The organism is Putridiphycobacter roseus (assembly GCF_003234935.1).
Lineage (GTDB): Bacteria > Bacteroidota > Bacteroidia > Flavobacteriales_D > Crocinitomicaceae > Putridiphycobacter > Putridiphycobacter roseus.
The window spans coordinates 57,672-260,344 of record NZ_QKSB01000006.1 but is presented as its reverse complement, the minus strand read 5'-3'; the positions used below and the strand labels follow the sequence as shown (position 1 = coordinate 260,344).

Sequence of the window (202,673 nt, the reverse complement as noted above, 5' to 3'; positions counted from 1 at the left end):
AGTAATAGTGTCGGGGATAAGGATTTCAAATAGCTCTAAATCATCAATAAACAAGTTGTAACCATTGTCTTGCGTTGATGATACTGCATGCGTTAAGCCAGTGATTGATATTGATGTCATATCCACAGTCGGAGTAAAAACTAAGTCAAACTGTTCCCAATTATTAGGTGCAACGCTAAAAGTGTCTGAAGATAAATGTTGCCAATTGGGATCAATATTGGTTAGTAGGTGTTACGTTTGGAGAGCATGTCGGTCTGCCAAATAGTTCAATGGTAATTGGTGTTGGCATGGACTGGTAACCCTGACTATGATAATGGTTCCCTTTTATTTTTAAAATGTAAGTACGATTTGCGAATAAACTATCAGTAAGACAAACGCTCGCGGCCATTGCTCCATATTGAATTTGATTAGACAAAGTGTTACCATTTGAAATGTGAAAATGTATAAAATTCATACCATCTGGAACGGTTGGAATTAAGGTAGGTGCACCTATAGTGTTAGGATGACATAAGCTGTAAACATAAAAATTTCCTGAACTTACTTCCCAATTCAAAACATTATTATGGCCATAAATATTACTTGAAACGCAAGACATCCAAATTTCAAAGGAAGGGTTTGGAATAATATCTCTTTTTACAATACAAGAGCATTCTTCATCTAACAAATCAACCAAGCCATCTCCATCATCATCAATGCCATTGTTACATATTTCTTGGGCGGAAAGATTCCCAAGCGTAAATAGTAGCAATATGAGTCCTGCAATTTTTAACATTCAATTGCTAATTTACTAATTTTTAGTTAATAGTCAATAGTCAATAGTCAATAGTCAATAGTCAATAGTGGTTGAAATATAGTTGAAAAATCATTCAAAATTGAAAAAGTAGATAGTAATTAGTGAATAGTTTTTGTTATTTGATAGCTCCGGAGTTGGGTGTCAGCTTTCGTAATTAAAAAGGTTTAACTATACGAGCGCATAACATTTTTATCTTATTTATGTCTTGATATTTTTATCTAGCTTCTAGTATCTAGCGTCTAGTTTCTAGCTTCTAGCAATTAATTTTTCACCTCCCATCCCCGATAGCTATCGGGGCCCTCACTTCGGCAATAGCTCAGTACATGCCTCAAGGAGGGAAATACTGTGTGCTTTGTCTATTGTCTAGGCTCTAGCTTCTAGCGTCTAGTATCAAGCGTCTAACAATTAATTTATCACCTCCCATAGTCCCTCACTTCGGCGTAGCTCAGTACGGCGCCTCAAGGAGGGAAATACTGTGTACTTTGTCTAGTGTCTAGCATCTAACATCACAGCCTTCTAATATCGGCACCTAAATTGTTTAAACGAATATCAATGTCTTGGTACCCTCTATCAATTTGTTCAATGTTGTGAATGGTTGATGTGCCTTCTGCTGACAAGGCAGCAATTAATAAAGAAACACCCGCTCTAATATCCGGAGAAGTCATACTGATTCCTCTTAAGGGTTGTTGTTGGTTTAAGCCAATTACAGCTGCTCTGTGTGGATCACATAAAATTACTTGTGCGCCCATATCAATTAATTTATCGACAAAGAACAATCTAGATTCAAACATTTTTTGGTGAATCAAAACAGATCCTTTTGCTTGAATGGCGGTCACTAACACAATGCTTAATAAATCGGGTGTAAACCCTGGCCAAGGCGCATCAGAAATGGTTAAAATTGAACCATCAATAAAGGTGTCTACTTCGTAACTTTCTTGTTTAGGAATGTATAAATCGTCTCCGCGCAATTCCATTTGTATGCCTAATTTCTTAAAGACGTTAGGTATGATTCCTAGCTCTGGATAAGCCACATCTTTGATGGTGATTTCAGATTTGGTCATGGCGGCAAGTCCAATAAAACTACCAATTTCAATCATATCAGGCAATACCCTATGGTAGCAACCTTTTAACTCTTTAACACCTGTAATATATAATTTGTTAGAGCCAATTCCAGTGATTTTAGCCCCCATGTTGTTCAACATTTTACACAGCTGTTGTAAATAAGGCTCACAGGCAGCATTGTAAATAATAGTTTCTCCCTTAGCCAATACTGCAGCCATTAAAATATTAGCTGTTCCAGTTACAGAAGCCTCGTCGAGGTGAATATAGGTGCCGACTAATTTTTTTGCCTCTACGGTATAAAAAAATGTTTTTGGGTTATAATTGAATTTCCCGCCTAATTTGGCAAATCCTTCAAAGTGGGTGTCCAGCCTTCTTCTGCCAATTTTATCTCCTCCCGGTTTAGGTATCAATCCCTTTCCGAAACGAGCGAGTAATGGTCCAACAATCATGATGGATCCCCTTAAGCTTGCAGCTCTTTTTGCAAAATCTTCCGTATCCAAATAGGCTAAGTCAATATCCGAGGCTTTAAAAACGTAGGTACCACGTTCTACTTTTTCAATTTTAACACCCATCACTTGTAATAGGTTAATTAATTTATTGACGTCAATAATATCAGGCAAGTTTGAAATCGTAACTTTCTCTCCTGTTAATAAAACTGCGCAAAGCACTTGTAATGCTTCGTTTTTTGCACCCTGTGGTGTCAACTCCCCTTTTAATGATGTCCCTCCTCGAATTTCGAATGTACCCATATGGCTTAATATCTTTTTCTGTTGTTACGGTTGTTGTTATTTTTATTCTTTCTATTCTTATGCTGCGTATTGTTCTTTTTTGGGCTATCGTAATCCTTTAAAATTTCTTTTGTAGGGGTTAAAAAGCTGACGTCAGTAAGAATAATTTTACCTTTTGAGATTCTTTTTAAATGCTGAGATATAATTTCATCATCAATTGAATCTGTATTGTATGCCAGGTGGAAACGTTTCATGGTTTCAGCAATCACTTTGATCAATGCTTCCCTTTCTTCACTTGGTTCCTTGTCGGCTGCAATGGCTATCATGTCTTCCACGGTTTTACCGTAATGACCAAATTGAATGTCTTTTACTGGATATGCAACCTTTGCAGGTTTTTCAGCTAATTTCTCTCTGGTGGGTAATGGGTATGGTGAGTCTACATCTAATTGGAAATCAGAGATGATAAATAAATGTGTCCAGAGTTTATGTTTGTAATCTTCTTTATCTCTTAGGTGCTTGTTTAACTCGCCCATTACGTTAATAATAGCCAAAGCTACTTTATTTCTTACAGTTCTATCTTCAATGGTAATTGCAAAATCGACCATTTTTTGAACATTTCTGCCATATTCTGGTATTTGCATTTTTGGTCTACTTGTATTGTATTCCAAATCAAGGGTGTTTTCCATATTTCAAAAATACATATTTTTAAGCTATAATTACGCGCTTTCTGGCGGAAGATTTCTAACATTTGAACTTTAATAATTCAGTATTATTAGTAATATTTACTTAAATTAATACAATTCCTTATCTAAAATGAGTATTTCGATTAAATTTGTAACTGAACATGGGTAAAATTGAAATAAAAAATAAAAGAGCCAGATTTGAGTTTGAGTTTTTGGATGATTATACAGCCGGTATTGTTTTAACCGGGACTGAAATAAAATCCATTAGAACTGGAAAAGGAAGTATCATGGAAGCGTATTGCGTACTACAAGATGGAGAGTGCTTTATTAGAAATATGTTTATTCCTGAATATGACAATGGTTCTTATTTTAACCATAATCCAAGAAGAGACCGCAAGTTGTTATTAAAGAAAATTGAACTTAAAAAACTGGAAAAGAAACTCAAGGATAAAGGTTTAACCATTGTGGCTTCCAAGTTGTTTATCAGTTCTAAGAATCTTGCTAAAATTAATATTCATTTAGCGAAAGGTAAAAAATTACACGATAAGCGAGAAGATTTAAAAACGAAAGATGTTAAACGCGATTTAGATCGTGTAATGAAAAAGTATAAATAATATGGCGCTTTTTAAAAAGAATATTTTTGGGCAAAGTATTTTTGTGAAAAAAAATATCATTCGGGTATTGGGATCAATTGCATACGCTAGGTTTAGATGGTTATACAAAGTTGACATAAAAGGAGCGGAAGTTTTACAAAATCTACCAGATAAAAATGTGTTATTTATTTCAAATCATCAAACTTATTTTGCAGATGTAGCTTTTTTTCTACATGTTTTTCATGCGGCATTAAATGATAAACCTAATGCACTTATTTTTCCTGGTTTTATAAACCCTAAGCACAATATATATTATGTCGCTGCTGAAGAGACTATGAAGTCGGGTTTATTACCAAAATTATTAGCCCTTTCTGGTGCCGTAACTATTAACCGTACCTGGAGAGCCAATGGTGAAAATGTGAGAAGAAAAGTAGATAGAAAAGAAATTGATAACATTGATTTGGCCTTGAAAGATGGCTGGTTAATTACTTTTCCGCAGGGAACCACTAAGCCTTTTGTAAAAGGAAGAAAGGGGACTGCTTTTATCATTAAAAAGCATAACCCCGTAGTTGTTCCTATTGTTATTGATGGGTTTAGAAGGGCATTCGATAAAAAAGGATTGAAGACAAAAAAAAGAAAATCAACCCTTAAAATGGTGGTTAAAGAACCTATCTTGTTTAAAGAAGATATGAATATTGACCAAATTATGGAAAAGTTGATGGATGAAATTGAACAAAGTGAAAAATTCTCCTTCTTCGACCAAGCGAAAAAGGAGAATGTTTAATTAGTATTGCGCTAAATTCAATTGCTTCGTTTTGGAATGACTCACAGTGTAAGTTAATTTAATGGTTTTTGTTTCCTTGGCTTTTAACTTTAAATTCCAATCTATAATCCCAGTCACTTCATTTAATTTACCTTTAGATAATTCTATCGCTTCAATGGTTATTTCTGAAGTTTGTGCAACTGGTATTTGGTCTTGTAATTTTATATTTAGTGTACTCGATTTTTGGTTTTTTATTTCAATTAAATAAGCATAAGTACGCAAGGTTTTGTCTCCAATTATTCTTGTTTTGGAATCGTCCTTTAATAAAGTTCTTTTCACTTGAATATTTTGATCTTTTCCTAAGCTTAAAGCCAAACTATCGGCCATGGTATTTGGGTTAATGTACGTTTCACCCAAGTATGTTCCATCATGGAAAATGGTGGCATTTCCAGGTATTAAATTTAAATCCCCTAAATCGCTTAATTCTGCAATTAGGTAAGCAGATGGGTCTAATTTTGGGACGGTATAAAAACGATAATCGGTTTTTAAATTTTCTTTTCTGACCAATACCATGTGCACTTCGTTATTAGATTCTATGGTGTATGGTAAACCAATATCGTAATTAACGGCTATCAATTGTTTTTGTATTACCGTGTGATTATAAGCATAGTCTGCGGATATAGCTACTTCATCCTCTTCCATGGATTCTGATCTGGAAAGGTTTATCTTTTTTCCAGTTCTAGTGGGACTCACTTGTACTTCATTTAAATTGTACTGTGGTGGAACAGGACGGTTGAAATTTACATAATAAGGCGATAATGTAGGTTTGGTTTTATTAGTATACGGATTGGTAGTAGATAAGGTAAGTGGTATGTTTTCCCAATTTACTCCTGTGTTTTGACGTACTTGTGCTTTATATGTTAAATCTACATTGCTTTTAGTAGAATTGCTCCTGATATCATATAAAGGTGTCCAGCCAGCATCTTTCACCAAGTAGGATATGTTTAACCTGCCATTTGTGCCGTTTTGTGAAATCAAGGTTACCACAAGCTTATGAATAGCAGCATTGCTTTTGGGTTGTATAAACTGTGTTTTTCTTTTAAACTCATTGAGTTCATTAATTCTTTGGTTGATTCTGTTTTTTGTTTTTTGAATTAATGCTTGACTTTTTGTTACGGATAGTAGTTCAAGATTTAAAGTGTTCATTTTTAAATAATGAAAGTCCATGGCATCTCTCAATAATGGAATAGAGTCGTTTACTTTGCCAATACCTTTAATAGCGCCATTGTTGGTTAATATACTAATTTGGCTATTAATTAAGTTTAGTTTATGTTGATTTGCCATAATGAGATAATCAATTTCAAATATGGAGTCATTTAATAGGTATAATTCACGGTCCATTTTAGGAGTAGGAATAAGTGTCCCTTGTGGAATAGGTTTGGGATATGTAACCGTGTATTTAGAATCTAAAATGGTCATTTCTCCCGTACCTTGAACTTGTATGCTTTTTTGATCAATTTGCGGACTGATACCTTCTAGGATAATTTTTGTTGTCCCACTTTTGATGGAGAAATACGCTTTCCGGTGTATTTGCGCACCTTGTTGGTAGACGGTTACTTTTTGAATAGTTGATTTAATAGTTTTTTCAGTGGCTGCCATGCTATAAAGCGGAAAGCAGCAGAGTAGGAATAGGGATATATTTTTCATGGTATTTAGTATTTAACTTGCCTACCATTGAAGAGGGAAAAGGTTCAGATTAATGCAAAAAAAAAGCCCCGACAAGTATCGTCGGGGCTTTTAAAAAATATTTTAAAGACTTATCTGTATTTTCCTAATCCTTTAGGACTACCGATTCTATCCATGGCACATCTGAATCCAATCATAGAAGAAGAACGGTCTTCGTCTAAGAATCTTCTGTTACCACCAGCAATCCAATAAGCTCTATCGTTCCAAGAACCACCTTTGTAAACTCTTGATTTATCAGAAATCAAAGTCGTAGGCCAACTGGTTCTGTTATTAGGTTTAATTAAATCCCCTTTTAAGTTGAACTGTTCGTTTTTATTTTGGTACATCACTAAGTCTCCATCTCTTACGCCGTTGTTGATGTCTACTTTCATACCATCTTTTTTGTCGTAATATAAAGAAGATTGGAAGTCACCATCTTCGAAGTTTTTGTAATCAGAATTTTGATAGTTTCTTCTGTTGATGTTTTCTTCTGCAGTCACGTCTCTCCATTTTAATCTACCTGGTGTATTTAAAATATAATCCGACATTCCTTTTCTAAGCATTGGGATGATATCAATAGGGTATTCGTTACCAATTTCATCTTCTCTAATTAATACTAAACTTGCATTGTCAGATACACCTTCAAAAATACCATCAAATATTTCAGTCTGAATAATTTCAGAAGCCTCCATAGAGAATTGGTTGTTTTCTTTATTGATTGCTCTATCTACAATTCTATTAATCTCTTGCAAGATTAAAATTTCTTGGTCGTACATTCCGGCTTTAAAGTTACCGTTTGTATCTAAACCTCCAGAGGAAATAAACACTTGACTTGGTTTACCAGAATTGTAAGTAATATCATTTTTAGATTTATAATACATTCTAGATCCTTTATTCAATACTGTATCTGCAGGATTATAATCTTTAGCAGAAACTCTTTGGAATCTAATTCTTTCAAATTCGTGTAAGTATTCTTTCAAGCCATGTACATCATATAAAATTTGTCTGTTTTTCTCCACAATACTACCATTGTTTCCTAAAACTTTAGTTTTAAATACATTTCCTCTAAATGGTCTAAAAGAATTAAAATCTTCCGAAGACATAGGACGGTATACATCCATTACCCATTCAGAAACGTTACCAGCCATATTGTATAAGCCATAATCATTTGGCCAATAAGAATCCACCGGTACAGTGATATCACCAGCATCATTTAAAGCACCTGCAGCTCCCATATAGTCACCACGTCCTCTAATAAAGTTGGCTCTAATATCTCCTTGAAACTCTTCTTCATCTTGTCTAACCCAGTGGCCAGTCCAAGGATAAGTTCTTTTATTTTCAATAACACCTGGATCTTCAGGGTTAGTCATTGATCCAATTAATCCATAATAAGCAAATTCCCATTCCGCTTCAGTTGGTAGACGGTAACGTGGTAATAAAATACCATCTTCCATTCTTACGATACGCGTTCCTAAATCTTTTTTCTTTCCAGACCATCCTTGCGTAGGATTTAAATCATCAATCTTACGTTCTTTCCCATCTCCTGGGTGATACTGATTGGTTAAATAAGCCTCCGTTGTAAATGGATCACCTGCTTGATCAGGATTCATTACAAGTACACCCTCACGGATTAAAATATATTCGTTTACTCTATCTGTACGCCATTTACAAAAATCATTTGCTTGGTTCCAAGAAACGCCAACTACTGGATAGTTTTGGTAAGACGGGTGTCTTAAGTAATATTCAACATAAGGTTCGTTATAACCTAATGGAGAACGCCAACAGTTTGTATCTGGTAAAGCATTTCTATAAATCATAGGAAACTCTGCATAGGTTCTTCTAATCCAATATAAATATTCTAACCAGTTGAAGTTAGTTACCTCAAATTGGTCAATATAAAAGGAAGAAACAGATACCCTTCTAGGTGTATTATTCCATTCATAGGTAACATCCTGTTCTGAACGACCCATGGTAAAAGTACCACCTTCTACTAAAATTAAACCCGGACCAGTCTCTTGGTCAACGTCAGGCACCTTTTGGAAACCACCCATCTTAGGGTTGTTAAATTCCCAACCAGTAGTTGTTGATCTATCTTTAGCACAAGAAGCAATTCCTATGGCTAAAACGACAATCAATAAAAATTTATAATTTTTCATACTTTACTATTTAATTATAAAATCAATTTTACTTTATAATCTAAAACTTTTATTTAGTTACAAACTTAATTAAAAAGATGGACATGATATTGTCCTATATCTTTTTGTTTTCTTTTTACAGTTTAATACATAACCCAATGATAGTTCGTGAGAACCGCCACTGTTGTTCGTTAATGGGGAGGTTGTGATATCATAACTATACCCAAAATTAAACCTATCCATCTCAAGACCAAGTGTTAAGATGAAAGAGTCTCCTTCTCTCCACCAAATACCGCCGGTTAAGATAGAATATTTATAGTACAATCCAAGGTTTAATTGCATAAAACCATCTTGGTAAGTGTAAATGATATTTGGTGAAATGGACGTTTTACCACCGAATGGTGAATCTCCAGGGAAATTAATGGTTGATCCAGCGTGGAAAGTATAATGAATTGGCATTCTAGCATCTCCTAAAATCATGGACTCTTGTGGTCGGTTAAGGTGTTTTGCTGCCGCACCAAAATAAAAGTTTTTAGAGTAAGCTACAAAGCCAGTTGATACATCAAAAAATCCTCTAGTCCCCCAGTTGTTATCTAATACATTTCCTCTTGGCTGATCTCCTGTTCTATATACAAACCCTCTTCTAGGATCAATTTGATCGCCAAAACTTAATTCGCTCCAATTAATAAATTTTTGATTCCAAGTCCCTTGTGCTCCTAATAAAACTTGAAATTTTCTACTCACTTTCCAATGATAAGAATATACTAAATTTAAAGTCGACCAATTAATCGTGTTTCCTCCGGCCATATCGTTGGTTACCATTACAGCAATACCACCATTAACGGATTCAACATATTGATCGTAAGAAAAACTATTAGTGACATAAGCTCCAGAAATAGAAGGCCATTGATTTCTGTGACTCATTACAAATCTAGGACAGTTTTTTGCACCCGCAAAAGCAGGATTTAAATAGATAGGATTTGCGTAAAATTGCGTAAATACAGGGTCTTGCGCCAATCCTTTAAAGTGAAAGGTGACAATAGTGAGGAGAAATAAGATGAAGTATTTAAAATTAAATTTCATTAGAATAACTCTAGTTTGTTGTTTATTACGCTTTTCTTTAAATAGGGTTACATTAAAAAAGGGGTAAATAACATTTAAGCTGCAATAATAACTATTTTTGTCCGTTTAAGAAAGTAATTCTAAAATTTTTAAATCTAATGTTGATTCGTTTTTCCTTATTATTTTTATTTACATGGTTAATTAACTGTTTTTCTGTCGGTTTGTCTCAAGGTTCGGATTTGGAACTAATGGTGGATTGGGATGCAAGAACAGGCGCTTGTGCCAGTTGTGATTTTAATAAGGAAACGCATCAAATGCAAGCTTATCAGACGGTACCTTTGAATTATAGAGGGAACCAATCTTTTACTTATGAATTGGTAGGCATAACTTACGAGTCTACGATTTATAATACCATATTCACCGGCTTGGTTTTAAGTGATTCTCCCGCACTAGATATTCAATTTAGCAAATCGAGAGGGCAATATTTTCTGGCTAGTAATTTTACGCCTTTGGTAAATTTAAATGGTGTCGTGAAAAGAGTTAAAACCATTAAAATTAAAGTAATAAATACAGATCTTCCAACCAATATGGACAGGGCACATGTGTATGCGGCAAATTCTGTTCTAAAAAATGGTAGTTGGTATAAAATGGGGGTTAATAAATCTGGTGTTTTTAAAATAACAAAAAGTTTTCTAGAATCTTTGGGGATAAATACAGCCAGTCTAAATCCTAACCACATTAATATATATGGTAATCATCAATCGGAATTACCCCTTAATAATGATTTGTACCATCCAGATGACTTGGTGAAAAATGCCATTTACATAGAAGGGGAAGGGGACAACGTGTTTAATGAGAATGATTATATTCTTTTTTATGCTACTGGTCCTATGAAAGAAACGGATATAAATGGTGTTGGTTTTAATTATACTTTAAATGATTATGACAGTTTAAGTTATTATTATATTGGTATTGATGGAAGTGTGCCCTCGAAAAGAGTCCAAAACTTGAACACTGCAAGCGGTGTGGCAAATAAAACAAGTACGAGTTTTAATGAAGTTGCCTTTTATGAAAGTGATGCAATTAATTTATTGCAATCTAGTCGTTTGTGGCTAGGGGAGTCGTTCGAAATTTATCAATCACAAGATTTTACACTACCTACACCAGGTTATATTGCTTCAAGTCCGGCCTTGTTAAAATGTAAAGCTGCAATTTATTCGCCAACAGGAGCCAGTAATATCAGTGTGTTATTAAACGGTCAAACTATTGGTTTAGTAGATGGTTTGCAGACTTCAGGTGCCTATACCAAAGCCATTCTAAATATTTTGGATGCAAGTATTAGCTTGAGTAGTAGTACTACTGTATTTAATTTAAATTTTAACCAAAATGGTGATCCTTCGGCAAATGCATGGTTGGATGCGATTCAATTAAATTATAGAAGAAGCTTGTCGAATGCAGCAGGTCAAATACGTGTTAGAGATTGGGCTAGTGTAGGTACGGGTGATATCACCACGTTTAATATTTCAAGCCCTGCAAGTGGAACATGGGTTTGGGAGGTAACAGATCCTTTTAACATCAAAAAAGCTACTACCACTACAGTAGGGAGTCAATTACAATATAAAGTCAATACAGATAGCTTAAGAACATTTGCTGTATTTAGTGCCGCACAAGCTTACCTTCCTATCGGTATTGGGGCTATTGAAAATCAAAATTTGCATGCGAGTGAACAAGTAGACTACTTGATTGTGAGTCATGCTTCTTTACTTTCTGAAGCAAATAGATTAGCTGATTTGCACCGTGCGAATGGTTTAAAAGTACAGGTAGTGGATGTTCAAAAAGTGTATAATGAATTTTCTAGCGGCATTGCTGATCCAGTAGCGATACGGTGGATGGCAAAAATGTTTTACGACCGTGCTAATGGTAATCCAAATGAAATGATTTCTTCCTTACTTTTATTCGGAGATGGCTCTTATGATCCCTTGAGAAGAATGAAAGATAATGATGCAGCTAATTTATTACCTACGTACCAAGATCCTGGTGCAACGACAAATGACGCATACATTACCTTAACTAGCTCTTATACTTCGGATGACTTTTTTGGAATATTAGATGATTTGGAATCTATGAGTAAATATGATTTAATGGATGTAGGAGTTGGCCGGTTTCCAGTTTCTACCTTGGCTGAGGCTACAGATGTTGTGAATAAGATACAACATTATATGCAATATGGCTCAAGTTTATATAGTAATACAGCGGGTGTAAGTTGTGATGAAAATGGTTATGCAAGTTCGCTTGGTGATTGGCGGACACGTTCGGTTTTAATATCAGATGATGAAGATAAAGGTAAGTTTGTTTACGATTGTGAAAGTTTGGCAGATACCATGGCGAATATTTACCCAGAAATGAATGTCGTTAAAATTTATTTGGATGCGTTTCAACAAGAGTCTACCTCTTCAGGACAACGTTACCCTGAAGCAGAAAATGCCATCAATCAAATTATTAATACAGGCGCATTGGTCGCTAATTATGTTGGACATGGTGGTGAAAGTGGACTTACTGCAGAAAGAGTGTTATCTATTCCTACTATTCAAGAATGGACTAACATTAATAAACTAACCTTATTTGTATCTGCTACTTGTGAGTTTAGTAGATTTGATGATCCTGAATTTGTGTCTGCAGGTGAAATAATGTTAATTCAGCCTTATGGCGGGGCTATTGCATTGTTGACCACTACAAGATTAGTGTATGTTACTACCAATAGTAATTTAGTAAGGAATCTTTATTCTAATCTCTTTAAATTAGAAAATAATAAGCCACTGACGTTAGGAGAAATTATTCGTCGCTCTAAAAACTTAACCGCTGGAGATGAAAATATTCGGAATTTTACCTTGTTAGGGGATCCAGCATTAGAATTAGGTAGGGCGTTACCGAATATTAGGACGACAAAAATTAATGGTGTTTCAGCAGGAAGTTTTACGGATACCTTAAAAGCCTTAAGTAGGATTGAAATTGAAGGGGAAGTGACGGATGATGCAGGTAATTTGGTTTCTAATTTTAACGGTATAGCATACCCAACTGTCTATGATAAAGCGATTGTTAGAAAAACCTTAAGTCAAGATACAGAATCACCTGAGATTGAATTTGAAGATAGAGTGAGTCAATTATATAAAGGAAAATCAACCGTTGTAAATGGTAAATTCAAATACTCGTTTATTGTCCCTAAAGATATTAATTATGCCTATGGTAAAGGGAAGTTAAGCTACTATGCAGAAGCAGATAAAGTGCAAAAGATTGGTTTTGATAGCAGTGTCGTAATTGGGGGGGTAGATCCTAATGGAATTGTCGATAATCTTGGGCCTGAAGTTGGTTTATTTATGAATGACGAAAACTTCGTAAATATGGGGATTACAGATGAAAGTCCAGTGTTTATAGCAAAAGTCTCTGACGAAAATGGTATAAACACTACCGGGAATGGGATTGGACATGATATTTCTATAGTGATTGACGAGGAAACAGCTAGTCCTATTATACTCAATAATTACTATGAAGCCGACCTAGATACATATCAAAGTGGAGAGGTGAGGTATCAATTTTTAAATTTAGAACCCGGTGAGCATTCCGCTAAGTTTACCGTGTGGGATGTAAATAATAATTCCTCCGTAGAAACTATTAGGTTTGAGGTTAAATTAAAAGAAGAGGTGGCAATTAGTCATTTATTAAATTATCCAAATCCTTTTGTAAATAGAACAGAATTCTATTTTGAACACAATCAGGTTTGTAACCAGTTAGATGCAAAAATCGAAATTTTTACTGTGTCGGGTAAATTGGTAAAAAGTATTATCCAAACCGTAAATACAAATGCTTTTCGATCGGATGGGATTGTGTGGGATGGCACGGATGATTTTGGAGATAGAATTGGGAGAGGTGTTTATATTTATCGATTATCTATTGAAACAGATACGGGTGAAAAGGCAGATAAATTAGAAAAACTAGTTATTTTATAAGCTGCCAACAATAAAAAAAATATTTTGACGTATATTTGTAAACTTGTTAATCACAAAAAATGAAAAAAAACATAATAGGCTTATTGGCCTTAATATTTATAAGTGAATCTGTTGCCCATTCTCAAATAATAGACGATAGCAAAGTGTTTCAATTAAATACGATTACAACTGCTGTGCCTTTTTTAATTATTGCACCTGATTCAAGATCAGGAGGAATGGGAGATGCTGGTGCTGCAACCACACCTGACGCGAATTCATTCCATTGGAATACAGCAAAATTAGTTTTTTCAAAAGAAGAAGCAGAAATTTCTTTATCTTATTCTCCATGGTTAAGAGGACTTGTAGATGATATTAAGTTATCTTATTTAGCAGGTTATAAAAAAATTGGGTCAAGGCAAGTAATTGGTGGTTCATTGCGTTACTTTTCATTGGGAAATATTTCTTTCACTAGTGCAAACGGAACACCGCTTTCTGAATTTAATCCTAATGAATATGAGATATTAGGCGGGTATGCTTTAAAATTGTCAGATTATTCAGCGGTTGGAATTAATGCAAAATTTATTTATTCTAATTTAACCGGAGGTGTATCTAACAGTACTAATATAGCAAGCGCAGGTATAGCAGGAGCAACAGATTTATCTTATTCTTATATGAATCCAGATATTACCGTGGGTGCTTTTAATTCTACTTTGTCTTTTGGTGCTGCTATTTCTAATATTGGTAATAGAATGTCTTATACTGATAATGAAGATCGTGATTTCATTCCAACTAATTTAAGATTAGGAACGGCTTTAAAAATAAATTTAGATGCCTATAATTCTATATCTGCTACTGTTGATTTTAACAAATTATTGGTACCAACTACACCATTTAGAAATCCTGATGACCTTACTGAAATTATTTCAGGTAAAGACAATAATGTTGGGGTGGTAAGTGGTATGTTACAATCTTTTTATGATGCGCCAGGTTTGTATTATAAAGATGAAAATGGGGAGTACCAAGTGGAGAAAAATAGTCGTTTTATTGAAGAATTAAGAGAGATTAATATTGGTGGTGGTATTGAATACTGGTACAGTGATATCTTAGCGTTTAGAACAGGTTTCTTTCATGAAAGCGCTGTAAAAGGAAATAGAAAATACATTACATTTGGGGCAGGATTAAAAGCTTACTCTTTTGGTTTAGACCTTTCTTACCTAGTTTCTGTTACACAAAATAATCCATTGGCAAATACCATTCGTTTTTCTTTGAGCTTTAAATTTGGTGATAATAATTCTGGACCATCTAAAGTAGGGGAAAACTAAAATGTTAAACATTCGTACTGGCTTTGGAATCGATATTCATCAATTAGCGAGTGGCTATCCACTATACATTGGTGGTGTACTTTTAACTTCTGAATTTGGTGCCGTAGGCCATTCTGATGCGGATGTTTTATTGCATGCCATCTGTGATGCTTTATTAGGGGCAGCGAACTTGAGAGATATAGGGTATCACTTTTCAGATACAGATCCGAAATACAAGGGGATTGATAGTAAAATATTATTGAAAGATACTTTTAAATTAGTCAAAGAAAAAAAGTATAAACTTTCTAATTTAGATGCGACGGTATTACTAGAGAATCCAAAAGTAAATCCACATATTCCAGCAATGCAAAAGATAATTGCAGAGATTTTAGAGGTGGAAGAAGATGCCATTTCGATTAAAGCAACACGTGGAGAAAAAATGGGATATATTGGTCATGGAGAAGGTATTCAAGCCTATTGCTCTGTTTTGATTTACCGAGATTAATAGAAAGGGATATCAAAGCATGTATAAACTTCTTGGCATCTTATTTATTTTTTTCAAACTCAGTTTTTCTTTTGCGCAAAACTATAATTTTCAATATTTAAATAACAAAAATGGGCTGCCACAGTCTCAAGCCTATGCGGTGTGCTTTGACACCAACTCAATAGCTTGGATTGGTACACAAGGAGGAGGAGTTGCAATATATGATGGTGAATCATTCAATTACTTAACCCAAGAAGAAGGTTTAATCTCCAATAGGGTTTATCATATTTCATTAATTAATAACCATATGTATATTGGTTGTAAAGGAGGAGTTTCTGTCTTTGATATGAATTTTCAACACTTGTACAACTATGAATTTGAAGAGGTCGGTATACTTGCTCAAGCCATCTGTTCTTTCCATAATTCAATTTGGATAGGAAGTAATAAAGGTGTGTATATGCTTAAAAATGAGCAGTTAAAAAAACAGGTGATATTCCAGGATTTATTGATTTATTCCTTTTTTATCGAAAATAATAGTAAACTTTGGGTCTGTTCTGATGCTGGGGTGATTAACGTACAAAACCCAACCAATAGAATTAATAAAGCCAGAGGCTTAGGGAGTGAAAATGTGCTAAAAACCTTGCCTTATAAAAATGGCTGGTTAATAGCGACGTACGATCAGGGATTGTGGGTGTATGACACAGGAAATGGAATACATAAACTCAAAGGTTTTAAGGAGAAAATAATTTTACTGGATGTATTAAAAACGGGTAATGAATTGTGGATTGCGACCCTCAATAAAGGGGTATTTGTCTTTGATTTAACCACACAGATGAGTACACAATTTACAAATGAAAATGGCTTGTCTAATAATCACGTTCATTGTTTGGCTGAAGATGATTGGGGGAATAAATGGATTGGTACCAGCGGAGGAGGTGTTTCAATTTATAATAATTCACCTTTCGTAATGTACAATAAGTCAAATGGCTTAAATAATAATTATGTCTATTCTGTATGGCACGATAGCCGGCGTAATTTATGGGTAGGAACGCAAGGTCTGGGGGTAATGCGAATGAACGATACAGCTACTGTTCTTTTTGACGAAGAGTTAGGCTTTACTTCCGTTAAAACTAAAGTAATATTCGAAGATACTAAGGCTAATATTTGGTTTGGTACTGAAGGAAAAGGAATCGCTGTTATACCAGCAAATGTGGGGAAGGATACGGTAATTACATTAAGAGGAAATGGACTTTTAGAAAATTTATGGGTAAAATCGTTTACGGAAAATAAAAGAAAAAGTACCCTGTATGTTGGTAGCAGTCAAGGTATCTTTTATTTAAAGAATAACCGTCAAAACCATACCCTAAGAAAATTAAATGTTGATAGTATCCCCAATAGGATTAATGGGGTGCAATGGAATGATTTTGACGGGCAGCTTGCCTATGCATCAGCAACTGGAGCGGGAATTGTTTTAAAGGATAAAAAAATATTAGGCTTTTATCCAAACAAAACATTTCGTAATGTACTCGTAAAAGATTCCGTGTATTGGTTTGGTTCTGCTGAAAATGGCATATTAGAGGTGGTAATTAAAAATAAAAAAGTGGTATCCGAAAGATGGATTAATAAAAGTATCGGTTTGGCTTCTAATAATATTTACCAATTAACCTTGGATTATCCTTTTTTATGGATTGGAACAGAAAAAGGCTTAAACCAAATGAATATTGAAACAAAATTAATCCGGCAATTTGGTTACGAGGAAGGTTTTGAAGGGATAGAGACAAATGTAAATGCCAGTTGTAAGGATGCAGAAGGTAACCTTTGGTTTGGTACAACAGATGGTTTGTTTTTATATAGGTCGGGGCAATTAATTAACCAAGGACAAAATAGACCGCCAAAATTTAATTTTGACGATATTTCTGTTTTTTTTAAACCTATTGAACAGACTGTTTATCAAGAAAAGTATGAACAAAAACAACCAATAAGTTTTGCCTATGACGACAACCATTTGACCTTTAAAATAAAAGCACTCCACTATGCATTCCAAAATAAAATTCAATATAAATGGATGCTTAAAGGAGAAGATAAAAATTGGTCTCCAGCCTCAAAAAATAATAGTATTACCTATTCCAATTTAGTTCCTGGAGAATATACTATGCTTGCTAAAGCTGCTATAGATGAACATTGGGAAAATATACCACCAGTGGCATTTAAATTTACTATTTTAGCGCCATTTTGGCAAAAAACAGGATTCAAAGTGGCCTATATATCGGGCATAGTTTTTTTGTTGGGTGGCCTTATTTTTTTAATTGTAAATAGACAGAAAAAAAAGAATAAAGTACAGCTTGAAAAAGTAGAGTTAGAAAAATCTGTATTAGAGCTAGAGCAGAAAGCCTTGCGTTTACAAATGAATCCACACTTTATTTTTAATGTACTCAATTCTATCCATAATTTGATCATTTTAAATGATTCTACCAAAGCAAGGTATGCTTTGTCAAAATTTTCTAAATTGATGCGACAGGTTTTAGAAAACTCTAGGGAGAAATTTATTTCAATCGACGAGGAATTAACGACCATTCAACAATACGTTCAATTGGAAAAATTGACCAATGCTAATGATTTCGAATTGGTAGTAAATGTAGCTGATGAAATAGATTTGAATGAGCCCATTTTACCGCCCATGATGCTACAACCTTTTGTGGAAAATGCCATCATTCATGGTTTAAAAAATTCACCAAGACCAGGCAGTATACAAATTGATTTTAAACTGGAAAGTAACCATATATTAATGTGTTCTATCAGAGATAATGGTATGGGAAGAGCGGCGTCTAAGCAAAGTAATGCACAAAAATCGAACTACCATAAATCTACAGCACTTGAGGTAACCCAAGAAAGATTAGATAATTTAAATGGTGATTTTGAAAAGAAGAATTTTGAAATTATTGATTTAAAAAACCAGACAGGAGAGCCAATAGGAACACAAGTAATATTGCGGATTAAATTAGATTAACCTAATTCGATAAAAGGATCCCAAAATACCAATTTAAAATTCTCAATTTGGTCTCCGTTTACCACCACTCCTTCAGCCCTTAATAGTGCAGCCATAGTTTCTGGTGTTTCAAAATGCATTTTCCCGGTTAACAATCCATTTCTATTGACTACACGGTGTGCTGGTATGTCTTCTTTTTGACTGTGGGATAAGTTCATGGCCCAACCAACCATTCTACTCGACCTGGCAGCACCAAGGTATTTGGCTATTTGACCGTAGGAGGTAACTCTTCCACTGGGAATAACTTTTACCAAGTCGAAAATATTTTGATAAAAGTCTTTATCCATTTAGTCTAATTGTATTTTACAGTATTTGATCGCGTATCCCTTATTTGAAAAAATTGTTTCGTAATTGGTTTTGATATTTAGAACATTTTGTTCTTCAATGGGTAGTTTATCCATTAATTCATCATATAAGTGCCAAGAGGACATGAGACAATTGTATTGATATTTTTCAATTTCTTCTAGCGTGAATTCAAATAAAATATCACTGTCTGTTTTTAAGTGAATCGTTCCTCCAGGTTTTAATATTTTTTTATACCGATCCATAAATATTTTTGCGGTCAGTCTTTTGTTCGGCTTTTCTTTTTGAGGATCAGAAAAGGTTAGCCAAATTTCATCCACTTCACCTTCCCCAAATATTTCAGTAATAAAATCTATTTTGGTCCGAACAAAACTTACATTCTGCATTTTATTTTCTCTTACAAAGTCTGCACCGTACCAAATTCTTGCACCTTTAATATCTATGCCAATAAAATTTTTTTCGGGATTCATTTCAGCTAATGCAACGGTATATTCTCCCTTGCCACAGCCTAACTCTAAAACAATTGGGTGATCATTTTTAAAAAAGTCTTTGTGCCATTTCCCTTGCATTGCAAATCCTTCTTTTTTGAGCAAGTCAATACTTGGTTCAAAAACAAAAGGCATTGTTTTCATGTCAGCAAAATGCTTTAATTTGTTTTTAGCCATGAATTACAAAGTTTGATTTACATGATTTAAAAACAAAGCGACCTCTTTTAATAAATCGTGTTTTGCGGTAGTTTCTAATCCTGGCTCGTTTAAATATTTGTTCAATGCAATAAGTGGTGGCATTATTTTTTCTTCATCCAACTCTGCTTCTAAATTTTCAAAAATCGTAATACATTCCATAGCCTCCATTAGATCTCCGGCAATTGCAGTGTTTACAATGTCTTCTAAATAGGGCGTATAATCTAAATTTGAATTCCAAATACTACTTAATAGTATTTGATGTGCCGATTGATATTCCTTATTTTGTAAACATGCTATGACATAAGGAGGTACTTTTGTAGACTTTATAGTGTTTAATAAAGTTTCTATTTCAGATTTAATAGCATTATTACTGGTGCTGACATGTAATTTAACCAAGGGTTCAATTATCATTTCGTTACCATGTAATTTTAAAGCTTCAATGGCTTTAATCACTTCCTTTGGCTCGGAATCATTTAGTTTTCCTAATAATTCGCTTACTTTTTTATTTGGCTTTTTTGTTGTTGACATGGTAGGTTGCTTATAATAATGCAAAGATAATAAAAGAAAAAGCAAACCGATAAGCCGAGTTCTGTAATTTTATTGCTAAAATCCTTTGTCATTTATCTAGGCCTTAGGTCACCCTAAGGCTCAATCCATCCACCCTCCAAGATTAACCGGGTAGTTTCAAGCCTTGGTTTACATGATGTTTCAGCTCATAAGGTTTACCATGCCTTTCAAATCACTTTGAAAGCGGTGAGCTCTTACCTCACCTTTTCACCTTTTCCTTGGCTAGGCCAAGGTAGTTTAATTTTCTGCGGCACTTGCTGTATCCAGTAAACTGGACCCTTCCCGTTAAGAAGTATGATTCCCTTTGCTGCTCAGACTTTCCTCTTTACCCAAAGGTAAAGCGACAAAGTGGTTTGCTTTTTCAAATGCAAAGTTAATATATTTACTCTATTATTACTTTTTGGGAAAATGTATTTTCATTTTGAATAACCACTAAATGATAGAGGCCTGCATCAAATTGTGCCACAGGGATGGTAACGAGAGATTCCTTACTTATGAAATCCAGTACTTTTTGACCGTTTACCTTGTATAGCTGTATGGTTTTGTTGCCTTTTTCAGTCTGTATTGTTAAAAAAGTTTGGGCTGGGTTTGGATATACTTTTAATGTTTTGCTCGTTAACTTTTCTACTGCAGTAAAATCAATATTGTCTCTAAATTCTGCTTTAGTTACTTCTTCTCCTGTAAAACCAATACTTGTTTTTAAATAAAGCACCGGTATTTTATTATCTTTTGCTAACCAGGTATATTCAATCTCTTGAGCAGAAGGAACACCAATCCAACTTCCACCTGTCCCAGTTAAATCAAAGAAAACGGAGTCTTGATAAATTAATTGAGACTTTACACGAAGGACTTCAAAATTACCATATAGTGTAGATAAAGTGCCAAAACCATCCACTGTCGAAATTCGGGTTTGGTGTCGTTTAAACATGGCATTCATTGCTGGGTTTAGGTCAAAAAACAAATAGGAATAACCAGTCCATTGGTCGTTATAGTCTACTGGGAACTCGTACACCACATCAATTGTGTCAGCGGTAATAGGGACGTCGATTCCATTTAATTCCACCCCCAATCCAACTCTAGTGTATTGGCTAGTATTGATTTTGTTAAATGAAATCGGATTTTCAACGGCTATGGGTAGTCCTGCAGTCGGAACTGCACTAGCATCTTCTTTTTTATAATAAGAGGCGTCGTAATTTGAGCTGAAAGGGTTGTTGTATATGAATTGATAAATTATTCCCGCATCTTGTACATTAAAAAAAGTGTCTATTCTCTGGCTATCGACTTGCACATTGGTGTAATCCCACACATGGTTAGGTCCAGTGCTGTTAAAGTCTAAACTTGATAAGTCACCAATAACACTTATAAAGACAGTATCTGGCCCTTGGATAAAATCACTAGAATTAATGGTTATTTGAGCTGAAGACGAAAAGCCAATCAGGATAAAAAATAGATTTAATAATTTGCGCATTTTATAAAATTTCATATTTAAATGTTCCTTCAAAATCGGTTAATTCAATTTTATTTGTCATTGTTTTATCATACAAGGTAGCGTTGAATTTTGCGGTAAACTTCACTGAAATTGGTGAAGTAGCAGAGGCTTTAAAATATTCAATGTCAGATAAGTTAAATAACTGGTTATTGTTAGCTAAGGTGTTTTTTGAACTGTATTTTACGCCATCTAAGGTATATTCTAAGTAAACCGTTTGGAAATTATTGACTGTTGCTACTGGTTCACATTTTTCAGTGATTAATTCCCAAGCTAAATTTTGCATATGGACATTAATAATGGTAGCATAGGAAGTCGTATTATTCCTTTCATCTGTCAAGATATGGGTTAATTGGTATAATCCGTCATTTAATTCAATTTCACCATTTTTGTCCTCACTAATTAATGCGCCATCTACAAACCATTGGTGATTACCATTCATATTCGCATCAAATAAAATCGAATTCACACCTTTAGTTACTTTAAATTTAGCATTAAACTGGGTGGATTCAAAACCATAATTTATCATATAATCAAAAGTAGCGTTGCTCACCCCTTTAAATCTAACTGGTATATAATGAATTCCCTTTTCTTTTAAAGTTATTTCATCACTATTGACAAAAGCATTTTCTTCTTGGTAGTTGAAATATTGCGGTAAATCAATTGCTGTAGAAAATATAAATCTAAAGCATTGTTCTTGATTATAAAAAAAGGATAATGCATGTGCCTCTGCATTATAGTCATTTATCAATTGATACATTTTTTCAGGCTGTATCACAGAAATTTTTAAACTTTGCTTACTTTTTTTATGTTCTATTTTAGTATACATAGACTGTATGGCGTAAAATTTCTCAAGCCCTTCTGTCAAAAAAGTAATGGTATCATCTACTTCAAATGAAACTAATTTATTGTCAATCTTACCACTCATTTTATAAATGGGATCAATACTACCTTCAGCTATGTAATTTGGCTCAATTTTTTTGCATGCAGCAAAAAGTAGTACAAAGGATATAAGGAATAATAAATTTTTCATTAATTAAATAAGTGGTAAGTAAGGCCTATGTTTAAAGATAGGTTTTTATTATTTTTATGCGCTTCTTTAGAAGTTAAACCATATTCGCTAATAAAATTAGCACTAAGTGTTTTTGAAAATTGATAAGCAATACCATTGATGAATTGAAAATCGCGTAAATTGAAGAGATCGCTATTTCTTCCCCATTGATAGGCACTTGTATTTTCCTCGTTGTTTATGGTTTGTTTTATTTTAATTTGAGAGGTAACATATTGATCAATAGAAAATCCACTCATGATTTTAATTTTTTTGTTAATTTGGAATCCAGCAAGAATAGAGTTTTGCCATTTAATGATATTTTTGAATTCTAGATAATTTCCAACCCTTATGGTTTGTCCAGTAATAAAGTGTTCATTTTGAGAAAAACCAACGGTATAACCTTCTAAAGCTTCATAATCAAACCCTGTTTGTACTATAATGTTAAACATTTTTCTTTTACCTATTGGTTTGGTAACGATTAAATTTATGGCGTACCTTTTATTGAGTTCCCAGTTTTGTTGCGGCGTATTCCCTAATCCAACTAAAGCTTGCAGGGCTATGCTGGTTTTATTTTTTAAGGTAGAACTTGTGATAGGTATTAAGGTATTTTCAAATGGTCTTCGAATAATATTTTCTTGAATTTTAATCGTGTTTTTTATAGTTAAATAAGGAATTTCTGAATCGGAAATGCGCGTGGGTATATTTTTTTTGTTTAAGCTATAGTTTGCAGCTTGGGCGGCAAAATTTTCTTTTAAACTATTGGTGACAAAAGGTGTTTTTTCAAAACCTTTTACTACATCTATTCCGTCGGTGCGGGGAGCCTTATGGGTAGAAATACTGTGACTTGGTTTTAATTTTGAACTGGTCACTAAAGGCAATTTCTGTTTTAATTCCATTTTATAATTAGCATCTTTTTCCGCTACTTTAATCCTGTTTTCTGGCGCTTGAACACTAAATATTTTTCCTTTTCTAATCGTTATTTTATTGGCATCAATAGCTTGTGCGGAATATGGTGTAGGTAAATCATTATGGTGTTTTAAAAAATTACCTGAAAAGCCAATCAATAGTAATACAGCAGCAATTCCCATCCATTTTTTAAAAAATACAATTCGTTCTGTGGCATGTAGCATTTTTTGAGCTTCATTCCAATAAGTCGATTTATATTCAAAATGTAATCCTTCATTAATTAAAGCTTTCTCGGCTTCGTTCCAATAATAGGGTTGGTAGCTGAGTTTAGTAGCGTTTGCCGCATCTTGAAAATTAGCATCTTGTGTTATGGTTTTTTCATTTGCCAGAAATTCTTGCCAAATGGAAGGGTTGTATGCTTTTGTAGATTGCTTACTTGCTTCCACAAACGCTTGGTCAAGATATAGTTCATCTAGTTGGTTGAAAACATTTTCAATACCTCCTGAATTAATGTTATAATTCAATTCTGATTCTATGTTTTTGAACCGCTTATCCATTTGCCCACATTCTATTATTTTCGGCATCTCTTAAAGCGCCGACCATGATTTGAAGTTTTTTTCTAGCATTAGATAAATGCCACTTAGAAGTGCCATCAGAAATGGATAATAAATTTCCAATCTCTTTGTGTGTATAGCCATCAATTACATAAAGGTTAAATACTTTTCGCGAAACATCCGGTAATTTTTTTAACATGCCCATCAAGACATCTGTTTCTAACTTACTCCAAACTGTATTTTCAACTAAAGGTGATTTTACTTCTAATTCACGCTCAAACTCTTTGGTTTCTATGAGTTTTACATAATTTTTTGTTTTTCTAAACTCATCTATGATGGTATTTCTTACAATCCTTCTCGCCCAAGCTTCAAATGGGGAATTGTCGGCAAGTTTGTCCAAATTTTTACAAATCTTTACAAAGCTAATATTCAAAACATGTCTAGCATCCTCTTCGTTTCTATGGTAACGTGCACACATAGGCATCAGCTTCACATAACACCACTCATAAAGCTTTTCTTGTGCTTTACGGTCGTTTTTTTTACATAAATTGATGAGTGCTTGGTCTACCATTAACTTAAATTTACAAAAAAACAACCGACTTTCTATAAGGAAAGTCGGATTGTTTGAGTAAGAAGTGTTATTCACCTCAATACGGATAACCCAAAACCGATATCAAGGAAATATCATTAGTATAAACGGATTTGACTATATTTGGGTTGGTATAATATGGATTATTTATGAAATTATTTTTATTAAGACATGGGAAAGCGGCTCAAGGGGTTGAAAATCAAAAAGATTTTGACCGGCCTTTAAATGAAAAAGGGGAGAAGCAGATTAAGAAAATAGGAAAGTTTCTTCAAAATCAAGGGATAGAAAAAATCGTTTCCTCTTCTGCTCTTAGGACCAAACAAACGACTAAAATTGTGAATAAAGCACTGGAAGTGGAGGATGTTACCTTCGATAAATCTCTTTATTTAGCAAGTTCAATGGATATTCATGAGTTGATTAATGGTTTAGTGACTGCCAAAACAATGTTAGTGGTTGGTCATAACTATGGGATTTCAGAATTAATAGATTACTATACCGGTAACGCTGTTGTTCTTAGCACGGGATGCATGGCAATTATTGAGTTTGATGTTACTTCTTCTGCCCATTTTAGTCGTTTTGCAGGTACTTTAAAAGAAATAGTTTCCCCAAAAAATATTTAAATTGGCGCTACAAAAAAATCAAGTCATTTTGGGGATTGACCCTGGAACTTCGGTAATGGGATATGGTGTGGTATTGGTCAGTGGTAAAACTTTAAAACTATTGAGTTTTGGAGTCATACACTTGAGTAAGATCAAGGACCATCCCGATAAGTTAAAACGGATATTTGAAAGGGTAGATCAATTGATTTTGGAATACAAACCAGATGTGATGGCTATTGAAGCACCTTTTTTTGGCAAAAATGTACAATCCATGTTAAAGCTAGGTCGTGCCCAAGGTGTGTCTATTGCAGCTGCATTAAATCGAAATATTCCCTTTGAAGAATATGCCCCAAAAAAAATCAAACAATCGATTACAGGAAGTGGTAATGCTTCCAAGGAGCAAGTCGCTGCCATGTTAATGCGCTTGTTAAACATGAAGGAAATGCCTAAGTATTTAGATGCTACTGATGGATTAGCTGCGGCCGTTTGTCACCACTTTCAAGGAGGAATAGGTTTACATAATAAAACGAAATCAGGGACTTGGAAAGCTTTTATGGGGGATAATCCCGATAGGGTAAAATGAAAAAGGAGACCATTTATTGATCTCCCTTTTTAAAATGTAACTTATGAATGTGCTATATGACGTCCAGCACCACTAATAAAGCATAAATAATACCAGGTAACCAAAAGAAAATGGTCAATAGAATGGAGATTAATAATTTGGTGATATCCCAGTCCGTTTTGATGCCTACAGCAATTGGTGGAAGAAGAAAACAAAGAATAACCAGTAAAATTAATAAGTCATCCGCTGAGTTTTCAGAAGAATCACTTGTGTTTTTCTTGTTTTTGATGATTTTTTTCAAAGCCTTTTTTGAAGTTGTTTGATTGTTGTTCACCAATGCAATTTCGTTTGAACTCGTCTCTTGTGAAACTGCTTTACTGCGTTTTGTAGACTTCGCTTCAATGGCATGAATTTGATTGTCCATTACTTTTGTGTCGTTAATGGCAATATTTTCATCTAATTCAACCGCTTGATAATTATCATGCCTTAATGCAGGATCATACTTTAATGTTCCTTCGCTTTTAATGTCATTTATCACTAAAAACTCTTCAGTTTCTTGTGTTTTGTTTGACTTTTTAAATGGAGATTGTTTAGTCGAAATGTGGTAGCCCTTTAAATGTTTCCTTTTTTGAATTAATTTGTTTGAGGCTACATCATTTGAAGTAGCACAGGAGCCAGCAATGAATACTAGGAGTAGTAAACTTGCCCCAATTGATAATGTTTTTTTCATAATGTATAGATTTATTAACAGTCAAATATAATAATTTCAATGAGAAAATAAAGCATAAAGAAAACCAATCTTTTAAGATTGGTTTTCTATATTATTTAAAGAATGTATTTATTACAGTCCCAATAAAACTTGAATTGGGTCTTTAGAACCAAACAACATTTTTTCAGGGTTTTCAAGCATTTCTTTTACTTTAACCAAGAAAGAAACTGATTCCTTACCATCAATAATTCTGTGGTCATAGGACAACGCCAAATACATGATTGGACGCACTACAATTTCTCCGTTCACTACAACAGGTCGCTCAACTATGTTGTGCATTCCTAAAATAGCAGACTGTGGAGGGTTGATAATTGGTGTTGATAACATAGAGCCGAATACACCACCATTGGTAATGGTAAATGTTCCACCTGTCATTTCATCCGGTGTAATTTTTCCATCTCTAGCTTTAATCGCTAACCTTTTGATTTCCTTTTCAATTTCAGCTAAGCTCATTTGCTCTGCATTTCTTACTACGGGAACCATCAAACCTTTTGGAGAAGAAACTGCAATACCGATATCTGCATAATCGTGTAAAATCATTTCTTTTCCTTCAATTTGTCCGTTTACAGACGGGAATAAATTCAAGGCCTCAGTCACCGCTTTAGTAAAGAAAGACATAAATCCTAAATTTACCTCATGGTGTTCAGCAAAGAACTTTTTGTATTTTGTTCTGATGTCCATAATTGGCTTCATGTCCACTTCGTTAAAAGTAGTCAACATGGCAGTTTCATTTTTAACAGCAACCAATCTTTCCGCAATCTTACGACGCATCATTGACATTTTTTCATTCTTAGTTTCTCTTGTACCACCCCATCCTTGAGCGTCATTTGAAGAGAATCCAGCAGCCATTGCAGCGACTACATCTTGTTTGGTAATTCTACCATCTTTGCCACTTCCGCTTACTTGGTTGGCAGAAACATTGTTCTCAGCCATTATTTTCTTTGCAGCAACTGAAGGATATCCTGCAGCATAAGAATCGCTTTTTGCTGGGGCAGGATTTGGGTTTGGTGTTGGAGCAGGTTTTGCTTCTTCTTTTTTAGTTTCAGCAACTGGTGCTGCTGCCGCTGGAGCTTTATCCATTCCAGCTGGTTTTGGTGCGTCCATGTCTATTAAACATACTACTGCACCTACAGCTACTGCGTCACCTTCTTCAGCTTTCAATGTAATTATACCACTTTCTTCTGCGGGTAATTCTAATGTTGCTTTGTCAGAATCAACTTCTGCAATTGCTTGATCTTTTTCAACATAATCTCCATCTTCCACTAACCATTGTGCGATTTCAACTTCTGAAATTGATTCGCCTGGTGATGGTACTTTCATTTCTAATACTGCCATTCTATTGTTTATTAGTATTCTTAAATATTTTATTTACTGATTGCATCAAACAAAGTGTTGTACAATGCGGCTAATCTCTTTTTATGGGTTTGACTTGATCCTGTTGCAGGTGCAGCAGATGCTTTACGAGCAATTATTTTGAATTCATCTCTCTTCATGCGCATGTATATGTGCATAGCTGCTCCCATGTTATAAGGCTCCTCTTGTGCCCAAATATATTTTTTCGCTTTTGGATATCTACTCATAGTCGCGTCCAACTGCTTTTTAGGCAATGGGTACAATTGTTCTAAACGAATAAATGTTGCATTTTTCACGCCTCTTTCTGCTGCTTCTGCTTTTATCTCATAATAGAATTTACCAGAACATAATACAATAGTGTCTACTGTATTTGGATCTGCAGTTACATCATCAATTACCGGCATAAACTCCCCAGTTGCCAAATCTTCCAATTTAGAGGTTGCATCAGGGTGACGCAATAAGTTTTTCGGAGAGAATACAACCAATGGTTTTCTAAATTCTCTTTTCATTTGTCTTCTCAACAAGTGAAAATGATTGGCTGGAGTAGTGGTGTTACAAATTTGAATATTCAACTCAGCAGTCGCTTGTAAAAAACGTTCAAGTCTTCCACTAGAGTGTTCACCACCTTGTCCTTCATAACCATGCGGTAATAGTAACGTCAAGCCACTTTGTACTTTCCATTTATCTTCACCAGCTGTGATGAATTGATCCACCATAATTTGGGCGCCATTGTAGAAGTCACCAAATTGTGCTTCCCAAATGGTTAATGCATTTGGGGTAACCAAAGAGTAACCATATTCGAAACCTAAAACAGCGTATTCCGATAATAATGAATTGTAAATGGTGAATTTAGCTTGATCTTTTGAAATTAAATTCAAGGGGATAATTTCTTCTTCAGTATCTTCTGTTTTTACTACTGCATGACGGTGTGAAAAAGTTCCTCTCTCCACATCTTGTCCACTTACACGTACTGGATGTTTTTCAACTAAAAGAGAAGCATAGGCTATATTTTCAGCTAATCCCCAATCTAAACGATCGTCTTTCAGCATTGTTTTCCTATCGTTGAAAAGCTTTTTAATTTTTCTAAAATAATTTTTACCCTCTGGTAAAGAAGCTACTTTGTCTGCTATTTTCTTCAACTCTGCTAAAGGGACACTAGTATCCACTTCACTTTCGAAGTCAGCAACAGTACCATGACGATAGCCCTTCCAAATTTCAGATAAGAAATTTCTAACCGTCGCTTTTTTCATTTCCTTAGCTGCTGAATAATCAACATCTAATTTATTATAGATTTCTTGGTCAATTGCATCAGCTTCTGCTTGGTTTAAAATTCCTTCCGCTAAAAGTGTTTTTAAATAAATATCCTTTGGGTTAGGATGACTAGCAATAGCTTTGTAAAGTTTTGGTTGGGTAAATTTAGGTTCATCTCCTTCATTATGCCCATATTTTCTATAACACAGTAAATCAATTACTACATCTCTGTTAAACTTTTGACGGTACGCTAAAGCAATTTCCATCACTTGAATAACCGCTTCAATGTCATCTCCATTAACATGGAAAACAGGACATAAAGTTGTTTTAAAAACATCTGTACAATAAGTACTTGAACGTGCATCCACATAATTAGTGGTAAAGCCAACTTGGTTGTTTACTACAATATGGATGGTCCCTCCAGTTCTATAGCCATCTAATTGAGCCATTTGTGTTACCTCATAAACCACACCTTGACCAGCAACTGCTGCATCACCGTGAATCAATATGGGAACAATTTTATTTTCGTCGTGTAAAACTTGGTCAATTCTTGCTCTTGCCATCCCTTGTACTACAGGATCAACAGCTTCTAAGTGAGAAGGGTTTGGGGATAAGGTTAAATGTACTTTTTTTCCTGTATCCGTAACAATATCTTTTGAAAAACCTAAGTGGTATTTCACATCTCCATCAAAGTCTTCGTCTTCTTCATCAAATTCTTTTCCATCAAATTCACAAAAAACATCTTTTGCTTCTTTTTGGAAAATATTTATCAGGGTATTCAAACGTCCCCTGTGGGCCATTCCAACAATTACTTCTTCAATACCAACTTCAGCACCTTTAGAAATAATTTTGTCTAACGCAGGTATCAAGGCCTCTGCTCCTTCGATTGAAAAACGCTTTTGACCGACATATTTTTTTTGTAAAAACTGCTCAAAACCTGCTGCTTGATTCAGTTTTTTAAGAATTCCAATCTTTTCATCTGCACTATAAATTGGACGATTAGCCAATTCAATGCTGTTTCTAAACCATTCTAATCTTTCTGGATCACGCATGTAAACAAACTCAATGCCAATAGATTGACAGTAAGTTAGCTTTAAGTGCTCTATGATTTTATCTAGTGTAGTTGTTCCAATCCCAATTTGTTCTCCTGCCTGAAAATTAGTACTTAAATCCACAGTGGTTAAACCAAAATTTTCAATATCTAAGTTTGGCGTATAGGTTCTTCTTTCTCTTACTGGATTTGTTTTGGTAAACAAATGTCCGCGATTTCTGTAAGCATTGATCAAATTAATGACCTTAAATTCTTTTTGAAAATTTTCAGGAATTTCTCCCGAATCAAAATCAGTTTTCGCAAAATCGAACCCTTCAAAAAATTTTACCCAATCTTGATCAATTGAGCTAGGGTCCTTTTGGTAACGTTTGTATAAATCGTCAATGGCATTTACATCTGCATTTCCAATAAAAGTGAATTTATCCATGGTATTTTATTCAGTAAAATTGAAGTACAAATTTAAAAAATCTATTCAACTATAGGTATAAAATACTTAATTTAATAGGTAACTTTTAATAATTAGGTTTAGAAACTTTTAAAATAAGTTCTCAAATAGACTTTTTGGGCGGCACGTATAACAATATGGGCTAAAAAGTCGTTTTGGGATAGGGTAGCATTTAAATAACTTTTAAATGTAGACTCTTTTAAATCAATGCTATAAATAAATTGTGCTAATTTATTTTTTTCTGTTAATTCTATAACGATTGGTGCAAGTTGGTGGATTAATTCTGTCAAAGGTTCGTGGGAGGGGGACGCATTAACCATTAATTTGGTTTCCAATAATCCATTTAAATCTTTGTTAAGCTGCTGGTACGTTTTCGCTAAAAAATCATGTTTTTTTAACGCATTCAATGTTTTTGGTGGTATTTGAAGCTTACTTTGCAAAATAAAGGTTTTGTATCCTCAAAAATAGCATTAATTTTGCGACTTAACAATTAAACAATGCATGTATTTAAATTTGGTGGTGCGTCTGTAAAAGATGCAAATTCAGTGAAGAATGTTTCAAATATAATTGGTCTTTTTCCAAATCAAAAAACCATTATTGTCATTTCTGCTATGGGTAAAGTGACAAATTTATTGGAGGAAATTATACATGCATATTGGAACCAAGAAACTTCTCTAAAAACTTTGTTTGCCGATTTTAAAAAATTTCATGATCAAATTACAAATGAACTTGGTTTAAAGTCGAAAGATTTTGAATTAAAAAAGCAGACTATTTATCAAACTTTTTCTGACCGTTTGAATCAAAAGCCATCTAAGAATTATAATTACGAATACGATCAATTGGTTCCTTTTGGTGAAATAATGTCGACTACTATTGTGGCAAGCTATTTACAAACTTTAAGAAAAGATGTACAATGGTTAGATGCTAGAGAAGTAGTTAGAACCACTAATTTATACCGAGAGGCGCGTGTGAAGTGGGATTTAACTTCGCAGGCATATATTGAAAAAGTGCATCCTTTTTTTAAAACGGATAGTGTAATTGTAACCCAGGGTTTTATAGGGCAAACGGATGAGGGGATGACCACCACTTTAGGCAGAGAAGGTTCTGATTTTACTGCAGCTATTTTTGCTTTTATTGGAAATGCAAAAAGTGTAACTATTTGGAAAGATGTACCAGGTATGCTAAACGCAGATCCCAGATATTTTAACGGAACTGTTTTACTGAAAAAAATATCCTTTAAGGAGGCGGTGGAATTGGCTTATTATGGCGCTTCTGTAATACACCCGAAAACTATTCAGCCGCTTCAAAATAAGGATATTCCACTTTATATTAAGTCTTTCTTAAAACCAACTGATGCTGGAACTGTTATTCAGGCATCCACCGAGTACGACCAAGAAGTGCCGAGTTATATTTTTAAAGAAAATCAAATACTTGTTTCTTTAACCCCTAAAGATTTCTCCTTTGTTGCCGAAGACCATTTGACAGAAATTTTTGCAACATTAGCCAAACAGCATATTCGGGTAAATTTAATGCAAAATTCTGCGATAAGTTTTTCCTTTTTAATGGATGAAAAACACGATATAAATACCTTAGTGGAAAATTTTAATGAAACTTATAAAGTGAGGTATAATAGTGGACTGCAATTGTTAACCATTCGCCATTTTAATGATGAGACTATTAATAGACTAACGGTTAACAAAACAACCATTTTGACACAGAAATCACGTGAAATGGCAAGGATAATTTTAAAATAATTATTCTAAAACGTCTTCCCCTAGTTTAACTAAAGCTTTATCGTCTAACATTCCTATGGATTGGTGTAAAATGTTTTCATCACCATCTACAAAATATAAAGTGGGGTAAGCTGTTAGTTTATACTTTCTCGACAATCTTGGTCCTTCTGGATTTTTTTCCATATCCATTTTAAAATTGATAAAGTGTTCATTGTAAAAAGTGCCTACGTTTGCTTTGGTAAAATATTTTTTAGTCATAATTTTACAAGGACCGCACCAAGCAGCATAAGCATCTAAAAATATAATTTTATGTTCGGTTTTGGCTTTTTGTAATACCTCTTCCCAGGTCCCTTCAAAAAACTGAATCCCTTCGTTTGTTGCTGTATTTACAGATGAGTTTTCTTGCTTATCATTGGTGAATGCAAAGCCGATTAATGCTAAAATTGTGATTGCAAAAATAAATGTGATGTTCTTTTTCATGTTTTTATAGTTATAACTTAATAAATTTGTATCGTTACTGTCGTAGCAAATTACATACCATTACAATGTTTGACAAAATTATTTTTCTCCCTAAAGTTGGAATCTCAGCGCAAAATGAACTCACTGAATTTATCCAGAAATGGTTCGATTCCCAAGAAACGATCGCCTTAAAAACTTCAGGTTCAACTGGTCCTCCTAAGGTTATTTATTTGGAAAAGAAGTACATGAAGGCTTCTGCGCTCGCTACGGGTGATTATTTTTCATTTCAAAAAGAACATGCTATTTTGCTTAACTTGTCGGTTAACTATATTGCTGGAATGATGCAGGTTGTTAGGGCAATTGTGTATGATATGACTTTAATTGTCGGGACAATTAATAGTAATCCTTTACTTGAAAATATACCTTATGACCTTCATTTTGCTGCTTTTGTCCCCTTTCAAGTATCTACTATTTTAGGGAGTAAAAAGAGCAGAGAAGTTTATGAAAAAATAAATCATGTAATTATTGGAGGAGCGCCTATTCAAAAAGAGTTGCAGGATAAGCTTGAAAAATTAAAAAATACGAATTTTGCCACTTTTGGCATGTCTGAAACTATTAGTCACATTGCCCTAAAGCAAATACAAAAAGAAAAGACTAGTTTTAAGGCATTGCCAGGGGTTACTTTTGCTGTAACGCCTGAAAATTGTTTGGTGATTTCAGCAGCACACCTTGCAATAAATAAATTAGTGACTAATGATGTGGTGTCGCTTATAGACCAGTTTTCATTTGATTGGAAAGGGAGAAAAGATTTTGTAATCAATACTGGAGGTGTAAAAGTTCATCCTGAGTTGGTGGAAGGAAAAATAGATGATTTTTTAAATGGACGTAGGTATTATATTACAAAGGCCTTTCATTCGGAATTTGGGGAACAAATTGTATTGAAAATTGAAGGCGAACCTACTTTGGATCAGCAGGTCTTAAGTGGAAAATTACAAGAAGTATTACACCCATACGAAATGCCTAAAATAATTGAATTTATCCTTCAGTTTGAAGAGACAGCTACGGGGAAAATTATTCGAAAATAAATTATTCAATAATTTTATATTTCGATTTGGCAACTGTTCTAGAGTAGCGATTAAAGTGCCACCATTCCGTTGAAATACCAGTGAAATTCGCATGCTTCATTACTTTTCTCAATAACTTTCTGTTTTCTACCTGAGTGGTGGTTAGTTTTCCTGAAGCTAAAAACTGTTTTTCAAGTCTTGGATAAGCTATTTGTTCGATTTCGTCATATTTTGCCCCCATGTCTAAAGCTTCTCCATTAATACTTGCAATGGTAAGGTCTACGGCTGAGCCATAATTGTGTATTGACCCATTTTTTGGATTTGAAACAAATTTTACTTTTTTTGCAATGGGCATTTCTAAATAGTCCCACATGTATTGTTGAACGGATCGGGGTCTAACAGCATCATAAATGAATAACGTCAGGGAGCTGTCTATGGACTTTAGGTAATTCTGAGCAATTACTAAACTTTCTGCAACTTCTTTTTGTAAATATGCTTTTTTTAGACTGCCATATACATTCTTTTGCATAAAATTATCGGTTGTTGCATATTTTAATGAGACCAATATGGTTGTGTCCAAGCTTTGAATATCTACCAGCCCTGCATTGATTATAGCCATTTCTAATGTGTCAGGCTTCGTTTTTGCTTTGATGGGTTGTGGTGTAATATTTTGGTGATCCACGAATTGAGAATCTATCTTCTCATTTGAATATTTGTTCTTGTCTATTTTTTTAGGTAATTTCCCTTCCGAAGAATTACAACTAAATAGGAATAAGATGGATAGTAGGGGTATAAATTTAATGGTTAAGTAATGTTTAAAGGAGTTCATACGGTTTTAATGCTACGTCCAAATAATTTTGGATTTAATATATTCACTAAAAATACAAATCCATTTCAAAATGAGGTGAATGCTACAACAGAATTTATCCAACAAAAAGCTTTGCTTGAATTTGATGATATGGTAGATGTTTTAGAAAGTCACCATATTGATGTGGTTATTTTTGAGGATTCAATAGATGAAAAATTACCGGATGCCGTATTCTTTAATAATTGGATGGCGATTATGCCGAATAAAAAAGCGTTTTTGTTCCCCATGATGGCTGCTAGTAGAAGAGGAGAAAGGAGAAAAGAAATTATTGATACCATTGTCGATAAGTTTGATATTCAGGAGTTAGTGGATTGGAGTCATTTTGAAAATGAAGATAAATTTCTGGAAAGTACAGGGTCTATGGTTTTTGATTTTGATAAGGATATTGCCTATGCTATTGAATCGAGTAGAACAGATGAGAAATTGTTCCATGATTTTTGTCAATTGAACGGTTTACAAGGATTTTATTTTGGTGCTTTTGATATGAATGGTGTGCCTATTTATCATACAAATGTAATTATGTCAGTGGCAAAAGACTATGCCATAATTTGTTTAGCTTGTATTGAGGATTTGATGGAAAGAAATATGATAAAAAATAAACTAATGGCATCTGGAAAAGAAGTTATCGATTTATCTTTTAACCAGCTAAATAACTTTGCTGGAAATTGCATGGAAGTCATTAATCAATTAGGGGAATCTAAACTTTTAATAAGTAGAACAGCTTATCATGCCTTGAATGATACCCAAATAAGTATCATCCGTAAATATTCTGACATTGTACAAACCAACATTTCTATTATAGAAAGAGTTGGTGGTGGTAGTACGCGCTGTATGTTGATGGGGGTGCCTAGTTAAATGGGTATAAAATAAAACAAAACTTATAATACAAATTAAATTTATTGATACTAAATATTATAGGTTCAGGATTGTTTTCGTGTCCAAGTATATCGTAAGAAATCAAAAAGTTTGCAAATGCTTTTTCTCCCAATGGTCTAGCATATCCTATTCCTGCTAGCCAACTATTAGCGTTTAGTTTAAACGTATTAGTGGTGTTGTTTGCGCCATACTTAATGCGGTAAAGGTTAACGCTTGTTTCTAAAATTAATTTTTCAATTGGTCGGTAACGTGCATATATACCACCTCCAAAAACATTTGCATATTCTACATATCCAGAATAGTTTATTCTGGTGTATTGATACATGCCTTGCAGTCCTATGTTTATTTTTGGTTTAATATCGTAACCAATTTGAGGAGCGAGATAAACAAAAGTATAATTCCCTAACAATAAGTTAAGAGAACTACCAACACTGATGTTTTTTTGCAGTTCGAAAGTACTTGTTTTTTGTGCTTTCGGAATGGTATCTTTTTCGTTTTCTTCCATGTCGTATTGACCAAAACTAGTGATGGTCATCAGCATAAATATGGTCGCAATAAATATTTTCATGTGCAAATTTTTAGAAGTGTATCCTTGTCAATATTGTGGGGGCCTTTAAAAGTAAAAGTACTGAAATTCGGCATTTTTGTTTTAAAAAAAGTAATATGTTCTTTAATTTTTTCAGGGGTGAAATAGGGGTCTTCTTCTCCAACGACAAAAATATTAGAGGAATGTTGGAATGTTTCATCCCAGTTTTCTTGCATGTCAGGAGGGAATACACCTGCCCATAAAATAAATTTATCTGCTTTCAAATTACCCATACTTAACCAACGTGCAGCGGTTGCCCCACCTTGGGAAAATCCTAATAAAACCCTTTTTTTAAAGGAATAGGTTTGGTCTAGTTCACTCCATAGCTTATTTAAAAATAATACATAATCTTTAATATCGTCGATTCTTTTTTCTTTGGTCATCCAAGATGCACCAACCCTTCCATCAGTACCGTTTAAATAAAAACGGTGAAAACCTTCGGGAGCTACTATAAAGTAATTTTTGGGCATAGCTTGAAATTTGCGAATAAAAAATTTACTCAATTGTCCATAACCATGTAAAGCGAATAGAATCGTATCTGCTTTTTCGGGGTCGCCAAAGGTTTGGTAAATAGCCGATTTATTAATTTGTATTTGGTGTTCCATTATAATATTGTATCGTTTAAAAAAGCAATAACCTTATCTGTAACAGCTGTCGTTTCTTCCTTAAACGGAGTATGACCGCATTTTGGTATGTATAAATCTGTTTTACCTTTTGTTAAATTTTCAATTAACTGCACTTGTTTTAATGTTCCATATTGGTCTTCAGTTCCTTGTATGATTAGTTTTGGGCATTTAATTAATGTTAATTCTTTTAACAGGGACCATTCTTTAAATGCGGGGTTCAACCAGGTTTTAGACCAGGCTTCAAAAATTACTGTATAGTCACTTTCATGCCATTTTTGCAAACCTTTTAATTTGTTTTCCTCGTAAGCCTTTACTGCTTTTCGAATGCCAACTAAGGTAATGTCTTCTACAATAACGTGCGCCGCTTCTGTGATAAGTGCTAGGGCCATGGTGGGGTATTTTGCAGCAAAATCAAGAGCTATTGAGCCTCCGTCAGAATGACCATACAGAATTACTTGGTCTATTTTTTCTTTTTGGAGTAGATTAAAAAGGTCGGCTGCGGCTAAATTTAAGTAATTCAACGGCCGATTTAGCAGGTTACCTGTTGACTTACCGTATCCAGGACGATCGTATGCCATAGTGCTCATACCAGATGCTTTTCTCAAAGTTTCTGGATAATTACGCCAAGTTTTTATACTACCAAGTCCTTCGTGGAGAAAAACAAGGCAAATATTGGGATGAGCAGTCCCCTTATGATATTGGTAATAAATATTTTCCATAAAAAAAGCATTCACTTAAAAAGGAATGCTTTAGTATTTGTATTAGTAATAAATTAGCCTTTAATTCTTTCTGAGTAAACGCTATTTCTTGTGTCTACCTTAATTTTATCTCCAATGTCAATAAACAATGGCACTCTAATTTCTGCACCGGTATCAATGGTAGCAGGTTTCATAGTGTTGGTGGCGGTATCTCCTTTTATTCCTGGTTCGGTATAGGTCACTTCTGATTCAATAAAATCTGGTAATTCTACTACTAAAGGTAACTCTTCTTCTGCATGGAAAACGATTGTCACTAAAATTCCTTCTTTTAGAAATTCCTTTTTTTCAACCATTGTTTTATCAATAAATACTTGCTCGTAATTATCGGTGTTCATAAAATGAAAACCATCTCCTTCCGCATATAAAAATTGGTAAGTTCTTGTTTCAATTCTTACTACGTCTATTTTATGTCCTGCAGAAAAAGTATTATCAATAATTTTTCCCGTTTCAATATTTCTCATTTTCGTTCTCACGAATGCAGGACCTTTACCCGGTTTTACATGTTGAAATTCGGTAACGGTATAAAGTTTATCTTTAAACTTCATGCATAATCCATTCTTAATGTCTGATGTGCTATCTGCCATGTTCTTTTTTTATATTAATCCTTTAATAATTCCTTTGTCCGATTTTTGGATAAATTCAATTACTTCTTTTTTATGTTTTGAATCTCTAATTTCTTCTTCAATTTGTTCAATTCCCTTTGAAATGGAATTGTTCATTACAAATAAGATACGATAGATTGATTCTATTTCTTTTATTGCTTCATCATCTAATCCCCTTCTCCTAAGGCCAATTGAATTTACACCAGCATAAGAAAGGGGTTCTCGTGCCACTCTAATATAGGGTGGGACATCTTTTCTAACTCTAGACATTCCAGCGATAAATGCATGAGCACCAATATTTACAAACTGTTGTACACCAACCATGCCTTCAATGATTGCATGGTCGTCAATAGTACAATGTCCAGCAATATTTGAGGTATTAGCGATTACTACGTTATCCCCCAAAAGGCAATCATGTCCAATGTGTACATAACACATCAGTAGGCAGTTTTTACCAATTACCGTTTTATTTCTGTCGACAGTGCCACGGTGAATAGTAACGCCTTCACGTATAACCGTTCCATCTCCAATTTCAGTAGTCGAATATTCGCCATTAAATTTTAAATCTTGGGGAATCGCAGAGATTACGGCACCAGGGAAAATCTTACAATTTTTTCCAATTCTTGCGCCAGGGTATATGGTAACATTCGGTCCAATATCTGTTCCGTCCCCAATTTCTACATCATTATAAATAGTAGAAAAACTAGCAATTTTTACTTGTTCACCGATAATGGCACTTGCGTCAATATTTGCTAATTTACTTATCATTCTGCTTTATCTTTTACAATTTGAGCAAGCATTTCTGCTTCCATTACAGGAATACCATTTACATAAGCGATACCGCCCATGTTGACTAATCCTCTTCTAATAGGGCTTAATAAGCTTAATTCAAAAACTAAAGCGTCACCAGGACGAACCATTTGCTTGAATTTAACTTTATCTATTTTCATGAAATAAGTAGAGTAAAGGTGTGGGTTTTCTACTTGGTTTAAAGCGAAAATACCACCAACTTGTGCCATGGCTTCAATTTGAAGTACACCTGGAAATACTGGGTTACCAGGAAAATGACCGGTAAACTGTGGCTCATTCATGGTAATGTTTTTCACACCAATAATTGAATTATCTGTTATTTCCATTACTTTGTCTACCAATAAAAATGGGTAGCGGTGGGGTAACATTTTTTCAATTGCAACCGTGTCAAATACGGGTTGTTTAGTTAAGTCAAACTTTTTACCTTGTTTTGCCTGTTTTTTAATTTGTTCTTTTAATATTTTAGCAAAACGAACATTTCCTGAGTGACCTGGTCGTGCAGCTAATATATGTGCTTTAATTGGTTTTCCAACCAAAGCTAAATCGCCTACAATGTCCAATAATTTATGACGTGCTGGTTCGTTTTCAAATTTTAATTTAGTACTATTCAAAACGCCAATACCTTCCACTGAGATGTCTAAACTTTCTTTACCCAATAGTTTCGCTAATTTATTCAATTCGCTTTTATTGATATTCTCTCTTTCTACTAAAACTATGGCATTGTCTAAGTCACCACCTTTAATTAAACCATTTTTGGCTAAAAATTCTAATTCTCTTAAAAAGACAAAGGTTCTACAAGCTGCAATTTCAGTTTTGAAGTCTGTTATATTAAACATACTTGCATGTTGTGTCCCCAAAACAGGTGAGCGGTAATCAACCATTACAGTAACACGATACTCTTTATCAGGTATGGCTAAAAATTCAATTTCTTTATCCACATCTTCCCATTTCAAATTTTCATCCAATTCAAAATAATCACGTACTGCATCTTGTTCTATTTTTCCAACTTTTTCAATAGCATCCACAAATAATTTGGCACTACCATCCATGATTGGTATTTCAGGAGCGTCTACTTGTATCAGCGCATTGTCTATTTGCATGGCATATAAAGCAGCTAAAACATGTTCTGTAGTGTATACTTTTGCACCGTTTTGTTCTAAAGTCGTTCCTCTGTCTGTAGATATTACATTGTCTACATCTGCTTTGATTATTGGTTGTTTTTCAATATCAATTCTTTGAAATTTATAACCGTGATTATCTGCTGCAGGTTGAATGATCATGGTTACAGGTTCTCCTGTATGTAATCCAACACCATTAAATTGGATGGCAGCTTTTAGCGTACATTGCTTTTCGCTCATTTACTTTCTTTTATTTGTTTTAATTCCTCTTCTAATTGCCTCAATCTGACTAAAATTTGTGGTAGTCTTCTAAAGCCCATATAAGATTTTTTATAATCTTCTGCATCATAAGCTGGAGAGCCTAATAATGTAGTTCCTTCTTTTTTAATTGTTTTTGGAACACCAGCTTGTGCGCCAATTAATGTGCCATTTGCTAAATGTATATGTCCCACAATGCCAACTTGACCGCCAACCATCATGTTTTTTCCTAGTTTAGCCGAACCAGCAATACCCGTTTGGGCCGCAATTACTGTGTTTTCTCCAATTTCAACATTGTGTCCAATTTGAACCATGTTGTCTAATTTCACTCCTTTTTTCACTATGGTAGCGCCTAAAGTAGCTCTATCTACACATGTGTTTGCGCCTATATCCACATGTTCTTCTAAAATTACATTTCCGATTTGTGGTACTTTTTGGTAATTATTTTCACTATTTGGCGCAAAACCAAAACCATCTGCTCCAATTACTGCTCCCGCATGAATGGTACAATGATCTTGAATAATACAATCCCTATACACCGTCACATTTGGAAATATTTTTACATGTTTTCCAATCTTTACATTTTCCCCAATCACTACATTAGGGTATATTTTACTGTGGTCACCAATTACTACATTTTCATCAATGTAAGCAAAATTACCAATATAGACCTCATTTCCCACCTTGGCTGATTCAGCAATGTATGCTTGTTTTTCAATTTTAGCAGGTTTTTCAATCGCCTGATTATATAAATCTAGTAATTTGGCAAAACAAGCGTAGGCATCTGCTACCTTTATTAAAGTACAAGTCGACTTTAAAGCACGTTGTGGCTTAAATGTGTCATTGACAATTACAATAGATGCATTGGTTTCGTAGATGTATTCTTCGTATTTAGGGTTGGATAAAAAGGATAAAGTTCCAAGTTTACCTTCTTCAATTTTAGAGAGTCCAGTAATCATTTGGGCGTCATTACCCACGATTTCGCCTTCTAAAATACCCGCAATTTGTGCTGCTGAAAATTCCATTGTGTCAAAAATAATAATTCGTTCTTAAAGATGAGCAGATACTATGTGTTTTTGCTATTGAGTTATTAACACTAATCCACATTAGTTAACTTCATAACAGATAAAATATTTTTCAACTGGTGAAGAAAGTGCAGCAATATTAAAATTATCAGATGCTTTACTCAATTCGGTAACATTACCTGAGCGGTCTAAAATCTTTATTTGTTTATAGTCTTCTGTATAGGCACTATTACTTAGTTTATCTGTAATTAAAAAATAAGGAACATCCTCTTTTTTTATTTGGTATTTGGCAATTATTTTATCCGATTCTTTTTTTATCCTTTCTGCAGAAAAAGGTTTTTTTCCTATTTCTGTTTTAAATAGTTTACGTGTTACTATGTTTTTGCTTAATGTACTCAGTATTTTATCTGGGTGAGATTGCCAAACTTTTATGGATACGGTGATATCAGCGTCGTCAATCATGGCAAAATCATTCAGTAAATCATTGTTTTCTTTAAAGTCTTGCAAAGAATAATTTTTTTCTAAAAATATTTTTAAACTCGGGGAAGCAAATAATTCTTCTCCATTCATGAACAACTCTTTTGCTCTTTTCAAGGTGTTTCTCAATAGGTATTCTGAAGCCACCACTGTTTTGTGCATGTATACTTGCCAATACATGATTCGTCTAGAACTGATAAAACTTTCAATAGAGTAAATTCCTTTTTCAGTAATCACGAGTTCTCCATTTTTTACATCTAACATTTTAATGATACGCTCACTACCAATTATCCCTTCGGAAACCCCTGTAAAGTAACTGTCTCTTTGCAGGTAGTCTAGTCTATCCATGTCAAGCTGACTAGATACCAATTGGTGTAAAAATGGTTTTGGGTACTCATCCTTAAAAATGGCAATGGCCAAGTCCAATTTCCCATTAAACTCTATGTTTAACCTATCCATAAATAATATGGAAACGTCTTCGTGGTGAATCTGCTTTAAAATGGTATGTTCTAATGTATGCGAAAACGGACCATGACCAATGTCGTGTAACAAAATTGCGATTAATGCACCGTTTTTTTCCGCTTCTGTTATTTCAACTCCTTTTCTTTCCAGTGTGTTTAAGGCTTTAAACATTAAATGCATAGCGCCTAAAGCATGGTGAAACCTGGTGTGGTTTGCGCCTGGGTAGACTAAATGAGATAAACCCAGCTGTTTTATTCGTCGGAGACGCTGAAAATAGGGGTGTTCTATTAAATCGTAAATTAATTCGTTTTGTATTGTAATAAAACCATGTACGGGATCGTTTATGATTTTAAGTTTATTTACTGTCGAGTTTGGCAAATCAATTATTATTAAATTAGCAATTCAAAATTAACAAAAAGAACAATATGGAAGCAAGAATATTATGGGCAGATGACGAAATAGACCTTTTAAAACCACATATTTTATTTTTAGAGCAAAAAGGATATATCGTGGAAACTTCCAATAATGGGCGTGATGCTGTGGATATGGCAAAGGAAACGCACTTCGATATTATTTTTTTAGATGAAAATATGCCAGGGTATAGTGGTCTGGAAACTTTAGCTTTAATTAAAGATTCAAATCCATTGGTGCCGGTAATTATGATTACCAAAAGTGAAGAAGAACATATTATGGAGGAGGCGATTGGTGGTCAGATTTCAGATTATTTGATCAAACCAGTTAATCCAAATCAAATATTACTTTCTCTCAAGAAAAATTTAAATACCAAAGAATTAGTCAGCCAAAAAAACACTTCTGATTATCAGACGGAATTTCGACAAATAGGCATGCGTTTGAACGATCGTCTCGATTTTGAAGAATGGAAAGAAGTATATAAGACGTTGGTGAATTGGGAAGTAAAGCTGGAGTCTTCTGGAGACAATGGTATGGAAGAGGTATTTGATATGCAAAAAAAAGATGCCAATACACAGTTTTGTAAATATATTGAAAGTAATTACGAGGATTGGGTGACAGGAGAAGAAGAGGGTCCCATCATGTCGAATAACCTCTTAGAGAAAAAAGTTTTTAATGTGGTTGGAAAAGAACCGGTTTTTTTAATTGTAATTGATAATTTACGATTTGATCAATGGAAGATATTACAACCTTTAATCAGTGAATATTTTAATGTAGAGTCGGAAGAATTATATTATTCTATTTTACCAACGGCTACTCAATATGCTAGAAATGCCATGTTTGCAGGTTTAATGCCGATTGAAATTGAGAAAAAACATCCAGACTTATGGTTAAACGAAAATGATGAAGGTGGTAAAAATATGCATGAAGAGGCCTTACTTGCTGCGAACTTAAAAAGACATGGCAAACAGGTTAAAATGTCTTACCATAAAGTTATCAAACTTGACTTTGCGCGTAGAATGGTAGATAAGTTTAATGACTTATTGAATAATGATTTTAACGTATTGGTCTATAATTTTGTAGATATGTTGTCGCATGCCCGTACCGAGATGGAAGTGATTAAAGAATTAGCGGATGATGAAGCTGCTTATCGCGCATTGACAAAAACGTGGTTTGAACACTCGCCTTTAAAGGAAATGCTACAGAAAATTGCAGCAAAAAAGATTAAAACCTTTTTAACTACCGATCATGGTACCATTAAAGTGGATAATCCTGTTCAAATTATTGGAGATAGACAAACAAATACGAATTTAAGGTATAAAGTGGGGAAAAATTTAAATTATAAGGAGAAAGAAGTGAGTGTTTTTAAGTCACCGAAAAATATAAAATTACCACAAGAAAATATGAGCTCTTCGTATGTGTTTGCAAAAGAAAATGACTTTTTTGCTTATCCAAATAATTATAATCATTACGCCAACTATTATAAAAATACTTTCCAACATGGTGGAATCTCATTAGAGGAGGTAATTATTCCGTTTATAGAATTAACCGCAAAATAGCTTAAAATATACCGACATTATTTATATTTGTATAAACCCATTTTTTATGCAGATAAAAGTAAATTCATTGCGTGAAATCGACCAAGCTGCCATTGATTTTTTAAAGGCTGTTGATGGTCGTAAAAAGTTTGCTTTTGAAGGAGAGATGGGGGCGGGTAAAACAACATTTATCAATGCTTTATTAAAACAAATGGGGATTGAAGATCATAGTTCTTCCCCTACTTTTTCTATTGTAAATGAATACTTGTCCAAGGATTATGGCGCTATTTTTCATTTCGATTTCTATAGATTGAACTCAGAAGAAGAAGCGTATGACATTGGAGTAGAGGATATTTTATACGAAGATCATTATTGTTTTATGGAATGGCCGGATAAAATTGGGAACCTTTTACCACCAGACTGCGTAAATGTGAGTATTGCAGTTGATGTTAATAGTAGAATAATAGACGTTGGTATATGATTACGGATCCAGAGACTTTAAAGTCCTTAATGAAGGAGGGGAGTTTGCTACCTCAAGAAGAGATGTTAGCAGTGAAGCAAAGAAGAGGGAAACTGTCTATAGGGATACCTAAAGAAACTTCTTTTCAAGAAAATAGGGTAGCATTTATTCCTGAAACAGTACAATTATTAGTCAGTAATGGACACCATGTGATTGTAGAAAGTAACGCCGGACAAAAGTCGCAATATTCTGACCGTGATTATGCTGAGGCTGGCGCGGAGATTGCTTTGGATAGAAAAGCAGTTTTTGAAAGCAATATGATATTTAAGGTGGCACCACCTACCCAAGAAGAAATTGACTTAATGCCGGGCGACCAAACCCTAATTTCGGCATTACAGTTAACCCTACAACCTAAGGAGACTTTAATTTCTTTGATGAAGAAACAAATTACTGCTATTGCTTGGGATTATATACGGGATGATTTAGGAATTTTTCCAATTGTAAGAGCAATGGGTGAAATAGCGGGTACTACTGCTGTGTTGATTGCGGCTGAGTTGTTGTCAAATTATAATAACGGTAAAGGGATTATGATGGGCGGAGTAGCTGGGGTTCGGCCAACTGAAGTGGTGATTTTAGGGGCTGGAACTGTAGGCGAAAACGCTTGTCGCGCAGCCCTTGGTTTAGGTGCCTCGATTAAAGTGTTTGATAATTCAATTTCAAAACTACGCCGATTGCAAAATGACATTGGTCAAAAAGTATATACTTCGGTTATTCAGCCAAAATTATTAGAAAAAGCAATTCGAAGAGCGGATGCCGTTATTGGGGCTATTCGGGCGCCTTTTGGTAGAACTCCTTGCGTAATTACGGAAGCCATGATTATGCAAATGAAACCACACTCTGTATTGGTGGATATTAGTATTGATCAAGGTGGTTGTTTTGAAACATCAAGAGTGACAAATCATAATAATCCTACTTTTATTAAACACGATATTATCCATTACTGTGTACCTAATATTGCTTCAAGGGTGTCTAGAACGGCATCTATTGCATTGAGTAATATTTTTACTCCAATTGTACTAGAAATAGGAGAATCTGGTGGTTGTAAGAATATGATTCGAAAAGATGCCGGATTTAGAAGTGGGGTATACGTATATAAAGGAAAGTTAACCTCTCAAATATTAGGGAAGGTGTTTGATTTGCCTTACAAGGATATAGAATTGTTGTTAGCAGCCTTTTAATCTTTTTTTATAGCTATTCGAAGAGGTGTTTTCGAAATGAAATGCACGGGTCTAGTTAGATTACGCAGTTAATTATTTTTAATAATTTATGGGCGGGGTGACTTTTTTAAGGATATGCTTTGGTACTGATTTTATTTATCAAGATATATCCTACCTTTCTTTTTTACAAGAAAATTGAATTCTAATTATCCTATTATAAAGTATTAATAGACGCGCTGTAATGGCGAAGAAGAATAAAATAGATTACTCTTTTTCGGCTTTTAGTTCTGCTTTTTTCTTTTCTAAGGCTTCTCCCTTTAATGCTTTCCCTTCCCAGTAAAGCTTATTTCCAGCCTGGGTTCCATCTTCGTTAAAAAATATCCAATAACCATGCTTTACAGCATATTTGTAACGTTCTAAGCGTTCCATTTTACCATTTGGGTAATAGTATTTAACCTCGCCATTAAAATTACCGTCTAGATAATTGCCTTCTGCTTTTAATTTGGTGTTTTGATGGTATTCTTTAAAAGTGCCATTTAGCACATTATTAGTGTAATATTCGTATCGTGCCACAATATACTGTCCTTCTATAGGTTCGTAATAAATAACACGCTGTCCTTCTAATTTATCATTTTTATAAGTTTCTTTACTTTTAACATTTCCTTTATTGTCAAAATAAGTCCATGTACTATCTCTTTGTTGATTGATGTACTTTCCCATGGCTTTTACTCTTCCAGAAGATTCATGGTATACTTGACTATAGGTTACAAGACCTTCATTTTTAAATTTCACTTTTGCTTGAACGCGACCACTTGGGTAAAAGTAAGTAAATACACCATAAGGAATATTGTCTTTAAATTGTCCTTTATATTTATACGAAGCGGTGTTTTCGTAAAAAGTTTCCCAAGGACCTTGTTTTCTTTTTTGCGCATCTATTTGGTTTAACTGTCCATATACTATGCTAGAAAAGGTAATAAAAAGTAAGATTAAATTATATTTCATTTTATTGTTTGCTTAAATGTTTTGCTACTGCCCACAAATTTTCAAAAATATAATGTGCATTTGTGGTGAGGTTACGGTTATTTTTTAACATAATTGTTTTCATACCTAATTTTGTGCCAAATTCAATGTCACCCTCGGAGTCGCCAATCATGACTGATTTTTCAAAATCGATTTCCGGAAAGTCCTTTTTTGCATGTAATCCCATGCCAATTCCAGGTTTTCTATATTCACTTCCAGAGGTTGCTAGTTGGGGAGCAAAGTATATTTTATCAATTTTCCCATCATAGGTTTCTATAAGGTTTACCATAAAACCATTTAAGTGGTGTAGATCATCTTCTGTCATTAATCCTTTACCAATTCCCTGTTGGTTGGTTACAATTACAATACGACCAAATAGTTGTGTGAATTGTTGCACAGCTTGCGGTACGCCATCAATTATTTTTATTTCATGTACTTCTTTAACGTAGTCATTTATGATTTGGTGATTGATCACGCCATCTCTATCCAAAAATAAGGTCCACGATTTATCAATATTTAATTCGTTTAATTTTGCCATTTTATAAATAAGTAATTTCTTTAATATCGTAAATCTTTGTCCTGTTGTTTTCTTTTTTAACCTTTAATCGTCCAAAAGCATCAATCCCTTGAATAATACCAATAAACGTACCGCTACTGTCTGCATATTTGCAAGGCACATTGATGCGATAAAGGTGTTGGTAGTAGAGTAAAGTTAACTGCTTTATATTAGAGTCTTTTAGCAAGCTATAATAGGCATCTAAATTTAAATGAATAGATTTTGCAATGCTTTCAATATTGCTTTGCTTGTCTATTTGGTTTGCCAAGGAAGTTGCGTTTATTTGATCAGCAAAAATGGTTTGGTTCACATTTAACCCAATTCCAACAACTGCTTTTTGTATAAATTTCCCTTGAATTTGATTTTCCACTAAAATTCCACAGATTTTCTTTTCATTTACCAGAATATCATTGGGCCATTTTATTTGTGCGTCAATATTTAAATCTAGCAATGTTTTATGAATAGCAAGCGCAGCAACAACGTTCATGTAAGCAGCATTTTTTGCAGGTATATTAGGTGTTAAACCGACCGACATGGTTAAGTTTTTCCCAGGCTCTACAAGCCATACATTGCCTTTTTGGCCTTTACCGTTGGTTTGATTTTTCGCTAAAATAAAGGTTCCTTCTTCCACCGTTATTTCTTTGAAATACTTCCACATTAAATCATTTGTGGAGGTGGTTTCATCAACTTTAATGCATAAATAGTTAAAGTGCCTTAAATTCATTCAACAAAAATGAACATTTTATCCAAATATATAAAACAAAAGGATTAATTTTGTATTTCAAATAATTGAACATGGTAAAAACACTTTCTGAAAAAGAAGCAAAGACAAAAATATTAGTCGACACAATAGTAGAAGGAATACAAGATATAAAAGGAAAAGATATAGTTGTTTTAGATTTAAGAGAGGTTGAAAACTCGGTATGTGATTATTTTATCATATGCTCTGGTGACTCCACCATGCAAGTCAGTGGTATATCTAGTTCAGTTGTCAGACACACAAGAAAACAAATACAAGAAAAACCTTGGCATAACGAAGGGGCTAAAAATGCAGAATGGCTGCTTTTAGACTACGTTTCTGTCGTGGTACACATTTTTTACAAATCAACAAGAGAATATTACAACATTGAAGGCCTTTGGGCAGATGCAAAAAGAACAGATATTCCTAACATAGACTAAGCAAAATGGCAAAGAAAAAAAATACCCCACAAAAAGGTGGGTTTAACTTTTATTGGATTTATGGTATTGTAGCAGTAGTTATTTTTATGCTCATGCTAACCTCTTCTGGAGGTACCGGAAAGAAAATATCAGAGAATGATTTTAAACAATTAGCAGAAAATGGTTTGGTTAAAAAACTAATCATTATTTCCAATACGGAATCTGCAGAAGTTTATTTAAAGCACGATAAAATTGAAGATGTACGAAATTTAAAAACGGAATGGAAGAATCTTAAGAAACAAAAAGATACTCCTTTTGCCCAATCGGGACCTGATTTTTATTTTCAAACACCACCAAGAGAATCTTTTGATAATACCATTAAGGATTTGAAAGTAAGCTTGGCAGAAAAAGGTGCAGATTATGAATTAAATACGGAATATGAAGTACGTCATGATTATTTTTCAGAGGTATTAAGTTGGTTATTTTTACCAGCTATTTTAATATTCTTTTGGATTTTTATGATGCGAAGAATGGGCGGTGGTGCTGGCGGTGGTGCTGGTGGTGCTGGCGGTATTTTTAGTATCGGAAAATCAAAAGCAACCGTATTTGAAAAAGGTAAAGGGACTAACATTACTTTTAAAGATGTTGCTGGATTAGAAGGCGCTAAAGAGGAAGTAGAAGAAATCGTAGATTTTCTAAAACATCCTAAAAAGTATACAGATTTAGGGGCTAAGATTCCTAAAGGCGCTTTATTAGTAGGCCCTCCGGGAACAGGAAAGACCTTGTTAGCGAAGGCAGTTGCTGGTGAAGCACAAGTACCTTTCTTTTCTCTATCCGGATCCGATTTTGTAGAGATGTTTGTTGGGGTAGGAGCTTCTAGAGTACGTGATTTATTTAAGCAAGCAAAAGAAAAAGCACCATCCATTATATTTATTGATGAAATAGATGCTATTGGACGTGCAAGAGGTAAAAATGCGAACATGGGATCTAACGACGAACGTGAAAACACGTTGAATCAGTTGTTGACAGAAATGGATGGTTTTGGTACTAATTCAGGTGTGATTATTTTAGCAGCTACTAACCGTGCGGATGTATTGGATTCCGCTTTGATGAGAGCAGGTCGTTTTGACCGTCAGATTTATGTGGATATGCCAGATTTAAATGAAAGAAAAGAAATCTTTCAAGTGCATTTAAAACCAATTAAATTAGAAAAAGAATTAGATGTGGACTTCTTGTCTAGACAAACTCCTGGATTTTCAGGGGCAGATATTGCAAATCTTTGTAATGAAGCAGCCTTGATTGCAGCGCGTAAAAAGAAAAAAGCAGTATCTAAACAAGATTTTCTAGATGCTGTCGATAGAATTGTAGGTGGTTTAGAAAAAAAGAATAAAATAATTACCAAAGAAGAAAAACAAACTATTGCTTACCATGAAGCTGGTCACGCTACTACTTCTTGGTTACTTGAACATGCTTCTCCTTTAGTTAAAGTTACTATAGTTCCACGTGGAAAATCTTTGGGAGCTGCATGGTATTTACCGGAAGAAAGACAGATTACTACGACAGAACAATTACTAGATGAAATGTGTTCTGCTTTAGGTGGTAGAGCGGCAGAACAAATTATGTTCGGCAAAATTTCTACCGGTGCCTTGAGCGATTTAGAAAAAGTAACCAAACAAGCATACGCTATGGTTTCAATTTACGGTTTGAGTGAAAAATTAGGTAATATTAGTTATTACGATTCTCAAGGGAACCAAAGTTTTACAAAACCATATTCTGAAGAACGTGCACGATTGATTGATGAAGAAGTTAGTTTGATGATTGAAAATCAATACAGACGTGCAGTGAAAATTTTGACTGAAAATAAAGATAAATTGATTAAATTAGCGGAAGAGCTTTTAGTTAATGAAGTTATTTTTAAAGATAATTTAATCCAAATTTTTGGAAAAAGATTTTGGGATAAAGAGGAGGAGACTTTAATTCATGCAGACCCTGTAGAGGTAAAAGATGAAATTTCCGAGCTTGAAAAAGACATAAATCTAGATGATACAGAAACTGATTCAAAAGATCAAGATACTGCTGGCTCAACTGAATCAGCATCAGGTAAAAAGGATTAAGAATAGAACTATGGTGTTTTCGGCTAATCAAGAGTACTTAGTACACTTGATTGCCGGAAAGCTAAAGTCTAACGGCATAGAGTCTATCACGTTGAATCAAAAAGATTCTACATATAATAATTTTGGTGAAATAGAATTGTATGTGCATACCAAAGATGTGGTAAAAGCAAAATATATCATTGACCAAACCAACGAAGAAGAATAACAGTATGTTACAAAGAGCAATTTGGGGTGGCGTATTCGTAGCGATACTATTGACCGGGATTTTATTGGGGGATTTATATTTCCATATTTTATTCGGAGTAATTACCATCATTAGTTTAAATGAATTTTATTCTCTCTTTAAAAAACAAGCAGTAAAACCTAATTATGGTCCAGGTATTATTTTCGGAACCTTATTTTACTTTTTAGGATCTTGGGCTTTAGCTTTTGAGTTTTGGTCTATTTATTTGGTGGCACTACTAATTTTGAGCTTTCCTTTATTGGCATTATTTGAACTATACCGGAAGAAAAAAAGGCCTTTTGAAAATATTGGTGTAACCGTTTTAGGATGGTTTTATATTAGTTTACCAATGATTTTACTGAATGATTTAATGTGGGATGGCGATTTACAAAGTTGGTCGAATTTTTTACCCGTGTTGAGTTTGTTTATTTTAGTTTGGACCAGTGATACTTTCGCTTATTTGATTGGAAAATCAATTGGGAAGCATAAATTATTTGAACGAATTTCACCCAATAAATCTTGGGAAGGTTTTTTTGGAGGTCTATTGTTTGCAGTAATCGCTGGAATAATTATCGCTTACGCTTTTGAAGTTTCCATACTGAAATATGCGATATTAGGAGTGGTTATAGCGACTTTTGGAACCTTAGGAGACCTCATTGAATCCATGTTGAAAAGAAGTGTAAATGTGAAAGATTCTGGAAATGTAATTCCTGGTCACGGTGGTATTTTAGACAGAATAGATGCTGTTTTGTTTGTTATTCCACTCGTCTATTTATTATTTCAGCTTGTTTAAAACATATTTGGAACAGTTTTTGAAGGCTTTAAGTTAGATTTATATAATTACTAAATTTTATTAAAAAGGATAAAAGTTTATATTTAAATCTGTATTTTTACAATAATCTAAATTAAAAATTATGAAAAAGGTATTATTAACTTTAGCGCTTGCAGCTTTTATTGGAGGAACAACTACAGCATTAGCACAAGACGACAAGAAAAAAGAAACTTCAAAAAAATCTACGACTAAAAAAGCCTGTAGTAAAAAAGGTTCTTCTTGTTGTCAAAAAAAATCGGAAGCTAAAGTAGCTCCAGCGAAAACAACTAACGAAAACAACGCAGAAAAATAATTTTGCAATTGTATATACATTAAAAAAAGCCCTGACTTTATTGTCAGGGCTTTTTTGTGTTTACTTGTTCATGTTTGTGTGTTTTTGCAGACGCAATGGATTGGTTTTATAGAACAAGATTAATAAGACATTTTAACGATTTCTTTTACATTTTCGGGCGTCAAGGTTTTGTTTTCACCAATACCTGTCATCCCCATTTTTGTAAATTTTTCTTCAATTAACTCAGCAGTACCTTCGTATTCATCCACATATTCAGATAATTTTGTTGCAATGCCAATGCTATGGTAAAAAGCATCAATTTTTTCAATTGCTGCTATTGCTTTACTTTCCGTATCTCCTACTTTTATGGCAAACACTCTTTCTGCTAATTGTGCTAATTTCTCTTTCTTCGATTCAAAATTAAAAGTGTAATGCGATTTGGTGATAATTGCTAAAGTTCTTGCATGATCAATATTATACAAAGCAGTTAATTCGTGGCCTATTGCATGGATTGCCCAATCGGTAGGCACCCCTTTTTGTAGTAAACCATTTAAGGCCATGGTACAACTCCACATAAAATTAGATGCTGCTTGGTAATCGTTTGGATCTGCCATAATTTTTGGAGCCACTTCAATAATGGTTTGCATTACAGACTCTGAAAACCTGTCTTGAAGCAAGGCACCTATTGGAAAGGTTACATATTGTTCTAAAACATGCGTAAACGAATCTGCTAAGCCATTTGCGATTTGTTTACTAGGAATCGACCTTACTACTGTTGGGTCCAAAATTGAAAATTGTGGAAATAGCGCTGGTCCACCTATTGGTATTTTCATTTTAAGTGCTCTTCTTGTTATTACTGCGCCAGAATTCATTTCTGATCCAGTAGCAGGAAGTGTAAGCACAGCTCCAAAAGGAATGGCAACGGTATTGGGTTTTCTATTCATTACCATATCCCAAGGGTCACCTTCGTATAAAGCGGCAGCAGATATGAATTTTGTACCGTCAATTACGGAACCACCACCAACAGCTAATAAATAAGTGATGTTTTCTGATTTAATAATATCAATGGCTTTGATCAATACGTCATATTCTGGATTTGGCGGAATCCCTCCCATTTCAGTAACTTGAAAATCTTTTAAAGCAGCAGTTACTTGTTCGTAAACACCATTCTTTTTGATGGACCCACCACCAAAAAGCATAAGAATTTTTGCATCTTTAGGTATCTCTGTTGCTAAATTTTTTATGGTATCTTTTCCAAAAATTATTTTGGTTGGATTTTTATAGTCAAAATTGTTCATGATAATTATTTTTAATTAGTCAATTACGGTGATTAAATCTGATTTACTTTTTCTTACTTTTTTTAAGTTTACTAACCAATCATTATCTTGGTCTCTATAGCCAATAGGTAATAAAATACAAGAACGCAAGCCTTTTTCTTTAAGGTTTAATATTTTGTCAACTGCTTCCGGGTCAAAGCCTTCCATTGGTGTAGTATCTACGCCTTCAAAAGCGGCGGCAACTATTGCCATTCCAAATGCAATATATGCTTGTTTAGCAGCATGATTGAAATTGGTTTCTGCATCTCTTTGTGGGTAACTTCCTAAAAGCATTTTTCTATAATCTTCCCAACCTTCGTTTTTAAAACCACGTATTTCATTGGTTAAATCGAACATTTTATTGATTCTATCCTCTGTATAAGTGTCCCAAGCTGCAAATACAAGCAAGTGTGAACAATCTGAAACTACGGATTGTCCCCAAGCTACTGGTCTAATTTGGTCTTTAATTGCCTGGTTGGTTACCACAATTACTTCAAAAGGTTGTAATCCGCTCGAGGTTGGAGCCAGTGAAATTGCTTCAATAATAGCATCCATTTTCTCTTCAGAGACCTTCTTTCCATTCATTGCTTTGGCTGCGTAACGCCAATTTAATTTATCTAATAATTCCATTGTGTTTTTATTTATTTAGTGTTTATTTTTATACTGTCCCAAGCCATTTCAAAAGCAGCTTCTAAATTCTTTTTATCCAACATACATTTTTTTTGGTTGTCTTTATTCATTATAAACGCCATGGCGTAAAACGTAAAAGCATACATGAGATAAGGAGATACATTTTTTAAAATATTTTCAGATTGTCCTTTCTCCCACAAGGTTAATAGTGTATCTAATTGCTTTAACCCATTTTGTCTTGCGTTATCACTCAGCATAGGCGTATTGTCGCATTGTGCTAAAAATGAAGCCTCCTCCGGATGGTTTAATTTATAAGCTACCGTATTGTGCCAAATCTTATAAAAACTATCTTTAATGCTTGCAGCTTCATTAAAATCTTCAAATGCATGAATGCTAAAATTTTCTTTTACTTTTAGATATAATTCATCTACCAAATCTTGTTTGTTTTCAAAGTATAAATAAATAGTTGCTGGTGATACTTTTGCAATTTTAGCGACTTTTGCCATAGATGCACCTTGTATACCTTCTGTATTCACCAAGCTTAAAGTAGCCTTTAACAAGGCCGCTTTTTTATCTTTACTTTTTTGTAATTTGGGCATCTTTTTTATTTATGACTGCAAATGTATATTAAAAAATGAATGTTCATTCTTTTTTTAATATTTGTTAACATAGGTGAAGATTTCTACAGGAAAAACTAAAAGGAAAGGTAGAAAATATTTAGGAGGAAGGAGCGCAAAAAAATGGGAAGTGAAGGAAACTGTCTGCAGTTTTTAAATCTACATTGCGCTAAACGTAAGGTTGTTTGGTTTGAAAAAGGGCTAAAAATAATCGGTATAGATGATTGCTTACAAGCATTGATGCAGGGAGAGACGAATCGCCGCATACTTTACTAGAAAACACTAGGCAAAAGTCATGCGAACCCAATTTTTAAAAATTAATCTTTAAGTGTTGATGTGCTTAACGAAAACAATCTCTGAAAAAATATTTAAAAATTGGGTACTTGCTATTTATTTTGCTTGCATATAAGCATCTAATCTTTGGTTGGCGGTAGATTGCACTTTGTTTTTTATAATCGGACTCCAACCTAAAATTGTACCTGCTAAACCTAAAGCTTGTCGCGACCATTTCCACATACTGAATTCATCTTTATGTTCAATAATTAAATTGTCTTTGAATTTAAAGTTTGCTTTTACATGGTTTACTACCTTTCTTTTATTTGGACCAAAAACGTATTCCGCGATCCAATTTGCAGTGCCTGTATCTCCATTTACTTGAATATTGTCAAATGAAAATTTTTGAACAGCGTCTTTATTACTCATCAACATTTCCCACATACCACGGGCACGGGCACTAGATAATTTACCAAATGCTGGGTCTTCAAATTTGACATCTGGGTGATAACAGGCAATCATTTTTGCCGCATTTTTTTCTGCAAATCCTTCGTAAAACTGTTTGATTAAGTCGGCTTGTTTTGTCATTTTTATTAATATTTAAATATTGGTTGATTTAAAGGTCGTATATTCTAGTTCAGAAATACTTTCCCAACGATCTTCATAGCATTGGATCATGTCATTTATAAATTGCATTTCAGGATATATATTGGCAATCACTTCTGATTCAATCAATTTATTTCCCATTTTTTTTATTTCCGTAAATTGTTTTAAATTTTTAATTTTAAACATTACATCAATCCCTTTATATTTTCTGTAAATCGGAAAATCCATTTTATATTTGCATTTATGACGTATGAAATATTGCTTAAGAAAGCAAAGGACAAAGTTAGTGAAAAAGATTTGGATGCTGCACTTGAAATGTTAAATCACGCCTTGTCAATAGATGAGAAAGGGAAAGAAGCACTTTATGAGAGAGGGGTATTGTATACCAATTTAAAAAAACTAGATTTAGCCTTATTCGATTTTAATATCCTAATTAGTCTTGAGGAGGATAATCCCTTTTATTTTGCCTGTCGTGCATTTATTAAGACAGGTTTAAAAGATATTTCTGGCGCTATTCAAGATTATGAAATCACGTTAAAACTAGATCCCGAAGATGCGATTACACTAAATAATTTGGGCTTATTGCAAGAACAAGGTGGTTATAAGTCTGCGGCAGAAAAAAGTTTTGAAAAATCAAATGAATATCTTGGTTACAATCCAAATAGGTATGACAAAGATGATGAAGAAAAATTACAGAAAAATCCTCCAACAGGAGAGGTAGATGCTTCCGAAAATAGGAGCGGTAAAAAGATTATCAAATCTGTTTTTTCGGATAAAAATGGATTTAAAGAGTTTGTTCAGTTTATAAAAAATGGATTTAAATTAAAGTCAGATGACGAAGACTGAAAAAGTAAATTATATCATTACGGAATTAGAAAATTTGTATCCTGTGGTGGAGGTGCCTTTAGACCATAAAGATCCGTATACACTTTTAATCGCAGTATTACTTTCTGCACAATGTACAGATGTGAGGGTGAATCAAATCACGCCAAAATTATTCAAATTGGCTGATAATCCCTATGATATGGTTAAGCTAAGTATCGAGGAAATAAAAGAGATAATAAGACCTTGCGGTCTTTCTCCCATGAAATCCAAAGGTATATTCGGACTGTCACAAATGATTATTGAGTTACATGGTGGGGAAGTGCCTGCTGATTTCGAATCTTTAGAAGCAATGCCTGCAGTAGGTCATAAAACAGCTTCTGTGGTTATGGCTCAAGCTTTCAATATTCCTGCTTTCCCTGTAGATACACATATTCACCGATTGTTAACCCGCTGGGGAATCACCAATGGAAAATCGGTGGTTCAAACTGAAAAAGATGCAAAACGTTTGTTCCCGAAAGCGCTATGGAATAAATTGCATGTTCAAATAATTTATTACGGCAGGGAATATTCACCCGCTAGAAGTCCAAAACTAAGTGTAGATTATATTACGCGAAACATTGGCAGTGAAAAAGTACGTAAAGACTTTAAGCCTTGACTTTATAAAGGGGTACATCAACTGATAAGTGTTGATAATTCTTAATACTTTTTATTGAAAGCCCCACAGTTTCAACTATCTTTGAACCAATGAAAAAATATCTTAAATTCTTAAAGAATAAATATATATTGTCAGGGATTATATTGTTGATATATATATTGTTACTTCATGATACGGATGTGTTTTCTTTGCAAAAAAGGAAAGAAAAGGTGGAGAATTTACAGCAAGAAATTACCCATAGAAAAATTCAAATACAAGATTTAAAAGCAGATTTATTAGAGTTGGAGAATATTAATTCCTTGGAAAAGTTTGCGCGTGAAAAATATTTTTTCAAAAAAGAATCAGAAGATTTATTTGTCTTATCAGATCAGTAGTTCAACTTTAATAATTCACTAAAAAATCCTAATTCCTTTCTAGAGCTTAATTATATTATTTATTTTCGCAGAAATAAGTTTATGAAATACCTTTTTAGTACTTTTTTTATTGGATGTTTATTTTTTGCTGCCACCGCACAAACTGAGTTACTGAATGAGAACTTCAGTAATGGTATTCCTGCTTCTTGGTCAATGAATAATGAAGATGCATTAATTCCACAAGCGTCTGTTTCATTTGTCAATGATGCTTGGGTTGGTTTTACAGATGCTTATGATACCTGTGCTGTTAGTACTTCTTATTACTTGGTAGATTCTAATCAAGTTTCGCAATCAAGTGATTATTTAATAACTCCAAAAGTAAGTCTATTGTCATTTGGTAGTCTTTTTTCATGGTCTTCAAAGTCTTTTGATGCGAATTATACAGAAAGTTATTATGTGTTATTATCTACCAGTGGAAATAATATTAGTGATTTTACAGATACGCTAAAGAAAGTAGTGAATGATTCTCCAAATTGGAAAAACTTTACTTTAAATTTATATACGAAAGGCTACGCCGATCAAGATGTTTATGTGGCATTTAAAAATGTTTCAAATGATAAATACTTATTGGGTATCGATAATGTAAGCTTAACTTCAAATGATCCTGCAGGTATAAACACGGCTGCAGAGGCGATTATAAACGTGTATCCAAATCCTGTTGTAAATGAATTGACGATTCAAAGCACGGATGTTTTTACTTTTCAATTATTTAATTTAGATGGACAAGTGTTATTAAGTGGCTATCAAAATAAAATAGATGTGCGCTCTCTAAGTAAAGGAGTTTATTTTTTATCCGTTAAAATAGGGGATATGCAGACAGTGAAAAAGATTGTCAAAATTTAAATATTGATTATTTTTGCTTATGAAGCAAGTGTTTTTCTTCTTTCTCCTTTTATTTTCTTTGATGAGTTGTAGAAAAGACCAGGTTAAAATTGAAAAAGAATTCAGTTTCGTGCACCTTTCGCACAGCAGAACAGATAACTTAAATGAATTAAATAGCGAGGTTTTACTGGCAGATTTTTCGAATATAGATGTGTTGTGTTTGGGGGGGGATTTAATGTTTAATAGTTCTGCCGATTCTTCTAATTTGAATATTTTAGATGAAATTTTTGATTTATCAAGCCCTTCGACTTTATGGTCAATTGGAAATCATGATGTTTCAGATTTAAACTTACTGCAAGCCTACACGCAAAAAAATCTCTATTCCGCTTATTATTTCAATGGCATTACTTTTATTGTCCTAAATACACAGTTAGAGGGGAACTCCATTACCGGTGATCAATTGGCATTTTTTAATGGCGTAATGGATACCATGACAGTTAGCGCACAATGTATAATATTACATCATAAGTTAATATGGTTAGATAATAATCCAGATTTGGAGCCAATTGCAAACTCAATTTCAAATGGTCCACTTGGAAATTGTGATTATTGTATTGCCCCTAATAATTTTTACACCGCCATATATCCCAGGTTAGTAGAGCGACAAAAGGCGGGAGTGAATATTACTTTAATAGGGGGCGATATAGGTGCTAAAGTAAATGAGTTTCACCATGAAACAAATGAGCATATTTCTTTTTATGCTTCGGGCATGAAAGCTGGTAGTGACCAACAACAAGTACTTTATATTTTATATAACGTTGCCGCTCAAACACTACAGTTTTCCTATAGGATGCTAAATACATTCCATTAAATTTTATTTTTGGTATGGTCTTTGTCTTCGTTGCTAACATGTGGCTGTTTAAAAAATAAATCATTGATTTTTAAAAGGCTATTATTTGAGACAGAAAATAGGAAAGTGTAAATGATATTTATTAGTTTTTACTCATTAGATTTGGTCAAGATCCCCGCAATTTAACATTGCTGACATATTATTAGTTTACTGATTAATAATATGTTAATAAATAAAATACGACCATGTTTAAAGGGATTATTCTAATTTTTTACGTTACATTTATGATGCATACTGCTTTTAGTCAGTGTTATGTGAATGTAAATCCAGTACCACAAAATAATGGCTGTTTTCAAGCTAATTCGGAAGCAGTTTGGATAAACAATGCCAATGCGAATGTTAACGGAAATGATGTTTCAAAATCAAACAACATAAATACTTGGAATGCATTTGCTAACACCAGTGATTTAATTCAAGATAACATGTCTATGTCGACTATCGTTGCAGAAGACAATACTTATAAGTTGGTGAGTATAACTACCAATACCGGTACTACCAGTCCTGCAGACAACGATTTTTGTTTTTATTTACAAGGGAATGGTGTATTATCTGTGGCTGAAAATAATTCAATACTGGCTAATATTGGAAATTATTATACAGGCGATACTTTAAAAATACTAGCAGACAATGGTGTGGTGAAGTATTTTCAAAATGGCAGTCTTGTTTATACAAGTGCACAAGTACCAAGTTTTCCAATGGCGGTGGAAGTAAATTTATACTCTCCAAATGCTACTGTAAAAGAGGTAATAATCAGTGCTAATGTCAATGATACTTTTCTGTGCAGTGTAGGTGGTTTCTCTTCTGTTTATAACTATCAATGGTCCTTAAATGGCTTACATGTTGGTACCAATAGTAGTACTTATGTTAATTCTAATTTGAATGATAATGATATCATTACTTGCGTAGTCTTAGGTTTAGGATTTTGTAATGTGAATGCTTCGAATGGTATTACTATTAAAGCAGCGCCTAGTGATAATATGACAGCAACTGTAGTGCCTACCTATGTTGCAAATTCTTGTGTAAAAACCGAATTTGAAGTAAGCTGGACAGATGAATTAAATGTTTTATTCCAAAATAACCAAGTTTCTAGAGCCAATGGACAAGGGTGGGGTGGCAGTGGTGTTGCTTCTAGTAGTGAATTGAGCGATAATATGTATGCTTCTACTGTGCTTGCGGAAACCAATACAGATAGATTGTTTGGTCTAAGTCATCAAAATACAAATGCAAACTGGAATACCATAGATTTTGGTGTATACCTATCCGCTCAAGGCGGGTTATCGGTTTATGAGTCTGGTACATATAAAGGGAGTTATGGTAATTATAATACTGGAGATACTTTACAGATTCACGTGGAAGCTGGAATCGTAAATTATTACCTCAATAGTAGTTTGTTTTATACCAGTAATTCTGCCCCTACCTTGCCTTTAATTATTGATATCAGTATCAACTCAAATGGCGGATCTTTCAGTGCAGTTAAAATTGGCGGATTATTGGGGGGTACTTTTACTTGTCAAACCAATAATATGGGAAGTAATCCTACTTATTTATGGTACTTAAATGGTGTTTCAACTAACGTTTCAACCGTTAGCTATACCAATAATAATTTAACTTCAAATGATTTGTTGTATTGTGCGGTTAATCCAAGTGTAGGTAATTGCAGCAGTATAATTATTGCTAGCAATTCTATCAGCGTTGAAAGTAATACAATAAATGATATGTCCATAAATATTCATGCCAATGTCATTAATAATTCTTGTTTAAGAGGAGTTACTCCTGTTAATTGGGAAGACAATGTTGGTTTAACGATTGATGGTAATAACCTATTGAATAATGTATCTACTGGGGTGTGGGTAAATGGTGCTTTTTCAACCGTTCCTGTTCTAGATAATATGGGCGTGTTTACAGTGATAGCAGAAACGAACAAAAGACGTTTTTTTGGTTTATCTTCTACCAATATTGATGAGAATTATACTTCTATAGCGTATGCCGTTTATTTAAATGGAGCTGGAAATTTGAGTATTTATGAATCTGGTAATTATAGAGGCAGTTTTGGGGCTTATACCGCTAACGATAGTATAAGTATTCAAGTTAATAATGGGGTAGTTGCTTATTTTATTAATGACAATTTATTGTATTCTAGTAATATTAGTCCTAGTTTACCTTTGTATTCCGACGTGAGCTTTAACGAGCAAAATGCAACACTTAAAAATGTGAGCGTTTTTTATAATGTTGGCGATACATTTACTTGTGAAACAAATAATGCAGGGGTGAATCCGACTTTTGAATGGGTATTGAATAATCAAGTGGTAGGTAGTAATAGTGCGACTTACACCAATGTGAACTTGACAGAATTAGATACTTTATATTGTAATGTAATTCCTGATGTTAATAGCTGTTCAAATGTGGTGTTAAACTCGAATGTTTTTTATTTTGATCCAATTGGAATACAAAAAACTTATTGGGAAGGTTTGGTCAGTAACAATTGGAATGATGCAGGAAATTGGTCTAATGGTTTACCTTCTTCTACGACAAAAGCATTTATTAATGGCTTATCAACGAATCAACCGGTGGTTAATGGTGTGGCATCTTGTGCAGGTCTTACTATTGGACAAAACAATAGCTTAAATATTATAGGGACAGATACGTTTAAAGTATTTGGTGCATGGGTAAATGAAGGAGTTTTTACCGGTAATGTCAGTAATGTTGCATTTAATAGTAATTGTGCGAATGCGATAGGTTTTTATAATCTATTGCCACAAAATTTTAATAATATTATTGTCAATGACGGCATAAAGGTAAATCAACTGGGTGGGACTATTTTTTTAAAAGGGGCATTGTCTTTAGAGAACGGGGATTACGATACGAATGATTCCTTGGTGTTACTATCAGATGTGGATGCAACAGCTAGAATAACCGAAATAAAAAACGGTACACTTACGGGTAAAATTGAAATGCAGCGTTTTATAGATGCTGGTGCAACAAATTGGAGGTTTTTAACACAAGCAGTAGCTGGACAAAATTTGGAATCCTTTGATGATGATTTTATTACTTCCGGAATTCCAGGAAGTGATTTTCCTAATTTTCCTTCTGTTGCAAATCCATTTAGTTCTTTTTATTTCTATGATGAAACAGCAGGTGTAAACTATAATGATGGATTTATTGTGCCAAGCAGTACTTTAGATGCCGTTGGAATGGGAGAAGGGGTTTGGATTTGGTGTGGTGACTCTTTACAAGGAACGAATCCATTTACTATTGATGCTTATGGTCCTATTTATCAAGGCGATTTAAATTTACCAGTAACTTATACGCCTACCGCTGGAAATTCTAATGAGGATGGATGGAATATGGTTGCTAATCCATATCCATGTACGGTGGATTGGGATGCGACGGATTGGGTGAAAACAAATATAGATGCGGCCATCTTTATTTGGAACCCGGACAATGCACAATATGCAAGTTATGTTGCAGGTGTGGGGACAAATTTAGGAGATAATAAAATTGCCTCATCTCAAGCATTTTGGGTGCATAGTAATGGCGCTTCTCCGCAATTAACGATCAAGGAATCTTGTAAGGTAAATTTAGACCATGGTTTTATCAAAAAAGCAAGTTACCAACCTCAGTTGTTAAGGTTAAAGTTAAATGCAAATTCTACTGATGTGTGGGACGAAAGTGTGATAAGAATGGCCTTCAATACGACAAATGATTTTGATTCCGATTTTGATGCTTTGAAATTTTATTCGGGAGATGCCAATAGTATTCAAATAGCTTCTACATTAAATAATAAGGATTATACAATTAATTCAGTAAATCCCGATAGTATAACCGCTATTGATTTAAAAATTATTTTACCTAATGCTGATGTTTGCACCATCAGCACAACAGATATTTCAGGTATTGCTAACATGGCTTGTGTTTTATTGGAAGACTTAAATACAGGTGCTATTATCAATTTAAAAGAGGATTCTACTTTTCAGTTTCAACAAACAGCTTATAATTATCAACCGAGATTAAGAATACATTTTACAAAAAAACCAAAGGTCAGCATTTCAAACCCTTCTTGTTACGGAAGTATGGACGGTAGTTTATTATTAGATGTACCAAGTGGTGTTAACGATACCTATTGGACCAATTCGGTTGGAGATTCTATAGGTACAGGATACATGTCAAATTTAAGTCAAGGAACTTATTATCTTCAATATGATCACCTAATTGCGGCGTGTGGAAGTGGTTTGGATTCTTTTGTACTTGCTTCACCTTCTCCATTGCATGTTCAAAGTGTAAGTACTAATATTAATTGTAATACTTGTTGTGATGGTACTGCAGCTTTGAATGTAACGGGTGGAACCGCACCGTATTCTTTTGTCTGGCCAGCAAATGCAAATAGTAATGGGAATGATGGTTTCGATTTATGTGATGGGACATATGCAGTGATAGTTATGGATAATCACCATTGTGACACTACTGTTCAGGTTGTTATTGAAAATACATTAACGGTAGAAGACGGGCCCTCTAATAATTCAATTTTTAATGTATATCCAAATCCAACCATGGCAAAAATAACCATAGAAGGAAGTGACCTTTCTTTGAATAATTTGCGTTGTTTTAATAGCGTGGGACAAGAGGTGACTGGATTGGTGCAAATACAAAATTTACAAAAAAATCGATTTAGTGCAAATTTAGAATCCTTGCCTGCAGGAATTTATTTCCTAGAACATAAAAATAGCACTTATAAAATTACTAAGAATTAAAGTGCTTTTAAGGTGTATGGTAAAGACGATAAAATACAGGCCATTTTATTTATAAAATAACACAAGCATTTATTGTTGAAGAACGAAAATAATGAAGTAGTACAAGTCCTTTTAAAAAATACGCCGGTGCATACTGGAAACCTTACATACCCCATATACTTGTCAGTACTTGGGTGGGCTAAAGGAACCTATACTTTTTACTTGTATGAAAATGATAATATTTTACTTCAAAAAAAATCATTTAAGCTTTAATTGTATGGACTATTGATTAATTTTGCATTTCAAATTAAACCATGAATTCACCAATAAGCTTTATCATCATCTTACTCGTTTTTTTAGGAATCGAGTTGTACATTTATTTTTGGTTACGCTCCTATTGGCAGGAAACGAAGATAAAATACAGGAAAATAGTAAAGTACTTATACCTGGGAGTGACCTCCTTGGCACTCGTTTCATTACTGTTAATTTTAACCGTTAGAGATTATAGTTCAGTAGCGATAGCAAACATTTTTATCGGTGTTTTTATCATTAATCTTATTACAAAATTGGTCTTATTGCCATTTGCCTTGCTAGATGATGTCAGAAGGTTAGGCTTATTTACAAAAAAGAAAATAGAACATTCAGATAAAGGTATTAATCGTTCTGCTTTTTTACAAAAGGCAGGCTTGTTAACTGCAGCTATTCCGTTAACAGCGTTAACCACCGGAGTTGTTATTGGTGGGGCGTATCGTTATAAAATCCATAAAGAAAAATTAAGTTTTAAAAATTTCCCTAAAGCTTTTAATGGGTTAAAAGTAGTGCAGATTTCTGATATTCACTCGGGAAGTTTTTACGACAAAGAGGCGGTAAAAAGAGGCGTAAAAATGATCATGGATCAAAAGCCAGATTTGGTTTTTTTTACAGGTGATATTGTGAATGAACAAGCAGTGGAAATGGATAATTATTATGAAGTGTTTGATAAAATTAAAGCTCCCTTAGGGGTGTATTCCATTCTTGGGAATCATGATTATGGCGATTATCACAATTGGGAAAATAATGAAGCTAGGGAAGAAAATTTTGAAGCGATAAAAAAAATCCATCAAAAACTAGGTTGGAATTTATTGCTGGATGAACACATTTATTTAGAAAGAGGAGGGGAGCGAATCGCTGTGATTGGAGTTGAAAATTGGGGTGCAGGATTTCATCAAATTGGAGACTTAAAGAAAGCGTATAAAGGTTGTGATGCACCCTTTAAAATATTATTGTCTCATGATCCTACGCATTGGGACAAGCAAGTTACAGTTGATTTTAAAGATATTGACTTGACTTTAAGTGGGCATACACACGGTGCTCAAATGGGTATTGAGACACATGGATTTAAATGGAGTCCAATTCAATACAGGTATAAAAAATGGGCAGGCTTATATGCATTAGAAAATCAAAAACTTTATATTAATCGTGGTTTTGGATTTTTAGGCTACCCTGGTAGGATTGGTATATGGCCAGAAATTACAGTTTTAGAATTTGAACATAACGCTTAATGGAAACAACAAACATAGAATCAGTGGCCTATTTGGTTGCCATTTTAACCAAGAACGATATTTCAGAGGTGATTGTATCTCCAGGCTCAAGAAACGCACCGATTACTATCGCCTTAGCGCGACAGTCGGATATTAATATACACCTTATTCACGACGAACGGGTAGCTGCTTTTGTGGCTATTGGAATGGCGGATGAATTAAAAAAGCCAGTAGCCATAGTCTGTACTTCAGGATCGGCTGCACTTAATTATGCTCCAGCTGTTGCAGAGGCTTATTACCGCCTAGTACCTTTATTAGTTATCACAGCCGATCGCCCAGCCTTTTTAATCGATCAAGGTGATGGACAGTGTATTCGTCAAAATGGAATCTATCATAATTTTATTAAGGCAGAATTTAAATTGCCAGAACAGGCTAGTACAGTAAAAGAAATGGAAGAGGTAATTGCTACTGTTGAAGAAGCTATTCAAAGTGTATCTAGTATTCCAAGGGGACCTGTACATTTGAATGTTCCTTTATATGAACCCCTATACAATGTGGCGGAGTTTAATCCAGGACAGGCAATAAAAAAAGTAAATGTTCCCAAGCCTTTACCTAATGTAAAGGAAAGTAAAATAAATGAATTAGGAGAAATTTGGCGGCAAACAAAGCGAAAATTAATCATCATTGGTCAGTTAAACGAAGGACAGGATTTGAAGCCTATAATCGATCAAATTGCAGAACAACGTTCAGTCGCTATTTTGGTAGAAAACACCTCTAATCTTCAAAACTTTCAACGATATTGTCACAATATCGATAGAACACTAGCCATGATTAGTGAAGCAGAAATTGAAAATTTTGAGCCAGAACTAATTTTGCAAATTGGTGGGGCAATTGTTTCAAAAAAAATAAAAGTCTTTTTAAGAAAAGCAAAAGTAAAGCATAATTGGCGTTTGGGATATCGTCTAATTCAAGAAGATACTTTTTTATCGAAGACAGCTACCTTACAAATATCGCCCATCACTTTTTTGAAGGTATTGTCAAACCAAGAAGATACAACGAATTCTAATTTTGCTAATCTCTGGAAAACTAAAGATTTACTAAGTATAGAAAAACATCAGGATTTTATCCTCAATGCGCCTTATTCCGATTTGGCCGTGTTTGATCTTCTTTTAGATACCCTTCCAGATGATAGCGCTTTGCAAATGGGCAATAGTTCCGTTATTCGATATTGTCAATTATTTAATCCTGTGCAAGGCTTAAAGTATTATGGAAATCGTGGGGTTAGCGGAATTGACGGGTCAACGAGTACTGCGGTCGGTATGGCTATTGCAAACCCGAATCAGTTGGTGGTGTTAATTACAGGGGATATCTCATTTTTTTATGACTCAAATGGTTTGTGGGTGAGTGATTTGCCAGGTAATTTAAGGATTTTCCTTATCAATAATAATGGTGGGGGGATATTCAATATTTTACCTGGTTCTAGAGGAGCAAACGAAAATAAATTATTTGTTGCACCACATCAAGCAAATGCAAAAGGGATTTGTGAAGCTTATCAAGTTGATTATAAAAAAGTATATACTTTAAAGGAAGTGGAAGAAAACATGTTTGATTTTTATCAAATTGAAAAGAATGCTCGGCCTAAATTAATGGAAGTTTACACCGGAGAGGCGAATAACCATGTTGTCCTTTCAGACTATTTTAAAATGCTTAGTAGTAAAAATTAATACGTTAATTCCGTTAACTTAAAGTCCGTGCCTATTTATGGGGGATTTTAAGAGAAAAAAATGCTTTGGCACCATTACACTTAGCTAACCGCTATTGCAAGAACTAGATTTAGTCTCCTTAGTAAAAAAGGTGGATATTTTATGCAAAGCAACAAGTGCAAGTGTTTTTTCACCCTAATTCTGTTTGGTATCAGGTATTAATTGATTACCTTAATTTTTGATAAAAGCGTGTGGTATGTATGTCGTTGCTTAATAATTAAACTTTTAGTTCTGTTTGTTTTTTTATAAATGCGAGTGTATTTATCCATTTTACGTCTATTTTCAAGGTGTTCTTTTGTTCCTGTTTATGAATTGCATCCTAAAAGCTGACTTTTTGGATTAAATAGACATTGGTAAGTCGTTAAAAACTTTTAATAAAATGATAGATATAAGATAATTTTATCACTAATTTTGTGGAAAATATTTTAAAGTATCTCATGGAAAAGAATACCCAAGAATTAGCAACCCTAGAACAAGCGACAACTTTAGGTCTATTGCCAGAAGAATTTGAACAAATCAAATCAATTTTAGGTAGAACACCAAATTTCACAGAAATGTCTGTGTATTCAGTAATGTGGTCGGAACATTGTTCTTATAAGAATTCAATTGCTTGGTTAAAAAAATTACCGAAAGATGGTCCACATATGTTGGTAAAAGCAGGTGAAGAAAATGCTGGTTTAGTAGATATAGGAGATGGTGTTGGTTGTGTATTTAAAATAGAATCTCATAATCACCCTAGTGCATTAGAACCTTATCAAGGTGCTGCAACAGGTGTTGGTGGAATTAATAGAGATATATTTACCATGGGAGCGCGACCTATTGCACAATTAAATTCCTTGCGATTTGGTGAAATTGAAAAAGATAGAACCAAATGGTTAGTAAAAGGAGTGGTAAAAGGAATTGGTGATTATGGTAATTCTTTCGGTGTTCCAATTATCGGAGGAGAACTAATGTTTGACAAGTGCTACAACACAAATCCATTGGTAAATGCATTTTCAGCAGGTATTTTGGAAGGGAAAATGATTTCAGCAACGGCTTCAGGACCAGGAAATCCTGTTTATATTGTTGGGTCTGCTACCGGAAAAGATGGTATTGCAGGAGCAGCTTTTGCTTCAAAAGATATCACTGCAGAGTCTGCAGATGATTTACCTTCAGTACAGGTTGGAGATCCATTTCAAGAAAAATTATTGTTAGAAGCTTCTTTAGAATTAGCTAAAACAGATGCAGTAGTAGGAATGCAAGATATGGGAGCTGCAGGTATCACCTGCTCTTCTTGTGAAATGAGTGCGGCAGGAAATGTAGGGATGGACATTGATTTGAGTAAAGTGCCTACCCGTCAATCAGACATGAAAGATTGGGAGATTTTATTATCTGAATCTCAAGAAAGAATGTTAGTGGTGATTGAAAAAGGAAAAGAAAAAATAGTAGAAGATATATTTGAAAAATGGGATTTACATGCTGTTGAAATTGGTGTAGTAACCGAAGGTGGTACTATTAACTATTTTATGAATGGTGAAAAGGTAGCAACAGTTCCTGCAGAATCTTTAGTGTTGGGCGGTGGAGCACCAGTTTACCATAGAGAATACACAGAACCAGCATATTTTCAAGAATTCAAAAAGTTTAACATTGATGATGTTGAAGAACCTAGTGATTTAAAAGAAGTTGCCGTTAAGTTGATTCAAAACCCAAATATTGCTTCAAAAAGATGGGTTTACGAACAGTATGATTCCATGGTTGGTACAAGAACCATGACGACTAATAATCCTTCAGATGCAGGCATTACTAACATTAAAGATTCTAATCGAGCGTTAGCAATGACAGTTGATTGTAATTCAAGATATGTAAATGCTGATCCGGAAATTGGGACTCAAATTGCAGTTTCAGAGGCGGCTAGAAATATTGTAGTTTCTGGTGGTATTCCAAGTGCAGTGACGAACTGCTTAAACTTTGGAAATCCTTATAACCCAGAATGCTATTGGCAGTTTGTTGGTGCTATTAAGGGAATGAGTGCCGCTTGTTTAAAGTTTGGTACACCAGTAACTGGTGGAAATGTATCTTTTTATAACCAAACTGTAATTGATGGTAAAGAAGAACCTGTTTTTCCAACGCCTACAATCGGAATGATTGGTGTAGTAGAAGATAAGGATAAAATTATGACCATGAATTTTAAATCTAAAGGAGATTTAATTTTCTTAGTAGGTGAAAGTAAAAATGATATTTCTTCCTCGGAGTATTTAGTTTCTTATCACGGAATTGAAGCTTCACCAGCGCCTTATTTTAACTTAGATAAGGAATTTGCCCTTCAGGAAACAATAAAGTCTTTGATTAAAGGTGAATTGATTAACGCTGCGCACGATTGTGCTGATGGTGGTTTGTTTGTTTCCCTTTTAGAAATGGCCATGAATAAAGATTTAGGATTTGATATTGTTTCGGATTCTGAAGTGCGAGAAGATGCATTTTTATTCGGAGAAGCGCAAAGTAGAGTCGTTGTTACCGTGAATGAAGACATGGAAGATGAATTTCTTGAAACTATGATGAAACAAAAGGTTCCTTATACTTTATTAGGACATGTAACAAAAGGTAAAATTTGCGTGGATGATGAGCATTTCGGATTTGTTTCGGAAATGAAAGATATTTACGATCATGCTTTGGAAAATGCCTTAGAGAATTAAATTAATTTTTAATAAAAGTTTATAAAAAGGATTATCGTTTCGATAATCCTTTTTATTTTTATATACTTTACAAAAGACAACTTAAAAATGACTGCAACGCAAATACTCCCTAATTTATCAGAAAGTGCCAGTGTGTGGGTTTTTCAAGCCAACCAAAAATTGAACGAAAAACAAATACTTTTTATCCAAGAATCTTTACAGGATTTTATTCCAAATTGGTCGGCACATGGCACCAACTTAAATGCCAGTTTTGAGGTGTTAAATTACTTGTTTATTGTCGTTGGTGTAGACGAAGAGTTAGCAACTGCCAGTGGTTGTTCTAAAGATAGTTTAACGCAAAAAATTCAAGCCATTGGTAAAGCTATTGAATGTGATTTTTTTGATAGAATGACCATTGCTTATGAAGCTACTTCGAATGAAATAGAATTAATTGATTTTGCTAATTTTAAAGCAAAAATTCAAAGTGATACCATTAGACAGGATACCATTGTATATAATAATTTGATCAGTACTAAAGCTGCCTTACTTAAGGATTGGCGAGGACCATTAAAAAATAGTTGGCATGCTAGTTTAATGCCTATTCAATGAAAATATTAAGTGTTTTATATATTTTTATGTCGCTTTGTGTTCATGCACAAGTAAACGGAGAAAACACCATTCTTGATTTAGAGAAAATTGACAAAAAATTGCTCAATTTATTACTCATTGATTATACAAATGAATTAAGAGGAAAAAGAAAAAAAGATACACTCTCCAATTATCCCAGTCTTTCCAAAGCTGCGCGTTACCATGCCAAATACATGGGGTATTATCAATATATTGGGCATCACCAACAAAGAAAAGGATATCGAACTGTAAAGGAAAGGTTGATTAGTATGGGGGGAGATGCTAATTTTGTTGGTGAAAACGTACAAATGGTTCCTTTAACGAGTTGGGTAAAAAATAGTAAAACGGATTTTACTTATGGAGAGTTAGCGGAAAAGCTAGGAGAAAACTGGCGAAAGTCAAAAGGACATTACAATAATATGATCAATGAACATTATACTGGTGTTTATCATGGTTTTTACTTCATTGATGGTAATTTATACGCTTGTCAGGTTTTTAGTTCTAAACCATTTGAACCAAAATTCGACTACATACCCGGACCAGATTTAATAGTGAAAGACAAAGAACCTTGTCTAAATTGTAAGCAAACAGATAAAAAAATATTGGACGAGAAAATATTTGTAGGATGGTATACGCTTTCGAATGATTCTATTTATTATGAAAATTTAAAACGCGTATCCAATGCCAAATCATTTGGTTTTTTTGGTAAAACATTCCAAGTGCCATTGTATAATTATAGCCGTAAAAATATTGGCAATAAAAACGGTGTAATTGCGGTAGATGTAATACACCAAACACAATTCAGTTGTATTGGGGACGAAAATTTTTCCTCCAAATTATACGCAGAGGGGTACCATATTGGAAATGTGGATAAAAAAAAGATGAAGCTTGAAAATATAAGTAAAAATCCAGCTTTTTATAAAGTGTATGTTGGTCAATTACCCGCGTTTAAAGATCCCTATTTTCAAATTGATTATCATTTAATTAAAAAGAAAAAACCTTGTGCAGTTTATAGTATCATTTATGTAAAACCTGATTATTTAACTCCATGGGAATACTTTAATATTAAAGAACCGGTTAAAAGTCAAGACAATCGTTACACTTTGACGGATTCTATTTTATTGAAAATACCATTTGAAAGTGGTAAGGTGGATGAAGACCCACAAGTTTTTACCGAATTAATCCAAGAGTTACAAAATGTTACCCAGGCGGGATTTGCTATCCAACAAATACACTTTACAGGAATAGCTTCAATAGAAGGTAATAAAAATGGTAATAAAGCTTTAATTTTAAGGCGTGCTGCGGCTATCAATAAAATTATTGCAGCCAACTATTCCGGCTTAAATATTTCTACGGAATACAATGAAAATTTTGATGATTTTAGAACTGGTTTGGCATTGTCGGGACAAAGATCATGGGCAGATAGTTCTGATTTGGTGTTGAGAAATTTCGCAAATAAAAATAGTAAAAATAAAGAGGTTAAAGAATTATTGGACCAGTCAAGGCAGTCGGAAGTTTTAATCGTTTTTCAAAAACAATTTACAGACACGGTATTAATGAATCCTACCATTCAAAAATTGTATGCTATACTGGCGGAAGAAAATACCCTAAATGCCACATTGACCTTCCAGGTTTTAGCCAATATAGCATTGAAAACAAATGACAGTCTTCTGCTTGCAGATTTGCTTGCTGTGCCTATTCCTGAGAATGATAAATGGGGAGAGATGATGTGGGACCAACTGGTACTAAAACAAAAAGTAAAGCATGATCCAATAACACCTATTGAGTTAAAAAAGATTTATGATTTTGGAGGCATAAAAGATGAGGTAACTTATTTAGAATATCGATTAATGTATAACTTGTTTCAAGATAATAATGCTTTTGATGTGTCTGATTTTGATAAAGTGTATGCGGGCTTGAAAGTGAAGAAAACACAAAATTGGCTTCAGGCATTAAAGATTATTAGCGAAGATTTAGATTACGACCAAACGGAAACATTTAACTTAAAGCTTGTGCAGTTGGCAATAAAAGGGCGATTCGACCAATTTCAAACTTACTTTGTGAGCCAATATCTTATACGTTATCAATATTTAAATGAAGCTAAGTTATTACTGAAAAGATACGCAAAACGAAAACAACAGTTTCCTAAATTGTACAGGCAATACTTAAAGCTATCTTATTATTTTAAAGAATTTGAAAAAGAGAATGAGTTTAAAAGAAATCTAAATATTTTTAAGAACCTACTGCAGGTAAGTGATTCCGAGTTTTGTAAACTTTTTGAATGGCGTGAAATGGGCGTAAGAATATTAAAGTATAAACAATTGGCGGAACTTTTTTGTGAAAATTGTCGTACAAGTTCATGAATGACAATCAATGTTTTGTAAATTTAATTACATTTGTCCAAGAAGTATGTTGATAAATAAATGGAATATAATAATGGTTAAGCTCCTCAAGTCGCTCACGCTACTAGTGTTTTTAATCCTGTTATCCCCTAGTTTATTTGGTCAAGGTAATGATTGGTTTAAGCTTAAAAAAGCAGAGAAGCTTTATACTTATGGGAAAATAAATGGTTCCATATTAAAATATAGAAATGTTTTAGAGAATGATCCCAATAATGTAATTGCTAATTATGAGTTGGGTCGAATTTATCTTATTAATAAAGAGATTTACGATCAAGCAGAAAAATATTTCGAAAAAAGTATCCATAGTTTTGGAGAAAAGGATAGCTTATATTTAGCCTATTTTTATTTAGCGGAAACAGAAAAGTTATTAGGTCAATATCCAGAAGCGATAGAAAATTACACCTTTTTTAAAAAATATGGCTTAACCAAGAAAAATCCAAAAAAGATTTTGGCCTCCGACATTGATTTAAAAATTAATGAATGCAAACTGGCGAAATTAGCCATAGCGGAAAAAGAGTTAATGAATATCGAGGTCGTCAACTTGGGGTCAGATATTAATTCAGAATTGAGCGAATATTGTTCCATCTTTTTTAATGATACGAAGCAGTTGATGTATACCGCAAGATATCAGGATAATAAAAAGGAGCGAAAATATTTAGATTTAAAGTATTATGAAGCTGGTTATAGTCAAACAGACACTAGTGCGCCTAAGCCTTTGCGTGTAGATGATGCAAAATTAAACAGGGTACATTTTTCTGTCGTGAGTAAATCTCCAAGTGGAGATACCATTGTTTTTTATAAGGACAATAAATTATGGCTATCTATTAAAAATCAGGAAGGAATTGGGAAACCTGAGTTAATGCCTGAGCAGATTAACCGCAGTTATTATCAACCACATGGTGTTTTTACACCAGACCAAAAATATTTTATTTTTAGCTCTTCGGATAAAAAAATTCAATTGGATCTCTACATAGTCGAATTAAAAGAAGATGGTTCTTGGTCAGAAGCAATGCCATTGAGTGATAAAATTAATACAGCAGCCAATGAAGACAGTCCTTTTTTAAGTGCAGATGGTAACATCCTTTACTTTTCTTCTGATAAAAGTGGCGGTTTTGGTCAATACGATATTTACCGATCTATTATGACTAATGGAGAGTGGGGAATTCCTGAGAATATGGGAATACCTATTAATTCACCAGGAAATGATATTTTCTTTACGATTAATGAAGATGGTGAGACAGGTTTTTTATCCTCAAACAGAGGTGGTGGTTTTGGCGCCATGGATATTTATATGTTTACCAAAAAACCATATCCAACTTTTGATTGTGATTTGGCTTTGACCAATCCAGAGAATAACGTTTCTATGGACTTGTTGAGTGAACCTGTCAAAGATCAACTAGTTATTTTGGATGTTTCTAGGACTAAATTTAAAGACGCAAAAATTAGAAATACTTTTTGGCGAGTAGATGGTGAGGTGCTTAAGTTTGATCATGTTGTTTTAAATTATGTCTTTACATCTGCAGGAAAACATGAAGTGACAGCACAGATCTATGGATATGATAGGAAATTAGACACCTATGAAATGGAATGTGTCAATAAAACTATTGAGGTAGCTGAAGAAGGTCTCTTATTTTTGAATATAGACCTTGAAAGAAAGCAGAGAAAGGGAGAGTCCATAGCAATGCAGACACATGTTGCTAATTTGAATTACCCAAAAACTGCAACTTATAAATGGTATATTGATGGCGTGTACCACCAAGAGGGGGATACCATGATTAATTACACCTTTAAAGATACAGGGGTGCATGTTGTAAGAGTGGAAGCAAGTATAGAAGATCAATTAACCAAGGAAGAATTTAAAACTATATCGGAAAGAGCTATTTATGTTTATGATGAAAATAGTATATATGCTAGCAATTATATCGAAGTTCCAGAAATAGAATTGGTCGACAATATAAATCCAACCACTGGAAAAGTAAATGTGTTACAAGCAGAATTGTATAATTTACCTAATGATCGTAGAGTTTTTTATGAATGGTATATTAACAATGAAGTAGTAAAAGGAAGGACGACTAGTTTATTGAAATACGATTTTAAACCTTTAGAGGTTGTAAAAGTAGTGAGTTACATCATGCATGAAAAAGAAGAGCCTGAGTTCACATTAGAAACGACTAAGATAATACCGGAATTTTATGTTGAGGATACAGTACGCGCAGACGAATTTGCACATAATAATACTGCTTTAACGGATTCGATTCAAAAGAACAGCAATAATGCTAAGCATACAAATAATTCAGACGATAGCAAACAGCTTGAAGCTATTGCAGGACAAAATACGATAGACAATAATCCTGTTGAAACAGGTGCTTTGGGTACTATTAAACCAGTTTACTTTTCTTTTGACAAATACTATTTGTCGGCAGCAGCGAAGGTCATTATCAATAATAATATTGCAATATTAAAAGCAAATAAAGGATTTGTGATTGTATTAGAAGGGAATACAGATTCTTTTGGCGCTGCAGCTTACAATTTAAGGTTATCGGAAAAACGAGCGAAAGCAGTGTATGATTATTTAAAGTTAAAGGGAATTTCAGACGATCAAATCCAGGGAGTAAATAGCAATGGTGAAAAATTACCAAAAGCGGCAAATACCCTATCGAATGGAAAAGATAATCCAAAAGGACGTCAAGAAAATAGACGCGTAGATTTTACAATTGTTAAGCGATAGTTTTTACTTTAAATCAATTTTCCAACAGTACAGTAAATCGATTTAGATTTTAAGTATTTTTAGTATGAATTTTAAGCGAATTCTTCTACCTTTGGTTTCTTAATATTTGAAGAAATGAAAGCTTTGTATTTAAAAGAAATTCGTGGTTTTTTAGGTTCCTTAATCGGCTATGCTGTTATTGGTACATTTCTTATTTTAAATAGTTTGTTTTTATGGGTGTTTTCCTTTGGAACAAACATTTTAGAAGGAGGAACAGCAGATTTGGTGTCCTATTTTACTATTGCCCCTATCATCTTTTTAATATTAATACCTGCGATTACTATGCGTTCCTTTTCTGAAGAAAAGAGAACTGGTACTATAGAGCTATTATACACAAGGCCCCTAACGGATATGCAGATTATCCTAGCGAAATATTTTGCGGGTTTAACCTTGGTGATAATTGCAGTTTTACCTACTATTATATATTATATTTCTATTCATTTTTTAGGTAATCCCGTTGGGAATATTGATGATGGGGTAACTATATCTTCCTACATTGGCTTAATTTTAGTCGGAGGGGTATTTGTGTCTATTGGTATATTTGTTTCTAGTTTAACTGAAAATCAAATTGTTGCTTTAATTTTGGCCGTTTTTTTAACCTGGTTTATTTATCTTGGGTTTGATATCTTGGCTACTTATAGCCAATTTGGCGGAGCGGACTATTTTATTAGAAATTTAGGCGTGTTGACTCATTTTACTGCCATTCAAAAAGGCGTTTTGGTCTTGTCAGACTTGGTCTATTTTATATCCTGTATCGTGGTATTTATTTTAGCTACTAAACTTGTATTACAATCTAGAAAATGGTAAAAATGAGTAAAAACAAAAAGTCTTTGAAACGCTTAAGTATTATTCAATTTGCGAGTGTTATTGGAATAATATTTTTGTTAAATATTATTATTTCTACTTTTAATTTTAGGGTAGATTTAACAGAGGATCATAGGTATTCCCTTTCTGAGAATACCATCCAATTGTTAAAGGATGAATCCAAATTAAAGGAGAGAATATTTTTTAAAGTATATCTAGATGGAGATTTGCCTGCAGATATGCAACAAATAAGGAATAGTATTAGAAACGTATTGGATGAATTTATTGCCTATTCAGGAGATAAAATCCAGTACGAGTTTATTAATCCTTCCGCCGAATCGGACGATAGTTATAATCGTGCGGTGCAAGAAAAGATTTTTAATAAGGGGGAAGGAATTTTACCGACCTATATTAATTCCATGGATGCCGATAGTAAAGAACAATTAATTGTTTGGCCAGGAGCTATCGTGGAATATGGCGGACAGACGGTTGATGTTGTGCAGTTTTTTGATCGTGAGATGATTGTGTTGGGTGAAAATGTAAGTAACCTTGTCGATAAAACCATTAATGATATTGAATATAAACTTATTAGTTCAATTAGAAGGGTGACAAATGTAAATCCAAAATCCATTGGTTTTTTACAAGGGCATGGTGAGTTAAACGAAAATCAAACAAGAGAAGTTAGAACGGCACTTAAAAAAGATTATAGAGTTGGAGATATTGAAATTAATGGGCAAATTCAAGCCTTAGATGAAATTGATGCGCTTATTGTCGCAAAACCAACTACGCGTTTTACAGAAAAAGATAAGTTTGTGATTGATCAATTTATCATGAAAGGTGGTAAAGTAATGTGGTTTATTGATCCAATAAATGTCAATTTAGATTCCCTTGCCTTTACCGGGGAAACCATGGGACTGTCCATGGATTTGAACTTACAAAAAGATATGCTGTTTAAATATGGTGCCCGTGTAAATAACGATATTGTAATTGATGAAGTGTCTACCCATGAATTTGTGCCACCAAAACACATTAAAGCACCCGGACTTGCTTGGATATTTTATCCATTAATTCAGACAGGTAAGCATCCAATTGTAAATAACTTAGATCCTATTAAAACGGAGTATACTAGCTCCGTTGTACCAGTAAATTCGAATGATTTAGCGGTAAAGAAAACTATTTTGTTACAGAGTTCCCCAAAATCAAAAAGTTTAATGGCGCCTGTAAGGGTTAATTATGGTTTTGCATTTGAAGAGTATAAACCTGATTTTTCGAATCCTAAATTTGGTAATAATCCAATAGCTTTATTACTAGAAGGGGAGTTTACATCTCCTTTTGAAAATAGATTGAGTCCAGTATTTTTAAATGACTCGGCATATAAAACGACCTTTAAATCCGTGCCTAACAAAATGATTGTCGTTTCAGATGGTGATATTATTGATGGTTCTTTTATCTACTACCAACAAGGTAAAAAGAAAATGTCTCCTATTCCTTTAAATATTGATCGATTTAATGTCATGACAAAAAATGGTTCTCCTAAATTTCATTATGGAAATAAAGAATTTATCCTTAATTCAATAGATTATTTAATGGGAGAGGATGCGCTTATTTCTATTCGATCAAAAAGTATTTCTTTAAGATTATTAGATGATAAAAAAGTGAAAAAAGAAAAATCATTTTGGACAACGTTAAATATCTTGGTGCCAATTTTAACCATTTTTATTTTCGGGTTTATATTATTATTCATCAGAAAAAGAAAGTACGCTAAATAACATTTATGAAAAAAATCATTCCATTTTTATTACTCTTTGTATTGATTGGGTTAGGTGTTTACACCTACTTTTTATTGAATACTGAAAAATCCTCGTTGTCTAAAAACGCTTTATCTGATTTTGCAATTAAAGATACGGCTTCCATCACCCGTATTGTGATATCTAGTAGTATGGGAGATAAAGTGGATTTTGCAAAGAAAGATGGTAAATGGCAATACATAGATGGGGCTTGTATTCAACAGCACATGATTCATAATTTTTTAGAAACTATCAAATACATTGCAGTAAAGGCTCCTGTTCCAAAAGGAGCAGTTGAAAATGTTACCAAACAAACGCTTGGGCAACATAAAAAATTAGAAATATATGTCGACGGTAAATTAGCTAAAACCTGGTATATTGGATCAGCTACTGCAGATCATTACGGTACGTATATGATACTTGAAAATGAAGGAGAAGGTATTTCTCCTGAACCATTTATTACATTTATGCCAAATGTTTATGGCAATTTAGCAGATCAATTTTCTATCCGTAAAAAAGATTATGAATGCTCTGGTATTTTTAATTATGACCTTAAAAATATTAAACGCATTGAAGTTGTTGTACACCAAGATAGCAGTGTAAATTTTGAAGTAGGTATAAATGGTGAAAATATTTTTGAATTGACAAATAATACGAAGCCGGTATCTGATTTTGATACTACTAAAATACGCAGTTTTGTCGCTAATTTCAAAAAAATGCATTACGATACTAAAGAACCAATTATGCCTTTGGTGTTAAGAGATTCTATTTTAAATTCAGCACCTTATTATACGGTTACGGTTACCGACAAAAATGGTGTAGAAAATACCATGATTACTTATTTAAAACCTATTGAATTTGAAAAATATGACTACAATGGTGATCTTATTATATATGATCAAACTAATTTATTTGCAGTGATTCGCAAAGATCAATTTGTAGAAATTCAATACTTTGTATTTGACAAGATATTTAAAGATGTCAACTACTTTAAAATAAAATAATAGGAATGAATGTTTATTTAGACAATGCCGCTACAACACCAATGACAAGTGAGGTTGTAGATGCAATGACAACAGTTTTAAGAAGTAATTTTGGAAACCCTTCCTCTATCCATTCTTTTGGTAGAGAGGCAAAAGCCATCATTGAGAATGCAAGGAGAAGCATAGCAAAATTAGTAAATTGTGTGGCAAAAGAAATCATATTTACGTCTGGTGGAACGGAAGCAGATAATATGGCTATTTTATGTTCAATTAAAGATTTAGGGGTAAACCATGTGATTACTACTTCAATCGAACACCATGCGGTAGGACATGCAGTAGATGCGGCTATTGAAAAATATGGCGTCAAACTTTCGAAAGTAAAATTGACGGAAAATGGACATGTTGATTTAGATGATTTAGTGGCTATTTTGGAAGCAAATAGAGCAGATAAAATATTGGTTAGTTTGATGCATGCTAATAATGAAGTAGGCAATTTATTACCTATTAAAAAAGTGAGTGAAATTTGTAGAAAATATGAAGCTTATTTCCATTCAGATACCGTGCAAACAATGGGACATTATGCGATAGATATCGCGGCATTAGATATTGACTTTTTAACATGTTCCGCACATAAATTTCATGGTCCAAAAGGCGTAGGTTTTTTATATGTGAACAAAAACCTTAAAATTAACCCCTTAATAGAAGGTGGTGCACAAGAACGTGGCTTAAGAGGTGGGACTGAAAATATCAGTGGTATTGTAGGGTTAAAAACGGCATTGGAATTAGCAAATGAAGAAACTGCAAGTCACCAAGCACATGTTCAGGGATTAAAAACTTACATGATAGAAAGGTTAAGGTCAGAAATTGAAGATGTAAGATTTCATGGAGATATTGATCCAGCACATAGTTTATATACTGTACTTAATGTTTGCTTTCCTAATTTTAAAAAGCAGGAAATGTTATTGTTTATGCTAGATTTAGAAGGTGTAGCTTGTTCGGGTGGAAGTGCTTGTACAGCTGGTGCAAATATGGGCTCTCATGTCTTAAGAGGGTTAAATGCCGACACCTCTCGAAGTAATGTTAGATTTTCATTCAGTCGATTTACTACAAAAGAGGAAATTGATTTTGCCATGGAAAAAATTCATAAAATAATGAAAGAAGACTGATGAAATATTTTGGCATTTTTTGTGTTATTCTAATGCTGACAAGTCACGCTTGTCAGTCTGATAATTGGTCGAAATCAGAAAAAAAGAATTTTATAAAAATATGCCAAGATGAAGGTGGGTCAAATGACTATTGTGATTGCTTTCTGGAAAAACTGATGGAGCATACACCAATTGCCGAAGAATTAGAGCGATTGGATTATGAAACAAAAGTAGAATTGGCTAAATCTTGTGAATAATGAAAAGTAAAAAATATTATTTATTTTTAATTCCTTGCCTCGTTTTATTCCTTTCCTGTGGTAAAAAATCGCAAAATCGAGAAGTAATCTCTATGGAAGAACTCTTGGGCGAACAAAAAGAGATTGGAAAAGCTTCTTCCAATAAAGATACTTCGCAAATAGTACCTGAAACCTTGCCAGGAAAATTGGCCGCTGAATTAAGCCCGCATTATTTGATACAAGCGATAGATAAACCAACTTTTTTTGATCGGTTTTCCTTTCAACAAACTGTTAAGTCAAGCTTATTGTCTCCCAAAGACTCAAGTTGGTCAGCTAACTTGTTTATGTATCAATTTAAGGACAGCGCAGCTTTGTATAATGCTTTTAATAATTGGCTAGATTGTTTTGGAACCTCTTGCGTTGAAATTAATTTGTTAGAAAATAAAAGTAATGTAACAGAAGCAGCACTTTGGTGTGGTATTTACGACTCTTCTGTCGTTATTTTAAGGTTTACTCCGGAGACCTTTCCATTGAAAAATGAACTAAAGTCAAATGTTTTTAATGCCATGGAAAAAATGCCGACTTATAGTTTTGAAGTCGACGATCGAAAAGAATTAAAATGGCGGTGAACTGACTTGTAGTCAATAGAAAATATATTTTTAGATTAGTGAAGGTCTAATCTTATTTTTGACTATTTTCACGGGGAGTTATATGGCGCAGTTAAAAAATTATTTAAAATTCTTTCCACTTCAATTGTTTTTTCTTCATTTTAAGAAAAATCAAGCGCTTATGCTCGTTTGGTTGGTGCTTTTTGGAATAATTACCCAAAATGTGGCACTGTCTTTTGGTATCCCGTACCTGTTTCTTTCTCCCGAGTATCTGAATGAAGTTAGCAATTTATCTTATTTTATTCTTGGATTTGGTATTGGCGGTTTCTTTATGGCATTTCACCTCTATAGTTATCTTATACTTGGGCCTTCCTTCCCTTTTATTGCAACTTTAGCTCGACCTTTTTATAAGTTTTGTATCAATAACTCCTTTATTCCTTTACTGTTTTTAATTTTCCTCATTAAAAATATCTACCAATTGGAATACTATGAAGATCTTAAATCGTTGAATAATATTCATTTTTATGTCCTGTCGTTAGTGGCTGGTGTTGTAGCTTTTCTGGTAATTGCCATGCTTTATTTTAGGTTGACCAATAAAAATTCAGACAAATTTACGAGTCAAAAGGAAAACTTAGCAAAATCCATTTTTATCCGTCCCTTTACCTATATGAAACTAGGGGCATCTATTAAATACAGACCAGTGTATTACATGAAAAGTTTATTCGTGATTAAACAAACACGAACGGTGGAACATTATGACAAAGAAATGTTTGAAAAGGTTTTAAAACAGAACCAATTTAATGCCACTTTGTTTGAATTAATAGTTGTTTTTTCCTTCATTGGTCTTGGGTTGTTTCAAGGCAATGATGTCCTTTTAATTCCAGCGGCAACTAGCATCATGTTGCTGTTTACGCTGTTTATTATGATCTTTAGTATCATTTATTCTTGGTTGCGTAAATGGACACTTGCCATAATTGTGGTCTTGGCAGTTTTGTTAAATTATCTTTCTTATCATACCGAATACTGGTCCTTAAAAAGCTATGCTTATGGGCTCGATTATCAATCCAATGTACCGTATAACTTGAATAGTTTAATAGATATACAATACAATGATTCCTTGTTGGCAGCAGATTTAGCCACACACATAGAAATTTTAAAAAATTGGAAAAGAAAAGCTGCAAAAAGTCAAGGTTTAAGAAAACCAAAACTTATTATTATTAATGTCTCTGGTGGTGGTTTAAGGGCTGCATTATGGACTTTTAATGTAATGCAGAAACTAAATGAAGCTTTTGAAGGAAAGTTTATGAAAAGTACCCATCTAATTACTGGAGCTTCTGGTGGGATGTTGGGCGCTTCTTATTTTAGGGAACTTTATTACCAAGCAGATTCTTTAGGGATCAATTTAAATGATTCCACTTATTTTGATCAAATGGGAGATGATTTATTAAATAGTTTATCTTTTACTTTAGTGACCAATGATTTGTTTTTAAGAAGGGGAGACCATGATTTTCAAGGTAAAAGCTATGAAGCGGATAGGGGATTAATTTTCGAAAAAGATTTCAATGATAATACGGAATCCATACTTAATCAACCACTGGGGTATTATGTAACGCCAGAACAAAAGTCGGATATTCCATTGGTGATTTTATCTCCCACTATCGTAAATGATGGTAGAAGATTAATTATTGGTGCGCAACCTTACGGTTTTCTAAATGGGACTAATTTTGAATCTAAGGATGTAGGGCCTGAAAATATTGAATTAATAAAATTATTTAAAGATAATTCTCCCTACGATTTAAGTTTTTTAACTGCCTTAAGAATGAATGCCACATTTCCATATGTATTGCCTATGGTTAATTTACCAACCTCCCCAGAAATTGCGGCAATGGATGCAGGGATTAGAGATAATTATGGGATTAAAACAAGTTTAAGATATATTAAAGCATTACAAGATTGGATCAGTAAAAATACCAGTGGTATTATATTATTAGAAATTCGAGATATTAATAAAGACTATAGTTTGATGTCGCATAATAATATTTCAATTAAAGACCGTTTACTAAAACCAGTGGGCAATTTTTATGGCAACTATCTGCACGCACAAGAATATAATGCTTCAGAATTATTCGAATTCGCAGAACAATCTAATTTAGCAATAGATAAAATTTCTTTTCTTTTAAGAAAGAATCCAGAAGACAAAATATCTTTGAGTTGGCATTTAACTGAAATTGAAAAAGTTAAAATAAATAAGGCATTTGAGAATCAAACCAATCAAAAAGAATTGGTGAAATTAATACATTTGTTACGTTAAATTTTTAGAAGATAAAGATGGAAAATAGCTATCCGGAAGATGATATAGTTGATAAAAAATACCAAGGAGGAATTAAAGAAGATCCGACGAAGTTTCATTTTGAAAAAAAACCAATTAACTTATTAAGTAATATTCTAGAGTTTTTCAAATCAATATTTTCTATTAAGGAAGATTTAGTTTCTTATGCCGAAGTGGTAAAAGAGACAAGAGATGGGGTTGCTATTGCAGGATACAATGTATGGATTTTAATGTGTTCTATAGCCATTGCATCTGTTGGGTTAAATGTAAATTCTACTGCAGTTATTGTAGGTGCCATGCTTATTTCTCCATTGATGGGACCGATTCGAGGTATTGGGTTTAGTGTAGGCATAAATGATTTTACACTTTTGGTGCGTTCCTTAAAAAATTTAGGGATTACGGTCGGGGTTAGTTTAGGGGTATCTTTTCTTTATTTTCTGATTTCACCTATTGATACTATTACTGAGCAATTATTTATTCGTACAGAACCTACCTTTTTAGATGTTGTAGTTGCTTTTGTTGGTGGACTAGCTGGTGTTATAGCTGTAGTAAAAGGCAAAAAAGATACTGTTATTCCTGGTGTGGCTATTGCAACGGCATTGATGCCGCCACTTTGTACGGCTGGATATGGTTTGGCCGTTGGTAACTTTAATTATTTTTTAGGGGCTTCTTATTTGTTTTTGATCAATTCCGTATTGATTGCACTTTCTACTTTGTTAATTGTAAGATATTTTAACTTTCCTAAACGAGAGTATCTTGACCCATCCATAGAGCGAAAAGTAAAAACCTATATCATCATTTTTATGGTGGTAGTCATTGCGCCATCTGGTTATTTGTTTTATAAAATGACCAAGCGAATTATTTTTGAGAATAATGCCTTGGAATTTGTAAATAATGTGATTGTTCCAAGTACAAAAGGTAAAGTGTCTAGTACAATCGTCTACCATTCCGACTCTGCTTATATTGATATTATGATTCAAGGAGATATAATTGATGCAAAAACCAGGTCGACTTGGTTGGCACAGAAAGGAAACTACAACATTCAAGACGCAAGTTTAAACCTATTTCAAGGTGGGGACTATAAAACATTTGTAGATGAGAAATTAAAAGATATCCTAGCCAGTACAGGAGGAAATAAGGAGTTGGTTGCATTGATCATGGAAAAAGATCAAAAATTGAGCACATTGCAATTACAATTAGATGCGGTGGAAAAAAATAAAGCAAAAAATCAATTAAACTTAAAGGAGGTAATTCAAGATTTTAAAATAGATTACCCAGAATGTGCGCAAATTAATATCAACCAAGCTTTTTCTGTTAACAATGCAGGTGATTTAGATACTAACTATACTATTGCCATTCAATTTAATTCTGCTATTTCTAAGAAAGAAAAACTAAGTTTACAAAGTAAATTATCGCAGAAATTAAAATTAAAATTAGCGCAAAGAAATTATAATAAACAAGACAGTATACCTGTATACATTTTTCAATGATTAAAATAATTGCCCTTATATTTAGTTTGTTTTTATATGCACATACCAACTATGCACAACACTATACTGCTAGTTTGAGTACTGGATATAATCGAGTTGGTGTGTTTTTACAGCCTGAGTTTAAGGTGGGATTTAATGCCCACCATTTAAATTTTGGACTGAAAGTGTATGGTTACAATTTATTTTTCGCTAAAAACGTGGTCGGTCCTCAACTAGGTTACGAAATACATATTAAAAGCAAAAATGAAAAATTTGAATTTTATCCAGGCTTTTCAGTAGCCATTTTCAATGAAAAAAGAATTGCGAATAGTTTGATTTTAACGGAATTAAATCTCAGCAATAGTTTGTTGTACTTTTTGAAACCAAATGTAGGCCTCCATTCTAGTATTGGTATTGGCTATATATTAACACATGCGAACACATTTAACACAAATGAAACAACTAATAGCGCTTATCCAAGCTACCAAATTTCTTTGGGTATTTTGTATCGTTTTGGTGCTGCTGAATAACAGCTGTTCTAAAAATGCAGAATTACCCCTAGTTACTGTGTATGCCCATGCAGGGATGTCTTTGTATGAAGAACGGACCATTTATCCTGCTAATTCTTTTGAAGGCATTAAGCATAGTGTTGAAGTTTTAAATGCAGAAGGTATTGAAATTGATATTCAATTGACAAAAGATTCTATTTTGGTTTTGTTTCATGACCCTAAAATCACAAATTCACCTGGCTTTGATGGCTGTATAGGCTTGTATGATTGGGCTGTTTTACAAGACCTAACGCTCAATTATTCTACTTATAAGATTGTTCCGTTAGCAGAAGTTCTGGATTATGCCGTTGCAAAAGAAGTCAAAGTTTATTTAGACATAAAGACATTTAATTATTGTACAGGAAAAAGCTTTCCGTTAGAGGTGATGGCAGCTAAGCTAGATAGCCTGACAAAGGATTATTCTATACAACAGAAGAAGTTAATTGTAGCTGGTAGTTTTAATATTTCTCTATTGTCCCAAATTAAGCTTCCGAATTTATGTTTAGAAACCGTTAACCCCGATTCTGCAGTAAAATATGCGGAATTAAATGGCTTTAATTATATCGTATTTCCGACCAATGAAGTCGACTCTATTCAATCTCAGTCCTTAATTGATACCCCATTAAACTGGGGGGTATTCGGTGGTAAATCAAACGGTGAGATAAAAAATACGGTTGGTTTTCGGCCAAGTTTTATAATATCTGATAACTTTGTATTTACGCAGAAAATTACGCGATAATGGCTAAGCAAAAAAAAAATAAAATAAATGTTGTCTATTCAACGAATCCTAATTTTGGGTTCGAATTTGATGAGGATGAAGCACAGGAAACATTACCTAATGATGCTCAATTGTTAAGGGTCTTAATTGATAGAAAGCAAAGAAAAGGGAAAGAAGTTACCTTAATTGAAGGGTTTGTTGGAGAAGCGGAAGACTTAAAAGAGTTAGGAAAGACTTTAAAATCGAAATGTGGGGTAGGCGGAACGATTAAAGAAGGGGTTATTATTATTCAAGGGAACCACCGAGACAAGATCATGGACATTTTGAAAACGGATGGATATAAAGTGAAAAGAGTTGGTGGTTAAAAAAATCCCGGCTTTGATAATCTCTGACGACTACGCCAATTTTTGTTAACCCTATGAAAAAAAGAAAATAATCAAGAGGCCGGGATCGTAATTTTTTAATTAACGCAAATTTAAGGAGATTATTGCTTAATCGCAAGTGTTTATTTTTAAATGAATGATTTAATGATTTAAATGGCAATTGAAATAAGAACTAAGCACTATTTTTTAAAAAAAATCCTCTCTTTATTTTTTTATTCACCTTTTATATTAATTTTGCCTAATCGCTGAGCCATGGAAAAAAGAATAGTTTTAGACAGCAAACATTTCCAAATAACCCTTCAAAGGCTAGCTAGTCAGTTAAAGGAAAATCATCTAAGTTTCGAAAACACCGTTCTCATTGGCTTACAGCCTAGAGGTGTAAACGTATTAACACGTTTAAAGTCGATTTTAGAAAAAGATATTGGAAAAGAATTAGTTTGCGGACAATTAGATATTACCTTTTATAGAGATGATTTTAGGCGGCACGAAAAGCCTATCATTCCTTCGGTAACAAATATTGATTTTTCAATTGAAAATAAAGATGTCATTTTAATGGATGACGTACTATTTTCAGGAAGGACCATACGAGCAGGTTTAGATGCCCTTTTGGCGTATGGTAGACCAAATAAGGTAGAATTATTAACTTTTATTGATAGGCGATTTAAAAGGCATTTGCCCATTCAACCAGACTATACAGGAAAAGTGGTAGATACCTTGATTGATCAAAGGGTTTCAGTGGAATGGAAAGAAGTAGAAGGAGAAGATAAAGTGGTTTTATATACACAAAACGAGGTAAATGGATAATTTAAGTGTAAAACATATCATTGGGATAGAGGATTTGACCAAAGCAGATATTGAATTAATTTTCAAAACAGCTGATAATTTTAAGCAAGTAATCAATCGTCCAATCAAAAAAGTACCTTCTTTACGTGATATTACAATTGCCAATTTATTTTTTGAAAATTCTACAAGAACAAGACTTTCTTTTGAGTTGGCTGAAAAAAGACTATCTGCCGATATCGTTAATTTTTCAGCTGCTAGCTCTTCAGTGAAAAAAGGAGAAACCTTGGTAGATACTGTCAATAATATTTTATCTATGAAAGTAGATATGGTGGTAATGAGACATCCAAACCCAGGAGCAGCGAAATTTTTATCCGAACGTATCGGTGCCAAAGTAATTAATGCTGGAGATGGTACCCATGAGCATCCTACCCAAGCTTTATTAGATGCTTACTCTATTAGAGAAAAACACGGAGAAGATTTTAAGGGTAAAAAAGTGGTGATTGTTGGAGATATTTTACACTCCCGTGTCGCACTTTCAAATATTTTTTGTCTTCAAAAATTAGGTGCCGAAGTCATGGTATGTGGTCCAACTACATTAGTACCTAAATTTATTGGTGAGCTTGGGGTAAAAGTAGAGCATAACCTTAGAAAAGCACTGGAATGGTGTGATGTGGCTAATATGTTGCGCATTCAATTAGAGCGGCAAGATATGAAGTATTTCCCTTCCTTAAGAGAGTATACCATGCTTTTTGGATTAGATAAAAAATTACTAAATAGTTTGGATAAAAAGATTACCATCATGCATCCTGGTCCAATTAATAGAGGGGTTGAAATAACGAGTGATGTGGCAGATTCTGATCAGTCTATTATTTTACAACAAGTAGAAAATGGCGTGGCTATTCGAATGGCTGTAATTTACTTATTAGCTGGTCAAATAGGGCGATAAATATTTATATCCACCTTTTTATACTGTGGTAACTGTGGGTGTATTTTTGCTGTTCGGCATTAAATATTCCTTTTTCATCACAGGTGTCAATACGCACTCTACCATGTGCATGTAAAATGCTATTTTTATCGAGTAAAACACCTACATGTGTTACTTTATCCGAACTGGTTGTAAAAAAAACAAGGTCAAACGCCTCCCGTTTTTCCCAAGCGATAGGTGTTCCAAATTTTACTTGCTGAGAAGCATCTCTAGGTGCATTGATTTGTAGTGTTTTAAAAATGTTTTGTACTAAACCCGAACAATCAATACCAAAAAAGGATTTCCCTCCCCAAAGGTAAGGTGTGTTTAAATAGGATTGCGCTATTTTAAATAAGTCGGTTTTTTTTGCTTGAATTAATGGTTGTTTTAAAACGTATTCCGCTTCAGCAATTTTACATGACAAGCCATCAAAGAATGGTAGAGTAGCGGCCGACATAATGGTCATTTCACCGTATGGTCCTTCTACAATTAATTGGGTATTGGCTACTACCGGGTCTTTCCTCTTTATACCCGCTTGAAAAGTGGCTTCATCAATAAATTTTAATTGTTTAAAATCCATCCAACCTTCATATCCGTCACTTTCATTGCGGACTTTTACCCAAGGTCGTCCTGCGGTCAATATAGTAACATAATCCCCAAAAATTAACTGGCTTACCATTTCTGCCGCATCATTTTCGCTCGCCCTTAAGGGACAGACAGACAATAAGCAGATAGCATGACTTTTATTTGTGTTCATATAATTGAAAATAAGTTAAGTTTAAAGCGATTGGTGTATAGTTAGGTAGGGATTCATCCAGGGACTTTAATGTCAGGTAATATTGTTTCGAAGGTGTACTAACCGAGATTATATTTATTTTATAATAGCGGTATAGATAAGCTAAAACAGTCCAATCTTTAAGGATTTCGTTATTGCCTTCAATATATGATTTTTGACCAATGATGGTTTCTATAATGGCAATGTCATTTAATTTTTCTTTGTCTCTACTGTTTGTATTCGAATTTATTACTGTTAGTGCAATACCTATGGCAATGGCTAAATAAGAAATGCTTTTAAACAGTTTATATCCCCAATGGTTAACCTTTAATTTAAGGTATAAAAAGTTTACTTCATCCTTTAAAAATAAAGCAAAAGCAAGGGATATAAAAACATAAGCAGGTATGGAATAGAAACCACTTTGTTTTAAACTGATGATGATTGGAAGAACGCCACTTATACCTAACGCTAAAAATAATAAGGCCTCTTTATTGAATGCATTTTTTGGTTTTACATTTTTTAATAAATAATTAATTAAGAGTACTATTGCCGTTATTATCCCTGGTGTAATGAGTTCCTTTAATAGTTTACCTACTATCCAAAACCTGGAATCTACGGTGGCTACATTTTTTAAACTATTGGCAACCTGCACTTCAAAGTAATCCTTTAAGTAAACCAGGCTCTCGGGAAAAAGTAAACTAATAATAACAAAAGGGAGGAAGGTAAATATTAAAAGCAGACTTAAATTTTTAAGAAAAGACGATATTGTAGTCCGGTAAAAGATAAAAACCCAAAAAGGAAATGACCAAATAAACAAAGCAACAAATCCCTTTGACATAAATCCCATATAAATACATATTCCGGCTAGGAAAAGATCCAATGTCTTGGGTTGCTTTATATTTTTAATTAAGAAATAAACTGCAGCTGTAGTGAAAATCATCAAGGTATTTTCGAGTAAATTATTTCTAGCAGCCTGCGTTATAATGGGTATGCTTACCCAAAATAATAGTGGTAGCCACCCTAAAGTTTTATCCTTGGTTAATTGTATCCAAATTTTACGGATGAGTAATCCGGTAAGGATGTAAGTAGTTGCCGAATATAATTTTTCAATGAGATAACTATCTCCAAAAAGGCGGTAAAATAAACTTTCTATCCAAAATGCCATTGGCGGGTGTTCTCTAAAATGCACCAAAGAAACGTCTGTAAATTTTAAATCAAATACACTTCCTATGCCATTTGCTAAATTATTGGAAATGGTTGCATACATTATACCATCCATAAACATGCCATGGCTCAGTAAATAAGGTGCTAACATGAGCAGGAAAAAAGCAATGACAAATGCGTAGAATGGTAGATTTTTACTATGCCATTTCATTAAAATGCAACTTTTAAATTAAAGCCATAGGTATCATTTTGTATTTGAGGAATAAAACTTGCTTGAATATTTGGATTCTTATGCCAAGGATTCCAATCTTTTAAAGGTTCAAAATGGTAAATTATATTGGTCATTAAAATGGCTATGCCAGCCCCCATTAAAACATCTGGCACCCAATGGCGGTTATTGATTACCCGAAGGGCACCAGTAGCACCCGAAAACAAATAACCACTAATTCCAAGTAAAGGACGTGTTTGGTAATATTCATTAAACAAAACTTGGCTTGTTACAAACGCTTGGCCTGTATGGCCTGAAGGAAATGAGGTGTGCGCACTGCCATCTGGTCGTTTTATTTTAAAGGTGTTTTTCATTAAATGCACAATCCCTGCAGTGGTTAATTCTGCCATCACTAAGTATTTTGTTTGATTCCATACGGAATTTCTGGCCGGTACTTTTAAAGCGTCAAATGCATACATTTCTATTATTGGCGCATATTGAATGTAGTCATCTAAAGTGGTATGGTAACCATTAAATGGTTCTAAAACCCAGTTTTGTATATCGGTTTTAATGGCTGGACTATATACTAATGCACTCGTTAGCCCTAAGGCGATAGGTGCAATACTCTTAACCCACAAAGGATTTTTTTTAACAGCTGCACCTTCTCCAGTCCAGTTGATGGCTGCAAGACTAGGGTAATCTTTTTTTTGAGCGATTGAAAAAAATGGCAAAAAAAGTAAGAGGAGTAAGTGTGTTTTCATTTAAGTAAAGTTTTTCTTAATGCTTAAAAAAGGTTTTTCAAAATATAGATAGCTTAAGGCAGCTAAGAAATAGGTTGCCAAACCATTAATGGAAAGTAATAAAGCTAAATTAAATACTGGACTATTGTCTAAAATATGGGGTGAAATAAATCGTTGAATTAAATACATTATTATTAAATGATACAAGTAAAGTCCATATGATATTTTACCCAAGTGATTAAAAAATTTAATTTTACCTACTTTAAATATAGCATTTTTCAAATATACTTGTTCCAATATCACAAAGGCAAAAAACAAGGAGATGATGCTTTGTTCCAACACTTCCATAGGACCTATAAATATTTTATTTTTCAATAAAATTATTGTAAAACCTGCTAAGTAGACCAAAAGGATAAGGTATTTAGGCATATTTTTTAATCCCATTAAAAAAGTATTTTTATTAAAAGTTAATTGGGCTAAAAATCCACCAATCACTATATTAGACATCACCGAAAATGTATGGTAATAAAGTATCCGTTCCTCCCCAATATGCAGTAAAGTAAAGCCAATAGATAGTAGCCAGATAAGGAGTAATAAATGATTTAATTTGAATTTTTTTGTCTTGAAAAGTAGCGACAATGCTACGCCCCAAAATAAGTAAAATTGTTCCTCTACGGCAACTGACCAAGGTGCTGTTAAAAAATTAATAGCATCCTGTAGACCATGGTTAATTTCATCAAAATTAGCGAGAAAAAATACATAATACCACGGATTATGTACGGTGGAATAGCCTGGTATAATTACTGGGAATATCACGAAGCCAATCAGCATTATTAAAAAGTACAAGGGCCAGATTCTTAAAGTTCTTCTAATCAAAAAGTTTTTTAATTGAAAATTGCCTTTTTGTTGTATTTCAAACAAGATTAAATAGGTAATTAAAAAGCCCGATAAAACAAAAAAGAAGTTGACCCCCAACGCGCCTTTACTCAACACCACGTTCATTAATTTAAAAGTAGTTTGCGCTGTTGCAGGAATAAAATAGACGTTAAATTCTTGAAAAAAATGAAAAATGAAAACAGCAAAAGCAGCAAAGAATCTTAAGGCATCTAAATTTTGAAAATATGGCTTCTCTATTTTTATATTATTTTGCTGTGTCAAAAGGATTCTTTGATTAATTTTGTGTCAAATTTACTGTATTTTGGAAAATAAAGACGTTTTTGATATCGCAATTATAGGAGGAGGAATTGTAGGAGCTGCAACCTTTTATAAATTACAAGAAAGAAATAAAGACCTTAAAATTTTGTTAATAGAAAAAGAGTCGGCTTTAGCAGCCCACCAAACAGGTCATAACTCCGGTGTAATTCATTCTGGATTATACTATACACCAGGTTCTTTAAAGGCTAAAAATTGTGTGCAAGGTAGGCATGAATTAGTCGATTTTGCAAAAAAATACAATGTTGCTCATGATGTTTGTGGTAAAGTAGTAGTTGCAACTAAAGAAAGCGAGTTGCCATTTATGGAAAAAATATACAATAATGGAATCGCTAACCAAACAGAAGGGATTGAAAAAATTACCGGTGCGCAAATTAAGGACATTGAACCACATGTGGAAGGCATAGGAGGTATTTGGGTACCTTGTACTGGTATTATTGATTTTGTTGGGGCAACCAATAAAATGGCAGAAGTTGCTATTGGTATGAATTTCCATTCTCATGTACAACTTGGTGAAAAAGTTATCGCTGTCAATAAAAAGAATGGTATTAGTGAAGTAGTGACTGAAAATAAACGTTTTTTGGCCAAGCACTTAATTTTTTGTGGAGGTTTACAAGCCGATAGATTGGCCCGTAAAGATGGGGTTGATTTAAAAGAACAAGTAGTAGGATTTAGAGGCGATTATTATGAATTGACTGAAGCTGCAAGATTTAAAGTAAAGAATTTAATCTACCCTGTACCTAATCCTGAGTTTCCTTTCCTAGGTGTTCATTTTACTAGAATGACCAATGGAGAAATAGAATGTGGTCCTAATGCAGTGTTTACTTTTAAAAGAGAAGGATACGGAAAGACAGATTTTAGTTTTAAGGATAGTTTTGATGCCTTAACCTATAAAGGAACTTGGAAATTATTTTTTAGTAATATGAAATTTGGACTTGATGAATACCGTCGCGCTTTTTCCAAACGATTATTTTTAAAAACATTGCAAACCATGATTCCTAGCTTAACCATGGAGGATATTGAACCAGGTAGAGCAGGTGTACGTGCATTGTTATTAGGGCAAGACGGGGATACTAGAGATGATTTTAGAATTGAACAAACAGAAGACAGTATTCACGTGCTAAACGCACCTTCACCAGCAGCGACAGCATCTTTAGCGATTGGAGAATATATTTCGGTAATGGCTGAGGAAAAATTTAGGTTGAAGGCTTAGTCTTTAACTCAAAAAGTACTTTGTTTTCATTTTTTTTTAAATCATGGGGTTGATTGGTGATCTTATACTTGAAACTGGATGGAAGTATATCGTGCAACCTTTTTTTTGTCTGCAGGTTATTTATTTCAATTAATCTTCCATAGCTATAGATTAGAAAAATTCGATTTAAGTAAGCATAAAAACATTTTTTATGGGGTATATTAATATGGATAATTATATTAATTCTTTACCTTTTTACCCATTATAGGTAATAAAAAAAGTCCCTACTTATAAAGTGAGGGACTTTTTTATGCGTTATTTTAATTTTTAATTCATTACAGAACCAAACACTTTTTTCAAAAGATCAGTCACTTGTGCTGTTGGATCTTTTCTAATTTTCTTTTCTTCTTGTGATACCATATAAAACAAACCATCTATTCCTTTGTTGGTTACATATTGGTTTAAGTCAGGATTAATTTCTGTTTTTCCAGCAAATTTTGCATACAAATTATATTTTGAAGCCACAGGGTTCCAATATTCTGTAAGTTTAACCGTTTCAATCGCATTTTTAACTACTGGCTCAAAAGCAGTAACTAATTTAGCGGTTGTTTTTTCTTTTAAATAAGTAGTCGCAGCATTATCGCCCCCTTTTAATATGGCAAATCCATCTCCAATAGACATTCCTTTAATGGCGTCAATAAAAATAGGTGCTGCTTTTTTACTTGCTTCTTCTGCTGCTCTGTTTAGGGTCAATTCAATCTTGTTTACTTGCGTGTCCAACCCTAACTCCAATGCCTTATCTCTAATGGCTATTGCATCTTCAGGAAACGGTAATTTAATGATGTCATTTTTAAAGAAACCATCTGTCATGGAAGCCAAATTTGCTCCGTTTTGAATACCAATAGTTAATGCTTCTTTTAATCCAGAAATCACTTCATCATTGGTCAATTTTGGAATAGAAGTAGTTGTGCCACCTTCCGTATTTACTACCCCACTGGCTATTTCATTTAATACATCACATTGGCTAAATAACATTACTGTAGCAAGGCCAAAAACAATTGGAAACTTTTTAATAATCATAGTCTTAATTTTATCAAACTTAGTATTTTTGGTAAAGTAATACAAATAGGATACCAAAAACAAGATGCAAGCAAAAATAATTACAATTGGAGATGAGATATTGGTTGGACAAACAGTCGATACTAACGCAACGTATATTGCGAAAGAATTGAATGCCATTGGAATTAAGGTAAGTGAGATTTTAAGCATTACCGATACAGAGGCGCATATAATTAAATCGGTTGATGCGGCAATGGAGGACAATGATTTTATTATCTTAACCGGAGGTTTAGGCCCAACCAACGACGATATTACGAAAAAGGTACTTACCGATTATTTTGATGATGAATTGGTGCTATATCCTGACATATTGGCAAGAATTCAAGAATTTTTTATCGGATTCAATAAACCATTTTTACCAGTAAATAAGTTGCAGGCCATGTTGCCTAAAAAAGCTGAAATTATTGAAAATGATTTAGGTACCGCTTCGGGTATGTTGTTTAAAAAAGGAAAAACCCTCACCTTTTCTATGCCTGGGGTGCCCTTCGAAATGAAAGGTTTATTTGCCAAGTTTATTGAAATAGTGAAATCAAAATATGCTTTAGGTGATTTTTACCATCAAACGTTATTGTTGGCCGGAATAGGGGAATCATACTTGGCAGAAATGATAAAAGATTGGGAAGCAATATCAAGGGATAATGGGGTAGGAGTGGCCTATTTACCTTCCATTGGGGAATTAAAATTGAGGTTAACAGGTACCATTAATCAAAAAGAGTTTATCGATCAACAAATCGCTTATATTCAAAATACTTATCCTAATTATGTGGTCGGAAATGCAGAGGATAAATTAGAAAATGTTATTGGTGAATTGTTATTAAAAACGAATAAAAAATTAGGGACGATTGAAAGTTGTACCGGAGGAGCATTGGCGCAAAAAATTGTTTCTGTGGGTGGATCTTCTGCCTATTATGAAGGATCAATTGTTTCTTATTCTTACCTTCTAAAAGAAAACTTGGTCGGTGTAAACAAAGATGTTATTTTAAAAGAAGGTGCTGTTTCAGAGGCTGTAGTTAGAGAAATGGCTGAAAAAGGACGATTGAAATTAGGCGTGGATTATTGTATCAGTATCTCGGGGGTGGCAGGACCAGATGGTGGGACGGAAGATAAACCTGTGGGTACCGTTTGGATTGCTATTGCGACTGAAAATATTACAGTGGCAAAGCGGTTTAATTTTGGATATAATCGTTCCCGTAATATTCAAGCTTCTGTAGTGGCTGCATTAAATTATTTGAGATTATTGATGACCAATCAAATCTAATTTTATGGAATACAGAAATATTTTGCATCTATAAAATAAACCAAGTAAGATGCGTATTTTTATTCTTTTCCTTCTTTTTTATACTCAAGGTTTGTGTAACGCGCAAACCGTAACTGTTTTTGGGGTAATTAACAATACCGAAGGTGGGATAGTAAAATATGCACGTATTGCTTATGGAAAAGGCAAAGCTGACTTTACTAAATCAAATGTAAGTGGCTATTATCAATTTGAAATCGAACTTGCTCGCTTGTATGAAATGCAAGTGACCGAAATCAATCACGATCCGCTCCTTGTTTCTGTCGACCGAAAATTATTAAAAAGCATTCAAAATAACCGCTTGGAAATCAACTTGGTTTTAAATGATATTGTATTAAAAGAAATTATTGTAAAAGCGAAAGAACCATTACATTTTTTTGGGACGGATGCTTATTCTGTCGCTGATTTTGAATTAGATGCACAATCTAACTTTATACTATTGACCTATGCAAAAACAATGGCTAAAGGAAGTGCTTTACAATTATTAGATACTAATCAAAGGGTGATTGATACTTATGAATTGTCTGAAAAGGCGATAGAGTTAAAATCGGACTTTAGGAAAAATGTCCATTTAATTTCTGAAACAAAGGTATTTCTTGTGCGTGTAATCCATCAAAAACTACACTTGTTTGAAGAAGACAAAGATTATTATTTTACCTATGTATCTTCTATATTAGATACTTTAAATGAGAACATTTATTACACCAATTTTTCAGAAAAATATCCTGCATTTAATTACATTCAATTTAATAAAAAGGATTCTACTTATTTGCCATTATTAGGGATTGTAGATGAAATAATGATGGAGCAGTACTTATCAGAATTTAAATTTTCTGATGTTAGAACAAGGTTGTGGGCCCTTCAAAAGCAAGTTGAAACGGGAATTGATAAAGAGGTCTGGGTAGGTGCTACCATTTTTACGAACTCTATCTATTACCAGCCACTTTACGCGCCGCTATTTGTCCATAAAGATACGGTATTGGTTTTTGATCATTATAAGAGTAAAATGTTTATTTATGATGCCATGGGAGTCGCTTTAGATAGTACAGGAATAGATTATCATCTTCATGAAAGAAAGTCGGGGTGGGAACAACCTTTAATTCAAGATAAAAATAACCAAGCTATTTATGTTATTTTTGAAAGAGATGGTTTTACTTATTTGAGTTTACTAGATACCCAGACCGGACAAATTATTTTTTCGAGGAGACTATTTTACAAGTATGTTGAAAAAATTATGGTGGTAGACAATAAGGTGTATTATATATACCGACCATTTGAGTCGATACAAAAGAAGTATGTTTACGTTGAAAAAATTAACCGATAACTTCAGTTTCGATATAATGGATTAAAGAATGTATAATTTTAATATGAATTTCTTGCACTCTATCCGCAAAATCACTCATAGGAGCTCTTAGTTCAATGTCGGCAATATTGGCTAATTCACCACCAGATTTCCCGGTTAAAGCCACAACAAACATTCCTTTATCCTTAGCTGCTTTAGCTGCATTGATAACATTTTTTGAATTCCCGCTTGTTGAAATCCCTAGGAGTACATCTCCTTTTTGACCCATTCCTTCCACAAATCTTGAAAAAACAGCATCATAACCATAATCGTTTCCTACACAAGTTAAGTGGGTTGGGTCTGAAATTGCAATGGCTGGCATTGCAGCTCTATTGTCTCTAAATCGACCTGTCATTTCTTCTGCAAAATGCATGGCGTCACTCATAGAACCACCATTGCCACAAGAAATTATTTTACCTCCGTTTTTAATAGACTTAACCATTTGATCACCAGCTAATTTTATATTTAAAATATGCTGTGGATTAGCTATGAATTTTTCTAAAACGGATTGGGCTTCTAAAAAGTGGTTCAGAATTTGTTGAGTGTCCATAAAACTTGCTTGATTTTTTCAAATGTACAAAATAGAATTGTTCTAATATAAAGAAATTATGAAACTTATAGTATATTTGAAAATCAGACAACAAAACCAAAACCATTAAAAATGAAAAAAATATTTTTACTTATTTTATTATCAGTATTTTTCGTAAATTCTTATGCTCAAACTGGCTGTTATTCGGATTGGAAAACAGTATTTGAAAAACGTGGCGCCTATACCGTAACGGATGACATGTATAGAAATGTTATTATTAGTTTTATTGAGGGAGAAGAGTCCTTTTGTATTTATGGAAAGGTACGCGTTGAAAATGGGAAAATAGTTTCCATTTTTGTACAATATGAAGATGGCGAGTTTGCTTTAATGGATCAAAAATTTACAAATAAGTTAAAAAGAGCACCAGGTATAGTGAATGGAATTTCTGAAGAAATCTCGAATGAAGCTGGAGAAAAATTTTATGTTTTATTTGTAGATAAGATAAAACCGAAGAAAAGAGAATATAAAAAAGCCGCTGGACCAGGAGCGAATTTTAAATAAAATAAAATTCTAAAAAAAAAAGCCTGTACAGTAATGTACAGGCTTTTTTTTGTAATCATAATTCGGTTAATTTACCTTTTCTAGGGTATAAGAATAGTAGGTGTCGCTTAATATGGTGATTTCTTTTAAAAAAGTCAGTCGCCAACCTTTTTTACCTAAATAATTGATGAGGTCAGTCACGGAGTCAAATTCATAACTATCTATTAATACTTTGTCGTGATCATTAGTCACTTGACCACTTAGTGAATGCCCTGCAGTTTTACCAATATCGATAAATAGTTTATTGACAAAACCAGATGTTTTTAAACCATAAATTACGTTAATGGTTAAGTATTCATATTCATTCGTCGTCTTTTGTGCGTAAGTCAAATGCACCATTAATAAAAGACTGATAATCGTTATTGTTTTTTTCATTTAATTAAGTTTTGTAGAAATAGAAAGATTAATAATTGGTCCACCTAGTCCGAATTCTGCTTTAAATGCCCAATATTCACTAAAAAAGTACCTTAACCCATAGGAAACTCGCATGGCAATGGGGGAAGTATCTAAATTAAAAAAGTCGAAGGCATTGTCTGGTGCACTTGGTAACGTTTCCGTATATTTTATAGTTTGAAAGGATTTATTAATACCAAATCCTAGACCTAAATAGGTGTCTAAATTAGCGGTTCTGTACAAGTGAAAATTGGGTCCTAAAAGAAATTTGAACCTATTTTTATTTATAATTTTGTCATAGTCTATACTTTTTGAAGTACCGGAAACTGGATCAAATTGTGTAAACTGAAGGCTTTCTACATTTTGATAAAAAGAATACATGGTTGAAATTTCAAAGCCAATTTTATCAGACACAAAATACTCTGCTTCTAAAATAAATGTTCCTACATTTATTACTTTATTTATTCCAAAATTATTGAATGCACTCCCTGAAGTAAAATAACTTAAAGGCGGATAGCCCATGCCAAATTCTAGAACTAAATTATTTTTTTCTAAAGCTTGACCATAGTTTTGCTTTGATAGAAAGCAGCAAAAGAGAATTAGATAAATGTATTTCATAACACTTAAATATATATAATATTTATTTAAATGCTATATAATTAGACAAAAAAAAGGGAGCTAAAAGCTCCCTAAATATAAAGGTTTCTAAAAAGTTATATTTTAATTGCTAGGCCACCTTCAATTAGTGCACCACCACCTAAGCCAAATTCTAGGTTCAGACCAATATTATCCGTAAAGAAATATCTTCCACCAAAACCAACTCTAAATGCTACAGGGAAATCAAATAGTCCAAGGATATCCTCAACATCATTTACTGTTTCTTGCTCGTTAGGATCTGTAGTAGAAACTTTAGGCGTTATTTTATGTATTCCTGCTGCAATTGGCATATACATATCTAATTTATCATTTTGACTAAAATGTACTTCAAACCTAGCCATTGCTCTAATTCTATTTAATCCAATTTGGTAATCGTAATTAGTTGCTTCATCCGTATAATTAAAGCTAAAACTAGAATAATTAAAATCAATTCCTAAACTAATTTTATCAGATAACATATAACCAAATCTAAAACCAACCGTCGGAATTGATGAAAATTCAATTTCATCTTCAAAATCTAAAATTTCTGTATTTTTAAAAGCAGAATTTAATAAATTTGGATATCCAGCATATACATCTAATTGTACATTTCCTTCCTCAAGCGCTTGTGCATTCGAAAAATTAGTACCAGCAGTAATTAATAAAGCACACCCAAGTGCTATGATTCCTTTTTTCATAATAAGTTTTTTTGTTCGGTTAAATATACTATTCTGTTTTATATAATGGTATTAAAAGCTATAAATAAAGCAAAAAAGACCTGCAAGCAGGTCTTTTTTATTTGGTTTATTTTAGTTGTTATTACACCATTATTCTAACTGGATTTTCTAAATAACCTTTTAAAGTTCTTAAGAATTCAGATCCAGTTGCACCATCCACCGCTCTATGATCACAGGATAAACTTAAAGTCATGATATTACCAGGTACAATCTCCCCATTTTTCACAATAGGTGTTTGTTTAATACCGCCTACAGATAATATACATCCATTTGGAGGGTATATTATTGAAGTAAAATCTTCTATGCCATACATTCCTAAGTTAGATATAGCAAAAGTATTCCCTTCCATATCGCTTGGAAGCAATTTTTTAGATTTAGCTTTAACTGCTAATTCTTTTATTTCGGCACCAATTTGTGCAAATCCTTTTGTATCTGTAAATTTAACTACAGGAACCACTAGACCTTCTTCAACAGCAACCGCAACACCAATGTGAATGTGGTTATTGTATCTAATCTTATCCCCTAACCAATCTACGTTTACTTTAGGGTTTTTTCTTAAAGCAGCAGCAGTTGCTTTTACAATTATATCATTAAAGGAAATTTTCACTCCTTCTTCTGCATTAATTGCTTTTCTAGCTTCTATGGCATTGTCCATATTCACTTCCATTTTTAAATAGAAATGAGGAGCAGAGAATTTGGAGTTGGAAAGCGTTCTAGCAATTGCTTTACGCATTTGAGACAATGGTTCGTCTGTAAAAGATTCATTTCCTACAGGCGCAGAAAAAACAGGCGCATTAGCATTGGTTGTAGCAGGCGTATAATTCTCAATATCTCTTTTTACGATTCTACCATGTTCACCTGATCCATTTACATTTGAAAGATTAATATGTCTTTCCTCTGCCATTTTTTTAGCCAATGGAGATACAAATATTCTACCATTAGGCGTATCTACAGATACCACCTCTTCCGCAGCGTTTTGCTGCACAACAGGTGCAGGAGTTGGTGTAGGTTCTGGGGAAACTTCTTCTTTTTTAATTGCAGGAGTTTCTGCTACAGTCTCCGTTGTTTTACTTGCGGATTCTTCTTTTAATAATGCAGAGATATCTTCTCCCTTTTCACCAATAATGGCTATAATTTCATTAACTGGTGTTGCTTCTCCTTGTTGAAGACCAATGTGTAATAACACACCATCATAAAAGGAATCAAATTCTAAAGTAGCCTTATCTGTTTCAATTTCGGCTAATAATTCACCTTCTGCTACTGTATCACCTACTTTTTTATGCCATTCCGCCACAACTCCTTCGGTCATGGTATCTGATAATTTCGGCATTCTTACTATTTCCGCCATAATGCTTTTAATCTATTATTGATTGCTTATTTAAGCTAAATATTCTTTAATGTATGGATAATCTTTTTGTTGATAAACATCATTGTATAATTCCTCTTTGTCAGGAAATGGAGAATCTTCCGCAAATTTCACAGCATCTAAAACTGTTTGTTTGGTTTCCGCCTCCACGGTATCAATTTGTTTTTGTGTCATGTATTTTTTCTCTTTGATTACGGACAATACATGATCAATAGGGTCTTTATCTTGCCACTCACTTACTTCATCTTTCGATCTGTATTTTTGAGGATCAGACATGGAGTGACCTTTATATCTATAGGTTCTAATATCTAATAAAGTAGGGCCATTACCTTTTCTAGCACGTTCAGCAGCTTCTTCAATTGCTTCATGTACTGCTTCTGGCTTCATACCATCTACTACAAAAGATGGCATTTCGTAAGAATCTCCCATTTTAGACATGTCCGTAACATTGGTAGTTCTTTCCACAGAGGTTCCCATGGCGTAGTTATTATTTTCGATAATAAAAATTACGGGTAACTTCCATACCATGGCCATATTGAATGTTTCATGCAAAGCACCTTGTCTAGCTGCACCATCACCAAATGAACAGAAACATACATTTCCAGTTTCATTATATTGTTCTGCAAATGCAATACCTGCACCCATTGGAATTTGAGCGCCAACGATACCATGTCCACCGTAAAAACCTCTTTCCTTGTCAAAAAAGTGCATAGAACCACCTTTCCCCTTAGAACAGCCAGTAGCTTTACCATAAAGTTCTGCCATTAAGTTTTTAGGATCGGTACCTAAAGCAATAGGATGTCCATGATCACGATAAGCCGTAATATGTTTATCTCCTTTTTTACAGGCAGATACTGTACCCGCTGCAATGGCTTCTTGACCAATATAGACGTGTAAAAAACCGCCAAATTTTTGTTGAATATATAATTGAGAAATTTTCTCTTCAAACCTTCTAATCATCAACATGTCTTTATACCATTTGATATAAGTTTCTTTTGAAAACTTAGAAGCTTGTGTCTTTCTTGTTGTTTTTGCTGGAGCAGCTTTTTTTACGGCCATAACAATCTATTTAATTTTGCTGTTGACAAATATAAAAGTTTAATTTTTATATTATATACTCATTCTCCTTTTAATTGCCTGTTAAATTTAAGCAAAAAAAAAGCCCTGACAATATAGTCAGGGCTTTTATATAAAAAGTTGTTATTTATTAACGCTTAGCTAATCTTTCAGAAGATATAGATAATTTTTTTCTACCTTTTCTTCTTCTTGCTTTTATAACGGCTCTACCATTTTTTGTAGCCATTCTTGTTCTGAAACCATGTTTGTTTCTTCTTTTTCTTAATGATGGTTGAAACGTTCTTTTACTCATTTCTAAAGCGTTTTATAATGTATTTTTAATTTTATTTTCCTAATTCGGACTGCAAAGATATATAAAAATCATTTACATCAAAGCATTATCCAAAAAAAAATACATTTTTATTATTCTACTTTAGAATTCCATGTATTTTTGTGCAAAACTAATAAATTATGCTTGGACGCAATAAAAAAACTGAAAAAATTAAATTATCCCCGGAATCTTACAAGCAAGCTAAAAACTTCTTATCTTATTTAAAGCCTTATAGAGGTATATATACAGTAGGTTGGATATTCCTATTATTGTCAAGCGTAACCGCTATGTTGTTTCCTTTGTTAATGGGACAGTTATTAGGGAAAGATAATACAAACCCTGCTTTAACCAGTATGCCAAGTCTCGATTTGTCTTCTTTAAATACCAATGGTATTTTTATTTTAATGTTTATTGTTTTTACATTCCAAGCTATTTTTTCATTTTTCCGAGTGGTTATATTCTCTAATGTCACTGAGAAAACTTTAAAAGATATTAAAACAACGACAGTAAAAAAATTACTGCACCTACCTATCGATTTTTTTAACAGAAATAAAGTTGGGGAGTTAACCTCTAGAATTGCAACAGATATCAACTTATTGCAAGAAACCTTGAATACAACCATTGCAGAATTTTTCCGACAATTTATCACCATTATTTTGGGGGTAGGTTTTATACTTTTTGCTTCATGGCAATTGGCATTATGGATGTTAGCGGTTGTTCCTTTTGTTGCAATTGTCGCAGTTTTGTTTGGTAGAAAAGTAAAACAACTTTCAAAAAAGGCCCAAGATGCATCCGCAAAATCAAATGCGATACTAGAAGAAACATTGATGGGAATTTACAATGTGAAATCTTTTACAAATGAAAACTATGAGTATAATAGATATGAAGAAAAAGTAAATAAAGTAGCAAAGTTAAGTATGAAGAATGGGAGATTAAGAGGGGCTTTTGTTTCTTTTATTGTCTTTGCTTTATTTGGTGCAATTGTATTTATTATATGGAAAGCAAAAGGAATGGTACCTACTTCTATTTCTAATGAAGAGTTTTACGCTTTTGTTTTGTATACTATTTTTGTTGGTGCTTCCTTCGCTTCATTACCTGATTTATATGCGAAAATTCAAAAAGCCATTGGTGCTTCTGAATATTTAATGACTTTAGTACATGAAGAAGAAGAAGTAGATGCAAATAAACCTGCTTTAGATGATTTTAGTGGTAATGTTGCTTTTAATGCGGTGAAATTCTCCTATCCTTCTCGTCCAGATGTGGAAGTGCTTAAAGGGGTGACTTTTGAGGTGACACATGGACAAACGATTGCTTTAGTGGGGAGTTCAGGAGCTGGTAAGACAACTATTTCTAATTTATTACTAAAATATTACCCATTAAGTGGTGGGGCAATCACTTTTGATGGTAATGATATTTCTAAATTTTCAAGTGAAAGTATTCGATCTCAAATAGCGATTGTACCGCAGGAAGTAATTTTGTTTAGTGGTAGTATAAGAGCGAACATTGCATATGGTAATTTGAATGCAAGCAATGAAGAAATAGAAGCTGCAGCTAAACAAGCCAATGCATTATCGTTTATTTTAGGTTTTCCAGAACAGTTTGATACGGAAGTAGGGGATAGAGGAATTCAACTTTCAGGCGGACAAAAACAAAGAATTGCCATTGCGAGAGCTGTGCTTAAAAACCCTAAACTTTTGATACTTGATGAGGCGACCAGTGCATTGGATACGGAATCTGAAAAGTTGGTGCAAGATGCGCTAGAGAAATTAATGAAAGATAGAACATCTATCGTCATTGCACACCGTTTATCTACCATTAAAAATGCCGATACCATTTTAGTCTTAGAAAATGGTCAGGTTAAACAAAAGGGTAAACATGAGGATTTGATTGCTGATAAAACAGGAATGTATTATCAATTAAACAATACACAGGTTTAAAGCATTTTATTTATTTATATCCCGTTATGATTTGGTATTCCCATAAGTTTTCTTGTAGGGCTTTGTATTGGTAATAGCCACATTTATAGTGGTTTTTTGCAAAGTAGGAGACTTTTGGGTGGGTAACATTATATAGCATAGATGGAAGCGCACCAAGTAATGCGGCACGGTATAGCTTTTTAGCACTTTTTTTAATGTCACTGGTATGGTCAAATGTTTTGATGCGGTTAAAGCCCTTGTTGAGCATTTCACTTTTAAAAAATTGAACAGTTTCAAATTGAGGTACTCCCCAAGTATCGCCCCATTTTTTCATGTAAGCTTTACGGTCTTTTTGTTGCTGTGATTTTTTATAAAAATCACACATGATAAGTTGTCCTCCTGGTTTGAGTAAGCGATAAGCTTCTTGGATAAAAGCTGCTTTATTTATAGCATTACAAATACTTTCACAGGCCCATACCACATCAAAAGTCTCGGAAGGAAAAGTGGTATAGGTAAAGTCCATTTCTAAAAAATTGACAGCATCTACTATGTTTTTTTCCTGAGCAGCTGCCATGGCAAATTCAATTTGTTTTTTACTCAAAGTAAGTCCTGTGATACTTGCTTGGGTTTTTTGGTGGATATATATAGCTGCACCACCTACGCCGCAACCAGCGTCAAGCACTTTGCTTTTTGAATCGATATTAGTGTGGCTTAATAATACCTTGTTCGTATTTGCTAATGCTTCCGAAAAAGAAGAAATACCTTTTGTCCATAAGCCGTAATGTAAAGACAGGTTCTTTTTTAATCCCCACCATTGCCGATAATGGATGAGGGTAGTATCATAATAACTTGCAACTTCTTTTGTAGTGAACATAGGGTATATGAATTCTTAAGCAACAAATATATAAACTTCGTGCATAAGTACGTTTTTAAGGTAGGGATACGAAATAAGTACGCATCAATTTGATAGGATTAATTTAGATAGATGAAAGGCTATCGTATTCTGTTTTGGTAAGCCGATATTGTATTACCGATTGATAACCTGTTGGCGTAAGATAATGGTCTTTTAATACGCCTTCTTTTATCATTTTATTGGCGATTAATACACCACCGGAAACTGGATTTGTGGTGAAGTGTGTGGCAAAAATTTTGTGCAGTTTTAAGGTTTCAAAACCAAATTTTAAAATGGCCTTTGTGGCTTCTTTTGCAATGCCTTTCCCCCAGTTATCCTCCGCTACCCAATAGCCAATTTCTGCATGATTATTGGCTGAATCTATGTGTAAACCAATTTCCCCCAGTAACCCGTCAGTATTTAAATCCGTTATTAAAAATACATATCTTATGTTTTCTTGAAAACCATCCCACACAAAATGAAACCGCTTAAGCGCATCCTCTTTTGTGTATGGGTAATTGAAATTTAGTAACTGATCGGTAATGTTTTTATTATTGACTATTTGTTGTAATTCCGTCAAATCACTTAAAGTAATTCGTCTTAAAAACAGTCGTTTAGTTTTTATGGTCGGAAATTCCTCCATTACAAATCAATTAAAATAACTTAATGTTTAAAAATCCAAGCACTACTAGCGGCAGATCGAATATCCGATAAGTTTGTTGTAGCTTCATTTAAAGAATTGTACTGTTTGATTGAAACCAAATACAAGCCGTCAAAACGTCCTACAATTAGTGCCGTGTAGCCTTTATTTTTCATGGTTTCAGTATAGTTTTCAGCATTTGATTTTTCTTCAAAAGCTCCTCCAATTGCATGGTAGTTTCCTTTGGCGGTATAGCCAGTACTGGTTGTCTTTGGTTTTTTAACAGCTTCTACCTTTACTACTTCCTTTTCTATCTCTTCCATGGCTTGTTCATCTGCAATAATCTCATCCTTTAATCCTACTGATTCTTCTAGCTGGTCCGTTGCAGTATTGTTTTCTAGAACAGGTTCCTCGGCAGGAGAGATATGATCTGTGGCTACCATGGCCATTTGAATAGAATCATGGATTCCGTCATTATTAATATCTCGGTCTACAGACTCGTACATGTCGTCAATTCCGTTTTCATTTACATCTGGTCCGCCTGTTTCATTTACATCTGCAAAATCAGGTATGCCGTTATTATCACTGTCTTTAAAGTTTGCATTAATTTGATTCAATAAGGCTATGTTTTTTAAACTATCTACAATGCAATCTTTGTCGATATCTGTACCTTTTATTATCGCAGCGTCAAAATTATCATCAATTCCATTATGGTTTTCATCTGTCCCCATGGTGATGTCTACATCTGCAAAGTCAGGAATACCATCTTCGTCTTCATCTAGCATTTCAAGTGGATCAAATTCTTTTTGAATTGGCGCCATGGCTAATGCTGCAAAAGCATCATCTATACCATCTCCATCTGCATCTTTTCCCTTAGAGTAATCCAAGTCTGCTAAATCATCAATTCCATCTCCATCTGCATCTGTTCCTTTGGTGATGTCTATGTCTGCAAAATCAGGAATACCATCCTGGTCTGCATCTGGATAATTATTTACATTATTTAAAGTATTTTGCTTGTCTAAACCTAAAAAAGATTTGATTTTGTTTTGGTAGAAATATCCTGCAACCCCTAAGCCAATCAGTAAAAGTAATAGTATAGGCCACAGTTTTCTTTTCTTTTTTTCAGTTTCTAAAGTGTTTTCAACTGTTTCTTTAATTTTTACGGATGCCTCTGCAATTGGTATTTTATTGTCTATTTTGCTTTTTGAGGGTTGTACAATCTTGGGAACAATATTTTTATCCTTTATTTCCTCTTTGGCAACAAAAGTATTTTTTGCAGCCTTTAAATCCTTACCAATTTTAGCAGCAACTTCTTTTGTCTCTTCAGTAACTTTATCTACCGATTTTACAATTTCTTTTGTTTTATCCGTACTTTTTTGGACTAATTTCTCGGTGGTTTCTTTTACCTCATCCATCACTTTAGCAATCTTTTCGCTTTTGTTAGTTTCCGGTGTTTCCTTGGTAGCTGCCATTTCAAAGCTAATCTCGCCATTGGCATTTTTAAAAATATTACCAAATTCAAAAATATCGTACGATTCTCCTTTGTCTAACTTAGCCTTAATGTCTCTGGTAAATTTAGCGACTTTGTTTTGGGCTTCTGTTTTGTCGATATTGTCTTCCTGTGCAATGTAATCTGCTAAAGCACCATCATTGAATGTTAAATGGGGATTAAATTTAATTTCCCCTGTTCTTTTATTGATTACCATCAAGGCACCTATACCAGGTAGGATAAGAGAACTTTGGTGTTTTAATAATTCAATGATATACTTATTCATAATGTTTTTTTTGGGAAATTAAAATGCTTCGCTTAGCTTAAATGTTTGATCCAATCGCACTCCTTTTTCGGTTTGTTTAAGGGTGCAACATTCATTTAAGTGGTCGTGCTCAAGAAATAAAATGTAATTTTCATTCGCTGCTTTATTTAAGAAAATTTCTTTCTCATCCAAAGTTAATAATGGTCTAGTATCATATCCCATTACATAAGGCAAGGGAATATGTCCAGTACTGGGTAAAAGGTCGGCCATAAATACAATTGTTTTCCCTTTGTATTTAATGTGCGGAATCATTTGACTTTCTGTATGTCCATCCACAAAAAGGAAGCTAATATCTGGAAATGAATTTTCGACAAATTTTCCAGTTCTTTCAATAAATTTTAATTGACCACTTTCCTGAATAGGATTTATATTTTCGGCTAAAAAGGACGCTTTTTCTCTAGCATTGGGTTCGGTTGCCCATTTCCAATGATTGGCATTACTCCAAAAGGTAGCATTTTTAAATATAGGTCGAAAATTACCATCTTTATTACGTGCAATTGCACCACCACAATGGTCAAAGTGCAAATGGGTAAGGATTACATCTGTAATTTGATCTAAACCAAAACCTAAAGCTTCTATACTTTTTTGCAAAGTGTCATCACCAAACATGTAGTAATAACTGAAAAATTTTTCAGATTGTTTATCGCCAATACCTGTGTCAATTAACATTAAACGATCGCCATCTTCAATTAATAAACAGCGCATGCTCCAAGAGCACATGTTATTATTGTCCGCAGGATTAGTTCTTTCCCAGAGGGTTTTAGGCACAACTCCAAACATTGCACCGCCATCTAATTTAAAATTTCCCGTGTTAATTGGGTGTAATTTCATAGCTAAATTCTTTTGTCAAATATGCGAAAAATCTTTGAGATTTGGGCCCTTTTATGATAATTTTGAACATTTTAACCCATTAAGCCCCTTCCAACTAAAAAGTAAATGTTTAAAAATAGCATACATAATTGTCAAGACTTTTATTTTTTTATAGACATTCGTAAAAATATAAAATATGCATGTACATTTTATTGCAATAGGGGGTAGTGCCATGCACAATCTAGCCATGGCGTTGAAGCGTAAAGGGTTAGAAGTGACAGGTTCGGATGATGAAATTTTTGAACCTTCGAAATCACGTTTGAAAAAGGAAGGTATTTATCCTAAAAAAATGGGATGGAACGTTGAAAATATTCATCCAGGTGTGGATGCTATCATTCTAGGAATGCATGCTAGAAAAGATAACCCAGAATTGTTAGCAGCCCAAGAAATGGGATTGAAAATATATTCTTACCCTGAGTTCGTTTATGAGCAATCGAAAGATCAAATTAGGATTGTTATTGGGGGGAGCCATGGTAAAACTTCCATCACGTCTATGATTCTTCACGTAATGCAAAACTTGGAGATTAAGACGGATTTTTTAGTAGGCGCTTTATTAGATGGATTTGATTGTATGGTACAATTTTCAGATGCAAAATATATGTTGATTGAAGGAGATGAGTACCTATCTTCTCCTTTAGATTTAAGACCTAAATTCCATTGGTATAAGCCGAATATTGCTTTGTTAAGTGGTGTGGCTTGGGACCATATAAATGTATTTCCAACCTTTGAGAACTATGTAGAGCAATTTAAAATATTTGCCGAGGATGTACAAGAAAATGGCAAATTAATCTATTTCGAAAAGGATCCCGTTTTACAAAATATTGCAGGGGAGATAAAGCAGGCAACAACGATTCCTTATAATACATTAAATTATACGATTGTTAATAATAAAACAGTGGTTGAATTTGAAGGAAAGGCTTACCCTATGCACGTTTTTGGAGCCCACAATCTACAAAATATGAATGGTGCGCGATTGATTTTAAATGAAATTGGTGTGAGTAATCATGATTTTTTTAATGCAATTCAAAGCTTTAAAGGGGCGGCTAAAAGATTAGAGACTATTGCCGAGAATGATAAAACAATTGTTTTCAAAGATTTTGCGCATTCCCCCTCAAAATTAAAAGCGACCACCCAAGCGGTAAAAGAACAGTTTCCAGAACGGAAATTAATTGCTTGTATGGAATTACACACCTTCTCTTCTTTAAAAAAAGCCTTTTTACCAGAGTATAAGAATGCTATGGCAGCAGCAGATAAGGCGTATGTTTATTTTAGTCCAGAAGTGGTAAAGCATAAAAAATTAGCGCCAATAACGGCCGAGGATGTGAGACTTGGTTTTGGGACAGAGAATGTAACTGTGTTTACAGATTCTACCGTACTATTTGAGCAGCTAGAGAAAGAAATGAAACCATTGACAAACTTATTATTAATGAGTTCGGGTAATTTTAATGGGATTGATTTGAATGATTTTGCAAAAAAAGTGATGCTTTAAATATTTTACTTGCTTTTATTTTTTGATGGATGCGATTTGTATCCAGGCATATTTCTGGCGGTAAATGCTGTGTAAAGTCCTTGATGTTCGAATGAATGTTGTCGATTAATTGACCTGCTAAAGTAGGTATGTCTTCATTAATAAATAAGGATATAATAGGAATGCAGTCAGGTAATTTTATACTTTTGAGGACATGGAAGGATTTATTGATAATTTAATTGCGGTTTACCAGAAAACGAACCAGTTTGGTAGAGAAAATGGAATGGAACTGTTAAGCTATGAAGCTGGTAAGATTAAGTATAAATTAGTGGTACAACAAAAACATTTAGCGACACCTACTACTTCACATGGTGGTTTAATTGCTGGCTATATGGATGGTATTATGGGGGTGGCTGCGTTAACTGAATCGGCGAAGAACCTAAACTTAGTGTCTACAGTAGAGTTTAAAATTAATTATCTTAAACCTGCGTTTTTAGGAGATGTATTGATTGGGAACGGAAAGGTAATTTCTGCAGGAAAAAGAATCATTATCGCGCAGGGGGAAATTATTCTTGAAAAAACGGGAGAATTAATTGCGGTTGCTACGGGTACATTTAACGCTTATCCATATCAAAAAAGTGGGATGGTTGTTTAATTTATTTTCTTCCAAAATCTGCAGGTATTTCGCCCCAGACTTTAGTTTCCCATTTTAATATTGGATTTTTAAAAGTATTTGTTTTCAACCAATGTTCAGCTCTATTTATCAGGTTTTTTACTTCCGGAGTTGGCAATTGTTTGGTCCTACAAACTTTTGCTTTTACCCAGCCCATGGCGATACGAGAATCGGAATAAATGGGGAAAGTTTGCATCTTTTCATCTTTCAATTGTTTTAAAAAGGCCAAGGCATGTACCAAGGCTAAAAATTCACCAATATTATTCGATCCTTTTTGATAAGGACCAACTCTGAAAACTTCTTCTTTATTGTGCATCCATACACCTCTATATTCAAAATCTCCTTTACCGTTACAAGCAGCATCCACGCACAATGCCAATTCCAATGGGTTGCCAATTTTGGTCAATTCTTCTGCTGTTAAATCTCTGGTTTTCTTATAATCTCCTTTGTAATTCTCTGCTCCTTCTTTAAATGCTTTTTCAGCTAATGCTTTACTACCAAATATTTTATATACGGGTTTTGGATAGCCCTGAATTTCCTTTTGAGCGGTAATCCAATCGGTGTAAATACCCGGTGTATGTCCTTCCCAAACGACGTAGTATTTAGTCTTTTCACCAGCTCTTTTTGGCGGTATTATACCAGTCTTATATGCGCTTTCAGCATCTTTTAAGTTTTCGAATGACATAAATTTGGCGCCTGTGTAGCCAGAAACTTGTTTTTGAGCTTTATTCCAGTCGGTATAAACCCCAGGTTCATGCCCTTCCCAAACTACATAGAATTTTTTCTTTTTAGCCATTTGTTGATCGCTTGAATTTTTGTGTTAGAAATCTAATTTGCTTTTCATTTAAAAATAAAATATAAGAAATTACCATGGTAATTCCGAATGTAAATATTCCCATCCCAAAAGCTATCCCTAAGTGCAATAGTACACCAAATATCAAGAATGGAATTTTTATTTTTGGAATCCATACAAATATTGGAAATAAACCCTGATAAATCAATACGGCATAGGTAAACATTTTGGATAAAGGGATAGATAAATGGGCAAAGGAATAAAATATTTGATTGGAATAAAAGGGTATTTCGGATACATACACTAATGCCATGCCATTGGTCCAATTTGGGTCGAATAATTTAAAAAAAGTGGAGAAAAAATAGAGTACTATTATTTGAATTAAAATTAGGTAATAAAAAGTATTGTTTAATATATTTTGCAGGACTTCCTCCTTCTTATTTTCATGGATAAACATCAGGTAAAATAATAGAATAGACAACAGAACTTCACCGCCTGTAAAAAATAAGCCACCTTTGGTAATTAGGTTAGTGGTGAAAAAATAAATAGCAATTCCAGTTATTTTCGGCCATATTTTAAACCAGCCAAATGTTAAAGCCGTTAATTGTCCGATAACAAAAAACCAGGCAATATAGGGACGGTTATTACAAACTGGATGACTTAATATATTTAAGAATGACTCTATTCCATTCCAGCGAAAACCATTTGATCCTGCAATACCATTGTACGAAAATATGGTATCGACCATTGGAAACATGGTCAATGTATTTAAAATTAAAAATGCATATAATACCTTTTTGAAAACATGTATTTTATATCCATGTGTAAATGGTTTTATAAACCAATATGGAATTTTAGTCATCATTTAAAGTTATTGAAAATGTATTTTTTACTTTCATTTGGATCAAAAACGTGTCTGTAATCTATTTCTATGCTGGTAGAAATCGGTTTTTCATCAAAGTTAAGTCTGGCATAGCCTTCGGTGTAGTTTTTTAATAAAAGAAGACCGCGTTTTTTCTTTAATACAGGATAGTTTTGAAAATTAATCGCTTGATCCGTAGGGATGGGTAAGGTGTCGAGGTCGCATTTTACCCAATAGAGCATATTGTATTGGCCGACTGCTAGATTACCATTGTGGGTGAAAGGCATTTTTTGATGGACATTTAGAACGGAAATACTCGGATCAATCCAAGCTGTACTGTCGTTTTTAAAATAATATTTGAATTTAAATCTATTTTCAAATGTAGGACAGGGAGCAAACATGGCCCATCTTTGGACAAAAAATGGCTGTACATATTGGCTAGATACAAAGTGGAGTCTATCTGATGAATACGCTTGGGGTAAAATGGAAATAAGGATAAAAAAAAAGTGTAAGATTACAAATAGAAAGGCAAACCATCCGTACCTAATTTTCTTTTTGTTTTCTATTTCTTTTGTATCTTTAGGCATTGAAAAATAATAGCAAGAGTATTTAACACGTAAAAATAATAAAACATGTCAATTAAAGTTGATAATAAAGATAAATCATGGGTTGAAGTACCTGATAATTCTGATTTTCCAATCCAAAACTTACCTTTTGGAATATTTAAAACCTCTAATTTAAGTCCAAGAGTTGGTGTTGCAATAGGGCAGCATGTATTGGATTTAAAAAGTTTGTTTGTATTGGGATATTTAAAAAATTTACCATTTTCTATAGAAGATTTTGACAATATTCATCTTAATGATATGATGTTGAAAGGGAAGAAAAATGTAAGTGAGTTACGATTGAGACTTTACAAATTATTAAAGTCAGACTTCCCTGATTTAAAGAACAATGAGCACCATGTTTCTCAAGTTCTGAATCATATGGATGAGGTAGAGATGATGTTGCCAATAAAAGTTGGCGATTATACCGATTTTTATTCAAGTGAGCAACATGCTTATAATGTTGGCTGTTTGTTTAGAGATCCTAAAAATGCATTAATGCCGAATTGGAAACATATACCAGTTGGCTATCATGGCAGAGCTTCTTCTATTATTGTTTCGGGACAACCTATACACCGTCCAAAAGGACAGAAAAAAGGTCCGAATGATGAATTGCCAACTTTTGGTCCTTCTAATTTATTAGATTTCGAATTGGAAACTGTTTTTTATACTTTTCAAGGAAAAGCATTAGGAGATTCTATTTCTACAGAAGAGGCAGATGATTATATTTTTGGAATGTCTTTGTTGAATGATTGGAGTGCTAGAGATATTCAAGGTTGGGAATATGTGCCACTGGGTCCTTTTTTAGGTAAGAATTTTGCTTCTTGTGTTTCTCCATGGGTAGTAACTATGGATGCTTTAGAAAGTTTTAGAATTCCCGGTCCAGTACAAGAACCGAAGGTGTTACCTTACTTAACATATACAGGAGAAAAACACTTAGATGTAAATTTAGATGTATTTATTAAACCCGAAAACGGGGAAGAAGATTGCGTAGGTCAATCTAACTTTAAGTATATGTATTGGAATATGAATCAGCAGTTAGCACACCATTCCGTAAATGGGTGTAATATTAATGTTGGTGATGCTATGGGGTCTGGAACGATAAGTGGACCTGAGTACGGTCAGTTTGGATCTATGTTGGAAACATCCTGGAAAGGTAGTCGACCTTTTAAAATGAAAGATGGAACAGAGAGAAAGTTTATCTTGGATAACGATACGGTAATTATGCGCGGATATTGTGAAAAAGATGGTTTAAGAATTGGATTTGGAGAAGTTTCAACTAAAGTATTGCCAGCTAAATAAATTATAATTTTAAATTATTAAAAATGTGTTTTGTAAAAGGAACACATTTTTTTTTTGAAAAAAATAAAGAGGTTGTAAAAACAACCTCTTTGTTGGTAGAAACATGAAACCTTGAATATTGTATTAGTAAAATCCCCGCTAAACTAATACATTCTTGTTTTCAGTTTCTAACTTTTTAACATTCGATAAATAGGTTAACGCCTTGTTTATCGAATTAAATATTTTTGTTTTTCTAGTTGGTTTATACAACTGAAAAAATAATTCTAATTCTATTCTTTTTGCAAAAGAATTCGTTACGTACGTATCCATCATTCTATTTTTTAAACACTTATTTTCATCAATGATGAAATTCTTTGCTTCTTCATTAAAATGTCGAAAATTAGCAGGTAAAACTGATATTGAAAAATAGGGTTGGTTACCTAAAGCTGTCACTACTGACTTTTCAATGTCAACTAAATCACTTTCACACGTTGTCCCATCTTCTTTATATTCAATCAAGACAATTGAATTTCCAAATTTACTGACAACGGCTTTATTTGATTTATATTCGTCCATACCATTTTGTACAGGACAAATATATAGATAATTTCGATAAAACCACATATTCTGTCGATAAAATTATAAATTTTAATGATATGTCTATTTTAATGGGCTTTTATTTACCTTGTTAATTCCCCTGTAATTTATCTGTATTCTATAGGTTATCAAATAAAAAGGTACTTGTTTTCCCATTCATTTTACGGGCATTAAAATTAATTTTTTTTCGACGAAACACTTAAATCTACCGACTAAGTTATTTTTTTTCGCAATTAAATTTTATGCTACTTTCAAAAACACATAAGTGGAAGAATAAAAATTAACACAATTGAATTTCAATCCGTATTTTTTTTCATGGATACTGAAATTATAGTGCAAATCTAAGTTGAAATCAAAATAAAAATTACTTTTGTTGTCTAAATTAAAGAGTATGTCAAACGGATTATTAAAAGGAAAAAAAGGAATTATTTTTGGAGCATTAAACTCCCAATCAATTGCTTGGAAAGTTGCAGAAAAAGCGCACGAACAAGGCGCAGAAATAGTATTGACTAATGCACCAATTGCCATGAGAATGGGAGAGATTAAAGAATTGGGAGAGAAAATAGGTGCAACCATCATTCCTGCAGATGCTACTAGTATAGAGGATTTAGAGAATTTAATTACTAAATCTATGGAAATATTGGGTGGTAAAATTGATTTTATCCTTCACTCTATTGGAATGTCAGTAAACGTAAGAAAGGGAAATCATTATACGAATGAAAATTATGATTATACGTTGAAAGGTTTAGATATTTCAGCATTATCCTTCCACAAAGTAATGCAAACTGCTATGAAGTTTGATGCCATGAGTGAATGGGGTTCTATTGTAGCATTAACCTATATTGCTTCACAAAGAGTATTTCCTGATTATAACGATATGGCAGATAACAAATCTTATTTGGAGTCTGTGGCTCGTAGTTTTGGTTATCATTACGGTATTAAAAAACACGTCAGAGTAAATACTATCTCTCAATCACCTACAGTTACCACAGCAGGAAGTGGCGTAAAGGGATTTGATAGTTTTATTGATTATGCAGATCAAATGTCACCTTTAGGAAATGCTTCTGCTGATGATTGTGCGAACTATACCGTAACTTTGTTTTCAGACTTGACTAAATATGTGACTATGCAGAATTTATACCATGATGGTGGTTATTCAAATACAGGTGTAACACAAAAAGTAATTGATAAATTTGGTTCTGCTTCTTAATTAGAACCTATAAGATACAAGAGCACCCACTATTTTAGTGGGTGTTTTTTTTTGCGATAATGTTTTCAATAACCACTTTAAACTCATTTAATATTATGGAGGTTGCCCCCCATATAATTCGATCGTTGATAAAAAAACAAGGTACATTTTTAAGGGTTTGTCCCAAATGGTTTGGAATGTCTTTTTTTATATTATTCCGCGGATTTAATAAGTCCCGCACCGTTATTTTAAAAACAGATTGTACTTCCTTTTCGGATAATATAAAAGGCGTTTCAGTTTTTACTTGTCCAATAAATGGTTGAACGGAAAAATTACTTACCGGTATATAAATGGGCGTAAGTTTACCTAAAATAGAAACATTTCTAGGAAGAATACCAATCTCTTCCTCGGTCTCTCTTAATGCTGTAGCAGCTAAATTTAGATCAAAATTTTCTTTTTTTCCGCCGGGTAAACTTATCTGACCAGAATGTGGACTACTGTCTTTGGTCCTTTCCATTAAAGTAATTGTAATGTCATCTTGGTAAGTGGAAAGTAGGCATAAAACTGCCGATTCCTTTGCGTTTTTACCAGGTTTCGCAATAGAAGACAAAGTTCTAAATGGTACCATTTCTTTATGGGCAGATTCTCCAGGTAAGGTTAATAATTCTTGTTTAATTATTTCGTAAATTGCACCTGTTTTAATGAGTGATTCCATGGAAGGCAAACTTAACAATTTTACAGGATTAATTACATGATTTTTTCAAAGACAGAAGCATTAGATATTTTAAAAGCGAGTGATGAAGCTGCTATTAGTGAACAATACGAACAATTACTGTTTGATTGGAAACAAAAATATTTGCGCGATATTCCACCAATTGCTGTAATGAAAGCACAACAAACCAAAATCACACGCTTAAATGAGGCCATGGAGACCTTTGGTGTGCACTTCGATTTACGCCCTTTTACAAGGGTGAGTTTAGACCAAACTTTATCTGCTAGCGACTATTTAAAAGCTTATCAACAGGTTTTAATGCCTGTAAAGTTGAACATAGCGAATGTGAGTAATGGAGTTGAGTTGATTCATTTACTGGACCATTTAATCAGTATGGAAGAAGGCTTGTTAAAAAGGTTTTCAATTTATGGCAATGATTTAAATTATTTAGATTGGTCACGCGTGAAAATATCACAAGGGAATATGCTGTTTGAAATCCAACAAGAATTAATAGAAAAAGGACTTCTAGAATCAGAATTATTGAACTACCTTCGCAATGAAATTAAAAATAACGCGTTTCCTTTTCAAAGTAATTTGTTAAATTTAGTCCTTAAAGGAACCAAATATTTCCAATAAAATGAGTGCAACAACAGAAACTTACGCAAACCTAAAAGCTTTACTGGATAAGGAGAAATTTCCGAAGCCATATGTGTTTAAATTTATTATTTTAACTGATCCGGTTAAAGAAAGTGAAATAAAAAATATTTTTGATGAAAAGGCTAAAATTACTTTGAGTCATTCAAAAAGTAAAAAATATACTACCGTAAATATTTTACAAAACATGGAAAGTAGTGAGGCTATTATTGATAAGTATATAGCAGTGAGTAAAATTGAAAATGTAATTCATATTTAATGGGAGATTCAGCAGGTTTAAATGATGCAAGTACTTATGATATTATCATGGGGATGGTTTACGGTATTACAGCAGCTTTGCTGATTGTAACAGCTTATATTATTTATACAAAACAATTTAGGAGAAAGAAATTGGAGGCTTTAAATACCATTAAATTTGAAACTGCAAAATATAATATCTATAGCCAACCCACCCAATTGTTGATTGAAGTACCATTAACCATGGAGGTGGAATTGGATTTATTGGACGGAGAAGAAAATTTGGTAAATAACTTATTCAAAGAAAGTATAGAAGTGGGGGAGAAGATAATTAATTTTGATCCTAATGCTTTTAAAGAAGGTTCCTATTTTTTCAAGTTGACGGCACCAGGAACTTCCATTTTGAAAAAAATAATAATCTCACATCAAAAATAACATGAAAAATATTATCCTCCTATTTGGAATTATTTGCTTGTCAATTGATTTTTCATTCGCACAATCAGTTACGACAAAAGGTTCTTTATATGTCGATATTACAATTCCAACGAATGAAAGAAATCGTGCTTTTGAACAAACTATGGAAGGTTTGTTTCACGGGAGTATAGGTTACCAACAAAATGTATATAAAGGGTTGACAGTTGGAGCAGGGGTGAATTATACTTATTTTACCATGAATCGTTTTGCTTTTAATTCGAGCATTGGTACTGGAGGAGCGCATTTACCTGCGGTACATTTAAAGGTCGGTTACGAAAAATTTACAACAGATAGGGTTTCTTTATATGGTGGGTTAAAAGTAGGTTATGGTAGTTTAATTGCCATGTCTGATTCATGTTTGCTGGATGGCGGAAACGGCAGAACCGAACACGGTTCTTTATTTGTATCGCCTCAAATTGAATTAAATTTTTTAACAGAATTAGGCTCTGCTGATGCTTTTAGTGCTTTGATAGGTTATTCTATTTATTTTCAAGAGTATAACTCTTCCTACTTATGCAGGTCTACCTTTCCAGGTTTCTTACCCGAACATAGCGAAGGTTTGCTCCGTTTTTTAAATTTTGGTTTTGGTTATAAGTACTATTTTGGTAAATAAATAAGCAAGTATTATTACCTCTTTTTTTGATGGTTTACACAAATCAAGGTTCAAAACAATTTAGGGTCTTAAATTTTTAACTACATATTCGGATTAAATTTGTGCTGTGGAGCACATTTTTCATATTGAACAATCAGAAGTAAATGCATTGATTAGGTTAGTCGAAGATCCTGATCCAATCGTGTATTCTCAAGTGAGACATAAACTAGTGAGTTATGGCGCAAATGTTTTGCCTAACATTGAACGCACTTGGTTGAAAGAATCTAAAAATGAATCCCACCAGTCGAAACTCAAGGATATTATCAATGAAATTAGATTAGGAGAGCTTTCGGAAAAGTTAACGAAATGGAAAAATTCTTCGAATAGAGATTTATTAAAAGGGGCATTAATCATTAGTCAATATCAATTTCCAAACATCAACGAATTGATGATTGAAAAGGAAATAGAAAAAATACAACAGAAAGTTTGGTTAGAAATTAATGATAGCCAAACAGCGTATGAAACGGTGAAGGTGTTTAACCATGTTATGTTTGATATCCTCGATTTTCAAGGCAGTCGAAAAAACTTCTTTTCCCCACAAAACTCCTTTATTTATTCTGTTTTAAGAAATAAAAAAGGAACACCTTTGAGTTTGTCTATAATTTATTCCATTGTAGCACAAAGGTTAGAGCTACCAATTTATGGGGTTAATTTACCGAATCAATTTATTTTAGGTTTTGTAGATGAAAATAAGACATTAAAGATGTTGAATATTCATTCGGAAAGAAATGTCTTGTTTTATATCAACCCATTTGCGAAAGGAAGAATTTTTGATCAAAATGAAATAGAAGCTTATCTTAAAAGCTTAAATCTTCCCTTTGATAAAGCGTATTATGAACCATGTTCTAATACGGATATTTTAAAGAGAATGTTAGCTAATCTTATATTTGCTTACCAAAAGGCAGGCGAAACGGATAGAGTAGAAGAGTTGTCGCAACTAAAATTAATTTTGTAGTATTGTAGACTAAACCAGTCTGATTTGAAGTCAATTCATTTAATTTCTAATTCCTGTCTAATCACAAAAATCTCTTTGCTGATTACCTTGTTGTTTTCCAACCTTACTTTTGGACAAATTACACTTGTACAGGAAATCGGAAGCGCTATTTCACCCAAATCAATTGTGACAAATGGACAAGGTATTTTCGCTGCTCAAAATATGATGTATCGACATACCATTACGTTTTACAATGCAGAAGGTACTCTTTTAAAATCACTGAAAGACCATGTTAATTTGGCTGAAAAAGGCTTTTCTAATTATAAAAATGTTACTTATTTAGGCGCTCCTGTGGAGGCTTGTTTTACAAAAGATGGCAAGTATTTGTGGGTTTCTAATTATGCCATGTACGGACCTGGATTTAATAAAGAAGGGTGTGATGGTTGTTCTGGTAAAAATTATGATCCAAGTTTTTTATATAAAATCAATTCAAAAAGTTTTGAAATTGAATCTGTAGTTAAAGTTGGATCGGTTCCGAAATTTGTTGCTATTAGTCCCAACGGAAAGTTATTGATGGTGAGTAATTGGACGAGTTCAGATATTTCTATCATTAGTTTAAAGACGGAAAAAGAAATAAAGAGAGTACATGTAGGTCCTCGACCTAGGGGCGTAGCCATTGATAATAAAAATCAAATGGCTTATGTTGCAATTATGGGATCCGATAAAATAGCCAAAATTAACTTGTTAAATTTTAAGGTTACCTATATTGAAGGAGTAGGGAAAGGGCCTCGACACCTTATTTTAAATGCGGCGAATACATTTTTATATGTCGCCTTAAATAATATCAATAAATTATTAAAAATAGACTTAAGAGATGGAAGCCGAACTTATTGTTCGGTAAACGCAGGGCCTAGAACAATGGTGATGTCTGCAAATGAAGACTATTTGTATGTGGTAAATTATTACGCGAACACATTTCAGAAAGTCGACACAAAAACTTTTACCATATTAGAAACAATTAAAACCAAAAATCACCCAATTGGTATTACCGGAAACTGGAAAACCAGTGAGTTATGGGTTGCTTGTTACGCTGGAGTGATTCAAATTTTTAAAGATAGCTTAGTAACTGTTTCTAAAGATAAAGAGGAGATGGCCATAGTAGAAAATATACCTGTACTGGTTGTTCAAGAAAAACCCCATTTAAAAAATGCCATCCAAGCGCTTAATATTGCAAAGGTATCCCTGCCAAATACTGCCGTAAAAATCCAGGAAGAAAAAGAAAAAACACCAGCTACTTCCTGCCTTTACCATTTAATTTCTGGAAGTTTTCAAGAAAAAGAAAATGCATTGGCGTTTCAAAAAAAATTACTAGACCAAGGTATAGATGCCACGATAATAAAAGCGACAAAAAACCAATTAAACCTAGTATCTATAGCTACTTATAAAAGTGTAGCTGCAGCAAATAATGGTAGGGGAGATTACAAAAAAACACATGGTAAATCAAGTTGGATATACCATGTGCCTTGTAAATGATATTACCCTTTATTAATTGCTTTCAATACATCCTTAATTGACTTGTAGGTATTTTTTTTAATGGTATCAAAAGCTGCTTTTGGCAAATAAACAGCTTCCGTAATTTCCTCTTCTAATTGCGGGGTTAAATCCGTGTTATTGTCGCCAGCTTTTAACAGGTACCAATAGGTTTTCTTAAGGTGATCTTTTTCTTTTCTACGGTAAGTATGGTAAGTATTCATTAAATGTCTTTCAATAACGGGAGGAGTGGCAAGGCCACATTCTTCTACTATTTCTCTGACAGCGGCTTCCTCAATGGTTTCACCCGGCTCTAATTTACCTTTTGGAATGTCCCACTTGCCATCTCTTTTAATGAAAAGAAATTTTTTGTTGAGTTCTACTAAACCGCCTGCAGCTTCTACAAATTTGTAATTTTCAAATATTGTTTCAAATACTGCTTCCGATTCAATTTCAATGTATAAGTCAGTGAATTCAGAATTGTTAAATTCCGCTAACCCATTTCGTATTTCTGCTATGGATAAAAAATCTTCTGTACTTTCTGGATTAATTTCAAAAAATACAGGCTTGTTATCGATAAAAACTTTATAAATTTGCATATATGATATTAAATAAAGATAAGGCGCTAAAGGTAGCAGAATTTTTGCTTCAAATCAAAGCGGTTAAGCTACAACCTCAAAATCCTTTTACATGGTCGAGTGGGTGGCAATCTCCGATTTATTGTGATAATAGAAAAATTTTATCCCATCCTAAAGTTAGAACCTACATTCGTCAAGTGTTTGTCGAGACCATTATTGAAAAATATGGCAAGCCAGATGTCATTGCAGGTGTAGCTACTGGCGGTATTGCAATTGGTGCATTAATTGCTGAAGAAATGGGCTTACCTTTTATTTATGTTCGTTCTTCCGCTAAAGCACATGGCATGCAAAATCAAATTGAAGGTGATTATTCTGCTGGTCAGCAAGTGATTGTAATTGAAGATTTAATATCAACAGGTGGCAGTAGTTTAAAAGCAGTAGATGCTTTAAGGGCTGCAGATATGACTATTAAAGGTCTTGTTGCTGTATTTACGTATAACTTTCAACAAGCGATTGATAATTTTAAGGCTGCAAATTGTGACTATACTGTTTTAACAGATTATGAGCATTTAATTAACCAAGCAATTGCAGAAAATTATATAACAGTTAATGATAAGGATTCTTTGACTGAATGGAGATTGAACCCAGAAAAATGGAAGGCAGATGTCAACTAAAATAGAAAGTAAAAAAGTAAGCATTAAAAACTCAACGCAAGCAGTGTTTGAGTTTTTAAATGATTTTAATAATATCAAAGCTTTATTGCCGACGGATAAGATTTCTGATTGGGAGTCAACAGTGGATGCATGCTCCTTTAAAATTCAAAATGCAGCAATTATTCCGTTAGTTAAAAAAAGTACTACCCCACATTCTAAAATTGATATTGTAGGTGGAGAAAAAGCACCTTTTCCTTTTACATTGGATATTTTCATCAACGAAAAAGGAGCAAATGAAACGGAAGCATACCTCTTTTTTGAAGGTGATATCAACATGTTCTTAAAAATGATGGTAGTGAAACCATTGACGGCATTATTCGATTATATGGCAGATGGCTTAAAAGTTGAATTGGAAAAATAATTATTTTTTCGTTTTACTTTTTTGCTAATTCAATGACTTTAATGGCCATTTTATCCCAGGTAAACTTATCTTTTTCTGGGGCGAAATTAGCTTGAAATTCAGCGGTTCTATTTTCTGTAAAATAATTATCTAAAGCATCCTTAATTTGAATAGGATCTCTTTCTACTACATAGCCAACTTTTTCGTGCGGTACCATTTCTGGTAGTCCACCAACATTAGTTACTAGCATAGGGGTTTCAAAGTGATAAGCAATTTGTGTAACACCACTTTGTGTGGCCGATTTATAAGGTTGCGCAATGATTTCAGCGGCAGAAAAATAATAACCTACTTCTTCGTCTTTAATGAACTCATTTTTTACAATTACAACGTCTTTTAAGCCTAGTTCATCAATAAGTAGTCGGTATTCTTCTTCGTTGGCATAATACTCGCCAGCAACCAATAATTTTACACCGTACTTTTTGTAATCGAACTGTTGAAATGCTTTGAGTAATAAATCCAAACCTTTATAGTCTCGCACTAATCCAAAAAACAGTACATATTTTAAATTAACATCTAAATTTAAATAGTTTTTTGCAGCGTTTTGATTGTATTTCGGACCATAATTATCGAAAAGTGGATGGGGGTTGTATAAACAAGTCGTATTTGTGAATGTTTTTAAATCCTTGGCTACACTTCTACTCATGGCGATAAAACCATCATTTGGTTTTATAAAGTATTTGGTAAACTGTTTATCACCTATTCTAGACTCATGTGGAATTACATTGTCTAAAATTGTAATTATTTTGGTGTGCTTATTTCTTTTAATTATCCTACCAATTGTACCGAAACACGGTCCCATAAAAGGTAACCAATATCGGAAAATAACAATGTCAGGTTTGGCCTTTTTTATTTCACGTCCTACCTTTATCCAGTTCAATGGATTGACTGAACTCAATTTTCTTTCAATTTTTAAATTGGATGGTGCTTTCGCTGTTGAATATTGGGTTTTACCAGGAAATAAAAAATCGGGGTATTGTGTGGTAAACGTAATGATATTGACTTCGTGTCCCATGATTTGAAACTCATTGGCTAGTCTTTCATTTCCTAACGCTATTCCTCCTCTAAAAGGATGAGCTGGACCAACAATGGTTATTTTAAGTGGAGACTTAGTCATCAATATTTTTTTCAATCAAATAGGTATTTCTGTTTGTGGCGCTTCTGCCAATTAATTCGGCAATAAAACCAGCTAAAAATAATTGAGTTCCAATAATCATAGCGGTTAATGCTACGTAAAACTCAGTCCTATCTGCTACCAAACGGGCACCAGTGTCAAAAAATAATTTATTAAATATTAACCAAAAGGCAATACCAAATCCAATGATAAAAGATAAAGTACCTAATAAGCCAAAAAAGTGCATGGGTTTTTTACCAAAACGAGTAATAAATGTGATGGTAAATAAATCTAAAAAGCCATTTACAAAACGGTTTAAACCAAATTTTGACTTCCCATATTTTCTTTCTTGGTGCTGTACTACTTTTTCTCCAATTTTATGAAAGCCTGCAGATTTTGCAATGACAGGAATGTAACGGTGCATTTCGCCAAATATTTCTACCGACTTTACTACCGCTTTTTTATAGGCTTTTAAACCACAATTCATGTCGTGTAGTTTAATCCCACTAATCATGCGGTTTACACCATTGTATAATTTAGTAGGAATAGTTTTTGAAAGCGGGTCATACCTTTTCTTTTTCCAACCGGATACCAAGTCGTATCCTTCCTTGGTTATCATGTCATACAATTCCGGGATTTCTTCCGGTGAATCTTGTAAATCTGCATCCATGGTGATAACTACATCCCCACTTGTTGCTTGAAATGCAACGTGTAATGCGGCAGATTTTCCATAATTACGTTGAAATTTAATACCTTTAACAGAACTATCCTTGGCTTTTAAGTCCTCAATCACTTGCCATGAATTGTCAGTTGAGCCATCATCAATAAATATAATCTCGTAGGAATAATGATGGGCATGCATTACTTTTTGAATCCATTGGTGTAATTCAGGTAATGATTCGTCCTCGTTTAACAAAGGGACAACAATTGATATTTGTGGATTGGTCGACATAAGTATTGAAAGCAAATATAATTAACCCTTTTTTAATAAGTCGAACTACGGAGATAATTTTAAGTATTATTTGTAAGATTATTAAAAATACGTAGCAAACTTTAAACTTGTGCTGCAACTTCAATAATAGATACTTTAGTGTTGGATAATAATTCTATTTTTATCCAACCTAGTTTTTCGTGCGTACTCATCTTAATGCCAATATAAATTATTTCATTTAAATTTAAATGATTACAAATTGGATCAACGTGAATAATGCTAGTATATGTAGTAGTATCCAAATTTATTTCAGTTGTCTCTTCGGCTTGTTTTGTATTTTCACCTACCCAAATGCAGGATCCGTTTGCAAATAAATCAGACTTTTTTAATTCACTGGAAGCTTGGAGAGGAGTAGTTTGAAAAACATCACTTTTTAAATAATAAAATGCAGTAGATGAGGTAAGGGGACTACAAGTTCTTATTTGGCTATAATATTTGTTGTATACTTCATCTTCTATAATAACAGAATCTAAACTGGAGGTGTTAAATATACTGTCATTCTGATAAGTACCATGAAAAAAGGCATTTTCGTCAACTGAGGTGATGTATACTCCTTTATTCGACCCTGCACCACTTGTGGTGCCATCATATGCGTGAATACTAAAGTCTATTTTACCATCCAAATCAATGTCTAAATTAATATTATCTAATTGGTCCGCTTGTATGATTTGGTTAATGGATTGAATTGAAACTGCATCTGCTGTCCCCATAATTAATTCATCACTTCCAACAAAATTATCCCCTTGTTTATTACAAGCAAAGACTAGCATGAGTAATATAGAGACAATAAAAGATGTTTTTATTCTAGGCATATATATTCTTTGTGCAACAAAGATATAAGGTTTTCAATACATATTGGATGGATCAATTAACAATTAGTTTTTGCGTCATAGATTGTCCTTCGGCATTGATCTTGATAAAATAAATTCCAGAAGGTAATTTGTGATTAAAGCTGTACTTTGATTCCTGGATACCATTTTTAGAAATGACTTTTTTTCCGGTGATATCAAATATTTCGAGGTCAAATTCAGGTGCGTTTTCCCAGGCAATGGTAACAAGTGTTTGACTAGGATTAGGGAAGATATCCACCTGGATGAATACATTAAAATCGCTTATACCATTTGGGTTTGGTCCTGCGTTATAGCACATGGACGTGTCGGTGCAACCATTATAAGTCACTTCAACGGCATAAGAACTAATTGTTGGAGCGGCTAACGTTTGACCGGTTTGACCAGTTACCATGGCATAGTTATTATTACAATCTAACCATTGATAGGTCGCATTGTTTTGATTTGCAGATAAAGATTCAGGGGTTATATTTACGGTTACGTCAACAGCATTAAAAGTCAAGTCCAAAGTAAGTATAGAATCACATCCATTTGCATCATTGTATACCATTGTTGCAGTGTTATTGTCGCTTGTATACGTGTTGCCGTCAAGCCAAGTGTAATCCGTTTCGCATGTGGTAATTACATCAATAGTGTTTGTCAGTTCGTATATAGTAAGCGTTATTGTTTGAACGGAATCACAACCGTTCGCTGCAACAAAAGTGTTTGTTATCACCGTATCAGCAGTCCAAGTAAATCCGTTTAAATCAGTAAATGCTCCACAATGAGACGTAATAATTGTGCTAGAAGTAGGAAGATTAATACGCAGGTTTAATGTGATAACAGAATCGCAACCTACTGTATTCGTTAAAGTATGCGTGGCTGTATTGTTGTCATTTGTATAGGTGATACCATCTAACCAAGTGTATGAATTGCATGCAACAATAGAATCAGTACTGCTGGAACTATGGTTGATTGTCAAATGAATAGTAAGCACAGAATCGCAACCTACTGCATTCGTTAAAGTATGTGTGGCTGTATTGTTGTCATTTGTATAGGTGATCCCATCCAACCAAGTGTATGAATTACATGCAACAATAGAATCAGTACTGCTGGAACTATGGTTGATTGTCAAATGAATAGTAAGCACAGAATCACAACCTCCAACATTCATAATGGTATCGTTAAAGGTTCCGGATAACATATAGTTCAAGCCACTTGGCGAAGTATAATTGTCACATGCTGAAACCAAAATGCTATGGTAAGTGGTGAAGCATGAATGTATACATGCATTTGTGGTATGAAAACCTAAGGAATCGTCCATGTCCTGCGGATACGCGTCCCATTCCGTTGCACCTATGGTCCAATCTGTTTGTCCACCTTGAACGCCAATTTTTCTTATTAAAGTATGGTTTAGTGTCGAGCCTGTGCCCACAGGCCATGAGGATCCTGGATCTATTCCAATTTCACCAATAATGTCTAAAGTATCACCAGTGCTTATTTTCTGAAGCCATAAAGCATCATCACCATTAAAGGTCGTTAATCCAGAAACGGTATCGCTTTCAATAGGGATATTTCCTGTCGCTTGAGAATTCGAAACAACATAAACTTCACCTGGTGCTAGGTTGCCAAATAACACAAAATTAATACTTGAAGTCGCATTTCCGTTGGTGTTTTTATGAATGGTATAATCAGATAAATCTATAATAGAATTGGTAGGGTTGTAAATTTCGAGTGCCTTATTGTTACTGGATCCCTTTATGTATTCCGAAAAAAAAAGATCTGTACATTGTGCGTTTACAGCAATAGTGTTGAGTATAATAATCATTAAGGCTAATAATTTTTTCATCTTCCAAGGGATTTATAGATGAAGAAGATATGAAATTATTCCCAATTACAAAAAAGAAAGTTGCTAAAATATAGTTGTTTAACTTTTTTGTCAATATAATTCTTGACAAATAAAACCATTTGCGGTTACAATTTTTTGTACCGTTAAAGAACACATAAAAGGGCTTTCAACCCGAAGGATGCCGTCGCAATCCTCCAAGTCAAAATTCCACTCGCATTTTTGAGTCAATGCGCCATTTAATTTGGGCGTTAAAAACTGAACTTCATTTACCGTTCTTACGCTTGTTTTAAATACAAATATTTCCATTTTATCTCTCGTAAAAGAATGGTGGTGCTATTCCTAAACTTCTTAAATATACATAGCCTTGTCCTCTGTGATGAATTTCATTGTCGATAAAATAGAATAAAGTAGATTGCACTGTGCCTTCATACATTCCAAATGCAATAATCGATTCTTGAAAACGGGCTGGCGTTAATTTCGGCCATAATTCATTAATGGTTTTCGTTGTTTGATCCCACATTGCCAAAAGGTTCGCTTTTTTATTTTCAGGATTGAATTTTTCAACCAGTTCTGCTTTTTCGCCAGTTACAATTTCATTTAATCCCGGACCAGCAATACCAATCAATTCCATGGTTAATTCGGCAAAAGTACGCATGCCTCCAATTGAAAAATTAAATAATTCTTTTTCTGGAAACGCTTCAATTACTCTTCTCGTTACATTTCTGTGTCCTTGCCAATGCGCTAATAATTGTGCTGGACTGATGACAACCTCTGCTACTTTTAAATCTGTACTCATAATAAATGTTTTTTTGATTTTTGATTGAAACAAAAGTAGAAGAGGGTAGTGACAACAGTTTGTCAGTAGTGAAAAATATTAATTTATTTTAAATTTAAAATCTAGATATACAAGGTTTTGAGTTTTAATTTTGTGGGCCGTTTTACTTGTTGACATACACCTGTCACTGCTGTGTTTTTACTTTGTCAAATATTCATGTTGCCTATGAATTTTAAGGTAAAATGTAATTTGAGGAGTGACAAAAAGTGGGGAGATGAAGGTTTTGAAAGTTTTTATTATTAAATTGAAATCCTATATTTGGAATATAGGTGTATCCATTATGAGTTTAGATAACATTAGCCGATTTGATAGAATAATCGCCATTTTAATTCAATTGCAATCCAAGCAAATTATACGCGCTAAAGACCTTGCCGATCGTTTTGATGTCAGTTTAAGAACCATATATAGAGACATTCGCACCTTGGAAGCTTCGGGTGTTCCAATTAACAGTGAAGCTGGTATTGGCTATTCTATTGTAGAAGGTTATCGATTGCCGCCTATCATGTTTACAAAAGAAGAGGCGGGTAGCTTTGTGGCTGCTGAAAAATTGATGGAAAAGTTTACCGATAAGTCATTGGGTGCACACCATCAGTCGGCCATGTTTAAGATTAAATCTGTTTTAAAAGGTAAAGAAAAAGCTTGGATTGATGCTTTAGAAAAACACATTCACATTGACCCAAAAGAAAATGTATTCAATGAAAACTTACCGGATGCCATGTCTATTTTGTTCGAAAGTATTGCTAAAAATACGCAAGTCAGAATTGATTACCAAGCGTTGAATAGCGAAAGTCCGACCAATAGAAGTATAGAGCCCGTGGGTCTGTTTAATGAAAATGATTTTTGGTATGTGTATGCATATTGTCACATTAGAAGTGATTACCGTCAATTTAGAACGGATAGAATGCTTTCGATAATAGGTTCTAATATTGGTTTTGAACAGCTTCATCCTCCATTAAGTGAATTGAGGACAGCTTTTGAACCTAAAATCGAATCCTTGACGGAGGTAGTAATTTTAGTCGATAAATCTGTAACTCGATTTATAAAGGGCGCTCGAAAACAATATGGCTTTATCAGTGAAAAAGACCTAGGGGATGTGGTAGAAATGACTTTTAAAACGCGTTTTATTGAAAACGGATTTTCTCGTTGGTATTTGATGTTTAGCGATTATGCAAGCATTGTCAAGCCTGCTGAATTTAAAGAACGGATAAAGTCGCTTTTAACCGAAAGCTTGTCACGACTTTAATTTAAAAGTCCCAAATATAAAGTTTTGAGTCGTGTCAAATGGGGTATGGTGAATGTGATGCTCAAAACCTATAGCATTAAAACCGTCTTCAAATACAGTTGTCATACTTGCCTCATCATACTGTTGAATGTCTAGCCCACTGCATTTTTTTGGACCATCTTTTGAAAAAGTTCCCAGTATCAAATACTGACTGACGTATTGACTTACTAATGCAACATAATGATTAATTGCGGTAGGGTCGGTTAAAAAGTGAAAGGCGGCACGGTCGTGCCAACAATCGTATTTTTCTGTTGGTTTAAAAGTATTGATATCACTAACAATCCAAGTAATTGAATCTGCTTTTTCACCCAATCTTTTTTGTGCCCTTGCTATTGCATTGGCTGAAATGTCGAGTACAGTAATATTGGTGTATCCAAGTGTTATTAAATGATCGACCAATAAGCTATCACCGCCACCAATATCAATAATTGATGCTTCCTTTGCTAGCTTGCAAGCAGCAATTAAAGCTAAAGATTTTTCAGGAATGGCTTCCGTCCAGCTGACCTCTTCAGGTGTTTTTACAGCATAAACTTGTTCCCAATGCGATTTATTATCCATCATGATTTTAGTGTGTTCAGTGTTTGTTTTCCTTCAGTAATTCAGGGTATTTTGCTTGAAATGCTTTCAGTCTCGGAACAGAAACCCCTTGAATATAACCTTGGTTCGGGTGCAATCGTTCATAGTTTTGATGATAAGCTTCCCCCATCCAAAATTTGGTAAATGGCATTACTTCACTCGCCACTTTTAATCCCTTCGATTCCAAGGCTTTTATTTTGGCTTCAATGATTGCTTTTTCTGCTTCATTTTGATAAAAAATAATACTTCTATATTGACTGCCGCTATCAGGTCCTTGTCCATTCACTTGTTCAATGTTTTGACTGCCGTAGTATACATCCACCAATTGCTCGAATGAAATTACCTTGGGGTCGTACCATACTTCTACCGCTTCAGCATGACCAGTTTTACCGGTATTGGAAGCTTCGTAAGTTGGATTTTTTGTATGTCCCCCAGCATAACCTGAATATACTTCTTGTACTCCTTTTACACTTTCATAAACTGCTTCTACACACCAAAAACAACCACTTGCAAAATGTGCTTTTTTCAAGTTGCTGGTATCTAAAACTGCATTGCTGATTTTAGGTTCAAATTCCTTGTATTCCTTTGTTTGGTTTGTACACGCTATAGTGATGGTGAAGAAAGCAAGGCATGTGATACTGGTGAAAAATATATTTTTTAACATGATTTGTTGTTTATTGAATGGTCGTTTTATGGTTAAATACCTTACGGCTTTTAAAGTTTTTTAAGGAAATCACTCCAGTTATTGAAAAACGATTATCAAAAAACGGATGAAGAAAAAATACTTATCGCAACAAGTACATTTTCCCAAAGCCTTTTGTGAAATATTGATCCGCACCACTTTCTCTTAGGTCAATACTTTCTTCTTGAATATTAGAAATCACACGGTATAAATAAACTCCATTTGCCAACTGATCACCAAAATCATCTTTACCATCCCAAGCGTATTGGGTAATGTTTCTTCCAATGTGAATTGGTCCCAATTCATCAATGGTAATTGTACGGACTACGGTACCCGTAATATTTAAAATTTGAATGGTCATCTCATCCGGAATGATAGCACCTGTTAGGGTAAATACAAATTGAGTTCGAGTAGAGAAGGGGTTAGGATAATTCATTAAGTTGGTAATGCTCGATTGATGGTCCACTTCAAATTCAATGTCATAATTATAATCCCCCGACAAATTACCTGATTTATCTGCACCTTGCACCAATATGCGATAAGTTCCATCCATTTCAAAATCTCCATCATAAATGATTTTAAACTTCTTGTTCGACGCATTAGCAGGTACCCAATCCAAGGTTTGTTCTCCGGCGCTATTTCTAAAATTAACTCTTTTTTGATTCCCTTCAGGGTCGGTTAAAAATATACCAAACAAAGCCGTGTCTGCTTCATTGTCGAGTAATAGCAATGGGTTTTCATCTTTTAAGGTCATAATAACCTGACTATTTGGACTGACTAAATCACCATTTAAGATAAATTGATTATCGAAAGTCACTTCTAGAATGGGGTTAATATTATCAGAATTTACATAAATTGGTAATTGACCAATGTTATTAAAATGGTACATTTCAGGTTGGTCGGTTTTGTCTGGAGTGGTATATGGATTTACTTCTACCCATAAGCTGTTGACTTCAGTCAATCCAAAACTAGGAATAAATATGGTGTCTCTTATCGTTTGATTTACCCGCAATGAATCTTGTCTTGGGTAACTAATAGGAATAATCTGATGCTTATTATTTTCAACCCAATAATTAATCAATAAAGAATCCATGGGTTGATCAGATATGTTTTTTATATCAAAACTAATGGCAATTTTTTCTCCTTCATTCAAGGTGTCTGTCGAAATGTAATAGCCATTGGTTGATGTGATTGCGGCTTCAGGCAATGGTTGATATAATACATGCCAGCTGTCTAGTTGGGTTGGGGTGTTGTTGGTTGAATCGACAGTATTCATTTCAAGCTGAAGATAAGTGAAACTATTAATGTTGTTAATGTTACTCAATTGCAAAATGGAATCATTTTCTGTGAATATGGTATCTAATATAAGGGCTGAGTTTCCATTTGCTGTCAAGCCATACAATTTCAACCTGGTTTGGTCTTGGTTAACATTATCAATGCTATGTTGTTGCCAATATAAGACTTCCCAATTTTTTGCAGGACCTATTCTTGTCGATTTTTCCAAACCACTAAAGTCTTGACCAACAATAGTATCTTCAAATTCAATATAATCATTAACATTAACCCCATATACTTCTTTAAAACTGGAAATATCTCCTTTTCTAAAAAAAGCAATGTATGGTTTATCCGACTTTCCAACCGCAATACTGTCTGATCCTAAATTTTGAAACATACTATACAATTGGGGATTGTAGGTATCCCAATTTGCATAAGAAAGTTGCATAGCCGTGTAAATAAGTACATAATATCCGTCAGGGACTTGGTTTTCAATCATGTCTTGAAAACTCATCAATTGGGTTTGAATATGTTGTTCAAACGTAAAGAATTTTTCAACACGATCGCGGCAATGATTAAAGCTATAAATATCATTTGAATTTCCGAAATTATGATTGGGATTTATCAGGACACCATTCATAGTATCTCGCGTACCCCATGCTTCTAAAGTGTTAGGGTTGATGACTGCCACTTGTAATTTTGGATTAGTATTACAAAATGCATAATCTGCCAAAGATCCATCTAATTCCCATAAGGTATATATGTACCCTGTAGAGTTAGATGCATTTCCATAGGTTTGACAATGAACTGTTTTTGAGGTTGGATCAAAGGTTAGGTCTCTATTTCCTCGGTTATAGTGTAGGGAATTAAAGTCATTATTTTTAAATTGAAAAAAATGATCTTGTCCCCAACCACTTTTACCTTTGATGTATTGAAAGGAAAATTCTTGCCAATTATAATTCCCTGGTTCATTCACACTAACTCTCCAAAAATAAACCATACTGTCTACTAAAGTTAAAGGCGATACTACGCCATTGCTTGCATTCCAATCATTAGGAAAGACTTCTATTACGCCACCTGTGGAGCTTATTTGATGATTTTTTAAAAATGGACTATTAAATAAATCAGTCGTATCAATTTCAAAACGGTAATTATTCAAGTCGGCAAAAGGATTGATGGTAGATGCTTTTAATACAATGGAATCGTTTGGTACTACGGCATAATTATAAGGCCATACTGGATAAATGCCATCAATGTCAAATATGACTTGCTTATTCACTTGGTTGTTCATCACCTCATCATATTGTTCGGTAATGATATTTGGAATATCCACCTTTATTTCAAAATTGTTTAAACCCACCCCAAGATTCGTATAAAAAGGCATTTTTACTTGAATGGTGTCCATATAATTCAGTCCATATATATTTTGAAAGTAAATAGAATCACCACCACTATTCGGGAATTTTCTTTTGACTTCTAAGGTGAAAGTGTCTGTTATGGCTTTACCTAAATTGTATAAAACTACGTTTACAGCAATGGTGTCAACCGTTAAATTAATTTCACTTGGGGTAATAAAAACACCTGCTGAATTAATTTCAATTTCAGGGTTTTCATGCGTGTTGGTTTTTAAGGCTGGGTCGCCATGCAATGTCATTTGACTTAAGGTAGTTTTTGTGGTAAAGGAGTTAGTATATGGACTTAAATTATGTGCTACTATTTTCATTTGTTCCCCTATACTTCCGCCATAGTTTAGGGTAGATATTTGTTTAAACAATTCGCTGGAAAACTGATCTAAACCATATGGGAAGCCTTGATTTACATTGGCTATAAACGCAATTGCGCCTTCGTCCTCTATTAAAACATAGGTTTCGGATGTACTTTCAACAATTGGTTCATGAATGTTACCTGTTAGGCATGAATTGCCAATCACGAAGGGATATTTTCCTTTATTGTTCCAGTTTTCAGGGTCATCTACATTTTGGTCAAATCCAGTTGCAGAAGCATGTCCAAAAAAGGTCATAAAACTTACACCATCTGTAATTTTACTGGTCACCTCATTCGTTAAAATGGGACTGATTGGGTCGGAAACAGTTTTGAAATAAGAATTAACATTCCCCCCAAAATAGCTGTTTTCAAGCGTGTTTTCATAGGAGTTTAAAAACGATTTGAATAAAGTTTGCTCATATGCAGTCGTTCCTCCTCCAAAATGCAATATTTCCTTTTGCCACAATTTACTGGGTATATTATAGATTGCATTTGGATCTTGGGCGAGTTCAAATTCCTTTACTTTATTTAAGTAGGTAATTACTTCTGCATTATTGCTAGCTGCCAATCTTCCAATAGGAATTAAGGGTTCTAATGCAGTACCGTTTAAACCTGCTGAAATTAACATGTCACTGGCAGGGAAACCAAAGCTGGGAATTAAACACTGGGCATAGGCCGTAGATGTCGTTCGCATGCCACCGCCAGAAGCTGATCCTTCTGTGGCTTCTCGAATACCTTTTCCAATTAAAAAAATATGACCGGGAGGATTGTTGGGAGATTGGTTAAAAGCAAAGTCTTGAAACCTTCTTAAGCCCATTACATGTTTAGGTACGCCACCACCAAATTGTAAGTTGAGTTCATCTATATCAAAAAGTAAGGCATTTTTATTCCCACCAGCTGCACTTTGTCTATAGTTTAAATAAGTTTGGGCACTTGTATTTAAACTATGGTGTGTAACCATCAAGTAGGCAGCTGCATAATTAAAATTAAAAGGATTGGTAAAAGTACCATTTCCATTAATAGGAGAAATAGAAGGTACCGCCATTATAGCACTAATATCAGTGAGTATAAATTTATGTTTGCCTTGACTGGAATTTGGAATAATTACTTTAAATTGACTACCACTAATGGTAACTGGTAACTTTCGAATGGTATTACCAATAAACGCCAATCCGATAGGTGCGGAGGCATTAAAATTGGTGAAATTATAATAAGCTTTTGAACCAGTTCCATTTAATGCTTCCATTTCATAATAACTTGTATTATTTAAGTTGGGTTGACTTGGGTAAGTCAATTCAACATAATGTATAGCAACCTGATCAGCTACTGCACCTTGATCGTTAATGAGTTCATGACGGATGGTGGTATTTGATCCACTTAAGTTGGTGGCTGGAAAATTAAAATTTAATTTATTTCCAACATAACCATTAAATATTAGGTCGACTAAAAGGGTATTATTTATAAATTCTTTAATTTGTAAGTGGTGATTGCCGGCACCTGTAAAAGTAGCGTTTGAAATACTAGCAGTAGAAGAGATTCCTGTAACATCAGGTGCACCAGCTGCTGTGTATGGAAAAGGAGTACTAAAAGTACTGTTAATAAAATAATTGCTAGAATTTACATTCATGGGTACACTTCCCCATCCTTCCCCATTTACATATTGGGAATAGGATAGCCCGGAGGATTTAAAGCCAAATGTATAAGATTGATGGTAAGCGATTCCTATTGTTTTTAAGAAATATGGTTCTGGCGAGTAACTGGCGTAATTTACTGCCGTTTCAGTGATCATCCTGTTGTTACTAAGGCTATTGTTCCAAGTAACAAAATAAGTAATGGTGTCGTTGTAATGCGGGTAGTATTTATTCGGTACGTCTATTGGGTTTTCATACAATAACGAATCTAACCAAGTGTTGTTTTTTTGGGCATAAAATAATAGGTAATCTCCAGCATCCATACTCCCGTCACCACCGTCTTCAACATAAATAGGTTGCTCTTTTTCGAAACCAAAAATTTGAAAGTTTGCAGTATGGATGGTTTGTAATGGAATTCCTGCTGCATTTAAGGTCGCATAGTCTAATTTATATACACCATCTTGGGTAATTTTAAAGCTATAATATTGTTGGTTATAATCTATCCATTCGTTACCGTACTGACTTAATGATAAAAAGGAGTAAAAACTTATGAATAAGGATAGAATTATCTTCATATTTAATCGTTTGGCATTTTTTGAGGGGCATTTTTTATTCCTATTTTTAAAGAGAAAACATGAGAATACAATGCAATCGAAGCATCACCAACATCCGTAAATGCGTAATCAATATTTACGTTTTTAAAACCAATACCTAAACCAATATTTGGTTGAAAGCTTAAAGATTCCGTTAAATCTGTATTTTTTATCCATTGTACATTACCAACTCCCATTCTTACTGCCACATATTTTAAGTAACCAAATTCAATGCCCAAGTGTGGGTCGATACTAACTGGGCTGGTGCGAATAAGTACATTTCTTCTTCCATCCGTGTTTAAATCAAAATTTATTTCACTGGCCACATAAAATTTTTCTTTAATGGGCTGTTTAAACTGAACTCCTAAAATTACTTTTGGTAAGGTTAATTCAAGCGCGTTTTGAGGTAAATCATTTCCCGTTGCTTGAAAAACTTCAATAGTTGTGCTATCTAAATTATAAGTCCACGCATTAAAAGTGGAAGTAACATCTCTAATCACCAAACCAAACTTCCATTTATCGCTTAGCTTATATTGTGCGCCAGCATCAATTCCAAAACCATAAGCCTTGGCTAAGTCTCCCACATGGCGATAAATTATTTTAAAATTTCCACCAACACTCAATCCTTCAATTCCTAATTTTTGCGCATAAGAGAATAAAAATGCATAATCTCCAGCAGAAAAGGTGGTGATTCTATCATAATCTATATTTCCATCCGCATCTATTAATTGGGTGGTGTTTGGAATGTCGTCTACTGCAAATCGTATAAAAGAAAATCCACCAACGCCACCATTTCCTAATGGTTTAGCCAGTCCAACATAATCAAATTTTGATATTCCAGCAAAGTATTCTGCATGCATGGCAGCAATGTCCAAAAAATTGGTAGTATTTGCTAATCCAGCAGGGTTCCAATATCCAGCTGTTACATCATCTACTCCTGCTACTACAGCATTTGATAGACCAAGTGCTTGTGCACCAATACCAATATTCAAAAATTCGTTAGAGTATTTCGGAGCCAAACTACCTTGAGCATGTGCCATTCCAAAACTGAAAATGGAAATGTAGAGTAAAATGCGGTTTAATGCCATAATTAAAGGTAAAATTAAAGATTATTTTTTAACTATTTTTACAAACTCCAAAAAATCAATTTTATTGTACTGTTTATAAGTATTAGGCATAGTAAAATGGGTGGAAATTGGCGAGAAGTGAAATATTATTCACACATTTGTTTATGGCGAAAAAAAGAAGAGCAGTACCGAATTTTTTTACAATTGGAAATTTAATGGGGGGCATATTGTCCATTCTTTTTGCACTAACAGGTAAAATAGAGTGGAGCGGCTATTGTATTTTTGTTGCTATTGTCTTCGATTTTTTTGATGGCTTTATGGCTGGCTTATTGCGGGTGAAAAGCGATAAAGGAAAGCAAATGGATTCCTTAGCGGATATTGTTACTTTTGGTGTGTCACCCGGTTTTTTAATGTTTAGTATATTGACTGTTTTAACAGAAAATGAATTAAATATACCAATGGCTTCTTTTCTCGAAAAAGCGAGTGTTACAGAAGTACAACATCAACTTTTTCCTTCCTTGGCTTTTTTATTGCCAATTTTTGCTTTGTTTCGTCTGGCTAAATTTAATGTCGATACCCATCAATCTACTTCCTTTTTAGGCGTACCAACCGCTACAATGGCTATCTTTTTTGCTGCTTTCCCATTTATTATTCATGATGCCGTTTTAAATCCGAGTGATACAAAGTCATGGATAATGGATTATATTTTACTTAATCCATTTGCATTGGCAATTTTAATCCTTGTCTTTTCGGTTTTAATGGTAAGCAGAATCCCCTTGTTTGCTTTAAAGTTTAAAAATTATGACTTTAAAAATAATCAGATTCAATACTTATTTTTAATCTTTAGTATAGGGACTATAATTCTATTTAAATATTGGGCAGTACCAATTATTGTTTTGGTATATATTTTTATATCCGTATGGAATATTGTATTTCAAACGAAGTCCAATAAAAAATAATTAGCATTTTTGCAGCCATGAATTCAATTAAAAGATTAATCCCAAATTTGTTAACCGCAGGAAATTTAGTAGGTGGAATTTTCGCGATTATTTTTACCTTAAATGGACATATGGAGTGGGCGCCCTATTGTATTTTTCTCTCTGCTATTTTTGATTTTTTGGATGGTTTTGTGGCAAGACTTTTAAAAGTGCAAAGTGAACTGGGTAAACAATTAGATTCTTTGGCCGATATGGTAACTTTTGGTGTAGCACCAGGAATTATAGTGTATAAATTGTTAAATGGTCCAGGCACTCATTCTTACATACATTTAATCACCAATAAAATATTTTATGATTATGAGTGGTCTATTGGAGAAAAATACGAGTGGATTGGGGAGTACTTGCCTTATATCGCTTTTCTAATTCCCGTGTTTGCATTGTTTCGTTTAGCAAAATTCAACTTAGATACACGACAAACCAGTAGTTTTATTGGTTTACCAACACCAGCAATGACTTTATTCTTTGCGGTAATTCCATTATTAATGCTGGAAGCAATAATGGGGCAAGGTAAAATGGAAGTCCAGTTTGTAAATATTATTGCAAATCCCATCTTTTTAATTCTAGCAACAATTGTTTTATCTTTGTTGATGGTCAGTGAAATACCCTTGTTTAGCTTGAAGTTTAAAGACTTTAAATTCAAAGGAAATGAGATACGTTATTTGTTTTTAACAATTTCACTTTTGTTGTTTGCAACTTTATTCTTTTGGTCTATACCGATTATTATAATATTATATATAATTTTGTCACTTATTAATAACGCAGTAAAACGGAAAAATGAAGTTTAAAGCAGAAATAGATGTAATGCCATTAGCAGCATTATTAGATCCTCAAGGAAAAGCAGTATCTCAATCAATGAAAAATGTTGGATTGGCTGAAATTACAAATGTTAGAATTGGAAAACACATTACACTATTTGTGGATGCCGCGTCTAAAGAACAAGCAGAAGCGAAAGTGGATGAAGCTTGTAAAAAAATGTTATGTAATCAAATTATGGAAGGTTATACTTTTTCTGTAGAAGAAGCTTAATTTTACAATCATACTTAAAAATGAAAAACCTTTCGGTCTATGACTGAAAGGTTTTTTTATTACCCAATTTTAAAGCCGAGGCCAATATGGAATAAACTCGTTGTCGCCATTCCAATGGTAAAAGTCAAAGGTGTTTTCACCGAAATATATCGGTAACCTATGCCAAAATGGACCAATTCATAGGGCTCAAAATAATTTTTAAAAGGAAGGTTGGCCCCCAAAGATATTTCAAATCTATTGCTGCTTTTACCATAGAACGCCAAGGCATAGGCAGCAAGGGAATATAATAAATCATCATCAAATGGCGCGCCTACTTGGCCTTTAAAACCAATCCCTACATCTTGATTTTTGCTTTTATTGACCATAAAATCGAGCCTTAAATTTGTGCCAATAATATCACCGGTAAAGGCACCTAAATATAAACCACCAGTGACTAATGCGTATAAGCGGTTTTCTCTGGCAGTGTTATCTTTTGCTAAAATAAGCAATGGGTGAAGTTTTTGAACTTGACTATTCTCCAATTCGAAAAGTGGAAGGGCGGGTACTATAGCTGCGTCTCCAGGCTTCCAAGTCGATTGACTAAATGCCAATTGAATCATAAATACAAATAGAAAAATAAATAGTACCTTCAAGATAAATGTTTTTAGAGAAGAAAGATACGTTGTATTTTTTAAAATATCCTATTATTTTTAATAAGTCCAAGTATTGGTAAAACTATTAAAAAAGTCCATCCCAATTTTAAACTGATAGGTAATGGCTTCACTAGAGTTGGCACGAGTAGCCATGAAGACACCTACTTTAAAGTATTGCTTTTTAATTCTAAACTTTTTTTCCAGTCCAGCAAATAATTCTGCATGCGAGTAAGCAATATCTTGAATGATTAAAGCACTTGCTCCTGCAGTTAATTCTAATTTCAATTTATTGATCAAAGGAATTTTATTCATAATAAATCCGTTAAAATGGTGGACATAAAAAGTTTGAAAGTATGGCTTGGAAGTGTTAAAAGTAGAGTCTAATAACTGATGGGAACGCAATGGATTTGAAAAGAAGAAACGATCAGAGCCCCTAAAAAATTTATGTTCCATAAACCTTAAGTCTACTTCATTGACAAAAGTTCCTGCTAACACACTCCATTTTGAATCTCCATAATTACCAAGATTGATTTCGTCTGAAGCCTTTAATTCAATAAAATCAAAGTTTACTTCACTGTTAAACAGTTTTGGAATACCTTTTCTATAGGTCAACTCCAATTCGGGATACTTGGTTCCTATAAGTTGTTTTTCATTTTTTTTGATGATGTATTTTTGTTTAAAGCGATACAAGAACTGAAATTCAACCAGAGAAATGATATAGCGATCGAAAGTGGCCGGTTGGTTGAGTTCTCCAAATAGTAGTGCCGACCATTCCGATAGAATTAAATTGTCAATCCCTTGTCTATCGGAATAACTTAGGTTTATTTTCCCATATAAACCATTTACAATTTCTATTCTATGTCCTATTTCAATAAATTGTTTTCTTACATAATTCCCCCTCGAAAATGTACCTAATACCGAATTGTAGTCTGTTATTAAGTCGTAGGAATCTCCGCCTCTAAGTTCAATTAAACCAAATCGTTTAGGTAAAAAGGTGTATTCTAAGCCCATTTTCCATTTCAAATCCTTGTTGTTGAAACCATAATCTAAATCCGCATCTACCTTAATTTTTTGCGCATTTTTAAATTTTTTGGTATAGATGCCTCCAGTTCCTAATCTAAACCCTCCTACACCAAAAACTCGAATAGAACTGAACAATGGTTTAATATAAATACTTTCTTCTTTAAACCTGTCTCTAAATGCCACACCGTTTAAAGTAACATCCCAAAAAGTAATCTTGTTAAATGCTTTGTCTAAACTGTCTAGGTATGCTTCACTTTTTATGTGTTTTTCAATACTATCTTGTTCATGTATAAATGACAGTTCTGTAGCTTTTAATTGAATCGGTCTAATGCCGTCCCAGTAAGCTGAATCTTTGGTGAAAGCTTCGCTTTGGTAAACTAAAATTTCATTGTCAAAGTCCTTTTTTTTCTCCGCATTGTTAAAGGTGTAATTTGAATGATTGACTCTTGTGTTGGCTGAAATAATGTATTTTCCATCTTGGATGGCGTATACATATTCTCTTCTAATGGGTACCCATGCCGAATCGATCATCTGATAATCTTGTAAAACAGTAAAATCCTTAAAAAATGGCATTGCAGCGGAGTTGATATTTAACTCAAAAGACTGAATGACCCATAATTTATCAATAATGAATAAGGTACCTTCGAATAATGCAGCTTGTTTAAATTTTGGAATCACTTTGATTTCATAAATCTTATGCCCTGTTTCTTGCTCGTAAAAAATATTAGCTAAGTCGAAATTGTAATTTAAAAATGCGTTAAAACCAATGGGGGAGACAATAGGGTGTTCTGAAATTTTTGGTAAATTCAACATGTTTTGATACAAATTAAAGTCGCCATCTTGAATTTTTTCAAAAAAGATGTAAGGGTTGGTTGCAATATACTGTATGGGAACAATGGAGGTTCCGAAATTAAAATTTATGGATGCTGAAAAATTATTACTCGATTTATCTGCGTAATCGTGTTGTGCTACAATTTCCTCTTTATAAGTATTTGGAGTTTTAAATTTGGTGATGGAAAAGGATTCTATAAAATTCATTTTAGCAGGACCAATAGCAATGATACTATCTATTTCTTTGGAGCGTTCCGCAATATTTGGTTTAATACTTTTTTCTAAACTTGTTTTTAAATAAGTGTTACAGGTATAGTTTTCATATTGGTTGGCCATATTGTTTCTATTGTCTTGCATGGCTTTAATGACTTGCTTTGCCACATCTATCTTTTTCGAGCTTACTTCAACGGTTTCGAGTCTTTCAGAGTATGTAAGCATTTGAATGTCAAACGTGGTAATTTTTTGATGGATGTCAATGGGTATAACCGTATCTTTCATGCCTAACATTTTAAAGGCTATAGGGTAGTTTTTTTTACTGCTTAATTCAATAAAATACCCTCCTTTTAAGTCTGTAATAACGCCGTATGTGGTTTGGTCAATAAATACGCGGACACCAGGAATTGGCATGTTTTGATCATCCGTCACGTTACCTTTAAGTACGTATTGAGAAAGTAATGAATTGGAAATTATAAGAATTAGAAGAGTAAAAAATAATTTCATAGAATGGGTTGTTTTATAGGTAAGACTATAAAAGAGTTAATTTGTTACAACTTAGGCATAAAAAAACCGCCATCTTAAAAAAAAAGATGGCGGTTTGTATTTTTATAAAAGATTTTTTAGTTGTTCATTGACATTAAAAACTCTTCATTCGATTTTGTATCTTCAATACGTTCTTTCATGAATTCCATGGCTTCAATTGGGTTCATATCGGCTAGGTATTTACGCAATACCCAAACTCTTTGTAGGTAGTCTTTACGCATTAATAAGTCTTCACGTCTTGTACCAGAAGATAAGATATCAATGGCTGGATAAATTCTTCTATTAGAAATTTTTCTATCTAATTGAAGCTCCATGTTACCTGTACCTTTAAATTCTTCAAAGATCACTTCATCCATTTTAGAACCGGTTTCAGTTAAGGCAGTGGCTAAAATGGTTAACGATCCACCATTTTCAATTTTTCTAGCTGCACCAAAAAATCTTTTTGGTTTGTGCAATGCATTCGCATCTACACCACCAGAAAGTACTTTTCCAGAAGCAGGTTGAACCGTATTATATGCTCTGGCTAAACGGGTGATTGAATCTAATAAAATGACAACGTCATGCCCGCATTCCACCATTCTTTTTGATTTCTCAAGTACGATATTGGCTAATTTTACGTGCTTATCAGCAGGTTGATCAAAAGTAGAAGCAACCACTTCGGCATTTACCGATCTTGCCATGTCAGTAACCTCCTCAGGTCTTTCATCAATCAATAAAATGATTAAATAAACTTCGGGGTGGTTTGCCGCTATTGCATTGGCAACATCTTTCAATAAAACCGTTTTACCAGTTTTTGGTTGTGCCACAATCATTCCCCTTTGCCCTTTACCAATTGGGGCGAATAAATCCATTATTCGGGTAGAAGTACTTTCTTTTTTATGGCCAGTTAAATGTAATTTTTCATCTGGAAAAAGAGGCGTTAAATACTCAAACGGTACACGGTCGCGCACGTAACTTGGGTCACGCCCATTCACACTTTCAATAGATATTAATGGAAAATATTTTTCACCTTCTTTTGGTGGGCGAATGGCACCTCTTACCGTATCTCCAGTTTTTAAGCCATAAGCTTTAATTTGGTTTTGCGGTACATAAATATCATCTGGTGATGCTTGATAGTTGTAATCTGACGAACGTAAAAAACCGTAGCCATCTTGCATCATGTCTAATACGCCTTCGCTGATAATAATCCCATCAAAGTTAAATCCATAATAATCTTTTTGAGATCTTTTTTGGTTCGGATTCGGTTTTTTATGATTGGCTTGACCGTTGTTATGTATTGGTTTTTTTTGATTTTGTTCCCCTTTGTTTTCTCCTTCTGAAGTTTGAGTAGCACTTTTAGGTGCATGCTCATTATTTTTCTTCTGGTTAGGATTAGGTCTTGGGTTTGGTCTAGGACGTGGGGTATTCTTAGGTTTGTTGTCGCTATTTATTGCGTTTTCAACATTTGGATTATCTTCTCTTTTTCTTGGTCTAGGACGAGGAGTAGGCTTGTCTTTTGGACTAGGGGCCGATTTAACCTCAGTTGTTTTTTCTGCAGAAACTACCTCTTTTATAGGAGTTACAGTTTCTTTAGGCGTATTCGTTGCGGTAACAATTGCGTCAATTACATCTTGCTTTTTTTTAGTTTCCATATTTGGAATTTTAAGCGAAGAAGCCATTTCACGTAATTCAGCAACTTTTTTTAATTTAAGTTCAGATAATTGTGACATATAAATAAATAAGAAATAAAATCTTTCGATTCTGGCTATTATATTTTGTTAAATATTAGATAGGATGTGAACCTTTGTTCACGATTGATTGTGGTACAATAATACAAATAAAAATAAACTAAGTAAGTGTTTTCCTTAAAAATATCGATTTTAACTGCAATTAATGGCGGTAAAGTGACCGATTTTTAGAAATTTTTACATCAATTAACATTATTTAAAAAATTAGGCTGTACGCATTCTTTAATTTTATACTTATAAAATCAAACCATAAAATACGACAGTCATGAAACAACCAACAAAATTAATTTTATTCGGCTTACTAGCAATAGGGGGGGGATACGCAGGACAACAATTGTCAAATCAAACAACATTACATAACAACATTACACAAACTCAGGGGATGGAAAATAACCTTATTAAGCCAGTAGGTTTAATGAGTAACGACCATCAAAGTGGATTAAGTGATTTAACCATGGCGTCCGAAAAAGCGGTAAATGCAGTCGGGCATATACAAACTCATTTTGTGCGATCGGAAATTACTTACGATCCTTTAGTGAAACTATTTTATGGTAAAGATGCCTATAAAACAACAGAAAGACATGGTAAATCCTCTGGCTCAGGTGTCGTTATTTCAGATGATGGATATATGGTAACCAATAACCATGTGGTGCAAGATGCCAAAGATATTTCGGTTATTTTAAATGATAAAACTTATAAGGCAACGCTTGTCGGAACTGATCCATCTACAGATATTGCGGTGATAAAAATTGACGGCTACCGTTTACCATATGCTGAATTTGGAAATTCTGATAATTTAAAACTTGGAGAATGGGTAATTGCAGTGGGTAACCCGCTCAATTTGCAATCTACCGTTACCGCAGGTATTGTAAGTGCAAAAAATAGAAATATTGATTTGTTATCCAGAAATTATAATCCGCAGGAAAATGTTTTTCCAGTAGAGTCTTTTATACAGACGGATGCCGCAGTGAATTCCGGAAATAGTGGTGGTGCTTTAGTAAATACTAGCGGTGAATTAATAGGGATAAATACAGCCATTGCATCTGGTACAGGATTTTATGCTGGTTATTCTTTTGCCATACCTTCTAACATTGTTAAAAAAGTAACTTATGATTTAATATCTTTTGGAGAAGTAAAACGTGTGCAATTAGGTATTAATCTAATTGAAAATAATACAGGAGTAAAAAAATCATATAATTTAGGTAGTGAAAAAGGAATTGTTATTGCCAATGTATTAGAAGGTGGAAATGCAGATAAAGCAGGATTAAAATCAATGGACATTATTTTAGGCGTGGATGGAAAAAACATCCGTTCTATCGCAGAATTACAAGAATCTATTGTGATTAATAATCCTGGTGATAAAGTGGAATTAAAAGTATTGAGGGGAGAAGAGGAAAAAATGATGGAAGTCATGATGGCTCAATAAAAATTGACTTCTTAAATTAATTGATTTCCATTATATTTGTGGTAAATTAAAGTACCATGACATTAATAAAATCAATTTCTGGAATTAGAGGCACCATTGGTGGACCAATAGGGGAAGGATTAACGCCTTTTGATACGGTTAAATTTGCTGCAGCTTATGGCTGTTGGATTAAAAATCGTTCTAAATTAAGCAATCCTACTGTTGTGGTGGGAAGAGATGCTAGGCTTTCTGGTCAAATGATTTCAGATTTGGTAATTGCTACCTTACAAGGATTGGGAATTAATGTGATTAACCTTGGCTTGTCTACTACACCTACCGTTGAAATTGCTGTGCCAATGGAAAATGCGCAGGGAGGAATAATTTTAACTGCTAGTCATAATCCAAAACAATGGAATGCTCTAAAATTATTGAACGAAAAAGGCGAGTTTTTATCTGCTGTTGATGGAGAGGAATTACTTTTACTTGCCGAAAAGGAAGCATTTGACTTTGTTGAAGTTGATGCATTGGGGACTTTAAAATTAGACGATACTTATTTACAAAAACACATTCAAGCAGTCTTGGATTTGGATTTGGTCGACCAAGAGATTATTAGAAGAAAGAATTTTAAAGTTGTGGTAGATGCTGTTAATTCTACAGGTGGCATTTTTGTGCCGGCTTTGCTAAATGCTTTAGGGGTGACGAACGTGGTTGAATTGTATTGTGAGCCTACGGGACATTTCCCGCATAATCCAGAGCCGCTTCCTGAAAATTTAACTGCTATTGCAGATAAAATTAAAGAAACAGGTGCCGATTTAGGTATCGTTGTTGATCCTGATGTGGATAGATTGGCTTTTGTGAATGAAGATGGGACTATGTTTGGTGAGGAATATACGCTGGTTGCTATTGCAGACTATGTGTTAAGTAAGACACCAGGAAATACAGTTTCTAATCTGTCTTCTACGATCTCTTTAAAAGAAGTTACTGAAAATAGACAAGGTGTATACAATGCTGCTTCTGTTGGTGAAGTAAACGTTGTGGAGAAAATGAAAGAAACGAACGCCATTATTGGAGGAGAAGGAAATGGTGGTGTCATTTATCCCGCGATTCATTATGGTAGAGATGCTTTGGTTGGGATTGGTTTATTTTTAACGCAATTGGCTACCTCTGGATTAAAAGCGACAGAATTGAGGGGAGAATATCCTAATTATTTTATTTCTAAAAATAAAATTCAATTGGCTCCCAATATGAATGTTGATCTTATATTAAAAACCGTTGCAGCACAATACAATAATAATGAAGTAGACACCCAAGATGGTGTGAAAATTTATTTTGAAGACCAAGAGTGGGTGCACTTAAGAAAAAGTAATACTGAGCCGATTATTAGAATTTATGCGGAAAGTAAAAATGAAGCGAAAGCGAATGAATTAGCAGAAACAATCATGGAACAAATACGCAGTATTTCTGTCGCAGTATAAAGCTACCTTGAATATAGTTTATAAGCAAAAAGGAAGGACATAGTCCTTCCTTTTTGCTTTCTCAAGTTTTTGCTTTCTCAAGTTTTTGCTTTCTCAAGTTTTTGCTTTCTCAAGTTTTTGCTTTCTCAAGTTTTTGCTTTCTCAAGTTTTTGCTTTCTCAAGTTTTTGCTTTCTCAAGTTTTTGCTTTCTCAAGTTTTTGTTTTCTCGCCAGGTTGTTTTTTTGCTGGTATAGTTTCTTCGTTGGATTGGGGACGGCGATAGATTTAAAACATAAGGGCACAAAAAAAGGGAAGTCAATTTGACTTCCCTTTCGTTTAATAGTATTATTTAATTCTATTTCTTGGCATTGATTAGGGTTACGTTACCATTTCCTTCGATTGGAGTTCCATTGGTAGTTTCACCTGTGTAAGTGTAAAAGTATACACCATCCGCACAAGGTTTATCATTTTTGTAATTTGTACCATCCCAAGTATCTGTGATGTTATCAAATTCATATACAGGAATTCCGTATCTGTTTAATAGGGTAGCAGAAAAAACGCTTACACCAGCAGCAGGGAAGAAAAACTCATTATTTGGATATGCACCAGGAGTAAATACATTAGGCATTTCGAATACAAATTCTTTATGCACTTTTACGATTCTACAAGTAGTGTCTACACAATCATTAAAGTTTTTTGCTACCAAGCAAATTTCATAATCTGTAGGCTCATTTAAGTTAATACCTTTGTAAGTAGTATCTACTTTATCTTCTAATCTATAAGTGAAAAACCATTGGTTTCCATCAGGATTGTTAGAGAATAAATTCCATTGGAAAATAGTATCTGATAAAGGGTTACCAACTTGTGCAAAGTTTTGAGAAGTATTTGTGATTTTAATTTTCACATCTTCTGTTCCTTCATAAATAGTAGCATCATAAAACTCATCCGATACAATAGTAAAGTCAGCAATAGGATTTAAGGAATCTACAAAAACAGTATCAGAAGAAATACATCCATTTTCATCTGTAGCTGTAAATGCACAGTATCCTGGTACTTTTACAACAAATGTAGTAAAAGTAGATTCATCTCCATTCGCTAAGTTTTCCCATAAGTAAGTTGGTGTACCAGTACCGTTATATCCTGGACCTGCAGTTGATGCAGATACAACACCATTACCATTTTGGTATGCAGCAGTTCTACAATATGTTTTCTTGATAAGTGCCGTGTCAATTAACACTTGTAAAGGATCTGGTTCTGTAATGTAGATGGTAGTGTCATTTGAACAACCATCTTCCGTAAATACTAAAGAATAAGCACCGGCTGGTAAATTCATCAATGAATCTACACCGAATCCATTATGGCCTGCTGGAGCTGGAGCCCATGCAAAAAACACATCATCAATATCACCTTTTTGGTTAAAAATGTTCGTTGCTTTTAACTTTCCAGTAGAAAGTCCATTACACAATGGCATAGTATAAGTGAAATTGGCAGTAATTTTAGCTGGATCAAATAATTGGTAATTTTTTTCAACCAAACATCCATTTGCAGTGGTGGCAGTTACCGTGTAAACGCCTGCTGACAAATTATTAGCCGCATTACCTGTACTACCAGGTACAACGTTTCCTTGTGCATCCGTAAATACAAAAGTTACTGTTTGTCCACCTGTTGTTGTTGCAGAAAGGTTGATAGAACCATTACTGAATCCAAAACATTGTGGGTTATTTATTTCTTCTTGTGTGAATTGTAAAAACCCTTGGTTGATTTCAAAGTTTTCTGTCCATGTACAACCTATTTGATCCGTTACTAATACATTCCATAATCCTGGGGTATCATCAAAAAGATTACCATAAGTTGCAATTCCACCATTGTTTACAATAGTATCATGGTTTCCTAAAGCTTGCGTGTTTGGTGCTGACCATAATACGGTAAACGGACCAGCATTTCCTGTAATAGGACCTACAGTAGAAGAACCATCAAATTGATTTTGACAAGACTCATCCACATAAACGTGATCTGCAACTTGTAAGTTTGAAACATTTATGGTTAAGTAAGCAGAATCGGCAACTACACAAGCAGGAGGATCTACACAACTGTTAACAGAAGTGTCAGGATAAACAATATGGAAATAAACACCAGGTGTAATTGTATCAACATCCGCTAAACCAGTAATTATTTGTGAGTTTCCATTATGCCAAACACCATTATTATCAAATACGGGTCCTAAGTAGTCATTAAAATTAATAACTCCTTCATCACCACAAAAAGTAATGGTATCATCCAAACCAGGAAAAAGTGCTGGTGGAATTTTTAATTCAACTACTCTAGATACAATTCCAGGTATTGGACATTGTCCATCATTGGCATTAATTGAAATTAAATTTCCTGTATAACCTTGTTGGAATTCCCAACAAATTGTAGCTACAGCATTTGGTGAACTAGAGGCTTGTGTAATAGTTGCACCAGGTAAAAAATCGTTGATGTTAGAAGTGATATCAATATTATCTAAGTCATTATCTGTAAATGCAATGTCAAAACAGAATCTGTCACTTACACACATGTCAATTTTATTACCAGGAAGCAATGTTGCTCCTGTACCAAAATTGTTAAAGTTGTATATACCTGCTGTAGTACCTACAGGGGCACTTGGATCAGCAATTTGGTAGGGAGCGTTATTTACACATTGATCATCAATTACAAATTGCATATCATGAATCGTTTGTCCAACCAGTTCACCACATTTATTATATTCAGTAACTTTTATGGCAATTACAAAGTTTCCTGCAATAGGAGAGTTAAAGTTAATTGCACCAGTTTCAGAGTTAATAAAGATATTAGGTACTGGAGAAGTAGGCGTGTATGGTGAATTATATGAAATGGTATCTCCATTGTCAGCCAAAGCAGCTACTAATTCAAAAAATAAAGAATCCCCATCTTGCTCTTGCACACCATAATCGTAGTTTACACCTTGGTTAACACAAACATAAGGAGTAGGTTGCGGGTTGTTAATGGTTACAGAGTTATTACAGGCTTGTGTTGCGGAGAATAATTTAGTCTCTACATAAAAACAAGGGTTACCTACAAGGTTTTCAACCGTATTTCTGTTACATGCACCCCATCCAAAAGTCCATGCATCACATAAACCTGGTAAAGTAACCACGGCATTAAATTCGTACATAATAGTACCTTCTTCTGTTCCAGTACCGCCATAACAAGGAGAATTACCGACAGCTCCAGGGCATAATTGCGATACTTGCAATTCGCCAACTAGATTAACTATGATATTTGGAACGGTTAATCCACAATCATTAAAAACATCTAAAGCGTAAGTAGGTTGAACGGCAACACCAGAACAATCTCTATATACAATTAGGGTAATAATAAATTCATTTGGATTTCCTGTACACTTGTACGAAATATTACCACCCTGAACGTGGGAGGCAAAAAGGGGGGTTGAAAATGCGACCAGAAATAGGCTTAGCATTAGGTTTTTAATAGACTTTATCATAATTGTTGTTTAATTCGGTTTGCAATATAACGAAATATAGAAATGAAAGGTGACAAGAAAATTAATTTTTTTTAACTAAACTTTACTTAATACTGGTTTTACACAGTCAAACCAATTTACAGGTTCAATTTCTTGGAAGTTGTTTTCTCCTATATATTCAAAATCATTACTGCTATTATCGTATTGGTAATCCTTTTTATAGGTTTCAATGTTATTAATAATATCCGCTAGGGCATGGATCATAAAAGAAACTTCTTCATTGGATGTAGTAGGGTGAATAGATAGTCTGATCCATCCTGGTTTATCGGTGTTGTTTCCATTGCTTATCTCTTCGAATATTTTTTGAGAGCGAATCGAATCAATAGCCAATAAATTGTGACCATAAGTCCCGGCACATGCACAACCTCCTCTGGTCTGGATACCAAATCGGTCATTTAAAAGTCGTACCATTAAATTGTAATGGATAGCTGTTACTGTAAAAGAAAAAACACCTAGTCTTACTTTTTGATTACTATCCAAAAGTTTGATTTGAGGAATTTTATTGAATCCAGCATAGATTAAATCAATTATTTCATGTTCTCGTGCCAGTATTTTATCGGTTCCCATTTCTTCTTTCAAACGGATTGCCATGGCTGTTTTTATGGCTTGAATAAACCCTGGTGTACCACCATCTTCTCGGGTCTCAATGTCATGGATGTAATGTCGCTCTCCCCAAGGGTTTGTGTAGGTAACTGTTCCACCACCTGGATGATCAGGGATTTTGTTATTATATAATGACTTACAGAAAATTACAATACCAGTAGTTCCTGGACCACCTAAAAACTTATGAGGAGACAAAAATATGGCATCTAATTTTTGAAGCGGGTTTGCAGGATGCATGTCTATTGCTTCATAAGGTCCGCTACAAGCAAAATCGACAAAGCACAAACCTTGGTTTAAATGCATTATTTCTGCAATTTGATAATAGTTATTTTTGGCTCCAGAAACATTACTGCAGGCTATTACCGAGGCAATCTTAGTTTTTCTGAAAGCATGTGTCTTTAGTCTTTCTTTTAAATCTTCCAAGTCTACATTGCCGTTTTCATCTTGACTAATCACTTCTACAATTGCTTTTGTTTCTAACCATGAAGTGTGGTTAGAGTGGTGCTCCATATGGGTGACAAATACGATTGGTAGATTTGGGTCATCTATTTCCAAGTCTGTACAACCTTTCATGAATTGATTTGGGTTTTCAGGATATTTCAAACCTAAAATACGCTGAAATTTGTTCACAGCACCAGTCATTCCTGTGCCTGCAAAAACAAGTGCGTCTTGATCGGTAGCATGTACATGGTCTTTAATGATTTGTCGTGCAATGCGATATGCATTTGTCATGGCTTTTCCAGTTGCTGTCGTTTCAGTATGCGTATTGGCAACTAAGGGTAAGATTTCTTTTTGAATTTTTTCTTCAATAGGTCGATAAGTTCTTCCACTAGCAGTCCAATCTGCATATACGATTTTCTTAATTCCGTAAGGTGTTTCTATAGTTTGATCAATACCAATTATTTGTGATCGAAACTTTGCAAAATATTCTTCAAGCATATTGTATGATATAAAAACTAAAGATAGGAATTATTAACTTGTTAGCAGATTAGAATCTGCTAAAAATAAAACAAACTCTTGAATAGGAATCCAAGAGTTTGTTATTATAAAAAAATATATAAGTATTTTACTTAAGCGTTTCCTTTTGCAAAGTCAGCTAAAAATTTTTCTAATCCACTATCTGTTAAAGGGTGTTTTAATAATCCCATAATCACGTTTAACGGTCCAGTCATCACATCTGCGCCAATTTCAGCACAATTAATAATATGCATGGTGTGACGAACAGAAGCTGCTAAAATTTGTGTATCGTATAAGTAATTATCATAAATGTCTCTAATTTGAGCAATCAAGTCTAATCCATTAGTCGAGATATCATCTAAACGACCAATAAAAGGAGATAGGTATGTTGCACCTGCTTTTGCAGCTAAAATTGCTTGTCCAGCTGAAAATACCAAGGTACAGTTGGTTTTAATTCCCTTGTTAGAAAAATATTTGATTGCCTTGATACCATCTTTGATCATGGGTATTTTAACCACAATGTTTGGGTGTAGACTTGCTAAATGCTCTCCTTCTTCAACCATTCCTTCAAAATTGGTTGAAATTACCTCGGCACTAACAGGGCCGTCTACAATATTGCAAATGTCAACATAGTGCTTTAAAATGTTTTCACGTCCAGTAATGCCTTCTTTAGCCATTAGTGATGGGTTAGTCGTTACACCGTCTAAAACACCTAAGTCGTTTGCCTCTTTAATTTCGGCTAAGTTTGCAGTATCAATAAAAAATTTCATATTTTTCTGTTTAATTTCTTGGCAAAGATACCAATCCAAATTTAATTTAAATGACAAAAGTATTAACAGAATATCAACGTTCCGTAAATTGACAAAAAGGGGAGAAGCAGCAGCTTGTTTTTTCGCTTATTTATGCCAACTTGTCACTAAAATGAGTTTGGAATGAAAATCGCTATCATTTGATTCACTAAAATCTTGTTATATTAATATAACTGATTAATTTTAACGATTCAAAATAAATAACTAACAATGCTCGATATTTTCAAAAAGCTCTTAGGTAGTAAAGAGAAAAAAGACGAAAAAATTTTCCGACCTTATATAGATAAAGTAAATGCAGAATTTGCAAAACTTTCCTCCCTTAGTAATGACGCCTTAAGAGAAAAAACGGTAGAATTCAAAGCTAGAATAAAAACTTATTTGAAGCCTACCGAAGATGAAATTACCCAATTGAATCAGCAAGTGTTAGATAATCCAGACATGGATTTTCATGCGAAAGATAAAATCTTCAATGAAGTGGATAAGCTGAAAAAAGTGGTGGATGAAAAAATTGAAGAGATTTTAGAAGAATTATTACCAGAAGCTTTTGCGGTAGTTAAAGAAACAGCTAAAAGGTTTGCTGAAAACGATCAGATAGAAGTAACTGCTTTAGATTACGATAAAAAATTAGCAGAAAAGAAAGGTAATATTGCCATAAAAGGGGACAAAGCAATTTGGAACATGTCGTGGGACGCAGCAGGAACTCCTGTTACTTGGAACATGGTTCACTATGATGTACAATTATATGGTGGTGCCGTTTTACATAAAGGAAATGTTGCTGAGATGCAAACTGGTGAAGGAAAAACTTTGGTGGCAACTTTACCTGTGTACTTAAATGCTTTGGCTGAAAAAGGTGTGCACTTAATTACAGTAAACGACTATTTGGCAAAAAGAGATTCTGAATGGATGGGACCTTTATATGAGTTCCATGGCATGACAGTAGATTGTATTGATAAACATCAGCCAAATTCACCAGAAAGAAAAGCAGCGTATAAGGCAGATGTTACTTTTGGGACAAATAACGAATTTGGTTTTGATTATTTGAGAGATAATATGTCTTCTGATCCAGATGCATTAGTACAATTAAAACACCATTTTGCTATTGTAGATGAGGTGGATTCTGTTTTGATTGATGATGCGAGAACCCCATTGATTATTTCTGGACCAACAGCTGGTGGAGACCAACAAGAATACCAAGGTTTAAAACCGAAAGTAGAAGATATTGTAAGTGTGCAACGAAAATTGGTTAATGAATTATTAATTGAAGCGAAGCAAAAGTTAAAAGGAATCGAAGATGGTTCTGCAACAAAAGAAGAAATTGAAGAAGGTGGAATAGCCTTATTGAGAAGTTATAGAGGTTTACCAAAAAATACGGCCTTAATTAAGTATTTAAGTGAACCAGGTGTGAGAGCACAGCTTCAAAAAACAGAAAACTTTTACTTGCAAGACAGGGAAAAGGAAATGCCTAAAATTGATAAAGAATTATATTTCACGATTAGTGAAAAACAAAACTCTATTGAATTAACAGATAAAGGGTATGATTTGTTAGCTAAAGGAGAGGATTCAAATTATTATGTTTTACCAGATTTGTCTATTGAATTAGACTTAATTGAAAAAGAAAGTTTAGCAAAAGACAAAGAAGTAGCTAAAAAAGAATCTTTAATCAAGGATTTTACGATAAAATCAGAAAGAATTCACGCGATCAATCAATTGTTAAAAGCCTATACATTATTTGCAAAAGGAGATGAGTATGTGGTGATGAACGGTAAGGTAATGATTGTAGATGAGTCTACTGGTCGTATGATGGAAGGTCGTCGATTTTCTGATGGCTTACACCAAGCTTTAGAGGCAAAAGAAAATGTGAAAATTGAAGCGGCTACGCAAACTTATGCAACCGTAACTTTACAAAATTTCTTTAGAATGTACCATAAGTTATCTGGGATGACAGGTACAGCAGAAACAGAAGCACAAGAGTTGTGGGATATTTATAAATTGGACGTGGTAATTATTCCAACCAATAGACCAATCGCAAGAAAAGATCAGGACGATATGGTCTTTAAAACAACCCGTGAAAAGTTTAATGCGGTAATTGAAGAAATTGATAAAATAGTGAAAGAAGGTCGACCTGTGTTAGTGGGAACTACCACGGTTGAATTTTCTGAGTTATTAAGTAGAATGTTGAAAATGCGTAAAATACCGCATAGTGTATTGAACGCGAAATACCACCAACAAGAAGCTGAAATTGTTGCCGAAGCAGGTAATGCTGGAAAAGTAACCATTGCAACAAATATGGCCGGTAGGGGTACAGATATTAAGCTGAGTGAAACCGTAAAAGCTGCTGGTGGTTTAGCTATTATTGGTACAGAAAGACATGATTCTAGAAGGGTAGATAGACAGTTAAGAGGTCGTTCTGGTCGTCAAGGTGATCCAGGTTCTTCTCAATTCTTTGTTTCTTTAGAGGACAGTTTAATGCGTAAGTTTGGTTCGGAAAGAATTGCGAAAGTGATGGACAGAATGGGCTACAAAGAAGGAGAAGTTATTCAACATGGAATGATTTCAAAGTCTATTGAAAGAGCACAGAAAAAGGTAGAAGAAAACAACTTTGGTATTCGTAAAAACTTGTTAGAGTATGATGATGTAATGAATGCCCAAAGAAATGCTATTTACAGAAAACGTAAAAATGCCTTACTAGGAGATAGAATTGGATTAGATGTTTCTAACATGTTTTATGATGTAATTGAAGACATTGTAAATGACAATTATCCTAAAAAAGACTATACCAATTTTGAATTTGAATTGGCAAGATATTTAAGAATTGATGCACCAGTGTCGAAAGATGAATTTTCAAGTACTAACCCAAGTAAATTAATCGACTTAATTTATGAAAAAGCGGTTACAGCTTACAATGAAAAATCAGAAAACATTATCAAAAAAGCGAAACCGGTTTTAGAGCAAGTATTCAAAAATGAAGGAGAACGTTATAAGAATATGGCTTTTCCAATTTCTGATGGAGACAAATTAATGAATGTAATTGTTCCTTTAGAAGAAGGGGTGAAAACAGAAGGTAGAGTGGTAAAACGTCAAATTGAAAAGATGATTACACTTGGCTTTATTGACAATGAATGGAAGGATCATTTAAGAAAAATGGATGATTTAAGAACTTCTGTGCAACATGCCTCTATTGAGCAAAAAGATCCATTGGTAATTTATAAAAAAGAAGCTTTTGATTTATTTAGCGGTATGCTAGGTAAAATGAGTAAAGAAGTTATCTCGTTTTTAGTACGTGGTGATTTACCTAAAGATGGAGAACAAGACCCAAAACAAACTGAAGTCGTAGATTTTGAAGAAGTTGGTCATGCTTTTGATGAAGGACAAGTGTCTACTACACCAACACCTGAATTTGCAGGAAGTGAAGGATATGAGGAAGCTGCCAATAATGCAGGGAATCCAAATCAAGCGCCTAAACAAAAGCCAGTAGTAGTACAACCTAAAATAGGTAGAAACGAAAAAATTCTAATCCGTCATATGCAAACAGGAGAAGAAAAAGAAGTGAAATTTAAACAAGCAGAACCTTTGTTAAAATCTAGGGTTTGGATGATTGTTAAATAATAAATTTTAAAAAGCCCTGGCGATAAATGTCAGGGCTTTTTTGTGTCTAATTGTTTTAGTTTTTCCTGGATTCACTACCTGAATTAAATTAATTTATCATCTTTGTCTATATACACCCATACTAATTGAAGTTAACCGTAGTCATAGTAAATTATAATGTAGCGTATTTTCTAGAACAATGCTTAAATTCAACTTTTAAAGCACTAGAATCTATAGCAGGAGAAGTGTATGTTGTAGATAATAATTCTATAGACGGTTCTGTTAAAATGGTGGAAGAAAAATTTCCCCAAGTCCATTTAATTGCAAATAAAGAAAATACTGGTTTTTCAGTAGCCAATAACCAGGCTATGAAATTAGCCAAAGGGGAGTATGTATTGTTATTAAATCCGGATACTCTAGTGGAAGAAGACACTTTTAAACAAGTGATTGCTTTTATGGATGCACATCCAGAAGCTGGTGGATTAGGGTGTAAAATGGTAGATGGAAAAGGGGTGTTTTTACCAGAGTCAAAAAGGGGATTACCTACGCCTACCGTTGCATTTTATAAAATATTCGGGTTATCCAAATTATTTCCCAATTCTAAAAAATTTGGAAAATATCACTTAAGCTATTTAGATAAAGAAGAAGTGCATGAAATTGAAGTACTTTCAGGAGCCTTTATGCTCATGAGAAAAAAGGTGCTAGATAAGATAGGTCTGTTGGATGAAGCATTTTTTATGTATGGAGAAGATATCGACTTGAGCTATAGGATTATTTTAGGAGGCTATAAAAATTACTATTACCCACATACCCGCATTATACATTACAAAGGAGAAAGCACAAAAAAGAGCAGTGTTAATTATGTTTTTGTGTTTTATAATGCCATGGTGATTTTTGCAAAAAAACATTTTTCGCAAAAAAATGCTAAAACTTTTTCAATACTCATTAATCTCGCCATTTATTTTAGAGCGTCTATGGCGTTGGCTGCAAGATTTATTAAAAAAATTGCTTTGCCAATTTTTGATTATGGTATTATTTTAATCGGTCTTTTTATTATTGCCAATTACTATCAAAATGCCCAGGGTATTGAAATTCCTAAAAGTATTTTAAAGGTAGGCTTAAGTAGCTATGGGTTGATTTGGTTATTGACGCAAGTGTTTGCTGGAGGATATGACAAGCCGAGTAAAATACTTAAGAATGTCCTTGGCGGATTAGTCGGAACTGGAATTATTTTGATGATTTATGCTTTACTTTCAAAGGATTATCAGTTTTCTCGATTAATTATTTTATTTGGAGGTGTTTTTGTCATTTTATATTACTTCCTGTCTAGACTGTTGTTTAGCTACCTGCTACCTAATTCCTTTGGTATTGGGAGTAAAAAAGATAAAAAAATAGTCATTGTTGGTGATGCGCTTGAAGTGGAAAGGGTGAAAAATATAGTGGTCAATGCAAATGCAAATATTGAGCAAGTTTTTTTTGTTTCTCATGCCAATGAAAATATACCAGAGCAATTTTCTGGTAGCTATAATCAATTAGACCAAGTGATAGATATTCATGGGGTGAATGAGATTATTTTTTGTGCTAAAAATGTTTCAGCCGAGCAAACCATTACACAAATGATGGCTTTAGATGATAAGGAAATTGAATTTAAAATTTCGCAACCTTCTTCTTCTTTTATCATTGGTAGTAATTCTATTGACACCCAAGGAGACTTGTATGTCATGGATATCAATCAAATTAATAAAGCATCCAATAGAAGAAATAAAAGAATGTTGGATTTGTTTATAGGGGGACTTTTACTCTTAACCATGCCTTTTACAGTTTGGTTTTATAAAAATAAACGACAGTTTATGAGTAATGCTTTAAAAATATTTACTGGGGGATTGTCTTTGGTTGGGTATGCCAAAATAAACCATTCTACCAATCTTAAGTTGCCCAAAATAAAACATGGCGTGCTTAATTCAACCGATTTATTTTCAAAGGAAAAGTTAGACAATAACGCCATTTCACGGCTTAATTTAATTTACGCAAAAAACCATTCTATGGGGATGGATTTAAAAATATTATTTAAAAATTTAAAATCTTTAGACCGTTAATTCAATTTGATTAAACTATGCAGCAAATAAATACTCCAACAATTGGGACCTTAACTCAAAATGAAAAATTTCAAGAATGGTGGCGAAGTGCAGCCATTAATATTCCTTTTGTTGGCATGGATTTACCGGTTACTTTTATGGATTTTATACCGGAAAATGATGCATTGTTTTTAAAAGAAGCAGAAGAAGCCATTCAATCATTTATGAATTTAGAAAGCACTTATAAGTTTCAAATTGCGGAACACGTCATGGCAAATTTTAAAGAGGTCGCTTCGTATCTTGGAGAAGAAGGGATACCAAAGGAGATGAAAAATGTAAACTTATTATCCATTTGGAATTTTGTATATCCTACAGAAATTTTCATGAGTAGAAGACATAAAGCCGATAAGGATGTTTATTTAATATTAGCTTGCGAGTGTGAATGGGAAAAGGAACATGGCTTACAGTTTGTTTTTAGACAAGGTAGAAAACTAACCAGGGTAAGTGATCAAGATGGACATTTAACCAATGCAGATGCTTTTGATATTCCGGATAGTGAAGATAAGTTGTTGCGCGATTTTTAATCGCTTCCTAAATAGTGTACGTATTCAAACATTTTTAAAACAAAAATCCCACTTGTAAACAAGTGGGATTTTTTATAATGGGGTATTAAATTTTTAATTCAATTCAGTCATAATTGTATCATTGTCTTCGCCTCTTTTAATTAAAGCAACAATACTTTCAATATCTAAATCATCCAAAGAGCGATAGCCTAATTGCACTACAAAACGCTCCATCATTTTCGTTTCTGATGGATCAATTTCATTATCAATCACCATTACTCTTACTAAATCTAAAAGCATTTCAAATCTTTCATCTTTTGAGCTTGGAGGAATGATACTGTATTGTTTTGGATCATCCATAATGGTTCCAATTTGGGTATAGGTTAAACCAATTCTTCTTCCTAATTTATATAATAGGGTAATTTCAACATCATCTAAGTGTCCATCAGCATTTGCTAATAACACCAAGTTTTTAAAATGACCTTTGTCTTGGGTGCGCTCTCCACCTTCAAATAATTCTGCTATTGACATGTTTCTAAAAATATTTGGGACAAAAGTAGCATTATTTTTTTAATTAAAATCTTGGAAAATCATCTATCTTTGCGCACTATGGTGAAAGTGGTTGATTTAAGATTAAGTCCAGAAAAAATGGAGGATTGGGATTTTATTCAATCCGAAATATGTACCTTATTAAACCTAAGGATAGAAAAGATAAAGCACATAGAATTACACAAACGATCCTTAGATGCGAGAAAGCATAAGATTGTCTATCAAGCCAAATTCCTAGTATACATTGATGAGGTGCCGCCACAAAAGCCCATTTATTTTAATCCAATTCAGGTCGATAGCAATCAAAAAGCTACCATTATTGGTGCTGGACCTGCAGGATTATTTGCTGCTTTGGCTGCCTTGGAAGCAGGAGTGAAACCAGTACTCTTTGAAAGAGGAAAGATGGTAAGGGAAAGAAGAAGAGATTTGGCTAAAATAAACAAAGAATCTATAGTCAACCCAGAGTCTAATTACTGTTTTGGCGAAGGCGGAGCTGGTACTTATTCGGATGGTAAATTGTATACCCGTTCAAAAAAAAGAGGGGATGTAAAAAAAGTCCTTGAGTGGTTGGTCTTCTTTGGGGTGGATGAAAATATTTTAATAGAAGCGCACCCACATATTGGTACCAATCGGCTACCTAAAATAATTGAAAATATTCGTGCGGCAATCCTTGAAAATGGTGGGGAAATCCATTTTGAATCTAAATTAACAGACATACAGGTCGTGGAGCAGCAAATAGTTGGTATAGCTATAAACGAGGGGAGTATCCAGCCTGTTGATAATTTGATTTTAGCGACAGGTCATTCAGCCCGTGATATTTATTATTTACTGCATAAAAGAAACATTAAAATAGAGGCCAAGTCCTTTGCTCTTGGGGTAAGAATTGAACACGATCAAGAGATCATCAATGAAATTCAATACCATGGCGCGGACTACAGTCCTTTATTGCCTCCTGCAGCTTATGCCTTGGTAACACAAGTAGATGGGGTTGGCGTTTTTTCATTTTGTATGTGCCCAGGTGGAATTGTAGCGCCTTGTGCAACAGAACAAAATGAGGTGGTAACCAACGGTTGGTCTCCTTCCAAACGAAATAATCCATACGCTAATTCTGGAATTGTAGTGCAAGTATTGCCCGAAATGATTCCTGGGTACCAAGCAAATAATCCATGGACTTGTCTCGATTTTCAGAAAAAAGTAGAACAGGATTGTTGGAAAGCTGCCGGGGAAACGCAAAAAGTACCCGCGCAAAGATTATTGGATTTTATAGAAAATAAAGTATCTGCTGATTTACCGCAAAGTTCTTATATACCAGGACTAACGTCAGTGGATTTAAATACCGTTTTACCGAAATTTATAGCAGAAAAACTCCAAAAAGCATTCGTAGAGTTTGGAAAAAAAATGCCACAATTTTTAACCAATGAAGCTGTTTTACATGCGCCAGAATCACGTACTTCTTCTCCTGTGCGTATTCCAAGGAATAAGGAGACTTTAGAACACGAAGAAGTTAAGGGGTTATATCCTTGTGCTGAAGGTGCTGGTTATGCTGGTGGAATTGTTTCTGCAGCAGTGGATGGAATGCGTTGTATTGCAGCCATTCATCAGAAAGCTAATGCGGTTTAATTTACTGGTTAGAAGTTGATTTATAGCTGGTGATTTGAATAAGAAATAACAGTAAAATAATGGGTCAATAATTAAATGTTGATAATTTCAATGGGTCGTTGGCAAATTAAAGGAATGCCTGCGTAACTTTATTCTCAGAATTTAAGACGCATGAAAATTTCAGATTTACATTCATTATTTACCGAATCAAAAGGGATTACCACAGATACACGTGACATAGTGCCCGGTGCTTTGTTTTTCGCCATTAAAGGAGAAAATTTTGACGGCAATTTGTTTGCAGAAAATGCCCTTGCACTAGGTGCCAAATATGCCATTGTTGAAGATGAAAATTTACCTGAAAATCCACAATTTATTTTAGTGGATGATGTGCTGAAAACATTACAAGATTTGGCAAAATTTCACCGTTTGCAATTTAATATTCCTGTCATTGGAATTACAGGAAGTAATGGTAAAACTACCTCTAAAGAATTGATGGGGACCGTGCTGGATCAAAAATACAAGGTGTTGGTGACTAAAGGTAATTTAAATAACCACCTTGGTGTACCATTTACACTCTTAAAATTGACGGCAGCGCATGAAATAGCCATCATTGAAATGGGGGCGAATAAACCCGGAGATATTAAAGAGTTAGTCGAAATTGCTTGTCCGAATTATGGCATTATTACCAATATAGGTAAGGCCCATATCGAAGGTTTTGGAAGTCTCGAAAATGTGGTAAAAACCAAAATGGAAATGTATGATTACATTCAAGCTAATAATGGATTTATTTTTTATCATGCCGAAAATGAAATTTTGAAAAATGCCTTGGAGCCACATACAAAAACAGCTTCTTACGGGGCTAAATCAGGAGATGTGGTCGGTGCATTACTTAAAGTATCTCCTTTTGTACATTTTAAGTACCAGACTGGAAATTATCAATCTCCAGCAATAAATACCCATTTAGTTGGGGATTACAATTTCATCAATTTTTTATTGGGGGTAGTTGTAGGTACCCATTTTAAAGTGCCATTCGAAGCAATTAACCTTGGTTTGAGTAACTATAAGCCTTCCAATAACCGTTCTCAAATTACGCAAACAGAAAAAAACACTTTGGTGGTCGACTGTTACAATGCTAATCCTTTGAGCATGGAAGTAGCCATTAAGAGTTTTAATAAAATTGAAAGTGATAAAAAATTACTGATTTTAGGGGATATGTTAGAGCTAGGACCTATCCAAGAAGCAGAGCATAAAGCCATCATTTTATTAGTTACTGCTTTAGATTTAAATGCTATATATGTGGGGAGTATCTTTAAAAGGTTATTACCCAATGCATACCAAACAGTAGAGGAGGTAATTCAAGGGACAGACTTTTCGAGTTATAAAGACTATACTATTTTATTAAAAGGGAGTAGGGGAATTAAATTGGAAGGCTTGATAGCTCAATTTTAAAAGCAAAAGAATACAAGTCTATTCCGTTTATCTTTTTAATTTTAGGGCATGAAATTGATTTTAATTAGTTTGATGTTATGCTTGGTTGCTTGTCAACCTGTTCAAAAAAAGGAGGAAAATTCTTCCGCTTATTTACCCATATCTGCCATTAATATTGAGGTAGCAAAAGGGTTTAATATAGTAGAAACAGATTCAACTTTTAAAATGATAATTCATTCTTTGTCTCCAAAATATCAATTTGAAGATTCTCTTGTCTTTCCTAAAAAGTCATTAAAAAAGCCATTTAAACATTTAATAAATCCAATTGAAAGAATCGCTTGCCAATCTAGTACGCATTTGATTTTTATTAATGCGTTAAATAATACCCAAAAAGTTAAAGGAATCAGTGAAATGCAGTACATGCCTAAAGATAGTTTGTACCAGGTGTTAGAATCGAATCATGTGGTAGAGATAAATAAAAATGGAGAGGCCAATATAGAAAAATTGTTAGCGATCCATCCAGATGTTTTTCTAGTGTACCCTTTTGAATGGCAATCGGATAGGTTTAAAAAAGTAAACATAAAAACCTTACTGGTGTCAGAATACATGGAGACCACCCCTTTGGGGAGATTAGAATGGATAAAGTTTTTTGGAATTTTATTAAATGAATCCGAAAAGGCCGCGACTATTTTCAAAGAAAAATCAAGAAAGTATGAAGCACTGGTTGTCCCCGTAGATACTTCAGAAACCATTTTCTTTAACCTGCCTTTTAACGATACTTGGGATATGCCTGCACCAAATTCTATTTCAGGGAACTTGTTAAAAGATGCTGGCTATCAATATATTTATGCCAATTTAGGAGAAGGTGCAAACGATAATTTGGTACAATCAAAAGAAAAGGTATGGCTGGATGCCATGAATGCAAAATATTGGTTAATTATAGCGAATCGTCCACAGGGGTATAGTTTAGCAGATTTAAAGCAGGAAGAAACTATTTATAAAGAGTTTAAAGCTGTTAAGGATAAAAAAGTAATATTTTGTAATACCGGTTATTCTCCTTATTTTACACAGGGCATTATTGCGCCAGATGAAATGTTAAAGGAGTTGCTTGAAATCAAATCACAAGGAGTGGATTATGCTGGTGTTTATTTTCGTTATTTAAAATGAAGCAACTAAAAATTATTACCTGGGTATTGATTTTGGTAATCCTTCTTTTCGGATTGATTATAGGGAGTTTATTTGCCGGAGAGATTAACATAGACTGGCAAAGTTTTATGGATTATTTTACGAATACTACCGGTTCAAATATTGGCTATCAGTACATTATTGAAAATAGGTTAAACCGAACTATAGTTGCTGTTTTTGCTGGGGCGGCCTTGTCTCTAGCGGGGTTAATTTTACAGGTTTTCTTTCGGAACCCTTTAGCTGGTCCGGGAGTTTTAGGTATCAGTTCGGGGGCTTCATTGGGGGTGGCAGCAGTAGTTTTAGGAGGTTTAAATTTTCAAGGATTTACAGGGTATACTACTTCTGTTTTGGCAGGATTTATCGGTTCATTTTCGGTATTAATGCTATTGATTTTGGCTTCAAAATATATCCGTCAAAGTGTCACCTTATTGGTCTTTGGTTTAATGATTGGTTTTTTCACTTCTGCCATTTTAAATGTATTGTACCAATGGGCAGATGCAGAATCGACAAGGGAATTTGTAGTTTGGGGCTTAGGGTCATTCGAAGGGATTTACGGAAATGCTTTGTTGTTTTTTATTGTTTTTGTAGGGGTAGGAATAGGCGTTTCTTTCTTTTTTATTAAGCCTTTAAATGCTTTGGCTTTAGGCGTGGAATATGCACAGACCATTGGGGTGAATATGCGGCAATTAAAATGGTTTATTATTGTAATAACGGGTCTGTTAACTGCTATTGTAACTGTATTTTGTGGCCCTATAGGTTTTTTAGGTATTGCAGTCCCGCAATTGGTCCGCATGTTATCGCGCTCACAAAACCATAACGTTCTTTTACCACTTTGTTTATTGTTGGGGGCAATTCTGGCTTTATTATCCGATATTTTCATTCGTGTATTTGACGGGAATGTCCCGCTAAACACCGCTACTTCTCTCCTTGGCGCGCCAATAATTGTATGGACGATAATTAAAATGAATAAACGCTTTTCTATCTAAGAGAGAACTATGCTACGCAAGGAAGCTTAAAGTGCCTTAAATGTTAACTTACTGTTGAAAACTTCTCGTATTCCGACCGAAATTACGCGGTTTTGGGCTTTGAATTTTGTATCTTTGTTTGCCCTTGAAAGAGGAGAGAAATTTAAAGTAGTAAGTAAAAATATATGAGCGAAGAAAAGAAACAGAGTTATTCTGCTGACAGTATTCAAGCACTGGAGGGAATGGAGCATGTTAGAATGCGTCCTTCTATGTATATTGGAGATGTCGGTGTCAGAGGTTTACACCACTTAGTTTATGAGGTAGTTGATAACTCAATTGATGAGGCATTGGCTGGTCATTGTAATAACATATACGTTGAAATACTTGAAGATAATGGCATCAGAGTAAAAGATGATGGTCGTGGTATTCCAGTAGACATGCACAAAAAGGAAGGCGTTTCGGCTCTAGAAGTTGTAATGACCAAAATTGGTGCGGGTGGAAAGTTCGATAAAGATTCCTATAAAGTTTCTGGTGGATTACACGGTGTTGGTGTATCTGTTGTAAATGCGCTTTCTGAAAGTTTAATTGCAACCGTTCATAGAGATGGAAAGATTTACGAACAAAGTTATGCTAGAGGTAAAGCATTAGCGCCGATTAAAGAAATTGGCGTTGTGGAAGGAACAGGTACCACTGTAGAATTTCATGCGGATGCGCAAATATTTGATGAGATTTTATTTAGCTATAAGACTTTAGCCAACAGAATGCGTGAATTGTCATTCTTGAATAAAGGAATTACAGTTACATTAGTTGATTATAGAGAAACGGATGAAAAAGGAGAGTATATCAAAGATATTTTCCATTCTGATAAAGGATTAAGTGAGTTCGTTCGTTTTTTAGATGAAGCAAGAGAGCCTTTAATTGAAGATGTAATTCACATTGATGGAGAAAAAAATGGTATTCCTGTAGAGGTTGCCATGATTTATAATACTTCTTATGCAGAGAATTTACATGCTTACGTAAATAATATCAATACGCATGAGGGTGGTACGCACTTGTCTGGTTTTAGAAGAGGTTTAACTGGTACTTTAAAAAAGTATGCAGAGGAGTCTGGCATGTTGGATAAATTGAAATTCGAAATTTCTGGAGATGATTTTAGAGAAGGCTTAACCGCTGTTGTTTCTGTAAAAGTGCAAGAACCACAATTTGAAGGACAAACGAAAACAAAATTAGGTAACCGTGAAGTAACTGCTCCTGTAAGTCAGGCAGTAAGTGAAATGTTGACCAATTACTTGGAAGAGCATCCAAAAGATGCAAGAGCCATTGTAAATAAAGTGATTTTAGCTGCACAAGCCCGTCACGCTGCCCGTAAAGCACGTGAAATGGTGCAAAGAAAAAGTGTAATGGGTGGCTCTGGTCTACCAGGTAAACTAGCCGATTGCTCTTCAAAAGATCCTGCTGAATGTGAAGTATACTTAGTAGAGGGTGACTCTGCGGGTGGAACTGCAAAACAAGGTCGTGATAGAATGTTTCAAGCAATTATGCCTTTAAGAGGTAAAATCTTGAATGTTGAAAAAGCAATGCAACACAAAATATTCGAAAACGAAGAGATTAAAAATATCTATACCGCATTGGGTGTAAAAGTAGGAACAGAAGAAGATGATCGTGCTTTAAATACCGAAAAATTAAGATACCATAAAGTAATTATCATGTGTGATGCCGACGTAGATGGTTCTCACATTGAGACTTTAATTTTAACTTTCTTTTTCCGTCACATGCGTGAATTAATTGAAAAAGGATACATTTATATCGCAACTCCTCCTTTATACCTCGTGAAAAAAGGTAAAAAAGGGGAATACGCATGGAGTGATGACCAACGTGATAAGTTAATCATGGATATGAAAGGTTCAGGACCTGAATCAAGTGTTGGTGTACAGCGTTATAAAGGTTTAGGGGAGATGAATGCCATTCAATTGTGGGAAACAACCATGAACCCAGAGCACAGAACTTTAAGACAAGTGCAAATTGAAGACGATATTGAGTGTGATAGAACTTTCTCTATGTTAATGGGAGATGAAGTGCCACCAAGAAGAGAATTCATTGAAAAGAATGCTAAATACGCGAATATTGATACTTAATACCGTTAGTACTTTATTATCCTTAAAATACGGCAGCAGCAATCGAAAGATTGCTGCTGTTTTTGTATGTGGTAAAATTGGTATTGTGACGAAGCCTAGCCTTTCAAAAATATATATATTGGCCTGCCCGTTGCAGGTTGTGGCCTGCTATGAAAATAATACTGACTTTATAAGGTTACACAGTTTGATTGCTTGTGTTTTATAAAAATTACTAGGATTTTAAAGGAGGTGAATGTTTACCTAGTACAGGCTGGTATGGCTTAAAAAAACAGCATGTGATAAATTAATACAAGAGTGTTGCTGACTTTAATACCCAGCCTTGATTTTTGTTTACATTAATATTGATCCAATCTCCCTCCGATTTAATTAATTCCACCCTTGCTCCTTCATGTAATTCAAAGGCAATACTTTCCGCTTCATTAGGAGCTGTTTTTACTTTTACTACCGGTTGAATTATAATGGCATTGGTATTGGTCGTAATGTGGCTTTTCTGTGCCATACCAATGCCAATTGCTAGTAACATTAATACCATGCTTATTCCAGCAAATAAAAAATATAAAGCCTTGATGTTTTTTTTGGTTTGAGTTTTATAAAAATAGAAAAATAAGCAAGTTATTAAAGCAAACCCTATTCCAAAATATGCCCAATAATTGATGGGTTTTCCATAGAATAATTTCGCCATCCATTTGGAGATGCCACTGCTTCTTTGTTCTATTTTGTCCTTGGTTAAACCAGAGGCATAATCGAGGTTAAACAGAATGTCTTCGTCCCCAGGCTTAATTTTGTTGGCTTTTTGGTAGGACCAAATCGCTTTTCCCAATTCATTATTTTTTAAATAAGCATTGCCTAAGTTATAATACAAGGAGGCAGAATGAAATTGGTTTCCTAAAATGGAGGTGTAGGCTTGTATGGCGACTTCATAATTTTGAGCAGCATAGGCTGAATCACCTTTCTCTAATTCCGTTTGACCAAAACCAGTTGTCAAAAGGCCAAATATAAAGCATATTGAAAATATCGTTTTTATCATCACAGTTTGTCTTCTAAATAGGTAATTAAGCCATTTGCATCCGCAATTAATGCGTCCATTTTGTCGGTTGGAATGGGAGCGTATTGGTACATTTCAATATTATTCCAAATAGTATTGTATTTTTTAATGTACGACTCCTCCATTTTATGGGATTGCATTAATGCACTTATTTTGGCTTGATTTAAATCAATGGTTGCTAGGTTAAATTTTTGTTTCAAATAGTTTTTAAAGGTGGCATTTAATGCTTGTAAAGCTTCTTGATTTTTATTTTCAGCAGCTAAACGGTGGGCATTGTCCATGTTTAATTGGGTATCTTTAATTAATAATTTATGTGATTTTTGTTGTTGATGCGTACTGGTATTTTGTTTTTTTCTCCAGACCAATAATAACCATAGGGATAAAAATGGAAGTCCCAAAACGGCATAATAAACAGGAGAAGCTATGTAGAAATCATTGTATTGAAATGCCTTTTTATGTGCCAAATTGATGTATCTGATTTCTTCTTTTTCAATATCAATTTCTTTTTTTGAAGTATTTAATCCAGGATTTCCGGCAGTGCTATTTTCTGTTTTTAAGACGTTTATTGCAATGTCTCCCGTACTTAAGGTTTTGTATTTTTTGTCTGCAATATCAAAATAAGAAAAGGAATAGGCTGGTAGGGTATAGTCTCCATAAAATGTAGGAATAAGGACATAATTATAGGCAATACTTCCTGCTATACCTGTACTTGAATAATTGACGTTATTTTTTATTTCAGGATCAAATTTTTCAAAGTCATTCGGTATACTAAGTACGGGATCGTCAAAGGCATTCATATTACCTTTACCTGAAATTTTTATTTTAAAATCAATCGCGTCTCCAGGTTTAAGGGTTGTTTTACTTATATCATGTGTCATGTCAAACTTCCCAACCAGTCCATTGAAATCTTTAGGTGCGCCTTTTGGTAAAGGTTTAACTTTAATTTTTAAGGTGTTTGAATTGGCTTCTCGACGGTAAGTCTGGAAAAACCCCCTTCTAAACACAGCAGAAATATAAGCGGGTGCAATTTTTATTTCACCACTAGTTTGAGCAATACTCAATTCCGTTTTAATCACAGTAGTATAGTAGCGCATCCCATTAATCACTTCCATATCCGTATTGAAATTTGTCTGATTTGGGTTTAAATCTTTTCGCCATATCCCTTTAGATTCGCCAAACTCTAGATTTTCAATATTCTGGGGTTGATTTTTGGAGTACATTTTTATACTCACCGTAAATGGTTCGCCTTGGTATACATTTGTTTTGTTGGCATGCATTCTTAAAAAAAAGTCGGAAGTGGCATTGCTTGGAACTGCGCTTTGACCTTGTGTTCCAATTTCTGTTACATTAATCTTTATCGATTTAGAACTGTATGATTTACCAGCACAATCCATTTTTATACTTGCTATCGTAAAAGTTCCTGTATTTGTAGCTCTTAATTTGTAGGTGAATTTCGTTTCCTGTTCTACTGTTCTTTTTCCGTTAACCTCTGTAATTCTAGAAGAGGAGGACTTGAAAGGTCCTTGTAAAACGGTAAGTCCACCAAAATCGGGTGTAAATATTTGACAATTACCATTCGTTGAAATAGTAAAAGTAAGTATCTCATTTAATGCCATGTCGTTTTTATCGACAAAGGAATTAATAGATACATTTTGACTAAACCCATTTAGGGAAATCAAAATAAACAGACTATATAAAAATAGCTTCCTCATAATACTTAATAATTACCAGTCCTTTTTTTGTTTAGGTTTTCCGGATGAAATTTTCAATTTTTCATCCTTTTTTTCTTGGATGTCTTTTTCTTTTTTTGCTGCAGCTTCCAGTAACCTTTTTGCTTGATCTTTGCTTAACTTTTGTGGTTTATTACCTTCTCCTTGCTCTGGTTGGTTCTCCTTATCTTGTCCATCTTTTTGGTTTTCCTTTCCTTGATCTTCTTTGTCCTTTTGCTCCTCAGGCTCCCCTTTGTCTTTTTGATCTTGCTCTCCTTTATCTTTTTGCTCTTCTTTATTGTCCCCTTCTTGCTGGTCTTTCTTTTGGTCTTCTTCTTTTTGCTGGTCTTTATTCTGCTCTTGTTCTTGTTCCTTTTTTTCTTGCTCTTGTTTTTTCAATAGGGCATAGGCCAAATTATAGCGGGTATCCTCGGCATTGGGATTAAGCCTTAAGGCCGATTTGTATGCTTCAATACCTTTGTCTAATTCTTTATTCAATAATTGCGCATTTCCAATATTGTGATAAACCATGGCCTTTTCTTCATTGGTCTTTGCGTAAGTGACAATGTTTTCTAATTGATTTATTGATTTATCGTATTCTTTCAATTTAAAAAAAGCATTGGCCAAATTAAAGCTAGCTTTAAAATTAAAAGGGGCATTATCTATTGCTTTTTCGTAATAATAAACAGCATCTTTAAATGCATTATTTTGATAAAACACATTTCCTTTATGTGTGTTTTTTAACACCTCATTTTGCGTCAGACCTATAAAACTGACTAGCAAAGAGAGTAATAGGAATAATAAATTAAACTGCTTCATTTTGCATGGCGTTTAAAAGTTTACTTTTCGTTTCTGGAAATACAAAATAGGCAACTAAAAATAATAGACCAATCCCTATAAACCACTGAAATTGGTCTTCATAATCGGTAAATATTTTCGATTCCATTTCTGTTTTATCAATGCCTTTAATTTGGTCTAATAATGGGTCTAAATTTACATAGTTCCCTTGTGCTTGAACATAAGTTCCGCCACCTGCACGGGCTAAGTCTTGCAACATGGGCACATTAATTTTTGTCGTAACCGTATTGCCGTCTTCGTCTTTTTTTAAGCCTGAGCGTCTACCATTCACGTAATTTGGAATTACGGTACCTTTTGTGGTTCCCATGCCTACGGTATTAATGATAATGTTGTCTGCATGTGCTTTTTTAGCCAATTGAATGGCAGCGCCTTCATGGTCTTCGCCATCAGAAAGAATGATGATACTTTTATTTACGCCATTTTCTAAATCAAAAGATTGATAAGCGGTTTCAATAGCTGCACTAATATCTGTCCCTTGATTCGAAATCATGTCTGGACTCACAGAGTTTAAAAATAATTTTGCTGAACCGTAGTCAGTGGTTAGTGGAACTTGAACAAAAGCATCTCCAGCAAATATAACTAGGCCAATTTTATCTCCATGTAAGTTGTTCAATAGTCGCTCAATACTCATTTGAGCTATTTTTAAACGGTCTCTTTGGGGATCTAAATCTAAGGCACGCATAGAGTTGGAAATATCCAATGCAATCATCATTTCAATACCTTCGGAAACACCTTTTTGGGTGCCTTTTCCAAACTGAGGGTTTAACAAGGCAATGAGCATAAAAACCAAAGCATTTCTTAAAAAGAAAAATTGGATAAATACCTTTGTCGAGGAAATAGGTTGTATTAAATATTTTACTAAACGTTCGCTGGCTAACTTTTTAATGGCACGGTTACGCCAAATAAGGTTGGCTATAAATCCGACAATAAATAATGGAAGTATTAAAAACAAATACCACCACTCAGGGTTTTCGAGTTTAAAGGCTTCAATTTGTTCCCGCAACAATAGGTAGACTACAAAAAAAAGTGCCCAAAAAACGATTTCAAATGCAAAAATTGCAATTAAAATAGGTTTAAGTTTATAGGTGTAGTTTTTACTTTGCATTAAATGATACGCTTTAAAAGGGTTTTATCTATTAAAAAATAAAGGGTTAATAACAAGATACCGTAAAATAAAAAACCGTAATATTTTTCTGGGGGATTGGTTTTAAACTCCAACACTTTTACTTTCGATTTTTCCAATTTGTCAATGATCCCATATATTTCATTCAGTTCATTTTCGTTTTCAGCTCTAAAATATTGTCCATCTGTTATGGTCGCTATTTCCTTTAATAGATCCTCATCAATTCTCACTTCAATATTTTGCATACTGGTAGTACCAAACATGTTTTGAACAGGGTAAGGAGCCATACCGTTTCTACCAACACCAATAGTATATACACGAATGCCGTATTCGCTTGCTACTTGCGCTGCGGTTAATGGATCAATATCGCCACGGTTGTTTTCTCCATCTGTTAATAAAATAATGACTTTACTTTTGGTGTCACTTTTATACAATCGGTTTACGGCGGTAATTAATCCAGAACCAATAGCAGTACCTTGATCTACTGTGCCAGATTCAATTTCAGACAATAAGGAAAGTAGTAATTGGTGGTCTGTAGTTAAGGGGGCTTGCGTATAAGCTTCACCCTCATATGCCACCACTCCAATTCTATCATTGGGTCTTTGTTTAATAAATTGCATGGCCGTTTTTTTTGCAGATTCTAAACGATTAGGTTTAAAATCTTCGGCAAACATACTAGAGGAGACGTCAATGGTTAAAACCACATCTATACCTTCAATATTCTTCTTTTTATATTCTTCTACATCCTTTGGATCTTGTGGTCGAGAAAAAGCGACTACAAAAAAGGCAAAACTGATTAAGAAAAGGAGAAAGTTGAAGTGTTTAAACCACAACCAAAAGTTAAAAGCTGGATTTTCAAAATGCGCTACACTAGAATGATTAATACTTCTTGCTTTTTTGATGTGGATTAGCACATACCAAAGTAAAAGTATTGGTATGAGTAATAGAAGCCACAAAAAATCTTTGTAGACATAAGAATAGGCTAGGGGCGATATTTCGGTTAATTTACTGAACATCATCCGTTGGTTTAGTTTTGTTTTTTATAGACGCTTCCATTTCTTCCTTTGTTCTTTCCACAAATTCAATGGATTTATTTAAAACGATTGCACCGTCTTCATCTGCTGGTTTAAACTTCGCAAACTTGACCAAATCCGCTTGTCTTAAAATTTCTTGTAAGAAAAATTTGTCCTTCGATAAAATGTCTGTGTATTTTAAATCTTTAATTACTTCGACAGTTGTTTTTTCTAAAGCCAAAATATCAAAGCGTTCCTCTAAATACTTTCGCAACACATCTGTTACTTCTGAGTAATATAATTTTTTATCTTCCCCTAACCAAGCTTGATTTTTTTCTAGACTTTTTAAAACACTTAAGGCAGTAATGTGTGCTGGAATTTTAGGAACAGGTACTTCCTCTATTTCTTTTGGTCTGTTTTTAAATTTGAAGATTAGAATTACTAAAACCACCATTAATAAACCAATTATAATCCAATACCAATTGTCTTTAAACCAATCGTTCATTTGTTGTGTTAATGTATAGTCGACCTCAAAAATTGGTTTGTTGTCATAAATTCCTTTACTGGTATCTACCGCAACAGTTACAATGGAAAGCTGGGCAGGGTTTGTTAAAAAGGTAGAGTCGTCATATTTAATTTCAATACTTGGAATAGGATAGGTACCAATATCAAAACCAGTTAAAATAAATTGCTGTAAGTATGCAGTCAATTGGGAGGTGGAATCTTGCTTGCCTTTTTGAAGTGCTCCTTTTTTGGTGATTTCAATATTGTCGGTTAAAAAGTTATCAAATTCAGGCCAAATAATTTTACCAGTATCTGCCTTTTCATTTAAGGTAAAACTCAAATCCATTCTTAATTGGTCGCCAATTCTAATGGTATCATTAGTCAAGGTTAATTGCGCACCTGTTTGTGCGTGGGCTTGGAAAGCGACACTTAAAAGTAAAAGGATATGTAAACAAAATTGCTTCATTTAGTTCTTCTATCGAATAAATTCATTAATGGTTTTATATAGTCTTGATCTGTTCTTAATGCTGCGTAATCTACATTCAATTTTCTAAAGTTTTGCTTTACGGCAGCATCAAATGTTTTTTGTTTTTCTTCAAAAGCGGCTTTTACTTTTTTGGCGTTGGTATTTACCCAAACCGATTTGCCACTTTCTAAATCTTTAAACTTGGCTAAGCCAATACTTGGTAATTTGTATTCTCCTTCATCTGCAATTTTTAAAGCTATTAAATCATGCTTTCTAGATACAATTTTTAGGGCATTGCTATAGTCTTTGGCTTTAAAATCACTCAATAGAAATACGGTGGCTTTCTTTTTTTGAATTTTTGAAAGAAATTGTAAGGCAGATTCAATGTTAGTAGTTTTTCCTTGAGGCTCTACATTTAATAAGGTACGAATGATTTGTAAAATATGAGATTTTCCTTTCTTAGGAGGCAAATATTTTTCTACTTTATCTGAAAAAAGAATCACACCAATTCTATCTTTGTTAGAGGAGGCTGAAAATGCTAAAACGGCACATAATTCAGTAATAGTCTCCCTTTTTAATTGATTTTTTGTACCAAACATTCCGGAAGGAGAGATGTCAATAATTAGCATGACCGTCAATTCTCTTTCCTCTTCAAATACCTTTACAAAAGGTTCATTAAATCTGGCTGTTACATTCCAATCAATGGTTCTAATTTCATCTCCCAAAGCATACTCTCTTACTTCATTAAAAGCCATACCTTTCCCTTTGAATGCCGAATGGTATTCACCAGAGAAAATTTGAGAAGTTAACCCTTTGGTTTTTATCTCAATTTTCCGAACTTTTTTAAGGAGTTCTTTTGTATCCATAAATTACGTGCTTTTGCTAAAGTTTTGATTTAAACAGCAATGATTAAGGTACTTGTACTTGTTCAATTATTCTTTTTACAATATCCGCTTGGGTAATGTCTTCCGCTTCCGCTTCGTAAGTCAATCCAATTCTATGTTGCATAACATCTGCGCAAATGGCACGCACATCTTCCGGAATAACAAAACCTCTACGATTTAAAAAAGCATATGCTTTTGCAGCCAATGCTAAGTTAATAGAAGCCCTCGGAGAAGCGCCAAAACTGATTAAATAATCCAGTTCATTTAAATTTTGATTCTTTGGTTTTCGAGTCGCAAATACTAAATCAACAATATATTGTTCTATTTTTTCATCTAAATAGACTTCTTTTACCAAGTCTTTGGCTTTTAATATTTGCTCTAAGGAAACTGCTTTATTTGCTTTTGGGAAACCTTGGGGAGAAATGTTCTGACGGATAATTAATTTCTCTTCCTCTTTAGTTGGGTAGTCTAAATTTACTTTTAACATAAATCTATCTACTTGTGCTTCCGGCAAGGGATAAGTTCCTTCTTGTTCTACCGGGTTTTGTGTTGCCATTACTAAAAATGGTTTTGGCAAAGGGTAAGTGGTATCTCCAATTGTAACTTGTCTTTCTTGCATGGCTTCTAACAGTGCACTTTGCACTTTTGCTGGGGCACGATTAATTTCATCAGCCAACACAAAATTAGCGAATACTGGTCCCTTTTTCACATTGAACTCTTCATTTTTCTGACTGTAAATCATGGTTCCGATAACATCCGCTGGTAACAAATCGGGCGTAAATTGTACCCGACTAAAATTTCCACCAATGGTGTCAGAAAGTGTTTTAATCGCTAAGGTTTTTGCAAGACCTGGTACCCCTTCTAATAGAATATGGCCGTTCGCTAATAAACCGATTAATAATCGGTCGATCATGTAATTTTGTCCAACAATTACCTTGTCAATTTCAAGTTTCATTAAATCTAAAAAAGAACTTTCTTGTTGAATCTTTTCGTTGATTTCTTGTATGCTCGTATTAGTTGGTGTTAATGATTCCATAGGTAAACTTTATTATTACACACAAATTTATTTATATGCTGAGGTATTCCGAAAATTCCGTTGTTAAAAACTGTTAAGGATTATTAATTGCGAGTGATTATTTTTAAGAAGGACATTGTTTAGGCTTTTTCAATGGCTGCTCTAACACTTTTATGTTTTAATAATAAAGCTTTTGCCGCTTCGTATTTTATATTTAAAGCATTCATTACCATTTTTGTGCCCCTATCCACAAGTTTATCATTGCTTAGTTGCATATCTACCATTTTATTGCCTTTTACTTTTCCAAGTTGTATCATTAAGGTAGTAGAAATCATGTTTAATATTAATTTTTGAGAAGTGCCTGATTTCATCCTTGTGCTACCCGTCACAAATTCTGGACCTACAATGGCGGCGATTGGGAATTGGGCTACTTTTGCTAATTCACTGTCACGATTGTTAGTAATACAGCCCGTGATTGCACCAATAGAATTTGCATAATTAACGGCGCCAATAACGTAAGGAGTAGAACCTGATGCAGCTATGCCAATCAAAGTATCATTGGCATTAAACTGATGCGTTTCCAAGTCTTTTTGGCCTTGAAGGGAATCGTCTTCTGCAAATTCTACTGCTTTACGAATTGCTTGGTCACCACCAGCTATTAGTCCGATTACCAAACCATGGTCGACACCAAAAGTTGGTGGACATTCACTGGCGTCTACAATACCTAATCTACCACTAGTTCCTGCACCAATGTAGAATAGACGCCCCCCCGTTTTCATTTTTGGTAGCACAGCATCTATTAATAAGTGGATCGCCGGTAAACATTTCTCAATGGCTAAAGGAACCGTTTTGTCCTCCGCATTCATGGCTTTGAGCAATTCAGTGGTGCTCATCTTTTCTAAGTTATCGTAATTGGAAGACTGTTCCGTGGTTCTTTTATCCATTTATTTTATTTTTAAGGGACACCCAAATTATGAGGTGTAACTACTTTTACTTTTCAACTTATAAGGAAGCCGAAAATACAAAGATTTTAAACTTAAGTAATTTAAAATTAAAAACAATCTGATTTAATTCAATTAATAAAATTGAAAAATGACAGTTTTTTATGATATTTGTAGGAACATAATAAGTTGAACTGTGTTATCCTTATAACGCAACAATATTTCACGTAATTTCAATCTGGCAAGATTATTGAACTTTTTGGATTGAAAGACGTATGTAATAAAAGTAAATGAAGTATTTATTAATTTTTTTCCTATTAAGCCTATCCTTTGTGAGTTTTACTCAAGAAAAGGAGGTTGAACTTGTCGTAAATTTAAAAGATGATGACAGTGGTAAAAAGCTATATGGGGCTACCGTTTCAGTATATGCAGATGGTAAATTGATTACTTCAGCAACTTCTGGAGGAAATGGAAAAGTGCCGACCATCTATATAGAAACAGGAAAGTATTACCGTATTTTTATCCGAAAAGAAGGCTATGTAACTAAAATGGCAGAGTTAGATGCGCGAATCGATATTTTAGAAGACGCACCAGATGTATTAGGGATTAAATTTGAAACGGCCATTTTTGAAAGTGTAGAAGGGGTAGATTTTAGCTTCTTGGAAAAAACGCCCATGACAAAATTCGATTTTGATTCCGAGTATTATTACCGATACGACAAGGCTTATACGGAAGACATGTTGAAGAAAATTGCGGAATTAAAGAAAAAAATTGCAGATAAAAAAGAGGAAGATAAAAAGAAGGACAAGGAGAAATTAAAAACGGAAGCCGATTTTATGGCTTATGTGGAAGCAGGAGATGCGGCCATGAAAAATGCTAAATATCAAACAGCAGTTGAGCAATATTCATTGGCACTTCAATTAAGAAGTGAGGATGTAAGTGTGCAAGGAAAATTAAAAGAAGCACAAAGGCTTTTAGAGGAAGAAAAAAAATCGGCAGAATTAGAATTAAAGTACCAAGCGAAAATGGGGGAAGCAGGTAAAGCTTTTGCTGCGGAAAAATGGCAAGATGCCTTGAGTTTGTATACAGAAGCTGCTGGATTAAAACCTGCGGAGAAGGAACCAAAGGAAAAAATAGATGAAGTCAATAAAAAATTGGCAGCATTAAAAGCACTGGAAGAAAAGTTTAAAGCGCTTGAAAAAGCGGGTGATTTAGCCATGTCAGCTGAGACATATACGGAGGCAGCAAAAAAATATACAGAAGCTTTGAGTTTAAAAGAAGATGAAGGGGTTAAACAAAAATTAGCGGATGCGAAACAAAAAATAATCGACCAGGAAAAAGCAGCAGCGGAATTGGCTTTACAAAATGAACGTTATGCTGCACTGATGGTAAGTGGCGAAGAACTGTTGGGTAAAATGGCGCTCGAAGATGCAAAAAGTAAATTTACGGAAGCATTAACCATCAAGTCCAATGAGCCTGTACCCATTCAAAAATTAAAAGAAATTGAAGCACTGTTGGCTAAAAAAGCAGCAGATGAAAAGTTGGATGCTGATTATAAAGCAAAAATGTTAGTCGCAGATGAAGCTTTTAAAGCAAAGGAATGGGAAAAGGCACTTGCTGCTTATAAAGAGGCTAGTGCGCTTAAAAATCTAGAGACTAAACCAAAAGATCAAATTATTGCCATTGAGAAAATAATGTTGGCTGAAAAAGAAACACAATTGGCATTGGATAAACTGATGAAAGAGGGAGATCAATTTATGAGTACGGAAGAGTACGAAAAAGCAATTTCTAAATTTGAACAAGCTCGAAAAATTAAGGATACACCAGAAGTAGAAGAGAAGGTTAAAGCTGCATTAGCCGCTATGGAAGCATTAAATGCAGCCAGAAAAAAGGAAGCTGAATTAGAAACCGCTTACAATGATTTAATTGATAAGGGAAATGCTGCAAGAGAGGACGATAAGTTAGAAGATGCTAAAAAAGCATATGAAGAGGCGCTTGGATTAAAAGCGGGAGAAGCGTATCCAACAGCAGAGATAGAAAAAATAAATGTAAAATTGGCAGAGGCCGCTGCACTTGCTGCTGCAAAAGAAAAAGCGGATGCAGCTTATCAAGCCATTATTGAAAAAGCAAATGCTGCTTTTGAAAAAGAAGATTGGGAAGTAGCTAAAAATACTTATTTGTCTGCCGTAAAATTAAGAGAAACCGATCCTTATCCAAAAGAACAAATTGCTTTAATTGATGCTAAACTGAAAGAAATTAGTGATTTGGCAGAAGTGGATAAGGCGTATGATGAATTGATGTTGGCAGCACAGAATGAGATGGATAGCGAGGCATACGAATCCGCTATTGCTAAGTTCGAATCCGCCAAGCAGTTAAAGCCTTCAGAAAATTTACCCGCAGAAAAAATCGCAGCCATTAATAAAATTTTGAATGATTTAAAATCCGCTTCAGAGCAGGAAGCTGCCTATTTAGAGTTGATGCAAACGGGAAGTGAACTTTTTGGAAAAAAAGAATATGAAAATGCAAAAGCAAAATATACAGCTGCATTAAATATTAAAGATAAAGACCCTGCAGCTATACAAGAAATAGAAAAGATTGATAAAATTTTAGCAGATTTAAAAGCAGAGAATGATTTAAATGAAAAATTCAATGCTTTGGTTTTGGCTGGAGATGATTTATTTGGTCAAAATGACTTTGTCGGTGCAAAAACTAAATTTGAAGCTGCTATAGGTTTGAAAGATGAGGTAGCGGTAAGGGCTAAAATTAAAGCTTGTGAAGAAGCAATAAGCAATCAAGCTGCCTTGGCAGAAGCTAATGACCAATATGAGGCACTTGTTAAAGAGGCAGATGTGTTATTTGGAAAGAGTGAATGGTTGGCGGCCTTGAATAAATATCAAGAAGCACAAGCGATTCAGGACTCTCCACACATCACAGAAAATATTAAAATTATTCAAGCCAAATTAACGGCTTTGGAAGGGGATAAAGCATTGGACGAACAAAATGCGGAATTACTTAGTAAAGCCAAAGAATATGAGGCATCTAATGCTTATCAAAAAGCACTTGAAACTTACCAAGAAGCATACGCCATCAGACCAATGCCACAAACCAAGGAATTTATCGATCGCATTCAAAATATCATTGCAGAAGAAAAGGCTTTAGCAAATAGCCAAGAAGAATATGAATTGAAGGTAAAAGATGCTGATTTTAAATTCCAAGCGAAGGAATTTGATGCGGCGATTAAATTATACGAATCTGCGCAGCAAATAAAACCAGAGGAAAAGTACCCTACTGCACAAATAGCTTTAGCTAAAAAAGAATTGGCTGCCTTAAGTGAAGCAGAAAATATTGGAAAATATAATCTTGTGATTGGAGAGGCAGATGGTTTGTTCTTTGATAAGAAATATGATGCAGCAATTGAAAAGTATGAATTTGCAAAAAGTATATTGCCTTCAAAAACTTATCCGCAAGAAAAAATTGAAGAAATAAGAAAGATTCGAGAATCCCAGTCGAATTCGGAAGCAGAAAAATTGGCCTTAGCACAAAAGTATAAAGCACTGATTGAAGCAGGAGATAATAATTTTGGTACCCAAAACTATGAAGAGGCTATTACAAACTATGAGGCTGCCTTAAAAATAAAATCAGGCGATATTTATGCAGAAGGAAAAATAAAAGATGCCAAAGAAAAATTGACTGCCTTGAATCAAGCAAAAGCGGCTAATCAAAAATACCAGTCGTATATAGATAAAGCAGATGGGTTTATGAAAACGGAAAAATGGCAAGAAGCCATTGCGGAATATAACAATGCACTTTTATTTGACAACACGAAAGTTTATCCCAAAAAACAAATTGAAAAAGCAAACAAAGCCATAGAAAATGAAGGTGTTCAATTGGGAGAAGCGGCCTATGCACAGTTGTTAAAAGATGCGGAAGCCAAATTAAATGCCAAAGCCTATGCCGAAGCCTTGGTCTTGTATAAAGATGCATTTAGACAAAAGCCAACGGATAATATTCCACCGGAAAAAATTCGAGAAATAAATGCGTTGATTGCGAATCAAAATGCTACGGTAAACAACAACAGTAAGTATGAAACTTTACTTAAAAAAGCGGATAATTTATTTGAAAAAAAGGAGTGGAAAAAAGCCAGAATATATTACGTGGAAGCATATAACTTAACGAATGATTCTTATCCAGATGATAAGATTAAAGAGATTGATGCCATCAATAATAAATTTTCTAGCGACCAGTATAATAAAATGATATCGAAGGCTGACGAGTATTTCAATAATGCGAATTATGAAAAAGCAAAAGGCTTATACAATAGAGCGATTAAAACTTTCACCTCACAAAATGGACAATATCCGAAAGCACAAATTAAAAAGATAAACGGTATTTTAAATCCGCCAGAATTGGTGAAAAGTGGGGGTAGAAAACCTGTAGGCAATAAGGTTAATTTAAGTGAAGCGGATATTCAAAAAATGTTTGCAGAAGCAGATGCAGAAAGAAAGAGTAAAGAAGTGAGTCAGGTTCAAGATGCATCCACTAGAGTGACTAATATAGCTACCCAATGGGAGGTGCAGGAAAACACTGCAATAGGGGTGGCACTAGACACACTAGAACAAAATAAAATTGCTTCTTATTCATTTGGTAATGATGCGGAAGTGGCAAGACAAACCTCTACATATGGCGCAGATGTAGTTGCGGCTAATTATTTGGTAACCCAAAGAATGGATATAGAATATGGTGAAAATGTTAGTTTTAGACAAAGTCAAGTCGTGGAAAATGTTACTGCTTCTGTGGTTGATAATCAAAAAAATAACGATTTAAAAAGAGAGAATTTTGAGGAGAAAGTAACGACTTTAGAAGTCGCAATCACTGCAACCAACAATGTGCGTGGAAAAGAACAAACGGATGCTGTTTATAAGCAGACGAATGCCATTACTGATATGGAAGTGGAACGAATAGAAGCTGAGGTAAATAAAGACGTTTCCAGACTGAATACTGAATTAGATGTAACTAATTTAGAGACGAGCATGGTGAATGCAAGAAATAAGAGTGATTGGAACCAAGAAGATCAAATCTATTCTACTACAGCATCCAAAGACAATATATTGAAGGAGCAAGCTTCTGCTATAGCGTATAGCGATTTACCACGTCAAAAAATGGAGACGGTAATTACGGAAACTAGTACCCAATATAACAAGGATAAAGAAGGGGCAAAAGCAATTCAGAATGGTGCTGTAGTGAATACTTTAACAGAGGCAGATGAGTTAAAGGATGATTTAGGAGTTGCAAAAGAAAGTGCAGACAAAGGACGATTAAGTACAGCTTTAAGCAAAGAGGAGATAGATGGAAATGTGCAAGATGCTATGCTCGTGCAGGCTGCCGATAATCAATTACAGACAAGTATGACTAGTGAGTCTATTGAGGAGTTAAAATCAGACCAAGTAAGTAGTCACCAAAATAAAATGGAAACATTGTATGAAGATAATGATGAGATTGGTGAAAAAATAACGAACATATCTATTCAAAAGTCAAAAGAAAAAACGCATGCAGATAACCAAATGCATCAGTCGACGAGCAAATTAAATGATTTTGACAATGAGTTAGCGGGCCTTAAAATAGACGCCAATCAAAATGCCAATGACAATGCAGATGAAATTAACATTAATGGAACTGTAATGGAATCAGAAAAGAGAAGTGTTGAAAAGCAAAATGAAAAAGTTTTAAATGCCACTGAGGATAAGATTATTTCTTTAATGGATATCGACATCAAAAAGGTTACACAGGCGGTTAAGAATGAACTCGGGACAAAATATCCAGAAGGAGTTACCCAAGAAGTGTATGAGCAAAAAGATGCGGATGGTTATTTAGTAAGTTATGTGGTAAGAAGAGTAGTGGTTATTAATGGAGAAGGAAATGTTTATGAAAAGACACAAATGAAATACGGTATTTCTTATATTAAAAACGGACAAGCAATTACAGAATTCACATGGCAAGATCAAACAGAAGACGCAAACTTAACCTATCACTAGGTCTACTTATCCTCCCTTTTTTACAAATTAATTGTACCAACCCTTCTGATGATACGGGCTTTGAAACCTTACCAGTAAAAAAGGAAAATTTAATTACCTTGTATGGGAATACGCAAGGTACAACTTATGCTATTTTGTGTAATGATCCCATTCAACTTGAACAAGAAGAAATTGACCAAACATTAAGTCATTTTGATACTGCATTGAGTACTTATATTCCAACTTCTATCATTTCTAAATTTAACGAGGCGCCTGCAGGGAGGTTTACTTATAAAGATACTTTCCAGTATTTTAATGATTGCATGAAGGTATCGACTATTATTTATAACCAAACAAAAGGTGCATTTGATCCTTCGGTCTTTCCTTTGCTAGAAGATTGGGGTTTCTTAAAAGATATTACTGAAATACCTGACTCCAATACCGTAAAGGAAACGAAAAAAAGAACAGGTTTTAGACCAAATTATCACTATGAATTTTATCCAAGTGAAACAGCAGCTTCCACAATTATTAAAAAAACACCAGGTTTTAAATTGGTCTTTAATGCCATTGCACAAGGCCAGTCCGTAGATGTAATTGCTGACCTACTAGCAGCTAAAGGAGCAAAGAATTACTTTATTGAAGTAGGAGGGGAGTTAAGGGTACATGGTAAGAATGCTGAAGGAAATAACTGGACCATTGGAATAGATAAACCGATTGAAAATTCCACAGCGAATAACCGTGAAATAATGGAAATTATTGCCCTTGAAAATAAAGCAGTAGCCACTTCGGGTTCCTACCGTCAATTTTATGAAAAGAGTGGGAAAAAGTATTCCCACACCATTGATCCAGCAACCGGTTTTCCAGTGACGCATCAGTTATTAAGTGTTACAGTGATTGCAAATGATTGTGCCTCGGCAGATGGTTATGCGACTGCGTTTATGGTGATGGGGACAGATAAAACAAAAGAGTTTGTTGCTACGCACCCAGCACTAGATTTAGATATTTATCTGATTTATAACGAAAATAATAAGCTGCTTTCCTATGCAAGTGAAGGTTTTAAAAGTATAATTAAATAAGCCATGGCGCAAATTCAAAAAAGTATATTTAAGTATATTAATGATTTAAAGAAAAACAATAACCGAGAATGGTTTGCGGAAAACAAGGATAGGTACGAGTTTGAAAAAGAACATTTTATTTTATTTGCAGATGATTTGCTAAACGAAGTGAAACAACACGATCACCTTGAAAATTTGAATGGCAAAAAAAGCATATTTAGAATTTATAGAGATGTTCGTTTTTCTAAAAATAAGGCACCGTATAAAGCACATTTTTCAGGCTCTTTTAAAAGAGCTACCAAGCAATTACGAGGAGGTTATTACTTTCACATTGAACCAAACAATAGTTTTGTTGGTGGTGGGTTTTGGGGTCCGGAATCAAAAGACCTCAAAAAAATGCGTTATAATATTGCCGAGTTCGAAGATGAATTTAGAGCGATTTTAAACAACAAAGCGCTTAAAAAGCAATTTGGAGAATTGCAAGGAGACCAATTAAAAACAGCACCAAAAGGAATAGACAAAGCGCATCCTGCGATAGACCTGCTAAGGTATAAACAGTACATTTTAACACGTAGTTTTACAGATGAAGAAGTGTTAAGTCCAAACTTCATGCAGGAAGTAAATAGCGCGTTTAAAGCCATGCGCCCCTTTTTAGACTTTATGAGTGAAGCCTTAACAACAGATGAAAACGGGGAAGTGATTGTTTAATTAGTGAAATTAATAATGAGCTTTAAGTAATGCGCACGAGCGGAGGTTATGGTTGGGTTCTGGTTGACATTAATTAAACCTAGACTGTATTTTAATTCTGGAGCAATATTAAAGAAAGCTAATTTTTTATCCAGACCAAATCCTAGGTCTAAGCTCAAGTTGTTGCTCGGAAGAAATACATTGCTCAAATCATTTTTATCCAAATTGATTTGATAGGTTGGACCAACGGTTAAGTAAGGGGAAAAATTTGCGTCTGGTTTAAGTTTGAACCTTAAATTAAGTCCAAAATCAAGTGTCTTGGAAAGATATTCGGTTACTTGATATTGTGTCAAGTTAGCTTCTGTTATATAGCCATTATTGAATGAAAGACTTGCCATTCCAACAAGCGATAGTCTGGATCCCATATTTAGTTGGCTTAGGATACCAAGACTGGAACCTAAGTTATTAATGGATTGATAATCATTGTTTGGAGAGACTACCTTTAAATGAGAATAATTTGCGCCCATACTAAATCCGAATTGTAGTTTATTCGAATTATCAATTTGGGACAATCCAATTTGAACTGTACATAAAAGTAATGTTACACTAAGAATCTTAAGCATGGTGATAAATTTACTGGTTAAGTAAAGTTTATTGCATAAATGATGTTTTCATGTAAAACGAAAAAAACTTTTAGATATTGTAATGAATTAAAATTATTGCTTATCGCTAGGTTTTTGGTTTGGTTTTTTCTTGAAATTTCTCTTTTTGTTATTGGAATGTTTATGCTTTGGTCTGCTATTACCACTTCCTTTTGCTTCCCATTTAGGACCTTCTCCAATTTCAGCAGGGGGTTGCATTTTAGGAATTTCCATTTCAATTAAAGCTTCAATTTTACGAAAGCGGTGCATGTCTTTTTGGTTAATCAAAGTAATCGCTTCTCCAGTAGTGTTAGCCCTTGCAGTTCTTCCAACACGGTGTACATAATCTTCAGCATCATGTGGTACATCATAATTAATTACCATATTAATTTCTTTTATGTCAATACCACGACTCATTACATCTGTTGCAACTAAGATTCTAATTCTTCTTGATCTAAATCCCCGCAATACTTCCTCTCTTTTATCTTGTTCTAGATTAGAAGAAATACCGGTTGCTGGAATTCCACCTCTCCGTAAATCTTTTACAATTTCGCTTACTTTTAATTTAGAAGAAGTAAAAATGATAATACTTTCAAAATCTTTTCTTTCTTCTAAAATATATTGTAGAACTTTATTTTTTTGATTGTCAAATGTTAAGTATACACTTTGTGTTACACCAGCGGCAGGTTTTGAAATAGACAATCGAATCTCTTCAGGATTATTTAATATTTTTTGAGCCAATAAATTAATACTTTTAGGCATGGTGGCACTAAAAAGTAAAGTTTGGTGTGTTTTCGGTAAAAAGGATATTATTTTTTGTAAATCGTCAATAAAGCCCATGTCTAACATTCTATCCGCTTCATCTAAAACCAAATGTTTTACATTTTTAAAATTAACATATCCCAATTTTAAATGAGAGATTAATTTACCTGGTGTTGCAACAATAATGTCAGTTCCCACGGTTAATGCTTCTTTTTCTTCCGACCAGTCTTTACCGCCACCACCACCATAGATCGCTTTCGAACCGACGGATATAAAGTACGACAGCCCTTGAATTTGTTGTTCAATTTGAATGGCTAATTCGCGAGTTGGTACAATGACTAAGGTGTCAATAGAAGTGTCTTTTTTACCAATTAATTTGTTGAGTATAGGTAGCACGAAGGCTGCTGTTTTACCAGTCCCGGTTTGGGCACAAGCAATTAAATCTTTATTATCTAAAACCATAGGAATGGCTTTCTCTTGAATAGGAGTTGCCGTTTCAAAGCCCATATAATCAAGTGCTTCAATTAATGCTGGTTTAAGATTTAGTTCGGTGAATTTCATGTTTTTTGCAGATTGTGGTGTTTATTAGCAACGGTATTCTTCATTTACTTATTTCATCTTTTTTCCAATGAGAAGGAAAAGGAATGGATAAGCATAATAGGAATCCATATATCGGATAATAAAATTGGTGCATCAATAAGGTTATAAGGTGCACTGGTTTTTTTTCATTTAATCCTATCCATTCAATTAATAACTTAATAAATAATGGAACAAGCCAAAGATAATGCTTAGGAAGCTGTATTAGTGAATAGATGAAAATAAGTTGATAACAAATTAATATTAATATTGTTAAGATGGTAGGTAAACCCAGTACTTTTTTAATCCATCTTTTCCTTTGTGAGAGGAGTTCCGACCAAGTTTTAGGCGCAGGAGTCTTTATGGCATAATCCAGATCATTTACACCTAATATTTTTCCATTTTCAGATTTTACAGCACCTAGTAAAAAAGTATCATCACCACTTGGAATGTGTGCATCTGATCTTATTAGCAGTGTTTCGAGATATACTTTTTTTCTAAAAAGCAAGTTTGCACCATTTGCGAGTGTGGGCTTATGCATTGCAAGGGTGAAAAAAGTAATACTTTGTAACCAGTTAAATTCGATACTTGCCAATTTTTGAAGGAAAGAGGTTCCTACCATGTTTACAGGTAAAATCGTCAAGTCAGCCAAAGGAAGTGCTGCTATATTTTGAAAATAATTAGAAGCAAAACTAACATCCGCATCTAAGGTTAAAATGTTTTGGTATTTTGCTTTCTGTACGCCTTGCGAAATGGCTTGCTTTTTTCCTTTGACCTTGCTTAATCGAATAATGGTAAATGGAATGTTTAAATGGCCCAATAAAAAATTAATGGATTGGTCCGTTGAGTGGTCGTCTATAAAAAGGATTTCAAATTGCTTTGGGAGTTTTGCTAAGTTCAAGGCATTGATTAAAGGTAAAAACCGCTGTTCTTCATTCTTGAATGCAACAATTACCGAAAGACCTTGGTCAAGCTTTTCATTCGTTTTAGGTTGGGGAATATGCCTTTTTTTTGCGATAAATAGAGCAAGACCTAAAACGAGGAAATAGAAGCCAGTAATAAATTCAAACATCTTGTTTTTTTAGCCAGAACAAAACACCTGTTAATCCAGGAATAAAAAGGTTAAATAACCATAATAAAAATGATACCATTATTACAATAGAAAGGTCGAAATTTGCCCATCCAAAAACCAGAATTGCAACGGATTCACGCACCAAGAGTTTACCAAAAAATAGAGAAGGTGAAATAGTGGTAAGTAAAAAAGTTGTCCCTGCCAAAGCAGAAGTCAAAAGAAAGTTGGGATTGCTATCAAAAATTAAAAAAAGTACATTGTATTGGACAATAAATACCGAATAACGTAAAAAACTCCAGCCTAATATTTTTGATTTTACGGCAATTGGTAAGGCAGCCAAAGCCATCACTTCTGGTTTTAATTTTAAAATACTAGCTTTAAAAAAGGGAATTTTTAATATAAGAAGGGGATTAAAATACAGTGCAAAGCCAAGGAGAATAAAAGTAAAAGAAATACCGTAAATAATGGAATAGAAAGCGGCTAAGTCAAAGTAGTAAATGAGTAAAGAAAACGATAATACACCTAAGCAAATGGACGTGACAAATTGTGATAAATTACCATATTGGGTCTGCGCAATCGCTTTGCTGTGGAACTCTTTTTTTACATAAACCAATCTGCCAATAAAATTGCCCAGTCTATTTGGTGTCATTAATCCAGTACTTAAGCCTGCTAAAATGGACTGAAAGGCTTTTTCGTAACGCAACACTTGGATGGAAGACATTAGAATTTGCCATTTTTTTGCTTCAATTCCCCAATTTACAAAGGTTAATGCGGAGACAATACTTAAATAAATACCAATTTGGAAATTAAATTTGAAACGACTGAAATCTATTAATTTTATGGATTGATTAAGCTGACGATAAAGAAAATACGCCAATAAAATACCAACAGTTAACTTCATTAAATTAACTAGTTTTTTATTTTCAGCGACTACCTTCAACCATCTACTTCCAGCATTCATAGATAATAAATTTAGGATTATTCCTGTTAGTTTCCACTTTCTTGAATAATTTCTCTAAGGTTGGAAGGTATCCTAAACTTGCATTTGCCACTACGGTTAATCGCCCATTGGGTTTTAATTTTAGATAGCTTTCTTCGAATAACATCAATGGAATACTAATGTCAATAATATGTCCAAAATGAAATGGAGGGTTGGTTAAAATCCAATCAAAATAATTATCTTCAAATTCATGTAAATTATAATGGTGGTGAAAGTATTGTTGTTTTTCTATGTTATTTAATTTTGCAGACGCAATAGCAAGGGAAGAGTCATCTATAAAATGTAAATTTTCGATATTTGTTTTTTGTGCAACCACTTTACCAATAATACCATTTCCACAAGCTAAGTCTAGCACATTATCTGTTTGTTCTGGGATGGTTAAATTATCGAGTAAAAATTCAGTAGCATAATCAATTTTGTCTGCAGAGAAAACGCCATAGTATTGTTTTACCGTCAAATCCTTATAGGTAAGGTTATTTAATTTTTGAAAAGGAGTCTCTACTTCTTTTTTATTGGAAAGTAACAATAGTCTTGCTTTTTTAGTCGCTTTAGTTTGACTGATATCCTTAAAATATTTTTCAGCGATAGTCACCATTCCAGCATTAAAGTATTTAGTCATAAAACCACAAACTACACGTCCATCTGCTTTTATCGCTTGGTGAATAAATTGCAAATACATTTCAAAGGCTTCATTCGACTTTGGAATTTTAAATAAGACAGTTTCTAAGGCATTTGATTTCAGGTCAAATAATTGTTTAAAATTCTTTTGGTCAAGCGCCAAGTGATTGGCTTTTAAGTTTTTTTTCGCGCTAATTACTTGACTTTGTAAGTCGCAAACTACTATTGGATTGTTATTATGGTATTGACAAGTTAAATAGCCAAAGGCGTCATTGAATATACCTACTTCTCCAGATAAAGAAGGAAATGTAGCGTGAATTAGCTCATCTGCGGCGTTAAAGGCTTGTAGTGAACTAGAATTTGATTTTGGAAAACGGTTTAATTTTAAAGTCGACATGGATGTTTCAAATAATGAAGGACAAAGATAAGGGAATAGATTGTTAAACAAACATTATTGAGAATAACAGTAATTTTTAATTATTCCGACTAAAATCCCAAGTCGGTTTCAACAATAATAAGTAATTTCGTTGCATACATCAATCCATAAATATGACGCCAGATCACCCAAAAAAATTATTTTTACTTGACGCATTTGCCTTAATCTATCGTGCCTATTATGCTTTTATAAAAAACCCAAGAATCAATAGTAAAGGACAAAATACCTCTGCTGCTTTTGGGTTTACGAATGCTTTATTGGATGTCATTAAAAAAGAAAATCCTACACACATTGCCGTGGTTTTTGATTCGCCGGAACAAACCAACAGGGTGAGTGATTTCTCGGAATATAAAGCCAATAGAGAGGAGATGCCGGAAGACATCAGAAACATGTTGGAGCCAATAAAGGCAATTATAGAGGCCTTTGATATTCCAATTTTAATCAAGCCAGGATTTGAGGCGGATGATATTATTGGAACGATAGCGAAACAAGCAGAAAAAGCAGGGTTTTTAACCTACATGATGACACCGGATAAAGATTTCGGTCAGTTAGTCTCAGAAAATATTTTCATGTATAAACCTGGCCGTGGTGGTAAACCCGCGGAAGTTTGGGGCGTACCAGAAATTAAAGAAAAATTTGGTGTAAACGATCCCATTCAAGTGATTGATATTTTGGGGTTATGGGGAGATGCGGTCGACAACATTCCAGGCATTCCAGGGATTGGAGAAAAAACGAGTAAGGTTTTGATTCAAAAATATGGTTCCGTGGAAGGTTTAATTGCACACGCCCATGAATTGAAAGGAAAACAAAAAGAAAACGTAATCAATTTTGCGGAGCAAGGACTCATGTCCAAAATGTTGGCGACTATTATTTTAGATGTGCCAGTGGAATTTGATGAATCTACTTTGATTCGAACAAAATCGGATCCGGATAAAGTAAGGGATATTTTTACAGAATTAGAGTTTAAAAATATGGCCAAGCGTGTATTGGGAGAAGAAATTATTATTCCTTCTGCAAGTGCACCTGCAGGACAGTTAGATTTATTTGGTACGCCTCAAATGGAAATGAATGTCTCAGCACATGAAACTAGCCAAGGTATAGCCCTTACTATTGCAGATACAAAACCAAATTATCAATTGGTAGTTTCTGCCGAGAAAAGAAAACAAGTTTTAGACTTGATTTTACAACAAAAAACAGTGTGTTTCGATACCGAAACAACAGGTTTAGACGCTTTAAATTGCGACATTGTTGGATTGGCCATTTCCTACCAAAAAGGGACAGGTTTTTATATCGCCATACCTAAAACGGAAGCCAAAGCTATATTAGAAGAATTTAATCCGTTTTTTGAAAGTGAGACGATTGAAAAAGTGGCACACAACTTAAAATATGACCTAAAAGTAATAGGTCAATACGGAATAGAAGTGAAAGGTCCCGTTTTTGATACCATGATTGCCCATTATTTATTTAATCCAGAAGGCAAGCATAATATGGATTATTTATCAGAATTGTATTTAAACTATAAACCAGTTTCTATTGAAACCTTGATTGGAAAAAAAGGGAAAAATCAATTGAATATGGGAGATTTAGAACCCGAAAAAATTGCAGATTACGCTTGTGAAGATGCAGATGTAACTTTACAGTTGAAAGAGATTTTTGAAAAGGAAATAAATAAGCCACATTTAAAAGATTTGTTTTATGAAATGGAAATGCCTTTGGTCGAAATTCTAAAAGAAATGGAGACAGAAGGTATTAATTTAGATGTGCCTTTATTGCATACTTTTTCAAAACAATTAGAAAAAGACTTAGACCATTTAGAGACAAAAATAAAAGAGTTGGCGGGGATGAGTGATTTTAATATTGATTCTCCCAAACAATTGGGAGAGGTTTTATTTGATCACTTAAAAATTGATGCGAAAGCTAAAAAAACAAAAACAGGTCAATATTCTACCAGTGAAGATACCTTGCAAAAACTGGCTGAAAAACATGAGATAATTCCATACATTTTAGATTATCGCTCTCTTAAAAAGTTAAAAAGTACTTATGTGGATGCATTTCCAGCTTTGGTGAATCCAAAGACAGGTAGGATTCATACCCATTATATGCAAACCATTGCGGCAACAGGTCGACTGTCTTCCACTAATCCGAATTTACAAAATATTCCTATCAGAACAGAAAGAGGCCGAGAAATGCGAAAAACGTTTATTCCAAGAAATAAAGATTTTCTTATTTTGGCAGCAGATTACTCTCAGATTGAATTAAGGATTATCGCCGCATTGGCAGAGGAAACAAACATGATTCAAGCCTTTAAAGATGGTTTAGACATTCATGCAGCTACTGCGGCCAAGGTTTTTGGTGTAGCTGATATTAAAGAGGTGACTGCAGCACAAAGAAGGTCGGCAAAAGCAGTTAATTTTGGTATTATTTATGGCCAATCTGCATTTGGCCTTGCTCAAAATTTAGGCATACCAAGAAAAGAAGCGAAAGCAATTATTGACAGTTATTTTGAAGAGTATCCTAAAATTAAGACCTATATGACGAAAGAAGTGGAGTTTGCAAGAACACACGGTTATGTAGAAACCATAATGAAGCGTAGGCGGTACTTAAAAGACATTCAGTCTAATAATGCAATTGTTAGAGGTTTTGCGGAGAGAAATGCCGTAAATGCACCTATTCAAGGGTCGGCAGCAGATGTAATAAAAATTGCCATGATTAAATTGCATAAAGCAATGAAAAAAGCGGGACTTAAATCTAAAATGCTTTTACAAGTACATGATGAATTGGTATTTGATGTGGCAAAAGACGAACAAGAAGTTTTGGCAAAAATGGTAAAAGAAAACATGGAGTCAGCTGTACAACTTTCCGTTCCTTTAGATGTTGCATACAATATTGCTGAAAATTGGTTAGACGCACATTAATTATAAATGAAAATGAACCGTTGGATAAAGCCCATCACGTTTATATTTTTTTTGTACTTCTTAGCTGCTTGTCGTTCTAAAAAAGAGAATTATGAATTTTTTAATAGGTATGTGTTTTTGGCACATACCTATGATAAATCTAATGTGCTAGATGCTAGAATCCCGGTCCTTTCCAATACTTTTAGTCAAATTTGGTTAGGCGGAGACATCCTAGATTTAGGCAAAGATACAAACGGCATTTTTACCTTAGATTATTTGGATAAGATTTTAAATATAAAGTCAAGCTCTACCCAATGGAGCCTAGGTAACCATGAAAAGCGATTTGGTCTTTCAAAAATTGCAAAATATACGCAAAAGCCAGGCTATTACGCGAAGTACATTAAGGGGATAACTTTGATCAATATAAATTCAAATTTATTAGAGTATTCGGCGGGTTGTGCAGAAAGAAACCAACAAGTAAATTTTGTATTGCAAGTATTGGATACGATTCAAAAAAGTTCGCATGTCATTCTTTTAAGTCACCATGTTATTTGGGAGGGGTTTAGTGAAGACAGTGTGTTGATGAAAGATTATGCAAACACTTCGCATTCCCATAAATTCATGTATTGTAGTCCTAATTTAACGCCACATGAAGTCTTAGCACCAAAGATAGATACTTTGATAAAAAGGAAAAAGAAAATTATTTTTCTATCCGGTGATTTTGGACAGAAAAATAGTACCTATGCTTTTCAAAATAAAAATGGGCTTACCTTTTTAGGCAATGGCATATTGGCAAGAAATAAATATAACAAAAAGTTTAATCGGCTTAAGGAAGAAGATAGTGTACTTGTTTTTTATCATTTTTACCATTCTGGAATCTTAAAATGGCAATTTGTTCCTTTAAGTGATTTGTAATTAGTATATTGCTTCTTGTAAGATATTTAAAATTCATGAAGATACTCAAAATACTATGCGTTATAATGATTGCTTTTGGTTCCTTTAATGTACATGCTAAACCTAAGGATAGTTTACAATGTTTGATTTTCAACCATACCAGTAAAAACAAAACTATAGCGTTTGAAAATAAGGAATACTTGGTTGTTTGGACAAAAAATGCGGATGGTTTTTTACAAGAAACAGAAGGCTTTTTAAATATTAAAAATGATTCCACCATTAAAATTAGTGATGACACCATAGCGCTCCATGAAATAATTGGATTCAATAAAAATAGTATTCGAAAAAAGAAAGTAGGAAAAGGCTTTATTATAAGTGGGGCTTCACTAACTTTTCTCGGTGTGGTAGGGGTTTATGCATTAACTAAAGCTAAAATAAATAATTTTACACAATTCATATCCTTTGTCGTTCTGGGGCTTATTACTGGCGGGGTAGTAATTGCTGGATTAATTTCCACTTTTGCAGGAATAGCGATTAAGGAAAGTGCAGAATCTAAACAATATAAAATGGATGTCTATGAGCCCCAAATAAAGTGGGTTTATGATTAAGTCTAAATTATAGTTCTTTTTTCTTCTCTTGGTTTTAGAGACTGAATTTATGCTAGGGCATTAAAAAAAAGTTTTAAATAGTAAAAGAAAAAGTGGAGGGAATGCCCTTTTGAATTTTAGAAGCAATTCATTTATTTTTAATTCGTGTAGTCTTGAGAAATACGAATCATGCATTCAAAAGATACAATACAGCAGACAGTATGCTTGTATTTTATCATTTTTATAAACTCGGTGAGTTGAAGTGAAATTTACGCCAATTAGTTGACCGTAAAATATTTGATTTTATTTTTTTGTATTACCTTCATAAAAAAAGTCGCGTGAAATCAAATCAAATAATTTTATTTTTAATCGTAATGTTCTTTTGTTTGCATGGATATGCCAAGCGTCCCGACAGTACCCAATGTATAATTCTCAGTCATACATCAAAAAATAGAACAATTAAATTTGAAAATTACGAATACATTATTGTTTGGGTTAATAATGGAAATGGATTACAACAATATGAAGGCTTGCTTAATATTCAGAATGATTCCATTATTCAAATTAAAAGCGAAACAATAGCGCTTCATGAAATAATTGGATTCAAAAAAAAGAGTTTTCGCCAAAAAAAAGTAGGAAAAGGTTTTATCATTGGTGGTCTAACTACAGCTACACTTGGAGGAATAGGCTTTTATGTAATAAATCATGCTGAAGCAAATACATTGGGAGGCTTTCTTTATCAGATTTTAGGGGTGTTTGTAACCGGTGGAATGGTACTTGCAGGTATTATTTACACTTTTGTTGGAGTTGCAATAAGAGAAAGTTCCGAATCCCAAAAATATACGGATGACTATTATGAAGCCAAAATAAAATGGGTAAAGCATTGAAAAATCTGCTTTTGAAATAATAAAATGGATCAGCTATGAATAAATAGAAAAATCAAGCTTAAAAAAATGATTAATTTCATTGAAATTCTATTATTATTTAGCTAAACCTTCTATTTTTGTCAGTCAACCAAATTAACACAATGAAGAAAATATTATTAATTACATTTATAGTAGGTGCATTAATGCCTGCTAGGGCAGATGAAGGCATGTTTATGCCCTTCAATTTGAAACAAATTTATAAAGACATGAAAGCAGCAGGCTTAAAAATGTCTTACAAAAAAATTTACAATGCTAAAAAACCCAGTGTAAAAGATGCGATTGTATCTTTAGGTGGTTTTTGTACGGCAGAAATCATTTCCTCTAAAGGATTAATGCTCACCAATCACCACTGTGGTTATGATGCCATTCGAGAGCAGTCTACCCCAGAGAATGATTTTTTAACAGATGGTTTTTGGGCAATGAAAACAAGCGAAGAAAGACCTATTGCTGGACTTACTGCTTCCATAGTCGTTAAAATTACTGATGTCACAGAAGAAATTAATGCAGGTTTAAATGAAAACTTATCTCCGGATGAAAGAAAGTTAATCATTTCTAGAATTTCTAAAGAATTATCAGATCAAGCTATGGAAGGTAATACTTACAAAGCTTATGTAAAACCGTTTTTTGAAGGGAATGAATTTTATTTATTTGTAACAGAAGTTTTTGAAGATGTAAGGTTAGTTGGAGCGCCACCTTCATCTATTGGAAAATATGGTGGAGATACGGATAACTGGATGTGGACAAGACACACTGGAGATTTTTCTATGTTTAGAATTTATGCTAATGCAAATAATGAGTCTGCACCATTTGCCATGGATAATAAGCCTTATACACCAAAACATTATTTACCAGTGTCTATTGCAGGAATTGAAGATGGAGATTTCACCATGATTATGGGATACCCTGGAAGTACGGATCGTTACTTAACTTCAAGAGGCGTGCAAATGGCCATTGAAAAAGACCAACCTTCAAGAGTAAGAGCTAGAGCGGAAAAATTAGAGATCATGAAAGTTGACATGAAAGCTAGTAATGCAGTCAGATTACAGTATGCTTCCAATTATGCACAAGTAAGTAATTACTGGAAATATTTTATTGGTCAAACAGAACAATTAAAAAGAAACAAAGTGTATGATAAAAAGAAAATGATTGAAGACAACTTTGTAAACTGGGTCAATGAGTCACCAGAAAGAAAAGCCAAATATGGCAACGTATTAACCGATATCGAAAAGGCTTATGCGGTGATTGAGACGTATAACCCAACGAAGGTTTATTTTTATGAAGCAATTTATTCTATTCCTTACAATCAATTTTTAATTCAACACGGCCGTTTGTATGATGAATTAAGCAAAGAAGAAGTAGACCAAGCAATGGTAGACCGTCTGGTAGATTTTTATAAAAAAGGAGCAGATGAAACTTTTAAAGGTATGAATATGCCAACAGAAAGAAGGTTAGTGTATAATTTATTAGAAATGTATGTTGCACAAGTACCAAAAGAACAATATTCTGAAGAGTTGATATCCTTGTTAAGTAACCACAGTAAAGATTTGGAATATTTTGTAAACCGTAACATGGATATTTCACCGTTTGGTGGCGAAGAAAAATATAAAGAATTTTTAAATAAGCCAACGGTAAAAGCAATGAAGGAAGATCGTTTATTTTTATTAATGAAAGATTTAATGGCGAATTATAGAACTATTTTAAGTAAAGAAGAGCTAGTGAAGGCAAATGATCAGTTAGACAATGCAAACCGTCTTTTTGTTGCAGGGTTAAGAGAAATGAATCCAGATAAAAAGTATTATCCAAATGCAAATTCTACGCTTAGATTAACTTATGGAAACGTAGGGAGATACAAAAAAAGTGATGGATTATTGTATGACTTTTATACTACCATTGAAGGCTTGATGGCCAAAGAAAATCCAGCAGATGATGAATTTATTGTACCAGCTAAATTGAAAGAGTTGTATAATAAAAAGGATTACGGTAGATATGGTCAAGATGGTACTTTAAGAGTGAATTTTATTTCTAACAATGATATCACTGGAGGAAACTCAGGAAGTCCTGTAATGAATGCCAAAGGAGAATTGATTGGTTGTGCATTTGATGGAAACTGGGAAGCTATGAGTGGTGATATTGCTTTTGAAACTACTTTTCAAAGAACAATTAGTGTAGATATTCGTTATGTATTATTTATTATTGATAAGTATGCTGGCGCAACGAACTTGATAGATGAAATGACGATTGTAGAATAATACCAATCGCTTTTAATGATATGAAGTCCCGACATTTAATGTCGGGACTTTTTTTTTGTTAAAAATTAACAGTTTAGGGATAATAAAAAGGGTTGTTATTTTAATCAATAATTATGGTATCCGAAGCTGTAAAGCTGGCACCAAATATACCGAAGCCATTTTCAATATTATTATAAACTTGAACAGGCTCAGCAAAAGGATTTCCAAAATTGTTATTGTAAACATATCTAGAGATTAAATATTGGTAATAATCGTAATTATAGGATTTGAGACTAATAATTACTTCAGTTTGTAGATTATCAATGCCGTAAACATAGGAGTCAGCAAAAAGATTAAAGGTATAGGTACTATTTTCAAATGGGGTATCCTTTAACAGAAATTCTGAAGCACAAGTGTTACCAACAGATACATCCGGTTTAGGATAAGTAGTAATAAATTCATTCGTACAACTATAAGTTTGATAGCTATCTCCTAATTGGTTAAAAGTATCTAAGCTTATCTCTTTTCTAAACATTTGTATACCGTAAAAATTATCTTCTTGGACATTATCCTTTAACGAAATGGCTGCATATATTCTTTGGTTTTCGTTTTTTGACACCGTAAAACTTTCCACGGTACCAGGGTATGGGACTGTTGTTTGTGCAGTGATTGGTGTAAAGTCCTTGTAAGATGCTTCCAGCTTATAAGTTTTACCAGCTATCACTTTGTATGCTAAAAAGTATTGTTCATTTAAAAAAGAAAGTACACCGATTGGTACACCATCTTCAAATAATTCCACCTTTGCATTTTTAGCTACTGGAAAATAAAACTTGTCATACAATAAATCGCGACTTTCGGTTAAGCCTATCCAAACCGTATCTAATTGTGTGGATATAATGCCATTTACCACAATTTTATTTTTTATTTTTTCTTGGTCTATTTTTATTTCTTTTTGACAGCTTGCGAAAAGTGAGACGCAAATCAAGATGTATAAATTTATTTTCATGGTATTAAAATTTAAATGCATAACTAACAGATGGAATCAAAGGAAAAAGACTGATTTGTTTCAAAACCTTGGTTGGATTTGGTGAAAAATCATTTGGCAGGTAGCCATATTCAATGTAAAAAGGATTTTGGCGACTATAGGCATTGTAAACCCCAAAGCTCCATATTGCCTCTCCCCATTTTTTTGGTTTGTGAATATTTACACCTAAATCTAAACGGTGATAGGAAGGCATTTTATAATCATTTTTGGCTTGAAAATTTTCAATTGGGGGATTGAAATAATATTGATTCGGATCTGAATTACTAACATTAGCCGCATACTGCTGCACTGGTAAGGTTAAAGAATTTCCTGTTCCGTAAACCCAAACTAGACCTACATCAATTTTATCATTAAATTTATAAGTCAACGCAAGACTGACATCATGTCTACGGTCGTATTTATAAGGATAAATTTTTCCAAAGTTTAGATTCTCAAACTGTCTGTTGGTCCAAGATAAAGTATAACCAATCCAGCCGGAAAGTTTCCCTACTTTTTTTTCTAATAAAATTTCGGCGCCATAACTCCAACCTTTACCAACTTCAACAATTTCTTCCCAATTTTCTCCGGCACTTAAAAAACTAGCCCCCTCTTTATAGGCAATTAAATTATTCATAGTTTTATAATATGCTTCTGTACTTATGCTGTATCCCTTTTTAAAATCTACGGCATAACCAGCAGCAATTTGATGTCCAATTTGAGGTGGTACTTTTCCTGTAGCAGGAACCCATAAATCAGTTGGTAGGCCCACAGTGGTGTTGGATAATAAATGTAAATATTGGGTCATGGCAGCGTAGGAGAGTTTTACAGATGATTTTTCATTTAAAACGTAGTTCATGGCCAATCTTGGTTGTAAAGAGTTGTAATAACTCTTATTAACGATTAAATTTGAAAAATGCAAACCGGCATTCGCACTTAGTCTTTTGGTAATCGACCAATCGTCTTCTATGTAACCATAAAATTCATGGGAATTTGTTTTGTTAGCGCCAAAAGTAGAGTCTAATGAACCAAAGCTAGAATTATTCACAATGGTGCTGACTCCAGGTCTAAAAGTGTGGTATATGTAATTGCCGCCATAAACTATTTTATGCTTAGGGTTTGGGTAAAAGAAAAAGTCAAGTTTTGCTCCCCAGTCTTGTATACCAGATAAGTATTCGAAGCTATTATTAGAAATAGGATTAGCTTTTTCGTAGTATTCACTATCTTCAAACCCGACGACAAATTTATAGTCAGAAAAATTAAGGGTTAAATTCGAAAGTAATTTCGGTGAAAATTGGTGGTTCCAGCGTAATGCAAAAATTTTATTTCCCCAATTCATACCAGCTTCGTTAGCGTAGTATCTATATTTAGTAGAGTCATAGTCGTAATACTTGTATTCATCTTCTAAATAGAATTTGTCCTTTCCCATGTAGCCACTGAGGTAAATTCTATTTTTATCATTTATTTTATAATTTACTTTCCCATTTAAATCATAGAAAAAGTAGCCTACTTTTGTTTCATAGTTAGAAGAGTTATTATTAACAGCATTAATGATTGGTCTAGCCAAAACATCAATATAGGTTCTTCTTGCTGATATCATAAAAGCCATTTTATTTTTTAAAATAGGACCACTAATCATCAATTTGGAAGAAATAATACCAATAGAACCTTCTCCATGGTATTCATTCATATTACCTTCATTCATATTGATATCAATCACGGAAGATAGTCGCCCACCATAACGGGAAGGGAATCCACCTTTAACAATTTTCACACTGTTAATAGCATCCGCATTAAACACAGAGAAAAAACCAAAAAGATGGTTGGCGTTGTAAATAGGGACCCCATCTAATAAAATTAAATTTTGATCTGGTCCGCCACCTCTCACATAAATTCCACTAGAACCTTCACTACCAGAGTGTATACCTGGCAACAAAGAAGCTGTTTTAAGAATGTCCACTTCTCCAAGTAATACTGGTAGACTTTTAACTTTATCCATGGATAAATTAATTGTACTTATCTCAGTAGATTCATGGTTTAATTGTTCTGCTGTAACTTCTACCTCATTGAGTAATTTTCCCTCGGCTAGCAGAATATCCAGTTGCAAATCATTTTCTAAATTAATTAATTTTTTTTGTGGACTATAGCCAATAGAACTGAATAAAATGCTGTGTTTCCCAGGAGGAATAGACAAAGAGTAAAATCCATAAACGTTGGTTACGGTTCCTACAGCTAATGAATCACAATAAATTCGTGCACCTATTATCGCCTCACTGGAGCTTTTATTTTTAACATAACCACTGATAGTTGTGTTTTTTTGTGCACGCAAATAGCTGGTAGGTAGGACTAATAAGAGCGCAAAAAGTAATTTTAAAACCATAAAACAATAATTTTTTTTGTTAAACGAATATTTTTCAAAAGTATTATTCGGTTATAAGACAATTATATACAGGTAAAAGTTACACACATATAAAGAATATTTGGGAATGGTTATGAATAGGGTGGTAGCGAAGGAATGCCATTTTTTATTATGGTGTAATAAAAATGCTTTTTCATGAAAAAAAATTTATTTCGCTTTTTAAAAGCAACGCGTATTTTTATGCTATTTCTTCTTTTGGAGTAAATTTTAAAAAACTTGAATCGACTATGCAATAATGGCTGGTTTCATGCAATTTTCGCATAAAAATATACTTGGCACATATTTTGAATATTGTAAGTTAATGAAAACCTTTATATCCTAAAAAAACGTATGTATAAAGGAAAATTTGTTTGTTATGTTTAGATCAATTATTTTTTTATTTTTCTTGCTATGCACGACTTTATCTTATGGTCAGATTATTAGTCAATTCGATTGGGATACAAACCCTGTAACAAGTGCTACGGTAGGGCCAAATGCCATTTCCGTTAGTGGTTCAGCCGTTTCAGATGTTGGAGGTGTGGCAGGTACAAATGGTTTAAATGCCAGTTTATCAGGAACTGCTAAGGCAGACATTAATTTAGTGATTGCCGGATCTACCTTGTTTAATGTGGATGGCATTGATTTTTCTATTGACTACCATAGGGAAGAATCTGTGGCAAACTTTTTTAACCGTGGATCAAGTTTAATAATAGGCGCTGGAAACCAATTTAAGGTAACCTATAAGGTGGATGATGGAACCGGCACTGGTGGCTCGTTGACGGTGAGTTCTGGTAATGTATATCCTATTCCAAATGATGATACTTTTAGAAGATATCGATTTTATTATTTACCCGCAACTGGAGAGGGTTTTTTAACTGTGGACGGAACTGTGGTTTGGACGCATGATGGCCCAGATAATAGAAATATGGTATGGAATACTTCAGACAATATTATTATAGGTTCTGCAATGGACGGAAGTGGAAGTAACGATACATTTTTAGATAATATGGTGATTGGATCCATTACAAATTCTGCCTTACCAGTATCCTTGACAAAATTTCAAGCAGCATTGGTATTGGATGAGGTTGTTTTAAATTGGGAAACCAAGTCTGAAATAAATAACGAAAGATTCGAAATTGAACGTTCACAAAATGGAATCGATTGGGATGTGATTGGACAGGTTAAAGGCAGTGGTAACTCCAGTGAGACTATAAATTATGCTTTTACAGATTACAACCCTATACCAGGTCAGTCGTACTATCGTTTGATTCAATTTGATTTTGATGGCGCCTCAAAAATTTATGATCCAAAATCAATCCTAAAAACAGCTGTAAATGATCAATTATTGGTTTATCCTAACCCCGCCAATCAGGCAATACGCATTTCGGGGGTTGGGGCTGAGAAGCAAGCCTACCAAATTTATACTATTCAAGGAAAAAAAATGTTTGAAGGTATGGTGTCAGATT

At 33.9% G+C, this 202,673-nt stretch carries 174 protein-coding genes, 1 other RNA gene and 1 pseudogene (1 of these 176 only partly in view); 84 read left to right on the top strand and 92 right to left on the bottom strand.

Annotation, left to right across the window (positions count from 1 at the left end):
* Positions 1–211 precede the first annotated feature (211 nt).
* From DNU06_RS11685 to DNU06_RS11675, 3 genes are all read right to left on the bottom strand, one after another.
* Entirely contained in the window at positions 212–772 is a 561-nt protein-coding gene (locus DNU06_RS11685) for a hypothetical protein (RefSeq protein WP_111063517.1), read from the bottom strand.
* A 527-nt stretch (positions 773–1,299) separates the two neighbouring features.
* Positions 1,300–2,604 carry a UDP-N-acetylglucosamine 1-carboxyvinyltransferase gene (gene murA, locus DNU06_RS11680; RefSeq protein WP_111063516.1) on the bottom strand — a complete coding sequence of 435 codons (1,305 nt, stop codon included), beginning with the start codon at positions 2,602–2,604 and terminating at the stop codon, positions 1,300–1,302.
* A 5-nt stretch (positions 2,605–2,609) separates the two neighbouring features.
* A complete protein-coding gene (locus DNU06_RS11675; RefSeq protein WP_111063515.1) occupies positions 2,610–3,269 on the bottom strand; it encodes a DUF4290 domain-containing protein in 660 nt (219 codons plus the stop codon).
* A 158-nt stretch (positions 3,270–3,427) separates the two neighbouring features.
* On the opposite strand from DNU06_RS11675, the gene smpB reads away from it, so the two are divergent.
* Both smpB and DNU06_RS11665 read left to right on the top strand, forming a co-directional pair.
* Positions 3,428–3,880: an SsrA-binding protein SmpB gene (gene smpB / locus DNU06_RS11670; RefSeq protein WP_111063514.1), complete on the top strand. Its 453-nt coding sequence runs from the start codon at positions 3,428–3,430 to the stop codon at positions 3,878–3,880.
* Positions 3,881–3,923: 43 nt separating this feature from the next.
* Positions 3,924–4,643: a lysophospholipid acyltransferase family protein gene (locus DNU06_RS11665; RefSeq protein ID WP_233503019.1), complete on the top strand. Its 720-nt coding sequence runs from the start codon at positions 3,924–3,926 to the stop codon at positions 4,641–4,643.
* Here the strand turns inward: DNU06_RS11665 and DNU06_RS11660 are convergent, their stop codons facing one another.
* From DNU06_RS11660 to DNU06_RS11650, 3 genes are all read right to left on the bottom strand, one after another.
* A complete protein-coding gene (locus tag DNU06_RS11660) occupies positions 4,644–6,329 on the bottom strand; it encodes a DUF4139 domain-containing protein (RefSeq protein WP_111063512.1) in 1,686 nt (561 codons plus the stop codon). It lies immediately after the preceding gene.
* Positions 6,330–6,439: 110 nt separating this feature from the next.
* On the bottom strand, positions 6,440–8,503 hold the full coding sequence (locus DNU06_RS11655) for an SUMF1/EgtB/PvdO family nonheme iron enzyme (protein ID WP_111063511.1): 2,064 nt from the start codon (positions 8,501–8,503) through the stop codon (positions 6,440–6,442).
* 69 nt (positions 8,504–8,572) lie between these two features.
* Entirely contained in the window at positions 8,573–9,565 is a 993-nt protein-coding gene (locus DNU06_RS11650) for a PorP/SprF family type IX secretion system membrane protein (RefSeq protein WP_111063510.1), read from the bottom strand.
* A gap of 137 nt (positions 9,566–9,702) precedes the next feature.
* On the opposite strand from DNU06_RS11650, the gene porU reads away from it, so the two are divergent.
* Genes porU through DNU06_RS11630 form a run of 4 tightly spaced genes read left to right on the top strand, consistent with a single transcriptional unit; the run spans position 9,703 to position 18,319 of the window.
* The gene (porU, locus tag DNU06_RS11645) at positions 9,703–13,548 is read left to right on the top strand and encodes a type IX secretion system sortase PorU (RefSeq protein ID WP_111063509.1); all 3,846 of its coding nucleotides are present in this window, start codon (positions 9,703–9,705) and stop codon (positions 13,546–13,548) included.
* Positions 13,549–13,607: 59 nt separating this feature from the next.
* Positions 13,608–14,849, top strand: a complete 1,242-nt coding sequence (porV, locus tag DNU06_RS11640) for a type IX secretion system outer membrane channel protein PorV (RefSeq protein WP_111063508.1) — start codon at positions 13,608–13,610, stop codon at positions 14,847–14,849.
* 1 nt (position 14,850) lies between these two features.
* Positions 14,851–15,333, top strand: a complete 483-nt coding sequence (gene ispF / locus DNU06_RS11635; protein ID WP_111063507.1) for a 2-C-methyl-D-erythritol 2,4-cyclodiphosphate synthase — start codon at positions 14,851–14,853, stop codon at positions 15,331–15,333.
* Positions 15,334–15,352: 19 nt separating this feature from the next.
* A complete protein-coding gene (locus tag DNU06_RS11630; protein WP_111063506.1) occupies positions 15,353–18,319 on the top strand; it encodes a sensor histidine kinase in 2,967 nt (988 codons plus the stop codon).
* On the opposite strand, the gene DNU06_RS11625 is transcribed toward DNU06_RS11630, so the two are convergent.
* The 8 genes from DNU06_RS11625 to DNU06_RS11590 form a co-directional block, all read right to left on the bottom strand.
* On the bottom strand, positions 18,316–18,645 hold the full coding sequence (locus tag DNU06_RS11625) for an MGMT family protein (RefSeq protein WP_111063505.1): 330 nt from the start codon (positions 18,643–18,645) through the stop codon (positions 18,316–18,318). The two genes, DNU06_RS11630 and DNU06_RS11625, sit on opposite strands and share 4 nt — an antisense overlap.
* Positions 18,646–19,326, bottom strand: coding sequence for a tRNA (guanosine(46)-N7)-methyltransferase TrmB (trmB, locus tag DNU06_RS11620; protein WP_111063504.1), 681 nt, complete (start codon positions 19,324–19,326; stop codon positions 18,646–18,648).
* Positions 19,327–19,329: 3 nt separating this feature from the next.
* Positions 19,330–19,875: a HEAT repeat domain-containing protein gene (locus tag DNU06_RS11615; RefSeq protein WP_111063503.1), complete on the bottom strand. Its 546-nt coding sequence runs from the start codon at positions 19,873–19,875 to the stop codon at positions 19,330–19,332.
* Positions 19,876–19,909: 34 nt separating this feature from the next.
* Positions 19,910–20,274, bottom strand: an RNA gene (rnpB, locus tag DNU06_RS11610) — RNase P RNA component class A.
* A gap of 22 nt (positions 20,275–20,296) precedes the next feature.
* The gene (locus tag DNU06_RS11605) at positions 20,297–21,382 is read right to left on the bottom strand and encodes a T9SS type A sorting domain-containing protein (RefSeq protein ID WP_158526884.1); all 1,086 of its coding nucleotides are present in this window, start codon (positions 21,380–21,382) and stop codon (positions 20,297–20,299) included.
* A 1-nt stretch (position 21,383) separates the two neighbouring features.
* A complete protein-coding gene (locus tag DNU06_RS11600) occupies positions 21,384–22,433 on the bottom strand; it encodes a hypothetical protein (protein ID WP_111063501.1) in 1,050 nt (349 codons plus the stop codon).
* The gene (locus DNU06_RS11595; protein WP_111063500.1) at positions 22,433–23,914 is read right to left on the bottom strand and encodes a hypothetical protein; all 1,482 of its coding nucleotides are present in this window, start codon (positions 23,912–23,914) and stop codon (positions 22,433–22,435) included. The genes DNU06_RS11600 and DNU06_RS11595 overlap by 1 nt, the downstream gene beginning before the upstream one ends.
* Entirely contained in the window at positions 23,907–24,482 is a 576-nt protein-coding gene (locus tag DNU06_RS11590; RefSeq protein ID WP_111063499.1) for an RNA polymerase sigma factor, read from the bottom strand. The genes DNU06_RS11595 and DNU06_RS11590 overlap by 8 nt, the downstream gene beginning before the upstream one ends.
* 167 nt (positions 24,483–24,649) lie before the next feature.
* Between DNU06_RS11590 and DNU06_RS11585 the strand changes: the two genes are divergently transcribed.
* Both DNU06_RS11585 and ruvC read left to right on the top strand, forming a co-directional pair.
* Positions 24,650–25,120 (top strand): SixA phosphatase family protein, encoded by a 471-nt coding sequence (locus DNU06_RS11585; protein ID WP_111063498.1) that lies wholly within the window; start codon positions 24,650–24,652, stop codon positions 25,118–25,120.
* Position 25,121: 1 nt separating this feature from the next.
* The gene (gene ruvC, locus DNU06_RS11580; protein WP_262510050.1) at positions 25,122–25,682 is read left to right on the top strand and encodes a crossover junction endodeoxyribonuclease RuvC; all 561 of its coding nucleotides are present in this window, start codon (positions 25,122–25,124) and stop codon (positions 25,680–25,682) included.
* A 52-nt stretch (positions 25,683–25,734) separates the two neighbouring features.
* Here ruvC and DNU06_RS18065 read toward each other — a convergent pair whose 3' ends face one another.
* The 4 genes from DNU06_RS18065 to DNU06_RS11560 form a co-directional block, all read right to left on the bottom strand.
* Positions 25,735–26,391, bottom strand: coding sequence for a YqaE/Pmp3 family membrane protein (locus DNU06_RS18065; protein ID WP_233503018.1), 657 nt, complete (start codon positions 26,389–26,391; stop codon positions 25,735–25,737).
* Between the two features lie 111 nt (positions 26,392–26,502).
* Complete coding sequence (gene odhB, locus DNU06_RS11570) at positions 26,503–27,765, bottom strand: 2-oxoglutarate dehydrogenase complex dihydrolipoyllysine-residue succinyltransferase (protein WP_111063497.1); 1,263 nt, start codon at positions 27,763–27,765, stop codon at positions 26,503–26,505.
* 29 nt (positions 27,766–27,794) lie between these two features.
* Complete coding sequence (locus DNU06_RS11565) at positions 27,795–30,512, bottom strand: 2-oxoglutarate dehydrogenase E1 component (protein ID WP_111063496.1); 2,718 nt, start codon at positions 30,510–30,512, stop codon at positions 27,795–27,797.
* A 98-nt stretch (positions 30,513–30,610) separates the two neighbouring features.
* A complete protein-coding gene (locus DNU06_RS11560) occupies positions 30,611–30,970 on the bottom strand; it encodes a hypothetical protein (RefSeq protein ID WP_111063495.1) in 360 nt (119 codons plus the stop codon).
* A gap of 57 nt (positions 30,971–31,027) precedes the next feature.
* Between DNU06_RS11560 and DNU06_RS11555 the strand changes: the two genes are divergently transcribed.
* Positions 31,028–32,284: an aspartate kinase gene (locus DNU06_RS11555; protein ID WP_111063494.1), complete on the top strand. Its 1,257-nt coding sequence runs from the start codon at positions 31,028–31,030 to the stop codon at positions 32,282–32,284.
* On the opposite strand, the gene DNU06_RS11550 is transcribed toward DNU06_RS11555, so the two are convergent.
* A complete protein-coding gene (locus tag DNU06_RS11550; protein WP_111063493.1) occupies positions 32,285–32,743 on the bottom strand; it encodes a thioredoxin family protein in 459 nt (152 codons plus the stop codon). It abuts the gene before it with no gap.
* 65 nt (positions 32,744–32,808) lie between these two features.
* Here DNU06_RS11550 and DNU06_RS11545 point away from each other — a divergent pair, with 65 nt between their 5' ends.
* Positions 32,809–33,807: an AMP-binding protein gene (locus DNU06_RS11545; RefSeq protein WP_111063492.1), complete on the top strand. Its 999-nt coding sequence runs from the start codon at positions 32,809–32,811 to the stop codon at positions 33,805–33,807.
* A gap of 1 nt (position 33,808) precedes the next feature.
* Here the strand turns inward: DNU06_RS11545 and DNU06_RS11540 are convergent, their stop codons facing one another.
* Positions 33,809–34,615: a M15 family metallopeptidase gene (locus DNU06_RS11540; RefSeq protein WP_199399018.1), complete on the bottom strand. Its 807-nt coding sequence runs from the start codon at positions 34,613–34,615 to the stop codon at positions 33,809–33,811.
* Between DNU06_RS11540 and ctlX the strand changes: the two genes are divergently transcribed.
* Positions 34,598–35,509, top strand: coding sequence for a citrulline utilization hydrolase CtlX (gene ctlX / locus DNU06_RS11535; RefSeq protein ID WP_111063491.1), 912 nt, complete (start codon positions 34,598–34,600; stop codon positions 35,507–35,509). The two genes, DNU06_RS11540 and ctlX, sit on opposite strands and share 18 nt — an antisense overlap.
* Here ctlX and DNU06_RS11530 read toward each other — a convergent pair.
* From DNU06_RS11530 to DNU06_RS11495, 8 genes are all read right to left on the bottom strand, one after another.
* Entirely contained in the window at positions 35,502–36,098 is a 597-nt protein-coding gene (locus DNU06_RS11530) for a hypothetical protein (RefSeq protein ID WP_111063490.1), read from the bottom strand. The genes ctlX and DNU06_RS11530 overlap by 8 nt on opposite strands.
* Positions 36,095–36,721: an alpha/beta hydrolase gene (locus tag DNU06_RS11525; protein ID WP_111063489.1), complete on the bottom strand. Its 627-nt coding sequence runs from the start codon at positions 36,719–36,721 to the stop codon at positions 36,095–36,097. The genes DNU06_RS11530 and DNU06_RS11525 overlap by 4 nt, the downstream gene beginning before the upstream one ends.
* Positions 36,721–37,461 (bottom strand): alpha/beta fold hydrolase, encoded by a 741-nt coding sequence (locus tag DNU06_RS11520; RefSeq protein WP_111063488.1) that lies wholly within the window; start codon positions 37,459–37,461, stop codon positions 36,721–36,723. Before DNU06_RS11520 ends, DNU06_RS11525 begins: the two co-directional genes overlap by 1 nt.
* 53 nt (positions 37,462–37,514) lie before the next feature.
* Entirely contained in the window at positions 37,515–38,084 is a 570-nt protein-coding gene (gene efp, locus DNU06_RS11515) for an elongation factor P (protein WP_111063487.1), read from the bottom strand.
* A gap of 9 nt (positions 38,085–38,093) precedes the next feature.
* The gene (lpxA, locus tag DNU06_RS11510; RefSeq protein WP_111063486.1) at positions 38,094–38,870 is read right to left on the bottom strand and encodes an acyl-ACP--UDP-N-acetylglucosamine O-acyltransferase; all 777 of its coding nucleotides are present in this window, start codon (positions 38,868–38,870) and stop codon (positions 38,094–38,096) included.
* Positions 38,867–40,270 (bottom strand): bifunctional UDP-3-O-[3-hydroxymyristoyl] N-acetylglucosamine deacetylase/3-hydroxyacyl-ACP dehydratase, encoded by a 1,404-nt coding sequence (locus DNU06_RS11505; protein WP_111063485.1) that lies wholly within the window; start codon positions 40,268–40,270, stop codon positions 38,867–38,869. The genes lpxA and DNU06_RS11505 overlap by 4 nt, the downstream gene beginning before the upstream one ends.
* Positions 40,267–41,313 (bottom strand): UDP-3-O-(3-hydroxymyristoyl)glucosamine N-acyltransferase, encoded by a 1,047-nt coding sequence (gene lpxD / locus DNU06_RS11500; protein WP_111063484.1) that lies wholly within the window; start codon positions 41,311–41,313, stop codon positions 40,267–40,269. Before lpxD ends, DNU06_RS11505 begins: the two co-directional genes overlap by 4 nt.
* 81 nt (positions 41,314–41,394) lie before the next feature.
* Entirely contained in the window at positions 41,395–42,630 is a 1,236-nt protein-coding gene (locus DNU06_RS11495; protein WP_111063483.1) for an HD domain-containing protein, read from the bottom strand.
* Between the two features lie 47 nt (positions 42,631–42,677).
* Here DNU06_RS11495 and porX point away from each other — a divergent pair, with 47 nt between their 5' ends.
* From porX to DNU06_RS11480, 3 genes are read left to right on the top strand one after another with little or no spacing between them, the layout of a single operon-like run.
* Positions 42,678–44,222 (top strand): T9SS response regulator signal transducer PorX, encoded by a 1,545-nt coding sequence (porX, locus tag DNU06_RS11490; RefSeq protein ID WP_111063482.1) that lies wholly within the window; start codon positions 42,678–42,680, stop codon positions 44,220–44,222.
* Between the two features lie 46 nt (positions 44,223–44,268).
* Complete coding sequence (tsaE, locus tag DNU06_RS11485; protein ID WP_111063481.1) at positions 44,269–44,682, top strand: tRNA (adenosine(37)-N6)-threonylcarbamoyltransferase complex ATPase subunit type 1 TsaE; 414 nt, start codon at positions 44,269–44,271, stop codon at positions 44,680–44,682.
* Positions 44,679–45,899, top strand: coding sequence for an alanine dehydrogenase (locus DNU06_RS11480; protein ID WP_111063480.1), 1,221 nt, complete (start codon positions 44,679–44,681; stop codon positions 45,897–45,899). The genes tsaE and DNU06_RS11480 overlap by 4 nt, the downstream gene beginning before the upstream one ends.
* Before the next feature lie 243 nt (positions 45,900–46,142).
* On the opposite strand, the gene DNU06_RS11475 is transcribed toward DNU06_RS11480, so the two are convergent.
* Genes DNU06_RS11475 through DNU06_RS11465 form a run of 3 tightly spaced genes read right to left on the bottom strand, consistent with a single transcriptional unit; the run spans position 46,143 to position 48,178 of the window.
* Positions 46,143–46,880: a toxin-antitoxin system YwqK family antitoxin gene (locus DNU06_RS11475; protein WP_111063479.1), complete on the bottom strand. Its 738-nt coding sequence runs from the start codon at positions 46,878–46,880 to the stop codon at positions 46,143–46,145.
* A gap of 1 nt (position 46,881) precedes the next feature.
* The gene (locus DNU06_RS11470) at positions 46,882–47,436 is read right to left on the bottom strand and encodes a D-glycero-alpha-D-manno-heptose-1,7-bisphosphate 7-phosphatase (protein ID WP_111063478.1); all 555 of its coding nucleotides are present in this window, start codon (positions 47,434–47,436) and stop codon (positions 46,882–46,884) included.
* Between the two features lies 1 nt (position 47,437).
* Positions 47,438–48,178 (bottom strand): biotin--[acetyl-CoA-carboxylase] ligase, encoded by a 741-nt coding sequence (locus DNU06_RS11465; protein WP_111063477.1) that lies wholly within the window; start codon positions 48,176–48,178, stop codon positions 47,438–47,440.
* A 71-nt stretch (positions 48,179–48,249) separates the two neighbouring features.
* Between DNU06_RS11465 and rsfS the strand changes: the two genes are divergently transcribed.
* The 5 genes from rsfS to DNU06_RS11440 all read left to right on the top strand — a co-directional run bounded on the left by rsfS (position 48,250) and on the right by DNU06_RS11440 (position 52,073).
* Positions 48,250–48,633, top strand: coding sequence for a ribosome silencing factor (gene rsfS / locus DNU06_RS11460; protein ID WP_111063476.1), 384 nt, complete (start codon positions 48,250–48,252; stop codon positions 48,631–48,633).
* 5 nt (positions 48,634–48,638) lie between these two features.
* The gene (gene ftsH / locus DNU06_RS11455; protein WP_111063475.1) at positions 48,639–50,726 is read left to right on the top strand and encodes an ATP-dependent zinc metalloprotease FtsH; all 2,088 of its coding nucleotides are present in this window, start codon (positions 48,639–48,641) and stop codon (positions 50,724–50,726) included.
* Positions 50,727–50,736: 10 nt separating this feature from the next.
* Positions 50,737–50,931, top strand: coding sequence for a putative signal transducing protein (locus DNU06_RS11450; RefSeq protein ID WP_158526883.1), 195 nt, complete (start codon positions 50,737–50,739; stop codon positions 50,929–50,931).
* Positions 50,932–50,935: 4 nt separating this feature from the next.
* Positions 50,936–51,742, top strand: a complete 807-nt coding sequence (locus DNU06_RS11445; RefSeq protein ID WP_111063473.1) for a phosphatidate cytidylyltransferase — start codon at positions 50,936–50,938, stop codon at positions 51,740–51,742.
* A gap of 121 nt (positions 51,743–51,863) precedes the next feature.
* Positions 51,864–52,073, top strand: coding sequence for a hypothetical protein (locus tag DNU06_RS11440; RefSeq protein WP_111063472.1), 210 nt, complete (start codon positions 51,864–51,866; stop codon positions 52,071–52,073).
* Positions 52,074–52,192: 119 nt separating this feature from the next.
* On the opposite strand, the gene DNU06_RS11435 is transcribed toward DNU06_RS11440, so the two are convergent.
* The 5 genes from DNU06_RS11435 to DNU06_RS11415 form a co-directional block, all read right to left on the bottom strand.
* On the bottom strand, positions 52,193–53,350 hold the full coding sequence (locus tag DNU06_RS11435) for an iron-containing alcohol dehydrogenase (protein WP_111063471.1): 1,158 nt from the start codon (positions 53,348–53,350) through the stop codon (positions 52,193–52,195).
* Positions 53,351–53,365: 15 nt separating this feature from the next.
* On the bottom strand, positions 53,366–53,998 hold the full coding sequence (locus tag DNU06_RS11430) for an NAD(P)H-dependent oxidoreductase (protein ID WP_111063470.1): 633 nt from the start codon (positions 53,996–53,998) through the stop codon (positions 53,366–53,368).
* Positions 53,999–54,009: 11 nt separating this feature from the next.
* A complete protein-coding gene (locus DNU06_RS11425; RefSeq protein WP_111063469.1) occupies positions 54,010–54,597 on the bottom strand; it encodes a TetR/AcrR family transcriptional regulator in 588 nt (195 codons plus the stop codon).
* 408 nt (positions 54,598–55,005) lie between these two features.
* Entirely contained in the window at positions 55,006–55,476 is a 471-nt protein-coding gene (locus DNU06_RS11420) for a nuclear transport factor 2 family protein (RefSeq protein ID WP_199399017.1), read from the bottom strand.
* 12 nt (positions 55,477–55,488) lie between these two features.
* On the bottom strand, positions 55,489–55,722 hold the full coding sequence (locus tag DNU06_RS11415; RefSeq protein WP_111063467.1) for a hypothetical protein: 234 nt from the start codon (positions 55,720–55,722) through the stop codon (positions 55,489–55,491).
* 15 nt (positions 55,723–55,737) lie between these two features.
* On the opposite strand from DNU06_RS11415, the gene DNU06_RS11410 reads away from it, so the two are divergent.
* The 25 genes from DNU06_RS11410 to DNU06_RS11290 all read left to right on the top strand — a co-directional run bounded on the left by DNU06_RS11410 (position 55,738) and on the right by DNU06_RS11290 (position 88,315).
* On the top strand, positions 55,738–56,340 hold the full coding sequence (locus DNU06_RS11410; protein ID WP_111063466.1) for a tetratricopeptide repeat protein: 603 nt from the start codon (positions 55,738–55,740) through the stop codon (positions 56,338–56,340).
* The gene (locus DNU06_RS11405; RefSeq protein ID WP_111063465.1) at positions 56,327–56,974 is read left to right on the top strand and encodes an endonuclease III domain-containing protein; all 648 of its coding nucleotides are present in this window, start codon (positions 56,327–56,329) and stop codon (positions 56,972–56,974) included. The genes DNU06_RS11410 and DNU06_RS11405 overlap by 14 nt, the downstream gene beginning before the upstream one ends.
* A gap of 89 nt (positions 56,975–57,063) precedes the next feature.
* Positions 57,064–57,348: a septum formation initiator family protein gene (locus DNU06_RS11400; protein WP_111063464.1), complete on the top strand. Its 285-nt coding sequence runs from the start codon at positions 57,064–57,066 to the stop codon at positions 57,346–57,348.
* Positions 57,349–57,429: 81 nt separating this feature from the next.
* Positions 57,430–58,230: a T9SS-dependent choice-of-anchor J family protein gene (locus DNU06_RS11395; protein WP_111063463.1), complete on the top strand. Its 801-nt coding sequence runs from the start codon at positions 57,430–57,432 to the stop codon at positions 58,228–58,230.
* Between the two features lie 19 nt (positions 58,231–58,249).
* Positions 58,250–59,080: a metallophosphoesterase family protein gene (locus DNU06_RS11390; protein WP_146239225.1), complete on the top strand. Its 831-nt coding sequence runs from the start codon at positions 58,250–58,252 to the stop codon at positions 59,078–59,080.
* A gap of 224 nt (positions 59,081–59,304) precedes the next feature.
* Positions 59,305–63,867 (top strand): T9SS type A sorting domain-containing protein, encoded by a 4,563-nt coding sequence (locus DNU06_RS11385; RefSeq protein ID WP_111063461.1) that lies wholly within the window; start codon positions 59,305–59,307, stop codon positions 63,865–63,867.
* A gap of 293 nt (positions 63,868–64,160) precedes the next feature.
* Positions 64,161–65,387: a metallophosphoesterase gene (locus DNU06_RS11380; protein WP_111063460.1), complete on the top strand. Its 1,227-nt coding sequence runs from the start codon at positions 64,161–64,163 to the stop codon at positions 65,385–65,387.
* Entirely contained in the window at positions 65,387–67,090 is a 1,704-nt protein-coding gene (menD, locus tag DNU06_RS11375) for a 2-succinyl-5-enolpyruvyl-6-hydroxy-3-cyclohexene-1-carboxylic-acid synthase (RefSeq protein ID WP_111063459.1), read from the top strand. The genes DNU06_RS11380 and menD overlap by 1 nt, the downstream gene beginning before the upstream one ends.
* Positions 67,091–67,566: 476 nt before the next feature.
* Positions 67,567–69,801 carry a phosphoribosylformylglycinamidine synthase subunit PurL gene (gene purL, locus DNU06_RS11370; RefSeq protein ID WP_111063458.1) on the top strand — a complete coding sequence of 745 codons (2,235 nt, stop codon included), beginning with the start codon at positions 67,567–67,569 and terminating at the stop codon, positions 69,799–69,801.
* An 87-nt stretch (positions 69,802–69,888) separates the two neighbouring features.
* Positions 69,889–70,389, top strand: coding sequence for a hypothetical protein (locus DNU06_RS11365; RefSeq protein WP_111063457.1), 501 nt, complete (start codon positions 69,889–69,891; stop codon positions 70,387–70,389).
* A complete protein-coding gene (locus tag DNU06_RS11360) occupies positions 70,386–72,770 on the top strand; it encodes a CAP domain-containing protein (protein ID WP_111063456.1) in 2,385 nt (794 codons plus the stop codon). Before DNU06_RS11365 ends, DNU06_RS11360 begins: the two co-directional genes overlap by 4 nt.
* Positions 72,771–72,843: 73 nt before the next feature.
* Positions 72,844–75,537 (top strand): OmpA family protein, encoded by a 2,694-nt coding sequence (locus tag DNU06_RS18150; protein ID WP_158526882.1) that lies wholly within the window; start codon positions 72,844–72,846, stop codon positions 75,535–75,537.
* A gap of 114 nt (positions 75,538–75,651) precedes the next feature.
* A complete protein-coding gene (gene gldF / locus DNU06_RS11350; protein WP_111063454.1) occupies positions 75,652–76,383 on the top strand; it encodes a gliding motility-associated ABC transporter permease subunit GldF in 732 nt (243 codons plus the stop codon).
* A 2-nt stretch (positions 76,384–76,385) separates the two neighbouring features.
* Positions 76,386–78,149: a gliding motility-associated ABC transporter substrate-binding protein GldG gene (gene gldG, locus DNU06_RS11345; RefSeq protein WP_158526881.1), complete on the top strand. Its 1,764-nt coding sequence runs from the start codon at positions 76,386–76,388 to the stop codon at positions 78,147–78,149.
* Positions 78,150–78,154: 5 nt separating this feature from the next.
* Complete coding sequence (locus DNU06_RS11340) at positions 78,155–79,171, top strand: hypothetical protein (RefSeq protein WP_111063452.1); 1,017 nt, start codon at positions 78,155–78,157, stop codon at positions 79,169–79,171.
* 5 nt (positions 79,172–79,176) lie between these two features.
* Positions 79,177–80,316, top strand: a complete 1,140-nt coding sequence (locus tag DNU06_RS11335; RefSeq protein WP_111063451.1) for a cysteine desulfurase family protein — start codon at positions 79,177–79,179, stop codon at positions 80,314–80,316.
* Positions 80,316–80,552 carry a hypothetical protein gene (locus DNU06_RS11330; protein ID WP_146239224.1) on the top strand — a complete coding sequence of 79 codons (237 nt, stop codon included), beginning with the start codon at positions 80,316–80,318 and terminating at the stop codon, positions 80,550–80,552. The genes DNU06_RS11335 and DNU06_RS11330 overlap by 1 nt, the downstream gene beginning before the upstream one ends.
* Positions 80,552–81,160 carry a hypothetical protein gene (locus DNU06_RS11325; protein ID WP_111063449.1) on the top strand — a complete coding sequence of 203 codons (609 nt, stop codon included), beginning with the start codon at positions 80,552–80,554 and terminating at the stop codon, positions 81,158–81,160. The genes DNU06_RS11330 and DNU06_RS11325 overlap by 1 nt, the downstream gene beginning before the upstream one ends.
* Before the next feature lie 160 nt (positions 81,161–81,320).
* On the top strand, positions 81,321–83,450 hold the full coding sequence (locus DNU06_RS11320) for a hypothetical protein (protein WP_146239223.1): 2,130 nt from the start codon (positions 81,321–81,323) through the stop codon (positions 83,448–83,450).
* Between the two features lie 17 nt (positions 83,451–83,467).
* Positions 83,468–84,958, top strand: coding sequence for a TIGR00341 family protein (locus DNU06_RS11315; RefSeq protein WP_111063447.1), 1,491 nt, complete (start codon positions 83,468–83,470; stop codon positions 84,956–84,958).
* Positions 84,955–85,467 (top strand): hypothetical protein, encoded by a 513-nt coding sequence (locus DNU06_RS11310; RefSeq protein ID WP_111063446.1) that lies wholly within the window; start codon positions 84,955–84,957, stop codon positions 85,465–85,467. The genes DNU06_RS11315 and DNU06_RS11310 overlap by 4 nt, the downstream gene beginning before the upstream one ends.
* A complete protein-coding gene (locus DNU06_RS11305; protein WP_158526880.1) occupies positions 85,391–86,224 on the top strand; it encodes a glycerophosphodiester phosphodiesterase in 834 nt (277 codons plus the stop codon). Before DNU06_RS11310 ends, DNU06_RS11305 begins: the two co-directional genes overlap by 77 nt.
* A complete protein-coding gene (locus DNU06_RS11300) occupies positions 86,224–86,568 on the top strand; it encodes a translation initiation factor (protein WP_111063444.1) in 345 nt (114 codons plus the stop codon). The genes DNU06_RS11305 and DNU06_RS11300 overlap by 1 nt, the downstream gene beginning before the upstream one ends.
* Before the next feature lie 270 nt (positions 86,569–86,838).
* Positions 86,839–87,390 (top strand): bifunctional pyr operon transcriptional regulator/uracil phosphoribosyltransferase PyrR, encoded by a 552-nt coding sequence (gene pyrR, locus DNU06_RS11295; RefSeq protein ID WP_111063443.1) that lies wholly within the window; start codon positions 86,839–86,841, stop codon positions 87,388–87,390.
* Positions 87,383–88,315 carry an aspartate carbamoyltransferase catalytic subunit gene (locus tag DNU06_RS11290; RefSeq protein WP_111063442.1) on the top strand — a complete coding sequence of 311 codons (933 nt, stop codon included), beginning with the start codon at positions 87,383–87,385 and terminating at the stop codon, positions 88,313–88,315. Before pyrR ends, DNU06_RS11290 begins: the two co-directional genes overlap by 8 nt.
* 4 nt (positions 88,316–88,319) lie before the next feature.
* On the opposite strand, the gene DNU06_RS11285 is transcribed toward DNU06_RS11290, so the two are convergent.
* The 4 genes from DNU06_RS11285 to DNU06_RS11270 are packed head-to-tail and all read right to left on the bottom strand — an operon-like array spanning position 88,320 to position 92,378.
* Positions 88,320–89,090 carry a C40 family peptidase gene (locus tag DNU06_RS11285; RefSeq protein ID WP_111063441.1) on the bottom strand — a complete coding sequence of 257 codons (771 nt, stop codon included), beginning with the start codon at positions 89,088–89,090 and terminating at the stop codon, positions 88,320–88,322.
* Positions 89,077–90,483, bottom strand: coding sequence for an ArnT family glycosyltransferase (locus DNU06_RS11280; protein WP_111063440.1), 1,407 nt, complete (start codon positions 90,481–90,483; stop codon positions 89,077–89,079). Before DNU06_RS11280 ends, DNU06_RS11285 begins: the two co-directional genes overlap by 14 nt.
* Positions 90,483–91,241, bottom strand: coding sequence for a phosphatase PAP2 family protein (locus DNU06_RS11275; RefSeq protein ID WP_111063439.1), 759 nt, complete (start codon positions 91,239–91,241; stop codon positions 90,483–90,485). Before DNU06_RS11275 ends, DNU06_RS11280 begins: the two co-directional genes overlap by 1 nt.
* Positions 91,242–92,378 carry an acyltransferase family protein gene (locus DNU06_RS11270; RefSeq protein WP_158526879.1) on the bottom strand — a complete coding sequence of 379 codons (1,137 nt, stop codon included), beginning with the start codon at positions 92,376–92,378 and terminating at the stop codon, positions 91,242–91,244.
* Positions 92,379–92,418: 40 nt separating this feature from the next.
* Between DNU06_RS11270 and lhgO the strand changes: the two genes are divergently transcribed.
* Positions 92,419–93,645: an L-2-hydroxyglutarate oxidase gene (lhgO, locus tag DNU06_RS11265; protein WP_111063437.1), complete on the top strand. Its 1,227-nt coding sequence runs from the start codon at positions 92,419–92,421 to the stop codon at positions 93,643–93,645.
* A gap of 306 nt (positions 93,646–93,951) precedes the next feature.
* Here the strand turns inward: lhgO and DNU06_RS11260 are convergent, their stop codons facing one another.
* Positions 93,952–94,704 (bottom strand): DUF4197 domain-containing protein, encoded by a 753-nt coding sequence (locus DNU06_RS11260; RefSeq protein WP_111063527.1) that lies wholly within the window; start codon positions 94,702–94,704, stop codon positions 93,952–93,954.
* 64 nt (positions 94,705–94,768) lie between these two features.
* Between DNU06_RS11260 and DNU06_RS11255 the strand changes: the two genes are divergently transcribed.
* Both DNU06_RS11255 and DNU06_RS11250 read left to right on the top strand, forming a co-directional pair.
* On the top strand, positions 94,769–96,001 hold the full coding sequence (locus DNU06_RS11255; protein WP_111063436.1) for a CinA family nicotinamide mononucleotide deamidase-related protein: 1,233 nt from the start codon (positions 94,769–94,771) through the stop codon (positions 95,999–96,001).
* A gap of 49 nt (positions 96,002–96,050) precedes the next feature.
* A complete protein-coding gene (locus DNU06_RS11250; protein WP_111063435.1) occupies positions 96,051–97,361 on the top strand; it encodes a hypothetical protein in 1,311 nt (436 codons plus the stop codon).
* Here the strand turns inward: DNU06_RS11250 and lpcA are convergent.
* Positions 97,351–97,929 (bottom strand): D-sedoheptulose 7-phosphate isomerase, encoded by a 579-nt coding sequence (gene lpcA, locus DNU06_RS11245; RefSeq protein WP_111063434.1) that lies wholly within the window; start codon positions 97,927–97,929, stop codon positions 97,351–97,353. The two genes, DNU06_RS11250 and lpcA, sit on opposite strands and share 11 nt — an antisense overlap.
* A 111-nt stretch (positions 97,930–98,040) precedes the next feature.
* On the opposite strand from lpcA, the gene DNU06_RS11240 reads away from it, so the two are divergent.
* A complete protein-coding gene (locus DNU06_RS11240; RefSeq protein WP_111063433.1) occupies positions 98,041–98,469 on the top strand; it encodes a hypothetical protein in 429 nt (142 codons plus the stop codon).
* Between the two features lie 66 nt (positions 98,470–98,535).
* On the opposite strand, the gene DNU06_RS11235 is transcribed toward DNU06_RS11240, so the two are convergent.
* The 6 genes from DNU06_RS11235 to rpmH form a co-directional block, all read right to left on the bottom strand.
* Entirely contained in the window at positions 98,536–98,883 is a 348-nt protein-coding gene (locus DNU06_RS11235) for a hypothetical protein (protein WP_111063432.1), read from the bottom strand.
* Positions 98,884–99,519 (bottom strand): hypothetical protein, encoded by a 636-nt coding sequence (locus DNU06_RS11230; RefSeq protein WP_111063431.1) that lies wholly within the window; start codon positions 99,517–99,519, stop codon positions 98,884–98,886. It abuts the gene before it with no gap.
* 95 nt (positions 99,520–99,614) lie between these two features.
* Positions 99,615–100,235 (bottom strand): outer membrane beta-barrel protein, encoded by a 621-nt coding sequence (locus DNU06_RS11225; protein WP_111063430.1) that lies wholly within the window; start codon positions 100,233–100,235, stop codon positions 99,615–99,617.
* Between the two features lie 121 nt (positions 100,236–100,356).
* On the bottom strand, positions 100,357–101,622 hold the full coding sequence (locus DNU06_RS11220) for a pyruvate dehydrogenase complex dihydrolipoamide acetyltransferase (RefSeq protein WP_111063429.1): 1,266 nt from the start codon (positions 101,620–101,622) through the stop codon (positions 100,357–100,359).
* Positions 101,623–101,652: 30 nt separating this feature from the next.
* A complete protein-coding gene (gene pdhA / locus DNU06_RS11215) occupies positions 101,653–102,699 on the bottom strand; it encodes a pyruvate dehydrogenase (acetyl-transferring) E1 component subunit alpha (protein ID WP_111063428.1) in 1,047 nt (348 codons plus the stop codon).
* Positions 102,700–102,847: 148 nt separating this feature from the next.
* On the bottom strand, positions 102,848–103,009 hold the full coding sequence (gene rpmH / locus DNU06_RS11210; protein WP_111063427.1) for a 50S ribosomal protein L34: 162 nt from the start codon (positions 103,007–103,009) through the stop codon (positions 102,848–102,850).
* A gap of 158 nt (positions 103,010–103,167) precedes the next feature.
* Here rpmH and DNU06_RS11205 point away from each other — a divergent pair, with 158 nt between their 5' ends.
* Complete coding sequence (locus DNU06_RS11205; protein ID WP_111063426.1) at positions 103,168–104,964, top strand: ABC transporter ATP-binding protein; 1,797 nt, start codon at positions 103,168–103,170, stop codon at positions 104,962–104,964.
* A 10-nt stretch (positions 104,965–104,974) separates the two neighbouring features.
* Here the strand turns inward: DNU06_RS11205 and DNU06_RS11200 are convergent, their stop codons facing one another.
* From DNU06_RS11200 to DNU06_RS11185, 4 genes are all read right to left on the bottom strand, one after another.
* Positions 104,975–105,817: an SAM-dependent methyltransferase gene (locus tag DNU06_RS11200; RefSeq protein WP_111063425.1), complete on the bottom strand. Its 843-nt coding sequence runs from the start codon at positions 105,815–105,817 to the stop codon at positions 104,975–104,977.
* 103 nt (positions 105,818–105,920) lie between these two features.
* Positions 105,921–106,478, bottom strand: coding sequence for a GNAT family N-acetyltransferase (locus DNU06_RS11195; protein WP_111063424.1), 558 nt, complete (start codon positions 106,476–106,478; stop codon positions 105,921–105,923).
* A gap of 20 nt (positions 106,479–106,498) precedes the next feature.
* A complete protein-coding gene (locus DNU06_RS11190; RefSeq protein WP_111063423.1) occupies positions 106,499–108,250 on the bottom strand; it encodes an SPOR domain-containing protein in 1,752 nt (583 codons plus the stop codon).
* An 18-nt stretch (positions 108,251–108,268) separates the two neighbouring features.
* Entirely contained in the window at positions 108,269–109,120 is an 852-nt protein-coding gene (locus DNU06_RS11185; protein WP_111063422.1) for an MBL fold metallo-hydrolase, read from the bottom strand.
* Between the two features lie 175 nt (positions 109,121–109,295).
* Here DNU06_RS11185 and DNU06_RS11180 point away from each other — a divergent pair, with 175 nt between their 5' ends.
* Positions 109,296–110,648, top strand: coding sequence for a UDP-N-acetylmuramate--L-alanine ligase (locus DNU06_RS11180; RefSeq protein WP_111063421.1), 1,353 nt, complete (start codon positions 109,296–109,298; stop codon positions 110,646–110,648).
* A gap of 193 nt (positions 110,649–110,841) precedes the next feature.
* The gene (locus tag DNU06_RS11175; protein WP_111063420.1) at positions 110,842–111,282 is read left to right on the top strand and encodes a PaaI family thioesterase; all 441 of its coding nucleotides are present in this window, start codon (positions 110,842–110,844) and stop codon (positions 111,280–111,282) included.
* 1 nt (position 111,283) lies between these two features.
* Here DNU06_RS11175 and DNU06_RS11170 read toward each other — a convergent pair whose 3' ends face one another.
* The 4 genes and pseudogenes from DNU06_RS11170 to DNU06_RS11160 form a co-directional block, all read right to left on the bottom strand.
* Positions 111,284–111,934: a ribonuclease H1 domain-containing protein gene (locus DNU06_RS11170; RefSeq protein WP_233503020.1), complete on the bottom strand. Its 651-nt coding sequence runs from the start codon at positions 111,932–111,934 to the stop codon at positions 111,284–111,286.
* Positions 111,935–111,964: 30 nt separating this feature from the next.
* A pseudogene (locus tag DNU06_RS18115) lies at positions 111,965–112,096 on the bottom strand (ribonuclease H1 domain-containing protein); the annotation flags it as partial.
* The gene (locus tag DNU06_RS11165; RefSeq protein ID WP_146239222.1) at positions 112,089–112,958 is read right to left on the bottom strand and encodes a hypothetical protein; all 870 of its coding nucleotides are present in this window, start codon (positions 112,956–112,958) and stop codon (positions 112,089–112,091) included. The gene DNU06_RS11165 and the pseudogene DNU06_RS18115, both read right to left, overlap by 8 nt.
* The gene (locus tag DNU06_RS11160) at positions 112,955–113,542 is read right to left on the bottom strand and encodes a hypothetical protein (protein ID WP_146239221.1); all 588 of its coding nucleotides are present in this window, start codon (positions 113,540–113,542) and stop codon (positions 112,955–112,957) included. The genes DNU06_RS11165 and DNU06_RS11160 overlap by 4 nt, the downstream gene beginning before the upstream one ends.
* 45 nt (positions 113,543–113,587) lie before the next feature.
* Here DNU06_RS11160 and fahA point away from each other — a divergent pair, with 45 nt between their 5' ends.
* Positions 113,588–114,859: a fumarylacetoacetase gene (gene fahA, locus DNU06_RS11150; protein WP_111063415.1), complete on the top strand. Its 1,272-nt coding sequence runs from the start codon at positions 113,588–113,590 to the stop codon at positions 114,857–114,859.
* Between the two features lie 138 nt (positions 114,860–114,997).
* Here fahA and DNU06_RS11145 read toward each other — a convergent pair whose 3' ends face one another.
* Complete coding sequence (locus tag DNU06_RS11145; RefSeq protein ID WP_111063414.1) at positions 114,998–115,414, bottom strand: DUF7793 family protein; 417 nt, start codon at positions 115,412–115,414, stop codon at positions 114,998–115,000.
* 412 nt (positions 115,415–115,826) lie between these two features.
* On the opposite strand from DNU06_RS11145, the gene DNU06_RS11140 reads away from it, so the two are divergent.
* Positions 115,827–116,645, top strand: a complete 819-nt coding sequence (locus DNU06_RS11140; protein WP_111063413.1) for an enoyl-ACP reductase FabI — start codon at positions 115,827–115,829, stop codon at positions 116,643–116,645.
* Positions 116,646–116,679: 34 nt separating this feature from the next.
* Here the strand turns inward: DNU06_RS11140 and DNU06_RS11135 are convergent, their stop codons facing one another.
* Positions 116,680–117,339, bottom strand: coding sequence for an NUDIX hydrolase (locus tag DNU06_RS11135; RefSeq protein ID WP_111063412.1), 660 nt, complete (start codon positions 117,337–117,339; stop codon positions 116,680–116,682).
* 36 nt (positions 117,340–117,375) lie between these two features.
* On the opposite strand from DNU06_RS11135, the gene DNU06_RS11130 reads away from it, so the two are divergent.
* The 6 genes from DNU06_RS11130 (at position 117,376) to DNU06_RS11105 (ending at position 121,820) form a co-directional block, all read left to right on the top strand.
* Positions 117,376–117,972 carry a hypothetical protein gene (locus DNU06_RS11130; RefSeq protein WP_111063411.1) on the top strand — a complete coding sequence of 199 codons (597 nt, stop codon included), beginning with the start codon at positions 117,376–117,378 and terminating at the stop codon, positions 117,970–117,972.
* A 1-nt stretch (position 117,973) separates the two neighbouring features.
* Positions 117,974–118,249 (top strand): DUF493 family protein, encoded by a 276-nt coding sequence (locus DNU06_RS11125; RefSeq protein WP_111063410.1) that lies wholly within the window; start codon positions 117,974–117,976, stop codon positions 118,247–118,249.
* Positions 118,249–118,662, top strand: coding sequence for a hypothetical protein (locus DNU06_RS11120; RefSeq protein WP_111063409.1), 414 nt, complete (start codon positions 118,249–118,251; stop codon positions 118,660–118,662). The genes DNU06_RS11125 and DNU06_RS11120 overlap by 1 nt, the downstream gene beginning before the upstream one ends.
* Position 118,663: 1 nt before the next feature.
* Positions 118,664–119,314 (top strand): hypothetical protein, encoded by a 651-nt coding sequence (locus DNU06_RS11115; RefSeq protein WP_111063408.1) that lies wholly within the window; start codon positions 118,664–118,666, stop codon positions 119,312–119,314.
* Between the two features lie 106 nt (positions 119,315–119,420).
* Positions 119,421–120,308 (top strand): transglutaminase-like domain-containing protein, encoded by an 888-nt coding sequence (locus DNU06_RS11110; protein WP_111063407.1) that lies wholly within the window; start codon positions 119,421–119,423, stop codon positions 120,306–120,308.
* 24 nt (positions 120,309–120,332) lie between these two features.
* A complete protein-coding gene (locus DNU06_RS11105; RefSeq protein ID WP_146239220.1) occupies positions 120,333–121,820 on the top strand; it encodes an SPOR domain-containing protein in 1,488 nt (495 codons plus the stop codon).
* 2 nt (positions 121,821–121,822) lie between these two features.
* On the opposite strand, the gene DNU06_RS11100 is transcribed toward DNU06_RS11105, so the two are convergent.
* The gene (locus DNU06_RS11100) at positions 121,823–122,416 is read right to left on the bottom strand and encodes an NUDIX hydrolase (RefSeq protein WP_111063405.1); all 594 of its coding nucleotides are present in this window, start codon (positions 122,414–122,416) and stop codon (positions 121,823–121,825) included.
* Between the two features lie 2 nt (positions 122,417–122,418).
* Between DNU06_RS11100 and pyrE the strand changes: the two genes are divergently transcribed.
* Together pyrE and DNU06_RS11090 are read left to right on the top strand one after the other, a co-directional pair.
* Positions 122,419–123,069: an orotate phosphoribosyltransferase gene (gene pyrE / locus DNU06_RS11095; protein WP_111063404.1), complete on the top strand. Its 651-nt coding sequence runs from the start codon at positions 122,419–122,421 to the stop codon at positions 123,067–123,069.
* Positions 123,059–123,469, top strand: a complete 411-nt coding sequence (locus DNU06_RS11090) for a hypothetical protein (protein WP_111063403.1) — start codon at positions 123,059–123,061, stop codon at positions 123,467–123,469. The genes pyrE and DNU06_RS11090 overlap by 11 nt, the downstream gene beginning before the upstream one ends.
* 13 nt (positions 123,470–123,482) lie before the next feature.
* Here DNU06_RS11090 and DNU06_RS11085 read toward each other — a convergent pair whose 3' ends face one another.
* The 6 genes from DNU06_RS11085 to DNU06_RS11060 form a co-directional block, all read right to left on the bottom strand.
* Positions 123,483–124,637: a glycosyltransferase gene (locus DNU06_RS11085; RefSeq protein ID WP_199399016.1), complete on the bottom strand. Its 1,155-nt coding sequence runs from the start codon at positions 124,635–124,637 to the stop codon at positions 123,483–123,485.
* Positions 124,615–125,571 (bottom strand): glycosyltransferase family 2 protein, encoded by a 957-nt coding sequence (locus DNU06_RS11080; protein WP_111063401.1) that lies wholly within the window; start codon positions 125,569–125,571, stop codon positions 124,615–124,617. The genes DNU06_RS11085 and DNU06_RS11080 overlap by 23 nt, the downstream gene beginning before the upstream one ends.
* Positions 125,572–125,672: 101 nt before the next feature.
* The gene (locus DNU06_RS11075) at positions 125,673–126,422 is read right to left on the bottom strand and encodes a hypothetical protein (protein ID WP_111063400.1); all 750 of its coding nucleotides are present in this window, start codon (positions 126,420–126,422) and stop codon (positions 125,673–125,675) included.
* 52 nt (positions 126,423–126,474) lie between these two features.
* The gene (locus tag DNU06_RS11070) at positions 126,475–128,286 is read right to left on the bottom strand and encodes a T9SS type A sorting domain-containing protein (protein WP_111063399.1); all 1,812 of its coding nucleotides are present in this window, start codon (positions 128,284–128,286) and stop codon (positions 126,475–126,477) included.
* A gap of 90 nt (positions 128,287–128,376) precedes the next feature.
* Positions 128,377–128,592, bottom strand: a complete 216-nt coding sequence (locus DNU06_RS11065; protein WP_111063398.1) for a hypothetical protein — start codon at positions 128,590–128,592, stop codon at positions 128,377–128,379.
* Position 128,593: 1 nt separating this feature from the next.
* Entirely contained in the window at positions 128,594–129,082 is a 489-nt protein-coding gene (locus DNU06_RS11060; RefSeq protein ID WP_111063397.1) for a DinB family protein, read from the bottom strand.
* A gap of 253 nt (positions 129,083–129,335) precedes the next feature.
* Here DNU06_RS11060 and DNU06_RS11055 point away from each other — a divergent pair, with 253 nt between their 5' ends.
* A complete protein-coding gene (locus DNU06_RS11055) occupies positions 129,336–130,364 on the top strand; it encodes a helix-turn-helix transcriptional regulator (protein ID WP_317048240.1) in 1,029 nt (342 codons plus the stop codon).
* On the opposite strand, the gene DNU06_RS11050 is transcribed toward DNU06_RS11055, so the two are convergent.
* From DNU06_RS11050 to DNU06_RS11035, 4 genes are all read right to left on the bottom strand, one after another.
* Positions 130,353–130,964, bottom strand: coding sequence for a class I SAM-dependent methyltransferase (locus DNU06_RS11050; protein WP_199399015.1), 612 nt, complete (start codon positions 130,962–130,964; stop codon positions 130,353–130,355). The genes DNU06_RS11055 and DNU06_RS11050 overlap by 12 nt on opposite strands.
* 13 nt (positions 130,965–130,977) lie before the next feature.
* The gene (gene msrA, locus DNU06_RS11045; protein ID WP_111063396.1) at positions 130,978–131,643 is read right to left on the bottom strand and encodes a peptide-methionine (S)-S-oxide reductase MsrA; all 666 of its coding nucleotides are present in this window, start codon (positions 131,641–131,643) and stop codon (positions 130,978–130,980) included.
* A gap of 121 nt (positions 131,644–131,764) precedes the next feature.
* A complete protein-coding gene (gene porU2, locus DNU06_RS11040; protein ID WP_111063395.1) occupies positions 131,765–136,906 on the bottom strand; it encodes a putative type IX secretion system sortase PorU2 in 5,142 nt (1,713 codons plus the stop codon).
* A gap of 2 nt (positions 136,907–136,908) precedes the next feature.
* On the bottom strand, positions 136,909–138,012 hold the full coding sequence (locus DNU06_RS11035; RefSeq protein ID WP_146239219.1) for a putative type IX sorting system protein PorV2: 1,104 nt from the start codon (positions 138,010–138,012) through the stop codon (positions 136,909–136,911).
* 143 nt (positions 138,013–138,155) lie between these two features.
* On the opposite strand from DNU06_RS11035, the gene DNU06_RS11030 reads away from it, so the two are divergent.
* Genes DNU06_RS11030 through purS form a run of 3 tightly spaced genes read left to right on the top strand, consistent with a single transcriptional unit; the run spans position 138,156 to position 140,015 of the window.
* Positions 138,156–138,950: a CDP-alcohol phosphatidyltransferase family protein gene (locus tag DNU06_RS11030; RefSeq protein WP_111063394.1), complete on the top strand. Its 795-nt coding sequence runs from the start codon at positions 138,156–138,158 to the stop codon at positions 138,948–138,950.
* A 17-nt stretch (positions 138,951–138,967) separates the two neighbouring features.
* Positions 138,968–139,774 carry a CDP-alcohol phosphatidyltransferase family protein gene (locus DNU06_RS11025; protein ID WP_233503016.1) on the top strand — a complete coding sequence of 269 codons (807 nt, stop codon included), beginning with the start codon at positions 138,968–138,970 and terminating at the stop codon, positions 139,772–139,774.
* Positions 139,764–140,015, top strand: coding sequence for a phosphoribosylformylglycinamidine synthase subunit PurS (gene purS, locus DNU06_RS11020; RefSeq protein WP_111063393.1), 252 nt, complete (start codon positions 139,764–139,766; stop codon positions 140,013–140,015). The genes DNU06_RS11025 and purS overlap by 11 nt, the downstream gene beginning before the upstream one ends.
* 59 nt (positions 140,016–140,074) lie before the next feature.
* Here purS and DNU06_RS11015 read toward each other — a convergent pair whose 3' ends face one another.
* The 3 genes from DNU06_RS11015 to rho all read right to left on the bottom strand — a co-directional run bounded on the left by DNU06_RS11015 (position 140,075) and on the right by rho (position 144,969).
* Positions 140,075–140,647: a hypothetical protein gene (locus DNU06_RS11015; RefSeq protein WP_146239218.1), complete on the bottom strand. Its 573-nt coding sequence runs from the start codon at positions 140,645–140,647 to the stop codon at positions 140,075–140,077.
* A gap of 57 nt (positions 140,648–140,704) precedes the next feature.
* The gene (locus DNU06_RS11010; protein WP_111063391.1) at positions 140,705–143,221 is read right to left on the bottom strand and encodes a DUF5686 family protein; all 2,517 of its coding nucleotides are present in this window, start codon (positions 143,219–143,221) and stop codon (positions 140,705–140,707) included.
* A gap of 116 nt (positions 143,222–143,337) precedes the next feature.
* Complete coding sequence (gene rho, locus DNU06_RS11005; RefSeq protein WP_111063390.1) at positions 143,338–144,969, bottom strand: transcription termination factor Rho; 1,632 nt, start codon at positions 144,967–144,969, stop codon at positions 143,338–143,340.
* 283 nt (positions 144,970–145,252) lie between these two features.
* Here rho and DNU06_RS11000 point away from each other — a divergent pair, with 283 nt between their 5' ends.
* On the top strand, positions 145,253–146,413 hold the full coding sequence (locus tag DNU06_RS11000) for a S1C family serine protease (protein ID WP_111063389.1): 1,161 nt from the start codon (positions 145,253–145,255) through the stop codon (positions 146,411–146,413).
* A 56-nt stretch (positions 146,414–146,469) separates the two neighbouring features.
* Positions 146,470–147,867 carry a phosphoglucosamine mutase gene (glmM, locus tag DNU06_RS10995; protein ID WP_111063388.1) on the top strand — a complete coding sequence of 466 codons (1,398 nt, stop codon included), beginning with the start codon at positions 146,470–146,472 and terminating at the stop codon, positions 147,865–147,867.
* Between the two features lie 334 nt (positions 147,868–148,201).
* Here glmM and DNU06_RS10990 read toward each other — a convergent pair whose 3' ends face one another.
* The 3 genes from DNU06_RS10990 to fsa all read right to left on the bottom strand — a co-directional run bounded on the left by DNU06_RS10990 (position 148,202) and on the right by fsa (position 153,720).
* A complete protein-coding gene (locus DNU06_RS10990) occupies positions 148,202–151,351 on the bottom strand; it encodes a T9SS type B sorting domain-containing protein (RefSeq protein WP_111063387.1) in 3,150 nt (1,049 codons plus the stop codon).
* Between the two features lie 75 nt (positions 151,352–151,426).
* On the bottom strand, positions 151,427–152,932 hold the full coding sequence (locus tag DNU06_RS10985) for an aminotransferase class V-fold PLP-dependent enzyme (RefSeq protein WP_111063386.1): 1,506 nt from the start codon (positions 152,930–152,932) through the stop codon (positions 151,427–151,429).
* 131 nt (positions 152,933–153,063) lie between these two features.
* Positions 153,064–153,720, bottom strand: a complete 657-nt coding sequence (gene fsa / locus DNU06_RS10980) for a fructose-6-phosphate aldolase (protein WP_111063385.1) — start codon at positions 153,718–153,720, stop codon at positions 153,064–153,066.
* A 249-nt stretch (positions 153,721–153,969) separates the two neighbouring features.
* Between fsa and secA the strand changes: the two genes are divergently transcribed.
* From secA to DNU06_RS10965, 3 genes are all read left to right on the top strand, one after another.
* Positions 153,970–157,365 carry a preprotein translocase subunit SecA gene (secA, locus tag DNU06_RS10975; protein WP_111063384.1) on the top strand — a complete coding sequence of 1,132 codons (3,396 nt, stop codon included), beginning with the start codon at positions 153,970–153,972 and terminating at the stop codon, positions 157,363–157,365.
* A 125-nt stretch (positions 157,366–157,490) separates the two neighbouring features.
* A complete protein-coding gene (locus DNU06_RS10970; RefSeq protein WP_111063383.1) occupies positions 157,491–159,440 on the top strand; it encodes a glycosyltransferase in 1,950 nt (649 codons plus the stop codon).
* Positions 159,441–159,457: 17 nt separating this feature from the next.
* A complete protein-coding gene (locus tag DNU06_RS10965) occupies positions 159,458–160,003 on the top strand; it encodes a DUF6985 domain-containing protein (RefSeq protein WP_111063382.1) in 546 nt (181 codons plus the stop codon).
* A gap of 93 nt (positions 160,004–160,096) precedes the next feature.
* Here the strand turns inward: DNU06_RS10965 and DNU06_RS10960 are convergent, their stop codons facing one another.
* Complete coding sequence (locus tag DNU06_RS10960; RefSeq protein WP_111063381.1) at positions 160,097–160,513, bottom strand: tellurite resistance TerB family protein; 417 nt, start codon at positions 160,511–160,513, stop codon at positions 160,097–160,099.
* Between the two features lie 78 nt (positions 160,514–160,591).
* Here DNU06_RS10960 and DNU06_RS10955 point away from each other — a divergent pair, with 78 nt between their 5' ends.
* The 5 genes from DNU06_RS10955 (at position 160,592) to gyrB (ending at position 167,843) form a co-directional block, all read left to right on the top strand.
* Positions 160,592–162,151 (top strand): NAD(P)/FAD-dependent oxidoreductase, encoded by a 1,560-nt coding sequence (locus tag DNU06_RS10955; RefSeq protein WP_111063380.1) that lies wholly within the window; start codon positions 160,592–160,594, stop codon positions 162,149–162,151.
* A 150-nt stretch (positions 162,152–162,301) separates the two neighbouring features.
* Complete coding sequence (locus DNU06_RS10950) at positions 162,302–163,579, top strand: UDP-N-acetylmuramoyl-tripeptide--D-alanyl-D-alanine ligase (RefSeq protein WP_111063379.1); 1,278 nt, start codon at positions 162,302–162,304, stop codon at positions 163,577–163,579.
* A gap of 48 nt (positions 163,580–163,627) precedes the next feature.
* Positions 163,628–164,725: an ABC transporter substrate-binding protein gene (locus tag DNU06_RS10945; RefSeq protein ID WP_111063378.1), complete on the top strand. Its 1,098-nt coding sequence runs from the start codon at positions 163,628–163,630 to the stop codon at positions 164,723–164,725.
* The gene (locus DNU06_RS10940; RefSeq protein ID WP_111063377.1) at positions 164,722–165,729 is read left to right on the top strand and encodes an iron ABC transporter permease; all 1,008 of its coding nucleotides are present in this window, start codon (positions 164,722–164,724) and stop codon (positions 165,727–165,729) included. The genes DNU06_RS10945 and DNU06_RS10940 overlap by 4 nt, the downstream gene beginning before the upstream one ends.
* A 164-nt stretch (positions 165,730–165,893) precedes the next feature.
* On the top strand, positions 165,894–167,843 hold the full coding sequence (gene gyrB, locus DNU06_RS10935) for a DNA topoisomerase (ATP-hydrolyzing) subunit B (protein ID WP_111063376.1): 1,950 nt from the start codon (positions 165,894–165,896) through the stop codon (positions 167,841–167,843).
* A gap of 283 nt (positions 167,844–168,126) precedes the next feature.
* Here gyrB and DNU06_RS10930 read toward each other — a convergent pair whose 3' ends face one another.
* The 9 genes from DNU06_RS10930 to murQ form a co-directional block, all read right to left on the bottom strand.
* Positions 168,127–168,870, bottom strand: a complete 744-nt coding sequence (locus DNU06_RS10930; protein WP_111063375.1) for a tetratricopeptide repeat protein — start codon at positions 168,868–168,870, stop codon at positions 168,127–168,129.
* Positions 168,870–170,600, bottom strand: coding sequence for a BatD family protein (locus tag DNU06_RS10925; protein WP_111063374.1), 1,731 nt, complete (start codon positions 170,598–170,600; stop codon positions 168,870–168,872). The genes DNU06_RS10930 and DNU06_RS10925 overlap by 1 nt, the downstream gene beginning before the upstream one ends.
* Positions 170,601–170,612: 12 nt before the next feature.
* Positions 170,613–171,416 carry a tetratricopeptide repeat protein gene (locus DNU06_RS10920; protein ID WP_111063373.1) on the bottom strand — a complete coding sequence of 268 codons (804 nt, stop codon included), beginning with the start codon at positions 171,414–171,416 and terminating at the stop codon, positions 170,613–170,615.
* The gene (locus DNU06_RS10915; RefSeq protein ID WP_111063372.1) at positions 171,403–172,560 is read right to left on the bottom strand and encodes a VWA domain-containing protein; all 1,158 of its coding nucleotides are present in this window, start codon (positions 172,558–172,560) and stop codon (positions 171,403–171,405) included. The genes DNU06_RS10920 and DNU06_RS10915 overlap by 14 nt, the downstream gene beginning before the upstream one ends.
* Complete coding sequence (locus tag DNU06_RS10910; protein WP_111063371.1) at positions 172,560–173,594, bottom strand: vWA domain-containing protein; 1,035 nt, start codon at positions 173,592–173,594, stop codon at positions 172,560–172,562. The genes DNU06_RS10915 and DNU06_RS10910 overlap by 1 nt, the downstream gene beginning before the upstream one ends.
* Positions 173,584–174,561, bottom strand: a complete 978-nt coding sequence (locus DNU06_RS10905; protein ID WP_111063370.1) for a BatD family protein — start codon at positions 174,559–174,561, stop codon at positions 173,584–173,586. Before DNU06_RS10905 ends, DNU06_RS10910 begins: the two co-directional genes overlap by 11 nt.
* Positions 174,558–175,427: a DUF58 domain-containing protein gene (locus tag DNU06_RS10900; RefSeq protein ID WP_111063369.1), complete on the bottom strand. Its 870-nt coding sequence runs from the start codon at positions 175,425–175,427 to the stop codon at positions 174,558–174,560. The genes DNU06_RS10905 and DNU06_RS10900 overlap by 4 nt, the downstream gene beginning before the upstream one ends.
* 43 nt (positions 175,428–175,470) lie before the next feature.
* Positions 175,471–176,481, bottom strand: coding sequence for an AAA family ATPase (locus DNU06_RS10895; protein WP_111063368.1), 1,011 nt, complete (start codon positions 176,479–176,481; stop codon positions 175,471–175,473).
* A 119-nt stretch (positions 176,482–176,600) separates the two neighbouring features.
* On the bottom strand, positions 176,601–177,404 hold the full coding sequence (murQ, locus tag DNU06_RS10890; RefSeq protein ID WP_111063367.1) for an N-acetylmuramic acid 6-phosphate etherase: 804 nt from the start codon (positions 177,402–177,404) through the stop codon (positions 176,601–176,603).
* A 287-nt stretch (positions 177,405–177,691) separates the two neighbouring features.
* Between murQ and DNU06_RS10885 the strand changes: the two genes are divergently transcribed.
* The 3 genes from DNU06_RS10885 to DNU06_RS10875 are packed head-to-tail and all read left to right on the top strand — an operon-like array spanning position 177,692 to position 185,175.
* Positions 177,692–183,433: a hypothetical protein gene (locus DNU06_RS10885; protein WP_111063366.1), complete on the top strand. Its 5,742-nt coding sequence runs from the start codon at positions 177,692–177,694 to the stop codon at positions 183,431–183,433.
* Positions 183,391–184,488, top strand: coding sequence for an FAD:protein FMN transferase (locus DNU06_RS10880; protein WP_111063365.1), 1,098 nt, complete (start codon positions 183,391–183,393; stop codon positions 184,486–184,488). The genes DNU06_RS10885 and DNU06_RS10880 overlap by 43 nt, the downstream gene beginning before the upstream one ends.
* A 3-nt stretch (positions 184,489–184,491) precedes the next feature.
* Positions 184,492–185,175 (top strand): DUF2461 domain-containing protein, encoded by a 684-nt coding sequence (locus DNU06_RS10875; protein WP_111063364.1) that lies wholly within the window; start codon positions 184,492–184,494, stop codon positions 185,173–185,175.
* Here the strand turns inward: DNU06_RS10875 and DNU06_RS10870 are convergent.
* The 5 genes from DNU06_RS10870 to DNU06_RS10850 all read right to left on the bottom strand — a co-directional run bounded on the left by DNU06_RS10870 (position 185,172) and on the right by DNU06_RS10850 (position 190,220).
* Positions 185,172–185,777 (bottom strand): outer membrane beta-barrel protein, encoded by a 606-nt coding sequence (locus tag DNU06_RS10870; RefSeq protein WP_111063363.1) that lies wholly within the window; start codon positions 185,775–185,777, stop codon positions 185,172–185,174. The genes DNU06_RS10875 and DNU06_RS10870 overlap by 4 nt on opposite strands.
* 93 nt (positions 185,778–185,870) lie before the next feature.
* On the bottom strand, positions 185,871–187,118 hold the full coding sequence (locus tag DNU06_RS10865; RefSeq protein ID WP_111063362.1) for a DEAD/DEAH box helicase: 1,248 nt from the start codon (positions 187,116–187,118) through the stop codon (positions 185,871–185,873).
* A 40-nt stretch (positions 187,119–187,158) separates the two neighbouring features.
* A complete protein-coding gene (locus DNU06_RS10860; RefSeq protein ID WP_111063361.1) occupies positions 187,159–188,205 on the bottom strand; it encodes a glycosyltransferase in 1,047 nt (348 codons plus the stop codon).
* The gene (locus DNU06_RS10855) at positions 188,198–189,166 is read right to left on the bottom strand and encodes a lysylphosphatidylglycerol synthase domain-containing protein (RefSeq protein ID WP_111063360.1); all 969 of its coding nucleotides are present in this window, start codon (positions 189,164–189,166) and stop codon (positions 188,198–188,200) included. The genes DNU06_RS10860 and DNU06_RS10855 overlap by 8 nt, the downstream gene beginning before the upstream one ends.
* Positions 189,150–190,220 carry a class I SAM-dependent methyltransferase gene (locus DNU06_RS10850; protein WP_111063359.1) on the bottom strand — a complete coding sequence of 357 codons (1,071 nt, stop codon included), beginning with the start codon at positions 190,218–190,220 and terminating at the stop codon, positions 189,150–189,152. Before DNU06_RS10850 ends, DNU06_RS10855 begins: the two co-directional genes overlap by 17 nt.
* A gap of 152 nt (positions 190,221–190,372) precedes the next feature.
* Between DNU06_RS10850 and polA the strand changes: the two genes are divergently transcribed.
* The 5 genes from polA to DNU06_RS10825 all read left to right on the top strand — a co-directional run bounded on the left by polA (position 190,373) and on the right by DNU06_RS10825 (position 197,809).
* Positions 190,373–193,174 carry a DNA polymerase I gene (gene polA / locus DNU06_RS10845; RefSeq protein ID WP_111063358.1) on the top strand — a complete coding sequence of 934 codons (2,802 nt, stop codon included), beginning with the start codon at positions 190,373–190,375 and terminating at the stop codon, positions 193,172–193,174.
* A gap of 6 nt (positions 193,175–193,180) precedes the next feature.
* Entirely contained in the window at positions 193,181–194,068 is an 888-nt protein-coding gene (locus tag DNU06_RS10840) for a hypothetical protein (RefSeq protein ID WP_111063357.1), read from the top strand.
* A gap of 35 nt (positions 194,069–194,103) precedes the next feature.
* Positions 194,104–194,655, top strand: a complete 552-nt coding sequence (locus DNU06_RS10835; protein WP_146239217.1) for a hypothetical protein — start codon at positions 194,104–194,106, stop codon at positions 194,653–194,655.
* Positions 194,656–194,972: 317 nt separating this feature from the next.
* On the top strand, positions 194,973–195,521 hold the full coding sequence (locus DNU06_RS10830) for a hypothetical protein (protein WP_111063355.1): 549 nt from the start codon (positions 194,973–194,975) through the stop codon (positions 195,519–195,521).
* A 140-nt stretch (positions 195,522–195,661) separates the two neighbouring features.
* Positions 195,662–197,809, top strand: a complete 2,148-nt coding sequence (locus DNU06_RS10825) for a S46 family peptidase (RefSeq protein ID WP_111063354.1) — start codon at positions 195,662–195,664, stop codon at positions 197,807–197,809.
* A 100-nt stretch (positions 197,810–197,909) separates the two neighbouring features.
* On the opposite strand, the gene DNU06_RS10820 is transcribed toward DNU06_RS10825, so the two are convergent.
* Positions 197,910–198,794, bottom strand: coding sequence for a DUF4249 domain-containing protein (locus DNU06_RS10820; RefSeq protein ID WP_158526878.1), 885 nt, complete (start codon positions 198,792–198,794; stop codon positions 197,910–197,912).
* 4 nt (positions 198,795–198,798) lie between these two features.
* Complete coding sequence (locus DNU06_RS10815) at positions 198,799–201,189, bottom strand: TonB-dependent receptor (protein WP_111063352.1); 2,391 nt, start codon at positions 201,187–201,189, stop codon at positions 198,799–198,801.
* Positions 201,190–201,583: 394 nt separating this feature from the next.
* On the opposite strand from DNU06_RS10815, the gene DNU06_RS10810 reads away from it, so the two are divergent.
* Positions 201,584–202,673 carry the 5' portion of a T9SS type A sorting domain-containing protein gene (locus tag DNU06_RS10810; RefSeq protein WP_111063351.1) on the top strand. Its footprint extends 89 nt past the window's final position, so 1,090 of the gene's 1,179 nt are visible here — the first part of the coding sequence; its start codon is at positions 201,584–201,586; its stop codon lies beyond the right edge, outside the window.

Bases quoted from the DNA above. Each gene is read 5' to 3' on its own strand.
- DNU06_RS10915 (WP_111063372.1), bottom strand. From the start codon at position 172,560: ATGCAAAGTAAAAACTACACCTATAAACTTAAACCTATTTTAATTGCA.
- DNU06_RS10870 (WP_111063363.1), bottom strand. From the start codon at position 185,777: ATGCTTAAGATTCTTAGTGTAACATTACTTTTATGTACAGTTCAAATT.
- DNU06_RS11195 (WP_111063424.1), bottom strand. From the start codon at position 106,478: ATGGAGGAATTTCCGACCATAAAAACTAAACGACTGTTTTTAAGACGA.
- rsfS (WP_111063476.1), top strand. From the start codon at position 48,250: ATGGTAAAAACACTTTCTGAAAAAGAAGCAAAGACAAAAATATTAGTC.
- porU (WP_111063509.1), top strand. From the start codon at position 9,703: ATGTTGATTCGTTTTTCCTTATTATTTTTATTTACATGGTTAATTAAC.
- DNU06_RS11660 (WP_111063512.1), bottom strand. From the start codon at position 6,329: ATGAAAAATATATCCCTATTCCTACTCTGCTGCTTTCCGCTTTATAGC.
- DNU06_RS10920 (WP_111063373.1), bottom strand. From the start codon at position 171,416: ATGAAGCAGTTTAATTTATTATTCCTATTACTCTCTTTGCTAGTCAGT.
- secA (WP_111063384.1), top strand. From the start codon at position 153,970: ATGCTCGATATTTTCAAAAAGCTCTTAGGTAGTAAAGAGAAAAAAGAC.
- ctlX (WP_111063491.1), top strand. From the start codon at position 34,598: ATGTTTAAAGGAGTTCATACGGTTTTAATGCTACGTCCAAATAATTTT.
- DNU06_RS11475 (WP_111063479.1), bottom strand. From the start codon at position 46,880: ATGAAATATAATTTAATCTTACTTTTTATTACCTTTTCTAGCATAGTA.
- DNU06_RS10930 (WP_111063375.1), bottom strand. From the start codon at position 168,870: ATGATAAAAACGATATTTTCAATATGCTTTATATTTGGCCTTTTGACA.
- DNU06_RS11285 (WP_111063441.1), bottom strand. From the start codon at position 89,090: ATGAACACAAATAAAAGTCATGCTATCTGCTTATTGTCTGTCTGTCCC.
- lpcA (WP_111063434.1), bottom strand. From the start codon at position 97,929: ATGGACACTCAACAAATTCTGAACCACTTTTTAGAAGCCCAATCCGTT.
- glmM (WP_111063388.1), top strand. From the start codon at position 146,470: ATGACATTAATAAAATCAATTTCTGGAATTAGAGGCACCATTGGTGGA.
- gldF (WP_111063454.1), top strand. From the start codon at position 75,652: ATGAAAGCTTTGTATTTAAAAGAAATTCGTGGTTTTTTAGGTTCCTTA.
- porX (WP_111063482.1), top strand. From the start codon at position 42,678: ATGGAAGCAAGAATATTATGGGCAGATGACGAAATAGACCTTTTAAAA.
- DNU06_RS11305 (WP_158526880.1), top strand. From the start codon at position 85,391: ATGAAACAACTAATAGCGCTTATCCAAGCTACCAAATTTCTTTGGGTA.
- DNU06_RS10820 (WP_158526878.1), bottom strand. From the start codon at position 198,794: ATGAAAATAAATTTATACATCTTGATTTGCGTCTCACTTTTCGCAAGC.
- DNU06_RS10825 (WP_111063354.1), top strand. From the start codon at position 195,662: ATGAAGAAAATATTATTAATTACATTTATAGTAGGTGCATTAATGCCT.
- DNU06_RS11300 (WP_111063444.1), top strand. From the start codon at position 86,224: ATGGCTAAGCAAAAAAAAAATAAAATAAATGTTGTCTATTCAACGAAT.
- DNU06_RS11000 (WP_111063389.1), top strand. From the start codon at position 145,253: ATGAAACAACCAACAAAATTAATTTTATTCGGCTTACTAGCAATAGGG.
- DNU06_RS11505 (WP_111063485.1), bottom strand. From the start codon at position 40,270: ATGAGCGAAAAGCAATGTACGCTAAAAGCTGCCATCCAATTTAATGGT.
- DNU06_RS11070 (WP_111063399.1), bottom strand. From the start codon at position 128,286: ATGAAAAAATTATTAGCCTTAATGATTATTATACTCAACACTATTGCT.
- DNU06_RS11010 (WP_111063391.1), bottom strand. From the start codon at position 143,221: ATGAAATTATTTTTTACTCTTCTAATTCTTATAATTTCCAATTCATTA.
- DNU06_RS11275 (WP_111063439.1), bottom strand. From the start codon at position 91,241: ATGAAAACACACTTACTCCTCTTACTTTTTTTGCCATTTTTTTCAATC.
- DNU06_RS11075 (WP_111063400.1), bottom strand. From the start codon at position 126,422: ATGCCTAGAATAAAAACATCTTTTATTGTCTCTATATTACTCATGCTA.
- purL (WP_111063458.1), top strand. From the start codon at position 67,567: ATGGAAAAGAATACCCAAGAATTAGCAACCCTAGAACAAGCGACAACT.
- DNU06_RS11435 (WP_111063471.1), bottom strand. From the start codon at position 53,350: ATGAACAATTTTGACTATAAAAATCCAACCAAAATAATTTTTGGAAAA.
- DNU06_RS11625 (WP_111063505.1), bottom strand. From the start codon at position 18,645: ATGGATAAAGACTTTTATCAAAATATTTTCGACTTGGTAAAAGTTATT.
- DNU06_RS11425 (WP_111063469.1), bottom strand. From the start codon at position 54,597: ATGCCCAAATTACAAAAAAGTAAAGATAAAAAAGCGGCCTTGTTAAAG.
- DNU06_RS11260 (WP_111063527.1), bottom strand. From the start codon at position 94,704: ATGATTATTAAAAAGTTTCCAATTGTTTTTGGCCTTGCTACAGTAATG.
- DNU06_RS10960 (WP_111063381.1), bottom strand. From the start codon at position 160,513: ATGTCAATAGCAGAATTATTTGAAGGTGGAGAGCGCACCCAAGACAAA.
- DNU06_RS11440 (WP_111063472.1), top strand. From the start codon at position 51,864: ATGAAAAAGGTATTATTAACTTTAGCGCTTGCAGCTTTTATTGGAGGA.
- DNU06_RS11520 (WP_111063488.1), bottom strand. From the start codon at position 37,461: ATGGAAAATATTTATTACCAATATCATAAGGGGACTGCTCATCCCAAT.
- DNU06_RS10905 (WP_111063370.1), bottom strand. From the start codon at position 174,561: ATGAAGCAATTTTGTTTACATATCCTTTTACTTTTAAGTGTCGCTTTC.
- DNU06_RS11655 (WP_111063511.1), bottom strand. From the start codon at position 8,503: ATGAAAAATTATAAATTTTTATTGATTGTCGTTTTAGCCATAGGAATT.
- DNU06_RS10990 (WP_111063387.1), bottom strand. From the start codon at position 151,351: ATGATAAAGTCTATTAAAAACCTAATGCTAAGCCTATTTCTGGTCGCA.
- smpB (WP_111063514.1), top strand. From the start codon at position 3,428: ATGGGTAAAATTGAAATAAAAAATAAAAGAGCCAGATTTGAGTTTGAG.
- DNU06_RS10855 (WP_111063360.1), bottom strand. From the start codon at position 189,166: ATGAATGCTGGAAGTAGATGGTTGAAGGTAGTCGCTGAAAATAAAAAA.
- DNU06_RS11585 (WP_111063498.1), top strand. From the start codon at position 24,650: ATGAAATTATTTTTATTAAGACATGGGAAAGCGGCTCAAGGGGTTGAA.
- pdhA (WP_111063428.1), bottom strand. From the start codon at position 102,699: ATGGCCGTAAAAAAAGCTGCTCCAGCAAAAACAACAAGAAAGACACAA.
- DNU06_RS11090 (WP_111063403.1), top strand. From the start codon at position 123,059: ATGTCAACTAAAATAGAAAGTAAAAAAGTAAGCATTAAAAACTCAACG.
- DNU06_RS11235 (WP_111063432.1), bottom strand. From the start codon at position 98,883: ATGAAAAAAACAATAACGATTATCAGTCTTTTATTAATGGTGCATTTG.
- porV (WP_111063508.1), top strand. From the start codon at position 13,608: ATGAAAAAAAACATAATAGGCTTATTGGCCTTAATATTTATAAGTGAA.
- lpxD (WP_111063484.1), bottom strand. From the start codon at position 41,313: ATGGAATTTTCAGCAGCACAAATTGCGGGTATTTTAGAAGGCGAAATC.
- DNU06_RS11290 (WP_111063442.1), top strand. From the start codon at position 87,383: ATGGATAATTTAAGTGTAAAACATATCATTGGGATAGAGGATTTGACC.
- DNU06_RS11060 (WP_111063397.1), bottom strand. From the start codon at position 129,082: ATGAGTACAGATTTAAAAGTAGCAGAGGTTGTCATCAGTCCAGCACAA.
- DNU06_RS11480 (WP_111063480.1), top strand. From the start codon at position 44,679: ATGATTACGGATCCAGAGACTTTAAAGTCCTTAATGAAGGAGGGGAGT.
- DNU06_RS11405 (WP_111063465.1), top strand. From the start codon at position 56,327: ATGACGAAGACTGAAAAAGTAAATTATATCATTACGGAATTAGAAAAT.
- DNU06_RS10880 (WP_111063365.1), top strand. From the start codon at position 183,391: ATGGCAAGATCAAACAGAAGACGCAAACTTAACCTATCACTAGGTCTA.
- DNU06_RS11390 (WP_146239225.1), top strand. From the start codon at position 58,250: ATGAAGCAAGTGTTTTTCTTCTTTCTCCTTTTATTTTCTTTGATGAGT.
- DNU06_RS18065 (WP_233503018.1), bottom strand. From the start codon at position 26,391: ATGAAAAAAACATTATCAATTGGGGCAAGTTTACTACTCCTAGTATTC.
- DNU06_RS11055 (WP_317048240.1), top strand. From the start codon at position 129,336: ATGAAGGTTTTGAAAGTTTTTATTATTAAATTGAAATCCTATATTTGG.
- DNU06_RS10950 (WP_111063379.1), top strand. From the start codon at position 162,302: ATGAAAATTTCAGATTTACATTCATTATTTACCGAATCAAAAGGGATT.
- DNU06_RS11180 (WP_111063421.1), top strand. From the start codon at position 109,296: ATGCATGTACATTTTATTGCAATAGGGGGTAGTGCCATGCACAATCTA.
- fsa (WP_111063385.1), bottom strand. From the start codon at position 153,720: ATGAAATTTTTTATTGATACTGCAAACTTAGCCGAAATTAAAGAGGCA.
- DNU06_RS11450 (WP_158526883.1), top strand. From the start codon at position 50,737: ATGGTGTTTTCGGCTAATCAAGAGTACTTAGTACACTTGATTGCCGGA.
- DNU06_RS11395 (WP_111063463.1), top strand. From the start codon at position 57,430: ATGAAATACCTTTTTAGTACTTTTTTTATTGGATGTTTATTTTTTGCT.
- pyrE (WP_111063404.1), top strand. From the start codon at position 122,419: ATGATATTAAATAAAGATAAGGCGCTAAAGGTAGCAGAATTTTTGCTT.
- DNU06_RS10895 (WP_111063368.1), bottom strand. From the start codon at position 176,481: ATGGAATCATTAACACCAACTAATACGAGCATACAAGAAATCAACGAA.
- DNU06_RS11415 (WP_111063467.1), bottom strand. From the start codon at position 55,722: ATGGATTTTCCGATTTACAGAAAATATAAAGGGATTGATGTAATGTTT.
- DNU06_RS11255 (WP_111063436.1), top strand. From the start codon at position 94,769: ATGCAAGCAAAAATAATTACAATTGGAGATGAGATATTGGTTGGACAA.
- DNU06_RS11430 (WP_111063470.1), bottom strand. From the start codon at position 53,998: ATGGAATTATTAGATAAATTAAATTGGCGTTACGCAGCCAAAGCAATG.
- DNU06_RS11160 (WP_146239221.1), bottom strand. From the start codon at position 113,542: ATGCCTAAAGATACAAAAGAAATAGAAAACAAAAAGAAAATTAGGTAC.
- DNU06_RS11615 (WP_111063503.1), bottom strand. From the start codon at position 19,875: ATGTCAACAACAAAAAAGCCAAATAAAAAAGTAAGCGAATTATTAGGA.
- DNU06_RS11310 (WP_111063446.1), top strand. From the start codon at position 84,955: ATGATTAAAATAATTGCCCTTATATTTAGTTTGTTTTTATATGCACAT.
- DNU06_RS11315 (WP_111063447.1), top strand. From the start codon at position 83,468: ATGGAAAATAGCTATCCGGAAGATGATATAGTTGATAAAAAATACCAA.
- DNU06_RS11125 (WP_111063410.1), top strand. From the start codon at position 117,974: ATGAGTGCAACAACAGAAACTTACGCAAACCTAAAAGCTTTACTGGAT.
- DNU06_RS11685 (WP_111063517.1), bottom strand. From the start codon at position 772: ATGTTAAAAATTGCAGGACTCATATTGCTACTATTTACGCTTGGGAAT.
- DNU06_RS11035 (WP_146239219.1), bottom strand. From the start codon at position 138,012: ATGGCATTAAACCGCATTTTACTCTACATTTCCATTTTCAGTTTTGGA.
- DNU06_RS11630 (WP_111063506.1), top strand. From the start codon at position 15,353: ATGTATAAACTTCTTGGCATCTTATTTATTTTTTTCAAACTCAGTTTT.
- DNU06_RS11135 (WP_111063412.1), bottom strand. From the start codon at position 117,339: ATGGAATCACTCATTAAAACAGGTGCAATTTACGAAATAATTAAACAA.
- ispF (WP_111063507.1), top strand. From the start codon at position 14,851: ATGTTAAACATTCGTACTGGCTTTGGAATCGATATTCATCAATTAGCG.
- DNU06_RS10955 (WP_111063380.1), top strand. From the start codon at position 160,592: ATGGTGAAAGTGGTTGATTTAAGATTAAGTCCAGAAAAAATGGAGGAT.
- DNU06_RS11550 (WP_111063493.1), bottom strand. From the start codon at position 32,743: ATGAAAAAGAACATCACATTTATTTTTGCAATCACAATTTTAGCATTA.
- DNU06_RS11650 (WP_111063510.1), bottom strand. From the start codon at position 9,565: ATGAAATTTAATTTTAAATACTTCATCTTATTTCTCCTCACTATTGTC.
- fahA (WP_111063415.1), top strand. From the start codon at position 113,588: ATGTCAATTAAAGTTGATAATAAAGATAAATCATGGGTTGAAGTACCT.
- rho (WP_111063390.1), bottom strand. From the start codon at position 144,969: ATGTCACAATTATCTGAACTTAAATTAAAAAAAGTTGCTGAATTACGT.
- DNU06_RS11220 (WP_111063429.1), bottom strand. From the start codon at position 101,622: ATGGCGGAAATAGTAAGAATGCCGAAATTATCAGATACCATGACCGAA.
- DNU06_RS11200 (WP_111063425.1), bottom strand. From the start codon at position 105,817: ATGTTCACTACAAAAGAAGTTGCAAGTTATTATGATACTACCCTCATC.
- DNU06_RS11080 (WP_111063401.1), bottom strand. From the start codon at position 125,571: ATGTCGACCAATCCACAAATATCAATTGTTGTCCCTTTGTTAAACGAG.
- DNU06_RS11205 (WP_111063426.1), top strand. From the start codon at position 103,168: ATGCTTGGACGCAATAAAAAAACTGAAAAAATTAAATTATCCCCGGAA.
- DNU06_RS10925 (WP_111063374.1), bottom strand. From the start codon at position 170,600: ATGAGGAAGCTATTTTTATATAGTCTGTTTATTTTGATTTCCCTAAAT.
- DNU06_RS11675 (WP_111063515.1), bottom strand. From the start codon at position 3,269: ATGGAAAACACCCTTGATTTGGAATACAATACAAGTAGACCAAAAATG.
- DNU06_RS11410 (WP_111063466.1), top strand. From the start codon at position 55,738: ATGACGTATGAAATATTGCTTAAGAAAGCAAAGGACAAAGTTAGTGAA.
- odhB (WP_111063497.1), bottom strand. From the start codon at position 27,765: ATGGCAGTATTAGAAATGAAAGTACCATCACCAGGCGAATCAATTTCA.
- DNU06_RS11525 (WP_111063489.1), bottom strand. From the start codon at position 36,721: ATGGAACACCAAATACAAATTAATAAATCGGCTATTTACCAAACCTTT.
- DNU06_RS11280 (WP_111063440.1), bottom strand. From the start codon at position 90,483: ATGAAATGGCATAGTAAAAATCTACCATTCTACGCATTTGTCATTGCT.
- DNU06_RS11340 (WP_111063452.1), top strand. From the start codon at position 78,155: ATGAAAAAAATCATTCCATTTTTATTACTCTTTGTATTGATTGGGTTA.
- DNU06_RS11050 (WP_199399015.1), bottom strand. From the start codon at position 130,964: ATGATGGATAATAAATCGCATTGGGAACAAGTTTATGCTGTAAAAACA.
- DNU06_RS11100 (WP_111063405.1), bottom strand. From the start codon at position 122,416: ATGCAAATTTATAAAGTTTTTATCGATAACAAGCCTGTATTTTTTGAA.
- rpmH (WP_111063427.1), bottom strand. From the start codon at position 103,009: ATGAGTAAAAGAACGTTTCAACCATCATTAAGAAAAAGAAGAAACAAA.
- DNU06_RS11470 (WP_111063478.1), bottom strand. From the start codon at position 47,436: ATGGCAAAATTAAACGAATTAAATATTGATAAATCGTGGACCTTATTT.
- DNU06_RS11140 (WP_111063413.1), top strand. From the start codon at position 115,827: ATGTCAAACGGATTATTAAAAGGAAAAAAAGGAATTATTTTTGGAGCA.
- DNU06_RS11330 (WP_146239224.1), top strand. From the start codon at position 80,316: ATGAAATATTTTGGCATTTTTTGTGTTATTCTAATGCTGACAAGTCAC.
- DNU06_RS11325 (WP_111063449.1), top strand. From the start codon at position 80,552: ATGAAAAGTAAAAAATATTATTTATTTTTAATTCCTTGCCTCGTTTTA.
- menD (WP_111063459.1), top strand. From the start codon at position 65,387: ATGGAAACAACAAACATAGAATCAGTGGCCTATTTGGTTGCCATTTTA.
- DNU06_RS11165 (WP_146239222.1), bottom strand. From the start codon at position 112,958: ATGATGACTAAAATTCCATATTGGTTTATAAAACCATTTACACATGGA.
- DNU06_RS11605 (WP_158526884.1), bottom strand. From the start codon at position 21,382: ATGCGCAAATTATTAAATCTATTTTTTATCCTGATTGGCTTTTCGTCT.
- DNU06_RS11065 (WP_111063398.1), bottom strand. From the start codon at position 128,592: ATGGAAATATTTGTATTTAAAACAAGCGTAAGAACGGTAAATGAAGTT.
- DNU06_RS10945 (WP_111063378.1), top strand. From the start codon at position 163,628: ATGAAATTGATTTTAATTAGTTTGATGTTATGCTTGGTTGCTTGTCAA.
- murQ (WP_111063367.1), bottom strand. From the start codon at position 177,404: ATGGATAAAAGAACCACGGAACAGTCTTCCAATTACGATAACTTAGAA.
- DNU06_RS10900 (WP_111063369.1), bottom strand. From the start codon at position 175,427: ATGGATACAAAAGAACTCCTTAAAAAAGTTCGGAAAATTGAGATAAAA.
- DNU06_RS11320 (WP_146239223.1), top strand. From the start codon at position 81,321: ATGCTCGTTTGGTTGGTGCTTTTTGGAATAATTACCCAAAATGTGGCA.
- DNU06_RS10865 (WP_111063362.1), bottom strand. From the start codon at position 187,118: ATGAAATTCACCGAACTAAATCTTAAACCAGCATTAATTGAAGCACTT.
- ftsH (WP_111063475.1), top strand. From the start codon at position 48,639: ATGGCAAAGAAAAAAAATACCCCACAAAAAGGTGGGTTTAACTTTTAT.
- trmB (WP_111063504.1), bottom strand. From the start codon at position 19,326: ATGGCTAAAAACAAATTAAAGCATTTTGCTGACATGAAAACAATGCCT.
- DNU06_RS11530 (WP_111063490.1), bottom strand. From the start codon at position 36,098: ATGAAAATATTTATTGCGACCATATTTATGCTGATGACCATCACTAGT.
- DNU06_RS10840 (WP_111063357.1), top strand. From the start codon at position 193,181: ATGAAAATGAACCGTTGGATAAAGCCCATCACGTTTATATTTTTTTTG.
- DNU06_RS10860 (WP_111063361.1), bottom strand. From the start codon at position 188,205: ATGTTTGAATTTATTACTGGCTTCTATTTCCTCGTTTTAGGTCTTGCT.
- DNU06_RS11555 (WP_111063494.1), top strand. From the start codon at position 31,028: ATGCATGTATTTAAATTTGGTGGTGCGTCTGTAAAAGATGCAAATTCA.
- pyrR (WP_111063443.1), top strand. From the start codon at position 86,839: ATGGAAAAAAGAATAGTTTTAGACAGCAAACATTTCCAAATAACCCTT.
- DNU06_RS11465 (WP_111063477.1), bottom strand. From the start codon at position 48,178: ATGAATTTAAGGCACTTTAACTATTTATGCATTAAAGTTGATGAAACC.
- DNU06_RS10875 (WP_111063364.1), top strand. From the start codon at position 184,492: ATGGCGCAAATTCAAAAAAGTATATTTAAGTATATTAATGATTTAAAG.
- DNU06_RS11445 (WP_111063473.1), top strand. From the start codon at position 50,936: ATGTTACAAAGAGCAATTTGGGGTGGCGTATTCGTAGCGATACTATTG.
- DNU06_RS11190 (WP_111063423.1), bottom strand. From the start codon at position 108,250: ATGAATAAGTATATCATTGAATTATTAAAACACCAAAGTTCTCTTATC.
- msrA (WP_111063396.1), bottom strand. From the start codon at position 131,643: ATGTTAAAAAATATATTTTTCACCAGTATCACATGCCTTGCTTTCTTC.
- DNU06_RS11335 (WP_111063451.1), top strand. From the start codon at position 79,177: ATGAATGTTTATTTAGACAATGCCGCTACAACACCAATGACAAGTGAG.
- DNU06_RS10815 (WP_111063352.1), bottom strand. From the start codon at position 201,189: ATGGTTTTAAAATTACTTTTTGCGCTCTTATTAGTCCTACCTACCAGC.
- lpxA (WP_111063486.1), bottom strand. From the start codon at position 38,870: ATGATAAGTAAATTAGCAAATATTGACGCAAGTGCCATTATCGGTGAA.
- DNU06_RS10885 (WP_111063366.1), top strand. From the start codon at position 177,692: ATGAAGTATTTATTAATTTTTTTCCTATTAAGCCTATCCTTTGTGAGT.
- DNU06_RS11030 (WP_111063394.1), top strand. From the start codon at position 138,156: ATGGCGAAAAAAAGAAGAGCAGTACCGAATTTTTTTACAATTGGAAAT.
- DNU06_RS11115 (WP_111063408.1), top strand. From the start codon at position 118,664: ATGAAAAATATTATCCTCCTATTTGGAATTATTTGCTTGTCAATTGAT.
- DNU06_RS11130 (WP_111063411.1), top strand. From the start codon at position 117,376: ATGATTTTTTCAAAGACAGAAGCATTAGATATTTTAAAAGCGAGTGAT.
- DNU06_RS10965 (WP_111063382.1), top strand. From the start codon at position 159,458: ATGCAGCAAATAAATACTCCAACAATTGGGACCTTAACTCAAAATGAA.
- DNU06_RS11600 (WP_111063501.1), bottom strand. From the start codon at position 22,433: ATGAAAAATTTATTATTCCTTATATCCTTTGTACTACTTTTTGCTGCA.
- DNU06_RS18150 (WP_158526882.1), top strand. From the start codon at position 72,844: ATGGTTAAGCTCCTCAAGTCGCTCACGCTACTAGTGTTTTTAATCCTG.
- DNU06_RS11360 (WP_111063456.1), top strand. From the start codon at position 70,386: ATGAAAATATTAAGTGTTTTATATATTTTTATGTCGCTTTGTGTTCAT.
- purS (WP_111063393.1), top strand. From the start codon at position 139,764: ATGAAGTTTAAAGCAGAAATAGATGTAATGCCATTAGCAGCATTATTA.
- gldG (WP_158526881.1), top strand. From the start codon at position 76,386: ATGAGTAAAAACAAAAAGTCTTTGAAACGCTTAAGTATTATTCAATTT.
- efp (WP_111063487.1), bottom strand. From the start codon at position 38,084: ATGGCAGATAGCACATCAGACATTAAGAATGGATTATGCATGAAGTTT.
- DNU06_RS10835 (WP_146239217.1), top strand. From the start codon at position 194,104: ATGAAGATACTCAAAATACTATGCGTTATAATGATTGCTTTTGGTTCC.
- DNU06_RS11025 (WP_233503016.1), top strand. From the start codon at position 138,968: ATGAATTCAATTAAAAGATTAATCCCAAATTTGTTAACCGCAGGAAAT.
- DNU06_RS11420 (WP_199399017.1), bottom strand. From the start codon at position 55,476: ATGACAAAACAAGCCGACTTAATCAAACAGTTTTACGAAGGATTTGCA.
- DNU06_RS11590 (WP_111063499.1), bottom strand. From the start codon at position 24,482: ATGGTAGACCAAGCACTCATCAATTTATGTAAAAAAAACGACCGTAAA.
- DNU06_RS11185 (WP_111063422.1), bottom strand. From the start codon at position 109,120: ATGAAATTACACCCAATTAACACGGGAAATTTTAAATTAGATGGCGGT.
- DNU06_RS11545 (WP_111063492.1), top strand. From the start codon at position 32,809: ATGTTTGACAAAATTATTTTTCTCCCTAAAGTTGGAATCTCAGCGCAA.
- DNU06_RS11240 (WP_111063433.1), top strand. From the start codon at position 98,041: ATGAAAAAAATATTTTTACTTATTTTATTATCAGTATTTTTCGTAAAT.
- porU2 (WP_111063395.1), bottom strand. From the start codon at position 136,906: ATGAAGATAATTCTATCCTTATTCATAAGTTTTTACTCCTTTTTATCA.
- DNU06_RS11175 (WP_111063420.1), top strand. From the start codon at position 110,842: ATGGAAGGATTTATTGATAATTTAATTGCGGTTTACCAGAAAACGAAC.
- DNU06_RS11540 (WP_199399018.1), bottom strand. From the start codon at position 34,615: ATGAACTCCTTTAAACATTACTTAACCATTAAATTTATACCCCTACTA.
- DNU06_RS11250 (WP_111063435.1), top strand. From the start codon at position 96,051: ATGCGTATTTTTATTCTTTTCCTTCTTTTTTATACTCAAGGTTTGTGT.
- DNU06_RS11230 (WP_111063431.1), bottom strand. From the start codon at position 99,519: ATGAAATACATTTATCTAATTCTCTTTTGCTGCTTTCTATCAAAGCAA.
- DNU06_RS11120 (WP_111063409.1), top strand. From the start codon at position 118,249: ATGGGAGATTCAGCAGGTTTAAATGATGCAAGTACTTATGATATTATC.
- DNU06_RS11400 (WP_111063464.1), top strand. From the start codon at position 57,064: ATGAAAAAATATCTTAAATTCTTAAAGAATAAATATATATTGTCAGGG.
- DNU06_RS10850 (WP_111063359.1), bottom strand. From the start codon at position 190,220: ATGTCGACTTTAAAATTAAACCGTTTTCCAAAATCAAATTCTAGTTCA.
- DNU06_RS11225 (WP_111063430.1), bottom strand. From the start codon at position 100,235: ATGAAAAAAGGAATCATAGCACTTGGGTGTGCTTTATTAATTACTGCT.
- gyrB (WP_111063376.1), top strand. From the start codon at position 165,894: ATGAGCGAAGAAAAGAAACAGAGTTATTCTGCTGACAGTATTCAAGCA.
- DNU06_RS11385 (WP_111063461.1), top strand. From the start codon at position 59,305: ATGTTTAAAGGGATTATTCTAATTTTTTACGTTACATTTATGATGCAT.
- DNU06_RS11145 (WP_111063414.1), bottom strand. From the start codon at position 115,414: ATGGACGAATATAAATCAAATAAAGCCGTTGTCAGTAAATTTGGAAAT.
- tsaE (WP_111063481.1), top strand. From the start codon at position 44,269: ATGCAGATAAAAGTAAATTCATTGCGTGAAATCGACCAAGCTGCCATT.
- DNU06_RS11365 (WP_111063457.1), top strand. From the start codon at position 69,889: ATGACTGCAACGCAAATACTCCCTAATTTATCAGAAAGTGCCAGTGTG.
- DNU06_RS11595 (WP_111063500.1), bottom strand. From the start codon at position 23,914: ATGGATAAGCGGTTCAAAAACATAGAATCAGAATTGAATTATAACATT.
- DNU06_RS10985 (WP_111063386.1), bottom strand. From the start codon at position 152,932: ATGCTTGAAGAATATTTTGCAAAGTTTCGATCACAAATAATTGGTATT.
- murA (WP_111063516.1), bottom strand. From the start codon at position 2,604: ATGGGTACATTCGAAATTCGAGGAGGGACATCATTAAAAGGGGAGTTG.
- DNU06_RS11565 (WP_111063496.1), bottom strand. From the start codon at position 30,512: ATGGATAAATTCACTTTTATTGGAAATGCAGATGTAAATGCCATTGAC.
- polA (WP_111063358.1), top strand. From the start codon at position 190,373: ATGACGCCAGATCACCCAAAAAAATTATTTTTACTTGACGCATTTGCC.
- DNU06_RS11380 (WP_111063460.1), top strand. From the start codon at position 64,161: ATGAATTCACCAATAAGCTTTATCATCATCTTACTCGTTTTTTTAGGA.
- DNU06_RS10910 (WP_111063371.1), bottom strand. From the start codon at position 173,594: ATGTTCAGTAAATTAACCGAAATATCGCCCCTAGCCTATTCTTATGTC.
- DNU06_RS10940 (WP_111063377.1), top strand. From the start codon at position 164,722: ATGAAGCAACTAAAAATTATTACCTGGGTATTGATTTTGGTAATCCTT.